Raw genomic sequence first — 230,686 nt, forward strand, 5'->3', positions numbered from 1 at the left:
GGGGCTCGCCACCCGGTTGGTCCGGGATCCGGAGCAGACCGGGGAGGTGCTCCGCGCCACGCTCGGGGTGGACGAGGTGATCTGGCGGCCGACGCCCGCCGCCGCGCACGACGCGGTCGGCACCACGACCATGCTGCTGACCGACCCGGCCGGCGGCTCGTACGAGCTGCGCCGGCAGGCACCCAGCTTCACCCCGGCGGAGTACGCGCGGGCGCAGGCGCTGGTGGAGCTGGCGGCGGCGGTGACCCGGCGGGAGGCCGACCGGGTGACCCTGGTGCTGCCCGACGGGGCGGAGCTGTCCGTCCGACCGGCGACCGCCGACGATCTGGCCGGCGTGGTGGAGCTGCACGAGGGCTGCTCGGCGCGGAGCCGGCAACGGCGGTACCTGAGCGGGGCGGCGCTGCCCTCGCCGACCCGGCTGCGCCGGCTGCTCGCACCGGCCCGGGGGCTGACCCTGGTGGCCACGACGACCGGCTCCGACGGGGCGGCGGAGTCGGTCGTCGCGCTGGCCAACCTGCTCGCCGAGGGTGACGAGGCGGAGGCGGCGCTGCTGGTCCGGGACGACTGGCAGCGACGTGGCCTGGGCACCGCGTTGCTGCGTCGGCTGCTGACGCACGCCGAGCGGGCCGGGTACGCGGCGCTGGTCCTGCACACCCAGGCGGAGAACGCACCGATGGTCCGGACGGTGGCCCGGCTGGGTCGGTCCGCGCCGGTCGAGCGGGACGGCGCGCTGCTCACCGTGACCGTTCCCCTGGTCGCCCGCGCCGGTGGCGGGCCGGTCGCCGACCCAGCCCCGCGGGACGGTGCGACGGTGGGCGGCCCCCGGCGGACCGACCCCGGCGGTGCGGTCCGCTGACTTCGCCGGAACCCGGAGCGGAACTTCAGAGACGACCCGTACGGCACCGGGCGGGGGCATTCCTTCCGGTGCACGGCCGAACTCCGATGCGGAGGACGGTGCACATGGGCAGGGCCCCCGGTGCGGGGGCCCTGCCCATGTGCGCGCCCACCCCGGTCGGTGGCCGGTGCGCCGGGCCGCGGGTGCCCGGGGCGGCTGGCCGGCTGGCCCGGCGGCTGACCGGCGTGCCGCCTTGGGGATGGTGATCAGCCGAAGAAGACCCCTGCCCGGCGGTGCCCGGAGACGCAGAACCGGTTTCCCTCGGTGTCGGCGAGGACGACGTACGGCAGTTGACCGGGCTCCGGTTCGGCCGGGTAGTGCGGCCAGTCGACCCGGGTGGCACCCAGTCCGACCAGCCGGTCGACCTCCTCGTCGAGGTCCCGGTCACCCGCGTCAAGGTCGAGGTGGGTACGGGGGAACTCGGACACCGGGCTGTCACTGACGTCCATGGCGAGCGCCACGCCGGTGGTGCCGGGTGGCGGCTCCAGCACGATCCACGCGTCCGCAGGGTAGCGGGGCGGGCGGCGGACGTACCCCAGCGCGGCGGCCCAGAACCGGCCGGCGCGGCGGTCGTCGGCCACCCCCAACGACACCTGTTCGATCATCGACATCGACCCAGGTTAGTCCGCGTGCCCCGCCCGGCGGCCCGGCGACCGGCTGCCACGGGCGCTCCGGGTGCGGCGGCGGGTCGGGGCGGCGGCGGGTCGGGGTGGCCCGGGCGTCCGCCGGGTTTCGTCGTGCCCGGCCCCTTCACAAACCCGTGACACAGTGATTACATTGGCGCACGTCCATGGGAGCGCTCCCGCGACTCCTGCGGCCCCCACCACCACCCGCCTCCGGCGGCCCCACCACCCGCGACGCCCCCGTCCCCGCGTCCGGTGGGCGCCGCCGGAGGCACCCCTCTATCGACAGGAGTTCCGCCCATGCAGCACCCGAACCGGCCCGGCCGGTCGGGCGGGGGCCGGCCCCGGCTCCGCCGCCTGCTCGCCGCCGGCGTCGCCCTGACCAGCGGCCTGGCCCTCGCCATCAGCTCGCTGCCGTCCCTCGCGGGGGCCGCGCCGGTCGCGGTCGACCGCGCCGACGTCGCGGGCACCGGCATGTTCAACTACCCCGAGGCGTTGCAGAAGTCGCTGCTGTTCTACGAGGCGCAGCAGTCCGGCAGGAAGCCGTCCTGGAACCGGGTCTCCTGGCGGGGCGACTCCGCGCTCACCGACGGGGCCGACGTCGGCGTGGACCTCACCGGCGGCTGGTACGACGCCGGTGACCACGTGAAGTTCGGCTTCCCGATGGCGTTCAGCGCCACCATGCTCGCCTGGGGCGCGGTCGAGTACCGCGACGGCTACGTCGCCGCCGGCCAGCTCACCCCGCTGCTGAACAACCTGCGCTTCGTCAACGACTACTTCATCAAGGCGCACCCCTCGGCGAACGTGCTCTACGGGCAGGTCGGCAAGGGCGACGACGACCACAAGTGGTGGGGTCCGGCCGAGGTGCTGCCGATGGCGCGGCCCGCGTACAGGATCGATGCGAGCTGCGGCGGCGCGGACCTGGCGGGGGAGACGGCGGCGGCGATGGCCGCGTCGTCGATGGTGTTCCGGCCCACCGACGCCGCCTACGCCGACAAGCTGCTCACCCACGCCAAGCAGCTCTACACGTTCGCCGACACCGTGCGTAAGAGCTACCACGAGTGCATCACCGACGCGACGAGCTTCTACAAGTCGTGGAGCGGTTACCAGGACGAACTGGTCTGGGGCGCGATCTGGCTGCACCGGGCCACCGGCGACGCGACCTACCTGGCCAAGGCCGAGAGCGAGTACGACAAGCTCGGCACCGAGCCGCAGTCCACCACCCGGTCCTACAAGTGGACGATCGCCTGGGACAACAAGCAGTTCGGGGCGTACGTGCTGCTGGCCAACCTGACCGGCAAGCAGAAGTACGTCGACGACGCCAACCGCTGGCTCGACTACTGGACGGTCGGCGTCAACGGCCAGAAGGTGCCCTACTCGCCGGGCGGGATGGCCGTCCTCGACTCCTGGGGCGCGCTGCGGTACGCCGCCAACACCAGCTTCGCCGCGCTGGTCTACAGCGACAAGACCACCGACGCCACCCGCAAGGCCCGGTTCCACGACTTCGCCGTCCGGCAGGTCAACTACGCGCTCGGTGACAACCCGCGCAAGTCCAGCTACATGATCGGGTTCGGCGTCAACGCGCCGAAGAACCCGCACCACCGCACCGCGCACGGCTCCTGGTGGGACAGCCAGACGGTGCCGGTGGAGACCCGGCACGTGCTCTACGGCGCGCTGGTCGGCGGCCCGTCGGCGGCCAACGACGCCTACAGCGACAGCCGGTCGGACTACGTGATGAACGAGGTCGCCACCGACTACAACGCCGGTTTCACCTCGGCCCTGGCCCGGCTCTCCCAGGAGTACGGCGGCACCCCGCTCGCCAACTTCCCCACCGCCGAGACCCCGGACATCGCCGAGCTGACCGTGGAGACCACCGTGATGCAGGCCGAGCCCCGGGCGACCGGGCTCAAGGCGGTCGTCTACAACAAGTCGGCGTTCCCGGCGCGGGCGCTGACCAACGGGAAGTTCCGCTACTACTTCCGCCCGGAGGGCAGCACCGCCGTCCAGGTCACCCCCGGCTACACCCAGGGGTGCCCGTCGCCGTCGGCCGCCAAGCAGCTCTCCGGCGACATCTGGTACGTCGAGGTGGACTGCACCGGCTACACGATCGCCCCGGCCGGGCAGTCGCAGCACCGGATGGAGGTGCAGTTCAAGATCGGCGTACCGGAGGGCGGCACCTGGGATCCGACCAACGACCCGTCGTACCAGGCCACCGCCGGCCCGAACCCGAAGGTGCCGCTGTACGCCGGGACCACCCGGGTCTGGGGTGACGAGCCGACCTCGACGCCGACGGACACCACCCCGCCCACCGTCCCCGGCACCCCGGTCGTCTCGGCGATCAGCCCCACCTCGGTCACGCTGACCTGGCCCGCGTCCACCGACACCGGCGGCAGCGGAGTGGCCGGCTACGACGTCGCGCACGAGACGGTCGGCAGCGACGTGATGATGTCGCACCGCACCACCACCAACAGCCTGACCCTGACCACCCTCTCGCCGGCCACCAACTACCGGTTCTCGGTCCTGGCCCGCGACGCCGCCGGCAACAGCTCGTTGTGGTCGTCGGCGCTCGCGGTGGCCACCCCGGCGGGCACCGGCCCGGACACCACCGGTCCGACCCCGCCCGGCACCCCGACCGCGTCGAACATCGGCGCGAACGGGCTTACCCTGAGCTGGACGCCCTCCACCGACAACGTCGGGGTGACCGGTTACCGGGTCTACAAGACGTCCTGGCCGGCCCATCTCGTCGTCGCCACGGGCACCGGCACCACCCAGCAGGTGACCGGGCTGACGGCGGACACGTCGTACGGGTTCTACGTGGTGGCGGTGGACGCCGCCGGTAACCCGTCCACCCCGTCGAAGACGCTCACTGTGCGGACCCTGCCGGGCACCTCGACGCCGACCCCGACGCCGACCGGCACGCCGACGCCCACCCCCACCCCGACGCTGCCCGCCTCGTCGTGCCGGGTGGGTTACACCACCAGCGACTGGACCAGCGGCTTCACCGCGAGCATCACCATCACCAACACCGGTACGACCGCGCTCACCGGTTGGAACCTGGCCTTCACCTTCCCGACCAGCGGTCAGAAGGTCGGTCAGGGCTGGTCGGCGACGTTCGCCCAGACCGGTGCGGCGGTCACCGCGACCAACATGAGCTACAACGGGGCGCTCGCCCCCGGCGCGTCCACCAGCATCGGGTTCAACGGCACCCACACGGGCAGCAACCCGAAGCCGACCACCTTCACCCTCAACGGGGCCGCCTGCACGGTCTCCTGACCCTCGACCCGACGTGGCCGGCACCCCACCCGGGTGACCGGCCACGTCGCGTCGGGCCGTCCGATCGTGGTCCCGTGCCCCCGCGTGCCGGCAAAAATTGTCCCGAAACTTTTCCGAAACATCTTTGTCGGACCGGTGCGGGATGGAAACATCGACGACACTAGATTTAACACCGAAGACGCCCGGCTGCCCCGTCCCGACGGCCCGGGTGTTGGCCAGCAAGGAGGCCACGATGGCAACGAGTCCATCCGTTCCCCACGGCGTGAGCCGGCGACGGCGACCACCCGCCGTCCGGGCGCTGCTCGCCGGCGCGGTCAGTGTCGTGACGGTGGCAGCCGTCGCGGTGATGATGCCGTCGGCGAACGCCGCCGCGACCACGCTGGGCGCGGCCGCCGCGCAGTCGGGCCGGTACTTCGGCACGGCGATCGCGGCCGGCCGGCTCGGCGACTCGACGTACAACACGATCGCCGGCCGCGAGTTCAACATGATCACGGCCGAGAACGAGATGAAGCCGGACGCGACACAGCCCCAGCGGGGCCAGTTCAACTTCAACTCCGGTGACCAGATCTACAACTGGGCGACCCAGCGCGGCCTGAAGGTCCGGGGGCACACCCTGGCCTGGCACGCGCAGCAGCCCGACTGGATGAAGAACCTCAGCGGCAGCACCCTGCGCCAGGCGATGATCGACCACATCAACGGCGTGATGGGCCACTACCGGGGCAAGCTCGCCGCCTGGGACGTGGTGAACGAGGCGTTCGAGGAGAACGGCAGCCGTCGTCAGTCGAACCTCCAGGGCACCGGCAACGACTGGATCGAGGTGGCGTTCCGCACCGCGCGGGCCGCCGACCCGTCGGTGAAGCTCTGCTACAACGACTACAACATCGAGAACTGGTCGTACGGCAAGACGCAGGGCGTCTACCGCATGATCCAGGACTTCAAGTCCCGGGGCGTGCCGATCGACTGCGTCGGTCTGCAGACCCACTTCACCGGCGGCAGCTCGCTGCCGAGCAACTTCCAGACCACGCTGTCCAGCTTCGCCGCCCTCGGGGTGGACGTGGCGCTGACCGAGGTCGACGTCACGAACTCCTCGACCACCCAGTACGCCGGGCTGACCCAGGCGTGCCTGAACGTGCCGCGCTGCATCGGCATCACGGTGTGGGGCGTGCGCGACAGCGACTCCTGGCGCTCCAACGAGAACCCGCTGCTGTTCGACGGCGGCGGCAACAAGAAGGCCGCGTACAACTCGGTCCTCAACGCGCTCAACGCGGCCCCGCCGACCTCCGGGCCGACCACGGGCCCGCCCACCACGCCGCCGCCCACCACGACCCCGCCGCCGAGCGGCGGTGCCGGCCGGATCGTCGGCGTGCAGTCGAACCGGTGCATCGACGTGCCGAACTCCACCCAGACCAACGGCACCCGGGTGCAGCTCTACGACTGCCACGGCCAGACCAACCAGCAGTGGACGTACACCAGCGGCAAGCAGTTGCGGGTCTACGGCACCAAGTGCCTGGACGCGAACGGCGCGGGCACCGCCAACGGCACCGGGATCATCATCTGGGACTGCAACAGCGGGGCCAACCAGCAGTGGAACGTCAACGCCAACGGCACCATCAGCGGCGTGCAGTCCGGCCGCTGCCTGGACGTCTGGGGCACCGGCAACGGCCAGCAGGTCCAGCTCTACGACTGCCACGGGCAGACCAACCAGCAGTGGCGCACCGACTTCGGTGGCAGCAACCCGCCCACCACCGCGCCGCCGACCACCCCGCCGCCGACGACCACGCCGCCCCCGGGCGGGGGCTGCGCGCTCCCGTCGACCTACCGGTGGTCGTCAACCGGCGCGCTGACCAGCCCGAAGAACGGCTGGGTCTCGCTGAAGGACTTCACCAACGTCGTCTACAACGGCAAGCACCTGGTCTACGGCTCGTACGTCAACAGCAGCGGCCAGTACAGCTCGATGAACTTCGGCACGTTCACCAACTGGTCGGACATGGCCTCGGCCAGCCAGAACGGCATGAGCCAGGGCACCGTCGCGCCCACCCTGCTGTACTTCGCCCCGAAGAACATCTGGGTGCTGGCATACCAGTGGGGACCGACCTCGTTCAGCTACAAGACGTCGAGCGACCCGACCAACGCCAACGGCTGGTCCTCGGCGCAGACGCTGTCCACCGCCACCCTCCCGGACGCCCCGTACGGGGTGATCGACCAGACCCTCATCGGCGACGACCAGAACATGTACCTGTTCTTCGCCGGGGACAACGGCAAGATCTACCGGTCGAGCATGCCGATCGGGAACTTCCCGGGCAGCTTCGGTTCGAGCTACACGACGATCATGACCGACTCGACCAACAACCTGTTCGAGGGCGTCGAGGTCTACAAGGTGCAGGGCCAGAACCAGTACCTGATGATCGTCGAGGCGATCGGAAGCCAGGGGCAACGCTACTTCCGGTCGTTCACGTCCAGCAGCCTGGGCGGCTCGTGGACCCCGCAGGCCACCAGCGAGAGCAACCCGTTCGCCGGCAAGGCCAACAGCGGCGCCACCTGGACCAACGACATCAGCCACGGTGACCTGGTCCGCACCAACCCCGACCAGACCAAGACCGTCGACGCCTGCAACCTGCAACTGCTCTACCAGGGCAAGGACCCGAACGCGAACACCGACTACAACCTGCTGCCGTGGCGGCCGGGGGTCCTGACCCTCCAGCGCTGACGCAGATCCGTCCGTACCGCACCGGGGCGTGCCCGGCACCGTCAGGTGCCGGGCACGCCCGTCGGTTCAGTCGGTCAGGTCCTCGGCGAGCAGGTCCATCAGTAGCGCGTCGTGCCAGCGCCCGTCCGCGCCCCGCTCGTAGCGGCGCATGATGCCCACCGGACGGAACCCCGCCTTCGCGTACGCCCGGATCGCCGCGGTGTTCGCCGCCGCCGGGTCGATGGTGAACCGGTGGTGGCCGTACTCGTCGACCAGGTGCCGGACCAGGGTGCGGATCGCGTCCCCGCCCAGCCCGTGGCCGCGGACCGCCGGGTCGAGGAAGACGTCCAGGCTGGCGTGGCGGTAGTCCGGGTCGGTCTCGGCGTACCACTGGATCGCCCCGACCAGCCGGCCCGCGTGCTCGATCACGTAGACCGTCAGCTCGTCGTCGGCCAGGTCGGCCCGCACCGACGCGGCCAGGTCGTCGTCGCCGCGCCACCAGCGGCGCACCTCGGGGGTGGCCCGGATCGCGGCGAGGGCCGGCACGTCGGCACCGGTCATCGGGCGCAGCGTCACCGTCCGACCGCGCAGCACGCGTCAGCCCCGCCGCTCGCCGTGCTCGACGCAGACCGCCGACCAGCCGACCGGCAGCACCTGCACCGTCATCCGTCGTCGGCAGTGCCCGCAGTAGCGCGGGGGCTCCAGCACCCGGGCCGCCGCGCACCCGGGGTGCGGGCCCGCCGTGGCGTCCGCACCACAGCGGTCGCACCAGGTCGCGGCCGGCGTCGGCACGGCGGGTGCGGTGGTACGGCCGTCGGCGGTCGGGGCCGGGTCGGTCATCATCGCCTCACAGGGTGGCGGAGAGCGCCTTGACGGGCATCTTCAGCTCGTCGAGCAGCTTCAGGTCGTCGGTCGCGGGCCGGCCCAGCGTGGTCAGGTAGTTGCCGACGATCACCGCGTTGATCCCGCCGAGCAGACCGTCCCGGGTGCCCAGGTCGCCGAGGGTGATCTCCCGGCCGCCCGCGTACCGCAGGATGGTGCGCGGCATGGCCAGCCGGAACGCGGCGATGGCCCGCAGCGCGTCGCGCCCCTCCACCACCGGCCGGTCGCCGAGCGGGGTGCCCGGCCGCGGGTTGAGGAAGTTCAGCGGCACCTCGTGCGGGTCGAGCTGGGCGAGCTGGGCGGCGAACTCGGCGCGCTGCTCCACCGTCTCGCCGAGGCCGAGGATGCCGCCGCAGCAGACCTCCATGCCGGACTCGCGGACCATCCGTAGGGTCTCCCAGCGCTCCTCCCAGGAGTGCGTGGTGACCACGTTCGGGAAGTACGAGCGGCAGGTCTCCAGGTTGTGGTTGTAGCGGTGCACGCCCATCTCGACCAGGTCGTCGACCTGCTCCTGGCTGAGCATGCCCAGCGACGCCGCGACCTGGATGTCGACCGCCGCCCGGATCGCGGCGACCCCCTCGCGCATCTGCTTCATCAGCCGGTCGTCCGGGCCGCGCACGGCGGCCACGATGCAGAACTCGGTCGCCCCGGTCGCCGCCGTCTGCTTCGCCGCCTCGACCAGCGAGGGGATGTCCAGCCAGACCGAGCGGACCGGCGAGGTGAACAGCCCGGACTGCGAGCAGAAGTGGCAGTCCTCCGGGCAGCCCCCGGTCTTGAGCGAGACGATCCCCTCGACCTCGACCTCCGGGCCGCACCACCGCATCCGTACCTCGTGGGCGAGTTGGAGGGCGGCGGAGACGTGCTCGTCGGGCAGGGTCAGCACCGCGAGGACACCGGCCTGGTCGAGGCCGACGCCGTCGCCCAGCACCTGGGTCCGGGCCTGGTCGAGGATCTCTGGCATGGCTCGTACCCTACAAGGCCGGTGCGGGCCGGGAAACGCCCGCGCGCCCGGGCCGGTGGACATCCCGGCGACGGTCCGGCGACAGCCCTCCGGCGGTGCGGCGACAGCCCTCCGGCGGTCCGGTGGCGGCCTCCCGACGGTCGGGTGGCGGCCCTCCGGCGGTCCGGTCGCCGACTCGGGCGATCGTCGACGGCCGCTCCGGTCGCCGGCTCCCCGGCGGCGGTGCGCCGAGCCCGCGCCACGCCGGTGCCCGCCCGGCGGGTGGTAATTTCGCCGACGGCGGCAACGTCGCCGCCCGCCGACGACCCGCGCCGGGCGAGGGACGGAACGGGCCGTCCGGGCGGTGGACCGTACGGGTCTGCCGGACGGTGGACGGTCCGGGCCGGCGCGGGCGGTCGTCCGACGGTCGCCCCCCGGCCGGTCGGGCAGCACGAGTGGTGGACGGAGGCGATGAACGGTGGCGGACTGGCTGGCGGCCCTGGACCGTCGCGCCGGGCTGCGGGCGAAGGCGGGGCTCACCCGCACCCTGCGCCCCCGCGCCGCCGGTGACCCGACGGTCGACCTGGCCGGCAACGACTACCTGGGCCTGGCCACCCACCCGGAGGTGGTCGCCGCCGCCGGCCGGGCCCTGTCCGGGTACGGACTGGGCGCCACCGGTTCCCGGCTGGTCCGGGGCTCCACCGACGTCCACCACGCGCTGGAGGACGAGCTGGCCGACTGGCTGGGCGTCGAACGGGCGCTGGTCTTCTCCTCCGGCTACCTGGCCAACCTGGCCGCCGTCCGGGGCCTGGTCGCACCGCGTACCCTGCTCGTCTCCGACGCCCACAACCACGCCTCGCTGATCGACGGCTGCCGGATCTCCGGCGCGGAGACGGTGGTCACCGCGCACGCCGACGTCGACGCGGTGGCCGCCGCGCTCGCCGCCGCGCCGGGGCGTCCGGCGGTGGTGGTCACCGAGTCGGTCTTCTCCGTCGACGGTGACCTCGCCCCGCTGGCCCGGCTGCACGCCGTCGCCCGGCGGCACGGGGCGCTGCTGCTGGTCGACGACGCGCACGCGCTCGGCGTCACCGGCCCGGCCGGCGGCGGCGCGGTGGCCGCCGCCGGGCTCGCCGGTGCGCCGGACGTGGTGGTCACCGCCACCCTGTCCAAGGCGCTCGGCGGTGCCGGGGGAGTGGTCGCCGCCCCCGCCGAGTTCGTCCGGCACCTGGTGGAGACCGGACGGACCTTCATCTTCGACACCGCACCGCCGCCCGCGGTCGCCGCCGGGGTACGGGCCGCCGTGGCACTCGCCCGCAGCGCCGACGACCTGCGCGCCGAGCTGGCCGACCGGGCCCGGTACGCGGTACGCCGCCTCGGCGCGGCCGGGCTGACCGTCTCCGCCCCCGACGCGGCGGTGGTGTCGGTGACCGTGCCCGGCCCGGAGGCCGCCACCGCCTGGGCGGCCGACTGCCGGGAGCGGGGGGTCGCCGTCGGCTGCTTCCGCCCACCGTCCACCCCGGACCACCGCTCCCGGCTACGGCTCACCCTCTCCACCGGCGTCACCCGGGCGGATTTCGAACACGCCGTGGAAACCATCGTGGAGTGCGCCCCGCAGTCGCGAGCCGAGGGGGTCTCGTGAGCGTGAGGAGTGAGCCGGTTTTGCGAGCCCCGCAGTCGCGAACCGAGGGGGTCCCGTGAGTGGGTGGAAGGGTGCGGTGCTGGTCACCGGGACCGACACCGAGGTCGGCAAGACGGTGGTGACGGCGGCGATCACGGCTGCCGCGCAGGCGGCCGGCCTGCGGGTCGCGGTGGTCAAGCCGGGCCAGTCGGGGACGGCCACCGGCGAGCCGGGCGACGTGGACGCGGTGACCCGGCTGGCCGCCCCGCTGACCGGTCGTACCCTGGCCAGCTACCCCGACCCGCTGGCTCCGCTGGCCGCCGCCCGGGTGGCAGAGCTGGAGCCGTTGGAGCTGTACACGGCCGTCGACGCGATCCGCGCGGAGGTCGACAAGCACGACCTGGTGCTCGTCGAGGGGGCCGGTGGGCTGCTGGTGCCGATGGGGCTGCGTCCGTCGGGCGAGGCGTGGACCGTCGCCGACCTGGCGGTGTCGCTGGGCGCTCCGGCGGTGGTGGTGTCCCGGGCCGGGCTGGGCACCCTCAACCACACCGCGCTCACCCTGGAGGCCCTGGAGCGCCGGGCCGTGCCCGCCGGGGTGGTGATCGGCGCGTGGCCGGCGGAGCCGCAGCTGGTGCACTGGGCGAACCTGACGGAGCTGGTGCCGAACCTGCTCGGCGCGCTGCCGGCCGGGGCGGGGGCGATGGACCCGGGGGTGTTCCGCCGGTCCGCCCCGGGCTGGCTCACCCCCGACCTGTACGGGGTGCTCGACGACTGGCGTACCTGGGCCGAGGACGCCGGCTGAGCGTCGCACCGCCGTGGGCCGCGAGGTACCTGCTCACTCGGTGGCGGGGACCGGGCGGGGCCGGTCGTCCTCGGCCGGACGGGGCGCGACGACCTGCACCTGGCCGCCGGCGGAGCGGTTGTGCGCCTCGATCCAGGTGTCCAGCGCGGTGCCGCAGGCGTGGTCGAGGTGCCGCAGGCCGTGCAGGTCGAGCCGGATGATCCGCTCGGCGGGCAGCGCGTGCAGCGTGTTGAGGATGGTGGGCAGCCGTAGGAAGGTGGCGTTGCCGACGATGGCGACGTCGATCGGCCCGGTGCCACCGTCGCCGTCGTCCACGGTGACCCGGACATGCGACGTCTCCCAGGCGGTCTTGGCCACCGCCAGACCGAGGCCGACCAGCACGCCGGTGAACATGTCGGTGGTGACGATCGCGGTGGCCGTCACCACCAGCACCACCGCCTCGCCCCGGTGTTCCCGCCACAGGCCGGGCAGCGTCCGCACCGGGAGCAGCTTGCACCCGGCGTGCACCAGCACCGCGGCCAGCGCCGGCAGGGGGATCAGCCCGACCAGGCCGGGTACGGCGGCGACGAAGACCAGGAGCCACAGCCCGTGCAGCACCCGGGATGCCTTGGTCTTCGCGCCGGCGTGCACGTTGGCGGAACTGCGCACGATGACGGCGGTCATCGGCAGCGCGCCGAGCAGGCCGCACACGGTGTTGCCGGTGCCCTGGGCGACGAGTTCCCGGTCGAAGTCGGTGCGCGGTCCCTGGTGCAGCCGGTCGACCGCCGCCGCGCTGAACAGACTCTCCGCAGAGGCGACCAGGGCGAAGGTGGCGATGGTGGCCAGCACCCCGAGGTCGGCGAGCTGGCTCGGATGCCCGAGCGACGGTTGGATGGCCGCGAGCAGCCCGGACACCTCGATGGTGTCGACCGGTAGGTCCAGTACGATGCTCGCCCCCGCCGCCGCGACCACGGCGACCAGCGCGCCGGGCACGGTCCGCAGCTTTCCGGGTACGACGTTCCAGATCAGCATCACCGCGATCGTGGCGGTACCCAGGACGAGCGACAGCCGGGCGGTTTCGGAGCCGGTCAGGTCACCGACCAGCGCCGGCAGGCCGGCGAACGCGGTGAGGCCGACCGGTGCGGTGTCGGCGCCGGCGAGGATGTGCAGTTGCCCGGCGATGAGCAGCAGCCCGATGCCGGCGAGCATGCCGTGCACCACGGCCACCGAGATGGCCCGGAACCACCGGCCGAGCCGGAGCAAACCCAGGACGATCTGGATCAGCCCGGCGATCAGCACGATGGTGCCGAGGCCGGCCAGGCCGTAGCGGTCCACGGCCTCGGCCACCAGCACGGTCAGGCCGGCTGCCGGGCCGCTGACCTGCATGCTGCTGCCGGGCATCATGCCCACGACCACCCCGCCGACGACACCGGTGACCAGGCCGAGTTCGACGGGGACGCCGGAGGCGACGGCGATGCCGACGCAGAGCGGCAGTGCGACGAGGAAGACCACGAGTGAGGCGGGTAGGTCGGCGCGCAGGGCACGCCGGGTGTCAGTGGAGAGCACGATTCACATCCAGGAGGCTGGCAGCGGTCAACGGGTCGCCACCTCGCCGTCGCTCACCGACCGGCGGAACGACGGGCTGGGCGGCGGTCTGTTGCGGACCGGCGACGAGGGTCGTCGCCGGATCGGCCGGACGTCGCGCGACGGCGACGGGCATGGTGGAGCGGACCGCCACCGGTCAGCAGCGCAGCACGCTCACCCTCAGCGGTGTGGCGTCGGCGGTGTCGGGGGCCGCACGCTGGTCCGTGGCCCGCTGCCACCGGTGGACGGTGCCCCGCACACCGGGGCATTCCTGCCCGATCGGGTCACGTCGTTCCGTCGACGACTGCCCGCGCCCCGCCCGCCCGACTGCCGTTCCGATCTCCCCTCCGGTCCGACCCGCTCCGGCGCCGTCCGAGGCGGCCGGGCCGGTCGATAGATACTGATATCCATCGATGTCTGATACTACCGGCCTTTTCTCACTGAGACGAGCGTATAGACGATCCAGAATACAGCGGAGGGTCACGGGGGGAATACTCAACCGGCTCGACGGGGTGGGCCCGGCGAGGGTGAGTTGCCCGGCGGCAGGGGCGGGGAGCTGCGGTTCGCCACCGCGGACGACCGCCAACGGCCACAGCAGGACGATGCTGAGCAGCGGGACGAGGATGACCGGCGTGCGCTGCACCCTCACCCCCCGGCCCGACAGGCGGACGCGCGACCACGCGTCGACACTGGGCTCAACCCGTCGCCAGGAGGCCGGGTTACGCCCGTACGCCGTGCGGCGGTGTGCCGGTGGGTGCCCCGGCGTCGTGCCGGTGCCTCTGGTCGGGTCGGCGGGTCACCCGCGGCGGCGCACCACGAAGGCGTCGGGCATCCGGAAGGTGAGGTTGTCCGGGCACCACGGTGGACGGACCACCGTCACCGCGTCCAGCAGCGGCACCGCCTCGGCGACCACCACCGCCGCCTCCAGCCGGGCCAGTTGCGCGCCGACACAGCGGTGCGCCCCCGCCCCGAAGGCCAGGTGCCGGCGCGACCCGCGCTGCCCGGGGACGAACCCGGCCGGGTCGGCCACCACCGCCGGGTCGCGGCCGGCACGGGCCAGCCACAGCAGCGCCGAGCTGCCCGCCGGCACCGGTGTGCCGCCCAGCGTGGTGTCGGTGGCGGCCATCCGTCGCCAGGTGACGATCGGCGGTTCCAGCCGCAGGCCCTCCTCCACCACGTCGGTGACGGCGACGGTGCCGGCCCGCAACCCGGCGCGTACCCCGGGTTCGCCGGTGAGCCGGTGCAGCAGCAGGGTGAGGAACTGGCTGGTGGTCTCCTGGCCGGCGACCAGCAGGAAGAACAGCGCCCCGACCACCATGTCGGGGGAGTGTCCGGCGGTGCGTAGCCGACCGGCCAGCCCGCCGCCGGTGCCGGCGAACTCCCGCAGCACCGCGTGGAACCGGCCCACCTCGGCGGCCAGCGTCTGCTGACGGTCGGCGTCCAGCGGTGCCCAGAACAGCTCCAGCGCCGCCCGGGCGAAGGCCTTCACCGCGCCCACCGGGGCGTCCGGCAGCTCGACCAGCCGGGCCAGCGCCAGCAGCGGCAGGTCGGCGGCGAGCCGGGCGTGCAGGTCGACCGGCCGACCGGCGGCCAGGTCGGCGGCGATGGCGGCCACCCGTGCCCGGACCAGGGCGGTCAGCCACGGTCGCTGGGCGGCCACCCGGGTCGGGTGCAGCGCCTCGGCGACGATCGCCCGGATCTCCGGATGGCTGGGGCCGGCGTTGTTCGCCAGCGTCGGCGGCAACCGGAACCGGTGTCCGGTGAGCACCCGCAACGCGGCCACCGGAATCGGGGTCACCGCGTCCAGGGCGTTGTCCGGTCGCCAGGTCACCGGGTCGGCGAGCACCCGCCGGACCAGCGCGTGCCGGGTCACCACCAGGTGGGTGCCACCGACCCGGTCCACGACCGTGGCCACGTCCGGCCAGGGTCCGTCGTCGGACGCCTCCCACCCCCGGAACAGCACCCGGACACGCTAGCGGGCGGCCCCCGGCGGGGCGGGATCCAGCTCCCAGACCGTGGTGCGCTTCACCCGTACGCTCTCCAGCGCCACCGGCACCGGCACGTCGTAGGCGGCCAGCTCGCGGAAGCGTTCCCGGGGCAGGAACGCCCGGCCCGGGTCACCGACCAGCACCCGGGCACCGGACCGGGCGGCCCGCAGCAGGAAGCGCAGCACCCGCCGGGCCATCGCCTCGCTGTAGAAGACGTCCCCGGCGAGCAGCACCTCGGCGTCCCCGGCGTCGGCGTCGAGGACGTCGGCCAGCTCGGCGTCGACGCGTACCCCGTTGGCCTCGGCGTTGAGGGCGACGGCGGCGACGGCCCGCTCGTCGATCTCCACCGCCCGGACGGCCGCCGCGCCGGCCTTCGCGGCGGCGATCGCGACCAGGCCGGAGCCGGACGCGAGGTCGAGCACCCGGCGGCCGGCGACCGCCTCCGGATGGTCGCTGACGTAGCGGGCCAGCCCCTGCCCGCCGGCCCAGGCGAAGGCCCAGAACGGCGGCGGCTGGGCGCTGCGGAACTCGCCCTCGGTCAGTTCCCACAGGCCGATCGGCTCGTCGGCCTGGTGCAACCGCACCTCGGGGACGAAGGCGACCGGGGTGAGCCGGGCGTGCAGCCGGACGAAGGCCGCGGAGAGTTCGGACACCCGCCCAGGATGTCAGTCGCCCGCCGGTCGGCCGGCACCCCCTCGCCACCCGCGGACGGGTGCTTCACCACACCGGTTCCCGGCGTGTCGTGGAGAGGGCGTGACCGGTTCACCACTGTCGGTGTTAACCCGCCCCGCACTTGCCGATCGGCGCGAACACGCCCGTCTACCGGCTTCCCCATCCTCCTCATAACGTGGCGAGTGGACAAGACCGACGGGAGGACGAGGCGGTGGTGATGGTGTGGCGGAACGCGCTACGGGTCGGGGCGGTGCTGGCCTGCCTCACGGGGACAGGACTCGCCGGGCCGGCACCGGCCTCGGCGGCGGACCGCTTCGCCACCGAACTGAGCGGCCTGCCGGACAGGTTCACCGCCGGTGACCAGGTGCGAACGGTCTCGGCGGTGGTCTCCCGCAAGGGCAACGGCGGGTGTGTGAAGGTCCGCTGGTCGATGGTGCTCTCGGTGCAGGGGCTGCGACTGGACCAGGTCAAGATGGACCGGGTGGAGGAGACCGGGTCGTTCCCGCTGGAGATCCGGACCGAGGGGGCGGTGGCCCGGCTGACCGACCGGCAGCTCGACCCGGGCACCCTCTGCCCGGACCGCACCGTGACCGCCACCTACCGGGTGGCCTTCGCCGAGGACGTCACCCGCGGCCGGATCACCATGGCCGCCGAGGCGTACGACCCGAACCTGCGGCTGCTCGCCCGGCAGAGCGCCACCCGGCAGGTCGTCGGCACCGCCCCACCGCCCACCACGGCGGCGCCCGAGCCGACCACCGCGTCGCCGGAGCCGACCGAGGAGGTGCTGGAGCCGACGGAGGAGGCCGAGCCGACCGAGGAGGCCCTCGCCGAGGTGCCGCCACCGGCTGCGGCGAACCGGTCGGCCAACCAGAGCGGCGGCTTCGGGGTGGTGCAGGCGGCCTTCCTGCTCGGCGGGCTGCTGCTCTTCCTCGGCGTCGGCCTGCTGATGCGGTTGCGGCAGCTCACCCGGACCGCGGCCGACGGGGTGGAGGGCGATGACCGTCCGGTCCGTCGACCGGTCCGTTGGACCACCGTCCGACGGTGATCGGGGGCCGCCGGGGCCGGGTGGCGCCACCACCCGGCCCCGGCGGGTTTCACTTCGCGAACACCTGGAACTCGGCGATCCGCACCTGGTCGCGCGCCGGGCTGGCGGTCGCGCAGTCGGTCCGGGTCGCCGGGTCGTCGTCCTGCTCACCGGCGTACGCCGGCCCGCCGGTGCACTGGCTGGCCAGCACCTCCAGCCGGACGTGGGTGGCCACGGTGCTGGGCACCCGGAACGACCGCAGGATGATGTCCCGGCTGTAGGCCCGGTACCTCCCGCCCGGGAACGCGTCGTCGGCGCTGGTGTAGATCCGGGTCCAGCGGGTCGGGTCGGCGCAGTCGGTGGTGGTCGCGTTGCACGCCGACACCGCGAACGACCGCAGCGCGCTCAGCGCGTTCTGCGCGCCGGGGTCGACGTCGCCGGTGACCGCCGGGCGGAGCATCGCGCTGACGTTGACCCGTTGCACCGGCTGCGGTGCGGTGCCGGGCAGGGCCACGGTGACCTGCCGGCCGGCCACCCCGGTCAGCGACGCCCAGTTGGTGGCCTCGGTGTCGTCGCCGATCCGGTCGAGGTTCACCCCGTCGCCGGTGATGACCGCCCCGGAGGCGGTGGACGCCAGGTTGCGGCTCATCCGCAGGTCGACGTACCCCTGCTGGCCCGCCTTCGCGACCACCTCGAGGCGTTGGTGGCCGAAGCCGGGGGCGACCGCCAGCACCTGGTACGTCCCGGCGACGGCCTCGAAGGTGGCCGGCAGCGGGGTGGCCGGGTCGGTGTCGGCGACCGGGGTGGCCCGCGCCTCGTAGTCGCCGACGTAGAGCCGGACCGGGGCGTCCGTGCTGTCGCCCCGGGGGCGCAGGGTCAGCGTGGCGTTGCCCCCGGCCGGGCTGGCGAAGCTGGGCGTGGGGTCGGTGTCGGCGGCGCCGAGGGTGGCGGCGTCCCGGCCCATCCCGGAGCGGGCGAACTCGGCCCAGATCAGCTCCTGGTTGGCCCCGCCGAAGCGCAGCCGGTCGGCGGTGAGCAGGTTGTCCCGCATGTCCAGCATGCTGACCTGGCTGGCCGCCTGGAGCAGGAACGAGTCGAAGACCAGTTGCACCCAGCGCCGGTTACCCGGGCAGTTGTCGGCGGCCACCCGGCCCTGGGCGCAGTCGAGCTGCCGCTGCGGGGTGCCCAGGCCGTACTTCTTGACCAGGGCGGCGCGGATCCGGAAGTTGGTCGCGCCCCAGATCTCCCCGTCGGCGTGCACCGCCGGACCGCCGGTGTTGTAGCCGACGTCGGAGTAGTTGAGCGGGCTGCGGCTCAGGTCGTAGTTGCGGATGCCGCTGACCAGGTTGCCGGTGACGTAACCGCCGGTGACGAAGGGCGTCTCACCGGGGGCGCGCAGGCCGTGCTCGTACAGGTACTCGGCGGCGAGCAGGTCGCTCCACGACTCGCCCATCGCCCCGCCCTGGTGGCCGCCGATCCCGCTGTCCGGGCCGGCGATCATCCGGTTGGTGATCGCGTGGGTGTACTCGTGGCCGATCACCGTCATGTCGTAGTCGCCGTCGACGCACGGCGGGTACGGCCCACCGGCCTGCGGCTGCCACAGGTACATGTTGGTGCTCGGCGGCAGCCCGTCGCGCGGGGTGGACTGGTTGGCGTTGTTCCGGTTGCCGCTCAGCGCGCCCTGCTGGGCCCGTCCCTGCTCGGCGTCGCCGCCCAGCCCGGCGCCGCTGACGTTGACCGCCTGGAGGTTCCAGGTGGCCTCGGTGAAGCCGAGGTGCCAGGCCCAGTCGTGCATCCGGTTGTGCATGGCGAACAGGTTGGCGGTGGCGGCGTCGGCGTCGTTGCGCTGGGCGGAGGTGAACACCGCCGGGTTGCAGCGGGACTGGTGCCACTGGTCGGTGAACGGGTACTCGTACCGCCGGTCCGGGCGGTCGGGGGCGTTGACCATGGGGCTGCCCGCCCCCCAGGAGACCACCGTGTTGGCGGAGTTGCCCCGGGTGGTGCCGCTGGGCGCTCCGGTGGCGAGGTCGACGTCCCAGGGCTGCCCGCCCGCCGGGTCGCGGAAGGCGGCGGCGCAGTCGGGTGCCGGGCTGGCGCACCAGCGGACCCGGGGGTCCTGCCCCGGGGCGAGGTCCTGCGGCGGGGTGGCCGGGTAGACCGCCCAGCTCGGGTTGTCGGAGTCGAAGTCGACCAGGTCCTCGCGGACCAGCACCTGCCCGGTGATCCCGTCGACGTAGGTGGTGAAGGCGGCCGGGTGGTCGCTGTCCCGGCCGATCAGGGTCACCTCGTACGCGGCGCGGTTGCCGTCGACCGGGGTGGGCACGGCGACCTGCCGCACCCGGTGGCTGGCCACCCCGGCGGCGTCCAGGCCGGCGTCGGCGAGGGCGGCGGCGTACGCCTGCTCGGCGGTGCGGGTGGCCGGGGCGGGGGCCGAGGCGTCCCGGGACAGCGAGGAGCTGACCGAGAGCACGGTGCCGTCGGCGACCGCCACGGTCACCAGGCCGTCGTGGCCGGCGGGCAGGTCCCCGAAGCGCTGCCGCAGGGTGACCACCGCTCCGTCGCCGATCCGCCGTACCAGCACCCGGTCCAGCGCGGTCACCGCGTCGGTGTCCAGCCCGAACAGGTCCCGCTGCGCGGTGAGGTAGCGCCGGGCGGCGGCCTCCGGGTCGGTCGGCAGGCCGGTGGCGAGCCGGGCGGGGCCGAGGGCGTGCGGGGTGCCGAAGCGGTTCCACCGGACCGGGGCGTCGGCTGCCCGGGCCAGGCCGCGCTGCCGGGCGTCGGGGGTGGCGGTGCCGGTGCGGTTGTCGACGTCGGCGGCCTGGTGGTGGTCGTCGGCGAACGAGCCGGAGCGGCCCGGGGCCGGGGTGCCGCCCGGCGCGGCCGTGGCGGTGCCCCCGCCGGGCAGTAGGGCGGCGACCACGGCGGTGGTCGCCAATACGGGAACGAGCCGGCGTCGCAGCCGGCTCGTTCGGGGTGTCCACTCCGGTCTGGGCACGAAACCTCCTTGTGGGAGCGGGACCGGCGCGACGCCGGCCCGAGGCAGGCGTGGGTACGCATGCGCATACGTGGATACCAGGCCGGCTCGACGGAGGCAATGGCCGCGGGGCGCTCGACTCAGACGAGCTGCACGGGGTCGAGGCCCAGTTCCCGGGCGGTGACCAGCCGGATCCACTCACCGAACTGCCGTCGGGAGATGACCCGTTGGTGGACGGCGAGCTGGACGGCGAGCCCGTCCATCACCGCGTTGATCCGCCAGGCTGCCCCGGCCGGGTCGGCGCAGTCGAAGGTCCCCTCGGCCACCCCGGCCGAGATGACCGCCGCCAGGTCCTGCCGCCAGCGCAGGTCGAGCCGACGGCAGACCTTCTCCAGTTCCGGGGTGCGCAGCGACTCGGCCCAGCCGTCGATCCACATCGTCCAGGGGCGGCCGGTCGGGGTGTAGAGGCGCAGGATGCGCCGGAGCTTGGTCAGCGGCGGGGTGGCGGAGCGGAGCACCGCGTCGAGCCGGGCCAGCTCCTGCTCGACGGCGTACGCGAAGGCCTGGGCGAGCAGCCGTTCCTTGGTGGCGAAGTGGTAGAAGACCAGTGCCTGGCTGACTCCGGCGGCGGCGGCCACGTCGGCGGTGCGGGTGTTGGCGAGTCCACGCTCGACGATCACGTCACACGCGGTGCGCAGCAGGGAATCCAGGCGGACATCGGCGGCGGCACGTCTCGTCACGCCGCTACGGTAACCTATCCGTGCGAGCACAGGGAGTTACCGAGCCGCCCGATCGGGCAGGTCGGAGTCGGAAGCCGGACAGCACGCCGTCGGCGCGTCGGGGACATCCACCGCGGCCTGGGCGGACGGGCGCGACCCGAGCCAGCGACCCAACCTCCTAGGATGCTCTACGGGTGGTGGCGGCGCGCACCCGCGCGTCGGCCGGACGCGCCGTCGGGCGGCCCGAGTTGGCATCGGTCCGACCGCTCGGCTAGAGTTTCCATCCGTCACCGGGTGAGCCCGGGGGCACGCGGACGTAGCGCAGCTGGTAGCGCATCACCTTGCCAAGGTGAGGGTCGCGGGTTCGAATCCCGTCGTCCGCTCGGAGCTGCCGCCACGTATTGACGGGGGCAACCTCGGTGGGGTGGCCGAGAGGCGAGGCAACGGCCTGCAAAGCCGTGTACGCGGGTTCAAATCCCGTCCCCACCTCGGTAACAAGCACGGGCGATTGGCGCAGTGGGAGCGCGCTTCCTTGACACGGAAGAGGTCACTGGTTCAAACCCAGTATCGCCCACACGGTCAGCAGGGCCATCTTCCACTTTCGGAAGGTGGCCCTGCTGCTTTCCCCGATCCACCCCGTCACCGCCCGGGCCTCGCCGCCGCTGTCGTGACCGGGGAGCCGGAACCCCGCCCGTACGTGCGCACCCTCCCGGCTGATGGGAGGTGATCGCTCCGTGTCGATGCGATGCCTATCCTGGCTCCGGTTCTGCCGAGGGACGTCGCGACGGCGGGTGGGTGTGCAGTGGGGGAGACCGGTCGGGACGCGCTGCGCGCGTTCGCCGAGGAGTTGCGGCGACTACGGCAGCTCGCCGGCGGCCCGTCGCTGAACACGCTGGTGGCGGTCGCCGCCCGCCGGGGCAGGCCGCTGGCCCGTTCCACCCTCAGTGACAAGCTCAACGCCAAGTCGCTTCCCGACCGGGACTTCGTCGCCGACTTCCTGGGGGCCTGTGTCGCGTACGCCGAACAGACCGGCATCCGGCTGCCCGCCGGGCTGGCCGACCCGGCCCGGTGGGAGGCGGCGTACTGGCGGATGCTGGGAGCGGCGGACGCGGCGCGGGCCGAGGACCGGCTCGCCGCCGCCCGCGCCGAGCGGGGCCGGCCGGAAGACACCGGGTCCGTGCCACCGGCCGCCGGGCCGGGCGGGCGGATTCCGTTCGTGCCCCGGCAGCTACCGGCGGCGGTACGGCACTTCACCGGCCGGTCCGCGCCGCTGGCCGCCCTCACCGCACTGCTCACCGAGCCGCCCGGTCCGCCGGGCACCGTGCCCGTCTCGACCATCGTCGGTACGGCCGGGGTGGGCAAGACCGCCCTCGCCGTGTACTGGGCACACCAGGTCGCCGACCGGTTCCCGGACGGCCATCTCCACGTCGACCTGCGCGGGTACGACCCCGAGTCGCCCGCGCTGAGCCCGGCCGAGGCGGTGGCCGGGTTCCTGGAGGCGCTCGCGGTGCCCCCGGAGCGCATCCCGGCGGCGCTGGCGGCGCAGGCCGCGCTGTACCGGAGCCTGCTCGCCGACCGGCGGATGCTGGTGCTGCTGGACAACGCCCGCGACGCCGACCAGGTGCGTCCGCTACTGCCCAGCTCACCGGGCTGCCTGGTGCTGGTGACCAGCCGAAACCACCTGCCGGGGCTGGTGGCCGCCGAGGGTGCCCGCCCGCTGCCGCTGGGCCTGCTGTCCCCGGCGGAGGGGCGCGAGCTGCTGTCCCGCCGGCTGGGCGGGGACCGGGTGGCGGCGGAGCCGGAGGCGGTGGACCGGATCGTCGCCGCGGCGGCCGGGCTGCCGCTGGCGTTGGCCATCGTGGCCGCCCGGGCCGCCACCTACCCGGAGTTCGGCCTCGCCCGGCTGGCCGCCGAGCTGACCGCCACCCGGGGCGCTCTCGACGCCTTCAGCAGTGGGGAGGCCAACGTCGACGTGCGGGCGGTGCTGTCCTGGTCGTACCGGGGGCTGGAACCGGTGGCGGCCGACCTGTTCCGGGTGCTCGGGACGCACCCCGGCCCCGATGTGTCCGTCGCGGCGGCGGCCAGCCTCCTGGCCGTGTCCACCGCCGAGGTGCGTCGGCCGTTGGCGGTGCTGAACCGGGCGAACCTGCTCACCGAACACGCCCCCGGCCGGTACGTCCTGCACGACCTGCTGCGCGCGTACGCTGTCGAGCTGGCGACGGCCACCGACTCCGCCAGGCCCCGGGACGCGGCGCTGCGCCGGCTGCTCGACCACTACCTGCACACCGCCTACGCCGCCGCTCTGCTGCTGCACAAGCACCGCGACGACATCGCGCTGCCGGCGGCGTCCCCCGGCACGGCGGCGGTCGTACCGGCCGACCGGGACGAGGCGTGGGCGTGGCTCGCCGCCGAACACCGGGCGCTGCTGGCCGCCGTCGACCTGGCCGCCGAGCACGGGTTGCCAACCCACGCCTGGCAGTTGGCGTGGAGCGTCAACACCTACCTCGACCGGGTGGGCGCCTGGCAGGACCAGTCCCATGCCCAGCAGGTGGCGCTGCGGGCGGCCACGGCGGCGGGGGACCGGGACGGTCAGGCCCGCGCCCACCGCAACCGGGCCGTCGCCTGCCTGCGGCTGGGTGGGTACGACCAGGCCCGTGACCACCTGGAGCGTTCCCTGCGGTTGTACGCCGAACTCGGCGACGGGGTCGGCGGCGGGCGCACCGAGCTGAACCTCGGCATCCTCGCGGAACGCCAGGGCGACCACCGGCGTGCCCTCGACCACGCGCAACGGGCGCACCGCCTGTTCGCCGCCGCCGGTCACGCGCAGGGGCAGGCCAACGCGCTCAACAACATCGGCTGGTACCACATCCAGCTCGGCGACCACGCCCGCGCGCTGGACTACTGCGGGCGGGCGCTGGCGCAGCAACAGCGGACCGGCAACCGGTACTGGGAGGCGCACGCCTGGGACAGCCTCGGCTTCGCCCACCACCAGCTCGGCCGGCACCGCGACGCCCTCGACTGCTACCGGCACGCGCTCGCGCTGTGGCGGGAGACCGGCGAGCGGTACTACGAGTCGGTCACCCTGATGCACCTCGGCGACAGCCACCGGGCCGCCGCCGACGACGCTGCCGCCCGGGCCGCCTGGCGACAGGCCCTCGACGTGCTCGACCGGCTCGGCCACCCGGACGCCGCCCAGCTCCGGCAGCGGCTCGGCGAGACGCGACCTGCCCCGTAACGGTGCTCCGCATTCTCCTGTCCGGCGAATTCCCGGACGCCCGGAAAGGGCCGGAGATAATTGTGGCAGGTAGCGCGGTCGTGCCGGGCGCTCCTTCCGGGAAACCTCCGGAAGGGATATGTCAGACCCTGATGTGGCCAGGCAAAACGTGCCTAGATGCACTCTTGTAGTGCTCGGGTCAACGGATTTTGGAGCACTTCACTGATGGTTTAGAAATTCACCAACGCCGTTGTCTGGATGACTGTCGGGCGATGAATCTGGAGGCGATGGTTTCCCGTCCACCGAAAGGACAACCGTGATCCCCAACAGAATCGGACGCCGCCGCGTGGTGGCCACCGGCATGGCGCTGGCGCTGGTCGCCACCGCGGTCGGTGTGCCACGCGTACCGGCGGCGCAGGCCGCGCCACCCCGAGCGACGGCACAGGCGGCGACGTCACAGGTCGTGGGCTTCACCGTCGGTCGGGACGGTCGCTTCTACCTGGCGTCCGCCACCGGAGTCACCCCGTTCGGCAGCACGGTGGTCGCCCCGCCCAATGCCGACGTCAGCGCCGTCCGGCAGCCCGACGGCAACGCCGCCGTGTTCACCGTCGGCACCCAGGGCGGACTGGTCGCCGCCGTGACCAGCTCCGCGACCTCCACCGTCTCCGTCTATCGCGACGGGGCGAGCAACCTCGCCACCCCCGGAACCCGGTTGACCGCGTTCACCGCCCCCGACGGTTACGTGTACGTCTTCTTCGTCGGTGTCGACGGCGCGGTCTACGGCACCTCGTACAACCGGGTGGTGCGCCCCGGGACCGGGCCGCAGCGCCTCTCGGCGACCGGTGTCGCCCCGCCGGGCGCGGTGCTCGCCGGGTCGTGGCGGTCCGGCGGGCCGGGTGCGTTCTTCGTCGGCTCCGACGGCGGGCTGCGCCATCTCGGCCGGACCAACGGCAGTTGGCAGACGTCGTCCATCGGCCCGTCCGGTGTCGCGGCGGCCGGCAGCGGGGTGGCGGCGCTGACCGACGGCGACGTGCAGGCGTACTACGCCGGACTGGACGGCCGGCTCTGGCAGGTGACCCCGGCAGGCGGCGGCCTGCCCGACCCGTGGAACCGGGTGGCCGTGTCCGCGACCGGCGTGGTGCCGGTCGGTGCCCGGCTGACCGTGACCCGTCCCGCCAACGGCCCGACCGGCGTGTTCTTCGCGGACGCCGCCGGTGCCGTGCGGATCGTGACCAACCTGGCCGGCGGGTGGCAGGACTCCGTCACCACCGGCCCCGGTGTGGCCAGCCCGGGGGGACCGATCTCGGCGCTCACCTCCGGGGACTACTTCTTCGTGGGTTGGTGGGGTAACGGCCTGTGGTGGTGGCTGTTCTGGTGGTGGCGTCGTCCGCCGCCTCCGCCACCCCCGCCGCCACTGCTGGGCGAGACGTTGCCGATCACGCTCGGCTACCCGATCCAGTACGGGGCGAACGTCTCGTTGATCCTGTACCGCTAGACGGGCCGACCCGGCACCGCTGAGGCGGCCTGACCGGCCGGGGCGGGGCGCGTTCCACCCGCGTCCCGCTTCGGGGTGGGGCCGCCGGACGGGCGATCTTGCCATCGGGTAGAGTTCGGGGCGTCGCCGGGGAAACCGGGCGGCACGCGGACGTAGCGCAGCTGGTAGCGCATCACCTTGCCAAGGTGAGGGTCGCGGGTTCGAATCCCGTCGTCCGCTCTCGACCACGGGCGATTGGCGCAGTGGGAGCGCGCTTCCTTGACACGGAAGAGGTCACTGGTTCAAACCCAGTATCGCCCACCAGAGCATCACGAAGGCCCCGGCTCACTGAGCCGGGGCCTTCGTCGTGACGGTGCGGGTGTGGGTCAGCTGTTCCAGTGCTGGGTGACGAGGTCGGCGGCCTGCTGTTCCCACTGGGCGTAGTGGTCGGGGTAGGCGGAGACCTGGACGGTCTGGGCGGCCTTGGTCAGGGGCATGTCCTGCCAGCCGTCGACCTGCTTGAGGCCCTTGAGGAACGCGGTGGTGGCGTATTCGGGGTCGGTGATCTGTTCGACGGTGCCCCAGCCGGAGGAGGGGCGCTGTTGGAACAGGCCCTGGGAGTCGTGGTCGTTGCGGTCGCCGAGGTGGCCGAGGTTGTTCAGCTTGGATTCCTGGAGGGCGGTGGCGAGGGAGATGACGGCGGCGCGTTCGTCCATGCCGGTCTTCTTGGTGGCGGCGATGATGGCCTTGACGTTGCCGGTCTGCTCGTCGTCGAGGTCGATGCGGGACTGCTCGCCCTGCACCCCGTGCGGGATCAGCTTGCTCGTGTCCACGGCCGGCTTGTCGGCCTGCACCACGGCCACGGGCCGGGTGTCGACGGTGGGGGTGTCGGTGAGGTGCAGCGGGCCGGCGGCGATGCCTCCGGCGAAGGCGAGACCGGCGATACCGAGGATGCTCTTCCGCAGGATGGTGGTCATGGTGGTTGCTCCTTCGGGGGGAGACGCCCTGCCGGGTGGTGTCCGTCCGGGGCGACGGGCGTGGCGGGGCGTTGGCACCACGTAGGGGCGCTCACGAGAACGAGGCGGAGAAGACCAGGGTTCCCGGCGGGGCTTGCCGTGGGGTGCGGTAGCCGCTCGGGCCGGGCGGGGTGCGGTCGTGCAGGGGGTGTAACGACGGGCGGTGGCCGGTCATTCCGCCGGGGGCGGGTGCCGGACGCCGGGGGTGTCGCTGCCGCGGTCGTACAGAGGGTGTAACGACCGTGGGTGCCGGGTCATTCCGTCGGCGGTCGCCGGCTCGATCCGGGTAGCGGGGCTGCCGCTGCGCCCGTCCGCGGGTGTAACGCATCGGGGTGGGCCCGGATTCCGGCATGCGGGTCCGCGCCGTCACCCGTGTCCGTTTCCAGCTCACCGGATCCGGTCGACTCCGCGCAGAGCCTGCCCGGGTGTCTGGCCCTCCGCGCCTGGGCGTCTGGCCCTCCGCGCCTGGGCGTCTGGCCCTCCGCGCCTGGGCCTCTGATCCTCCGCGCCTGGGCCTCTGATCCTCCGCGCGGCGTCGTCAGGCCGTCCGCGCCTGGTGTCTGATCGTCCGTGTCCGGCGTCTGATGTCCGTGTCCGGCGGCAAGCTTCCGCGTCCGGGCGGCGGCGCCCCACCTCAGAGACCGTCGGACTCGCCGCTGGTGGCTGCATGGCCGTTGTGGTCGTTGTTTCGCAGAGAGCTTCATGCCTGTGTGTCATGAATATGCCCGACAGTCATACAGGTATCCGAGAAATCGCCCACTCTCCGGAACACCTGCCCGGTGGCCCGGTGGCCCGGTGGTCCGGTGGCGGGTGCCCGGTGGTCGGGGCCGGGTGTCGGGTGGCCCGGTGCCCGGTGCCCGGTGTCGGGTGCCCGGTGTCGGGTGTCGGGTGTCCGGTGTCCGGTGGCCCGGTGGCGGGTGTGCACGGTGGTCCGGTGTCGGGTGTTCCGGTGGCGGGTGGGCGCGGTGGTCGGGTGGTGGGTGGGCGCGGTGGTCCGGTGGCGCGGTGGTCCGGTGGTGGGTGGGCGCGGTGGTCCGGTGGCGCGGTGGTCGGGTGGCGCGGTGGTCCGGTGGCGCGGTGGTCCGCTGGTCCGGTGGGTCAGTGGCCGGAGGGGACGTGAGTTCTGCCGATGGCAGATCCGCTGCCGGTGAACAGGGTGCCCCTTGGACGTTCCGCGCCGGCAGGGTGGGACGCATGAGAATGCTGATGCTGGGTGGCACGGGTTTCGTCGGTTCCGCCATCGTGGCCGAAGGGGTACGCCGGGGTTGGACGGTGACCATGTTCAACCGGGGGATACACGGGTCGACCCCGCTGGGCGTACACCGGTTGCGGGGTGACCGGACCGCGCCGGACGGGTTGGCCGCGCTGGCCGGCGGCGACTGGGACCTGGTGGTCGACACCTGGGACGGTATGCCCCGCGCGGTGCGCGACGCCGCCCGGGCACTGCGCGCCGCCGGGCGCTACGCCTACGTCTCCAGCTGCTCCGTCTACGCCCCGCCGGTGCCGGCCGGGGCGGCGGAGGAGACGCCGCTGGTGGAGGCGGCGTCCGATGACCCCGGCGACGACGACTACGCCCGGTGCAAGGCGGGCGGCGAGCGGGCCGTGACGGAGGTGTTCGGCGAGCGTGCGCTGCTGCTGCGGGCCGGGTTGATCCTGGGGCCGGGCGAGGACGTCGGCCGGTTGCCCTGGTGGCTGCGTCGGGTGGCCCGGGGTGGCGACGTCCTCGTCCCCGGCCCGGCCGACCTGCCTGTGCAGTACGTCGACGTCCGTGACCTGGCGACCTTCGCCCTGGACCGGGCCGCCGAGGGCGTCGGCGGCGCGTTCAACGTGGTCAGCCGTCCGGGGCACAGCACCATGGGTGAGCTGCTGACCGAGGTGGTGGCGACGACCGGGTCCGACGCCCGGCTGTGCTGGACCGACCCGGAGCCGATCCTCGCCGCCGGCGTGGAACCCTGGAACGACCTGCCGGTCTGGATTCCCCCGGGTCACGAGTACCGGTGGTTGCAGGAACTCGGCGTCGACAGGGCGTACGCGGCCGGGCTGACCTGTCGCCCGGTGGCCGGGACGGTCGGCGACACCTGGCGCTGGCTGAGCCGGGTGGGCGCGGTGCCACCGCGCGCCGGGCGGCCGGTGCGGGTGCCGGTCGGCCTGGACCCGGCACGCGAGACCGCCCTGCTCGCCGCCACCCGGCCGACCTGATCCACCGGTTCCCGCCGGGCCGGCACGGTCTAGCCGGGTGCCACCGCCACGTCCAGCACCTCGTCCACGCTGCGCCTCGGGGTGACGGCCCCCGGCTGGCCGTACCCGATCCGCATCACCATCTGCGGGGTGCCGAACCGGCCCAGCGACAGCCGCAGCGCTTCCCGCGCCCCCGACACCTCGATCGGCTGCGACAGCATCGACACCGCCAGCCCCGCGTCGGTCGCGGTCAGCAGTACCCGCTGCAAGGCCTGTCCGGCGAGCACCTGGTCGACGACCGTGTTGCCGGCCGCGCCGAGCACCGCCACCAGGGGTTCCGGCTCGAAGTCGCGGCCGGGGGCGCGGTTCAGGCCGCCGAAGCCGCGCGACGGCAGCAGGTCCTGCGGCTCGGTCTGCGGGCCGCCGGCCCGCGCCGGCACCCCGTCGGGGGCGGGCTCGGTGCGTACCCAGGCGGCGCGTTCGGCCCGGTAGGCGGGATCGCGTTCGAGCACCCGGTGGGCGCTGCGGGCGATCTCGGCGAAGGCGTTGACGGCACTCACCCCGATCACCAGTTCCAGCCAGCACTGTTCGGCGCGGGCCGCCTCGCCGAGCCGCCAGCGGGCGTCGGCGGGCACCGGGTCGGGCCAGAACGGCGCCCGGTTGCTGAACCGGCGCGGGACGGCCGCGTACAGGCTCTGCTCGGTCGGGGTGGGGCGACGGGGCAGTTCCGGGACGAGCCGGGCGAGCACGTCCGGGTCGGCCGGGTACGGCCGCAGCCGGACGGTCGCCGGGGTGCCCGCCACGGCCAGGGAGAGCCGCAGGTTGAACAGGGCGGCCCCGCCGGCGATCCGGGTTCCCCAGCCGCTCGGGTCGGTGGCCGGCAACCGGCGGGTCGGGTCGACGCAGAGTTCGATCCCGCCGTCGCGCAGCCGGAACCGCCACGGCTGGGTGTTGTGCAGGGAGGGGGCGCGGACGGCGTCCGCAGCGGCGGCCCGTAGCTGCGCCTCGGTGTACCCGGTGCCCATGGTCGTGCTCCTTCCGTGACGCTTCGTGCCGCTCCACCCCGAGCGGGGAACGCGTCGCCCCGGCCGGCCGACGCCGACCCGGTTCCCGGTGGTGGTTCCCCTCCACGGTCGGTCACCCGGGGGTGGGCCGGGCAGGGCCGGACGTCCCGACCCGCCGGGCCGCCCTTCCCGTACGACGTGCCGGGTTAGGGACCTTCGGCCCGTGCACGGGCCGGTCCGGGCGGGTAGAAACGAGGGATGATCCGGGTGTTCCTTCTCGACGACCACGAAGTCGTCCGCCGTGGCCTGGCCGACCTGTTGCAGAGCAGCGGCGACATCGAGGTGGTCGGCGAGTCCGGCTCCGCCCAGGAGGCGGCCCGGCGGATTCCCGCCCTCCGGCCCGACGTGGCGATCCTCGACGCCCGGCTGCCCGACGGCAACGGCATCGACGTGTGCCGGGACGTCCGGGCGGTGGACTCGTCGATCAAGGGGCTGATCCTCACCTCGTACGAGGACGACGAGGCGCTGTTCGCCGCGATCATGGCGGGCGCGGCGGGGTACGTGCTCAAGCAGATCCGGGGCACCGACCTGGTCGACGCGGTGCGCCGGGTCGCGGCCGGGCAGTCGCTGCTCGACCCGGCCATCACCACCCGGGTGCTGGAACGCATCCGTAGCGGCGTCGAGCAGCCCCGTGAGTTGAAGTCCCTCACCGAACAGGAGCGGCGCATCCTGGAGTACGTGGCCGAGGGGCTGACCAACCGGGAGATCGCCGGCAAGATGTTCCTGGCGGAGAAGACGGTGAAGAACTACGTCTCCAGCGTGCTGGCCAAGCTGGGTCTGGAACGCCGCACCCAGGCCGCGGTGCTCGCCACCCGCCTGCTCGGTCAACGCCACTGACCCACCGCCCCGACGGCCGGCTGGCCCGAACCGGCCCGCAGCTCGGATCAGTCGCGCAGCGGGACCGACCAGCAGAGCCGGGTGCCGTGCGGGTCGACCCGGCGTACCTCGAACTCGCCGCCGTGCCGCTCGGCCCGTTCGCGGAGGTTCACCAGGCCGCCCCGGGCGGCGGCCGGGTCGCAACCCACCCCGTCGTCGGTCACCGTCACGGTGACCCGGCCGGCGTCCACCTGGACGGTGACGGCGACCCGGCTGGCGTCGGCGTGGCGTACCGCGTTGGACAACGCTTCGCGGAGCACGGCGGTGAGGTCGGGTCGGACCGGTTCCGGCACGGCGCTGTCGATCGGCCCGTCGAGTTCCACCTCGGGGCGGAAGCCGAGCGACCCGGCGGCCACGTCGACCGCCTCCCGGATCTCGGTGCGCAGCGCCGCGCTCATCGGGGTGCGCAGCTCGAAGATGGTGCGGCGGATGTCCCGGATGGTGGCGTCGAGGTCGTCGACGGCCGTGTTGATCCGCTTGGCGACGTCGGGCCGGGCGTGCATCGCGCCGCTCTGGAGTTGCAGCCCGGTGGCGAAGAGCCGCTGGATCACCACGTCGTGCAGGTCCCGGGCGATGCGTTCGCGGTCCTCCAGCACCACCAGCAGCTCGCGTTCCTCCTGGCCCCGGGCGCGTTCCATGGCCAGGGCCGCCTGACCGGCGAAGCTGGCCAGCAGCGTGACGTCGGCGTCGGCGGCCCGGCCGGAGTCGGGCCGGTGGGCCACCACCAGCACCCCGTGCAGGGTGTCGGCGGCGGCGAGCGGGGAGACCACCGCCGGGCCGGCGACCACCGGCGCCGGCCAGGGTGCCGCCTCGGCCAGGTTGTCGAGCAGCTCACGGCGGTGCTCGGTCACCGACCCGGCGAAACTGGTCTCGCTGGCCGGCAGCACCGCGCCGACCAGTGCCGCGGTGTCACCGTCCGCGGAGTCGACCACCTCGACGGTGAACTGGCCGGCGTCCTCGTCGTAGAGCAGCACCAGCGCCAGTTCCGCCTCGGCGACCTCCCGGGCCCGCCGGGCGACCAGGGTCAGCGCGTCGGTCCGGCGTACCTCGCCGAGCAGCACCGAGGTGATCTCGGCGGTGGCGGCCAGCCAGCGTTCCCGGCGGTGGGCCAGCGCGTAGAGCCGGGCGTTCTCGATCGCCACGCCGGCCGCCGCCGCCAGCGCCACGACGATCTCCTCGTCGTCCTCGGTGAACTCCGGGGCACCCTGCTTCTCGGCCAGGTAGAGGTTGCCGAAGACCTGCTCGCGGATGCGTACCGGCACCCCGAGGAAGCTGTGCATCGGCGGGTGGTGCGGTGGGAAGCCGTACGACTGGGGATGCTGGGTGATGTCCGGCATGCGGACCGGGCGGGGCTCGTCGATCAGCAGCCCGAGCACCCCCCGCCCGTGCGGCAGGTCACCGATCCTGGCGTGCGTCTCGGCGTCGATGCCGTGGGTGATGAAGTCGTGCAGCAGCCGGTCCGGTCCGATCACGCCGAGCGCGCCGTAGCGGGCCCCGACCAGCTCGCAGGCGGCCTGCACGATCCGTTGCAGGGTGCTGCGCAGGTCGAGGTCGGTGCCGATGCCGACCACCGCGTCGAGCAGCGCCCGCAGCCGTTCCCGGCTGGTCACCACGTCGCCGACCCGGTCCAGCATCTCCTGGAGCAACTCGTCGAGCCGGACCCGGGACAACGGGCTCAACCCCAGCGAGGGGGTCGGATGTTCGTTACGGGGAGTCGGCGTGCTGGCGGTCACGCGGGCGATGTTACCGCCCGGTGACCGCCCGGTACGAGATCGTCAGGACCGCTGGTCGCGGACCGCGGAGGTGTCCACCACCTGGGCGGCGGGCAGCCGCGGGGTGTGCGGCGGGCCGGCGTGCGCCGGGTCCGCGATCCCGATCCGCAGCACCAGGTACGGGTAGCCGAGCCCGCTGAGCAGGTGCCGCAGCGTCTGCCGGGTGCCGGGCACCTCCACCACGCCGGACAGCGGCACCACCGACGCGCCGTGCCGGGTGGCGGTGAGCCACAGCGCGGAGAGCGCCTCCCCGGCCCGCAGCCAGCTGTCCGGTTCGTCCTCGTCGCCGTAGAGCAGCCCGTACGCGGCGGCCTTGTCGTGCCCGGGGCCCACCGGGAGGTCGCCGGGGCCGCCGAAGTCCCGTCCCGGGACGGTGGTCTGCGGCTGGTCGTGGGGCAGCACCTCCGGCGGCAGCCCGGTGCCGGTGCCGGCCCGGTGGGTCCAGTACTGCAACTCCTCACGGGTCTGCGGGTCCTCCGCCTCCACCGTGGCCGCGTGCGAGGCGGTGGCGGCCAGCTCCATCACCTGGTCGGCGTCGAGGATCTGCAACCGGGAACCCTCGGCGTCGGCCGCGCGGACGATCCCGTCGAGCACCCCGGCGGTCACCGGCTCGTCGCTGACCGGGCGACGGTCGGTGTGCCGCACCTGCATGCACTGCACCAGGCGCATCGCCTCCGGGTCGACCGGCGCGCGGTCCAGGCCGGTCAGCCGGGCCAGCAGGTCCGGCTGCTGAGGGTCGGGCAGCCGTTCGACCACCGCCGTCCAGCCCTCGGCGGCGAGCGCCACCCGGGCGTGGTGCAGGGCCGCGCCGCAGCTCAGCGCCAGCAGGCGACCCTCGGGGTCGGTGGCGGCGAGCTGCCGGTCCCGGACCACCCGCAGTTCGAGGGCGTCCGGCAGGACCCGCCAGCGCCACGGCTGGGTGTTGTGCACCGAGGGGGCGTAGCCGGCTGTCGTGGCCGCCTCCGCGAGCGCGGTGGTCAGCGGGCGGTCCGTCGCGGGCGTCTGGTGGCTCATCGGCACGACCTTTCCGTTTCTCCCATCGTGCCCCACCCCGTCGGCCCCGGGGTGGGGATGCCCCTCCATCGTGCCCCGGACGACCCGCCCGGCACCCGGGGTGCAGGTCCCTGCCGGGCGGGTCCTTCGGCCCCCGGTCAGCGTTCGCGGACGACCGCGACCGGGCAGTGCGCGTGCTGGATGAGCTGCTGACCGACCGAGCCGAGGAGCATCCCGCGCAGTCCACCCCGGCCCCGGCTGCCGACCACCACGAGCTGTGCCTCCCGGCTCGCCTCGACGAGCGCGGCGGCCGGTCGGGCCGGTGCGATCTCCACCGTGACCGGCACCTCGGGGAAGGTCTCCCGCCACCCGGCGAGGGCCTGGTCGATCTCGGCCCGGTCCGCCGCGAGCCGGGCCTCGGCGTCCGGGTCGGAGGGCCGCCAGCGGTCGTCCGGCGGCTCGAAGGCCCGCAGCACCCGCAGCGCCGTGTCCCGTTGGGCGGCCCGCTCCACGGCGAACCCGAGCGCGGTACGGGCCTGCTCGGAGCCGTCGTAGCCGACCACCACCGGGCCGGTGGCCTTGGCCTGCGCCTCCCGTACCACCACGACCGGGCAGTGCGCGTGGGCGGCCACCGAGACCGCCGTGGAGCCGGCGAGCAGACCGGTGAAGCCGCCGTGGCCCCGGCTGCCGAGCACCAGCAGCCCGGCCTCGGCGGAACGTTCCTCCAGCACCAGCGCGGGTGGGCCGTCGAAGACGCCGCTGTGCACGGTGACGCCGGGCCAGGCCGCAGTGGCGTCCGAGGCGGCCTGCCGCACCAGCTCCTCGACCTGCCGCCGGGCGGCGTCGTCCGGCCACACCCCGGGGGCCACGCCGGGGCCGACCCACCCGGCGACGGTCAGCCACTCGAAGACGTACGCCAGGCGGACGGGCCGTCCGCTGCGCTGCGCCTCGGCCAGCGCCCAGTCCAGGGCGACCCCCGCGTCGGCGGAGCCGTCGTAGCCGACCAGGATCTCGTCGGATGTCATCGTCTCGTCCTCTCAGGTGTGCGGGGCACCGGGTGGGTGGCTGTGCGCGGGGGACCGGCCGGGCCGCCGGGCGCGTCGGGTGGTGTCACTGGCCGTCCAGCTGGGCGGGTTGGGTCTCCCGGATCCAGCGCCACTCGGCGACCCGGGGGTCGTCCTCGCCGTGCCGGCGGGTGTGGTCGCGGCAGGCCTGCCGGGTGTCGACCATCTCCTGGCGCAGGTGGGCGGCGCGGGCGGCCAGGCCGGGCACCCGGTCGATGACGTCGATGACCAGGTGGAAACGGTCCAGGTCGTTGAGCATCACCATGTCGAACGGGGTGGTGGTGGTGCCCTCCTCCTTGTAGCCGCGCACGTGCAGGTTGTCGTGGTTGGCCCGCCGGTAGGTGAGCCGGTGGATCAGCCACGGGTAGCCGTGGTAGGCGAAGATGATCGGCTTGTCCCGGGTGAAGATGGTGTCGAACTCGTTGTCCGGCAGGCCGTGCGGGTGCTCCGACGACGGCTGGAGCCGCATCAGGTCGACCACGTTGACGACCCGCACCTTCAGCTCGGGCAGGTGCCGGTGGAGCAGGTCGGCGGCGGCGAGCGTCTCCAGGGTGGGCACGTCACCGGCGCAGGCGAGCACCACGTCCGGCTCCTGGCCGTCGTCGGTGCTGGCCCAGTCCCAGATGCCCAGGCCGCGCCGGCAGTGCTGGACCGCCTCGTCCATGGTCAGCCAGTTCGGGGCGGGCTGCTTGCCGGCCACCACCACGTTGATGTAGTGCCGGCTGCGCAGGCAGTGGTCCATGGTGGAGAGCAGGGTGTTGCCGTCCGGTGGCAGGTAGACCCGGACCACCTCGGCCTTCTTGTTGACCACGTGGTCGATGAAGCCGGGGTCCTGGTGCGAGAAGCCGTTGTGGTCCTGCCGCCAGACGTGGCTGGAGAGCAGGTAGTTCAGCGAGGCGATCGGCTCCCGCCAGGGGATGCCCCGGGTCACCTTCAGCCACTTCGCGTGCTGGTTGACCATCGAGTCGACGATGTGGATGAACGCCTCGTAGCTGGTGAAGATGCCGTGCCGGCCGGTCAGCAGGTAGCCCTCCAGCCAGCCCTCGCAGAGGTGTTCGGAGAGCACCTCCATCACCCGGCCGTCGGGGGAGAGGTGGTCGTCGGTGGCCTCGATCCGGCCGTCGAAGGCCCGGTCGGTGACCTCGAAGGCGGCACCGAGCCGGTTGGAGGCGACCTCGTCCGGGCCGAACAGCCGGAAGGTCTGCGGGTTGGCGGTGATCACGTCGCGGACCCAGGTGCCGAGCACTCCGGCCGCGCCGACCACCGGCTCACCCGGCTGCTTGACGTCGACGGCGTAGTCGCGGAAGTCCGGCAGGGTCAGCTCGCGCAGCACCCGCCCGCCGTTGGTGACCGGGTTGGCGCTCATCCGGCGCTCACCCTTCGGCGGCAGCGCGGTCAGCTCGGCGACCGGGGCGCCGGTGGCGTCGAAGAGTTCCTCCGGCCGGTAGCTGCGCAGCCAGCGCTCCAGCTCGGCCAGGTGCGCCGGGTTGTCGCGTACCTCGGCGATGGGCACCTGGTGGGCGCGGAAGGTCCCCTCGACCTGCTTGCCGTCGACCTGGGCCGGGCCGGTCCAGCCCTTCGGGGTCCGCAGGATGATCATCGGCCAGCGGGGGCGGCCGACGGTGCCGCCGGAGCGGGCCACCCGTTGGATCTCGGCGATCTCGTCGCAGGCCCGGTCCAGGGTGGCCGCGAGGAGCTGGTGCACCTGGGTCGGGTCGTCCCCGGCGACCAGGTACGGCTGGTAGCCGTGGCCGCGCATCTGGTCGAGCAGGTCCTCGGTGGGGATCCGGTCCAGCACGGTCGGGTTGGCGATCTTGTAGCCGTTGAGGTGCAGGATGGGCAGCACCGCGCCGTCGCGGGCCGGGTTGAGGAAGAGGCTGGACTGCCAGCTCCCGGCGAGCGGGCCGGTCTCCGCCTCACCGTCGCCGATGACGCAGGCGACCAGCAGGTCCGGGTTGTCGAAGGCGGCACCGTAGGCGTGGCTCAGGGCGTACCCCAGCTCGCCGCCCTCGTGGATCGAGCCCGGCACCTCCGGTGCGACGTGGCTCGGGATGCCGCCGGGGAAGGAGAACTGGCGGAACAGCCGCTGCATGCCGGTCTCGTCGCGGCTGACCGGGTGGTACAGCTCGCTGTAGGTGCCCTCCAGCCAGGTGTTCGCCACCAGGGCCGGGCCGCCGTGGCCGGGGCCGGTGACGAAGATGGCCGACAGGTCGCGGTCGACGATGACCCGGTTGAGGTGCGCGTAGAGCAGGTTCAGGCCGGGGCTGGTGCCCCAGTGGCCGAGCAGCCGGGGCTTGACGTGCTCGGGGGCGAGCGGCTCGCGCAGCAGCGGGTTGTCCAGCAGGTAGATCTGCCCGACGGTCAGGTAGTTCGCCGCCCGCCAGTAGGCGTCCAGCCGGCGCAGCTCGTCGTCGGTCAGGGGACTGTGCAGGTCGAGAGCGGTGTCCATGCTGCCAAAGCCTCTCGCGGGTCGGGGGGTTCTGCACCCGGAAGCGCCGTTTCGCCCCGGGCAGATCCAGTCTTCGCGTTCGGGGGCTCACCGGTCAGGGCCGTTGGTCCCGGCCGCTGGGGACGTCATGCCCCGGCCGGTACGGCGGAAACCAGTCCACGGACGACGATGACCGGTGCCGGCGCGTGGTAGAGCAGGGTCTGGCTCACCTCGCCCAGCATGCCCCGCCCCGGCTGGTCGCCCCGGGCGCCGACCAGTGCCACCTGGGCCGACCGGGACTGCTCCACCAGCACGGTCCCGGGATCCCCGTGGACGGTGTGGCACTCCGCGGCGACGTCCGGGTGGTGCCGGCGGGCCTCGGCGACCAGTGCGCCGAGCGGGTCGTCGTCACCGTGGGGTCGTCCCGGCTCGACCACCCGCACCACGATGACCCGGGCCGGTCGGCGGGCGGCGCAGCCGAAGGCGAAGTCGAGCGCGGCCCGGGAGCCGGGTGAGCCGTCCACGCCGACCAGCACGGGCCCCGGGGGCGGTGGTTCGGGGCGGGTCACCAGCACCGGGCAGCCGGCGCGGGCGGCGAGCTGCACGGCCGGCGCGTCGGCCGGGACACACCGCCCGCAGCCGGTCATCCCGCCGTCCCCGACGGCCACCAGGAACGCCGTCTCGGAGCGGCGGACCAGGACGCCGACGGGTGCCCCCTCGACGATCTCACCGCTGACCGGCACCGCCGGGGCGACCTCGTTCGCGGCTGTGGCGGCCCGGGAGATCAGCTCCTCGGCGGTGTCGCGGCTGCCGGCCAGTGACGGGCCGGCGAGGGCGGCCTCCCAGTTGAAGGCGTGCACCAGGGCCAGGTCCCGGCCGTGCGCGGCGGCCTCCCGGGCGGCCAGCCGGACCATGTCCAGGTCCGTCGGCGTGGTCCCGAGGCCGACCACCACCGGTCCGCCGGTGGATCCGGTCATCCGGTTCACCTCCCGGGCGTCCCGCAGGGTACGGCCACGCCGTCCCCACCGACGCTAGCCGCGCCGGGCGGGCGGTGGAGGCCGATCGGGGAGCCGACCGGGCGGCCGGGCGTGGCCGGTCGCCGGGTGGACGCGCAGCACGACGGCGGTGGCGTTGTCGCTGCCCCCCTCGGCCAGGGTCGCGGCGAGCAGGGCGCGTACCGCCCGGGTCGGGTCCGGCTCGGCGAGCAGTTCCCGCAGCCGGTGGTAGTCGAGCTGGTCGCTGACCCCGTCGGTGCAGAGCAGCCAGGTGTCGCCGGGGCGCAGCGGCACCCCGAGCAGGTCCGGGTCAGGCCGGTCGGGGTGGCCCAGGTAGCGCAGCAGCTGGTAGCGGGCGTGCGCCGCCTCCCGGGAGTTCGCCGGCCACCAGCCGTGCAGCACCCCGAGCCAGGCCATCGTGTGGTCGACGGTCACCAGCTCCAGCAGCCCGTCGCGCAGCCGGTAGGCCCGGGAGTCGCCGAGCTGGACGATCCAGGCCAGCTCGCCGTCGGGCTCGGCGAGCATGGCGGTCAGCGTGCAGCCGGCCAGCTCGTCCAGGGCGGCGCCGGCCCGGCGTACCCGGATCTGGGACTCGGTGACCGCGGCGCGCAGCTCGCGGGCACCGACGGCGGGCCAGCCGGCGCGGACCAGCTCGTGCAGGGTGTCCCGGGCGGTGGTGCCCGCGATCCGGCTGCCCTCGCCCTCGCCCATGCCGTCGACCACCGCCACGAACGGCAGTTCCGGGTCGACGTGCAGGGTGTCGAAGTTGGCCGGGTAGCGGTGGCCGACCACGGAACCGCCGGCGACCTCCCATTCGACCCGGCCGACGGGCAGCCTCAGGGCCGCCTCGACGGGCTGGTCGGCGGTGCGGCGACGGAACACCAGCGGACGGTAGCACCGTCGCCGGCCGGGACCGGGCGTCCGACGTCGTGTCGGCGCGGGCCGATTTCGTCAACTGAGGTTGACAGCACGGAATTGTCAACCTAGATTGACACCATGAGTCAGGCAACGGAACTCGCGGCGGCAGCCGGCAGCACCGACCCCCGGGTCGGCCTGCGCGCGGTGCTCGCCCTGCGCCGGCTCCTCGAACGGCTGGAGGTGGTCCAGGTGGACAACGCCCGACGACAGGGCTGGTCCTGGCAGGAGATCGCCGACGCGCTCGAGGTCAGCCGGCAGGCGGTCCACAAGAAGCACGCCGGGCGACCGGCGGTCCGGGGCACCTGGGAGGAATGATGTTCGAACGGTTCACCGACCGCGCGCGGGCGGTCGTCCGCCACGCGGTCGAGCAGGCCCAGGCCGACGGGCGACGCCCCGTCGGCACCGCACACCTGCTGCTCGCCGTCCTCGCCGACGGCGACGGACTCGCCAGCCGGGTGCTCACCGAGGCCGGCGTCGACGTCGACGACGTGCGCGCCCGGGTCCGGCGGCAGACCACCGGCGACGGCGGGATCGGGCTCGACGAGGCGGACGCCGCCGCGCTGCGCGAGATCGGCATCGACCTCGCGGCCATCGTCGCCCGGATCGAGGACAGCTTCGGCCCGGACGCCCTGCGCGAGGCGGTCCCGGCCCCCCGCCGCCGGTGGCGGACCCGCCGGCCGGGGGGCAGCCCGTTCTCACCCCGCTCCCGCACGGTGATGGAGCTGGCCCTGCGCGAGGCGCTCCGGCTACGCCACCGCCACATCGGCACCGAGCACATCCTGCTCGGCCTGCTCCGCGAGAGTGGCGGCCGGGGTGCCCGGGCGCTGACCGAGGCGGGCGCGGACCTCGACGACCTGCGCCGACGGATCGAGCTGGCGCTCCGTACGGCGGCCTGAGCGGCCGACCCGCCCGTCCGGCCGCTCAAACCTGTTTGCGGTCAATGCAACGTCGGTCGTCGCCGGGTCGCTGACCGGGCCGGGGTGCTGCACACTGACGCCGTGGACGGTGCAGAGCAGAAGCAAGCGGTGGCCGGCGACGACCACGCCCCGCGCTCGGCGGTGGTGGTCAACCCGACGAAGGTGGCCGATCTCGACGAGTTCCGCGCGACCGTGGACGAGGCGCTCGCCGCCGCCGGCTGGCCGGCCCCGACCTGGTACGAGACCACCGCCGAGGACCCCGGCCGGGGCCAGACCCGGCAGGCCGTCGAGGCCGGGGCCGAACTGGTCTTCGCCTGCGGCGGCGACGGCACCGTGATGGCCTGCGTCACCGCGCTGGCCGGCACCGACGTCGAACTCGCCGTGCTGCCGCAGGGCACCGGCAACCTGCTCGCCGCCAACCTGGGGCTCTCCAACGACCTGGCCGCCGGCCTCCAGGTGGCCGTCGAGCGCGGACGACGCCGGCTGGACGTCGGCGTCGTCGACGACCAGTGCTTCGCGGTGATGGCCGGGATGGGCTTCGACGCGCAGATGCTGGCGGACACCTCCGAGACGACCAAGGCCCGGATCGGCTGGCCCGCCTACGTGGTGGGGGCCGCCAAGCACCTGCGGGACCGGCCGATGCGGCTCAGCATCCGGATCGACGACCGGCCGCCGGTGCGCCGCCGGGCCCGCACCGTGCTGGTCGCCAACGTCGGGCGGCTCCAGGGCGGGGTCCGCCTGCTCACCGACGCGGAGCCCGACGACGGCTGGCTCGACGTCGCGGTGCTCACCCCGAACCGGGTACGCCACTGGCTCGCCATGGGCTGGGCACTGGTCCGCCGACGGGGCAGCGTCCCCCGGATGGAGGTCCACCGGGCCCGCCGGGTCGTCATCACCAGCAACCGGCCCCAGCCCCGGCAGCTCGACGGCGACCTGATCGCGCCGGGGCGCACCCTGACCGCCGAGGTCAGGCCCGCGTCACTCTGGCTCTGCGTGCCGCGCCCGGCCCAGGACCCGGACCTGGCCCACGACGCCGACGCGGCGGCGAAGCGCGGCGAGAAGCTGGTCGAGGAAGCCCGCCGTGAGTAGCACCAAACTCGTCCCCGAGACCCGGTTGATGGCGTCGGACCAGCTCTCCGCCGACGACGCCTGGCGGACACTGCGCCGGCCCGGGGGCTGGCAGCTGCTGCGCGACGCGTTCATCCGTTTCCGCTACGGCGACGGGTTCAGCCACTCCCGGGCCTTCGCCCTGCAACTCTGCCTCGCCGTGGTCCCGTTCCTGATCGCGCTCACCGGCCTGATCAGCGACCTGGGCGTCGAGGAGGGCGGGCGGGTCGTCGCCGACACCGTGCTGGCGCTGACCCCCGGGCAGAGCGAGCAGGTGGTCCAGGACCTGCTCGGCGACGGCGACCGCACCGAACGCACCGGTGAACTGGCGCTGACCCTGGGCCTGATCACCGGCCTGGTGGCGTTGACCACCACGATGGCCCAGATCGAGCGCGGCGCGAACCGGATCTACGGCGTGGAACGGGACCGCCCGGCGCTGTGGAAGTACCTGCGGGCGGCGGTGCTCGCCGTGGTGGCCGGTCTACCCGCACTGGCCGGGTTCCTGATCCTGGTCGGCGGCGGGGCGATGGGCGAGTCGGTGCAGCGGCACTACGAGTGGGGGGACCTCGCCGCCGGTGTCTGGGAGGCGGTGCGCTGGCCGTTGAGCCTGGTGCTGACCGTGGTCGCGGTGGCGGTGATCTTCCGGTACGCGCCCCGGCGCAAGCAACCCGGCCTGTCCTGGCTCTTCTTCGGCGCCGGCATCGCCACCGCCCTGTGGTGGCTGGCCAGCCTGCTGCTCGCCGCGTACGTCAAGTTCGGCGGCGGCTTCGGCCAGACGTACGGGGCGTTGACCGGGATGATGGCGCTGCTGCTGTGGGCCAACCTCACCGGCATGGCGCTCTTCGGTGGGCTGTCCTTCGCCGCCCAGTTGGAGGCGACCCGGATCGGGGCTCCGGAGCCGGCCCAGCCGGACCTCTGGGAGCCCGAGGCCGAGCGGGCGGAGCTGCTCGACACCGGCGACATGACCGCGCTCTGACCCCGCCACACCGGACGGGCGTGTACGAGGTGGCGGAATCGGGTACAGCGCGCCTCGCCACGTCGACGCAGGGAGGTGCGGGTTGACCGCGGTCAAGGACACGACGGCCCGACGGCCGCTCGGCCATTTCGCCGAACGGAGCGTCGTCGGCCTGCTGGCCGTGGCCGGCGCGGGCGTGGCCTTCGGGCTGCTGCTCATGCTCGTCCGGTTCAAGTGGAGCCCGATGTACCACGCCGACCACGAGGCGGCCGAGTGGTTCAACGGGCTCGTCGCGCCGCACCACGCGCTGGTCACCGTGCTCCAGGCGGTCACCGACCTGGGCGGCCGACCGGTGCTGATCTGGCTGGTCACCATCGCCGTGGTGACCCTGCTGATCCGTCGCCAGTCCCGGCTGGCGGTCTACCTGATCGTGACCGGGGTCGGCGGGCTGATCCTCGACCCGTCGTTGAAGGCCCTGGTCGGCCGGCTCCGCCCGGTGGTCGACATGCCGGTCGCCAGCGCCCCCGGCAACAGCTTCCCCAGCGGTCACGCGCTCGGCTCGTTCGTCGCGTACGGGGCGTTGCTGCTGGTCTTCCTGCCGGCCATGGCGCCCCGGTGGCGCAAGCCGGCGATCGCCATCGTCGCCGTACTGGTGGCGCTGGTCGGGCTGACCCGGATCGCGCTCGGCGTGCACTTCGTCTCCGACGTGCTCGGCGGCTGGCTGCTCGGCGCGGCCTGGCTCGGGGTCACCGCGTACGCGTTCCGGCTGTGGCGGCGCGAGCGCGGCCGGCCGGTGCCGCCGCTGACGGAGGGGCTGGAACCGGAGGCCGGTGACAAGATCACCCCGGCCCCGGCCGAGGAGCACGTGCTGGAGCACCCCCGCTCGTCCGTCGCCGAGCTGCTGGTCGGTTGGGTGATCGTCTTCGGGGCGCTCTACGCCTTCGGCAGCTACGTCAGCTACCACGCCAAGGGCACCGTCTTCGCGACCATGGACACCGAGGTGCCGCGCTGGTTCGCCGACCGGCACACCGACTTCCTCACCGAGCTGAGCTGGTGGTGGAGCAAGTTCGGCGACACCCACGCCATCCTGATGGTCTCGCTGGTCTTCTGCCCGCTGGTGCTGGCCGTCTGGAAGCGGTGGCGGCCGGTGCTGTTCGTGGTGCTGGCCCTCGTCGGGGAGCTGAGCCTCTTCCTCGCCTCGGCCCGGGTGGTGGACCGGCCCCGCCCCGCGGTGGAGAACCTGGACGGGCAGATGCCCACCTCGTCCTTCCCGTCCGGACACATCGCGGCGACCACCTGCCTCTGGCTGGTCATCGCGATCATCGTGTTCGTCCGGACCGACCGCTGGTGGCGCTGGCTCTTCGTGGCGCTGGCCGTGATCATGCCGGTCGGGGTGGCGGTCTCCCGGATGTACCGGGGGATGCACCACCCGACCGACTTCATGGGCGCGCTCATCCTCAGCGGCCTGTGGATCGGCCTGCTCTACTGGGTCATCCGGCCCAACGCCGACGTCGAGCAGGGCAACCGCCCGGAGATCGAGTCGGAACAGGTCGACGAGCTGGACGACGAGCTGGCCAAGGCCGGTCGGCCGGACTGAGCTGCGGCCGTGCTGCGGGTGATGACCTGGAACATCAGGACCGGAGGTCGGGACCGTGGCGGCCCCGACCGGCGGGACCTGGTGGCCCGGGTCGTCGCCGCGCAGGCCCCCGACGTGCTGGCCGTGCAGGAGCTGCGCGGCTTCGACCGGCCGGGGGCGCTGGCCGGGTTCGCCGACCGGGTGGGGATGCGGGGGCACCTGGCCCGCACCTGCTTCGGCCAGCCGGTGGCCGTACTGGTCCGCCCGCCGTGGCCGACCCGGTCCGCCGGGCCGGTCCGTCGGCCGTTCCACCACGCGGCGCAACGGGTGGAACTGGGCACCACCGCCGGCCCGCTCACGGTGCTCAGCGCGCATCTCGACCCGTACACCGGGCTGCGGCGGCGGATCGAGGCCGGTTGGCTCGCCGGGGCGCTGCGCCGCGCGCCGGGGGAGTTGGTCCTGCTCGCCGGTGACCTGAACACCCTCGACCCGGGCACCGACCACACCGACCGGGTGGCCCGGCTGCCGGTGGCGTACCGGCGGCGGCACCTGCGCCGCGACGGGCGGACGGTGGACACCCGGGCGGTGGCCCGGCTGCTCGCCGCCGGCCTGGTCGACCTCTGGACCCACCACGCCGCCGGGCCGGCCGAGCGGACCCGTGCGGGCGGGCCGGTCGATCCGACGGCCGTTGGCGGGCCGGTCGAGGACGGGCTGACCGCGCCGACCCGGCACGGCGGCGGTGTCGAGTTCTCCGGCATGCGGCTGGACTACCTGTTCGGCAGCCCGGCGCTCGCCGCCCGGCTGCGGGCGGTCCGGGTGGTCCGGGGCGGCGACACCGAGTACGCCTCCGACCACTACCCGGTCGTCGCCGAACTGGACCTCGACCCGGCCTGAGCAGGACCGGACGGCTGGTGTGGCGCAACGGTGATCCTGACCGTGGGGCCTGGGGCGTGGCCGCCACCGGCCGCCCGCGTGGCCGGAGCCGGCCGGGTCGCGTCGTCAGAGGACCAGGTTGACCAGGACGGTCAGGACGATCGAGGCGAGTACCGAGAAGAGGATCATCAGCAGGCAGCCGAGGCCGCCGCCGAGGGGTCGGATCTCTGTGTCACCGAAGCGCATGGTTTCACCCTGCCGGAGTCGGGACGAGCAGGTCGCGGATCGCGTCGGCCACCCGCCCGGGGGCGGTGGTGAGCACGTTGTGGGCGGCGTCGGACACGGTGACCAGTCGGGCGTCCGGCACCAGCCGGGTGACCTCGGCACGCCACCGGGGCGGCACGATCGGGTCCTGCTCCCCGGTCAGCACCAGGGTGGGGGCGGTGATCCGGACCAGGTCCGCCTCCACCGCGTGGCGTACCGAGTGCGAGACGGTGGCGGCCACCCGCCAGGGCCGGGCGTCGAGGACGTCGCGGCACAGGATCGGCACCTGCCAGAGCGGCTCCCGCAGGCAGTCGACCAGCCACCGTCCGACCAGCCCCCGGCGGGACCGGGCGGTCGGGTCGCTGGTCGGACCGGCCAGCACCAGCGCCCGGACCGCCCCGGGGCGGGCGACGGCGAGAGCGGCGGCCACCTCCGCGCCGAACGAGTGCCCGACCAAACAGACCGGAGGCAGCCGGTACGCGTCGAGCCAGGCCGCCAGGTGGCCGACGTGCCGCCGGAGGTCGTAGGCGCGGCCGGGGCGGGCGCTCAACCCGAAGCCGGGCAGGTCCGGCACGTACACCGGGTGGGTGGTCCCGAGGGTCTCGGCCAGCGGGGTGAGGTAGCGGTGCGAGACGGCCAGCCCGTGCACCAGCACCACCGGTGCTGTCCCGGTGTCCGGGTCGACGCTGCGCCGGGTGTGCGTACGGAGCCGGTCGACGAGGCGGAACTCGCTGGTCAGCGCCGCTCTCCGCCGGGGCACGTCCGGCTTCGGGCTGACACCGGCCGTGGGGCGGGCCGGCACCGTACCCCCATCCGGGCCGGCGGCCGGGTGGGCCGCCGTGTCCCCACCCAGGCCGGCGGTCGGGCGCGGTGCAGCGAGGGCACGCCGCAGGGGGCCGGAGCCGGTCGGGTCCGGGTCGGGACCGGTACGCGACCCGTCCCGACCGGCCACCGTGGTCACAGTTCGCGGAGCCGGGGCAGCAGTTGCTCCGGCGCCCAGTCCAGGAACATCGGCTGGCTGTCCCCGCCCACCTGGACGATCGCCACGTGCGTGAAGCCGGCGTCGACGAAGGCGCGGAACGCCTCGACGTGCCGCTCGACGTCGGGGCCGCAGGGGACGCCCTCGGCGACGTCCTCCTCCCGGACGAACTGGGTGGCGGCGGCGAAGGCGTCCGGGTCGGGCAGGTCGGCGTTGACCTTCCAGCCGTTGCCGAACCAGCGGAACTGGTCGTGCACGATCTTGCGGCACTCGGCCTCGTCCGGGCCGTAGCAGATGGCCACCTGGCCGTAGCGGGGCTGCCCCGCGCCGCCCGCGTCGTCGTAGAGCTGGATGATCCGGGAGTCGGGTTCGGTGGCGACGATCCCGTCGGCGTACTCGGCGGCGAGCGCGGCCGACGACGGCCCGGACGCGGCCACGGCCATCGGGACGGGGCGTTCCGGCCGGTCCCAGACGAAGGCGTCGGGGACGTCGAAGTGGTTGCCGGAGAAGGTCAGCGTCTCGCCGTTGAGCAGGGGCCGGATGATCTGGAGCGCCTCGGAGAACATCTCGTGCCGCTGCTGCACGTGCGGCCAGCCACCCACCACGTGCTCGTTGAGGTTCTCCCCGGCACCGAGGCCGAGGGTGAACCGGCCGTCGGACAGCACGCCGATGGTGCTGGCCTTCTGCGCGACCACGGCCGGGTGGTAGCGGCGGATCGGGCAGGTCACGAAGGACATCAGCTCGGCCCGGCTGGTGGCGTGGGCGACCGCGCCCAGCACCGACCAGGCGTAGGGGGAGTGGCCCTGGGCGTCGAGCCACGGGTAGTAGTGGTCGGACATGACCAGCTGGTCGAAGCCGGCGGCCTCCGCCCGTACCGCGTGGTCGACCAACTGCTTGGGACCGGTCTGTTCGCACATCAGGGTGTAGCCGACGCTGACCATCCTGGTTTCTCCTTCCGGGAGACGATCGTCACCGGATACCCCTGCCCGGTGCCGGTCAACCTCGGTCGCCGCCGCATCACCCGACGGGGTGCCCACCGCTGGCGGCCCGCCGGTCCGGCGGGCCGCCCTTGACGGTGCCGGTGCCAGCGTCTAGCCTCCGACTTAACCGGTTCAGGCTGGTGGTGTCACATCCTGTGGTGGGGATGAAGGCCCCCGGTGGCGACCCGCGTCCGGCGTGGGTCGCCACCGGATCCGCCGCGAAAAGCCCGGTTACTTAACCGGTTGCCTTCCCGATCCCATCGGCCTACGCTGATCCGCACGCGGCCAGGGAGTCAGGCGGCGGCTGTCGGGCTACAGTCGAGCGCCACCGTCACCAGCATCGCCACCCCGCCAGGGCAACGGGGTCGACCCTTCCTGAGGAAACCCATGAAGAAGCGACTCTCCGTCGCCGCCGTCGCCCTGCTCACCGTCCTCACCGCCGTGTTCGCGTTCGGGCAGCCGGCCCAGGCCGCGGCCGGTTTCACGGTCTCCGGTGGCAAGCTGTACGACGCCAACGGCACCGAGTTCGTCATGCGGGGCGTCAACCACGCCCACACCTGGTACCCGCAGCAGACCACCTCCTTCGCCAACATCAAGGCGCTCGGCGCGAACACCGTGCGGGTGGTGCTGGCCAGCGGCGACCGCTGGACCAAGAACACCGCCGCCGACGTCAGCAACGTCATCTCGCTCTGCAAGGCCAACAAGCTGATCTGTGTGCTGGAGGTGCACGACACCACCGGTTACGGCGAGCAGGCCGGGGCGATCACCCTGGACCGGGCGGTCGACTACTGGCTGAGCATCGCCAGCGCCCTTCAGGGCCAGGAGCGGTACGTCATCGTCAACATCGGCAACGAGCCGTACGGCAACCAGGGGTACGCCACCTGGGCCACCGACAACGCCAACGCCATCAAGCGGCTGCGGGCCGGCGGGCTCACCCACACGATCATGGTGGACGCGCCGAACTGGGGTCAGGACTGGTCGTTCACCATGCGGGACAACGCGGCCGGGGTGTTCGCCGCCGACCCGCAGAAGAACACCGTCTTCTCCATCCACATGTACGGCGTCTTCGACACCGCCGCCGAGATCAGCGACTACCTGGGCCGGTTCCGCACCGCCAAGCTGCCCATCGTGGTCGGTGAGTTCGGCTTCGACCACTCCGACGGCAACCCCGACGAGGACGCCATCCTGGCGTACACCCAGGCCAACGGGATCGGCTACCTGGGCTGGTCGTGGAGCGGCAACGGTGGCGGCGTGGAGTACCTGGACATGACCACCAACTTCAACCCGGCCGCCCTGACCACCTGGGGCCAGCGGATCTTCAACGGGGTCAACGGCATCAAGTCGACCGCGAAGGAGGCGTCGGTCTACTCCGGCACCACCCCGCCACCGACCACCCCGCCGACCACGCCGCCCACGACTCCGCCGACCACCACCCCGCCGCCGACCACCGCGCCGCCGACCACCCCGCCACCGGCCGGTGGTTGCACGGCGACCTATGCGGTCACCGGCTCCTGGCAGGGCGGCTTCCAGGGTGAGGTGCGGGTGACCGCCGGCAACGCGGCCATCAGCGGCTGGACGACGAGGTGGACCTTCGCCAACGGCCAGACCGTCACCCAGTCCTGGAACGCCACCGTGAGCAGCAGCGGCAGCACGGTGACCGCCCGCAACGTCGACTACAACGGCCGGCTCGGCGCCGGGGCCAGCACCGCCTTCGGCTTCATCGGCAGTTGGAACGGCAGCAACCCGCTGCCCACGGTGACCTGCACCGCGAGCTGACCTCCTCCGCACCACCGGTGGCCGGGTCCGCACGGACCCGGCCACCCGCCTTCCCGGTACGCCCACCGCATCCCGCCGATAGACCGGAGTCAGTCGACGGCGTCGACCTCCAGCAGCAGCGCCTGCTCCGGGTGCAGGGCCGGCAGGTGCAGGCCCACCGTGGCCAGCACCGCACCGCCCAGCGTCACGGCGGGCAGCCAGCCGGGGGCGGTGATCTGCAACATGGCCGGCTCCGGCACCCCCTCGGCCGGGCGGACGGCGTACCGCCGGGCCGGGTCGAGGCCGGGTAGGCGGACCGGCCCGGGGGTCTGCGTGACGGAGGTGGCCAGCCGGGACACCGCGTACACCGCGCGGGACCGGTCGTGGGCCACCACCCCGTGCGCCTGCACGGCCGGGTCCGGGTGGTCGAGCCGGACCACCCGGCCGGTGTGCAGCAGCGGCCGGAGCCGCTTGTGCAGGGCCACCCAGGCGGCCAGTTCGGCCCGCTCGGCGGTGCTGATCGCGCCGATGTCCCACTCGATGCCGTGGTGGCCGAAGAGCGCGGTGACCGCCCGGAAGCCCAGGTCGTGCACCCGACCGGTGGTGTGCGAGCGTCCCGGGCCGATGTGTGTGCCGATCAGCTCCGGGGGCAGCAACAGGCCGGTCCACCGCTGGATCGACAGCCGTTCCAGCGCGTCGTTGCAGTCGCTGGCCCAGACCCGGTCGGTGCGCCGCAGGATCTCCAGGTCCACCCGGGCGCCGCCGGACGAGCAGCTCTCGATCTCCAGGCGCGGGTGCCGGGCCCGCAACTCGTCGAACAACCGGTAGGCCGCCAGGGTCTGCGCGTGCACCCCGGGCCGTCCGGCGTGCCCGGCCTCGGTGAGGTCCCGGTTGTGGTCCCACTTGAGATAGTCGATCCCGGGGTACTCGGTCAGCAGCGCGTCGAGCCGACCGAGCAGGTGCGCGTACGCCGCCGGGTTGACCAGGTCGAGCACCTGCTGGTGCCGCCACGGCAGGGGCAGCCGGCCGGGCGCGGTGAGCACCCAGTCGGGGTTGGCCCGGAACAGGTCGGAGTCGGGGTTGACCATCTCCGGTTCGACCCAGAGCCCGAACTGCATGCCGTGCCCACGGACGTGGTCGACGAGCGGTCCCAACCCGGTGGGCCAGATCTCGGCGTCGACCTGCCAGTCGCCCAGGCCGGCCCGGTCGTGCCGGCGGCCGGTGAACCAGCCGTCGTCGAGGACGAACCGCTCCACCCCCACCTCGGCGGCCCGGTCGGCGAGCGCCCGCAGCCGGTCCAGGTCGTGGTCGAAGTAGACCGCCTCCCACACGTTGAGGGTGACCGGGCGCGGTGTGCCGGGGTGTCCCGGGCGGGCGCGCAGGTGGGTGTGCAGCACGTCGCTGAGCCCGTCCAGCCCGGCGGTGGAGTGCGCCGCGTAGAGCAGCGGGGTGGCGTACTCGTCGCCGGGGCCGAGGACGATCTCGCCCGGGGCGAGCAGTTCCCCGCCGCCCAGGGTCGACTCCCCGGTCGGACGCCGTTCGGCGGCGGTCACGTGGTCACCGCTCCATGCGGTGTGCACCGCCCACACCTCGCCGTGGCCGAAGCCGAACCCGGTGCTGCCGGCGACCAGCAGCAGGGTGGCGTCGTGCCCGGTGCGGCCGTGCCGGCCCTCGCGGACCCAGGCGCCGAGCGGCCACGGGTGCCGCTGCGGCGCGCGTTCGCGGCACCAGCGCCCGGTCAGGTCGAGCAGTTCGGTGGCGACCGCCGGCACCGGCAGCACCGGCGTCAGCTCGCGTACCTCGTAGGGCTGGTCGGCGTCGTTGCGCAGCCGGTGCCGCAGGGTCAGCAGCCCGGTCGGGTCGAGGGTGAGCTCGACGGTCAGGCTCAACCCGACGCCCGGGTCCGACGCCCGCACGGTCACCCGCGCCGCGTCGTCCCCGTCGTCCCGGTCCCCGTCGTCCCCGTTGACGTCCTCGTCCCTGTCCCCCTCCTCGTCGACGTCGAGGCTGTCGAGCCGGAAGGCGGTGGACCAGTCCCGGCCGGCGCGGTGGCCGGCGAGGCCGGGCCGGCCGCTCCAGCCGGCGCTCGCCTCGGGCAGCAGGGACAGCACGGTCGGCGCGTCGAAGCTGCTCGGCACCACCGGCGGCACGGTGGCGTCGACCAGGGCTGGCAGGTCGTCGGTGGGCACCGGGCCGAGGTCGGCCCCCCAGTGCGCGACCCGGGGCAGCCCCGGGCCGCGCGCGTCGAGCACCAGGCTGGTGCGGCCCCGGCGCAGGTGGAGCACGGTGGGAAGGGTCATGGCGTTCATCTCCGGATCGGGGCACGTCGGCGGTACGGCACGACGGCGGTATGGGCACGTCGGCGGTACGGGCACGTCGGCGGTACGGGCACGACGGCGGCGTCGTCACTGTCGTTGCGGCGGCCAGGGGGACATCATTCGGGTGAGAGCGATATGCCTGGTGGTCATATTTATGCCCGCCAGGCATATCGCTCTCACGTCATCCATGCCCCCCACGCAGTCGGATACCCCAGCGTCGTGCCAGTGCCAGTGCCAGTGCCAGTGCCAGTGCCAGTGCCAGTGCCAGTGCCGGTGGGGCGGGCGGCGGGCGGGTCAGCCTTTGGACGCCCCCAGGGTCAGGCCCTTGACGAACTGCTTCTGCAACAGGAAGAAGATCACCAGGGTGGGGACGGCGACCAGCACCGAGCCGGCCGACACCAGGTTGTTGTCGGTGAAGAACTCGCCGCGCAGGTTGTTCAGCGAGCTGGTGACCGGGAACTTGTCGCCGGTGCGCATCAACACGGTGGCCCAGAAGAACTCGTTGTAGATCCAGGTCACCTCCAGGGTGGCCAGGGCCGCCAGCGCCGGCCGGCACAGCGGCATGGTCACCTGCCAGTACTGCCGCCAGATGCTCGCCCCGTCCACCATGGCCGCCTCGTACAGGTCGCGGGGGAGCGCCTTCATGTAGTTGCTCAGCACGAAGACACAGAAGCCGCACTGGAAGGCGACGTTGACCAGGATCAGACCCCAGTAGCTGTCGTAGAGCAGCTCGGAGTCGCTCATGAACTCGGGCAGCGGGACCTCGGTGAAGATCCGGAACAGCGGGATCAGCAGCGCCTGCTGGGGCAGCAGGTTGGCGGCGGTGAAGAGCCCGAGCAGGACGATGTTGAGCTTCCAGCTGAACCGGGCGATCACGAACGCCACGCAGGAGGCGAGGAAGAGCGTCAGCAGCACCGCCGGGACGGTGATGTAGACCGAGTTGAGGAAGTGCTTGCCGAACTCGGCGGTCCGCCAGGCGGTGACGTAGTTGTCCAGGGTCCACCCGCCGAACGAGACGTACCCGTTGGTGGCGGTGTACTCGTAGGAGCGCAGCGAGGTCAGCACCGCCCAGAGGATCGGGAAGAGCCAGCCGACGGCGACCGCGCCGAGGAACAGGTGCAGCACCACCCGGGCGGGACGCAAAGGCCGACGGCGCGGGGCCGGCTCTGCCGCCGGCTCCGACACCGGTGCACGGGTGGTGGTCGACGCGCTCATCGCCGGTTCTCCCTCATGACGACGGCCAGGTAGATGGTGATGAAGACCAGCGACACGGCCAGCATGATGGTCGCCAGGGCGGAACCGAAGCCGATCCGGCTCGCCTCGCCGACCACGTTCTGGGTGACCAGGGCGGAGATCAGCTCCAGGCCGTTGCGCCCCTTGTTGATCACCCAGACCAGGTCGAACGCGCGCAGTGACTCGATCACCGTCACCACCAGCACGATGATGTTGATCGGCCGCAGCACTGGGAAGACCACCCGGAAGAAGGTGCTGGTCTCCGAGGCCCCGTCGACCGAGGCGGCCTCGCGCAGCGACGGGTCGACGCCCTTGAGCCCGGCCAGGTAGAGCAGCATGATGTAGCCGACGTGCCGCCAACCGGCCGCGACCAGCACCGCCCAGATATTGACGTTCGGGTCGCCGTACCAGTCGGTCTGGCTGCCCAGGACGGCGTTGAGCAGCCCCTGGTCGCGGGAGTAGATGAGCTGCCAGACGAAGCCGATCAGCGCCAGCGAGAGCACCACCGGCAGGTAGAGCGCGGTCTGGTAGAACCGGCTGCCCCGGATCTCCTTGTCGAGCAGCACGGCGAGGAACATCCCGAACGGGGTGGCCACCACGAACAGCGCGGCCAGCCAGAGCAGGTTGTTCTGCATCGCCGGCACGAACGGCGGGTAGATGTTGATCACGTCGGAGTAGTTGCGGGTGCCGACCCAGTCGATCTCGCCCAGGGGGCCGATGCCGTCCCAGTCGGTGCCGGAGAGCGCCACGGTGGCCAGCGCGGGCAGCCAGACCAGGGCCACCACCAGCAGCAGCGGTACGACCACCATCAGAGTGATGACCACGCGGTCGGTACGGGACAGGAGCCGTAACCGCCGGCCTCGACCACCCCGTACGGGGGCGGTCGGGGCCGGCGACGCCACGGCGTGATCCGTCTGGATCAGGGGCAGGTCGGACACGACGGTCCTCCCCCTCTCGCCGTCAGCTGGTGAAGATCGACTTCTTCTGGTTCTCGATGCTGTTGACCAGCCCGTCGATGTCCCTGGGGTTCTTGATGAACTGCTGGAGCGCCGGGATGATCACCGTGGAGGCGAAGTCCGGCCGGGTGTCCCGGTCGAGGAACTGGGCGATCTCGGTGGCCGAACCGACCAGCTCGGCGGCCTTCTTCTGCAGGGCGGTGTAGCCGCTGGTGTCCGCGCCGCTGTTGGCGACCAGGGTGGTCGGGTCGTTCTTCACCGTGATGTCGGCGGCCTCCTTCGAGCCGACGAACTCCAGCAGCTTCTTGGCGTTGGCCTCGGACTTCGGCTTGCGGGCCAGCATGTAGCCGTCGATCGGCGCGTCCAGCGCCTTGGCCCCGATGGCGGGGTCGATCTCGGGGAAGGTGAAGAAGTCGATGTCGTCCTGCTCGTCGTTGCCGAACTGCTGGGCGACGAAGAGGCCGAGCAGGTACATGCCGCTCTTCTTCTGCTGCAACGACTGGGCGGCCTCCTGCCAGGTGCGGCCCAGGCTGTCCGGCTGGTGCAGCGGCAGCAGGCCGTTCCAGGTGTCGAAGACCTTCTTCACCTTGTCGGAGGTCCACGCCTCCTTGCCGGCCATCAGGTCGACGTGGAACTGGTAGCCGTTGATCCGCAGGTTGAGGATGTCGAAGGTGCCCATCGCCGGCCAGCCGTCCTTGTCGGCGAAGGCGATCGGGGTCAGGCCGTCCTTCTTCATCTGTGTGCTGAGGGCGGTGAGCTGGTCGAGCGTGGTCGGCACCTGGTAGCCGTACTGCTTCCAGACCGACTTGCGGTAGAACATCGCCCACGGGTAGTACGACGACGGCACGAAGTACTGCTTGCCGTCGTCGCCGGTGGACGCCTTCTTGAACGCGTCGGAGTAGCCGGAGAGCTTGCCCCACACGTCGCTGATGTCGCCGGTGAGGCCCTTGGCGGCGAAGAACCGCATCCGGTAGCCGGCGAACCACATGAACACGTCGTCCGGCTTGCCCTGGAGGTAGTTGTTGATGTTCTCCTGGTAGGTGTTGTGGTCCACCGTGTTGATCTTGGGAGTGACGCCGGACGCGGTGGTGAACCCGTCCATCACCTTGGCGATGACCGCCTTCGGCTGCGGGTCGGACTGGTTCGAGCCGACCGACACCTCCTTGCTGTCGCTGCCCGAGTCGGAGTCGGAGCCGCAGCCGGCGAGCAGCCCGGTGCCGAGCAGCGCGCCCGCGCCGGCCCCGGCGAGCAGGGAGCGTCGGCCGATGCCGGCGACGGAGGGCGGTACGAGCCGGGCCAGGTACTCGGCTTGGGTGCGGGGACGGGACATGGTGCCTCCTGCGGATGAAGAGGTGCGCTGCGCCCGAGGGCCGTCAGTGATGGTGGGGGAGGGTGGTTCGGGAATGCCAACATAGATCCACCGAGAACCAACATGGGCAAACACAAACTCCCGGTGGCGCTTGAAGCTACCCGTCCGTGCCGCGCTGTCAAGAGGGCAGCTCCGGATCGATATCCGAGCGTTGACAGGCGATCCAACAGGTAAACGTTGGAAAATCGACCGATGTTGGAAAGTGTTGACTTGATCGTCCGGTAGGGGCACGCTCTGCTCTCATGCGGCAACACGGCAGCTGGCAGGGCGACGGGATCCACTTCGGCGCCGACTACAACCCCGAGCAGTGGCCCGAGCGGGTCTGGACCGACGACGTGGCCCTGATGCGCCGGGCCGGGGTCACCCTGGTCTCCGTCGGGATCTTCTCCTGGGCACTGCTCGAACCCTCCCCCGGGCGGTACGAGTTCGACTGGCTCGACCGCGCCCTCGACGTCCTGCACACCGGCGGCATCCGGGTCGACCTGGCCACCGCCACCGCCAGCCCGCCGCCGTGGCTGGCCCACCGGCACCCCGAGACGCTGCCCCGGACCGCCGACGGCGCCGTGCTGTGGCCCGGCGGCCGGCAGGCCTACTGCCCCAGCTCGCCGATCTTCCGGGAACGCTCGCTGGCCCTGGTCGAGGCGGTCGCCGACCGGTACGCCGAGCACCCCGCCGTGGTGATGTGGCACGTCTCCAACGAGCTGGGCTGCCACAACGTGCACTGTTACTGCGACGTCAGCGCCGAGGCGTTCCGGGGCTGGCTGCGCGAGCGGTACGGCGACCTCGACCGGCTCAACGACGCCTGGGGCACCACCTTCTGGAGTCAGCGCTACCACGACTGGGCCGAGATCAACCCGCCGCGCGCCGCGCCCACCTTCGCCAACCCCACCCAGCAGCTCGACTTCCTGCGCTTCTCCTCCGACGCCCAGCGCGCCCAGCTCCGCGCCGAACGGGAGGTGCTCAAGCGGCGGGTCGGCCAGCCGGTGACCACCAACTTCATGGTCGGCATGGGCGTGAAGCACATGGACTACCACTCGTGGGCGTCCGACGTGGACCTGGTCGCCAACGACCACTACCTGACCGTCACCGACCCGAACGCCCACCTCGGCCTGTCGTTCGCCGCCGACCAGACCCGGGGCGTCGCCGGTGGCGACCCGTGGCTGCTGATGGAGCACTCCACCAGCGCGGTCAACTGGCAGCCCCGCAACGTCGCCAAGACCCCCGGCCAGCTCCGCCGCAACAGCCTCGCCCACGTGGCCCGCGGCGCCGACGGGGTGCTCTTCTTCCAGTGGCGGGCCTCCCGGGCCGGCGCGGAGAAGTTCCACTCCGCGCTGGTCCCGCACGCCGGCCCGGACACCAAGGTCTTCGACGAGGTCTGCCGGCTCGGCGCCGACCTCAAGGCCCTGGCCGAGGTACGCGGCAGCCGGGTCGAGGCCGAGGTGGCGATCCTGTTCGACTGGGAAGCCTGGTGGGGGGTCGAGCTGGACTCCCACCCGAGCGTCGACGTCACCTACACCGACCGGATGCGGGCGCTCTACGACGCGCTGTGGCGGGCCGGGGTCACCGCCGACGTGGTGCACCCGTCGGCCGACCTGTCCGGCTACCGGCTGGTCCTCGTCCCCACCCTCTACCTGGTCCGCGACGCCGACGCCGAGGCGCTGCGCCGGTACGTCGCCGGGGGCGGGACGGTGCTGGTGACGTACTTCAGCGGGATCGTCGACGAGCACGACCACATCCGGCTCGGCGGTTACCCGGGCGCGTTCCGGGAGCTGCTCGGGGTACGTACCGAGGAGTTCTTCCCGCTGCTGGCCGGTGAGCGGGTCACCCTCGACGACGGGTCCACCGCCGACGTCTGGACCGAGTGGCTGCACCCGGAGGGCGCCGAGGTGGTGGCGTCCTACGAGGACGGACCCCTGCCCGGGGTGCCCGCGCTCACCCGGCACCGGGTCGGCGACGGCACCGCCTGGTACCTGGCCACCCGGCTGGACGAGCCGGCCACCGACGCACTGGTGGCCCGGCTGCTCGCCGGGGCCGGGGTCCGGCCGCCGGTCGCCGCCCCGCCCGGCGTGGAGGTGGTCCGTCGCCGCGCCGACGACCGGTCCTGGCTGTTCGTGGTCAACCACACCGAGGGCGAGGTGACCCTCGACGTGACCGGCACCGACCTGCTCACCGGCCAGCCCTGCGGCGGGGCGCTGCGGGTGCCCGCCGGGGAGGTGGCGGTGGTCCGCGAGGAGCGGGCGGCGACCGGGGTGGTCCCAGCGGCTGAACCACCCCCGGCCGCAGCGGCCTGACCTGCGTACCGTTCCCTCGTCCGCGCGGTTGGGAGGTCCGATGCTCGCTCAGCAACGGCAGAACGCCATCCTGGAGCTGATCCGGCAGCGCGGCGGGGTGCGGGTCAGCCACCTGGTCAGCCGGTTCGGCGTCTCGGACATGACGATCCGGCGGGACCTGGAGGTGCTCGCCGAGCGGGGGCTGGTCGATAAGGTGCACGGCGGGGCGACCCTGGCCGGACCGGGGTCGGCCGAGGAGCCCGGCTTCGCCGCGAAGTCGATCCGCCAGCAGGACGAGAAGCGGGCCATCGCCGGCCGGGCCGCCCGGATGGTCGAGCCCGGGATGGCCGTCGCGCTGTCGGCCGGCACCACCACCGCCGCGCTGGCCACCCTGCTCGGCGACGTCCCCGGGCTGACCGTGGTGACCAACTCGATCCCGGTCGCCGACGCGCTCTACCAGAACCCGCGCGTCGACCAGACGGTGGTGCTGACCGGCGGCATCCGTACCCCGTCGGACGCGCTGACCGGGCCGGTGGCCGAGGCGGCCATCCGTGCGCTCAACGTCGATCTGCTCTTCCTCGGCGTGCACGGGATGAGCCCGCGCACCGGGTTCACCACCCCCAACCTGCTGGAGGCGGCGGTCAACCGGCGGCTGATCGGCGCGGCCCGGCACCTGGTGGTGCTGGCCGACCACACCAAGTGGGAGACGATCGGCATCGCCACCATCGCCCCGCTGGCCGAGGCCGACCTGCTGATCACCGACGCCGGGCTGCCGGCGGACGGCCGCCGGCAGATCGGCGAACAGGTCGGCGAGTTGGTCGTCGTCGAGGTCGACTGACCCCAGCCCTCCAGCCGCCCAGCCGCCCGCCCGCCTGCCCGGCCCGCCCGCCTGCCCGGCCCGCCCGCCTGCCCGGCCCGCCCGCCTGCCCGGCCCGCCCGCCTGCCCGGCCCGCCCGCCTGCCCGGCCCGCCCGCCTGCCCGGCCCGCCCGCGTGCCCGGCTGCCCGCCCGGTCGGGGTCGCACGGCTAGTCGTGGCCGGCCCACGCCACCGACGCCTCCCACTGACACCGGACCCCGGGGGAGATCTTGGAGGATTTCGGCCCCCCAGGGGGCCGTTTGCCACCAAGATCGCCCCGGTAGCCGCTGATCGAGGTGGTGACTGTACGAGGGGTGCAGATCGTCGGGGTGTTGGTGCGTGGGGTGGTGAGTTCTTGGAGAGCTATATTCCTGTCAGGCATGTTCATGACGCACAGGCATGAAGGTCTCCCGCTTGACACCGACCTCACGGTGCTGGGCATTGCCGGCTGGGTGGGCGGACGCTCTTTCCGGTGGAGGTGGCTCCAGTCGATGGCGGTCCGCCGCCGTCGCCACCGGGAAGCCATCGGCTAGGTCTGGACCGGCCGAGGTCGCCCGCACCGCCGGCTGTGTGTGGACCGGCCGAGGTCGCCCGCACCGCCGGCTGTGTGTGGACCGGCCGAGGTCGCCCGCACCGCCGGTACCGGGCAGAATGCCGGGATGGCACTCGACAGGTCCGGGAAGTTGTGGCGCGGGGAGAACGTCGACGACCTCGCCGACTACCTCCGCTACTTCGCGGCGGGCGGCTACCCGGTGGCCACGGTGGTGGAGTCCCGGTGCGGCGGCTGCGACGGCCGTGCCTTCCGCGTCGACATCGACGAGGAGGAGGCGACCCGGCGGACCTGCCTCGCCTGCGGTGCGGTCGCCTTCATCGGCGACAGCGCCGACTACTGGAACGAGACGTGTCACGACTCCTGCTCCTGCCCCTGCGGGGGTGAGGAGTTCGCTGTCGCGGTCGGCTATGCGCTCCACGCCGACGGCGAGGTGCGCTGGATCAGCGTCGGCCTGAGGTGCCTCGACGACGGCACGCTCGGCGTCTACGCCGACACGAAGATCGACTACCTTCCGTCACGTCACCTCCTCGACTAGGCGTGAGGCGGGCGGCCCGTTCAAGGCACCCAGCAGCGCCGGTAGGCCACCGTGGACGAGAGGAAGGCCGCCCAGCTCGCTGAGCCTGACCCAGGCGATGGCGTCGTGCTCGGCGGGCGCACGGTTGGTGGGGGAGCCGAGCCAGGCCCCGACGTGCCAGACAGCCACGTTCACCGCGCTTTCGCCGCTGCCGGACCGCAGGTCGCCCAGCCGGGAGCAGGACTCCGCGACGATCTCGACGCCCACCTCCTCGCGCAGCTCACGGGCGAGGGCCTGGCGTTCGGACTCGTCCGCCTCGACGTGGCCGCCGGGCAGGTCCCAGAGATCCGGGTACGCCCGGCGGGCCGGACTGCGGTGTACCAGCAGGACCGTGTCGTCCACCACGAGTGCGCCACAGACGACGATGTGCATGCCGGCATTCGAACACAGGGGCCTGACAGTCGGGCCATGGCCGGGCGCGGTCGTCCGAAATTCGGTGTCGCCGGGGTCGCGGACCCCGGTATACCGGGCAGATGCGTGAAGAGGTGCTGCCCGGCGGTAACACCACCGGTGCCGTGTTGATCGACGGTGTCGTCCACAAGCGGGCGTCGCGGTGGACGGCCACGGTGCACGCGGTGCTGCGACATCTTCAGGACGCCGGGTTCGACGCCGCTCCCCGCGCGCTCGGTTTCGACGACCAGGGCCGCGAGATGCTCAGCTACCTGCCGGGGGAGACGATCGGCGGCCGGGAGCCCTGGCCCGACTGGGCTACGTCGGACGCGATGCTGGTCCAGGTCGGCCGGTGGCTGCGCCGGGTCCACGACCTGACCGCCGGCTTCACCCCGCCGCCGGAGGAGTGCTGGTTCGTCGGCCGCACGATGGACCCCGGGCTGGTCGTCGGGCACCAGGACGCCTCCCCGTACAACGCGGTGGTGGACGGCGACCGGCTGGTCGGGTTCTGTGACTGGGACACCGCCGGCCCGTCGTCCCGGGAGTGGGATCTGGCGTTCTCGGCGCTGACCTGGGTGCCGCTGGCCGCACCGCGCGACGGCAGCCCGGTGGGCGACGACGACCTGCGCGAGCCGCTCCCGCCGGCTGCGTCTGCTGCTCGACGCGTACGGCTACGCGGGCGACCGGGGCGGGTTCGCTGCCGCCGTACCGCAGCGGGCCCGGCGGCAGGCGGACGTGATCCGTCATCTGGCCGACGCCGGGGACGTCGCGGCGACCGCTCTGCTGCCCGTGGCGGCCCTCCTCGAACGGTCCGCGACCGACGTCGAGGCCCTCCCGGTGACCTTCTGGACGCACTGACCCCCGGGGCGGCGGGGTCGGCGTCACCGGCACCGTCAGTCCCGGGGGCGGGCGGCGGCCGCGGCGACGGTGCCAGTTCCTCTCCGGTGAAGCCGGCGCGGCTCAGCACCGCCAGGGACGTGTTCTGCCAGCCCGCCTCCGGCACCTCCCGCGCCAGGGGGTCGGTACCAGGACGGAGCGGGAGGTGCCGGCCCTCACGAACGGGTCGGCGGCGTGGTGGCCGGCGCGGTGAAGAACCCGGCCAGCGAGTCCACCAGGTGCTGCGGAGCGCGGTTGAGCGCGTCGTGGCTGGCGCGCGGCACCACCAGCGTGCGGGCGTGCGACAGCACCCCGGCCAACGCCTCGTTGATCGGCCGGTAGTAGGCCGGGCCGGCCCCGCCGCAGGCCAGCAGCACCTCGGCCGTGACGCCGGCCCACTGCTCCGGCTGCCCGTCGTGCCGCTGGATCAGCGCGCTCTCGTCGAGGGTGGTCGGCAGCAGCTCGCCCATGGTGCGCCCGACCGGGGTCCGCAGGAACAGCCGGCAGAGGGTCGTCCGGACGGCCAGCGGCAGGCGTGACGCGGGCGAGTGGGTGTTGAGGCCGCCGCCGGTGATCGCCAGGGCGCGGGCGATGTCACCCGCCTGCGCCGCCTTCCGCGCGGCGGGCACCCATTCGAGGGGGAACAGGCCGTTGACCTGGATCGCCGCATCGTAGAGGGCGAGCCGTTCGATCGGCAGGTCGCGTGCGGCGGCGCGCAGGGCCACGAAGCCGCCGCCGCTGTGGCCGATCACGTTGCGGACCCCGGTGGCGGTCAGCACGCTGCCGAGGTCGGCGACGTCCTGCTCGCCGTCGTAGGGCTCGGCACGGGCCGCCGCGTCGGCCCGCCCGCGCCGGTTGTAGAGATGCACGGTGAACCGGTCGGCCAACCGCAGCGCCAGCCGCCGGTAGATGTCGATGGTGACGCCGCCCCCGTGCACGACCACGATGCCCGGCCCGCTGCCGACCGAGTGGAGCACGATCTCGGCACCGTCGGCCGCCGGCACCCGCTGGACGCTCCAGTCCTGTTCCATCTCGTCCTCCCCCTGGAAACCGCGAACGACGTTCGCAGTTAGAGTGTAACGGTGTCCTCACCCGATGAGCCAGGGCGTCCGCAGCTCTGGTCCCGACCGGCGCGGGGCCTGCGCGGTCCCGCCCCGACGCACTCCCGGTACGAGATCGTGGCCGCCGCCATCGCGATGGCGGACGCCGACGGCATCGGCGCGGTCTCGATGCGGGCGGTCGCCGCCGCCCTGCACACCGGAGCCGGCTCGCTCTACCGTTACCTGTCCTCCCGGGACGACCTGCTCGACCTGATGGTCGACCGGGCGGCGGGGGAGTTGCGCCCGTACCCGGACGGCAGCGGTGACTGGCTCGACGCGATGCTGCGCCTGGCCCACCGCCAGTTGGCGCTCTACCGCAGGCATCCGTGGCTGGTGGAGATCCTGCCCCGGCCGACCGCCCCCGGCCCGCAGAGCCTGGCCTGGTTCGACCACTGCCTGGCGATCCTGCGGCCGGTGCCGGCGTCCACCGTCACCAAGTTCGAGGCGATCGCCATGATGACCGGGGTGACGTCGCTGTTCGCCCGCCGGGAGTCCGCCGGGCCGCCGGCCGGCTTCGCCGGGATCGACGTGGCGGCGTTCCCGAACCTCACGGCCGCCCTCGCCGCACCCCCGTCACCGCCCGCACCCCGCGACCTCTTCGAGACGACGGTACGCAGCGTCCTGCGCGGACTGCTCGTCGACGACGCCGGATAGGGCCTTGCCCTCCAAGCAGGCCGAGGATTCTGCCAATCCCAAGTCGGAGGATCCTTGGCGATTACGTAACGTCCTTGCCTGCCGATGGATTGACGCCCTTGTCCAGTGTTGTCCACAAAGGGTGTGGTGCCTGTGCCATTTCGATCGGCTCGGCGTTGAATTTTGAGATCACTACACTGCCTTTTGCTGCCTTTCAAGCTTTTGGTGCAGAAGAGGCAATAATTGAACCGACTATAGCGCCCACACATCCGACTGCCAGAGTCGCCATGCCGATTTTCTGAGTGCTATCGGACCCTAGGGTGCCAATCAGGCCCCCGGTCATCACCAGTGCGGCGGAGAAGGTGAGGATCAATCGAGCGTTTCGTTTCTTATTCACGCGCAAACCTTTCAGGCGGGCGGCCCGGCGTATGAAGCCAGGCCGCCCGAAGTAAGTCGTGCTCCGCTAGCAGTTGCCGGACATGTCGCCGATACTCAAAGCTACTCCAGCTCCACCGAGAGAAATCCCCGCCGCAACCAGCGCAGGGGCGGCCGCGCCACCGGTCACAGTCGTACCACCCATCTCGCCTGCGGCCAGAAGGAACTTATGGTGAGCCGCCAGCAGTCCCCATTGTTTTTGGAGTCGCCATCCTTGCTCTCGGTGGCGGCATTTCCGGGACACCTTGGTGAGGGCCGCCGGGAGGGCTGTGAGATTGTTGGGACGGGAGTGGCGGCGCGGGGGTTGATTCTGTGCAACCCACCCCGCGCCGTCACCCGTGGCACGTTCTAACTGTCTTTCCGGAGAGCGAGAATTCCTGCGGCCATCAACAGTGCCGAACTTATCGACAAGCAGATGCCAGTGATATAGGAAGTGCCTGTCCTTCCGCGCGCGACATCAATCATGACACTGGCCGGCGACCCGGCAAGGAGGAGGCCGCCGAGAGCGACGGCCCGTCTGGGGAACGACTTGGAAATCGTTTCAATAGGACTGCCCCTTCGTCGATGCCATGCCCATGCTAGTGCTCCAATTACGAAGCAGCCTGGAATTAATGAGAGAATCTCGACTGCGGGATATAGAATTACCGCCAGCATGACGATAACTGCGCATGCAGCGAGCCAGAGTAAAATGATTGGTGCGCGTGTGGACGAATCAGGTCCTGAACTATTAGGCACCGCCTCTGAATCCTCCCTTCGCAAAGACGCCACCCACGATACCCATAGCTCCACCGATCATGCATTTGAACGCAAGTCCGTCTGCGCTGACATTTCCTTCCTGCGATACTGTGCTCGATACCATGCCACCGACGCATCCGCCAATCGCCCCTACTGCAATCACGAGCAGGCCAGCGCCCGTCAAAGCGAGGCTCAATCAAATTCCGACAACTGCGCCCAGTAGTAGCGACTGCCCGTCGAGCCTATCGCCACCACTCTGCTTATATCCTGCGTAGGTGTAGCGGCTGTCCTCGATGGGGCTGCCGGCTGTCTTGCTGAGTGAATCGGCCCTGTGTTCGGGTTGTGCCAGGCATAGAGGGCGGCCAGCTCGCGACGGCGCAACAGTTTTCAACGGGGCGACGGCAGCCCTCGTGGCGAATCAGCAAGATCTTGGCAGTCGTCCCCGCGCTGCTGCACTTCGACCACCCCGAAGTAACATTATTGCCGCCTGTGGTTAAGTCGCTGCGCTCATGGGGTTGGTCGGACGACTCGAACTGTGGGCCGAATTCCATGGAATCCGGCCCACAGTTCGAACCCTATACTTCCTCAGGGCTCGACTAGCGCTTTCGCTGCTTGAGGCGAGAGATTATGACGGCAGTGAATAGTATAGATAGCCCTACTCCGGCTACGACCAGAAGGATTGTTTCAACAGGGGATTCGCTTCTGTCTTCTGGCCAGATCCACGCGGCGAACAGCATTCCTCCAGTTGCGCCAGCGCCGATGGCAAGAATTAGCTTTTTGTGAATCACCAACAGTCTCCATCATTTTTGCAATCCTCGATACCGCCTCAGATGAAGGCGCCGCCGGCAAGGCCGACCATTCCGGCGCCCGCAAAGGCCGCAGTGAGCGCGACGCCCGTGATGACGGCAGGAGCGAACGCTGCGCCCAATATGGCTGCGCCTACGATGCTGACACCGGTCCAGATGTTTTTTCTCCCTCAGGCTCGATGTAGCTTAACGGGTTGTCGCCGGCGTAGGCGTACCGGTTGTCGTGTTCAGGATTGCCGATGGAGCTGAGGTTGTCCTGTTGGGTGAAGCGGCCCTGCGTCGGGTTGTACCAGCGCTGGCCCAGCTTGGTGAACCCGGTGGTCAGGTCGTACGTTCCGCCGGTGTAGCGGATCAGGTTGGTCTGGCTGAGGTCGTACTCGTCGGTGGTCGTGCCGTTGCCGTACGGGTCGTAGCGGTAGGTGGCCGACACGGTGCCGCCGATCTTGACGCTGGTGCGGTCGCCGTTGCTGTTGTGGGCGTATTCGTAGGTCTTGCCGTTGCCGTACTAGGCATCGCTACTTTCGTCCGAAAGCAACTCGTGCCCGACCCAGGGGCCAACCCAGGGCGACACGGACGTCAGGTACCGGTACGAGCTTTCAGTGACGCGCATCCTTCCTGGTGTGGGCAGCCTGGCAAGCCCATGTGGACACTCCTGTTCATTCCCCGTGGTGGCTGCTGCTGTTGTCGTTGCGCCGCCTGAACAGGCCGATCGTGCTGCGATGAGTGACCCGGTCTGTCACCGTCCGTGCCCGAGACCTTTTTTTGAGGGACGGTACGCGGCATCCAGCCTGGATCGTTCGGTGAGGAAGCCGCGTGAGTCGGCAGTAGGGCTGTCGTGAAGTCGTCATGCCTGTTTTCGATGGTGGGCGTGCCGGCGGGAAGGTCCAGCGCGGCTGCTATTCGTAGCCCTTGACAACCATATCGATGGCGCTTCTTGGTCTAAGGAACGTGCCAGTGAAGCTCGTGGCCCTACCCCGAGCCGTTGTTTCCACCGTTACCACGTCGCCCGTGGTCAGTTCCAGGGTCAACGGCGGACTCCGGAGCCAATCGAGCCGGGCTTGCACGACATGGCTACCCGCACCGATTTCTATCGAAATTCGATCAGAATTTCCCAGCTTTGCGGCTAATTGTCCATCGATATATATGCGAAATTTCCTGCCCGCGCCGATCGTGTCTATTCCCCTGACAAAAATAACGGTCGGCATCCTGTTCATCCTTAGTGCATCGATTTCTGGGGTGGGTAAGGTTGGAATAAGTTCACGGGGGTCTCCGGCGGGCACCCCGGAGATCCCCGTGAACTGGCTGATCTAGCTAATCAAAAAGCCGGCGACGCCCCATGCCGCTTGCTGCGCGGCGTCTCCCCAATTGACGGGCTCGCCCTTTTGGATGTTTTCACACACGGACTTGTAGCCGCCACCGATTGCGGAGCCGGCTGCTACGCCCGCATAAACTGCGCCAGGTCCGAAATATGACAGGGGGGCGGCGATAATTGCGGCAGAAGCGCCGACGACGATCATGCCTCCGAGTTCGCACTCCCAACTCTGCCCGGTGGGATCGATGAAATTGGTTGGGCTGCAGCCTGCGTAGGCGTAGCGGTTACCGTTCTTCGGGTTGCCGATGAAGCTGAGGTTGTCCTGTTGGGTGAAGCGGCCCTGGGCCGGGTTGTACCAGCGCTGGCCGAGCTTGGTGAACCCGGTGGTCAGGTCGTACGTTCCGCCGGTGTAGCGGATCAGGTTGGTCTGGCTGAGGTCGTACTCGTCGGTGGTCGTGCCGTTGCCGTACGGGTCGTAGCGGTAGGTGGCCGATACGGTGCCGTCGGCCTTGACGATGGCGACCGGTGAGCCCAGGGCGTCGAGCACGTAGGCGTGGTCGGCGGAGCCGAGCCGCAGGCCCAGCGGGGTGCCGGTGCCGTCGCGCTCGACGTAGGCGGTGGAGCCGTTGGCCGTCCAGGACTGCAGCCACGGCATGCCGTGCTGGTCCTGCATGCCGTACCGCAGGGTGGCTGTGGCGGTCTGGGTCAGTTCGACCTGGTCGGTGCCGGCGTAGGAGTAGCTGCCGCTGTTGGCGCCGGTCATCTGCTTGGCCGGGTTGTAGGTCACCGGGTTGACCGTCGGCGTGCTGGCCCGGGTCTGGTTGCCCCGGCCGTCGTAGGTGTTGTTGGTGGTGGTGATCTGGTTGGCGGTGTTGTAGGTCAGGGTCTGGGTGGTGGTGCCGTCGACCTTGACGCTGGTGCGGTTGCCGTTGCTGTTGTAGGCGTACTCGTAGGTCTTGCCGTTGTAGTCGGTGGCCTTGGTGAGCCGGTTGGCCTTGTCGTAGGTGAACTGGCTGACCACACCGCTGACCTCGTCCTTCTGCCACTGGCGCAGGCCGGTGTCGTCGGCCTTGGCCGTCGAGCAGGGCTGACCCGAGGTGTACTCCGCGTGGCAGTAGGTGACGTCGAAGACGGTGGCCGGGCTGGCCGAGTTGCGGGTGGCGGTGATCCGGGTCGGCCGGTTGGACTTGTCGTACGTGGTCTGGGTCCGCAACGCCCAACTGCTGTTGGTCTCGTTGGTGGCGAAGTACGTGTAGGTGCGGTTGCCGTCCTTGTCGTACTGGAAGTTGTAGCGGGTGCCTCCGGCGGTGTCCATCCGGACCAGCCAGTTGCGGGTGTTGTAGTAGTACGTCGTGGTACCCCGACCATCGGTCAGCCCCACCAGGTTGCCCACTGCGTCCGGCACGTAGGTGAGGATGCCACCGCCGGGGTTGTTCCGCTCGCGGAGCCGGTTGAGATTGTCGTACGACCAGGCCGTGGTTCCGGTGGCGTCGACCCGGGTGAGCAGGTTGCCGGTGCCGCCGTAGTCGTAGGTGACCGACGGCTGCGTGCCGCAGCCCGAGTAGTCGATCTGGGAGATCCGGTCGTCCAGGGTGTAGGTGTAGCTGGTGGTGCAGCCGTCGCTGACGGTCTTCAGCCGCCCGTACGGGTCGTACGTCATGGTCCTGGTCGCCAGGCCGTTGCCGGTCGGCGGGGTGACCGTGGTGAGCTGCTTGCTGCCGTCGTAGCTGTAGTTGGTGGGGTTGCCGGTGTTGGCCGGGTCGGTCGAGGTCTTGACGGTGCCGTCGGAGTTGTAGTCGACCTCGGCCTTGGCGGCGAGGGCGTCGGCGGTGGAGGTGCGGTTGCCCGCGCCGTTGTAGGTGTAGGTGGAGCTGTTGCTCTGGGTGTCGATCGAGGACGACGGCTGGAAGTTCGCCGTCGGGTTCGTCGAGGTCGCGGCGTTGGCGTAGGCGGCGGAGGCGCTGGCCCCGGTCGGGGACTCCGACTTGGTCATCGACTCACCGGCGTTCGCGCCGAATGTGTTGGTGACCGTGGAGTTCTCGGGGCTGACCGAGGTCGCCACGTCGCTGTACGGCGTGTAGGTCTTGCTCTGCTCGTTGCCGGCCGGGTCGGTCGCCTTGGTGACCCGCTTGTTGCTGTTCAGGTCGTAGGTGGTGTGCGGCACCGCCGAGACCGCCAGCGAGATGTCCTGCCGGGCGTCGGCGACCAGCGTCTGGCTGGAGCTGGGGTATGCCAGCCGGGTGGTGGAGCCCTGCATGGTGGCGTTGTCGGTGACCTGGGTCAGCGAGGTGACCCGGTGCTGGCCGTCGTAGGTGATGGTGACGTAGGTGTTGTCCTTCGTGGTGATCTTCGTGAGGTCACCGGCGGTGTCGTACTCGAACAGCACCTTGCGCCAGGTCGCCGACTGGATCTTCTGGAGGCGGCCGTTGCCGTCGTAGGCGTACGACACCTCCCGCCAGCTGCCGTCGCTACCGGTCTGCCGGTATTTGCTGATCTTGCCAGCGGTCCACGTCGCCGCCGCCGTACGCGCTGCGGTGGGGCCCCGGTCGGAGGTGATGCCGGTCATCTGTCCGCCGCTGTAGGCGACGTCGGTGACGTTGTCGTTGCGGTCCTCGGTCTTGTCCAGCAGCCCGTCGGAGCCGAAGAACAGCTTCCGGCCGCTGTCGTGCTCGGTGAGCTTCCAGCCGCTGCCGTTGTGCGCCAGGGTGGCCTTGAACTCGCCAGGCGTGGAGTAGCCGGAGCCGGAGGCGGTGAACTTGCCGACCACGCCGTCGGCGGCGGCGTACGTCACCGAGTCGTCGTCGGCCGGGTAGAGCTTGACGTCCTGGCCAGCCCGGGTGCGCCAGCCCGCGCCGTGCGCGCCGGTGGCCAGATCGCTGCCCAGCAGCAGGCTGTTGAAGGTGGCGCCGACAGTGACGTCCCCCGCGACGCCCGGCAGCGTGAGTTCGGTGCTGCTCAGCATCAGGTTGCCCGAACCGACGTTGACCTTGGCCTGTAGCCGGTCACTGAGCGAGAACGACAGTTGGGTGGCGTTGCGCACCGGCCCGGTGCCCTTCGGCACCGACGGTGCGGCCCCGGCGAGTGAGGCGCCCCGGGACCGGGTGGTGTCCGGCGTGTCGAAGAGCCACACCGAGGACTTCGACTTCGGGGACACGACGGGCTTGCCCGCCCCGTCCCGGCCGGCGGGCGCCGGTGCGGCGGCGGTCGCCGCCCCACCCGACGGAATTGCCAGTGCTGATGTGGTCAGCAGGGCGGACAACATCCCCGCGACCATGGTGCGTTGACCCACAAATATCTCCCCGATGAATCCAGTGGACGGATTTCCACTGGTGTGGAGCCATGCCGAAAAACCGCACGGTGAACCGGGCGGACCCGGTCCAGGGCGGGCGTGACCGACACCCGGATGGACGGGTGTCGGGGAACGGCCGAGAGTCAGGCGGGCGAGGTGTCTTCCCGGCGGGTCGCGGAGTGCCCCGCCTGTGCCGTGGCGGGAAGTTCCGCCAGCGTGGCCAGGTCGTGGTTGACGCGGCGCGCGGCCCGCACGATGGCGGACACCACGATGGCCAGGAAGAGGGAAATTGCTACGAGCGCGAGGGCGGCGGTCATCCGCATGCCCCCGGGCACGCCAAGAATTGGCGACGATTGTTCACTGCTGCACCGAGTCCCCGTGTCGATCGCCTGTCGGCGACCATGGAAAGATCATTCGCTGTCTGGACAGTGGTCCATGAAGGTCGCGACTCGACACACGACCGGATCCGCGAACAGCCCCCGTGTTTCTATTGCTGTCCGACAAGCGTCTGGTCACGACGTTATCCATCGATCAAATAGCTGTCAATAAAAAACACAACCAGGCAGGAGGAAAGCCTGATTTCTCATCTAAACGGACGTATGAGTTACTCTCCGTGCCCTGCCTGCCCGTCGATGGTGGACGACGCCTGCCCGCCGTCATGATTCCCGGCCGCCTCGGCGCTGACGCCATCGGGATCGGATCGTCTAGGGTCTATGGGTGACCCTGCCGAAGGTCGACACGCCGTCCACGCCGTCCGGGCGACGCCGCCCGCCGGGCACCCCGTCCATGGTGGCGCTGGTGCTGCTGACCGGGGTGGGGCCGTTCGCCACCGACGCGTACATCGCCGCCCTGCCCGAGCTGCGGCGCTCCCTGGAGACCAGCGCCACCGTGGCGCAGCTGACCCTGACCGCCTTCATCGTCGGGATGGCCGCCGGCCAGCTCCTGCTCGGGCCGGTCAGCGACGTCCGGGGCCGGCGGGGCATCGTGGTGGCGAGCACCCTGGTCTTCGCGCTGCTCTCGCTGGTCTGCGCGGTCGCCCCGACCGGCTGGCTCCTGGTCCTCGCCCGGCTCGGCCAGGGTGTCGCCGCCGGCACCGGGCTGGCGCTCGGCCGGGCCATGGTGACCGACGCCTGGCAGGGAGCGCAGGCCGCCGCCCGGTTCGGCAGCATCGCCTCGGTGACCTTCCTCGGTCCGGTGCTGGCACCCGCCGTCGGCGGGGTGATCCTCGACCACGGCACGTGGCGTACTGTCTTCTTCGCGCTCACCGGGCTCGGGGCGGTGATGGCGGTGGCCGCGCTGGTCGGGCTGCCGGAGACGCTGCCCGCGCACCGCCGGCAGGCCGGCGGACCACGCCAGGCGGTGGCACGGATGACCGACCTGCTGCACGACCGGTTGTTCCTCGCCCATCTCGCCGTGCTCTGCCTGGCCGTCGCCGGCTTCTTCACCTACATCGGTGGGTCGTCGTTCGTCTTCCAGACCGTCTACCGGGTGGACGAGGCTGGCTACACGCTCGTCTTCGCCACCAACGCCGCCGGGATGGCCGCCTCCGGGCTGCTGTTCCGGGTGCTGGTGGTGCGGGTCGGCGCGGCCCGGCTGCGGGCGGTCGGGGTGGCCGCGTCCACCGTGGCCACCCTCGCCCTGCTGGTCGTCGCCCTGGTCGACAGCCGGGCCGCGTTGCCGCTGGCGGTGCCGTGGGCGCTACTCGCCGTGGTGGTCACCGGGATGGGCCTGACCCTGCCGGCGACCACCGCGCTGGCCCAGGAGGCGGGCCGACGCTCCGCCGGCACCGCCGCCGCCCTCCAGGGTGGCCTGGGCTTCCTGGCCGGCGCGCTGGTCACGCCCCTCACCGGTCTCCTCGGGTACGCCACCCTGCTACCCATGGCGTCGGTGATGGCGGTCTTCTTCGTGGCGGCGTCCGGGGCGCTGATCCTGCTGGCCCGGCGCGGCGTGCCCTCTCAGCCAGTTCCCAGTCCTACCGTTTAGGGTGCGCCGGGTAACCGTGCGTGCTCCACGGTGGAGTACGCCGACCGTGAAGCGGGAGTTCCGATGGTCTTCAAGAAGATGCTGAGCGCGTTCGGTGTCGGTGGGCCCAGCGTCGACACCGTCCTGGCCAACCCGAACACCCGGCCCGGCCTGACCCTCGACGGCAACGTGAACCTGGTCGGCGGCGAAGCCCCGGCCAACATCGAACAGATCGGCCTCGGCCTGGTCACCCGGGTCGAGGTCGAGAGCGGTGACGGCGAGTACGCCGGGGTGATGGAGTTCCACCGGATGGTGGTCAGCGGCCCGCTCCAGCTCGCGCCGAAGCAGCAGCTCGCCATCCCGTTCCAGTTCCCGGTGCCGTGGGAGACCCCGATCACCGACGTCTACGGCCAGCGCCTGCACGGCATGACCATGGGTCTGCGGACCGAGCTGGCGATCGCCCGCGCGGTCGACAAGAGCGACCTGGACCAGGTGAACGTGCACCCGCTGCCGGTGCACGAGCACATCCTGGGCGCGTTCCAGCAGCTCGGTTTCCGGTTCAAGCACGCCGACCTGGAGCGGGGCCACATCCGGGGCTCCCAGCAGACGCTGCCGTTCTACCAGGAGATCGAGTTCTTCGCCGCGCCCCAGTACGCGCAGGTCATCTCCGAGGTCGAGCTGACCTTCGTCACCAGCCCGCACGGGGTCGAGGTGGTGCTGGAGTGCGACAAGCGCGGTGGCTTCCTCAGCTCCGGGCACGACGTGTTCGGCCGCTACACCGTCCCGCACACCGACGCCGACCGGGTCGACTGGGCGCAGGTCGTCGACGGCTGGCTGCGCGAGACCACCTCGACGTACGGCAACCTGCGGGCCTCCTCCGGCTTCGGTGCCCCCACCCACGGCTACCCGATGCACGGCCAGGGCCACGGGCACCGTGGCCGGGGGCCGGGGATGGGCGGCGTGGTGGCCGGCGCGGCGCTCGGCGTCGCCGGTGGCCTGGTCGCCGGTGAGCTGATCGGGGATGCCTTCGAGGGTGACGACGAGGGCGACTTCGGCGGCGACTTCGAGTGACCGCCGGGCGGTGACCGGCCCCGCCGGTGGACGACCTCCGGCGGGCGGCCCGGCTCCGGCCCGGCCCACCGCGTGCGACAGTGGACGGAGCGCGGCGATGGCCCCCGGGGAAACCCCGGGGGCCATCCTCGTGTTTTGACCGTTGTGTGGGCAGGGTGGTCTGGCGGTGTGGTGTGGGTGTTCGTGGTGGTGTGGTGTGGGTGTTCGTGGTGGTGTGGGGGTGGGGTGTTATTTGCCCTTGTGGATGGCGTTGCGGCGGATGACGGGGTAGCGGGTTCGGCGTTTGCGGCGTTTTCCGGCGGGGCGTCCGGGTCCGGGGTGTCCGGGTTTCGGGTGGCCTGGTGGTTGCCAGGCGTTGCGGAGAGCGGGCGAAACCTGTCGGCGGGTCTGGCCGGGGGTGGGGGTTGTGGTGGTGGTGGGTTCCCAGGGCAGCCGGTGGTGGGTGAGGTGGGTGCGGGTGCAGAACAGGTGGAGGTAGGCGTAGGCGTGTAGGCGGAGCCAGGTGGTCAGGGTGTCGGGTTGGCGGGGGTGGAAGTCCGGGGCGTGGGCGGTGGTCTTCAGGTGGCGGAAGTAGTGCTCGATGTCGTAGCGGGTCAGGTAGGTCATGACAAGGGTGAGTAGGTCGCGGCGGGTGCCGGAGTACCAGAGTGCGAGGTCGCCGGCGCGGCGGCTGGGGCGTAGGTGCTGGACCCGGGCGAGGAGCACGGTGCCTTCCACGATCGGGAGGGTGGTCTGGCCGGTGAATCCGCGGCTGGCGCGGGTGAGTTTGGGGTGGACCTGGTGCCAGGCCCGGACGGTGACGGTGCCGTAGATGTCGAGTGGTCCGCTGACACCGGCGTCCGGGGTCAGGTCGGGTTCGCGCAGGGTCAGCCGGAATCCGTGTCGGCGGGGCCGGCCTCCGAGTGGGTGGGCGGCCCGGTGTTCGGGTCTGGTCCACATGGTCTGCGAGGTCGCGAGTCTGACCAGGACGTCCGCGGGAATCCTGCGTTCGCGGATCAGGTGGGTGATCCGGGCCGCGGGATAGCCGGAATCGAGGAGGAACAGCGACGGGTCGCCCGGGCGGGCGCCGTCGGCTGCGCAGATCTGTGCGATGTGGCCGACGGTGACCTCGACCAGGTCGTCGTCGGAGGTGATGCGGTCGGCCAGGACCGGCACGACCCACGAGTCCGGGGTCAGCGTCAACCGGACGACGTGCTGATACCGCCACCCGGTCTTGATCAGCGCCGCACCACGCGGGCCGCCTGGGGTGTACTGCGGTTGCCGGTCCGGGCTGGTGGCTGCGTTCGGCCGGGGCCACGCGGTGGTATCGACGGCATACACCCGGGGCAGACCGGACCGAGCGGCGATCCGGCACGCCGCCCGCAACGCCCGGCCGGTATCGATCTCGCCGTCGCGTAACGCCCGGTACGCCGCGGCGTGCCCGGTGACCGTGCCCAGCGACAGATGCGCCGGGCAGCCACACCGTCCCTGGTCCGCGGCCAGCTCATCGACCAGCGAGAACAACGTCCTCGACCGCGACACGAGGACACCCTCGTACAACTCCCGCCGCCACGCATCCAACAAGATCCGGCCCAGCTCGCTGTCACCGGCACCGGTAGCCGCTACGCTCCTCATCGAGAACCCTGCCCATTGATGATCTTTGTGTGAGAACTCAGATCATGGACAGGGTTCTCCCTGTTCCGCTAGACCTCGACCACCACAAATCCCCACGATGGTCAAAACACGAGGATGGCCCCCGGGGAAACCCCGGGGGCCATCGTTCTCCGCAGCTCGCGCTGCGCAGCTGTGGTCAGCGACGACCCTTGCGCTCCGCACCGGAACGCCGCGCCGAACCCGCCTTCGCCAGGCCCCGGCTCACCAGGTAGGCGCCGGTCAGGGCGGTCAGGAACCACCACGCCTGCGTCGGGTTGTTGATGTTCAGGCCGTTCGTGGTGGTGCCACGCCAGAAGGCGGAGATCACCACGACCGCGACTGCGGCGGCGTAGACCCAGAACTCGGTGGTCAGGAACGACTGCTTGGTCTCCGTACCCGGAGACGGCATCGGTTCCCGGTGCCCGTCGTGCATCGCCGGCATCTGCCGGGTCTGCTCGTTCATCATGGCGTTGCGCTGGGCGGTGTCCTGCATCGGCCGGTTCATGGGCCTGGTGGATGCAGCCTGCGTGCTCATCTGGTCCTCCTCAGGATTTGATGAGTACCTGCACTCCCTCGCCCCGCTACCGCGGTCGGCCACGGCACGGTTCACCTGCTGTGGCGGGGGCACCCTGGGTCTACCCCCCGGCCGTGAGCAGGTAACACCGACCGGCACCGAAAATGTCGCCGCCGACCGGCCCACGGCGCGCAGTCCGCGACACCGCCCCTCCGCGGCCCGCGACCGGGGCTGGGAGGCGTTCCGGCGACGTCCGGGCCGGGGCACCCCCGCCGTGGTACGTCGGCGCGGGGCCGGTTTGGTCGGCACCGCAGCGGGCAGGCAGCGGGTCACCACCACCACTGCTGAGAGGTGATGAACGTGGCCGAGAGCGACAGGATGCGACAGTCCGCCCGGCAGGCCGAGGAACGGCTCACCGCCGGCGTGTACGGCCCCGGGGCGCTCGACGAGGTGACCGTGCCCCAGGTCGACGTGACCCGGGCCATCCAGGAGGACGACCCGGACGACGTGGCCGACGTGCCGATCGACCCGGAGGTGCTGCGCGACGGCGGCCCGACCAGAGGGCAGGGCGCGGTGACCACCACCGGCGGCACCGCCGGCCCGGCCCGTGTGCGCCGGGTCGCCCGGCAACCCGAACGGCACCCGGGCACGGTGGCCCCGACCACCACCGGCGACGCCGGCACCGGAGGCCTGAGCACCCCGACCGGCGGCGCCGTCAGCGACCAGGCCGCCAGCGCGGTCGAGATCGGTGACTTCTCCGACGACTGACCGCGGGGGCGGCGGGGTCGGGACAGACCGGCCGGGTGACCCGCCCCCCACATCAGCACTGTCAGGAGGCGGGACGGAGCACGCCCAGCCGCTGGGTGGCGCGGGTCAGCGCCACGTAGAGGTCACTGCGCCCGCGCGGGGACTCGGCCACGATCCGGTCCGGGTCGACCACCAGCACCGAGTCGAACTCCAGCCCCTTGGCCTGGCCGACGGTCAGCAGCACCACCCGGCTCTCCAGCTCGGGCTGCTCGCCGACCCCCGCCTCGGGTAGCGCGGCGAGCACCGCGCCGGCCAGTTCGGCGGCCCGGCCGGCGGGCACGATCACCCCGAGCCGCCCCTCGTCCAGCCCGGCGGCCTCCCGGTTGGCCGCCTCGACCAGTTCGGCGGCGAGCCGGTCCGCCGCGACCGTCCGGTCCCACGGCGGCACGCCGCTGCGGCGTACCGAGCGGGGTGGGCGCAGCGCCGGGTCGATCCCGGCGAGCACCTCGGCGGCGACCGCCATCACCTCGGCCGGGGTGCGGTAGCTGACGGTCAGCTCCTCCAGCCGCCACCGCTGCGCCACGTACGGCTCCAACGCCTCGGCCCAGGACGGGGTGCCGGCCAGCGCGCCGGTCTGGGCGACGTCCCCGACGATGGTCATCGACCGGCTCGGACAGCGGCGCATCAGCAGCCGCCAGGCCATCGGGGTCAGCTCCTGCGCCTCGTCGACGATGACGTGGCCGAACGCCCAGCTCCGGTCGGCGGCGGCCCGCTGCGCGGTGGTCAGCCGGTCGCCCTCCTCCTGCCGTTCCAACAGCCGGTCGGCGTCGATCAGGTCGGTGACACCGAGGATCTCGCCACCGTCGGCGTCGTCCTCCACGTCGATCGAGCGGGAACCCCGGGCGATGTCCAGCACGCCCTCGGCGTACTCGCGTTGGAAGGAGCGCAGCCGCTCCCGGCGGGCGGCGGCGGCCCGCTCGTCCTCGCCGAGCAGCTCGGCGCTCTCGTCCAGCAACGGCACGTCGGCCGGCGTCCAGCCGTCGCCCGGCGGGCGGTGCAGCAGGGCACGTTCGGCGTCGGTGAGCATCGGTGCGGCGGCGGCGATCCGCTCCGGCGAGGCGTACAGGTCGTCGAGGAACTGCTGCGGGGTGAGCACCGGCCAGAGCCGGTCCAACGCGGCGGTGACCTCGGGCTCCTCGCGCAGTTCCCGGCGGATCTCGGCGCGGTCCGCCTCCTCCAGCAGGTTGTCGCCGCCGAGCGGGTCGGCGCCGATCCGCTCGGCCACCTGGTCGGCCAGGGCGTGCACGATCTCGATGTCGAACTGGGCGCGGGCCAGGTTGTGCGGTCGACCGGTGCGCCGGACCCGCTCCCGGGCCAGGCGCACGGTCGCCGGGTCCAGCAGCAGCACCTCCCGCTGGGGCAGTTCGATCTCCAACGGCTCGTCGGGCACCCACTGCCGGTCGCGTACGGCGGCGGCGAGCACCTCGGCCAGCACCGCCCGGCCCTTGACCGCGGCGGTCCCGGCCGGCTCGGCACGGCGGGCGTTCACCCCGGGGAAGAGGTCGCCGGGGGTGCTGAGCAGCGCGCCCGTCTCGGCCAGCGTCGGGAGTACCTGCGAGATGTAGCGCAGGAAGGTGGCGTTCGGCCCCACCAGCAGCACGCCCCGGGTGGAGAGCTGCTGCCGGTGGGTGTAGAGCAGATACGCGGCGCGGTGCAGCGCGACGGCCGTCTTCCCGGTGCCCGGCCCACCCTGCACGACCAGCACCCCCGCCAGGTCGGCCCGGATGATCCGGTCCTGCTCGGCCTGGATGGTCTCCACGATGTCCCGCATCCGGCCGGTCCGCCCGGCGTTGAGCGCGGCGAGCAGGGACGCCTCACCGGTCAGCTCCTCGTGGCCGGTGGGGGAGGCGGACTCGATGTCCAGGACCTCGTCGTTGAGGCCGGTGACCTTGCGGTCCCGGGTGCGCAGGTGCCGCCGGAGCCGGACCCCCTGCGGGTTGGCGGCGGTGGCGAGGTAGAAGGGGCGGGCGGCGGGTGCCCGCCAGTCCATCAGCAGCGGATCGTAGTCGCCGTCGTTGTCGAAGATACCGATCCGGCCGATGTAGCGCCGGCTGCCGTCGGTGCCGTCGAGCCGACCGAAGGCCAGCCCCTGGGCGACCGCCGAGAACTGCTTGACCTGGTCGGCGTACATCCGTAGGGCGCTGTCCCGCTGGGAGCGGTCCTGCTGGGTGCCGCCGCCACCGGCCCGCAGCGCGTCGGCGAGCCGGTTGCCGGCCTGCTCGCGCAGGGCGTCCAGCCGGCCGTAGAGCATCGAGACGTACTCCTGCTCGCGGCCGATCTCGTCGTCGTGGTGCCGCAGCTTGTCCGGACCCATCGACAAGCCGTCTCCTCGTGCTGAAAAGGCCGCTGGAACGGCGTTTCGGCCGTTCCATCTTCTCTTTCGGGAACTGCTCAAGATACCGCCTCCGGCGGCCCGCACCAAGCCTCCCGCCAGGCCGGGCGGGCCGGCCGCGGAAACCGGACAGACCGCCCCGGACAGCCTACGGGGGTCCGCACCGGCTCCCGCCGGCCCGGACCCCCGCGGGTCGTCGCGTGTCGGGTCAGCCCCGCGCCGCCTGGTACAGCCGCTCCGGCGTGACCGCTCCGGCGAGCACCCGCCCGTCGTCGGTGAGCAGCACGCTGAACAGCTTCCCGGCGAACAGCCGGCCGCTGCCCCAGTCCCCGCTGACCTTCGGCAACCCGTTGAGCAGGTCGAGGGCCTGCGCCGCTTCGGGACCGTCGGCCGGTCCGGGCTTCGCCGCACCGCCGGCCGGGGTCCGGGCCGCGTCCGCCTCGCCCGTCCGCGCCACCAGCACCGTGGTCCAGCCGGTCCCGACGGTACGCAGACCGGCGTCGTCGCCGTCCCCGGACCGCTGCGCCGCACCGGGCTTCGCTCCGACGCCGGGCTTGGACTGCGCCCCGTCCCCGGCGTGCGGACGGTCACCGGTGGCCTCGGTCACCTTCACCCCGGGCGGCGGGTTGAAGGTGAACTGGTCGGCGTCCGGCCGCTGGTAGTCGACCTGGGTGAAGGCCATCTCGAACGCCGGCTGGTCGGCACCGTCGGCCAGCACCTCGAACCGCAGCGGCACGTGCTCGGTGGCGTCGATCGCGATCCGCACCTGGTGCACCAGGGACGCCTCGTCACGCGGGGTGAGCACCAGCTCGTACGCGTCCCGGCCGGCGACGGTGGCCGACCGGCCGGTGGTGACCAGGGTGCTCGGGTCCACGGCGGCCAGCGCCCGCTCGGCGGCGTCCTGCGGGGTGATCGGCAGCGCGTCGTCCGCCGCCCGCCCGGCCGACTCCGGCAGGGTCCGGTGGGTGGCCTTGTTGGCCCGGCTGTCCCAGGTCCAGACGTCCCGGCCGGAGCGGATGACGTCCCGCTCGCCGAGGGTGTCCAGCAGCGCGACACGTTGCCGGTCCGGGCCGGAGTACCAGACCCGCAGGGTGTGTGTGCCGGCGAGCAGCGCGGCGTCCCCACCGGCCAGGCCGACCAGCGGCGGCAGCCCGAGGTCGGCGCGCTGCACCACCGTGCCGGAGAGCCCGTCCAGCCGGGCGGTCTGTAGGTCGACCAGGAGCTGGGCGGCGCTGCGCGGGGGCAGGGCTGGCTCGGCGTTCGCCGCGAACGTGCCGATCGCGGCACCCCCGCCGACGACGGTGACCGCGGCGGCCAGCGGCACCAGCCACCGCAGGGTGGAACGGTTCTTCAGTACGGACATGACGGCACCTCCTGGGACCATCCTGCCGGTCCGGTGCTGTGAGCCGGCTGAGGACGGCCTCCCGGCCGGTCGTGTCGGGGTGGCACGCTGGGATGATGCGGGTGCTGGTGGTGGAGGACGAGGCGCGGCTGGCGGCGGCGTTGCAGCGTGGCCTGACCGCCGAGGGGTTCGTGGTGGACACGGCGGGCACCGGGCCGGCCGGGTTGGACGCCGCCCGGCACGGCGGTTACGACGCGATGATCCTCGACGTGATGCTCCCCGGCCTGTCCGGCTACGAGGTGGTCCGCCGGTTGCGCGCCGACGAGCGCTGGCTGCCGGTGCTGATGCTCTCGGCCAAGGACGGCGAGTACGACCAGGCCGACGGGTTGGACTGCGGCGCGGACGACTACCTCATCAAGCCCTTCTCGTACGTGGTGCTGGTGGCCCGGCTGCGGGCGCTGCTGCGGCGGGGCGCCCCCGAGCGGCCGACCGTGCTCACCCTCGGTGACCTGCGGCTCGATCCGGCCCGCCGACGGGTCACCCGGGCCGATGTCGAGGTGACGCTCACCGCCCGGGAGTTCGCGCTGCTGGAGTACCTGATCCGTCGACCCGGCGAAGTGATCTCCAAGACCGAGCTGCTCGACCACGTCTGGGACGCCAGCCTGCGGACCGCGCCGAACGCGGTCGAGGTCTACGTCGGCTACCTGCGCCGCAAGATCGGCCGGGACCGGTTGGAGACCGTGCGGGGCGCCGGTTACCGGCTGATCCCGTGAGCCGGCTGCGCTGGTCGGCGCTGGGCCTGCGGGCCCGGCTGATGGTGCTCGGGGTGGCCGGGCTCTCGGTCGGGCTGGCCCTGGGCGGGGTGGTGCTGCTGGTGGCGCTGGGGTGGACCCTGCAACGCACGGTCGACGAGGAGGCGTTCCGGACGGCCGACGCGGTGGCCCGGTTGGCCGGGGAGAACGCCCTGCCCGATCCGCTGCCGGTGGCGGGCGGGCAGCTGCGGGTGCAGGTGGTCGACTCGGCCGGACGGATCCGGGCCGCCTCCATCGACGCCGACCGGCTGGTGCCGATGGTCCGCCCCGACCAACTGGCCGGCGAGGGCCGGCGACGGACGGTGGTGCCCGGCCAACGGCTCGGCTGGCAGGGGCCGGTCCGGGTGGTGGCGGTGCCGGCCCGGGTGGCGGGGGAGCCGGTGACCGTGCTGGTGGGCCGCTCCACCGTGGACGTCCGGCACGCCACCCAGGCCGCCCGGACGGTGCTCCTGGTCGCCTTCCCGCTGCTGGTGGGGCTGCTCGCGGTGGTCGCCTGGCGGGTGGTCGGGGCGACCCTGCGTCCGGTCGAGGCGTTGCGCAGCGGGGCTGCCGAGATCACCGGCCGGGACGCGGCCGACCGGCTGCCGGTGCCCGCCTCGCAGGACGAGATCCACCGGCTGGCGGTGACCCTGAACGACATGCTGGACCGGTTGTCGGCGGCCCGGGCGCGGCAGCGGTCGTTTCTCGCGGACGCGGCGCACGAGCTGCGCAGCCCGTTGACGAACATGCGTACCGAGCTGGAGGTGGCCCAGCGGCTCGGTGACCGTTCCGACTGGCCCGCCGTCGCCGCCGACCTGCTTGTCGACACCGAGCGGCTGGGCCGGCTGGTCGACGACCTGCTGCTGCTGGCCCGGCTCGACGAGCAGCCGGCCCGGCCGGCCGGCCCGCCCCGCGAGGCGGAACCGGTGGAGCTGGGCGGGCTGCTCGCCGAGGTGGCCGCCCGCCGGCCGGGACCGCGGGCCGCCGGCACCGCCGTGTCCGGCCCGGGGTCGCCCGCGTCGCCGGTCGTGGCGGGGTCGCCGGTCGTATCGGGGTCGCCCGCGTCGCCGGTCGTGGCGGGGTCGCCGGTCGTATCGGGGTCGCCTGCGTCGCCGGTCGTGACCGTCGCCGTGGCGGGGCCGGCGTGGACGGTCGGCGTCCCCGACGAGTTGCGGCGGGTGCTGGGGAACCTGGTCGACAACGCCGTCCGGCACGCCCGGGAGCGGATCGTGCTGGCCGTCGAGCCGGCGGTGGACGGGGCGTACCACCTGGTGACGGTGACCGACGACGGGCCGGGTATCCCGGCCGCGGACCGGGAACGGGTGTTCCGGCGGTTCACCCGGCTCGACGAGGGCCGGGCCCGGGACGCGGGCGGCGCGGGCCTGGGCCTGGCCATCGTCCGGGAACTGGTGCGTCGGGGCGGCGGCACGGTGGAGCTGGCCGACGCCGGCCCCGGCCTGGTGGTGCGGCTGCGCCTGCCGGTCCTGCCGGAGCCCGACTGACCGTCGCCGGGCGGCTGCGGTGAACCGAGCGGCTACTCCGGTGACCGGGCGGCTGCGACCCGGACGTGGTGGAGGTCGCCGGGGCGCGGCCGTCCACGTCGTCCGGCCGGGGCGGCGGGTCAGCGACGGGCGGTGCAGACCCGTTTCGCCCGGGCCACCACGTCGGTGGACCAGACCACGGCGACGGTGAAGCAGTAGTCGGTGGTGCGGTCCAGGCCGTGTACGACGAAGCTGTCGGTGCCGGGCGGCAGCGTCTCGAACGGGCGCGGGTCCTGCCCGGCCCGGCCGGCGGACAGGATCACCGGTCCCTCGCCACCGGCCGGGTACGTCCAGCTCAGGGTGATGCCGTCGGGCCGGTCGCGCAGGGTCACCCGCCCCGGTGGGGTGCCGGGCGACGCGGGCGGCGGGGCCGGCGTGCCGGCGCTGGTCGGGGCGGTCCCGGGGTTGCCGGGCGCGGCCGGCGACGGGTCGCCGGAACCACCCACCCCGGACACCCCGGCGATCACCGCGACGGCACCGAGCAGCACCACCGCCACCCCGGCCGCCACCATCGGCACGGCCCCCGGTCGACGGGGCGGCGGGGCGTGCCGGCGGGGCACCAGCACGGGCAGCAGCCGGGACCGGTCCACCGGGGCCGGTGCGGCGACCCGGCGTACCCCGGCGGCCTCGTCGTCGGCGCGGCCGTGCGTCGGCGGCGGGGCGTACGGGGGTTCCCGCCGGCCGGCGGCCGTCCAGCGCCCGTCGTCCCCGATCCGACCCGCTCCGGTCGGGTGGTCCCGCCCGGCCGGGTAGTCCGGTCCGGTCGGGTAGTCGGACGTGGCTGGATAGTCCGGTGTGGCCGGGTAGTCGGGCGCGGTCGGGTAGCCGGGTCCGGTGGGGTAGCCGCTGCGGCCGGGGTCGCCGGTCGCTCCGGGGCGGTGTCCCCGGTCCGGGTAGCCGGAGCCGGGATGACCGTCCTGCGGGAGGTAGCCGTCCCCTGCCGGGTAGCCGTCTCCTGCCGGGTAGCCGCTCCCCGGGTAGCCGTCCTCGGTGGGGAGACGCTGACCGGGCACCGTCGGCGGGTACGTCTCGTCGGGCGGCGTCACCCCGACCGACCAGGCCGGCGGATCGGGTGGCCCCTCGGCGGGCGGCGGGGTGCGGGCGGCCGGCACCACCGGTGCGTCGCGTTCCGGCGCGGGCTCGTCGTCGCAGACGTGGTCCGGGTCGGCGGCGGCCCGGGCCAGCGCGGCCACCTGCCGGGCCAACGGGTCGTCGGGGGCCAGGTGCTGGCGGGCCAGCTCACGGGCCAGGGCGAGGTTGTCGTGCGCCTCGTCGAACCGGCCGCAGTCGCGTTGCATCGCGCCGAGCCGGGCGAGCATCTTGATCCCGCTGGCATGGCCGTCGCCGTACACCTCGCGGTGTAGTTCCCAGGCGTCCTGGAGACGTTCCCGGGCCTGGGCGCACTGGCCGCGGGCGTACTCCACGGTGGCGAGGTCGGCGTGCGCGGCGAGCACCCGCAGCGATTCCGGACCGTCGTGCGCGGTCAGCTCCAGGATCACCTCGGAGTAGAGCCGGGCGGCGCGGGCGTCGCTGCCGACCCGGTGCAGCACCGCCGCCAGGGTGGCCGCCGTCGAGATGGTCCGCTGGTCGGAGATGCCGTACAACCGGCTCGACGCCGCGTACGCGAAGGCGGCCCAGCCCCGCGCCGAGTGCGGCTCGCCGAGGGTGACCAGCAGCCGGGCCTGGAGCCCGGCGGCCTCGGTCAACTCTGGGGAGGCGTGGTCGGGGCGGGGATCCGCGTCGGTCAGCGCGTCGGCGAGCAGTCGTTGGGCACCGGCCAGGTCGCCGGCGGACACCAGGTGCTGCGCCTGGAGGGTCAGTTCACCGAAGCCGGAAGACACGCCCCATCGTGCTTGGCCGGCGACGGTTAGTACAACCCTTGCCGGTCGGCAACTTGGTCAAGAACCGGTCAGGTGGGCGACCAGGGTCTCGCTGATCCGGCGTAACTGGTCGACCTGGGCCGGGCTGAGCGCGTCGAACAGGTGCCGGCGTACCCCCTCGACGTGGCCGGGCGCGGCGGCGGCGAGGGCCGCGAAACCGGCGTCGGTGAGGACGGCGATCTGCCCGCGCCGGTCGGTCGGGCACTCCTCGCGACGGACCCAGCCGCTGGTCTCCAGCCGGGCGACGGCGTGGGAGAGCCGGCTGCGCGACGAGCCGGTGAGGTCGGCCAGTTCACTCATCCGAAGCCGTCGGTCGGGCACGTCGGAGAGCCGGACCAGGATCTCGTAGTAGGCGTGCGGCATCCCGGCGTCGCGTTGCAGCTCGCGGTCGAGGGTGTCGGTCAGCGCCCGGGAGGCGGCCAGGAAGGCACGCCAGGTCTGTTGTTCGTCGGGGTCCAGCCAGCGGGTCATGACGGTCATCATAGTCAGAATAGTTGAACGCTCAACAAAATCCGGGTAACGTCGTCGGCATGGGAATCCATCGCCTCAACCACGCCGTGCTCTACGTCTCCGACCTCGGCCGGAGCGTCGCCTTCTACCGCGACGTCCTGGGCTTCCGCCCGGTGCCGATGACCCCGGACGGTTTCCGGGGCGCGGCCTTCCTCCAGGCCCCCGACTCCACCAACGACCACGACCTCGGCCTGTTCGAGATCGGTGCGAACGCGGGCCGCTCGCAGGCCGGCCGCGCCACCGTCGGCCTCTACCACCTGGCCTGGGAGCTGGACACCCTCGACGAACTGGCCGCCACCGCGCAGCGGCTGGCCGCCGCCGACGCCCTGGTCGGCACCTCCGACCACGGCACCACCAAGAGCCTCTACGGCCGGGATCCCGACGGGCTGGAGTTCGAGATCGTCTGGATCGTCCCGGCCGACCTGCTCGACGAGGACGCTCTCGCGGCCCGCAAGCGGATCGGCCGGCTCGACCTCGACCGGGAGCGGGCCCGCTACGGCGGGCAGACCCGGGGCGGGGTGGGGATCTCCGTGCCGGTCTGAACCGCCGTACGGTAGAACGACAGCATGTCGATCGACGCCGTCCTGCGGGAGCTGCTCGTCCGCCAGCTCGACCACTGGCTGCCGGGGGCGCTGCACCGCTCCCGGCGGGCCACCCTCGCGCTGTCGTACGCCGGCGACCCCGGCACCGCCGAGGCGGCCCTGCGGGCGGTGGCCGGTTTCGCCGACCGGCTCCGGGGCCGCCGGCTCACCGTGCTGGTGCTCGCCGGTGCCGGCCCGGAACTGCCCAGCCGGCTCGGTGCCGTCGAGGCCGGCCTCCCGGCCGACGTCGCCGTGCACGTGGTGCCCGGCGACCCGGCCCGGCTGCCGGTGGTGCTCCGGGCGGCCGGCGCGGCCGGAGCACCACTGCTCACCCTGATCGACGGCGCGGCACCGGACCCGGCGTTGCTGGCCGCCACCACGACCGGCCGCCCGGCCGAGGTGCTGCTCACCGCCGCCCCGACCACCACCCTGCGACCGGCCCTGGCGGCGGCCGGGTTTCCCCTGGTCGCCGAGGTCGAACTGGTGCCCGTGGACGGGTCACCGGCCCGCCTGGTCGCCTTCGGCAGCGGGCTCGACAAGAGCCTCGAAGCCTTCAAGGAGGCACTCTGGACGGCCGCCTCGGCCGGCACCGTGCGCTACCGCGACCCGGCCGGCGGGCTGCACGCGGCCGTCGTCCCGCCACCGGCCGGCCCGCTGGCCGACGAGCTCCTGGCCGAACTGTCCCGGCGCGGTCCGCGTACGGTGACCGAGCTGCGGCGGCACGCGCTGACCGCGACGGCGTACCGGGCGGTGGACGCCGGTGGCGCGCTGACCGCGCTGCTGGACACCGGCGCGGTCACCCGGGATCCGGCGCACGGGCGGCTCGGCGGGGACGTGCTGATCAGCGCGCACCCCGCCCCGGGCGACCGGTCAACCGCTTGACCACGATGGACGCCCCGGTGGCGATCACCCCGATGCTGAACAGCATCTGCACGCAGACGATCGCCTTGGCGAGCTGCCCCTGGGCGTGCACGTCGCCGTAGCCGACCGTGGTGAGGGTGGCCAGCGCGAAGTAGAGGGCGTCCCACCGGGTACGCAGCCCGGAGAACTGGCCGGGTCCGCTGCCGGCCACCACGTAGTCGGCCAGCGCGAAGGCGAGCAGGCCGGCGACCAGGGCCACCACCAGCCGGCTCAACGACCGGGCCTCGTCCGCGCCGGCGGGCGCGCGGTTGCCGAGCTGTCGACCCACCTGGCGGGTGACCAGGAAGGTGACCACGCTGATCAGGAGCAGGGTGCCCGCCGCCCGCAGGGTCAGTCGCAGGCCGTTCGGATCGGGCTCCAACGGAATCAGGAAGTAGCTGGCCAGCAGCAGGGCGCAGGCCGCCAGGGCGTGCCGCCGTGCCCGGGGGTAGCTGCCGTCGTCGCGTGCCATGCGGCGATTCTGCGCCGTCGCGGTGGTCCCGATCAGGTGAACGCCGAACCCGGTCGCTGCCGGGCCGGTGGCACGGACGCCGATCGGGGCGCCGACGAACCGTCGACGCCCCGATCGATCGAAGGGGTCACGCGCGGGACTTGTCCTGCTTCCAGGACAGCGGCCCCGGCAGGTCGACACGGTGCGCCTTGGCCCGGGAGTTCCAGGACCAGCGACCGATCTTGATGCTCCACGAGGAGAAGCCGTTCTCGGTGAAGTTCAGGATGATCGGCCCGTACTTCTTGCGCTTGCGGAACATCAGACCCATCGTGGCGCTCCCTTCGCGTTCCCTGTCGTTGCTGCCGTCTCGACCCGGTAGATGCCCGCATCCACGAAATCCGAAACCTGCTCCGGTCCGAGCTGGAACCTGCTCCGGTCCGAGCTGGACGGTTCGGTAAAAGCTACTGAGTCGATAGGTGTTACAGAGTTATAAACGCAGGTGGGAGCGTTGTGGACTGCCGCAAGAGATGAAAGTCCCAGCTTGTGGAAGGACGTTGACCGGGTCGCCCCGCGGCCGGCAGCATGAGGTCATGTCGCAGCGGGACGAGCTCCACCTCACCGCTCGCGTGCACGTCGACCTGGTCCGGCACGCGAGCGCGCTCTGTTGAGCTGACGCCCGTCCGCACCCCGGCACCCTCTTCCCGCACCGCCCACCCGCCGCACCGCCCGGCCCGGCCCACGACGGCCCGACGCCCGCGCTGCGGCGCACCTCCGCGCGCCGCGCGGCCCCTCCGTGCACCGATCAGGAGACCCCCATGTCCCCACTCCGTCGTATCCTCGCCGCCGTCGCGGCCCTGCTCACCCTCACCGCCGCCACCGCCTGCGGCTCCGACGCCGGGGCGGCCGGACAGACCACGACCCTGCGCTACCAGGGCTCCGTCGGCCAGGTCACCCTCCCCGAACTGGCCGCCGACCTCGGCTACCTCGGCGACGTACGGCTCGACTGGATCGGCAACGTCACCGGTGGTCCGGCCGACATCCAGGCCACCGCCACCGGGCAGAGCGACTTCGGCGGGGCGTTCAACGGCGCGATCGTCAAGCTCGTCGCCGCGGGCGCACCGATCACCGCCGTGGTCAGCTACTACGGTTCCGACGCGCAGACCTTCCAGGGCTACTACGTCCTCCAGGACAGCCCGGTCAGAGGTCCCCGCGACCTGATCGGCCGGAAGGTCGGCATGAACACCCTCGGCGCGCACGCCGAGGCGGTGCTCAAGACCTGGCTGGCCCGCGGTGGTCTCACCCCCGCCGAGATCGCCCGGGTCGAGCTGGTCGCGTTGCCCCCGGTCAGCATCGAACAGTCGCTGCGGGCCCGGCAGATCGACGTCGCGGTGCTGGGCGGCGTGATCCGCGACAAGGCCGTCGCCAACGGCGCGGTACGCACCGTCTTCACCGATCACGAACTGCTCGGCGCGTTCAGTGCGGGCGCCTACGTGTTCCGGGACGACTTCCTGCGGCGCAACCCGGACACCGTCCGGGCCTTCGTCGGCGGCGTCGGCCGGGCCGTCGAGTGGGCGCGGACCCAGCCCCGGGAGACCGTGGTCGCCCGGCTCGAACAGATCATCGCCCGGCGTGGCCGCAACGAGGACCCCGCCCTGGTGCGGTACTGGAAGAGCAACGGTGTCGCCGGCCGCGGCGGCGTCATCACCGACCGCGAGTTCACCACCTGGATCGACTGGCTCGCCGACGCCGGTGAACTCAAGGGCGACCGGCCGAAGCCCGGCGACGTCTACACCAACGACTACAACCCGTTCGCCACCGGCGGGGGTGCGGCGTGAGCACCGACAAGGTCCTCTTCGACCGGGTCACCCGGACCTTCGACGTCCGCGCCGGACGGCGTGCGCCCACCGGCGCGGTCACCGCCCTGGACCAGCTCACCCTCGCGGTACGCCCCGGCGAGTTCCTGGTCGTCGTCGGCCCCAGCGGCTGCGGCAAGTCTACCCTGCTCGACCTGCTCGGCGGCCTGTCCCGGCCCACCTCCGGCCGGGTCCTCGTCGACGGTCGGCCGGTGACCGGCCCCGGGCTGGACCGGGGCATCGTCTTCCAGCAGTACGCCCTGCTGCCCTGGCGGACCGCCGCCGGTAACGTCGCCTTCGGACTGGAGGCCAAGGGGGTGCCCCGCGCCGAGCGCGCGGACCTGGTCGCCCACCACCTGGAACTGGTCGGGTTGAGCGGATTCGCCGCCCACTACCCGCACGAGTTGTCCGGTGGCATGAAGCAGCGGGTGGCGATCGCCCGCAGCCTGGCGTACGACCCGGACATCCTGTTGATGGACGAGCCGTTCGCCGCCCTGGACGCGCAGACCCGCGATGCGCTCCAGGACGAGCTGGTGCGGATCTGGCAGGCCACCGGCAAGACCGTCGTCTTCATCACCCACGGCATCGACGAGGCCGTCTACCTCGGTCGCCGGGTCGCCGTGATGACCTCCCGCCCCGGCCGGATCAAGCAGATCGTCGACATCGAACTGGGCGACCGGGGCGCGGTGGACGACGTGCGCTCGTCCGATGCCTTCCGGCACCACCGGCACGAGATCTGGACGTCGTTGCGGGCCGAGGTCCGCGCCGCCCAGTCCACCGAGCGTCGCCCCACCCGGCCCGTCCGGCCCACCCGCCGCCGGTGGCCCGGTCGCCCGGCCGGTCCTGCCCGGGTGCCCGCCGCCGCCCCGCCCACGGGGCCCGCCGCCGTCGGGGCGTCCACCACAGACATCGAGGAGTCCCGCGTTGGTTGACGTCGCCGACCGCCCCACCCGGCTGGTCCCGCCGCCCGCCGTCGTGTCGACGGTGCCCACCGTCGCACGGTCCGGTCCGTTCACCCGGCTCGCCGGCCTCGGCGGACGGGCGCTGCACCGCACCGCCGCGCTGGCGGCGCTGGCCGCGATCTGGGAGACCGCGCCCCGGGTCGGGCTGGTCGACCGGGTCTTCCTGCCGCCGCTGTCGCAGGTGCTGGTCGCCTGGTGGGCGCTGCTGACCAGCGGGCAGCTCGCCGACCACGTCGGTGCCAGCCTGACCCGGTCGTTGTCCGGGCTCGGCCTGGCGGTGCTCACCGCCATCCCGCTCGGTCTGCTGATCGGCTGGTACCGGCCGCTGGCGGAACTGCTCGGTCCGCTGCTGGAGGTGTTCCGCAACACCGCCGCGCTGGCCCTGCTGCCGGTCTTCGTGCTGATCCTCGGGCTGGGGGAGACCTCCAAGATCGCCCTGGTGCTCTACGCCTGCTCCTGGCCGATCCTGCTGAACACCATCGCCGGGGTGAAGGGCGTCGACCCGCTGCTGGTGCGCTCGGCCCGGTCGATGGGCCTGAACCACCTGCGGCTGTTCCAGAAGGTGATCCTGCCGGCGGCCGTGCCCACCGTCTTCACCGGCGTCCGGCTCGCCGGGGCCTACTCGATCCTGGTGCTGGTCGCGGCCGAGATGGTCGGCGCCAAGGCCGGGCTGGGATACCTCGTCAACTACGCCCAGTACAACTTCGCCATCCCCGACATGTACGCCGGGATCGTCACCATCTCCGCCATCGGGCTGGTCGTGAACCAGCTCCTCGTCGTCGTCGAACGCCGCTTCTCCACCTGGCGCGTCGACGTCACCTCCTGAGAGGACCAGCATGCCCCGCACCCTGCACCTCAACGCCTTCCTGCTCGGCGTCGGCCACCACGAGGCGGCCTGGCGGCACCCACGCACCGACCCGCGTCGGGTCACCGACCTGCGGCACTTCCAGGAGCTGGCCCGTACCGCCGAGCGCGGCACCCTCGACTCGGTCTTCCTCGCCGACTCGCTGGCCGTCGGCCCGGCCGTGCGGCACAACATCCAGGCCGTCTTCGAACCGTTGACCCTGCTCGCCGCCCTGGCCGCCGTCACCACCCATGTCGGCCTGATCGCCACCGTCTCCACCAGTTACCACGAGCCGTTCAACATCGCCCGCAAGTTCGCCTCGCTGGACCACCTCAGCGGCGGCCGGGCCGGCTGGAACATCGTCACCTCCGCCCAGGCCCGGGAGGCCTGGAACTTCAACCTGGACGACCACCCGGCGCACGCCGACCGGTACCGGCGGGCCGCCGAGTTCGTCGAGGTGACGGTGAAGCTCTGGGACAGCTGGGAGGACGACGCCCTGGTGCTGGACCCGGCCGCCGGGATCTTCGCCGACACCGACCGGGTGCACGAGATCGACCACTCCGGGGAACGGTTCCGGGTACGCGGCCCGCTGAACACCCCGCGCCCACCCCAGGGCCGCCCCCTGCTGGTGCAGGCCGGCTCCTCCCCGGACGGGGTCACCTTCGCCGGCCGGTACGCCGAGGCGGTCTTCACCGCCCAACAGACCCTCGACGATGGGCAGCGCTTCTACGCGGCGTTGAAGCAGGCGGCGGTCGCCGCCGGCCGTGACCCGGACCTGGTGAAGGTGCTGCCCGGGATCGCCCCGGTGCTCGGCGGCACCGAGGCCGAGGCGCGGGCGCTCGCCGACGAACTGGAGGAGCTGATCGTCCCCGAGCACGCCCTCGCGCAACTGTCCGGCATGACCGGCGTCGACCTCACCGGCCTGCCGCTGGACGGTCCGCTGCCGGAGCTGCCCGACGCGACCACCGTGCAGTCGCACCAGAGCCGCTACCAGCTCGTCGTCGACCTGGCCCGGCGGGAGCGGCTGACCGTCCGGCAGCTGATCGGCCGGCTGGGCGGCGGACGCGGACACCGCGTGGTGGCCGGTACCCCCGAGCAGGTCGCCGACCAGATCGAACTGTGGTTCACCGAGGGCGCGGCCGACGGCTTCAACGTGATGCCGCCCCTGCTGCCCAGCGGGCTGGACGACTTCGTCGACCACGTGGTGCCGCTGCTGCGCGCCCGGGGCCTGTTCCGCCACGAGTACACCGGCCGGACGCTGCGCGAGCACTACGGCCTGCCCCGGCCGGTCTCCCGGTACGCCGGCGACCGGGAGCTGGTGACCGCATGACCACCCTGTCGCCCGTCGACCCCGACCTGTTCCGCAGCCTGCTGCGCCGGCAGGCCAGCACGGTCACCGTGGTCACCGCCGTGGCCGGCCGCCCCGAGCCGACCGGTCCCGGCCGGGACGCCGGTCCGACCCGCCCCGGCCGGGACGCCGGTCCGGCCCGGGCCGGCTTCACCGCCACCTCGTTCACCTCGGTGTCGCTGACCCCGCCGCTGGTGTCGTTCTGCCTCGGCGTCACCTCGTCGAGCTGGCCGGTGGTGGACCGCGCCGAGCACGTCGCCGTCCACCTGCTCGGCGCCGACCAGACCGAGGTGGCCCGGGTCTTCGCCACCAGCGGCATCGACCGGTTCGCCGCGCACCGGGCCTGGACGCCCGGCCCGTTCGGGGTGCCGCTGCTCGACGGGGTGCTGGCCCGGCTGCTGTGCCGGGTGGTGCACCGGGTGCCGGCCGGCGACCATGTCCTGGTCATCGCCGAACCGCTCGCCCTCGGTCCCGGGCCCGACGGCGACCCGCTGGTGTACCACCGGGGCGACTACACCACCGCGCACACCCGGGTGCCGGTGTGACCGGCGCGACGGGCGCACCCGCCGCCGGTCGGGCGGACCGGGCCGGGGCGTCCCCGCTCGCCCTCGACCCGGCCGCCCAGGACCTGCTGTTCCGGGCGGCCCGCACGGCCAACACGTTCACCGCCGAACCGGTGGACGACGCGCAGGTCGCCGCGATCCACGAGCTGATCCGGTACGGCCCGACCGCGCTCAACGGTCAACCGTTGCGGGTGCTGCTGCTGCGTTCGACGGCGGCCCGCAACCGGCTGCTGCCGTACCTGTCGAGCGGCAACCGGGCCAAGACGGCCGCCGCGCCGCTGGTGGCGGTGCTCGCCGCCGACGTCGACTTCCACGAGCGGCTGCCGGAGCTGTTCCCGCACCAGCCGCAGGCGCGGCAGTGGCTGGCCGACCGGACGGAGCGGGTGGCCCAGGCCCGGTTCAACGCCACCCTCCAGATCGGCTACCTGCTGATCGGGGTACGCGCCGCCGGCCTGGCCGCCGGACCGATGGCCGGCTTCGACGCGGCCGGCGTGCAGCGGGAGTTCTTCCCTGACGGACGACACGAGGTGCTGCTGCTGGTGAACATCGGCCGCCCCGGGCCGGACGCCTGGCGGGAACGGTTGCCCCGGCTCAGCGCCGGGGAGGTGATCTCGACCCGGTGACCTCAGCGCGGCTCCCACGCGTCGGGCAGGGTGGTCAGTCTCCGCACGTGCATCGGGAGCCGGCCGCTGACCACCTCGGCGAGGGTCACCTCGTCCAGCACCTGTCGGACGGCGGCGCGGACGGCCACCCAGAGCCGGGGGAGGTTCTCCGCCGAGCCCTCGTACCGGGTCTCCTCGGGACGCAGCCCGCGTACCCCGGCCAGCGGACCCTCGACGGCGCGCAGGATCGCCCCGACGGTGACCTCGCGCGGCGACCGGGCCAGCGTGTATCCGCCCTCGGCGCCGCGCTGGGCGCGGACCACGCCGGCCCGGCGCAGGTCGGCCAGGACGGCTTCGAGGAACTTGCGCGGCATGTCCTGCTCGCTGGCGATCGATTGGGTGGAGAGCAGGGAGGGGTAGGCGGTGGCCAGGCTCAGGGCCGCTCGGACCGCATAGTCGCCGCGCGCGGAGATCTGCACCATGCCATCATGCCTGCCCGTCGGGGGTGACGGGGTCGGCGGGTCGCCGTGGCCGGGCGATCCGTGCCGGTGGACGGTCCCGGGCGGCCCGGAACGCCCCCGGGCTCACCCCCACCTCACGGGTGAAGAACCGGCCGAAGTTCGTCGGCTCGGGAAAGCCGAGCTGGCGACCGATCCGGGCGACCGGCTCGTCGGTGGCGGCGAGCAACCGGCGGGCCTGGAGCGCGACCCGCTCGTCCACCACCTGCTTGGCGCTGCGCCCGGTCACCGCCAGACAGGCCCTGGTCAGGGTACGCACCGAGCAGCCCAACCGGGCCGCGTAGTCCTCGACCCGGCGGGTGTACGGGTAACCCGCCTCCACCTCCTGGCGGAACCGGTGGAAGGTGACCAGCTCGGTGCGCTGCGGGCCGGTGGCGTCGGTCGTCCGCCCGGGGTCCGGGGCGGCGGGCAGCAGGGCGAGCCGGATGAGCAGCACCGCGAGCTGGTGCCGGAGCAGGGCGTGGGCGGCCGGGTCGTCCCGGTGCCGGCGGTGGTCCACCACCAGTTGGGAGACCTCGTTGATGACCGCGTCCTCGTCCTCGCCGACGAGTTGGTGGTGCTGGGGGACCGCGGCGGGATCGACGTCCAGGCCGCGCAGCGCGTCGGCCCGCCAGCGGACCACGATCGCGTCGAGTCGGGTGGGGGAGCGCAGCACCTGCCCGGGGGTGGCCCGCAGCAGGGTGCCGGCCCGGCACGGCAGCGCGCGGAAGTCCAGCTCGGCGATGCCGTGTCCGCCGGTGACCAGGACGAGCAGGTCGGCGTCGAGCAGGACCGGCCGGGGTGGACCCGTGCCCGGGGTGAGGTCGCCCAGCTCCAGGATGTCGATCTCGGGGCGGGGCAGGTCGGGACGGGTTACCGGGGAGAGCTGACCGGAAGGGACCATCGTCTTCGACCGTAACCGGGGAGGGCCGTGGTCGCATCCCGGCGACGGGACCGCGCCGCGTGGCCGGCCGGTGGGCGCATCCCCGGCATCGCGGGCACGGTCGGTGGTGGTCCGGCCGGTGTCGGCGGGGTCGACCGCCGTGGCTTGTCCGGCCGTCGGGGCCGGGCTATGTTACCGGTCGGTAAGAAAAGCGACGCGCGATGGGGTGCCCATGACGGATCTGTTCTCGGTCGACGGTAAGACGGTGCTGGTCACCGGCGGCTCCCGGGGGATCGGGCTGATGATCGCCCGAGGCTTCGTCCGGGCCGGGGCCGAAGTGGTCATCTCGTCCCGCAAGGCCGACGTCTGCGCGGCGGTGGCCGAGGAGCTGTCCGCCGAGGGGCGCTGCGTGGCGATCCCGGCCGACCTCGGCGACGACGCGGGCGCCGAGGGGCTCGCCGCCGCCGTCCGCGAGCGGTACGAACGGCTCGACGTGCTGGTCAACAACGCGGGCGCGACCTGGGGCGCACCCCTGGAGTCGTACCCGGGTGGCGCGTTCGACAAGCTCTGGGCGGTCAACGTGAAGGCGGTGTTCCGGCTCACCACCGCCCTGCTGCCGGTGCTGCGCGCCGCGGCGGGCGACGACGACCCGGCCCGCGTGATCAACATCGGCTCGATCGACGGTCTCCGGGTGCCGACGATGGAGGTATATGCCTACTCCGCCACCAAGGCGGCCGTGCACATGCTCACCCGCAGCCTCGCCCACCAGCTCGCCGACGAGCGGATCACGGTCAACGCGATCGCCCCTGGCCCGTTCGAGAGCAAGATGATGGCCTTCGCCCTCGACGACCCGGCGTCCCGGGCGGCGATCGCCCGGCAGGTGCCGCTCGGTCGGATCGGCCGCCCCGAGGACATGGCCGGTACGGCGATCTACCTGGCGTCGCGGGCCGGGGCGTACCTGACCGGCGCGGTGATCCCGGTGGACGGCGGCATCACCACGCACGGCTGACCGGGGTGCCCGGCGGGTGGCCGGCGTACCCGGGCGGTGGACGGCCGGAGCCGCGCGGACTCGGCAGATCCGCGCGGCTCCGGTGGGGCTGCTGGTCAGCGGCCGGCGAGCAGCCGGCTCACCGCCGTGTCGACGTCCAGGTGCTCGGCCTCCCGACCGCGCGGGACGACGACGTAGGTCCGGCGCAGGAAGCGCACCAGCACGCTGCGCGGGACCTCGAACAGGGCGTTACCGTCGGGCGACGACAGGGCCAGCGCGACGAAGTCGCCGCGCGGGGTGGCCCAGGGCCAGACCCGCACGTCGCCGATGCCGGCCGGCTCGTCGAGGCCGGTGACCAGCAGTTCGCGGGCGAAGGACCAGCTCACCGCCTCGCCGCCGGCCGATTCGGCGTGGAACAGGACATGGACCGCATACGGGTCAGCAGGGTCGTAACGCAGACTGGCACGCACCGGCAAGGCGGTGGCGTCAGGCGCGACGAGCCTTAGTGACGTCTCGACCTCTACGGTCGTCGGTCGGATGACACTCATGGACGTTCTCCCCCCGGCACCGCTGCGGAACGCGCGTGTCCCGCTTTTCCCATACTCAGGTGCTACTGCTGGCTACGCTCCGCCATACGCTGACTTCACCCAGTGGTGGGAAGGGGGTCCGAATCGCTGCGAGAATGTGAGGATTCTTGTAGGATTTCCGGTTCTGCCCAGTCGGGAGCCCGTCCGAAGTCGGGTGGTTCAGTCGTCGACTTACTCCGGTAACGTCCAGTGGTCTGCGCAAGTGACGGGCCGGGACGACACTGGGGGGTGAAATGGCCACGAAGCGTTCCTCAATGGATGCGGTGAGTACGGTCGGGTCACCGAAAGTAGGGGCTCGGGCAGCCAAAAGGCGGGGTGACGGGGTGCCGATCAAGCCACCGGACCGAGACGGTCGGACAACGTCCGACGCCGGTCGTGCCGGACGTCCCTCCCGGACGTCCCGGGGCCGGTCCCGCCCGGCCACCAACGGACGCGCCCGAGGTGGCGGTGCAGGCCGGTCCGGGCGCACCGCGCTGGCCGCCCGCCCCGCCGGCTGGCGCTGGCGGCTGCGCACCACCCTCGACCTGATCCGGGCCAACCCCACCGGCCGGGTCGCTCTCAAGATCTTCATCGCCGTCGCCGGTGCGCTCGTGGTGACCGTCGGCATCGCCCTCATTCCGCTCCCCGGCCCCGGCTGGCTGATCGTCATCGCCGGCCTCGCCATCTGGGCCGTCGAATTCCACTGGGCCCGCCGCCTGCTCGGCTTCACCCGCCGGCACGTCCACGCCTGGACCCGGTGGGCCACCACCCGCTCACTGGCCGTGCGGTTCCTGCTCGGCTCCGCCGGCCTGGTCTTCGTCGCCGTGGTGCTCTGGCTCTCGCTCAAGTACAGCCTCGGCATCGACCTGGTCGCCCAACTGCTGCGTTACCTCGCCACCACCTGACCCACCCCCGGGTTTTTGGCTCCGTCGCGCGATCGGGTAGAGTCAACGGCGCTGAGGGCGATTAGCTCAGTGGGAGAGCGCTTCGTTCACACCGAAGAGGTCGCTGGTTCGATACCAGCATCGCCCACCCTCGATATAGCAAGCTCAAGGCCCCTCGATTGAGGGGCCTTGAGTCGTCTCTGTCGATCACTACCGATCGGGAGGCAGCGAGAAGGCGGGTGCCGTGCCTCCCTTCTGTGCAACGGCAGTCGCTCAGCTCGCTGTCAGCGGGTCTGAGGCGTACCCCTGCTCCACGCACAGTGTCGCCTCGGGGTAGTGGGCGAGCACCTTCGCGCCGTCGCGCTGCGGGTCGGCCAGGCCCACCGTGACGCATCGGCCGAAGGCGGTGCCGCGGGCGGCGCGCACGGAGAGCAGCGCGGCCAGGCGACGGTGCATGGTCGGACCTCCAGTGGTACGGCGGACTGCGCCATTCGGGAACGACGGGTACAACGATCCGGCCGCTGGTCGGGGTACCGTCCGACGAGGTGGTGACCGGGCCAGGTCGGCTGGCCCCGTGAGCTTGGAGCGGCGCATGGTCTCGTCCGTCGACCCGCGCTTCGGCGTAGCTCTGCGTGAGTTTCGGGAGCGGCGTGGTCTGTCGCTTCGTTCCCTGGGGCAGCGTGCTCATCGGAGTAAGAGCCATCTGCACGAGTTGGAGGCGGGTCTCAAGGCTCCGACGGTCGACACGGCTTGTCACCTGGATCGGGTTCTCGACGCGGGGGGCGCACTCGCGCGGTTGGTGGATGCGCCGATCGACCATGCGGCCGAGGCCGGCGAGCTGAGGGCCAGAGTCGCCGCCAGTGATGTGAGCGCGGACGTGCTCGACCGGATCGAGCAGGGCGTTGACGATCTCGCCAGCGCCTACCCGACGACGACACCGGCGGATCTCCTGCCGTTGGTGCGGCGGCACCTTTCCTATGTGGGGAGGTTGTTGGAGGGGCGGGTGACGCTCGCGCAACGGCGGCGGTTGTTGGTTGCCGGTGGCTGGTTGGCGGTGCTGCGGGCGACGGTTCACATCGACCTGCGGCAACGGACTGCTGCGGTCGCCCACCTGCGAGCCGCTCGTGACCTTGCCGAACATGCTGAACACGGCGAGATCCAGGCGTGGTGCCTCGAAACCCGGGCCTGGGATGTGCTGACCCAAGGTGACTACCAGAGGGCACTCGATCTCTCCCGTCATGCGCAGCGGGTCGCTCCGAAGGGGAGTTCCGCCCGCATTCAGGCGACTGCTCAGGAGGCCCGCGCGTGGGCGCGGATCGGCGATGTCGGTGCGACCCGCCGCGCGTTGGACCGAGTGGAGCGGCTGACGGCGAATCTGCCCGTTCCCGAGCGGGCCGAGCACCACTATCGCTACGACCCGGCCAAGGCTGCCGCGTACGCGGCCACGACGTTGGCGTGGGCGGGTGACCCTGGTGCCGAGCAGGTGGCGCGGGCGGTGTTGGTCGATCTGGACCCGTACGGCGATGGGGGAGCGCGGCCCCGCCGGTCCGCTTCGGCCCGCCTCGACCTCGGTCTCGCCCTGGTCGCCGCCGGCCAGCCGGACGAGGCGGTTGTCCTGGGCGTACAGGCGGTGGCGTCCGGACGGGTGGTGCCGTCGAACTGGTGGCGTGCTGCGGAACTGCTGGCGAAGGTGGAGCAGTCGGGAGTGCCGGAGGCAGTGACACTGCGTGATGTGTGCACCGAGTTCGCACCGGGACGGCGACCATCAGCGGACAGCACACCCGGTTAGCGGACGCTCACCCTCTGGATCGGCGGCCGGCGGAGCATGAGGCTGAGGCTCACTGAAGCCGGGCACGGAACGAGGAACACCAGTGGGGTGCTGCCCTCCATGCCCTGAGGAGGGAGGGCCAGCCCCATGGCGGTGAACAGCGGACTCCTGAGACGAATTGTCGGCCGGTGCTTTTCGTCGTCGCCGGTTGTCTCCGGGGTCGGAGAACGCATCCAGGCAGTGGAGCAGGAGGCCGCCCGACGACGGCTGTTGGACCTCGCGCACGGCATGCCACCGCACCCGGCAACGGGCAGAAATGCCATCTCGTCGAAGCGGCGCGTTCCGTACGACGGGTATCTGTCGGCCGCGGCGCTGACCCTCGCGCGCCGGCATCGACAGGTGTGGTCGTGGCGCACGTGGAGCCGGCTGTGCCGGTGCGGGGCCGACCTGCCCTGCCACGCCCGACACCGGCTTCCGATCAGCCGTGGGCACTGGCCGACCGAGGAGGAGCAGTGACCAGTCATGGCCCGGTGCCGCCGGGCTGGAGTTGCGGTGGATGCGACCGGCCCTGGCCGTGTCCCACCCGGCGGCAGGAGCTGCGTGCGGAGTACGCCGACGCGCCGGTGTCGCTGGCCCTCCACCTCGGGGCCTGCTTCGTCCGGGCGGCCGAGGACATGCCCTGGGCACCGGCCGGCCCCCTGTACCGCCACTTCGTCGGCTGGACCAGACAGTCGTCGGAGGCGCGACACCGAAGTGCGACCACCCTTCCGGCCGCACCCGACCGGCACCGGCGCCGCCAGGCCGGATGACACCCGATCCGACCGGCCGGGAGTCCACTGTCCGCTGACCGGCCGGCGACCACAGTCGCCTTCCGGCCGCGTGACACGTTCACGTCGGTGGGCGCGGGTGCGGCGGCGGGTGCGTAGGGTCGGCGGCGTGAACTCCTCCCTCGACGCCCTGCCGAAGATCGGTGCGCCGGCAACGCGTTCGCTGACCGGAGCCGGCTATCCGACGTTGCGCGACCTCGCGGGCGTGCCGCGCGCCGAGCTGGCCGCACTGCACGGGGTGGGGCCGAGAGCGCTCGGGATCATTCAGAGCGCACTGGAGCAGCACGATCTCAGTTGCGGGTAGGGGTGCGGAGGGGAAGTGTGCGACGCCACCAGCCGGTCCGGTCCGGAGACCTCCGGCCGGCCGGACCGATGGCCTCGCTTTACGCGCTGCGACGGTCGTGGCACGCTTCGTGGAGCGGATACGTGCGGTTTCAGTGCGGCGGAAGGGTAGGTCGACGGGGCTCGATGGCGAACATGTGGCGACGTAGGGCGGCGAATCCACTACTCCTCTGGCTGGTGTTGGGCGCCGTTCTCGCGGGCGCGTGGAAAGTGTTCGGTAGCTCCACCCTGCTGACGGTGCTGACGGTCCTGTCCACGGTGGCCGCGCTGCTGCCGTTGTTCAAGGAAATCCGGTCTGACCGCGACATCGTGAGCACCCCGGAGCAGGTCGACCAGGCCGTGCGGGTGCTCGCCATCGAGGTGCGCAAGCAGTGGGACGAGGAGTCTCGTCGGCGTCAGCTCCAGGAGACGCGGCAGATGCCGGTCCGCTGGGAGGTGACGGATCGGCCGAAAGCCCAGTCACCGCTGCCGTCCACCGGGGAGCTGCCGCGGCTGATCGACGAGTTCGTGGGGCAGCCCCGCGCCATGGTGGTCATCGGCGAACCAGGTTCGGGTAAGACGGGCCTGTGCGTCATTCTCGCCCTCGACCTGCTGAAGGAAGCAGCCGAACGAGTTCCGCTGCTGTTGCAGATCGCCTCCTGGGATCCGGCGGAGAACCTCGACAACTGGATGGTCCGGAGACTGGTGGAGGATTATCCGTTCCTGGGTAGCGAGGCACGGTTCGGCTCCACCGCCGGCAGCGAGATCGTCACCCAGCGCCTGGTGTTGCCGATCCTGGACGGCCTGGACGAGATGGCACCGGCGCTGCGGTCCGTCGCGCTGCGGGCGCTCCACAGCGACTGGTCCGACCAGCCTTTCGTGTTGACCTGCCGTACGGAGGAGTTCCTGACTGCCAACGAACAGAACCTGCTCACGGGTCTGCTGGTCGTCCGTCTTCGACCGCTGGAGCCCCAGGCGGCGGCGAACTTCCTGCTCGACGCCAGCGCCGATCAGCGGTTGGAGGAGTGGGAGCCGGTCCTGGCCGACCTGGTCGCCCATCCGTCGAACGACCTGGCGCGGACCCTGACCAATCCGCTGATGCTCGCGCTCGCACGTACCGTCTACGAGGCTGAGGACGTGTCGCCGGGTGAGCTGCTCGACAGGGAGCGGTTTCCCCGGCAGCACGACGTCGAGGAGTATCTCCTGGACCGGTTCGTTCCCACGGTGTTCCGTATCCGCCCGTACCGTGGGGTGCCGAATCCGGCCCGGGTCTCCCGTCGGTGGGATCCCGCGGTCGCCCAGCAGGCGTTGGTCTTCCTGGCCATGCATCTCCAGACCCTGGGGACTCGTGACCTCGCCTGGTGGCAGCTCACCCGTGCGGTGCCCCGTCCGGTCCCGCAGGTCGTACGGGTCACGGTGGGCACGCTGGGGTGCGGCCTGCTGGGTTGGGTGATGTTCGGGTTGTTCGGCCGGCCCTACCTGGGAGCGGCCTTCGGACTGGGGGTGGGCTTCCTCGCCGCGCTTCCGTTGGGAAGGTTGCGGGACAAGCGGCCGCGGCGGTTCGTACCTCGGATGCTCCGCCGCGCGGATCTGGCTCCGGAGTTTCTGGTTCGGGACATCGGCTTCGGTGTGGTGGGCGCGCTGGTCGGTGGTCTGATCGTCGGTCTGCTGTTCAGCGCCGGATACGGGGTGTTGATCGGTCTGTTCTTCGGCCTGGTGTTCGGAATGGTGCGACGGTTCACCGAGCCGACCGAGACGAAGGAACCGGCCAGTCCGGGCAACGTGTTGCGCGGCGACCGCAGCACCGTGCTGTACGGGACCGTCCTGGGGGCGACGGCGGGTGGGTTGGTCGGCGGCTTCATGGGGGGCGTCGTCGGGGCCGAACAGTACGGGTTGATCTATCACCTGACCCCGGTGATGGAGGGACTCCTCGGTGCCTCGGTGGGGCTGCTGCTCGGGGCTGCCGGCCTCGGAATGATGGTCTACGCCACCAGCGCGTGGGCTCAGCTCGTGTTGGCGCGGATCTGGCTGGCGTGGCGTGGCCGAACGCCGCTACGGCTGATGACGTTTCTTGCCGACGCGCACAAGCTCGGCGTGCTGCGCCAGGTGGGGCCGTTCTACCAGTTCCGGCACGGGCTGCTCCAGGACCGTCTGGGGCGGCCGGTACCGGGGCCGGTGGAAGCGCCGGAGGCGGAGCCGGCGGTTCGCGGGTGACGGTCGGGCGGGGCGGGGATCACGTCGCCCGCGCCGTGGTGAGTTGCACCGGCCCGCTGAGGGACCAGTGCGCCACCCGACCGGGCCACCGGTCGCCCGACCCGGTGTCGCCCACGACCGCGACGTAGCGGGCCTGCGGAAACCGGATGCGTGCCCAGGTGATGGGTATGTCCACCGGGCGGATCTGCAGGTCGGTCAGGCGTCTCCGCACGCTGTCGCTGCCGCGACCGGCGCCGTCGCTGCCCCAGTAGCCGAACTCGATCCGCGCCTGCGGGGAGACGTCGGCACCACGGTCGGCCTGCTGGTGAAGCAGCCAGGCCACGTCGGCGGGGTCGGTCAGATCCACCGTGCGGACGGCGGACCGGGTCTCTTCGACGGTCACCTGTACCCGGAGCGCGACCACCTCGAAGGGGTGTCGCCGTAGCAGCTGTGACAGGGCCTCGAGCCAACTCCGCTCGAAGGCCTGTTGCCGCCGCTCGAAGATCACCAGCGCGACGGCACGCGTGAGCGTGTAGCCGATCATCGCGACAGCGGTCCAGGTCGCCAGAACGTGGTCGACCAGCAGACGATCGGCGATCACGGCGAGCGAGGCGGCCACCAGCCAGCCCAGGGTGACGTTACGGGCGTGGGCGAAGGACGACCGGTGGGAGCCGACGGTGAACCGCCGCAGGAGCGCGGCCGGCCAGCCCAGTGGTGCCGGGGGTATCGGGACACCCGGCTGTACGCTGCCCGACTCGGTCAGCATCCCCTCTGCTGTCCTCACCGCCTGCCGCCTCTCGCCGGCACCCCTGCCCGCGCTGCCATCGTGCTCCTCGGCCGCGATGACCACGCGGACCGCTCGCTTCCCGGGTCCACCGTCGGGGAGCGATCGGCTCTCTCCGGTTCACTCTACCGGCCGCGACCACGCCCCCACCGAACGTGAAGACAAAAAGCTAAATTGTACCCCCGCGTCAGCCACTGTCGTCGGCATGGGGATTCTCCGCCACGGGACCGATGTTCCCTGCCGGCCAGAACAGCAACCGGTAGGGCCGGCGATCGGTGGGGTCGGGTTCCGCTGCCGGCGGGCACGGTCGGGTGAGGGTGCCGGATCGCTGCCGGTGCCGGTCGATCAGCTGATGGACCAGCCCACCCGCCAGCATCATGAACAACATGCCGAACAGGCGGTCACGGCTGCCCGCGGGGTGCCGGTGGTGGAACTCCCGGTACAGGTCTCCGATCCGTCGGCCGGTCTCGATCACGGTGATCGATCCCGACGTCACCTCGGTGGTCACGCCGGCGGCGCGGTCCAGCGCCACGTCGTGGAAGTCGTCCAACACCTGGAGGACGTCGCCGAGTTCCACGAGCAGCCGTCGGTCGAGCGGTGACAGCGCCGGCCGGAGCAGCCCGAAGAGCGCCGCCGTGCCGAGTCCACCCTTGCCGCGGGTGATGCGCCGGAGGGTCCGCCCCGAGACGGCGGAACCCCGCTGCCGCCGCGACTGGATCTGGAACCGGTGCATCCGGCGTAGCGCCGCGTGGACCGGTGCGGAGTCCTCGCGTCGCAGCACCGCCTCGATGGCGCGGTACAGCCCCAGCAGCATCGTCTCGGCGTCCGACCGTGGCTGGAAGGACCCGCCGTCGAACAGGACCGTCAACCGCTCGTCCAGGTCGGGGGCGCGGAAGTTGTCGAACAGGTCGTCGTACACCCGGGTGAAGGAGCTTCCCAGCACGGCCCGGTCGGCCCGGAAGGCGATGCCCGTGGCCTGCGCGTAGCCGGACATGGCCAGGCACACCTTGACGCTGGTGCTCAGCAGGATCCGGGAGATCTGCCGTCGTCGTCCCACACCGGTGACGCTCGCGTCGATGATCGGCCCCACCGTCCGGTCGAAGACCTCGATGATCTCGCCGATGTCGCGTCTGACGAACCGATACACGCTCGGCCAACCCAGCGCCAGTGGCGCGAGACGCAGTACCGCGACGACCTCAGTGGACACGGCCGGTGCACTCGGGCCGAGCCGACGGGGACGGCCCCGGTGCAGGGCCTGCGCCCGTCACCGCCGGCCGCCGTGCCTGCCGGGCGGCAGGTGCGAGGGTGTTGCCGGACTCGATCGTCGCCTGGGCGCTGGCTCACGGCTCGGGGGCATGGGTCGACACTATCGAAGAGAATCACCGGGTGTGTTCAGCTGATGACGCGCCGGTTCCGGCTGGTGGCCCCGACACGGGGCGGCGACTGGATCGGGGGTTCACTTCCTGTCCAGTGGGGCGACCTACCCTCTCCGGAATGACATCGAAGCACTTCGAGCCAAGGCGGATGTCGGCGGCGGGCATCGCGGCGGTCAGCGCGGTCGCGCTGGTCGTGGCGCCGACGACACCCGCCGCCGCCTCCACCATCCGAGACGGGTGGGTGCAGCTCTGCCCCTGGGGCAACTACCGGGTGCACCTTGAGTACGTGGATCTCAACAACCACACCGTCCAGCTGGGTCCGGTCCTCGACCCGGGGGCCGACTGCTGGTGGGGGCCGGTGCCGACCGGCGGCGAAAGCTCCCTGTTCTGGGTCATCGGCCACTTCAACACCAGCAGCGGAACCTTCGAGGTGATCGGCCCGAACCGGAAGTACGAGACGTTCTACAACGGCGTCACCGGGATCGGTTTCGCCGCCGAGGGCACGACCGCCTCCGGTGGCCGCAAGGACGCGCACTACTACCGGTACTGAACCACCCGGAACAGGGGAGACAACCATGGTCCGCGCCGCCCGCGTACTGCTGGGGCTGTTGCTCGTCGTGACGGTCGCCGGGCCGCCGCCCTCGTCGGCGCGGGCGGCGACCCGGCCGGCGGGGGTGCCGCGGCCGATGGACTCGGCGGCGTCGCTGGTGGCGGGCGTCGCGGGGGACGCCGACCTGGCCGCCGGCAACCGGATCGGCGGGGTCGCCGGGCTGCCCGACTGGTCCCGGGTCGGCTATCTCGGCGGCCAGTCGTTGCCGACCGACGCGGACCTGGCCGGCGGCGCCTGCACGATCGACGCGGCGCGGCTGGCCGGCGAGTTCGGGGTCCGCGCCGACGACACGGTGGACGACAGCGGGGGCCTCCAGTCGGCCATCGACCGGATCAAGGCCACCTGCTCGCCGTCGGGCAACGCGCGCCGGCTCTCGCTGATCGTGCTGCCGGCCGGGCGGATCGACATCTCCCGGCAGATCTACGTCGACGCGAACTTCCTGGTGCTCCGGGGCCAGGGGGCGGGCAGCGGCGGGACGCGGATCGTGTTCCGGCCGGACGTCAACACCCGGTACGACACGCTCACCGCCGACGGCAGCCGGTGGAACCAGGACACCATGACGTTCGGCTCGGCACCGGACACCGGCACCGGTGGCTGGATCTGGCCCGGCCGGGCGCTGTTCAAGGTGCAGACCCGCGAGGTCGCCGACCGCTACGCCGACGAGTGGTCCGCCGCCCCCGCCAACCGTAAGGACCTGTTCGAGGGCTCCATCAACCAGCACTGGGCGTCCGGCCAGAAGCTGGGGTCCGCCTCGGCCGACCCGGGCTTCTCGGCCCGCGCCGGGCAGAACGTGATCCGCCTCGACAGCAAGGCGAAGATGGACGGCTTCCGGGTCGGCGGCTACGTCTGGGTCGGGGCCGCCAACAGCCTGCGCTTCTACGAGCAGCAGGGGCTCTCCCCGGACGACCCCGGCACCCGCGAGAACCTGCACATGCGGCAGCAGATGTTCCGGGCGACCGCCGTGAACACGTCGGCGAAGACCGTCACGCTGGACCGCCCGCTGGAGTACGACGTGCCGGTCGACTCCACCTCGGACGGCTCCGCGCCGATCGCCGGCACCGTCTACACCAGCAAGATCACGCCGCTACGCGCGGTGGAGGGCGTCGGCTTCGAGAACTTCGCCTTCTCCCAGGAGATGGAGGGGCTGCCGAAGCTGCTCGGCGGCGTCTACCACCCCACCCCGACCGACGCGGTGCACAACTACGGCAACCTGGCCCCCGAGTACGCCATGCACGGCATCGCGTTCAAGTGGGCCGCGAACAGCTGGGCGCGCGGGCTGGCCGGGTCGATGACCGGCTCGCACCCGATCGTCACCGAGGTCGCCCGCAACCTCCAGATCGAGCACAACACGTTCGACGGGGCGTGGAACAAGGGCAAGGGCGGCAACGGCTACCTGCGCGGCAGCCGGGTGTGGGACTCGCTGTGGGCCTACAACACCAGCCGGAACCTGCGGCACTTCACCTTCCAGTGGTCGGCCAGCGGCAACGTGGCGTTCGGCAACGACCTGGATTCCGACCTCAACCTGCACGGCGGCTGGGAACGCTACAACCTGTTCGAGGGCAACACCGTCCGCGTCCCGTACGAGCACCGGTCGGGCAGTTGCACCGCCAACTGCGGCGGCGAGGGCGGCGAGCTGGAGGACGGCACCTGGTTCCCGATCTGGTGGGCGGCGGCGGCGAAGGCGATCAAGTGGTCCGGGGCGTCCGGCCCGCAGAACGTCTTCCACCGCAACACGATGATCAAACAGTCCGTCGCCGGTGGCCCCTACCTGCCCTACGAGCCGTACTCCAGCGACAGCGGCGAGTCGGAGGCGATCTACCAGTTCGGCTCCGACGCGGCGAACCCGCGCGCGTTCACCCCGCTGAGCCAGGGCGGTGCGCCGATCAAGGACTGGTCCGGCCGGGAGACCGTGAACTACGCCGGCCAGGGTGTCGCGGTGCGGACCGGCGAGCGGTGGCCGTCACTGTTCCTGCGCGACGTCGGCCAGCTCGACCCGCGTGCCGGGAACCGGCAGACGGTGATGACCTGGAACATGCAGGGCGCGGGCTCCAGCGCGGGCGGCACCTACGAGAACAAGTACGCGACCGTGCTGGGGTTCCTCAGCGCGGGGGTGCTGGCGGTGGCGCTCCAGGAGGCCGGGTCACCACCGGCCGGCAGCGCGCACGAACGGGGGCGTTACACCCAGAACGTGTTCGCCAACAACGGCGTCTTCCCCCCGGTCTACGAGTACTACCTGGGCACCCTGCTCGGTGAACCCACCCGTCACCTGTACTGGTTGAACACGGACACCTCGACGCAGGGCCCGAACCGGGTCAACCTGGCCATCGCCACCGCGCAGCGGGCCGACCAGGTCGTCGTGGTCGCCGGTGCGGCGGGTGCCCGGCCGGCACTCGGCGTACGGATCGGTGCGACGTTCTTCTTCACCGTGCACGGCTGGTCGGGCAACGGCAACGACATGCCGACCACGCTGGCGAACATCCGCACGTACCTCCAGAACAACCCCGATCCGACCACCGGTCGTCCGTACGAGTGGGTGGTGCTCGGCGACTTCAACCGGGAACCGCAGAACCTGCGCAATGCGCTACCGGCCAACCAGTTCGCCGTGATGGCTCCGGACGCCAACACCCATCCGACGACGGGCCCGACGAGCACCCTGGACTACGCGGTGACCGACTTCGGCAACGGCGCACCGACGCTCTTCCAGGCGCACACGGAACGGACCATCACCAACTCCGACCACCACCCGGTGACCTACGGGTTCGACCTGCGCGCCGCGGCGGAGGTGCCGCCGCTGGCCACCCCCACGATGCCCGGCCGGGCACTGCTACGTAACGCCGCCACCACCTCCGTCGCCGACGCCGAACCCAACGGCGGACCGCTGGTCGTGGACACCGCGTACGACCTGTCGCGGGCACAGCAGTGGCGGCTGGAATGGGACAACGAGTTCCCCGGTTACCTGCGCCTGCAACGGGTCCGGGAGGGCAACTCGACCGACGACCGCTACCTGGGCCTGGCCGACGCGGCCCCGGACGCCCGCGCGGGACTGGGCTGGTCACCGTCGTTGACCCAGCTGTGGCGGCCGGTGAGCAACGGCGACGGCACGTACACCCTGCTCAACTACCTGACCGGCCAGGCGCTCACCAGCGTGGCGGGCGACTTCCTGCTGGCCGCCCGGGACGCGACGGACTCGCCGTACCAGCGCTGGTTCTTCTCGTCGTCGACCGACCTCGAACTGCACCGGGACATCCTGCCCGTGGTCGCGCCCGCCGGCACGGCGGCCGAGCTGGGGGTGGCCGGCCCGGACGGGGTCGAGGGCCGACCGGTGCAACTTCTGCCGGCCACCACCGGCAGCCGGGAGTGGCAGCCGGTGCCGGCCGGGCAGCGCGGGTCCGACCGGTGCTTCTATCTGCTCCACGGCGACGAGTACCTGACGTCCACCCCGGACGGGGGGCTGCCCGTGCCCGGCGCGCACGTCGTGCTGGACGATTACGACCCGCACAGCCAGGGCCAGCTCTGGTGCGTCCACCAGGACAGCACCTCGATGACCATCTACAACAACACGGTCGTGCAGGGTCAGCTCGTCCAGACCTACCTGACCGACCACGGCCTGCACGCGCACCTGAGCGTGGAGTCCGTGCCGGACACCGGGCGGGAGGGCTGGCGCTGGTGAGCCCCGGCCCCGCCCTCATCTCCGGTCGGTATTGCGGGGCTTCGGCGTAAGCTGAAGGGCGTCGATATCACCGACGGCCGGGGGTTACCGAGGCGTGGCTGGGCTGTGGTCGGGGGAGAGCGGGCACCGGACACGGCCGGAAGACGCACTGCGACTCCAGATCCTCGGCCCGCTCCGCGTCCGGCGGGGCGGCGTCGAGCTGGACCCCGGGCCCCGCCAGCGGGCCTACCTGCTCGTCCTGCTGCTGGCCCGGGCCGGGGGACCGGTCAGCACCACCGAGCTGATCGACCTGGTCTGGGGCGACGACGCCCCCGCGAGCGCGGTCAACGTCATCCACAAGTACGTGGGTGCGCTGCGCCGGCTGCTGGAACCCGGGCTGCCGCCCCGTGCGGCCGGCTCCTACCTGCACCGGCACCCGATCGGCTACCGGCTGTCCGCCTCGGCGGAGACCCTCGACCTGATGGCGTTCCGCGAGCATGTCGGGGCCGCCGACGCCCACCTGGCCCGGGACCGTGCCGGAGCAGCCCTCGACGCGTACGGCCGGGCGCTCGTCCTGTGGCGCGGCCCGGCCGGCGACGGACACCCGCACCGGCCGGGTGCCGTCGCCCTCTTCTCCGCGCTGGACGGGGAGTTCTTCGCCGCCGCCGTCACCGCCACCGAACTGGCCGTCGCGGCGGGGCAACCGCACCAGGTGCTGGCCCCGCTGCGCCTGGCCGCCACGATGGCACCCCTGCACGAGCCGGTGCAGGCGGCGCTGGTCACCGCGCTGGCCGCCGCCGGCCAGCAGGCGCAGGCGCTGACCGTGTTCCGGGCCGTCCGGGCCGACCTCGCCGAGCAACTGGGGGTCGATCCCGGCCCGGCCCTGTGGCAGGCGTACCACCGGGTGTGCGGCGGGGCGTCGACGCCGCCCACGCCACGGACCCCGACGGGCGGCGGCCTGGTCGGCCGGGTCGGCGAACTCGCCGTCCTCCGGCAGGCCACTGCCGCCGCCTTCGCCGGGGGCACCGGGCTGGTGATCGTGCAGGGCGAGCCCGGGGTCGGCAAGACCCGACTGCTCAGGGAGGCCACCGCCGAGGCGGAACAGCGCGGCGCGCTCGTCGTGTGGGGGCACTGCCTCGACGGCGGCGGCACCCCCTCGATGTGGCCCTGGGTCCAGGCCATCCGGGGGATCCTCGACGGTCTGCCGGCCGCGCAGCGGGACGTTCCGGTCGGTTGGGAGCTGGGCAGCCTCCTGGAACCGCGTCCGGACGTCCTCGCCGCGCCGGTGCTGCCCGACAACGGTTTCCCGTTCCGGCTCTTCGAGCAGGTCGTCGCGATCGTCGCCGCGGCCTCGGCGCGGCGGCCCACGGTGCTCGCGCTCGACGACCTGCACTGGGGCGACAGCGCGTCGCTGCACCTGGTCGGTCACCTGGCGACCCGCCTGCCCGGCGGTACCGCCCTGATCGGCGCGCTGCGCGACCGCGCCCCGACCCCGGGTTCCGCGCTGTCCCGGATGCTCGCCACGGTCAGCCGGCTCCCCGGCCACCAGCGGGTCCAGCTCGGCAACCTGGACGAGGCGGAGGTGGCCGAACTCGTCCGCCGGGAGACCGGCGCGGCTCCCACCGCCGACGCGACCCGCGGCATCCTCAGCCGCACCGGCGGAAACCCGTTCTTCGTCCGGGAACTGTCCCGGCTGCTCGCCGACCGGTCCCCGGGGCGGGCCGGCGTGCCGGCGACCGTGCGGGACGTGGTCGTCGACCGGATGTCCGGGCTGGACGCCGACACCCGTGACCTGCTCCGGATCGCCGCGCTGATCGGCCGGGCGGTGGAACTCGGGCTGCTCGCCCGCGCCGCCGGTCTCGACCTCGACAGCTGCCTCGAACGGCTGGAACCCGTACTGGCGCTCGGCATGCTGGAGAGCCGGCCGGGCGACCCCTTCTCGCTGCGGTTCGCCCACGATCTGGTCCGCGAGGCGGTGACCGCGACGACCCGGCCGACGCAGCTCGGCCAGCTGCACCTGCGGATCGCCGACGCGCTCGAACGAACGCCCCCCGGAACGACCCGGGTACGGCCTGATCGGGGCGGTCCGGAGGCCGAGACGGTGGCCGAACGTCTCGGGCACCACCTGTGGTCCGCCGGGCTGCTCGCCGAGCCGGCCCGGACCGTCCGGGCGTTGGTCGACGCGGGCCGGCACGCGGCGGGCAAGTCGGCGCTCGACGTCGCCGAGCGCCACCTGCGCGCGGCCGTGCAGGTGGCCCGGGCCGCAGGCCTCGCCGAGGGGGAGCTGTCCGCGCTGGCCCAGCTCACCGCAGTCCTCGGCATGCGGTCGATGTACGGCTTCTCGGTGACCGACCTGTTGGAGCGGGCCGAGCACCTGGCCCGTGGCCTCGGTCGGGAGCGGGAGGCGGCCAGTTTCCTCTACTCCCGCTGGGCCGCCCTGGTCCAGGCGGTCGATCTCGACCGCAGCGCCCCGCTGGCCCGCCGGCTGCGGCGACGGGGGGAGGAGTCCGGCGATCCGTGGGTGCTCGCGTGCGGACTGCACGCCTGGGGCCTGCAACAGTGGGACCACGGGGAGATCGGTGAGGCGATCCGGTGGCTGGACCGGTCCCGGGAGATGATCTTCGACATTCCCCGTCGGGACGAGGACCCCGTCCGGCACGACCTCCAGCTGCTGATGGCCGCGATGCTCGCCGAGGTGACCACCTTGCACGGTGAGGTCGCCGACGGGCGGACCCTGCTCGACGGGCTCGAGGACCTGGCCGGGGAGGACCCGTACATGGTCACCGTGTGGGCGTGCGCCGCCACCCGCATCGCGGTGATCGTCGGCGATCCGGCGCTGGCGCTGCGCGCCGCCGGGCGGGGCATCGCGGTGGATCCCGGTTTCTCCTTCGTCTTCCTCGGTACCTACCAGCGGCTGGCCCGCTGCTGGGCGTTGGCGGTGACCGGCCGGGATCCGGCCGGCAACGCGGAGCAGGCGCGTCGGCTCATCGCCGCCCACCTGCTCGACCCGCCCCGCTCGGACGTCGCCGCCTGGCACGGTCTCCTCGCCGAGATGCTCATCGCCGCCGGCGCGGTCGAGGCGGCCGCGACCGCACTCGACCGGGCCGACTTCTATCTGGAGTCGTGCGGCCAGCGCCATCCGGAGGGGCTGCTGCTCCTGCTGCGGGCCCGGCTCCTCCAGGCGCGGGGTGAGCCGGTCGAGGTTGTCCGGGCCGCCGCCGAGCGGGCGCGGGCGGTGTCCGCCGACCGGGGGGCCTTCCTGCACACCCGGCGGGCCGAGCGGCTCCTCGCCGAACTGCCGACCCGACCCGCGAGGCGGCGACGGTCGACCACGGGCGGGTGTAGACCGGAACGTCGACGATAGGAACCGACCCCGGAGAACGTGGCCGGTGCCGCCCCGCCACCCGTGGTCCGCCTACCGGTGCCGGCTCGGTACGGCTTGACAAGCCGACCGGTCCGCAGTGGACGATGGGCCGTGCGGATTCTCGTGGTGGGCGGCAGCGGTCTGATCGGTACCCGGGTGGTCGACGTGCTGCGCGGGCGGGGGCACGCGGTGACCTCGGTCGCCCGTACCGCCCGGCCGGGCGTCGACCACCTGCTCGACCTGGAGTCCGCCGCGATCGACGACCTCCGGCCGCTGCTCGCCGGCCACGACGGTGTGGTGCTGGCCACCCGGGCGGACGAACAGCGGGTGTTGCCCAGGCCGGCCTACCCGGCCCTGCGCCGGGAACTCGTCGAGCCGGTGGTGCGCCTGTTCACCGCCGCCCGTCACGAGGGGCTCACCCGGGGGGTCGTCATGGGCTCGTACTACACCCACTTCGACCGGCTGCATCCACAGTGGCGACTCACGGCACACCACGCGTACGTCAGGTGCCGGCGGGAACAGGCCGGGGAGGGGCGGGCCGCCGCCGGCCCGGGGCTGCCGGTCGCCGTGCTGGAGCTACCGTTCGTCTTCGGCCGGGCCGGCGACCGGCTGCCCAACTGGGCCGGTCCGCTGGACCGGTGGGCGCGGTCCCGGGCACCCCTGGTCGTCCCCGTCGGCGGGACCGCCACCGCCTCGGTGGACAGCGTCGCCGACATCACGGCCGACGCGCTCGAACAGGCCCGTGGTGGGGACGTTCCGGTCGCCGACGAGAACCTGAGCTGGGCGGAGATGATGACCCGGATCGCGGGGGCGGTCGGCCGTCCGCGCCGGGTCGGTCGGCTGCCCGCCGCGGCGGTACGGGCCCCGCTGCGCTGCGGCGGTCTGCTGCACGCTCTCGCGGGCCGGGAGGCCGGGATCAACCCCGCCCACCTCGCCGACCTCCTGCTCGCCGAGCTGTTCCTCACCCCGACCACCGGCCGGTCCCTGGACCCGGCGCTGCGCGACACCTTCGCCGAGCCCGTACCGTCGGCCGGCGGAACCCCCGCATGGCCGCCGCCCCGCCCCGCTCGCCACTGCGCAGTCTCGTCGGGCTCGCGGCGGTGTCCCTGACGATCGCGGCGGTCGTCGTCATCGCCCCGGACCCACCGGCGGAGTCCGCAGGTGGCTGGCAGCCGCCCTCCGGCTATGTCGACGCCGAGAGGGTCACCCTGGACGATGGTCGTACGCTGCGGCTCTGGGCCGGACCGTCGGGTAGCTACGTGGAGAGTCTCGACGCCGGGCGTTCCACGGCGGCGGTCGGCACCAGCGGCGGCGGACCGGAGTACGCGATCAGCGAGATCCTGGGTGGTCTGCTGGGCTACCTGCCCCTTCGGGAGGCGCGGACGGTCCTGGTCGGGTCGTCGTCTGTCCGGGCGGACGTCCACGCCCAGCGGTTCCTGGTCGCCGCCACCGCTGTCGACGTCGCCGACGGGCGGGTCCGGCTGACCGTGCTGGACGGGACGGGCCGGACGCTCGCCCGCGCGGCCGTGGAGATCACCGGACGCGGCTGACGCAGGTGGGTCCGGCCCCGCCTCCGATGCCGTCCGGGGGTGGGGTCCACCCCGGGCAGGCCCGTCCGCCGGACCGTGGCGGCGACGCGCCGCGCGGGTCGTGACCGCGGCGGCGCGTCGCCGAGATGCGCTGTGCCCGCTCGTCGGGCCGGTGGTGGCGGGTGTCGGCGGCACGCTACGGGTCAGCCGCGGCTCCACCGTTGACCGGCGGCACCGTTGCAGTCCCAGATCTGGGTACGGGTGCCGTTGGTCGTGCCGTTGCCCACCAGGTCCAGGCACCGCCCCGAGCCGACTGCGGTGACGGTCCCGTCGGCGTTGAAGCGCCACTTCTGGTTGGACTGGCCGTTGCAGTCCCAGATGATCACCGAGGTGCCGTTGGCGGTGCCGGCGTTGTTGACGTCCAGACACTTGGTGCCGTAGACCCGCAGCTCCTGGCTGCTGGTCGAGGTCCACGACTGGTTGGCCTGGCCGTGACAGTCCCAGACGATGGCGGCGGCGCCGTTGGTCTGCGTCGCGCCGTTGACGTCCAGGCAGCGGCCGGCGGAGACGTTGCGGACCGCGGTCGTCGTGCCTGGCGGCGGGGTGGTCGGGGGCGGCGTCGTCGGCGGCGGGGTGGTGGGCGGGGGAGTGCCGCCGCCGGTCACCAGGAACATCGCCGCGCCGTGCGCTGGCACCGAGGCGCTGATCGTGCCGGTCGACGTCGCGGTGCTGTGCGCCCACAGGTCCCGTACCGCGTACGACGAGGCGCTGCCGAGGCCGAGCGCGCTGGCCGTGGTGGAGACGGTGGCCGTGCCGCCACTGCGGTTGAGCAGCACCGTGGCCACCCCGCCCGAGGACATCGGCTTGCGCCAGACCTCCAGGTCACCGCTGTCGCTGATCTTGTAGCCCTGCCGGCCACCCCAGTCCTGGTCGACCGCGATGACCTCGGTGTTGGTCAGGATGGTCCGGGTGGCCGCCGCCCGCCGCCCGGGGCCGGTCACCGGACGTCCGGGCTACACACCTTCCAGTCGCCGCCCTGCCGCTCGACGTTCAGCCCCACCGTCCGGGGTGCCTGGTCCGAATAGGTGACCTCGGCGGTCACCCACCGCAGGGTCGGTCCCTCGCTCAGGCGCCTGACCGTCACGTCGATGATCCGGAACCCGGTCACCCCGTACCCGGCCGCAGGACGGTCCAGCCAGTCCGCCCGCGACTCGCGGCGTCGGTCGGCCGCACACAACATGTCGTACGCGCCGTTGTCGTCATGCCTGACCACTGCGGACAGGTAGGCGTCGGCGGCGGCGCGGATTCCGGGCTCCTCCCTCGCGTCCTTGTGGGACAGGTAGAAGCCGGCGGTGGGGGTGCCACAGCAGAGCAGCACGCCGATGCCGACCATGATGACGGCGAAGCCCCGGCCGGACAGCTCCTTCTCGGCGGTCACCGCACCGACGGTACGGGCCGGCGGCAAGCCGGCCGCGACGGTACGGGCCGGCGGCAAGGTGCCCGCCGGCCCGACCATGACGGGTGTCCACCGTGCACCGTGGCGGACACCCGTCGACAGCTCCCGTCAGGAGACCGAGGCGGGGAACCGCTCCCAGACCCGGTGCGCGGCCAGCAGCGCCTGCGCGTCGGCGAGCACGCCGGTCGGCGAGTCGCCGGCCACCACGCCCGCCGCGCCGGCCACCCCGGCCAGCTCCAGCACCCGTACGCCGTCACCCCAGGCGCCGATCACCTTGGCGTGCCGCCAGCACTCCTGCACCAGCAGCAGCACCCGGGGATCCACGACGGTGGCGTCCGCCGCGCCCGCCTTGGCGTCCCTGGCCGGCCGCGCGTCCGGCGCCGGGGCGGGCGCACCGGCCAGCAGCACCGCGTCCAGTTCGACCGAGCGGCCGGTGGCGAAAGTGCGCTGCACCGTCAGGCCGTCCACCGTGCCGCCGTGCGCAGCGATCACCAGCGGCACCATGCCGGCGGCGAACACCTCCCGGCGTACCTGCTCGACGCCGTCGGAGCCGGCTGCGGCGTCGACCACGATGCCGACCGTCCGGCCGTCCGCCGGCCAGGTCCGGCCGAGCTGGGACAGCGCCGGGCTGGGGGCGACGTCGGCCAGTGGCACGGTCGGCTCCGGGGTCGGCAGGCCCAGACCGGTGGCCACCTCGGCGCAGAGCACCGGGTCGATGTTGGCCAGGCACTGCACCTGCCGTTCCCGGATCGCCTGGTGGTAGCACTTGCCCAGCTCGAAGGTGTAGGCCCGGATGATGTGCTCCCGCTCCACCGGCGACATGCTCAGCCAGAACAGCCGGGCCTGGCTGAAGTGGTCGTCGAAGGAGGCCGGGTTGGCGCGGACCTTCGGGGCCTCGGCCACGGTCACCGGGACGTCGACGAACGCGTTCTCGGCGTCCCCGGCGGGGAACGGGTTGCCCCCGTCGAGCGAGTTCGGCCGGTAGGGCGCGACCCCGGCGTGCACGGCGTGCTGGTGGAACCCGTCGCGGAGCATGTCGTTGACCGGCGCGTGCGGCCGGTTGATCGGGATCTGCGCGAAGTTCGGCCCGCCCAGCCGGGTGAGCTGGGTGTCGACGTACGAGAAGAGCCGGCCCTGTAGCAGCGGGTCGTTGGTGACGTCGATGCCCGGCACCAGGTGGCCGAGGTGGAAGGCGACCTGCTCGGTCTCGGCGAAGAAGTTCGTCGGCGTCCGGTTGAGCACCAGCTTCCCGACCGGCTGCACCGGAGCCAGCTCCTCCGGGACGATCTTGGTGGGGTCGAGCAGGTCGATGCCGGCGAAGGTCTCCTCCGGGGTGTCCGGGAAGACCTGGAGGCCGAGTTCCCACTCCGGGTACGCGCCGGCCTCGATGGCGTCGTAGAGGTCGCGCCGGTGGAAGTCGGAGTCCATGCCGCTGAGCAGCTGCGCCTCCTCCCACTCCAGCGAGTGCACGCCCAGCTTCGGCTTCCAGTGGAACTTCGCCAGCACCGTCGCCCCGGCGGCGTTGACCAGCCGGAAGGTGTGTACCCCGAAGCCCTCCATGGTGCGGTACGAGCGCGGGATGCCCCGGTCGGACATGTTCCACATGGTGTGGTGCTGCGCCTCGGTGTGCAGCGAGACGAAGTCCCAGAAGGTGTCGTGCGCGCTCTGCGCCTGCGGGATCTCCCGGTCCGGGTGCGGCTTGCCGGCGTGGATGATGTCGGGGAACTTGATCGCGTCCTGGATGAAGAAGACCGGCATGTTGTTGCCGACCAGGTCGAAGGTCCCCTCGTCGGTGTAGAACTTGGTGGCGAAACCCCGGGTGTCCCGCACCGTGTCGGCCGAGCCCCGGGAGCCCAGCACGGTGGAGAACCGGACGAACACCGGCGTCTCCTTGCCCTTGCGCAGGAAACCGGCCCGGGTCACCTCCTGCGCGCCGTACCCGGTGAAGACGCCGTGCGCGCCCGCGCCCCGGGCGTGCACCACCCGCTCGGGGATGCGTTCGTGGTCGAAGTGGGTGATCTTTTCGCGGAGGTGGTGGTCCTGGAGCAGCGTCGGCCCGCGCGTGCCGGCCTTCAGCGAGTGGTCGGTGTCGCGCAGCCTGGCCCCCTGCGCGGTGGTCAGGAACGCGCCCTGCTGGCCGTTGGCGACGGCCGGCGCTCCGGTGACCGCGCCGGTCGGGGTACGCGTCTCGGGTGCGCCCTGCTCCTTCTTGGGTGGTAGCGGGTCGTGCGGGGTGGTGGGCTCGTCGACGGTGGGTGGCGCGCTGCCCGGTGCGCCGGGCACCTCGGGGGCCATCAGGTGGGAGACCTTCTCGGCTGCGGCGTCCACCACGTCCTTGACGACCTCGGTCGGCTTGCGGGATTCCATCTGGGTGGCACCTCTTCGGGAAGCGGGGAACGGGTGTTCTTCCCCTACCCGGGCAACCCGGAGCAAAACACGCCGATGGTCGCTACCTACGGTGAGATCAGCGTAGCGCGCGCAGGGTGACGGCGGTGACCGCGCCGTACGCCAGGTGCGGCACCACGTCGGTGATCCAGTCGGTGGCCGACCAGGTCCGGGGATCGGTGATCCGCAGGACGGTCAGGGGACCGTTGGAGCCGATCATCGCCAGGCCGGTCAGCGCCAGGACGGACACGCCCAGCGGCAGCCGGCGGCCACCCGCCGCCGCGTAGCCGGCCGCGGCGGCCACCGAGGTGGCGTAGCCGAGCAGCGGCCCCAGCCCGGACCGGCGGTTGGCGGCCGTGCGCTGGTCGCCGAGGTCGACGTGGGCCAGCTCGGCCAGCCGGCCGGCGCTGTCCTCGGCGGCGCTGCTGGCCGGTCGGGCCCGGACCGCCATGTCGAGGTAGGTGACGGCGTTGAGGGCGGACGCACCGGCCGCGCCGGCGATCAGTGCTCTGCTGGTGGGCGTCATCCTCCCCGCCTACCCGCCTGCGCGGTGGTGACACCCGACCCGACCGGTGACCGTCAGGAGACCGCCGTGGTCACCAGCTCCCGGACCCGCTTCTCCACCGCCGGGGTCCAGGCGCGCAGGGCGTACGACACCGGCCACAGGTCACCGTCGTCGAGGTTGGCCGACTCCTGGAAGCCCAGGGTGCAGTACCGGTAGTTGAACTTGCCGGCGTCCTGGAAGAACACGACGATCTTGCCGTCCTCGTTCGCGTACGCGGGCATCCCGTACCAGGTCTTCGGCGAGAGCTGCGGGGCCGCCGTGGTGACCGTCAGGTGCACCCGTTCGGCGAGTGTCCGGTCCGCCGGGGCCATCTGGGCGATCCGGTCCAGCACCGCCTGCATGCCGTCGGCCTTCTTGGCGCCCTTGCGCCCCTCGGCCCGCAACTCGGCGGCGCGTTCCCGCATGGCGGCCCGCTCCTCGGCGGTGAACCCGTCGCCGGCCTCCCCGGTGGTGTCGCCGTCGGTCGCGGTGGTCGCTTTCTTCGTGGGCACGCGGACTCCCTCTCTCGCCGTGCGGACGCGGCCTCCTGCCGGTCACCTGGCTAAAGGCTATGGCCCCGCCGGGTGCGACGGCTTCTCGATTCCTGACCGGTCGCACCCGGCGGGGCCACCGGTCACAGGTCCTCGATGCGGTGGGTGGTGGAGCCGGCGGGGCGGTGCACGACCACCGTGATGCTGCCGATCTCGCCGCCCTCCGGCCCCGGCCACCACGCCGCCCACCATCCGCCCCCGGTGCTGGTCCGGATGGTCCGGCCGTCGGCGAGGACCAGGTCGACGCCGGTGACCGACGGGCCGACCAGACCCACGGCGTTGGAGTACTGGTCGCGGCCGGAGCCGACCGAACTGCGCGTCTCGAGGTTGACCGTGCCGGCGGCGGGGGGCGGCAGGGGGCCGTCCGCCAGCGTCATCGCGGTCGGCTGGCCGTCGTCCACGCTCATGCACTCGATCACGCCCGCGCCGCGCCGCTGGATGAGCAGGGTGGCCACCCCCCGACGCTCGGCCAGGAGCACGTCGGAGGGGCCGACCGGTGCCGCCGGCTCGCTGCCCACCCCGCTCCCGGCGCACCGGCGGGCCTGCGGCAGGACCTGCTCGCCGGTGAGCGTGCCGGGCACCGGGGTCCAGGAGGCGAAGGCCCGGTCCATCGGCCCCGGTAGCAGCGCGGGCACGGTGACCGCGCCCACCACCGCGACCGCCCCGGCGGCGACCAGGCCGACCACTCCACGCCTGGTCACCGGGCGGCGGGCCGGCCCGGTACGGACGGCTGCCCGGTCGGCGACGATCCGGTCGACGACCGAGGTGGCCCGTTCCCAGTCGGCCGGGGTCGGTTGCACCCCGCGTGCCGGGTCCAACACGGAGAGGCGTTGAAGATCCGTCATGACTGCTGCTCCTTGAAGACGGTGAGGGTGTGCGGGCGGGCGACGGGCGGTTCCAACGCGGCCCGGAGGCGTTCCCGGGCCCGGCCCAGCCGCATGGCGAACGTCGACCGGCGGCAGCCCAGCACGGTGGCGGCCTGCGCGGCGGTCAGCCCGTCGAACGCCACCAGCGCCAGCACCTCCCGGTCGGCCGGTCGCAGGCTGCGCCAGGCCCGGTCGAGGTCGATCCGGGCGGCGGCGTCGACCATGTCGTCCCCGTACGCCGGCCCCTCCGCCGCCACCAACCGGACGTCCAGGGCCTGCCGGCGTAACCAGCCCCGGGTGTGGTTCGCCATCGTGCGGCGGGCCACCGCGAACAGCCACGGACGGGCATCGGCGGGGAGGTCGTCGAATCGTCGCCAGGCGGTGAGGAAGACCGTCGAGACGACGTCCTCCGCCTCGCTGGGCGGAACCCGCCGCTGCACGAACCGCAGCAGGTCCGGGTACGTCGCGGCGTGCAGGGAGCGGAACCGTTGCTCCCGTACGCCGTCATCAGCACTGCTCATGTGCGCCTTTCGGTCGGTCGTTGCACCCCCTACCTGTCCGGCGGCACCCCCACTGTCACACCCGGTCCGGCACCGGACCGGCGGGAGGCCGGCCGTGGACAGGCCGCCGTCGATGCGTCTAAGGTCACGGCATCCTCCGCCCGTGCACCCCCGACGAGGAGCACCATGGGTTTCCCGGTATCCCTCGACGAACTGCTCGGCGACGAGGTACGACGCGACCCCTACCCGTACTACGCCCGGCTGCACGAGCTGGGGGAGGCGGTCGCACTCCCCCCGGACGCACCGCACGCCGTGGTGGTCCACGGGTACGCCGCGGCCCAGCGGGTGCTGCGTGATCCGGTCTTCCGGGTGCTCGACGCGCGGTACCTGGACCGGGCCGGCGTCCGCTGGCGTGACCACGCGGTGCTGCGGACCCTGCAGGCCAGCATGTTCAACGCCCCGGCCGAGGACCACGCGCGGGTGCGTCACCTGTTCGGTCAGGCGCTGACCGCCCGTCGGGTCGCCGCCCTGGAACCGGCGATCGCACGGATCACCGACGAACTGCTCGACGGGCTTACCGAGGCGGGCGCGGACGGCCGCCCGGTGGACTTCATGGCGGCGTTCGCCCTGCCGCTGCCCAGCGCCGTCGTCGGTGAGCTGCTCGGGGTGCCGCACGCCGACCGGGCCTGGTTCCCGTCCCGGGTGCGGGCGTTCGACGCGGTGCTGGAGATCGGCCCGCGTTCGTTCCGGGAGATCCGGGCCGCCAACCGGGCCGCCGAGGAACTGGCCGGGTACTTCACCACGCTGCTCGCCGCCCGCCGGGCGGAACCCCGCGACGACCTCGTCTCGGCGTTGGCCCGGCTGCGCGCCGAACGCCCCGACCAGCTCTCGGAGGCGGAGCTGCTGGCCAATCTGATCGTCACGTACAACGCGGGGTTCCGGACCACCGCCAACCTGTTCGGCAGTGGGCTGACCCTGCTCCTGGCGCGGCCCGCCGCGCTGGCCGCGTTGCGCGCCGACCCGTCCCTCGCTCCGGCGTACGTCGAGGAGATCCTGCGGTACGAGCCGCCGGTGCACTTCGCGGTGCGCTACGCCGCCGAGGACACCGAGGTCGCCGGGGTCGACGTCCCCCGTGGGCGGACGGCGCTGGTGCTGACCGGTGCGGCCAACCGGGATCCGCGACGGTTCCCCGATCCGGACACGTTCGACCCGTCCCGGGCGGACAACCGGCACCTGGCGTTCAGCGCCGGACCGCACTACTGCGTCGGGGCGGCGCTGGGTCGCACGGAGGGGCGGATCGCGTTGCCCCGGCTGCTCGACCGGTTCCCGGCGCTGGCGCTCGCCGCGACCCCCGGCGAGCCACGGCAACTCATGTTGCGGGGGTACGACCAGCTCGCGGTGCGGGTCGTCGATCCGGCGGCCGATCGGTCGGACGGCTCCGCCCGGGTGGACCTTGCGCAACGGGCTTGATTGAGTAAGGTCGATCAAAACGGAGCGGCTGCTCCGGTGACCAGCGCGGCGACGGTCACGCCGACGTCGCACCCGGTCCCGGCCGCGTCCCCGGCCACTGCCACGCCTCCCGCGTCCCACCGGCGGCCGGGTCCGCCGACGCCGACCTCCGGAAAGGAAACCACGACCATGACCGACGAGATCCGCGCCTTCCTCTTCGCCGCGATGACCGAGATGAAGTACGACATCGAGGGCGCCGACGACGACACGGTGTTCGGTCCGGCCGGTCTCGACGTCGACTCGCTCGGCCTCGCCGAACTGGCCGTACGGGTGGAGGACCGGTTCGGGGTGACCTTCGACGACGACGAGGCCGAGGCGCTGGCGATGATGACCGTCGGCGAGTTCTGCCGCACGGTGGCCGCCCGCGTCGAGCCCGCCTCGGCACACTGACCGTGCCCGTCGCGCCGCCCCGGAGGCGGTCCGTGCAGCGTTCGGTGCCGCGGGGCGAGGGGGGATGAGCATGCGTGCCGGCGTGACGGTCACCGGGATCGGCTTGGTCAGCCCGGTCGGCAGCACCGCCGTCGAGGTCTTCGACGCGGTCAGCGGGGGCCGGTCCGGGCTGACCCGGCCCGCCGAGGGGCACCCCGTGCACGGGGTCGTCGACGTCGCGGCGTTCAGCCCGGCCATCGACCCGGCCAGCGTGCTGCCCGGCCCCGAGTCCCGGGTGGCGGACCGGTCGATCGTGATGGCCCTGCGGGCGGCCGGGGACGCGCTGGCCGACGCCGGTATCGAGGTGGGCCGGGACGTCGACCCGTACCGGGTCGCCGTGATCGTCTCCGGCGTCGGCGGACTGTCCACACTGGCCGCCCAGGTGCTCGCCCGGGCCGAGCGGGGCCGGTTCGGGGTCAGCCCGTACATGTTGCCCGGGACGCTGCCGAACATGGGCGCCGCACGGATCGCCATCAGGTACGGCATCCGGGGCTACACCTCGTCGATCGGCACCGCCTGCGCGGCCGGTGCCCAGTCGATCGGCGAGGCGGTGCGGATCCTCCGCGCCGACGAGGCCGACGTGGTGCTCTGTGGATGCAGTGAGGCACCGCTCTTCCCGACCTTCGTCGACGCGTTCGGCAACGCCCGCGCGCTCGCCCGCGGCTGGTCCGACCCGACCGCCGCGAGCCGCCCGTTCGACCGCCGTCGTAACGGCCTCGTCCTCGGCGAGGGTGCCGGGGTGCTCGTGCTGGAGCGCACCGCACACGCGGCGGCGCGCGGCGTCCGGCGGCACGCCGACCTGCTCGGGTGGGGCGCGAACAACGACGCCTACCATCCCACCACCCCCCGCCCCGACGGTTCCGGCGCCGCACACTGCATGCGGACGGCGCTGCGCGACGCCGGCCTGGGCACCGGCGACATCGGGTACCTCAACGCCCACGGCACCAGCACCAAGGCCGGCGACGCGGCCGAGGTGGCCGCCCTGCGGGACGTCTACGGCGCGGCCACCCCGCCGGTGAGCTCCACCAAGGGGGTGACCGGGCACCTGCTCGGCGTCTCCGGGGTGATCGAGGCGGCCATCGGCGTCGAGGCGCTGCGGCGTGGCATGCTGCCGCCGACCCACAACCTCGACGAACCGGACCCGGCCGACGGGATCGACCACATCCGCAAGGAACCCCGGACCACCGCGGTGGCCACCGTGATGTCCAACTCCTTCGGCTTCGGCGGCCACAACGTCAGCCTGATCCTCGGCCGTCCGGGGGCGTGACCGGCCGTCGGCACTGCCGGCGGCGTGTCGGGCGGCTCAGCGGATCGTCAGCAGGGTCGCGTCGTCGTGGACGCCGACCGTGACGGTGAAGTGCCGGTCCAGCATGTCGACCAGGTAGTCGAGATCCGCCACGAACGGCACCGGCAGCATCGCCTGCTGGTCCACCGGGCCGTGGCTGGCGACCAACTCGATCCGGTCGGCCTTGAGCAGCCCCCTGGTCAGGAAGGCCGGCAGGTCGTCGGGGAGGAAGCACCGCCACAGGTCGACGTTGACGATCAGGTCCAGCCCGCCGGCCCGGAACTGCTGGAGCACGGTGCCGAGCAGGTGCGAGTTGGTCGGGCCGGGCGGCGCGTCGTGGTCGAAGGTGTGCGAGCCGGCCCCCAGCTCCAGCGCGGACACCCCGTTGCCGATCACCAGCGCCGTGCCGGTGGCCAGCTCCGCGCGCAGCGCGGCCGGCAGCGCGGCCGGTCGCCCCAACCCGCTACGCCGGTACGCCTCGATCGCCTCGCCGTAGAGCCGGATCCGGCCCAGGTGCCGACCGAACGTGTTGATCGCGTAGAGCACCTCGACGTCGTAGCGCAGGTGCTTGCGCAGCATGTGCTTCATGTTGTCCATCGAGGCCATGCCGTTGGACATCTTGCGGAAGTGCGGCAGGTGGTAGGAGAGCGCCTCGACGTCCAGCTGGAACAGGTCGGGCCGACCACCGTGCAGGTGGAAGACCCGGTAGAAGAAGTCGAGATCCTCGAACCCCCACTTGACCATCGCCTCGTCGAAGCCGGCCACCCGCAGGAACGACTCCCGGTCCACCGACGCGTTGTGGGTCAGGCCGAGCACCCAGGGCGCGCTGGGGAAGTCGCGGATCCGTTGTGGATGGGCGATGTCCTCCAGCCGGGGGTCGCCCCGCTCGGCGTCCAGCATCCCCGGAACGATCGGCTCGCCCCGGCGCAGGGCGTCCGCGCCGGCCCAGTCGAGGTCGTAGCGCTGCCCCAGCAGCACCCCGGGCCGACCGTCGAGTGCCGCGTGGTAGGCCCGGTGCCGGGCCAGCAGGGTGGGGTGCGCCACCGTGTCGGCGTCCAGGAACAGCAGGGTGTCGGCGGTGGCGCGGGCCGCCGCCGCGTTGCGGTTGGCGCTGCGGCCCCGGTTGGTGTCGCTGCGTACGCACTGGATCCGCAGCCGGTCGGCGTAGCGTTGCACGACCGGGGCCAGCGGGACGGCCGAGCCGTCGTCGCCGACGACGACCTCGAACTCCTCCGCCGGCAGGCTCTGCCGGGTCAGCGACGCCAGCGTGGTGTCGAGCACCGAGCCGTTGTCGTGGGCGGGGATCACCACGCTCAGGCGGGGCCGGTCCATGGTCGGCATGGGACTCCTTCGGAAACGCCGGCCAGGCCCCGGTCGTGGGCCGTCAGCGGGGGGTGCTGTGCTCGGTGATGTAGTCGGCCAGGTCGCCGACCGTGGTCATCCGGTCCTCGTCGAGGTCCTCCACGTCGATCTGGATCTCCAGCTCGTCCTCCAGCTCGAGCAGCAGCTCCAGCGCGAGGGAGGAGCTGAGGCCCAGCTCGTCCATGAGCTGGGTCCGCTCGGTCACCGGGGCCTCGGGCTTGAGCATCCGGGTCAGTAGCGTGGTCATGCGGTCGACGACCTGCGCGCGTGGCTGCGGCGGTGCTGCCGTGTCGGACTCTGTCACTGGACCCTGCGCTCCACCATGGAGTCATCAGAGCAAACGGGATCCGAGAGTGTCAACGGGTGGGGCGATCTTCGTCCGCGGTGCCGGTGCGCGTCACCCGGCGGAGTCCCGGCACGACTCGACGACGTACCGCGCGTCCCCGGTCAGGGCCACCGCGATCCGGTACCCGGCCGGGGTCGCCACGTCGGTCACCCGGTGCACGCCCGCCGGGTCACCGCACCGCACCAGGTCGCCCCGGTGCACCGGCATCGCCAGGTTGGGCCAGAGCCGGTCCCCGGCCGCCTTGACCACCGCCTCCTTGCGTGCCCACAACCGGGTGAACCGGTCGGCCCGCACGGCGGCGGTGGCCCCCGAGGCGACCTGCCGGGCCTCCTCGGTGGCGAAGAACCGGCTGGCCAGGCCCACCGGATCCAGCCCCGGCGCGGGGTGCTGGATGTCGACCCCGACCGCCCGGTGGCCGCCCACCGCCACCGCGACGAGATCGGCGGAGTAGGACAGGCTCGTCTGCGGACCACCGCCGGGGTCGACCAACGTCGGCTTGCCGTGCCGGCCCCGGGCCCAGCGCAGCCGCTCGGGCGGCACGTCCAGGACCCGGCCGACCAGGAGACGCAGCGCCCCGTGCCCCACCGTGAACCGGTCCCGGGTCGCCGGGTCGGCGAGCGCCGCCGCCCGGGAGCGCTCGCCGGCGTCGAGCACCGCGTGGTACCGGGCCAGCTCGTCCGGGGTCACCCGGGCCGACCCGGTCCAGATCCGGACGGTGTCCCGCATGGCCGTACCCTAACCCTGCCGCTGCCGCTGCCGCTGCCGCTGCCGCTGCCGCTGCCGCTGCCGCTGCGCCGGTGCCGGATCCGCCGGCACCACACCGCTGCCGCTCCGGCGACGGCGATGTGCGACGTTGACACGCGCCGATCCACGTTGCTCTGATGGACCGATGTTCGCGGAGACCGCCGAGGCGCAGGTGCCCGTCCCGTTCGCCGGCCCGGGGGCCGGTACCGCGCCGCTGACCTGGGGTCAACTGGCGATCATGCAGGACATGCGGGAGACCGGGTGGACGCACAACGTCAGCGGCGCGCACCCGGTGCCGGCGGGGGTCACCGTGGCGCAGCTCGCGGCGCAGCTCGGCGACCTGATGAGCCGGTATCCGGCGCTACGGATGCGGCTGGGCACCGACGACCGCGGTGAACCCTGCCAGGTGGTGTCCGCCGACGGGGAGATCGCCCTCGACGTGCTGGACGTGCCCGACGACGCCGACCCGGCCGACGTGGCGAAGTTCGCCTACGAGTTGGGCCACGCCCGGCTGCTGGCCCACTACGACCTCTACCGGGACTGGTCGGTACGGATGGCGGTGGTCCGGCACCGGGGCGTCCCGGTGCACCGGGTGCTGACCCTGGACCACCTGGTGGTCGACGGCACGGCGACCGCCCTGCTGATGGCCGACCTCGGGCTGGTCGACCTGGCGGCCCGCCGCACCCCCGACCCGCGTACCGTGCAACTGCTCGACCTCGGCCGACGGGAGCGCACGCCACCGCTGCGCCGGGTCAGCGACCGGGCGGTCCGGCACTGGGAGACGCACCTGCGGGCCATCCCGCCGTCCACCTTCGGCGAGGTCAGCAACCCGGCGGGGCGGCACGGCCGGCGGTTCTGGCACGGCCGGTTCAGCTCGCCCGCAGCCCACCTGGCGGTGCGGGCCATCGCCCGACGGACCAGGACGGACACCTCGCGGGTGCTGCTCGCGGTCATCGCGGTGGCGGTCGGCCGGGCCACCGGGGTCAGCCCGCTGACCGCCAAGCTCATCGTGGGTAACCGGTTCCGGCCCGGGTTCGCCGAGGCCATCGCCCCGCTGAGCCAGAACGGGGTGCTCACCGTGGACGCCACCGACACCACCGTGGACGAGGTGGTGACCCGGGCCCGTCGGGCCTCGGTCGCCGCCGGGATGTACGCCTACTACGACCCGGTGCAGCTCGCCGAGGCCAGCGCCCGGCTGGACGACGAGCGCGGGTACCCGGCCCGGGTGACCCTGCGGATCAACGACCGACGGGTGGTGACCCGGCAGGCGGCCGACGACGCCGCCCGCGCCGGGGAGGTGACCCCGGAGCAGATCCGGCGGAAGGCGGCCGAGACGTTCCTGGTCTGGGACGGCACCCTGGACCATCTGCCCGAGCAGGCGTTCATCACCGTCGAGGACTACCCGGACACCATCTTCCTCCAGGTCATCTTCGACCTGGGCTGCTTCACCGAGGCCCAGGCCGAGGCGCTGCTGCGCGGGGTGGAGGAGGTGGCCGTCGAGGCGGCGTTCGACCCGACGGCCCCCACCCGGGTCACCCGCTGACCGCCGGGTCGACGGTCACCCGGCGACCCGGTCCCAGCTCACCGGCAGCGTCTCCAGGCTGCGTACCACCAGGCCGGGCTTGAACCGCAGCTCCTCCTCGGGCACCGCCAGACGCAGGCCGGGCAGCCGACGCAGCAGCGCGCCCAGCGCCTCCTGCAACTCCATCCGGGCCAGCGCCGCGCCGAGACAGTGGTGCGGGCCGGCGCCGAACGCCAGGTGCGGGTTGTCGGCCCGGCTCAGGTCGAGGGTGTCCGCCCCGGCGAACACCGAGGCGTCCCGGTTCGCCGAGGCGATCGCCGGGAGCACCGGAGTGCCCGCCGGGAGGCGTACCCCGCCGAGCTCCACCTCCTCGGTGGTCACCCGGGGCAGCAGCACCCCGTTGTCGCCGAGCTGGATGAACCGCGACAGCTCCTCGACGGCGCGGGCCACCGCCACCGGGTCGTCGCCGCGCAGCCCGGCCAGCTGCTCGGGGTGCCGGGCCAGCACCAGCAGGAACAGGTTGAGCTGGTTGGTGGTGGTCTCGTGGCCACCGACGAAGATGCCGGCGGTGACCGAGACGAGTTCCCGTTCGGTGAGGTCGTCGTGGGCGTCCCAGGCGGCGATCAGCGCGCTCATCAGGTCGTCGCCGGGGTTGCGGCGACGCTCGACGATCATCTCGCCGAACGCGTCCAGGGCGGCCTGCGGGGCCGCCGGGTCGGCGTCCCAGTCCCCGACGAGCGCGTCGGACCACTGGCGTACCCGCTCCTGGTCGTGCTCCGGGATGCCGAACAGCTTGCTGATCACGTAGATCGGCAGCGGCGCGGACAGGTGCGGGATCAGGTCGGCCGGCGGACCCGCCGCCACCAGGTCGTCGATCATCCGGTCGACGAGCGCGGCGACCGTCGGGCGCAGCGCCTCCACCCGGCGGACGGTGAACGCGTGCGACACCGCGCGGCGCATCGTGGTGTGCCGGGGCGGGTCCATCCCGATCAGCGAGTCCTCGGCCAGCGAACCCAGCTCCCGGGTCGGCCGGTCGGGACCGGCCGCGGCGGCCCGGCTGAACCGGTGGTCGGTGAAGACCCGACGGACGTCGGCGTGCCGGGTGGCGAGGTAGGCCGACGCCCCGTCGGGCAGCGCGATGGGCGCCACCGGGCAGGTCTCCCGCAGCCGGTTGTAGTCCGGCGACGGGTGGTAGATGGTGGGCGCCGGAGCGAGCGGGTACGGAATGGGCGACGGCTGCGTCATCAGTGACTCCTAGGGTGGTCCGACAGGCCGGTGGATCAGCTCCGGGTGGACGCGGCGAGGGCCACCAGCGCCGGCACCACCTCGGCGGGGGCGGGCATCGCGTGCACCCGGTGCCGCATCAGCGCCGCGGACTCCCGCCAGTGGCCGTCGCCGATCAGCTCACCGACCAGCCCGCGGAGGGTGTCGTCGTCGGCCTGCTCCGGGGACAACCAGGTCCCCGCGCCGGTGACCGCCAGCCGTTCGGCGTTGAAGTGCTGGTCGCTGACCTGCGGCAGGATCAGCTGCGGCACGCCGAAGCCGAGTGCCGTCATGGTGCTGCCCGCGCCGCCCTGCTGCACCAGCGCGGCGCAGGTCGGCAGCACCAGGCGCAGGGCCAGCGGGGCGTCGACCAGCCGGACGTTGGCCGGCAGCGGGCCGAGTCGGGCCTGTTGGGCCGGCTCGACCAGCACCACGACCTCCACGTCCAGCCCGGCCACCGCCCGGATGACCCGGGCCAGGCCCACCCGGTCGTCGAGCCCGACCCCGGCCATCATGGTGCCGGCCGTGACGCAGACCCGGGGCCTCCCGGCCGGGCCGTGCAGCCAGGACGGCAGCACAGCCGGACCGTTGTACGGCACGAACCGGACCGGTCGGCCGGGACGGGCCGTCGGCACCTGCATCGGCGGGGGCACCGGGTCGAGCGTCAGCGCGCCGGTGAGCGACACGTCGGCGGCGGTGAGCCCGAACCGGCCGGCGAGCGGGCCGAGCACCGGTTCCGGGTCGAGCCGGAGGGTGACCGAGGAGTCCGGCCCCCACAGGTGCAGCACGCCGGGCACCCCGAGCGCGGCGGCGGCCACCGGGGCGGCGAGGTTGAACGGCTCCCAGACCATCAGGTCCGGCCGCCAGGCCCGGCCGAAATCGACCAGGTCGTCGAGGAGGGCGTCGGCGAACCGGACCACCCCGCCGTCGGCGGTGATCGCGGGTTCGAGCGCGTCGGCCGGATCCGGGGCGGTGGGGACGGCCGGGTCGAGGGCGCCCACCGCGCCGATCCGGCCCGCGAAGGCCTCGGCGAAGTCGAGGTCCCGGCCCAGCGGTACCGCCGCCAGCCCGGCCGCGGTGATCGCCGGCACCAGCGAGGGGTGGCTGGCCACCCGTACCTCGTGACCGGCCGCCTGGAGCGCCCAGCCGAGCGGGACGAGGCCGTAGAAATGCGACCGCCAGCCCCACGTCGTCAACAGGATCCGCAAAGCCGCAGTCAAGTCCGACCCATCCGCGCACGCCAACCGGCAGTTCCGGTGCACAGATGCTAGGCGATGGATGTCCCGGCCCGGAAGGTCACCGGTCCTGCCGGGGGATATTGACGCCGGCCGCACCCATGGCCGAGTCTTACCCGATGCCCGATGTGGACCGCCGGCCGGCGGGTGGCAGCTCGCCATGACCGTCGTCTCCGAGCTGCGAAACTACCCGTTCGAGCCGTTCACCGGCGACCTGCCGGCCGAGCTGCTCGACATGGTGGTGTCCGATCCGGTCAGTCGGGTACGGCTGCCCGACGGCCGCCCGGCCTGGCTGGTCCTCGGCTACCAGGACTGCTGCACGGTGCTGGCCGATCCCCGGTTCTCCCGGCTGCCGTTGGGGGCGACCGGCACCCCCGACGGGGGCGGCCCCCGCGAGCTGAACATGGACGGTCCGGCGCACGCGGTCGTCCGCCGGGTGGCCAGCAGGGCGTTCACCGCCCGCCGGATCGACACCTTCCGTCCCCGGGTTCGACGGCTGGTCGACGGACTGATCGACGACCTGCTGGCCGGTCCGCGCCCGGCCGACCTGGTCGCCGCGCTGGTCGCGCCCCTGCCCGTGCACGTGGTCTGCGACGTGCTGGGGGTTCCGGTCGCCGACCGGCCCCGGTTCTACGGCTGGATCGAGGGGCTGAACTCGGTCACCGCGTACGGTTCCGCCGACGCCGCCACCGCCCAGGCGGAGCTGCGGGACTACCTGGCGGAGCAGTTGGCCCGCAAGCGGGTGAGCCCCGGCGACGACCTGCTCTCGGCCTGGGTGCTCGGCCGGGACGCGCACGAGCTGGTCGACGCCGAGCTGGTCGAGCTGGCGATGGGGGTGCTGCTCGGCGGGCTGGAGATCAACTCCACCAGTGCCGGGCTGCGCGCCCTGTTCCAGCACCCCGAGCAGTTGGCGAAGCTGCGGGCCGACCCGGGGAAGCTGTCCTCGGCGACCGACGAGATCCTGCGCTACACCTCGGTGAGCAGCATGTTCCGGGTCCAGGTGGTCCGCGAGGACCTGACGCTCGGTGGGGTGGCGATGCGGGCCGGGGACTGCGTGATGGCGATCCCGTGGGCCGGCAACCGCGACCCGCGGGTCTTCCCCGACCCCAATGTCTTCGACATCGACCGGGTGCCGACCGTGCCGCACCTCACCTTCGGGTTCGGACCGCACTTCTGTCTGGGTACGGCGTTGGGCCGGATGCAGGTCGAGCTGTCGGTCGGTGAGCTGCTGCGCCGGTTGCCGGGGCTGGCCCCCGCGGTGCCGGTCGAGGAGATCCCGTGGCGGCACGACCGGATGAACGGGGGCATCGCGTCGTTCCCGGTCACCTGGTGACCGGGACCGTCCCGGGCCGGGCTCCGGCGCGGGCCGTCGGCGTCGCCGCCGGTCGGGTGGTCAGTAGTTGTCCACCGCGTTGACCCGGTCCGGCCAGTACCGCTGACCGGGCGCGGCGACGTAGTGGTCCCAGCGGGGCGCGTCGCCGGTCGGGTGGTCGCCGAGCACGGTGATCCGCTGCCCGCGGCGTACCCCCTGGTAGTCGTTGATCGCGTAGTGCTGGGTGACCCGGTTGTCCCAGATCGCCACGTCACCGACCCGCCAGCGGTACCGGCAGGTGAACTGCGGCCCCTCGGAGAACCCGAACAGGTACTCCAGCAGCGCGTCGCTCTCGTTGCGGCTGAGCTGCGGGATGTGCGAGGTGAACAGCCGGTTGACGTACAGCGAGCGGCGGCCGGTCTCCGGGTGGACCCGGACCACCGGGTGCTCGGCCCGGCTGGTGAACTCGTTGCCGATCCGGATGACGTGGATGGCGGTCAGCCCGTCGAGGAGGTCCCGCAGCGGTGCGGAGAGCGCCTCGTACACCTTGCACTGGTTGGTCCACATGGTGTCGCCGCCGGTCTCGGGAAGCTGGACCAGGTGCAGGATGGAGGCGATCGGCGGGCTCTGGTGGAAGGTCATGTCGGTGTGCCAGACGTCGACCTTCCCGCCGTCCTCGGAGTCGATCACGACGATCTCCGGGTGCCCGTCCAACCGGGGCAGGTACGGGTGCAGCTCGACCTCGCCGAAGCGCCGGCCGAAGGCGATGTGCGCCTGGGGCGTCAACCCGGTCTGGCCGGCGACGAAGACCACCTGGTGCTGGAGCAGCAGCCGGTGCAGGTGGGCGAACCCCTCGTCGGTCAGGGTGTTGAGGTCGATGCCGTGGACCTCGGCGCCCAGGGCGCCCGCGACGAGCCGTACCTCCGGCACGAGGGAAGTGGTCATCGGTGGTTCCTCCGGTCTGGGCGGGGGGGCCGTCGGCGCATTGTTCCACGGGGATGAATGGGTTCTCCACCGTCGCCGTCGACGGGTGTCGGCCCGGGAGCGGACGGGCCGGCGGACGACGGCCACGGCCGGAGCCATTGTGGAGGCGCGGCAGGTCGGGGAGGCTGTGCGGGTGACGATCGAGACCCCCACCGGAGACGACCCGGCCGCCCGCCTCGCCCGACTGACCGATCTGGCCACCCCCTTCGCGGTCCGCACGGCGGTGACGTTGCGGGTGCCGGAACGGATCGCGGCCGGCGTGACCCGCCTCGACAAGCTGGCCGCCGCGTGCGACGCCGACCCGGACGCCCTGGGTCGGCTGCTGCGCTACCTGGCGCACCGGGGCGTCGTCGTCGAGGCGTCACCGGACGAGTTCACCCTGACCGACGTCGGCGAGCTGCTCTGCGACCGGGAGGGTGGCGGCCACGGCGCCTACCTGGACCTCGACGGTCTGGGTGCCCGGATGGACCTCGCCTACACCGGGCTGCCGCACGCCGTGCGCACCGGCGGCCCCGGCTACCGGGCGGTGCACGGGCGCGACTTCTGGGCGGACCTCGACGCCCACCCGGCCTACCGGGCCTACTTCGACGCGCTGATGCTCAGCCAGCAGCGGTTCACCGCGCCCCAGGTGGCGGCGCTCTACCCGTGGCAGCAGGTGGGCCACGTCGTCGACGTCGCCGGAGGTGCCGGCGGGCTGCTGCGGGAACTGCTCGACACCCACCCGCACCTGCGGGGCACGCTGGTCGACCGGAGCGAGCCGGTGGCGACGGCGGCCCGGGCGTTCGCCGAGCACGGGTTGACCGGGCGGGTCGACACCGTGGTCGGGGACTTCTTCGCCGAGTTGCCGGCCGGGGCCGACGTCTACGTGGTGTCCCGGGCGCTGACCGACTGGAGTGACGCCCACGCCACGGCGATCCTGCGCCGGTGTGCCGAGGCGGCCGGGAGCACGGGCCGGGTGCTGGTGGTGGAGGTGCTGCCGACCGACCCGTACGTGCCGCACCGGTCCCCGTACGACCTGCAGATGCTGGTGCTGGTGGGTGGCCGGGAGCGGGGGGTGCCCGAGCACGTGGCGCTGGCCGCGGCGGCGGGTCTGGCCCCGCTGCGCACCTACCGCGGCACCGACGGTCTGACCCTGCTGGAGTTCGGCGCGGCTGCCTGATCCGCCGGTCAGCGATCGGACGTTCGTACCTAATCTCGTCGATCTGTGTGACGCACGGTGAGCGGTTCAGCGGATTTCTCTGCCCATCAACCGATTTGATGGTGAACAGGGTTACGACATTCGTGTTTCTCCATCGACCGGGTGGTTTTCCGATGGTTGTTCGGGGCCGGACCGGCAGGTAACGTCTCGCGTGCCGGCTGGGCCGAGCCTTTGCGAAAGGGTCGACACGCTATGACGGTTACTGGTTTCACGCGATATCCGCCCTTCATCGACGACCTCGCCCGCAGCGAATCGGGGCGGCTGCTGCGCGCGGAACTCGAGCGCCGGTGGCCGGAGACGACCGACCAGTTGGTCAGCATCGCCCGGTACGCCCTGCTGCCGGCCGGCAAGCTGCTCCGGCCGATGATGACGCTGCACGCGGCGGAGGCGGTGGGCGGGTCGCCGTCCGCCGTCCTGCCCGCCGCGCTGGGGATGGAGTACCTCCACGTCGCGACGCTCGTGCACGACGACATCATCGACGCCGACACGTTGCGGCGTGGCCGCCCCGCGGTGCCGGTCGCGTTCGGCATCCCCGACGCCATCGTGGTGGGTGACCACCTCATCTTCACCGCCTTTCAGTCCATTGTGGAAGCCGGCGCGACGGCGTCCCCCGGGCAGGTCGCCGCCGCCGTCGCGGCCCTGGCCGAGGCGGGCCGCGACCTGTGCCGGGGCCAGCTGCTGGAGACGCAGCTCGTCGGCGACCTGGACGCGGGAGCCCGGTGGTACCCGGAGATGATCCGGCTGAAGACCGGCGCGTTGTTCCGCGCCGTGTGCCACGTCGGTGCCCTGCTCGGCGGGGCCGATCCGCAGCTCGCGGCCGGGCTGGCCCGCTACGGCGAACACCTGGGCATCGCCTTCCAGATCCGCGACGACCTACTGTCCTACGTGGCCACGCCGGAACAGACCGGCAAGCCGGCGACCAGCGACCTCAACAACGGCCGGCCGACCCTGCCGCTGCTGCTCGCCTACGACGCGGCCACCGACACGTCCCGGGTGGAACTCATGGCGGTGCTGCACCGGCGGGGCGCCGGCCCGGGCGACGTCGAGTGGGTCGCCGGCCTGCTCGCCGAGGTCGGCGCGGTGCGCGACGCCCGCCGGCAGATGGTGGAGCACGCCGAACGGGCACTGGCCGAACTCTCCGCGCTCTCCCCCTCACCCAGCCTCGACGTGCTCGCCGGCATCGCGCACTGGATGACGAGCGAGACGGCGTGAGCACGGCCGGCGTCGCACGGGCGCTGCGGGCACACGTCGAGACCTGGCGGCCGTACACCCTGTGGTACGTCGGGATGGTCGGTCTCGCCGGCGCGGCCCTGACCGACGGCCCGCACCACCCGTGGCTGCTGGCGTCGGCCTGGGCCGCCCCGACCGCCGGCTGGCTCGGCGGGCACTACCTCGGCGACTATTTCGACCGGGACCTCGACGCCGGGAGTAAGCCGCACCGGCCGATCCCGTCCGGCCGGCTGCGCCCCGGCACGGCGCTCTGGTGCGGCAGCGCCTGCTTCGCCGTCCTGGCGCTGCTGGCCGTGCTCGGCGGCTGGGGCACCACCACCGCCGCGCTGCTCGCCGCGTGCGGCATCGTCGCCTACAGCAGCTGGGGCAAGGCGCGCGGGATAGCCGGCAACCTGGTCCGGGGCGCGCTCGGCGCGATCGCGCTGCTCTACGGTGCGCTGACGGTCGGGCTCCCGGCCGACACCCCGTCGATCGTGCCGGTGCTGCTCGTGTCCATGGTGGCCTTCTGGTCGCACGACACGATGTCCAACCTGGTCGGTGCGCTGCGCGACATCGACGGTGACCGCGCCGGTGGCTACCTGACGCTGCCGGTCCGCCGGGGGACGGCGTTCGCGGTGCGCACGGTGCTCGCCCTCTACGCCGTCACCGTCGCCGCCGCGCTCACCGCCGGCCTGCTGGCCGGTCCGTCCGGGCGGACCGGCTACCTGGCGACCCTGCTCGTCGTGGTGGCCCTGGGCGGCACCGCCCTCGCCCCGCTGGTCACCCACCGCGCCGACATGCCGGTGCTGGTGGCGCTGCGGGCGCACGCCGTCCTGGTGGTGGAGCGGGTCGTGCTGGCCTCGGCCCTGGTCGGGCTCGGTCTCGGGATCGGGCCGCAACTGGCGCTGACCCTGCCGATGGTCGGGTTGACCTGGTGGTCCCAGCGCCTGATGCGCACCCGGCACGAACTCGGCCCCGGCCGGTCGACCCGTACCCTGACCACCCCGCGCAGAGCCGCCCTGGAGGACGTGTCATGACCGCTGTGCCCACCGAGGCCGTCGACCGGGCCATCGCCGACGGCGCCGAGGCGCTGCTGCGTCGGCAGCGCCCCGACGGGGTCTTCGGCGACGACCCACCGGCCTCGGTGCTGGGCACCGCCGGATCCGTGGCCGCCCTGCACGCCGCCGACCCGGTGGGCAGCGCCGACCTGGTCGACGCCGGCACCGGCTGGCTGCGCCGGCAGCAGCTCCCCGACGGCGGCTGGGGCGGCGTGGTGGGGGCCGACAGCGAGGTCGTCGCCACCGCCGTCGCGGTCGCGGCGCTCGCCCTGACCGCGCCGGCCGCCAGCGCCGAGGCGATCGCCGTCGGCCGCGCCCGACTGGCCGCGATGGGCGGCGTCGACACGGTGACCGATCCGGCCATCTCGCTGCTCTGCCGGCAACTGCTCACCATGGCCGGGTTGACCGCCGAGGCCGGTCCGCTGCGCCGGCTGCCGTTGGAGATCGTGCTGTTCGACCGGGTCCGCCGGCAGCGGCTGTCGTTCCGCACCGCGCCGTTCATCGGGCTGGCCCTGATGCAGGCCGACCTGCTGCCCACCGGCCGGCTGCGCCGGGCCACGCTGCGCCGGGCCCGGCCGGTGGCGCTGCGGCTGCTGCGGGAGATCTACGACCACGAGGGCCGGACCGGCGCGTTGAGCGAGGACCCGTGGCCCGCCGCCCTGGTGCTGCTCGGCCTGGCCCGCTCCGGCGAGGCACCGGACATCGCCATGGCCGTCGTCGGCTGGCTGCGCCGCGCGGTCCGACCCGACGGCGCCTGGGACGCGGTGCGCAACCTCGACCTGACCCGTTCCGGGTACGCGGTGACCGGGCTGATCGCCGCCGGGTACGCCGCCGACCCCCGGTTGCGCCCGACCCGGGACTTCTTCCACGCCACCCAGAAGCCGACCGCCTTCACCGTGCTGGACGTGCCGGCGGGCGGGTGGAGCTACTCCAACGTGGGCGGCTGGCCGGTGACCCTGGAGTCCGCCGAGATCCTCTCGGCGCTCGCCGGCTACCCCGACGCCGCCGACGATCCGGTGCTGCGCCGGGGCCTGGCCTGGCTGGTCGGCCGGCAGGACAGCCGGGGCTCGTGGAGCCTGTGGGTACGCGACACCAAGCTCGCCAACGACGGCCCGTGCCCCGCCATCACCAGCCAGGCGGTGCTCGCCCTGCACGACGCCGGCCACCCCGACGACCATCCGGCGGTCGCCTCCGCCGCGGCCTGGCTGCTGACCGCCGCGCGCCCCGACGGCAGCTACGAGAACCTCTGGTACCGCGACCACACCTCCGGCACGGCGGTGGTGGTGGCGGCGCTCTCCAGGGTCGGGCACGCCCGGCACGACGTGGTCCGTCGGGCGGTGCGCTGGCTGCGCGACACCCAACTGCCCGACGGCTCGTGGGGGCCGGGCGACGGCACCGCCGGGTCCGTCGAGGAGACCGGCTGGGCCGTGCAGGGGCTGCTGGCCAGCGGGGATCCGGAGGCCGCCGACGCGGTCGACCGGGGGGTGTCCTGGCTGCTCGCCGCCGCCGGGCCGGACGGCGGCTGGCCGGCCACCCGGGTCTGCAACTACATCCGGCACCACCTGCGGTACCCCAACGCGGTGATCACCCAGGCGGTCGCGCTGCGGGCGCTCGGGGAGTACCGGCGTGCGGTCGCCGGCCGGGCGGACGCCACACCCGGCGCGGTGGCCCGGTGAACGCCGACGTCGTCGTGGTGGGTGCCGGGGCCGGCGGCCTGGCCGCCGCCCGCGCCCTCGGCGGGCGGGGGCTGCGGGTGCTGGTGCTCGACCGGCAATCCACCCCCACGTCGATCGCGAAGGGCGAGATCCTCCAACCCGAGACGGTACGCATCCTCGACGGCTGGGGTGTCCTCGACGCCCTGCGGGCCACCGGCGCGTGCCCGGTCGACCAGCTGGCCATCCGTGACCCGCAGGGCCGCCCGCTGCTCGCCCTCGACTACCGCGCCCTGCCCGGCGGGCACCGGCAGATCTTCTGCGCCGACTACGGCGACCTGCGCGGCGTGCTCGCCGACGGGCTGCCCGCCACCGTCACGGTCCGGTGGGGACAGCGGGTCACCGGCCTGCTGCGCGCCGCCGACGGCCGGGTGACCGGGGTCCGGCTCACCGGCGACGGCGGCGAGCAGGAGGTCCGGGCGGCGTTGGTGGTCGCCGCCGACGGCATGTCCTCGCCGCTGCGCAAGGCCGCCGGCATCACCGTCGACCGCCGGGAGTACCCGCACGGCCTGGTCGCCTTCGACGTGGCCGGGGTCGAGGTGGCCGACGAGGTGTCGGCCTACCGCACCGACCGGGGGCTGTGCCTGGTCTATCCGCTGCCCGGCGGGCGCTGCCGGCTCTACGTCCAGGTGACCCCGGACGAGTTCCGCGGACGCAGCGCCGCCGACCTGGCCGACTGGTGCGACCGGCTGCTCGCCGAGGTGCCCGCCGTCCGGCCCCTGGGGACGGCGCTGCGGGCCAACCTGCACCGGCGGCAGCTGCTGGCGGTCTACCGGCTGCGGGCGGCGCGGCTGACCGTGCCGGGGCTCGCCCTGGTCGGTGAGGCGGCCCACGCGGTGCACCCGATGGCGGCGCAGGGCGTCAACAGCTCACTGGCCGACGCCGAGACGTTGGCGGCCACCCTCACCGCCGGGGGCCATCCGGACGACGCCGGGGTGGACCGGGCGCTGCGGGACTACGACGCCGCCCGCCGGCCCCGCCTCGACCACGTCGCGACGGTCAGCCACAGCGCGGCCCTCATGCTCACCAGTGTGTCCGGGCTACCCCGGCTGCTCGGCGGTCGGATGATGCGGCGTACCGCGGCGAACCCCCGGTTGCTCAGGCTCACCGCCGGCAACCTGTCCGGCACCGCCGTCCGGCCCCTGTCCCTGGTCGACCGGATGTACCAGCTCGGGCTGCTCGTCGACCGGAACGCCCACCGAACCGCCCCGCCGGCCCCGCAACGAAGTGAGCGACGATGACCACTGCGCCGACCCTCGGCACCCACCCGCCGGCCGACCTGTCGATGAACGAGACGCCGTACCCGCCGCTGCCGAGCATCCGGCGGCTCGTCGAACAGGGAGCGGGTGCGCTCCAGCGGTACCCGGACCGCACCTCCTCGGCACTGGTCGCCGCGTTGGCGGCCCGGCTGGGCGTGGGGCCGGAGTCGATCGTCGTCGGCCCCGGCTCGGCCGGGCTCTGCCAGCACCTCGTGCAGGCGCTCGGCCCTCGGCCGGAGGTGGTCCGTGCCGCCCTGTCCTTCGAAGGCTATCCGCTGATCATCCGGAACGTCGGGGCCCGGGACGTGCCCGTGCCGATGGACGGGTACCGCCACGACCTGCCGGCGATGGCCGCCGCGGTGACCGGGCAGACCCGCTGCGTGCTGTTGTGCAACCCGAACAACCCGACCGGGGCGGCGCTGCGCCGCGACGAGATCGAGGACTTCCTGGCGCGGATCCCGGCCGACGTGCCGGTGATCATCGACGAGGCGTACCGCGAGTTCGTCACCGACCCGCAGGTGCCCGACGGGATGGACCTCTACCGCGCGCACGACAACGTCTGCGTCCTGCGTACCTTCTCCAAGGCGTACGGGCTGGCCGCGCTGCGCGTCGGCTACGCGGTGGTACCGCCACGGGTGACCCCGGCGGTGGCGATGACGGGCGCGGTGTTCTTCCCGAACAGCCTCGCCCAGGCCGCGGCGGTGGCGAGCCTGGACGAGGCGGTCAGCTCCGAGCTGACCCGGCGCTGCGCCGAGCTGGCGGTGGCGCGTACCCGGCTGGTCGACGAACTGCGCGGGCTCGGCCTCACCGTGGCCCCCAGCGAGGCGAACTTCGTCTGGCTGCCGCTGGGGGAGCGGTCGGCACCGTTCGCCGAGCAGGCCCGGCAGGCCGGCATCCTGGTGATGGCCCTGCCCGGAGTGGGCGTCCGGGTCACCGTCGGCGCGGACGAGGCGAACGCGCGGCTCTGCGCGTTCGTCCGGTCCGCGGTGGCCGCCGGGCTGTGAGCCGGGTCGGCCCGCGCTGAACCGTGCCGGCCGTCGGGCCTGGTCCGTGCCGGCTGTCGGGCCGTCGGGCCTGGTCCGTGCCGGCCGTCGGGGCCGTCGGGTCTGGTCCGCGCCCGGCTTGGGGGGCCGTTCACCGTCCGGGGTCGGGGCGTCCGTCGTCCGGTGTGCCGGCGTCGTCCCAGCCGACCAGGCAGAGGTACCGCAGCTCCGGGTCGTAGTCGGCGGCCAGCACCGGGCCGGTCCGCGGTGCGCCGACGGCGGTCCGGTCGAGCAGGGTCCACCACAGGCCGGTGACCGGCTGCCCCGGTGGCGTCACGGTGACCCGCCCGGTGGGGTGCGCCGGCCACGCCGCGGCGAGGGCGGCACCGAGCACCACCCGGGCGTCGGGACACCCGGCCGACAGGGTGGCCAGTTCCGCCGCGGCCAGGGCGGCGACGTCACCGGCCGCCACGTCGGGGTGCTGGCGGAGCACGGTCATCCGGGCGTTCCCGTCGGGTGCGGCCGGTCGGACCGTGGTGGTGGCGTATAGCATCGCGACCCCCTGGTGCCGGGCCGGGCCGGGCGTCGGGGTGCGGTAGGGCAGGACGGCCTGCTCGACGGCGATCAGCACGGCGCGGCGGCAGTCGCCCGACGCGGCGTACGCGTGGGCGATCCGCAGGCCGCTGAAGGGCGCCGCCGAACCCTGGTCGCAGATGGCGAAGGAGAGCGGGTTCCCCGGGCAGACGTGGCTCAGGTAGGTCGCGGTGGCGCGGCCGGGCAGCATGTCGTGACCGGAGAACGCCAGCACGAGCAGGTCCACCGGCTCGTCCGGGGGGACGAGCTCCCGGACCAACGTCTCGGCCATCTCGGCATAGGACTGGCCCGGCGACCCGGACGCCGGGTCGAACAGCCCCGCCGGCAGCTCCTGCCCGGCCTGCCGGGCCAGGTCCGCCAGGTAGCGACGGGACCGCTCCCGGTGGGCCGGATCCCCGAGCAGCGCGGCCGGTCCGGGGAAGGCCCGCCGGGCGGCCCGGGTCAGGTGCAGGTCGGGCGGGTCTGCTGGCGGCACGGCTCTCCTCACTCACGCCGGCCGGCGGGGGCCGACCGGTCTCCTGCGGCGTCCGGTCAGTGGGCGAGGACCATCGCGGCGAACGTCGCCCCGTCGCCGGCCCCGACGGTCGCGACCAGGTAGCGGTCGCCCGGCCGGAGCAGGCCGCGCTCGCACGCCGTCAGGTAGTTGACGAACGCGTCCGCGCAGAAGACGTGGCCCGTCTCCCGGACGTTGTCGAGCAGCACCCGGTCGCGCGGGAAGCCGAGCAGCCGGCACAACCGTTGCCAGGTCACCACGTTGACGTTGTGCGGCAGGATGAGCCGGACGTCGTCGAGCGTCATCCCGGCGTCGGCCAGCGCCCGGCCGATCACCTCCGCCAGCGCCGGCCGGTACTCGCGTTGGAACTGCGCACCGGACGCGCCACCGGCGACGTCGAACTCGCCCCGCTGCGCGCACGCGTAGCCGAGCAGCCGGTCGCGTGGGCCGTCGGCGCTGACCAGGCACGCGGACGCCCCCTCGCTGAAGATCGAGGTCTCCGGGATGAACTCGGCGTCGCGGGTGAACGCCTTCTCCCCGGTGAGGACGAGGGCCAGTGGCCCCTCACCCGGCCCGTGCCGCCCCGCCGGCTCGGCGGCCAGGAGCCGGCCGGCCAGCTCGATGGCGAGCAACGCGCTGGCACAGGACTGCTGCGTCAGGGTGAGGGCGACCGCGTGGCCGAGCCCCAGGGCGCGGCAGACGTCGTGCAGCGGATTGGCCGGGTACGGCACCACGACCGGGAACGCCCGTCCGTACAGCACGAACCGGACCCGGTGCTCCTGCCCGCGCAGGGCGGTGAGCCCGGTCGCCGCGTGCAGCAGCAGGTCGTGCAGGGTCAGGTCGGGATCGCGTCGTACCTGGTCCAGGCCGTGGAAGCGGCGGAACAGCCGGACCTGCATCTCGGTCAGCCCGAGCGGCCCGGCCAGGCTCTCGATCGGGACGCGGCGCTGCGGCAGGTGGACCGAGACCGCGTCGAGCGCCGTCATGCGGCCGGTGCCGGGGTGGTCCGGCTACCGGCGGGCGTCCGGCGACCGGGCGGCGTCGGGGCTGCCCGGTGGCCGCCCGGAACCGGGGCGGGTCGGTGGCCGCCCGGAACCGGGGCGGGTCGGTGGCCGCCCGGAACCGGGGCGGGTCGGCAGCAGCCCACAGTGGACGGTGCCGTCCGCGTCCCTAGCCCGTCGCCCACCACGAGCTGAATCCCATCAGCGCCCTCCGCCGATGTCAACGCGTGCCAGAATATCGACGTGGCCCGCTTCCTGTTCGTCGTACTGCCGGTGGTGTCCCATTTCAACGCGCCGCTCGCCATCGCCCAGGCGCTCCAGGCCGACGGGCACGAGGTGGCCTGGTGCGGGCCACGCAGCGACCTGCGTCCACTGATCGGTCCGGACGCGACGCTCTATCCCACCGGCAAGCGGTACTACCGGCTCGACGGCGAGTCCGGCATGGCCTCGGTGCGCAGCCTCTGGGAGGGGCACGTGCTGCCGGTCAACCGGTTCATCCGGGACGCGGCCGACCGGGCGGTCGCGGACTACCGCCCCGACGTCGCCGTCGTCGACCAGTACGCGCTGGCCGGCGCGTTGGCCGCCCACCGGCACGGGGTTCCGTGGGCCACCTTCTGCGTGGGCACCCTGGAACTCACCCCGCCGACCTGGGAGATGCCCGAGTTCACCGACTGGGTGCGGGCGCAGCTGCCCCGGGTCTGGGCGATGACCGACCTGCCGGTCGACGAGACGATCGACCTGCGGTTCTCGCCGTACCTGGTGATCGGTCTGACCAGCACGGCGTTGACCGGCGCGACGCCGCTGCCGGCGCAGTGCGTGCTGACCGGCCCGGCCCTGGGCCACCGGCCGGACGCGCCGGGCTTCGCCTGGGACGCCTGGGATCCGGCCCGCCGACACGTGCTGGTCACCGTCGGCACCATGGCCGAGCACCTGGCCCGGGACTTCTACCAGCGGGTGATGGCGGCGACAGCACCGCTGGCCGACCGGGTGCAGGTGGTGCTCACCGCCGCGCCCGACCTGGTGCCCGACCCGCCCGCGCACGTGCTGGTCGCTCCCCGGGTGCCGGTGCTGGAGCTGATGCCCCGGCTCGACGCGTTGGTCTCCCACGGTGGGCTGGGCACCGTCAGCGAGGCGCTGGCCCACGGCGTCCCGGTGATCGTCGCGCCGATCCGGCACGACCATCCGGCGGTGGCCCGTCAGGTGGTCGACGCGGGCGCCGGCATCGAGGTCTCCTTCCGGTCGGCCACCCCGGCGGACCTCACCACCGCACTCACCGCGGTCCTCGACGAGCCGGGCTACCGGGCGCAGGCCCGCCGGGTCGGCGCGTCGTTCGCCGCCGCCGGCGGTGCGGTCGCGGCGGCCCGGCACCTCGCCGCCCTGGCCGCCCGGCGCATCGACCATTGTCCTACGGGTACGGCCCCACTAGCCTGACCTGACGCTCCCGCGCGGAGGTCGCCGTCCATGGTCGACACCGACGTGGCCCGGCGTCGTCGCCGTACGAGGAGGCTCGATGATCGAGGCCACCGGCCTCCGCAAGTCCTACCGGGTCGGGCGTGGCCGCAACGCCGGCACGGTCGAGGCGGTACGGGGAGTCGACTTCGCCGTGGGGCGCGGCGAGATCGTCGGGTTCCTCGGCCCCAACGGCGCGGGCAAGTCCACCACCCTGCGGATGCTGGCCACGTTGATCCGCCCCGACGGGGGCCGGGCGACGATCGCGGGCGTCGACCTGCTGCGGGCACCCGCCCAGGTGCGTCGGCAGATCGGCTTCGTGGCCCAGGCCAGCGGCACCTACGACGACTCGACCGCCCGCCGGGACCTGGTGCTCCAGGCCCGGCTGTACGGCCTGACGAAGGCCGAGGCGCAGCAGCGGGCCGAGGCGGCGATCAGGGCCTTCCAGCTCGACGACTTCGCCGACCGCCGGATCCGGACGTACTCCGGGGGGCAGCGCCGACGGCTCGACGTCGCGCTCGGGGTCATCCACTCGCCCCAGGTCATCTTCCTGGACGAGCCGACCGCCGGGCTGGACCCGCCCAGCCGGGTCCGGATGTGGCAGGAGGTCCGGCGGCTGCGCGCGGAGGGCATGACGGTCTTCCTCACCACGCACTACCTGGACGAGGCCGACACGCTGTGCGACCGGGTCTCCATCATCGACGGTGGGCGGATCGTCGCCGAGGGCACCCCGTCGGACCTCAAGCGGGAGATCTCCGGGGACGTGGTCGCGGTCGACCTCACCCGGCCCGACGTGGTGGACGCCGATGCCGACACCGAGCTGGCGACGGCGGGCAAACTGCTCGGCGAGCAGCCCTACGTGCACTCGTCCGAGACCGTCGACGGCACCCTGCGGCTCTACGTGGACAGCGCGGCGACCGCCATCCCGCAGATCATGCGCACCCTGTTGGGCCGGGGGATCGAACCGGGGGCGATCGAGGCCCGCCGGCCCAGCCTGGACGACGTATTCCTGGCCAAGACCGGCCGGTCGCTCGAGGAGTGACCGGCCGGCACGAGAGGAGCCGTAGTGAAACTGGTCCGGGACACCTGGCTGATCTTCCAGCAGGAAGTCGGCCTGATGGTGCGCAACCCGGTGATGGTGGCGTTCAGCCTGGCCCAGCCGATCACCTACCTCGTCCTGTTCGCCCCGTTCCTCAAGGTGGTGATGGTCGACCGGGGGGCCTCCACCTACGCCGACGCCTACCGGATCTACGTGCCCGGCCTGTTCGTGGCGATGGGCCTGTTCGGCGGCCTGTACGCCGGCTACGGGCTGCTCAGCGCCCTGCGGGCGGGCATCATCGACCGGTGCCGGGTGACCCCGGTCAGCCGGACCGGCCTGCTGCTGGGCCGGGCCATGATGCACGTCTGCCTGAACGTCGTGCAGGCGGTGATCATCACGGTCGTGGCGCTGCCGTTCGGGCTGCGGGTGCACCTGGGTAACCTGCTCATCTCGTACGCGCTGCTGTCGGTGATGGTGCTGTTGAGCACCTCGATCTCGTACGACATCGCCCTGCTGGTGCGGAACGAGAACAGCCTCGGCGTGCTGGTCAACACGGTGGGGCAGCCGGTGTCGCTGCTCGCCGGGGTGCTCATCCCGCTCGTCCTCGCGCCACTGTGGATTCAGAAGGTGGCGCTCTGGAACCCGTTCTCGTGGGCCACCAACGGGATGCGGGCGCTGTTCAACGGTCAGCTCGCCGAGCCCGTGGTCTGGCAGGGCGCCTTGATCATGATCGGTCTGGCCGCGGCCAGCCTGGTCTGGTCGTCGCACCTGTTCAACCGCGAGGTCTCCTGATCCCGGCCGGGTGGACACGATTGATGTTGGCCATTGTCTGCCGCTGGTCGGCGCTCTAGCCTGAGCGTGTCCCAGATCGGCCGCCGTGCCGCCGGTGCGGCTGCCGTGAGCGTGTCAGGTGAGGAGACAACTCGTTGGGTGCCGACAACTTCCGGGCGACGCTCGCGGCCGACATGGAGCTGGGGGCCGGCAACGTGCTGCTCCGGCTGGCCGAACACGGTGCCGACCCGGACGCACCGCGGATCACCTTCGACGTCGACGTGGACGGCATCCCCGCCTGGACGCCGCTCTCCCTGGCCACCCTGACCGAACGGGTGGCGGCGCGGGCGGACTGGTTCCGGCGGCGCGGCATCGGCTGGCGTGACCCGGTCGCGGTCTACGTGACGTCCGCGCCCGACGTGTTCCTCAACTTCCTGGCCCTGACCTGGCTCGGCGCGATCCCGGCCCTGATGAACGGCAACATGCCGATCGAGCTGGCCGCCGAGTTCATCCGGCGGCTGCGCGGCGTCGGGGTGGTGCTCGACGCCGACCACGCCGCGCTGCGCGAGCACGACCTGGGGGCACCGGTCCTCGGTGACGCCGCCGAGACCGGCACCGGCGACCCCGGGCAGGCCCCACCGCACTACCGCCACCACCCCGAGGACCCGGTCGTCATCACCCACTCGTCCGGCACCACCCGGGTGCCGGCCGCGATCGTCCACTCGCACCACGGGCTGTTCGCCGCCATCCGGGCGGTCCGGCTCACCGAATCCCGCCCCTACGGCGAGGTGCGGGAGCTGTCCGTCCTGCCGGCCGCGCACACCGCCGGCATCATCACCGTCAACCAGGCACTGTGCAACGGCTACCAGTTGCTCTACCTGTCGGCGCAGGGCGGCCCGTTCGAGCGCAGCGCCGAGACGATCCTCGACGCCATCGAACGCTGGCGGCCGACCGGCGTCTTCGGCTTCGCGGTGACCTGGTCCGAGCTGGCCCGGCACGACCTGGGCACCCGCGACCTGAGTTCGGTGCGCAACTGGTTCAACACCGGGGACTGCGCCCACGAGTCGCACATCCGGCGGCTGGTCGCCGTCGGCAGTCATCCCACGTACACCCGACAGGGCATGGTCGACGTGCCCGGCTCCAAGTTCGTCGACATGCTCGGCTCCACCGAGATGGGCCACGGCGCGTTCCGGATCAGCCACCGCCTCGGCAGCGACCGCTACGACCGCTGCGTCGGCAAGCCGTACCCGTTCGCGCAGATCGCCCTGCTGGACGTGACGACCGGCGAGGAGGTCGCCGAAGGGCAGGTGGGGCACGTCGGGCTCAAGTCGCCGACGCTGGCGATCGGGTACTGGAACGACTCGGTCAACACGTTCCGTACCCGGCTCAACGGCTACTACCTGACCGGTGACCTGATGTACCGCGACCCGGACGGCAACTACCACCACGTCGACCGGGCCAGCGACGCGGTCGACCTGGGCGACGGCAACTGGCTGTACACGGCGCTGTCCGAGGAGCGCATCCTGAAGCACTGCCCGGACGTACGCGACTGCACCGTCATCGCGGTCCGGGAGGCGGACGACCACATCGTCACCGAGGCGCTGCTGCTGCTCGCCGACGACGCCGATCCGACGCTCGACCGGTCCGAGCAGGTCCGCGCCGCGCTCGGCCCGGCGGTCGGCGGGACGCTCCGGCGGGTGGTCACGGTGCCGGCCGACGGTGTGGTGATGGGTCCGACGGGCAAGGTCCGCAAGTTCCTGATGCGGCAACGGCTGCTGGCGGACGCGGGCGCACCCGCCACCCCCTGACCCCGTCCCACCCCGGCGCTGGCTCTTCTCACGGTGGGTCCGGCGGCGCTGTTCTGCCCGACCGCGCCGTCGGTTGGTCGTCGTCTCCTGGCCCTCGTCCGGGTCGGGCTGATCCGGTTGGTCGTCGTGTCGTGGTGTCGTCCGGGTCGGGCCGATCCGGTTGGTCGTCGTGTCGCGGTGTCGTCCGGGTCGGGCCGATCCGGTTGGGCGACACGTCCTGACATCACTACGCCGGACAGCCTTATGCCACAGCGGCATATCTATGCCGCTGTGGCATAAGGCTGTCTGCGACAACCACTTCCCGGCCCCACCAGGGAAGTTCTCGTGTCGAGTCGCCCCGGCTCCACCACCGGGCGGCCAGGCGTCGAGGTGTCCGACTCCATGGGTGGTGTCGAGGTGCTCCATCCCACCGGTGGTCCGGTCGGGTGCCGAGGTGTCCGGCCCTATCGCCGGGCGGGCCGTCGGCGGGCGGGCCGTCGGTATCGGCGTACCCCGACCGGGCGGATCCGGGCGGGGTACGCCGGCCGACACCGGCTGGAATGTCACCCCAGGCGGGACTCGATCGCCGCGATGATGCGGGGGCGGAGTTCGGCGGCCCGGATCACCGCGTCGACCGACCCGACCTCGACCGCCCGCTGGATGTTGTGCACCCGGTCGAACTCGGCCGCGACCTCGCCGAGCTTCTCCGCACGGACGGCCGCACGGATCTCGTCGAGTTCCGCGGTCAGCGCGGCCCGCTCGGTGCCGGTGGCCGCCGCCATCCGACCCTCCAGCTCGCGGACCCGCAGGTCGGCGGCGGTACGGGCGTTGACGTCACCGGAGAACACCACCGCCGCGGCCGGAGCGCCGCCGAGCACCGAGGCGAACGAGCCCTCCAGCGCCAGCACGGTCATGTTCGGGTTCAACGCCTTGGAGAAGACCACGAACGCCCCGCCGTGGTACCGGGAGATCACGCAGAACACGATGGGTCCACGGAAGTTGACGATCGCCCGGCCGATCTCGGCCCCGTACTCCAGTTGCAGCTTGCGCATCGACTCGGGTGAGCCGTCGAAGCCCGACAGGTTGGCCAGCACCACCAGCGGTCGGTTGCCGCTGGCCGCGTTGATCGCCCGCGCGGCCTTCTTGGACGAGCGGGGGAACAGGGTGCCCGCGGTGTAGGTGTCCGGGCCGTCGGTGGGCGGGAAGCCCCGCCGGGGCACCGACCGCGACTCGATGCCGAGCAGGCAGACCGGGATACCGCCGAGGTGGACGTCCTGCACCACCGCGGTCTCCGCGTCGGCCATGCCCGCCCAGCGCTCCAGCACCGGGTGGTCCTGGTCGGCCAGGGCGCGCATCACCGTACGGATGTCGAACGGCTTCTTGCGGTCCGGGTTCGCCGTCGCGGAGAAGATCTCCCCGACCGTGGTGAAGTCACTGCCGGCCACGGTGTGCGGGAAGACGGTGACGTCCCGGTCCACCGGGTCGATGGTGGTCGCCCGGCGCGGCGCGTCCTCACCGGGAGCGACGTACGTGTGGTCGTAGTACGCCATGAGCACGTCCCGCGCCGCCGTCAGGTTGGGCGCCCAGTACTGCGCCTGCCCGTTCGGACCCATCACCCGGTCGTAGCCGCCGATGCCGAAGTTGTCCTCGGCGGACACCCCGCCGGAGAAGTCGAGGGACTGCTTGCCGGTGAGCACCATCGCGGCCTCCGGCGTCATCACCAGGATGCCCCGGGTGTGCATGAGCATCGTCGCCTCGGCGTTCCAGTACGGCTGGGCGCCCACGTTGATCCCCGCGACGACGATGTTGATCTCGCCGCCGTCCTGGGTGAACTCGACGATCCGCTTGAGCGCCGCCGCCACCCAGTCCATGTTCTCGGTGCCGGAGGTCATCGAGATCCGCGCGCCGGCCGACAGGGCGTACCACTCCAGCGGCACCCGCAGCCGTTCGGCCAGGTCCAGCGCGGCGATCACCCGCCGGCACTCGCCCTCGGAGAGCGCGCCGAGCGACTTGGTCGGGTCGCCGAGCAGCACCACCCGGGTCACCCCCTGCGGGTGCCTCGGCGTCGGCGTGGTGACCACACCCGCGACGATCGCCGCCGTGTTGCGGCCCCGGGGCCGGTCCACCGGCACCAGCGCGTGGTCGTCGTCGAGGTCGTGCTCGACGAACCTGCCGAGCAGCCCGGTCAGCTCGTACGGGTACACCGTGTTGCGGCTGCTGGCCCGCAGCACCTTGAGCCGGTAGTCGTCGAGCGGCTCGACCGGGTCGGCCGGGGGCTCGCCCATGGTCAGCTCGGCTCCGCCGGTGGCGTCGAAGGAGATCCGAACCGAGATCTTGGCCAGCTCGCCGGTGCGGCGGTCGCGCTGCCGCGCGATGAACAGGATCTCCTCAAGCCCGGCGCCCACCGTGGTCGGCCGGACCCGCTCGGCGATCATCTCCATCTCCTCGCGGGTCAGGTCGCTCGGCGGCCAGACGTAGATGACGATCCGGTTGGTGTTGAAGCGGGTCTTCGACGGGCGGCGGGTCTGCGCCCGGCGGATCGAGTCCAGGCAGGTGGCGACGATGTCCTCGGCCGTCGGCAGGGCCACCAGCCGGCCGTCCTGCTCGCGCAGCGGGGTCAGGTCCCGCACCTGGGCGAACGCGACGAGCCGCTCGTCCGACGGGTTCTCCCGCGCCACGGCCTGGAAGAGGTAGACCTCCTCGTCCGACGACGGCAGCCGGGTCAGGTCGAACTTACGCAGCCGCTCCAGCTGCATCCGCTGGGCGATGTACGGGTGCAGGCCGCGGATCAGCCGCTCCTCGCTCATCCCGGTGCTCGACGGGCGGAACGTGAAGTGGTGGTGCATCACCGCACCACCCCGCCCGGCCACCGTGGTGGTGAGCCGGCGGACCTGGGACGGCAGTGGGTGCGCGTTGACGACCTCCAGCAGCGCGGCGGCCATCGCGTCGAAGTCCTCCGGCTGGTTCTCCCAGCCGAGGTAGATGTCGGCGTCGACGGCGGAGCCGTCCCCGGCCAGCTCGCCGAGCCCGCGCAGCGCGTCGCCGAGGGCGTCGAAGCGTACCGCTGCGGAGACCAGGCTGGAGTCGGCCCGCTCGGCGACCACGAACGTGCAGTCGGCGACCCGACGGGTGCGCACGTCGGCCAGACCCTTGTTGCCGTAGTACCGCCGGGTCAGCACCTCCAGCATGACCGCGTTGTCGAGGTGGTGCCGGACGAGCCGCTGGCCGAGCACCCGGACCAGGGGCTCGGTGCTGCGGACCATCTCGGCGACCCGCTCGGCGCGGTCCGCCGAGTCCGGGTGCGCGTCCAGGTGACGCAGGTGCCGGCGGACCGAGGCGTACAGCCGGGCTCGGTTGCGTAGCAGCAGCGGCTGGGCGAACCAGGCGAACACCACCCCGCGCGCCAGGTCGGCGACGACCGGGAAGCGGACCTGCGTCGCCGCCACCAGCCGCTCCAACGCGAGGCCGGCGGGCTCGCGCAGCACCGCGTCCGGCGGCGGCTCGCGCAGCCAGGCGCGCAGCAACGTCGCGACGACGGTGGCGTCGGCGGCGGCCCGCTGCTGGGCCAGGAAGATCCGGAACACGGCGGCCTCGAGCGCCGGGGTGCGCTCCAGGTCGGTGACGCCGTAGTGCCCGAGCGCCTTGGCCAGCTTGGCCTGGAAGGGTGCCGGCAGCCCGGCCCGCTCGACGTCGAGGCTCTGCAGGTAGGTGTGGAAGTACTCGCGGGCGCTGGGGGCGTGGCTGTCGCCGCTGCCGTCCTCGCCGGTCAGCCGGTTGCGGCTCAGCTCGGCGAGGTCGGCGAAGACGTCGACGAGGTCGATCTCCTCGGCCAGCAGGCGGTGGCCGTCCTCGATGGCGGCCCGCCGCGCGGCGAGGTACTCGTCGAGCACCCGGCCGTCGTCGTGCGGGTCCATGTCGAAGCCCAGCAGCAGGCCGCGCAGGTCCTCCTGGCCGCGCCGGGACCGTTCGACCGCCGGAGCCAGGTCAGGCGCGACGGGCAGGTCCAGCTCGACCGGTGGGGCGGTGGGGGCGTCGGCCGGCTCGTCGGTGGCGTCGGCCACCGGTTCCAGCCGCAGCAGCGCCGCGCCGGCCTCCACCTGGCTGCCCACCGAGACGCCGCACTCCTTGAGCCGGGCGCGGAACGGTGCCCGCAGCACCGTCTCCATCTTCATCGCCTCCAGCACCAGCACCGGTGCGCCCGCCTCGACCTCGCCGCCGATCTCGACCGGCGTCGCGACGACCAGCGCGGGCATCGGCGAGCGGATCACGCCACCCTCGTCCCGGCCGACCCGGTGGGTCACCCCGTCCACCTCGACCAGGTGGATCGCCCCGTGCGTCCCGGTCAGCAGCCGGTACCGCGCGCCGTTGACGGCGATCTGCCCGGTGTGCCGGTCGAACCGGTCCAGCTCGACGTCGGCGGTACGCACGTCGCCACCGACCTCGATGCCGACCCGGAACCGGTGCGCGCCGATCCGGGCCACCCGCATCCGGTAGCCCACGCCGCGCAGTTTGAGGTCCAACGGTCGGCCGCTGGCGTGCTGCACCTGCGGGCGTCCGCCGAACGCCGTGGACAGCAACCGCTGCTGCTCGGCGCGCTCCTGCTCCTCGTACGCCTCGATCGCGGCGGCGGCGAGCGCGACGGCGGAGTGCCGGTGCGACACGAGCCGGCCCTCGCCGCGGACCCGGTCGATCCAGCCGGTGTCGGCGCTGGCGTCGATCACCTCGGGCTGGTCGAGCAGGTCGAGCACGAAGCTCTTGTTGGTCGCGCCGCCCTCGATGATCACCGTGGTGTTGGCCATCGCCCGGCGCAGCCGGCCGAGCGCCTCGTCGCGGTCCCGACCGTAGGCGATGATCTTCGCGATCATCGAGTCGAAGTCGGCCGGGATGGTGTCGCCCTCGCTCACCCCGGTGTCCACCCGGATGCCGGGCCCGGCGGGCAGGTCCAGCCGGGCGATCCGGCCCGGGGCGGGGGCGAAGTCGCGGTCCGGGTCCTCGGCGTTGAGCCGGGCCTCGATGGCGTGCCCGCGCTCCACCGGCGGCACCCCGTCGAGCCGGCCGCCCGCCGCGACGTGCAACTGTGCCTTGACCAGGTCGAACCCGGTGGTCAGCTCGGTGATCGGGTGCTCCACCTGGAGTCGGGTGTTGACCTCCAGGAAGGCGAACAGCCGGTCGCCCGGGTGGTAGAGGAACTCGACGGTCGCCGCGCCGCGGTAGCCGACCGCGACGGCCAGCCGCTCGGCCGACGACTTGAGTTCGGCGGTCTGCTCCGGGCCGAGCACCGGTGAGGCGGACTCCTCGATGACCTTCTGGTTGCGCCGCTGCACCGAGCAGTCCCGGACGCCGAGCGCCCAGGCGGTGCCCTGACCGTCCGCGATCACCTGCACCTCGACGTGCCGGGCACCGGTGACCAGGCGCTCCAGGAACACGATCCCGCTGCCGAAGGCGCGGGCCGCCTCCTGGCTGGTGCGCTGGTAGGCGTCGGCCAGCTCGGCGTCGCTGGTGACCACACGGATGCCCCGCCCGCCACCACCGGCGGTCGCCTTGAGCATCAGCGGGTAGCCGATCTGGGCGGCGGCGGCGATCGCGGCCTCCAGAGTCTCCACCGCGCCCCGGCTCCACGGAGCGACCGGCACGCCGACCTCCTCGGCGATCAGCTTCGCGCCGATCTTGTCACCGAGCTTGCGCATCGCGTCCGGGCTCGGCCCGACGAAGGTGATCCCGATCTTCTCGCACAGCTCCGCGAAGGCCGGATCCTCGGCGACGAAGCCCCAGCCGACCCAGGCGGCGTCGGCCCCGGTCTCGACGAGGGCGTGCTCCAGCCGCTTCAGGTCGAGATAGGGCCGGGCGGACGCGGGGCCGAGGTCGTAGGCGATGTCGGCCTCGCGGACGAAGGTCGCGGTGCGATCGACGTCGGTATAGAGGGCCACGGTTTCGATCCGGGTGTCGGTCTGCGCGGCCAGCTCTCGGACCGCGTGAATGAGGCGCATCGCGGCCTCACCCCGGTTGACGATGGCGACACGGCTGAACACCCGATCGACTCCTCCGGTAGATCCACGAGTACGCGCCGCAAGGCATCGACCCCTGACAGCGATCACCCTTCCGGGTGCCGGCCGGTAGCGCCATGTCGTAATCACCGAACCCTGAGCGGTGACCGTTGTAGGAAACCCACAAAAGTTTTTGGCCTTCCCCGCCCGGTCCGCCGGGGGCCGCGCCGTCCAGGCAGGTCGCGGGGCCGGGCGGCGGCGATGGCCGCAGCCGGGGGCTCAGTGGCCCCCGGTGGCCGCGTTAGAGGGCTCAGTGGCCCCGGGTGGCCGCGTTAGAGGGCTCAGTGGCCCCCGGTGGCGGGTCCGTCGTCGGTGGGTGTCGCGGCGGCGACCTCCCGGTGCCGGATCACCGCGATCAGCGTCGTGCCGAGGGCCAGCAGCACCCCGGCCACGAGCAGCGCCACCGCCCCGTTGACCCGCAGGGTCAGCACCGCGGCGACGAAGGCGCCCAGTCCCATCGCGGTGATCGCCCCGAACCGGCGTAGCCACGCCGTGCCGGGTCCGCCGGCCGCCCGGCTGTCCGCGGAGAGGTTCACCATGGTCATGGTCACCACGACCGTGGAGAGGTCCCGGATGCCGATGTGCTTGACCGCGGCGGCCTGCGCACCGAGCACCAGGGCGAGCAGGGCGGTCGTGACCAGCATCGCGCCGTGGCTCGGCGGGCCGCTGCCGAGCCAGACGCCGGCCAGGGCGAGCGACAGCACGCTGCCGCCGACCAGGATGGCCAGGCCGGCGGCGGGCAGCTTCGCCGGCCCCGGCGCACCCCGGGTCAACCGGGCGGCGAGCACCGCGCCGAGCATGAACGCCAGCAGCGCCACCAGGTTGTTGAGCACCGGCAGGCCGGACACCCCGGCCAGCCCGAAACCGATGAAGAGCACGTTGCCGGTCATGTTGCCGGTGAAGACCCGGTCCAGGGCGAGGTAGCTGACGCCGTCGACCGCCCCGGTCGCCGCGGTCAGCACCAGCAGCGGCAGCTCGTACCTCTTGGTCATGGCCCTTCCGATGATCGTTTCCGGCCGGGATTCTACCCGTGAGCTGCGACAACGCGTCAGGAGGCCGGACCGTGGCCGCCCACCGGCCCGGCCGGCGCCCCCGGCGGAAGGCCCGCCCACCGGGTGCCGCCGGACGGTTCGACGTGGCGGGGTGGTGCCCGGCGGGTGCGGGCGTACGGTGGTCAGGTGGATCAAGAGGATCGGATCGCGCTCTTTCTCGACTACGAGAACCTGGCGCTGGGGGCGCGGGACCACCATGGCGGGCGGGCGTTCGACTTCCGTCCGATCGCCGACGCGTTGGCCGAGCGGGGGCGGGTGGTGGTGCGCCGGGCGTACGCCGACTGGTCGTACTTCGACGAGGACCGTCGGATGCTCACCCGCTCGCACGTCGAGCTGATCGAGATCCCGCAACGGATGGGGGCGTCCCGCAAGAACGCCGCCGACATCAAGATGGCGGTCGACGCGGTGGAGCTGGCCTTCGAACGCGGCTACATCTCCACCTTCGTCATCTGCACCGGGGACAGCGACTTCACCCCGCTGGTGCACAAGCTCCGCGAACTCAACAAGCGGGTGATCGGGGTCGGGGTGGAGAAGTCCACCTCGGCGCTGCTGCCGCCCGCCTGCGACGAGTTCCTCTACTACGACCGGCTGGAGGGCGTCGACGTCCTGCCGGTCCGTGGCCGTCGTGGTCGCCCGGCGACCCGCCCGGCGGAGCCGCCGCAGGCGGGTCAGGTGGACCGGGAACCGGTCGAGTCGGCCGAGCCGGAGCGTCCGCCGGCCGCCGAGGAGCCGGTACGCGACGCGGACGCGCTCGCGGTGCTGGTCGCCCAGACCGTGGCCGGGCTCCAGGGCAGCTCCGACGGCGAGGTGACCGCCTCCCGGCTCAAGCGCACCCTGCTGCGCAAGGACCCCACCTTCAGCGAGTCCGACTACGGGTTCCGGACCTTCGGCGAGCTGCTCCGCCATCTCGCCGGGCACAACGTCGTCGAGCTGGCGGAAGGACCGGCCAAGGGCGACCCGGAGGTGTCCCTGCCGGAGCACGGCGACCAGGAGGTGGCCTTCGCGTTGTTGCGGACCGTGGTGGCGGAACTGGCCGCGGCCGGGGGACCGGTGGCGCTGTCCGGGCTCAAGAACCAGCTCCGCCGGGCCCGCCCCGAGTTCAGCGAGAAGAAGCTCGGCTACCGCAGTTTCCTCCAGTTCTGCAAGGCCGCGGCGACCGCCGGGGAGGTCGCGCTGGCGTGGAGCGCGGAGGCCGACGACTATCTGCTCACGCCCCGGCAGGGGTGACCGGGCGGGGTCGGCGGCGGGCCTCGACGAATTCGTGACTCACGTTCCACGGCCGAGTTGCTATACGGTCGGTGAATGATGGTCGAGGAGCACTGGTGGAACGGTGACCCGAGCCCACGCGGGCGGCGGGACGTGTACATCCGTACCGACGGGGAGGCCTGGGAGGTCCAGGCGCAGATCGGCGGGGCGTCGGGTCGCTCCCGCGTGCAGCAGTGCCCGAGCCGGGCGGCGGCGTTGATCCTGGCCGACGCCTGGCGCGGCAGTAATCCCTCCTGGCGCGGTCTGCACCGCTGACCGGCGGGCCGGCGGGCGGTCCGCGCCGCGTCCCGCCCGCATCGGCCCCGGTCGACCGGCCACTCCCGGGCTGAGCGCCCCCTTCGGGGAGGCCCGCCCCCGCGACAGTCGCGTGCGACACCTCTGGCTACCGAGAGTGACTTTCCTGTCACCATCGCGGTGTGCATGGCGGGCGACGGCCGGAGTAACTGTCAACTTTCTTGACAGAAGTGCGGGAAATCGACATCCTTCGTGGAGAGCGCTCTCCCCGACATGCTCCCCGCCTCCGATGTCGCCCCGAAGGAGCCTCACGTGCCCGGAACCCGACCCGTCCCCCGGTCCCGACCCCTCGCCCGCGCCGCCGTCGCCCTCGTCACCCTCGCCGCCGCCCTGGTGCTGCCCGCCCAGGCCGAGCCGGCCGCCGCCGCCATCGGCGGCATCACCTGGCAGGACGAGTTCAACGCCGGCGCCGGCACCCCCGTCGACCAGAGCCGCTGGCGCTTCGACATCGGCGGTGGCGGTTGGGGCAACAACGAGCGGCAGTACTACACCAACAGCACCAGCAACGCCGTCCACGACGGACAGGGCAACCTGGTCATCACCGCCCGGCGGGAGAATCCGGCCAACTACCAGTGCCACTACGGCCGGTGCGAGTACACCTCGGCCCGGTTGCTCACCGCCGCCACGTTCACCCAGGCGTACGGCCGGTTCGAGGCCCGTATCAAGATCCCGCGCGGGCAGGGCATCTGGCCGGCGTTCTGGATGCTCGGCAACGACATGGGCGGCGCCGGCTGGCCCGCCGCCGGCGAGATCGACATCATGGAGAACATCGGCCGCGAACCGAACACGGTCTACGGCACCGTGCACGGCCCCGGCTACTCCGGCGGGGGCGGCATCACCGGCAGCCGCTCCATCGGCCAGCCCCTCGCCGACACCTTCCACACCTACCGGGTGGACTGGGAGCCGAACCTGATCGTCTGGTACCTCGACGGCGTCGAGTACCACCGCGTCGACCCGTCCCGGCTCGGCGGCAACCGGTGGGTCTTCGACCACCCGTTCTTCATGATCCTCAACGTCGCGGTGGGCGGTAACTGGCCCGGCTACCCCGACGGCTCCACCCAGTTCCCGCAGCAGATGCTCGTCGACTACGTCCGGGTCTCCAGCTACGTGCCGGGCGGGGGCAACCCGCCGTCGGGCACCACCCGGATCCGGGGCGCGCAGAGCGGCCGGTGCATCGACATCCCGAGTTCCAACCCGGTGGACGGGGCCAAGCTCCAGATCTGGGACTGCAACACCACCGCGGCGCAGGCCTGGACCTTCGCCGGTGACGGCACCGTGCGCGCGATGGGCAAGTGCATGGACCCGGCCTGGGCCGGCACCGCCAACGGCACCGAGGTCAATCTGGTCACCTGCAACGGCAACCCGGCCCAGCGGTTCACCCTCAACGGCGCGGGGGACCTGGTCAACCTCAGCGCCAACCGGTGCGTCGACGTGCGGGACCAGAACCCCAACAACGGCGGGAAGCTGCACCTGTGGGACTGCCTCGGGGTGAGCAGCCAGAAGTGGTCCCGGGCCTGACCGGCCCGAGCGCCGTCGGGCCGGCCGGTACGGCCGGCCCGACGGTCGTGGAGCGGCCGTCCCGGCACACCGGGAACCCCGGATCCGTCGGACCGGTCCGGGGCGGCGGCCCCGGGGGCACCCGCGACGTCCGCGCGTACCCCCGGGGTGGTGGTCAGGCCGGGCGGACCGCGACGATCGCGTACGGCGTGGTCGGCGTCGGCGTCGTGGTGAACCGGGCGTTCGGCAGGTAGAGCCGGCCGAGCGCCTTGGCGACCGTGGTCGGCACGTCGAAGTCCGGGTCGGTGAGCGTCCCGGTGACCGTGCCGGCGGTGCCCGCCCGGTCCAGCGCGACCACGGTGATCTGCTGCAACCGGTTCTGCACCACGTAGAGGGTGTCGCCGTCGCGCAGCAGACCGTCACCGGCGACGAACGAGTGCCCGGGTACGTCCACCACGGTGGTCGCCCCGGTCACCGGATCCACCCGGAACAGGTTCCCGGTGTTGGACTGCACCACGATCAACGCCCGGCCGTCCGGGGTGTCCGCGATGCCGTTGAGGTTGATCGTGTCCGGGACCTGCTGGTACGCCCCGGTCAACGGCAGCGACGTGACGGCGTCGGCCGCGGGCAGCGCCCCGTGCCGGCCGAACGGCACCCGGTAGAGCACCGGCCGGTACGAGTCGGTGAACCAGGCGGCGTCGTGGGTGAGCACGACGTCGTTGACGAAGCTGGGCGCGCTGGCGAACGGGTAGCTCGCCAGGATCCGCCCCGTCCGGGAGTCGACCACCCGGGCGTCCCCGGTGGTGCCACCGGCGACGAAGAGCCGGCCCTGCCGGTCGATCTTGAGGCCGAGCGACGGAGTGCCGGTCGGCGGGCTGAGTTGGCTGCCGCGCCCGGTCACCAGGTCGACCCGCTGGATCGCGCCGGTGGCGCGGGAGCCGAGGAAGGCGTACCGGCCGGCGGTGGCGATGCCCTCGGGCTGGAAGCCGTCGGGCAGGGCGATGACGTCGGGGAGGCGCTGCGCCGGTCGGGCCTGCGCCGGCGTCACCGCGACCGTGGTCAGCAGCGCGCCGGTCAGGGTGAGGGCGAGGGTGGTCCGGAGGCGTCTGTTCACTGTGCTCCTTCGGGCCGGCAGCCCGGTGCCGGTGGTGATCCGTGTGGTGTCGGGCTGCCGAGGGTCGTGGGGCCAGGACTCTCCCGACCTTACGTCCGTCCCCGCTCCGGTGCCCGCCGGGCAACCCCAGCCCGGGGTCGGGCCGGGTCGACCGCGCCGCCGACAGTCGAGGTTGGACCCCCGACGCCTAGGGGGCGCTCTGGGGGCGGTAGGGGGTCTAGGGTGCGGCGGGCCGCCGTAGGGTCATCGCGGACAACCAAGAATGCCTGTAGAAGCTCTCTGTTTCGACAATTTCCGCCGCGCTGACCCGTGAGTCGATATTGGCCCGGGTCTGCCCGGCTGGGTCTAGTGGCGGGAGACGTAGATGGAGAACGAGGAGAAGCTTCTCGGGTACCTGAAGCGGGCCACCACCGATCTGCGGGAGGCCCGCCGGCAGTTGCGTCAGGCCGAGCGCCGGGAGTACGACCCGATCGCGATCGTGGGCATGAGCTGCCGTTTCCCGGGTGGTGTGGACAGCCCGGCGGCCCTGTGGCAACTCCTGGTCGACGGGACCGACGCGGTGTCCGACTTTCCCGAGGACCGGGGCTGGAATGTCGAGGACATTTACGACCCCGACGATTCCAAGGCCGGTAAGACGTACGCGAGGACGGGTGGTTTCCTGTCCGACGCCGCGCTTTTCGACGCCGATTTCTTCAGCATCTCTCCGCGCGAGGCGCTCGCCATGGACCCGCAGCAACGACTGTTGCTGGAAGCGTCCTGGGAGGCTTTTGAATCGGCCGGCATCGACCCGGTTTCGGTGCGGGGCAGTCGTACCGGCGTGTTCGCCGGGCTGATGTACCACGACTATTCGAGCCGGCTGCCGACGGTGCCCGCCGAACTGGAGGGCTTCATCGGCACCGGTAACACCGGCAGCATCGTCTCCGGTCGGGTCGCCTACGTGCTCGGCCTCGAAGGCCCGGCGATCACCGTGGACACCGCCTGCTCGTCGTCGCTGGTCGCCCTGCACCTGGCGATCCAGGCGCTGCGCCGCGAGGAGTGCACCCTGGCGCTGGCCGGTGGGGTGACCGTGATGGCCACCCCGGAGACATTCGTCGACTTCAGCCGGCAGCGGGGCCTGGCCGCCGACGGCCGGTGCAAGCCGTTCGCCGCCGCCGCCGACGGCACCGGCTGGGCCGAGGGTGTCGGGGTGCTGCTGGTCGAGCGGCTCAGTGACGCCCAGCGCCACGGGCACCGGGTGCTGGCCGTGGTTCGGGGCACCGCGGTCAACCAGGACGGGGCCAGCAGCGGCCTCACCGCCCCCAACGGCCCGTCGCAGCGCCGGGTCATCGCCGACGCCCTGGCCAACGCCCGGCTCACCGCCGACCAGGTGGACGCGGTCGAGGCGCACGGCACCGGCACCCGCCTCGGTGACCCGATCGAGGCCCAGGCGATCCTCGCCACCTACGGCCGGGACCGTGAGCAGCCGCTCTGGTTGGGCTCGGTGAAGTCGAACCTGGGCCACACCCAGGCCGCCGCCGGGATCGCCGGCGTGATCAAGATGGTGTTGGCGATGCGCCACGGCCTCCTGCCCCGCACCCTGCACGTCGACCGGCCCACCCCGCACGTCGACTGGACGGCCGGGGACGTCCGGCTGTTGACCGAGCCGGTGGACTGGCCGGAGACCGGGCGACCCCGCCGGGCGGCCGTGTCGTCGTTCGGGCTCAGCGGCACCAACGCCCACGTGGTGCTGGAGCAGGCCCCACCGGTCGAGGACACCGAGCCGGTCGAGGTCGCCGAGCCGCCGGTGGTGCTCTGGCCGCTGTCCGCCCGGTCCGCGGCGGCGCTGGCCGGGCAGGCCGGACGGCTGGACACCCGGTCGGGCGAGGCGCGTCCGGTGGACGTGGGGTTCTCGTTGGGCGTGGGCCGGGCCGGGCTGGAGTTCCGGGGGGTGGCGGTCGGTCGGGACCGGGTCGGATTGTCGGCGGGGCTCGCGGGGTTGGCCGCCGGTGGCGGCGTGTCGGGTCGGGTCACCACGGGTCGGACGGCGGTGGTGTTCACGGGTCAGGGTGCGCAGCGGGTGGGGATGGGTCGTGACCTGGCGGCGGCGTTCCCGGTGTTCGCTGCTGCCCTGGACGAGGTGTGTGCCGCGTTCGCCCCGCTGCTGGGTGGTGATCTGCGGGAGGTGATGTTCACCGATCCGGATGGTGTGCTCGATGAGACGGGGTGGACGCAGCCGGCGTTGTTCGCGGTCGAGGTGGCGTTGTTCCGCCTGGCCGAGTCGTGGGGGTTGAAGCCGGATTTCGTGGCGGGTCACTCGATCGGTGAGCTGGCCGCCGCGCATGTGGCGGGGGTGTGGTCGTTGGATGACGCGTGCCGGGTGGTGGCGGCGCGGGGTGGGTTGATGCAGGCGTTGCCTGTTGGTGGGGCGATGTTGGCGGTTGCCGCGCCGTTGGCGGAGCTGGACCTCGGTGACGTCGACGTGGCGGCGGTGAACGGTCCCCGGGCGGTGGTGGTGTCGGGGACCGAGGAGCGGATCGCGGCGTTGGAGGCGTCTCTGGAGGTGAAGACGCGCAGGCTTCGGGTGTCGCACGCGTTCCACTCGCATCTGATGGATCCGATGCTGGCCGACTACGGGCTGGTCGTCGGCGGGGTCACCGCCCATCCGGCGGGTGTTCCGTTGGTGTCGACGGTGACCGGGGATCTGGCCGGCGATGACGAGTTGGGTTCGGTTGGGTACTGGCAGGGTCAGGTGCGGGGGACGGTGCGGTTCGCCGATGCGGTGGCGGCTCTGGCGGCTCGTGGGGTGACCCGGTTCGTGGAGATCGGGCCGGACAGTGTGCTGACCGCGATGGTCGGCGACTGTGTGGACGAGGCGGTGGCGATTCCGTTGCAGCGGCGTGCTGGCGGCCGGGTGCGGTCCGGGACCGTCGGTCCGGTGCGGCGGGACGCGGAGGACCAGGTGGTGGCGTACGCCACCGGGATGGCGCAGGCCTGGGTCACCGGGATCGACCTGGACTGGGCGGTGGTCAACCCGGGCGGTCGGCAGGTCGACCTGCCCACCTACGCCTTCCAGCACCAGCGCTACTGGCTCGACGTGCCCCCCGGGGCCGGTGACACCACCGGGCTCGGCCAACTGCCGGCCGACCATCCAATGCTCGGTGCCGTCGTCGACCTGCCCGGCACCGGTGGCGTGGTGCTCACCGGCCGGCTCTCCCGTACCGCCCAGCCGTGGCTCGCCGACCACGCGGTGTTCGACACCGTCCTGGTCCCCGGCACCGGGCTGGTCGAACTCGCCCTGCGCGCCGGTGACCAGGTCGGCTGCCCGGTACTCGACGAGCTGACCATCAACGCGCCACTGGTGCTGCCCGCCGACGGGGACCTCGCCCTGCGGGTCACGGTCGACGCCGCCGACGACAGCGGCGCGCGTACCCTCGGCATCTGGACCCGGCCCGGCGACGCGGCCGACGACACCGACTGGACCCGGCACGCCGAAGGGGTCCTGGTCCGGCGGGCCGGGGCCGACCCGGCGGCGGCCGACCTGTCCGCCTGGCCCCCCGCCGGGGCCGAACCCGTCGACCTCGACGGTCTCTACCAGCGACTGCGCGACCACGGCTACGGCTACGGGCCGGCGTTCCAGGGGCTGCGCGCGGTGTGGCGGCGGGGCGACGGCGACGCCGCCGAGATCTGGGCCGAGGCGGCGCTGCCCGAGGCGGCGGCCGCCGACGCCCCCCGGTTCCTGCTGCATCCGGCGCTGCTCGACGCGGCACTGCACGCCAACCTGGTCGACGAGGGCGCGGGGGACACCCCGCTGCCGTTCTCCTGGCGCGGCGTCACCCTGCACGCCGCGCACGCCGCCGCCCTGCGGCTGCGGATCTCCCCGGCCGCCGCCGACAAGCTGGCCGTCACCGTCGCCGACGGGCACGGCAACCCGGTCGCCACCATCGAGCAGCTGGTGGTCCGGCCGGTCGCCGCCGACGCCCTCGGCGTCGCCGCCCGCAACCGGCACCGCCACCTGTACGAGGTGGACTGGCAGCCCGTCCCCACCCCCGGCGTCGCCGCCGCCGACTGGACCCTGGTCGACGTCGACGCGGACCTGCCCGAGCCCGGGGCCGGCACCGTCGTGGTCGCCCTCGACCCGCCCGGCACGGCACCGGACGCCGTGCACCGGGACACCGAACGCCTGCTGGGGCTGCTGCGCCGCTGGCTCACCCACCCGGGGTACGCGCACAGCACGCTGGTGCTGCACACCCGGGACGCGGTCGGGGCCGGTGACACCCGGGTCGACCCCGCCGCGGCGGCCCGATGGGGGCTGGTCCGCGCCGCCGAGGCCGAGCACCCCGGCCGCTTCGTGCTGGTCGACACCGACCGCACCGGCGAGGTCGACACCGGACACCTCGCGGCGGCGCTGGCCACCGGCGAGCCCGAGGTGGCCGTCCGGGACGGCCGACTGCTGGTGCCCCGGCTGACCCGGCTGCCCGTCGACACCGCCGCCAGCCCGTGGCCCGCCGACGGCACCGTCCTGATCACCGGTGGCCTCGGCGGGCTGGGCAGCCTCGTCGCCCGGCACCTGGTCACCCGGCACGGCGTACGCCGGCTGCTGTTGACCGGGCGCAGCGGTGCGGCCACGCCCGGCGCGACGGAACTGGTCGCGGACCTCACCGCCGCCGGTGCCGACGTGGCGGTCGCCGCCTGCGACGTCGCCGACCGGGACGCGGTCGCCGCGCTGCTCGCCGACCACCCGGTCGCCGCCGTGGTGCACGCCGCCGGCACCGCCGAGAACGCCCTGGTCGACGCCCTCACCCCCGCCCAGTTGCACCGGGTGCTGCGGCCTAAGGTGGACGCCGCCTGGCACCTGCACGACCTCACCCGTGACCACGACCTGACCGCCTTCGTGCTCTTCTCCTCGTCGGCGGCCTGGGTGGCGGGTGCCGGCCAGGCCAACTACGCCGCCGCGAACCTCTTCCTCGACGCGCTCGCCCAGCGCCGCCGGGCCGACGGCCTGCCGGCCATCTCGCTGGCCTTCGGCCTCTGGGACACCGGCACCGGGATGGGCGGGCACCTCGACGACACCGACCTGCACCGGATGCGCCGGCTGGGAATGCCCGCGATGACCGTCGACGAGGGGCTGGAACTCTTCGACGCGGCCGTCGCCACCGACCGGGCCAGCGTGGTACCGGTACGGGTCGACCTGGACGCGCTGCGGCGGCGCACCGACGCGCTGCCCGCCGTGCTGCGCGGCCTGGTCCGCACCCCGGCCCGACCCACCGCCACCGCCACCGGCGGCGCGACGGCCGGCGGACCGGCACTGGCCGAGCGGCTCGCCGGACTCTCCGACGCCGACCGGGACACCCTGCTGCTCGACCTGGTGCGCACGCACACCGCCGCGGTGCTCGGTTTCCCCGGTCCGTCCTCGGTGGAACCCGGCCGGGCGTTCAAGGATCTCGGCTTCGACTCCCTCGCCGCCGTCGAGTTCCGCAACGTGCTCAGCACCGTCACCGGGCTGCGGCTACCCGCCACCCTCGTCTTCGACCATCCCGAGCCGATCGCCCTGGCCCGCGCGCTGAAGGACGAACTGGTGGTGCCCGACGCCGACCCGGCCGCCGCCGTGCTCGCCGACCTCGACCGGTTGGAGAAGGCCCTGACCGGGGTGCCCGACGACGAGCACGCCCGGATCACCGCCCGGTTGGCGGCGGTGCTGCGCGGCTGGCAGGACCGGGCCGGTGGTGACCCCGACGACGCCCGGCACGACTACGAGTCCGCCACCGACGAGGAGCTGTTCGACGTGCTGGAGAACGAGCTCGGCATCTCCTGAGCACAGCCTCCGACGAACCTGCGGCGCGGCAAAGATTGGTGTGAACGATGGCGAACGACGACAAGCTCCGGACCTTCCTCAAGCGCGCCACCGCCGAGCTGCAACAGGCCAACCGGCGGCTGCGTGAGGTGGAGGGCCGGGACCAGGAGCCGATCGCGATCGTCGGCATGGGCTGCCGCTACCCCGGCGGGGTCCGGTCGCCGGAGGACCTGTGGCGGCTCGTCGCCGACGGCACCGACGCCATCTCCGGCTTCCCCACCGACCGCGGCTGGGACGTCGACGGGGTCTACGACCCGGAACCGGGCAGGCCCGGCAAGAGCTACACCCGGCATGGCGGCTTCCTGCACGACGCGGCCGAGTTCGACCCGGGCTTCTTCGGGATGAGCCCCCGGGAGGCGGTGGAGACCGACCCGCAGCAGCGGTTGCTGCTGGAGGTGGCCTGGCAGGCGTTCGAACACGGCGGCATCGACCCGCTCGCCCTGAAGGGCAGCGCCACCGGCGTCTTCGTGGGGGTGATGCACCACGACTACGTCGACAGCACCACCTCGGGCAGCCTCGTCTCCGGCCGGGTCGCCTACAACCTCGGCCTGGAGGGGCCGGCGATCACCGTCGACACCGCCTGCTCGTCGTCGTCGGTGGCGGTGCACCTGGCCTGCCAGTCGCTGCGCAAGGAGGAGTGCGGGCTGGCCCTGGCCGGCGGGGTCGCCGTGATGGCCACCCCGCAGCTCTTCGTCGAGTTCAGCCGGCAACGGGCGCTCTCCCCGGACGGCCGGTGCCGCTCCTTCGGCGACGGGGCCGACGGCGCGGCCTGGTCCGAGGGGGTCGGTGTGCTGGTGTTGGAGCGGCTTTCCGACGCTCAACGCAACGGGCACCGGGTGTACGGGGTGGTCCGGGGTTCGGCGGTGAACCAGGACGGGGCGTCGAACGGGTTGACCGCGCCGAACGGGCCGGCGCAGCAGCGGGTGATCCGGGCGGCGCTGGCCAACGCCCGGCTCTCCGTGGCCGACGTGGACGCGGTCGAGGCGCACGGCACCGGCACTAGCCTCGGTGACCCGATCGAGGCCCAGGCGATCCTGGCAACCTACGGCCGGGGCCGGGACCGCCCCCTCTTCCTCGGCTCGATCAAGTCGAACATCGGGCACGCCCAGGCCGCCGCCGGGGTCGCCGGGGTGATCAAGATGGTGCTGGCGATGCGGCACGGCACGCTGCCGCGGACGTTGCACGCCGGGACGCCGTCGCGGCAGGTCGACTGGACGGCGGGGGATGTCCGGTTGTTGACGGAGCCGGTGGAGTGGCCGGCGGGGGAGCGGCCCCGTCGTGCGGGGGTGTCGGCGTTCGGGATCAGCGGCACCAACGTGCACCTCATCGTGGAACAGGCCCCTCCCGTCGAGGACGCCGGACCCGGACCGACCCCGCCGGTCACCCTCTGGCCGGTCTCGGGACGCTCGCCCGAGGGCATGGGCCGGCAGGCCGCCAGCATCGCGGAGTTCGCCGCCGGCACCGACGCGCGCCCGGTGGACGTGGGGTTCTCGTTGGGCGTGGGCAGGGCCGGGCTGGAGTTCCGGGGGGTGGCGGTCGGCGGTTCCGCTGGTGGTCTCGTTTCCGGCCTGGAGGCGCTGGCGGCCGGTGGTGGCCTGTCGGGTCGGGTCACCACGGGTCGGACGGCGGTGGTGTTCACGGGTCAGGGTGCGCAGCGGGTGGGGATGGGTCGTGAGCTGGCGGCGGCGTTCCCGGTGTTCGCGGCGGCGTTGGACGAGGTGTGTGCGGCGTTCGGGCCGTTGTTGGACGGTGATCTGCGGGAGGTGATGTTCACCGATCCGGACGGGGTGCTCGATCGGACGGGGTGGACGCAGCCGGCGTTGTTCGCGGTCGAGGTGGCGTTGTTCCGCCTGGCCGAGTCGTGGGGGTTGAAGCCGGACTTCGTGGCCGGTCACTCGATCGGTGAGCTGGCCGCCGCCCACGTGGCCGGGGTGTGGTCCCTGGCGGACGCGTGCCGGGTGGTCGCGGCGCGGGGTGGGTTGATGCAGGCGCTGCCGGCGGGTGGGGCGATGTTGGCGATCGCCGCGCCGCTGGCGGAGCTGGATCTGGGTGACGTCGACGTGGCGGCGGTCAACGGTCCCCGCGCGGTCGTCGTGTCCGGCACGGAGGAGCGGGTCGCGGCGTTGGAGGCGTCTCTGGAGGTGAAGACGCGCCGGTTGCGGGTGTCGCACGCGTTCCACTCGCATCTGATGGATCCGATGCTGGCCGACTACGGGCGGGTGGTGGAGTCGGTGACCGCCCACCCGGCGGGTGTCCCGTTGGTGTCGACCGCCACCGGGGATCTGGCTACCGACGACGAGTTGGGTTCGGTCGGGTACTGGCAGGCTCAGGTGCGGGGCACGGTGCGGTTCGCCGACGCGGTGGCCACCCTCGCCGCGCGGGGTGTCACCCGGTTCATCGAGATCGGGCCGGACAGCGTGCTGACCGCGATGGTCGCCGACTGCGTGGACGACGCGGTGACCATCGCGGTGCAGCGTCGGGACCGGGAGCAGGTGCAGGCGTACGCCACCGGGATGGCCCAGGCGTGGGTCAGCGGGGTCGACCTGGACTGGTCGGCGGTCAACCCGGGCACCCAGGTCGACCTGCCCAGCTACGCCTTCGCCCGGCAGCGCTACTGGCTGGAGGCGCCCACCGCCGCGCCGGCCACCGTCACCGACGGCTGGCGGTACCGGGTGGTGTGGCGGGACACCGGCCTGCCCACCGGGCCGGAGCTGACCGGCGACTGGTGGATCGTCACGCCGGAGGCCACCACCGACGACCCCCGGGCCACCGCCGTGGCCGACGCGCTCGCCGCCCGCGGTGCTGCCGTCACCCGGCTCACCGCCACCGACCTGTCCGGCACCGGCGCTGCCGCGCTCGTCGGCCCCGGCACCCCCGCCGGGGTGGTGTCGCTGCTCGGCCTCGACGACACCCCGGACCCGTACGACGCCGGGCTGTCCGCCGGGGTCACCGGGACCGTGCACCTGGTGCACGCCCTCGCCGCCGCCGTTTTCACCGGCCGGCTCTGGTGCCTCACCACCGGCGGTGTCGCCGTCGACCGCTACGAGGACCTGCCGCACGCCGCGCAGGCCGGGCTCTGGGGCCTCGGCACGGTGCTCTCCCTCGACTACCCCGACTGGTGGGGCGGCCTGGTCGACCTGCCCGCCGACTGGACGCCCGGCCTCCTCGACCGGCTCGTCGACGTGCTCGCCGACGGCGGCGAGGACCAGGTCGCCCTGCGTACCGCCGGGGTGCTGGCCCGACGGATGGTCCGCTGGCCGGTGGCCGGCAGTCCCGAGCGGCGCTGGCGGCCCACCGGGACGGTGCTGGTCACCGGCGGCACCGGCGGCATCGGCGCACACCTCACCGAGTGGCTCCTCGACCAGGGTGCCGAGCGGGTGGTGCTGGCCAGCCGGCGCGGTCCGGCCGCGCCCGGGGCCGCCGACCTGGCGGCCCGGTTGCCCGGTGTGCAGGTCGTCGCCTGCGACGTGGCCGACCGGGCGGCCGTGGCCGGGCTGCTCGACGGGATCGGCGACGACCTGACCGCCGTCTTCCACGCCGCCGGGGTGCTCGACGACCCCGCCCCCCTCGGCGAGACCGCCCTGGCGGACTTCGCCGCGGTGTGCCGGGCCAAGGTGCTCGGCGCGACCCACCTCGACGCGCTGCTCGGCGACCGGCCACTCGACGCGTTCGTGCTGTTCGCCTCCGGTGCGGCGGTGTGGGGCAGCGCCGGGCAGGCCGCCTACGGCACCGGCAACGCCTTCCTCGACGCCGTCGCCCACCAGCGCCGCCGTCGGGGCCGGACCGCCACCTCGGTGGCCTGGGGCACCTGGGCCGGTGGTGGCATGGTCGACGACCAAGCCACCGGGCACCTGCTGCGGCAGGGCACCCCGCCGATGGAGCCGCGCCTCGCCCTCGGCGCGTTGCAGCAGGTCCTCGACCACGACGAGAGCCACCTCGTGGTCACCGACATCGACTGGACCCGGTTCACCCCGATCTACACCCTGGCCCGCCCCCGGCCGCTGCTCGCCGCGCTCCCCGAGGCCCACCGGACCCCGGGGGCCGTCACGCCGGACGTGCCGGCCGACACGTCCGTCCTGGCCGGGCTGCCCGACGCCGACCGGTTGCCGTACCTGCTGGACACCGTCCGCACCCAGGTCGCCGCCGTCCTCGGTTACGACGCGACGACCACCGTGGACGTCCAGCGGCCGTTCCGGGAACTCGGCTTCGACTCGCTGACCGCCGTGGAGCTGCGCGACGCCCTCGACGCGGCCGTCGGGCTGCGGCTGCCGGCCACCATGGTGTACGACCACCCGACCCCCGCCGTGCTGGCCCGCCACCTGTACGACGAACTCGTCGGCAGCGCCGGCCCGGGTACCGCGACGCCGGTCACCACCGGGGCCAGCTCCGACGAGCCGATCGCCATCATCGGGATGAGCTGCCGCTACCCCGGCGGGGTGCGGTCCCCGGAGGACCTGTGGCGGCTGGTCGACAGCGGCACCGACGCGATCAGCGCGTTCCCCGTCGACCGGGGCTGGGACGCCGACGCGCTCTTCGACGCCGACCCGGACCGGCCCGGCACCAGCTACGTCCGTTCCGGCGGTTTCGTCTACGAGGCGGGCGCGTTCGACGCCGAGTTCTTCGGCATCTCGCCGCGCGAGGCGATCGCCATGGACCCGCAGCAACGGCTGATGCTCGAAGTCACCTGGGAGGCGTGCGAGCGGGCCGGCATGGACCCGGAGGCGCTGCGCGGCAGCCCGGTCGGGGTCTTCGTCGGCTCCGGCGCCCAGGACTACGGCGACCTGCTCGGCCTCGCCCCCGCCGAGTCGGAGGCGTACCTGAGCACCGGCAGTTCCGCGTCGGTGATCTCCGGCCGGGTGTCGTACGCCTTCGGCTTCGAGGGGCCGTCGATGACGGTCGACACGGCCTGTTCCTCGTCGCTGGTCGCGTTGCACCTGGCCAGCCAGGCGCTACGGGCCGGGGAGTGCGGCACCGCCATCGCCGGCGGCGTGCTGGTGATGGCGAACCCCACCCCGTTCGTGGCGTTCAGCCGGCAGCGGGGGCTCGCCCCGGACGGCCGGTGCAAGTCGTTCTCCGACGACGCCGACGGTACCGGCTGGTCCGAGGGGGTCGGTGTGCTGGTGTTGGAGCGGCTTTCCGACGCTCAACGCAACGGGCACCGGGTGTACGGGGTGGTCCGGGGTTCGGCGGTGAACCAGGACGGGGCGTCGAACGGGTTGACCGCGCCGAACGGGCCGGCGCAGCAGCGGGTGATCCGGGCGGCGCTGGCCAACGCCCGGCTCAGCCCCGCCGAGGTCGACGCCGTCGAGGCGCACGGCACCGGCACCACCCTCGGGGATCCGATCGAGGCCCAGGCGTTGCTGGCCACCTACGGCCGGGACCGGGACCGGCCGCTGTGGCTCGGCTCGATCAAGTCGAACATGGGTCATGCCCAGGCCGCCGCGGGAATGGCCGGGGTGATCAAGATGGTGATGGCGATGCGGCACGGGATGCTGCCGCGGACGTTGCACGCCGGGACGCCGTCGCGGCAGGTCGACTGGACGGCGGGGGATGTCCGGTTGTTGACGGAGCCGGTGGAGTGGCCGGCGGGGGAGCGGCCCCGTCGGGCGGGGGTGTCGTCGTTCGGGATCAGTGGCACCAACGCCCACGTGATCGTCGAGGAGGCGCCACCGGTCGAGGTCACCGAGCCGGTCGAGGTCGCCGATCCGCCGGTGGTGCTCTGGCCGCTGGCCAGCCGTTCCGCTGCCGGCCTGGCGGCCCAGGCGGCCCGGTTGGGGGACTTCCTCACCGACGAGCGTCCCGTCGACGTCGGCCATTCTCTCGCCGTCGGTCGGACCGCCTTGGATCACCGGGGGGTGGCGGTCGGCGGTTCCGCCGCTGGTCTCGCCTCCGGCCTGGAGGCCCTGGCGGCCGGTGGCGGCGTGTCGGGTCGGGTCACCACGGGTCGGACGGCGGTGGTGTTCACGGGTCAGGGTGCGCAGCGGGTGGGGATGGGTCGTGAACTGGCGGCGGCGTTCCCGGTGTTCGCGCGGGCGTTGGACGAGGTGTGCGCTGCCTTCGGTCCGTTGCTCGATGGTGATCTGCGGGAGGTGATGTTCACCGACCCGGACGGTGTGCTCGATGAGACGGGGTGGACGCAGCCGGCGTTGTTCGCGGTCGAGGTGGCGTTGTTCCGCCTGGCCGAGTCGTGGGGGTTGAAGCCGGATTTCGTGGCGGGTCACTCGATCGGTGAGCTGGCCGCCGCGCATGTGGCGGGGGTGTGGTCGTTGGATGACGCGTGTCGGGTGGTGGCGGCGCGGGGTGGGTTGATGCAGGCGTTGCCTGCTGGTGGGGCGATGTTGGCGGTTGCTGCGCCGTTGGCGGAGTTGGACCTCGGTGACGTCGACGTGGCGGCGGTGAATGGTCCCCGGGCGGTGGTGGTGTCGGGGACCGAGGAGCGGATCGCGGCGTTGGAAGCGGCGCTGGGGGACGCCGGGGAGACGGCCGGCGGCCTTCGGAAGATGCGCCGGCTGCGGGTGTCGCACGCGTTCCACTCCACGTTGATGGACCCGATGCTGGCCGACTACGGGCGGGTCCTGGAGGGGGTCTCCCCGAGCCCGGCGGGCATTGCCCTGGTGTCGACGGTGACCGGGGATCTGGCCACCGATGACGAGTTGGGTTCGGTCGGGTACTGGCAGGGTCAGGTGCGGGGGACGGTCCGGTTCGCCGATGCGGTGGCCGCTCTGGCGGCGCGTGGGGTGACCCGGTTCATCGAGATCGGGCCGGACAGTGTGCTGACCGGGATGGTCGGCGACTGTGTGGACGACGCGGTGGCGATTCCGTTGCAGCGGCGTGCCGGCGGCCGGGTGCGGTCCGAGACCGTCGGTCCGGTGCGGCGGGACGCGGAGGACCAGGTGGTGGCGTACGCCACCGGGATGGCCCGGGCCTGGACCAGCGGCGTCGATCTCGACTGGGCGGCGGTCAACCCGGGCGGTCGGCAGGTTGACCTGCCCACCTACGCCTTCCAGCACCAGCGCTACTGGATCGAGCCCGACCCCACCGCCGTCGGCACCGACGCCGCCGACGGCGGGTTCTGGGACGCCGTCGACCGGGCCGACACCGACCTGCTCGCCGACGGCCTCGGCGTCGCGCCCGGCGTGGTGAGCGAGGTGCTGCCCGGTCTCGCCGCCTGGCGGTCCCGGCAGCGGGACGCGTCCACCCTGGACGACTGGCGGTACCGGGTGGTGTGGCGGTCCACCGAACTGCCCGGCGGCGGGGAGCTGACCGGCACCTGGTGGCTCGTCGTACCGGCCGGGTCGACCGGGGGACGTCCCGGCGGGCTTGCCGACCCGGACGGCCACGACGCGCGGGTACGGGCCGTCGCCGACGGGCTGACCGCCCGGGGTGCCCACGTCGTCACCGTCACCGGCACCGTGCTGCCCGACGGGGACACTCCGACCGGGGTGCTCTCCCTGCTCGCCCTCGACGACACCCCCGACACCACCGCCGCCGGACTCTCCGTCGGCGTCACCGACACCGTGGCGCTGATCCAGGCGCTCACCGCGACCGAGTTCGCCGGTCGGGTCTGGTGCCTCACCGCGGGTGGTGTCGCCGTCGACCGGTTCGAGGATCTGCCGCACCCCGCCCAGGGTGCGCTCTGGGGGCTGGGCACCGTGCTGTCCCTGGAGTACCCGCACTCCTGGGGTGGCCTGGTCGACCTGCCCACCGACTGGGCCGACGGGCACGTCGAGCGGCTCGCCGACGTCCTCGCCGCCGGTGCGGAGGACCAGGTGGCCGTCCGCACCGCCGGGGTGCTAGCCCGGCGGCTGGTCCGCTGGCCCGTCGCGGGCAACCCCGAACGGCACTGGCAGCCCACCGGCACCGTGCTGGTCACCGGCGGCACCGGCGGCATCGGCGGGCACCTCACCGAGTGGCTGCTCGACCACGGCGCCGACCGGGTGGTGCTGGCGAGCCGGCGTGGTCCGGCGGCCCCCGGTGCGGCCGCGTTGACGGCGCGGCATCCGGGCGTGGAGGTGGTGGCGTGTGACGTGGCCGACCGGGAGGCGGTCGCCGCGCTCCTGGACGCTCTCGGTGACGGGCTGACCGGTGTCTTCCACGCCGCCGGGGTGCTGCACCAGGAGAAGTCGCTGCCGGAGACCAGCGTGGCCGAGTTCGCCGAGGTGTGCCGGGCGAAGGTGCTCGGCGCGGTGCACCTCGACGAGTTGACCGCCGACCGGCCGTTGGACGCGTTCGTGCTGTTCTCCTCGGGGGCCGCGGTGTGGGGCAGTGCCGGGCAGGCCGGGTACGCGACGGCGAACGCGTTCCTCGACGCGTTGGCGCACCGGCGGCGGTCCCGGGGTGCGGTGGCGACCTCGGTCGCCTGGGGAAGCTGGGGCGGCGGCGGCATGGCCGACGGGGACGCCACCGCGCATCTCCGTCGGCAGGGCACCCCGCCGATGGACCCCCGGCTCGCCGTCCGCGCGCTCGGGCAGGCCCTCGACCACGACGAGAGCCACCTCGTCGTCGCCGACATCGACTGGACCCGGTTCACCCCGATCTACACCCTGGCCCGGCCCCGGCCACTGCTCGCCGCGCTCCCCGACGCCCAGCCGGAGAGCGAGCCGGCCGTCCCGGTCGCCGCGACCGCCGACCTCGCCGGCCGGCTCGCCGCGATGCCGTCCCCGGACCGCCTCGATGCCGTCCTGGCCCTGGTCCGCGACCAGGTCGCCGCCGTCCTCGGGTACGCCTCCGGCGCCGACGTCGACCCCGAGCGGGCGTTCAAGGAGGCCGGCTTCGACTCGTTGACCGCCGTCGAGCTGCGTAACCGGCTCGCCACCGAGACCGCGCTGCGGCTGCCCGCCACCCTGGTCTTCGACCACCCGACCCCGACCGAGCTGGCCCAGCAACTGCTCACCGAGCTGGTGCCCGCCGACGCCGGGGGCGTCACCCTGCTCGACGACCTCGACCGGCTCCAGGCCGCGCTGTCCACCCTGGACGCCGACGCGGTGGCCGCCCTCGACGAGAGCACCCGGGCCGGGGTGGGGGAGCGGCTCAAGGCCCTGCTGGCGGCCTGGACCGCCGGGCAGCGCCCGGCCGAGGTCGCCAGCGTCGCCGAGGACCTCGACACGGCCTCCGACGACGACCTCTTCGACTTCATCGACAGCAAGTTCGGCACCTCATGATCCGTCGGCTCCGTCCAGGAATGGGTTCCTGATGTCCAACGAACAGAAGCTTCGTGACTACCTGCGCCGGGTCACCGCCGACCTGCACGAGACCAGCGAACGGCTCCGCGACGTCGAGGAGCGCGCCGTCGAACCGATCGCCATCGTCGGGATGGGCTGCCGTTACCCCGGCGGGGTCGACTCGCCCGACGCCCTGTGGGACCTGGTGGCCGCCGGCACCGACGCGATCTCCGGCATGCCCACCGACCGGGGCTGGGACCTCGACCGGCTCTACGACCCGGATCCCGACCACCCCGGCACCAGCTACACCCGGGCCGGTGGCTTCCTCTACGACGCCGCCGACTTCGACCCCACGTTCTTCAGCATCTCGCCCCGCGAGGCCGCCGAGATGGACCCGCAGCAGCGGCTGTTCCTGGAGACGTCCTGGGAGGCGCTGGAGCGGGCCGGTATCGACCCGTCGTCGCTCAAGGGCAGCCCCACCGCGGTGTTCACCGGGGTCGTCTACCACGACTACCCGAACAGCTGGGGTGCCGGCAGCATCGTCTCCGGCCGGCTGGCGTACACCCTCGGGTTGGAGGGTCCAGCGGTCACCGTCGACACCGGCTGCTCGTCGTCGCTGGTCGCCCTGCACTGGGCCTGCCAGTCGCTGCGCTCCGGGGAGTCGTCGCTCGCCGTCGCCGGTGGGGTGACCGTCATCGGCACCCCGGGAGCGTTCGTCGAGTTCTCCCAGCAGCGGGCGCTCTCCTCCGACGGCCGGTGCAAGTCTTTCGCCGCCGCCGCCGACGGCACCGGCTGGGCCGAGGGGGCCGGTGCGCTGGTGCTGGAGCGGCTCTCCGACGCCCGCCGCAACGGACACCCGGTGCTCGCCGTCATCCGGGGCTCCGCGATCAACCAGGACGGTGCGTCCAACGGCCTGACCGCCCCCAACGGCCCGTCCCAGCGGCGGGTCATCCGGGCGGCGCTGGCCAACGCCCGGCTCGCCGGCCAGGAGATCGACGCGGTCGAGGCGCACGGCACCGGCACCCGGCTCGGTGACCCGATCGAGGCGCAGGCGCTGTTCGCCACGTACGGGCGGGACCGTCCCGCCGACCGGCCGCTCTGGCTCGGCTCGCTGAAGTCCAACATCGGCCACTCGCAGGCCGCCGCCGGGGTCGGCGGGGTGATCAAGATGGTGCAGGCGATGCGGCACGGGGTGCTTCCCCGCACCCTGCACGTCGACGAGCCCAGCGGCGAGATCGACTGGTCGCCGGGCACGGTGCGGCTGCTCACCGAGCCGGTGGACTGGCCGCAGACCGGCCGGGCCCGGCGCTGCGCGGTCTCCTCGTTCGGCATCAGCGGCACCAACGCCCACGTCGTGCTCGAAGAGGTGGCCCCGGCCGACGAGGACGAGCAGCCGGCCGTCCCGGCGGTGCTGCCGTGGGTGTTCTCCGGGCACACCGAGCGGGCCCTGCGCGCCCAGGCCGAGCGGCTGCTGTCCCACCTGGACGCCGTGCCCGCCGACGCCGCCGCGGTGGGCCGTACGCTCGCCGGCCGGGCCCGGCTCGGCCACCGCGCGGTGGTGCTCGGCGGCGACCTGCCGCAGTTGCGGGCCGCGCTCGTCCCGGTCGTCGCGGGCCAGCCGTCCGCGACCTCGGTCACCGGCACCGCCGACGCCACCGGCCGGGTCGTCTTCGTCTTTCCCGGCCAGGGCGCCCAGTGGGTCGGCATGGCCGCCGCGCTGCTGGACTCCTGCCCGGTCTTCGCCGACCAGATGAGCCGCTGCGCCACCGAACTGCGCGCGTACGTCGACTGGGACCTGCTCGACGTGGTGCGTGGGGTGCCCGGTGCGCCGTCGCTGGAATGGGTGGACGTCGTGCAGCCCGCGCTCTGGGCGATGATGGTCTCCCTCGCCGCCACCTGGCGGGCGTACGGCGTGGAACCCGCCGCCGTGGTCGGCCACTCGCAGGGGGAGATCGCCGCCGCCTGCGTGGCCGGCGGACTGTCCCTCGCCGACGGGGCGCGGGTGGTCACGCTGCGCAGCCGGGCCATCGGCGAGAAGCTGGCCGGTCGGGGCGGGATGGTCTCGATCGGGCTGCCCGCCGACCGGGCGCAGGAGCGGATCGCCCGGTGGGCGGGCGACATCTCCCTCGCCGTGGTCAACGGCGCCAGCTCGGTGGTGGTCTCCGGCACCCCGGAGGCGCTGCGGGAACTCGTCGCCGCGCTCACCGAGGAGGGGATCCGGGTCAAGCAGGTCGCCGTCGACTACGCCTCGCACTCCGCGCAGGTGGAGGCGCTGGAGCACCGGCTGCTGGAGGACCTGGCCCCGATCAACCCGCGCACCGGGACGATCCGGATGCTCTCCACCGTCACCGGCGACTGGGTGGACACCGCCACCCTGGACGCCCGCTACTGGTACGACAACCTCCGCAACACGGTCCGGTTCGACCCGGCGATCCGCTCTCTCGCCGGGCAGGGCTGGACCGGGTTCGTGGAGGTCAGCCCGCACCCGGTGCTCGGCATGGGCATGCAGGAGACGCTGGAGTCGGCGGACCAGCCGACGGTGGTCACCGGCACCCTGCGCCGCGACGACGGGGGCCTGGACCGGCTGCTCACCTCCCTGGCCGAGCTGCACGTGCGGGGCGTCGACGTGGACTGGGCCGCCGCCCTGCCCGGCACCCGCCGGGCGGACCTGCCCACCTACGCCTTCCAGCACCAGCGCTACTGGATCGCGCCGACCGCCGACGCCCCGGCCACCGCCGGCACCGACGCCGGGTTCTGGGAGGCGGTGGAACGCGCCGACGTCGACCTGCTCGCCGACGGCCTCGGCGTCGACACCGCCCTGGTCGGCGAGGTGCTGCCCGGCCTGACGTCGTGGCGGTCCCGGCAGCGCGACGTCGCCACGGTGGACGGCTGGCGGTACCGGGTGGCGTGGCGGCCGACCGAGCTGTCCGTCGGCGGGCGGCTCACCGGCACGTGGTGGGTGGTCGCCCCGGCGGCGCTGGCCGACGACGAGCGGCTGCGTACGCTCGCCGACGGGTTGGCCGCCCGGGGCGCCGAGGTGGTCACCGTCACCGGCACCGACCACGCCGGCCGGGCGGCCCCCGCCGGGGTGCTCTCCCTGCTCGCCCTGGACGACGGCCCCGACCCGCTGGGCGTCGGCCTGTCCGCCGGGGTCGCCGCCACCGTGTCGCTGGTGCACGCGCTGGCCGCCGCCGACTTCACCGGCCGGCTCTGGTGCGTCACCGCCGGTGCGGTCGGCGTCGACCGGTTCGAGCCGGTCGCGGACCCGGCCCAGGGCGCGCTGTGGGGCCTGGGCACGGTGCTCTCCCTCGACTACCCCGGCTGGTGGGGTGGCCTGGTCGACCTGCCCGCCGACTGGACGCCGGAGACCGTCGACCGGCTGGCCGACGTGCTGACCGGCGGCGGCGAGGACCAGGTGGCGCTGCGGCCGGCCGGCCTGTCGGCCCGCCGGATGGTCCGTCATCCGGTGACCGGGGCACCCGGACGGCACTGGCGGGCCAGCGGCACGGTGCTGGTCACCGGCGGCACCGGCGGCGTCGGCGGGCACGTCACCGAGTGGCTGATCGAGCGGGGCGCGCAGCGGGTGGTGCTGGCGAGCCGGCGCGGCCCGGACGCCCCCGGCGCGGCTGACCTGACGGCCCGGCACCCGGAGGTCGAGGTCGTCGCTCTCGACGTGGCTGACCGGGACGCGGTCGCCGCGCTCCTGGACGCTCTCGGTGACGAGCTGACCGCGGTCTTCCACGCCGCCGGGGCGCTGCACCCCGAGGTGCCGTTGGGGCAGACCGGCCTCGACGACTTCGCCGAGGTGTGCCGGGCGAAGGTGCTCGGTGCGGTGCACCTCGACGAGTTGACCGCCGACCGGCCGTTGGACGCGTTCGTGCTGTTCTCCTCGGGTGCGGCGGTGTGGGGCAGTGCCGGGCAGGCCGGGTACGCGACGGCGAACGCGTTCCTCGACGCGTTGGCGCACCGGCGGCGCAGCCGGGGTGCGGTGGCGACCTCGGTCGCCTGGGGAAGCTGGGGCGGCGGCGGTGGGATGGCCGGCGGCGAGGTCGGTGCGCACCTCGACCGGCTCGGCGTCGGCGTGATGGACCCCCGGCTCGCCGTCCGCGCGCTCGGGCAGGCCCTCGACCACGACGAGAGCCACCTCGTCGTCGCCGACATCGACTGGACCCGGTTCACGCCGATCTACACCCTGGCCCGGTCGCGGCCACTGCTCGCCGAGCTGCCCGACGCCGCACCCGAGCCGGCCGGAGCCGCCGACCCGGCGTCGTCCTCGGCGCTGGTCGACCGGCTCGGCACGCTGCCCGAGGCCGAGCAGCGCGCCCTGCTGCTGGAGACGGTCCGCACCAACGTGGCCGCCGTCCTCGGCTACGGCGACGCCGAACTGGTCGAGCCGCAGCGCGCGTTCAAGGAACTCGGCATGGACTCGGTGACCGCCGTGGAGCTGCGCAACCGGCTCAGCGCCGCCACCGGCGTCCGGCTCTCCGCCACCCTGGTGTTCGACCACCCCAACCCGACCGCCCTGGCCGACCAGCTCCGGGCCGAACTCGGCTACACCGGCGACACCGCCGGCGGACTGCTCGCCGAGCTGGACCGGTTGGAGGTGACCGTCGCCGGACTGACGCCGGAGGAGATCGAACGCCACCGGGTCACCGGCCGGCTCCAGTCACTGCTGGCGAAGCTCAACGAAACCCTCAGCACCACCGCGGGCACCACCCTGGTCGACCGGCTCGAGACGGCCTCCGCGGACGACGTGTTCGACCTGATCGACAAGGAACTCGGGATGACCTGAGCCGCCCCCCGGCTCCCGGAGCGACGTGTCCCGCTGGCAACGAGTTTGGTGAGGTTCCGATGTCGAACGAAGAGAAGCTCCTCGGGTACCTGAAGCGGGTCACCGCCGACCTGCACCGGACCCGGGAACGGCTGCGCGAGGTCGAGTCGCAGGAACAGGACCCGATCGCGATCGTCGGCATGGCCTGCCGCTACCCGGGCGGGGTCACCTCGCCCGAGGACCTGTGGCGGCTGGTCGCCGACGGCGTCGACGCCATCGGCGACTTCCCCACCGACCGGGGCTGGGACACCGCCGCCCTGTACGACGCCGACCCGGACGCCGCCGGCAGCAGCTACGTCCGGCAGGGCGGTTTCGTCCACGACGCCGCCGAGTTCGACGCCGAGTTCTTCGGCATCTCGCCCCGCGAGGCGTTGGCCATGGACCCGCAGCAGCGGCTGGTGTTGGAAGCGAGCTGGGAGGCGTGCGAGCGGGCCGGCGTCGACCCCGACTCGCTGCGCGGTGGGCCGGTCGGCGTCTTCGTCGGCTGTGGCGGCCAGGACTACTGGGACCGGCTCACCGTGCTGCCCGAGCCGGTCGAGGCGTACATGAGCACCGGCAGCTCCGGCGCGGTGATCTCCGGGCGGGTCGCGTACAGCATGGGGTTGGAGGGGCCGGCCGTCACGGTCAACACGGCCTGCTCGTCGTCGCTGGTCGCGCTGCACCTGGCCGCGCACGCGCTGCGGCAACGCGAGTGCGGTCTGGCGCTGGCCGGCGGTGTGACCGTGATGTCGACGCCCGGCTCGTTCGTCGCGTTCAGCCGGCAGCGGGGGCTGGCCGCCGACGGTCGCTGCAAGCCCTTCTCCGACGACGCCGACGGCACCGGCTGGGGCGAGGGCGTCGGCATGCTGCTGCTGGAACGCCTCTCCGACGCCCGACGCCACGGTCACCGGGTGCTCGCCGTCATCCGGGGCTCCGCGATCAACCAGGACGGCGCGTCCAACGGCCTGACCGCCCCCAACGGGGTGGCCCAGCAGCGCGTCATCCTCCAGGCGCTCGCCAACGCCGGGCTGACCTCCGGCGACGTCGACCTGATCGAGGCGCACGGCACCGGTACCACCCTCGGCGATCCGATCGAGGCCGAGGCGCTGATCGCCACGTACGGGCGGGACCGGCCGGCGGACCGGCCGCTCTGGCTCGGCTCGGTCAAGTCGAACATCGGCCACGCCCAGGCCGCCGCCGCCGTCAGCGGTGTGATCAAGCTGGTGATGGCGCTGCACCATGGCGTGCTGCCCAAGAGCCTGCACGTGGGCGTCCCCTCCACCCATGTGGACTGGTCCGCCGGCACCGTGCGGCTGCTCACCGAGGCACGGCGGTGGCCCGACCACGGCCAGCCGCGCCGGGGCGGGGTGTCGTCGTTCGGGGTGAGCGGCACCAACGGGCACGTGATCCTGGAGCAGGCCCCACCGGTCGAGGACGCCGAACCGGCCGGGGCCGCCGAGCCGCCGGTGGTGCTCTGGCCGCTGTCCGGCCGGTCGGCGGCGGCGCTGGCCGGGCAGGCGACGCGGCTGCGGGACTTCCTCACCGACGAACGCCCGGTGGACGTCGGATACTCGCTGGGCACCACCCGGGCCGCCTCGGCGTACCGGGGCGTGGTGCTCGGCGACGGCGTGGCCGGTCTGGAGGCGCTGGCGGCCGGTGGCGGCCTGGCGGGTCGAACCGTGGCCGGTCGGACGGCGGTGGTGTTCACGGGTCAGGGTGCGCAGCGGGTGGGGATGGGTCGTGACCTGGCGGTGGCGTTCCCGGTGTTCGCGCAGGCCCTGGACGAGGTGTGCGCCGCGTTTGGGCCGTTGTTGGACGGTGATCTGCGGGAGGTGATGTTCACCGACCCGGACGGTGTGCTCGATGAGACGGGGTGGACGCAGCCGGCGTTGTTCGCGGTCGAGGTGGCGTTGTTCCGGTTGGCGGAGTCGTGGGGTTTGAAGCCGGATTTCGTGGCGGGTCATTCGATCGGTGAGCTGGCTGCCGCACATGTGGCGGGGGTGTGGTCGTTGGAGGACGCGTGTCGGGTGGTGGCGGCGCGGGGTGGTCTGATGCAGGCGTTGCCTGCTGGTGGGGCGATGTTGGCGGTTGCTGCGCCGTTGGCGGAGCTGGATCTGGGTGACGTCGACGTGGCGGCGGTGAATGGTCCCCGGGCGGTGGTGGTGTCGGGCACCGAGGAGCGGGTCGCGGCGTTGGAGGCGTCTCTGGAGGTGAAGACGCGCCGGTTGCGGGTGTCGCATGCGTTCCACTCGCATCTGATGGATCCGATGCTCGCCGACTACGGGCGGGTGTTGGAGTCGGTGACCGCCAACCCGGCGGGTGTCCCGTTGGTGTCGACGGTGACCGGGGATCTGGCCGGCGATGACGAGTTGGGTTCGGTTGGGTACTGGCAGGGTCAGGTGCGGGGGACGGTGCGGTTCGCCGATGCGGTGGCTGCTCTGGCGGCGCGTGGGGTGACCCGGTTCGTGGAGATCGGGCCGGACAGTGTGCTGACCGCGATGGTCGCCGACTGCGTGGACGACGCCACCGCCATCGCGCTCCAGCGGCGCAAGCGCGAGCAGGTCGAGGCGTACGCCGTCGGCATGGCCCAGGCGTGGATCAGCGGCGTCGACCTGGACTGGGCGGCGGTCAACCCGGGTGGCCGGCAGGTCGACCTGCCCACCTACGCCTTCCAGCACCAGCGGTTCTGGCTGGACGCCCCGGCCGACCCCGGTGACGCCACCGCCATGGGCCTGGACTCCGCCGATCACCCGCTGCTCGGCGCGGCCGTCACCCTCGCCAACGCCGACGGAGCCGTCCTCACCGGCCGGCTCTCCCTCGACCGGCACCCGTGGCTCGCCGACCACGCCGTCGACGGCGCGGTGGTCTTCCCCGGCACCGGCTACGTGGACCTCGCCCTGCACGCCGGGGCGCAGGTCGGCGTCGAGACCGTCGACGAGTTGACCATCGAAGCCCCGCTGGTCCTGCCCGAACACGGTGGCGTCCAGCTCCAGGTCGTCGTCGGCCCCGCCGGCACCGACCACACCCGCACCCTCCAGGTGTACGCCCGCAGCGCCGACACCGACGCCCCGTGGACCCGGCACGCCAGCGGGGTGCTCGCCCCCGGCCCCCGTACCACCGGGACCGCCCTCACCCAGTGGCCGCCGACCGACGCCGAAGCGGTGCCCACCGACGACCTCTACCCGCACCTGGCGACCGGCGGCCTCGGCTACGGCCCGGTGTTCCGGGGCCTGCGCCGGGTCTGGCGGCGCGGCGACGAGTTCTACGCCGAGGCCACCCTGCCGGAGGGGGTCGACGCCGACGGGTTCGGCCTGCACCCCGCCGTGCTCGACGCCGGCCTGCACGCCCTCGGCCTCGCCGACGGGGACACCTTCCGGGGACTGCCGTTCGCCTGGACCGGCCTCACCCTGCACGCCACCGGCGCGGCCGGCATCCGGGTCCGGCTCACCCCGGTCGGCTCCGGGGTACGGGTGGCGGTCGCCGACGCGGTCGGCGCACCCGTCGCCACCATCGACTCGCTGGTGCTGCGCCCTGTCCAGGTGACCCGCCCCGGCGGGGTCGCCGACGCGCTGTTCGACCTCACCTGGCAGGAGATCGGCACCCCCACCGGCACGACCACCCCCAACTGGACCCGCCACCCGGCCACCGGCAGCGGGTCGGACCTCGCGCCGGCCGCCGCCGGGTCGGACCTGACCCCGGTCGCCGTCGGGGTCGATCCGGCGGGGCCGGGCACCGCCGACCTGCTGGTGCTGACCGCCGGGCTGACCGGGGACCCCGCCGGCCCGGAGGCGGTGCACGACGAGGTGAACCGGGTGCTCGGCCTGGTACAGCAGTGGCTTACCGGCCCGGACACCCAGCGGCTGGTGGTGCTCACCCGCCGTGCCGTCGGTGCCGACGTGACCGACCTGGCCGGGGCGGCGGTCTGGGGGCTGCTCCGCTCGGCGCAGGCCGAGAACCCGGACCGGCTGCTGCTGCTCGACACCGACACCGACCCCGCCGGGGACGTGACGTCGGCGCTCGCGCTGGCCCTGGCCACCGGTGAGCCGCAGGTACGGGTCCGCGACGGCGTGGTCTCGGTGCCCCGGCTCACCCGTCAGCCCGTCGAACCGGCCACCCCGGACGCCCCGCTGTTCGGCACCGGCACGGTGCTGGTCACCGGCGCGACCGGTGCGCTCGGCACGGCGGTGGCCCGGCACCTGGTGACCACGCACGGGGTCGCCCGGCTGCTGCTGGTGTCCCGCCGGGGCCCCGCCGCGCAGGGGGCCGACGACCTCGTCGCCGAGCTGACCGCGGCCGGCGCACAGGTCGAGCTGGTCGCCGCCGACGTGGCCGACCGGGCACAGGTGACGGCCCTCCTCGACGCCCGCACCGACCTGTCGGCGGTGGTGCACACCGCCGGCGTGCTCGACGACGGCGTGGTGTCGTCGCTGTCCACCGCCCGGCTGTCGGCGGTGCTGCGGCCCAAGGTGGATGCCGCGTGGCTGCTCGACGAGCTGACCCGGGACCGGGACCTGTCGGCGTTCGTGCTGTTCTCGTCGCTGTCCGGGGTGTTGGGTGCGCCGGGGCAGGGCAACTACGCGGCGGCGAACGCGTTCCTCGACGCGTTGGCGGTGTCGCGTCGCGTCGCCGGGCTGCCGGCGGTGTCGCTGGCGTGGGGCCTGTGGGGCGAGGGTTCGGCGATGACCGACCGGCTCGGCGACGCCGACCGGGAACGGATGTCCCGGGGCGGAGTGCTGCCGCTGGCCACCGCCGACGGGCTTGCCCTGCTCGACGCCGCCGTGGCCAACCCGTACCCGACCGCGGTGCCGGCCCGGCTCGACCTGGCCGCCCTGCGTACCCTCGGCGAGGACCTGCCGTTGCCGTTCCACGGCCTGGTCCGCCCGGCCCGGCGGACGGCCGCCCGCACCGCCGCCGGGGCCACCGGGTGGGCGGCGGACCTCGCCGCACTGTCCACCGAGGACCGCGAACGTGCCGCGACCGCCCTGGTCCTCAGCCAGGTGGCGGCGGTGCTCGGACACGCCTCCGCCGAACGGATCGACGCCGGCCGGGCGTTCCAGGAGCTGGGCTTCGACTCGCTCACCGCCGTCGAGCTGCGCAACGGGCTCTCCGCCGCCACCGGCCTGCGGCTGCCGGCCACCCTGATCTTCGACTACCCGTCGCCGCGTGACCTGGCCCGGCACCTGCTCAGCGAGATCGCCGGCCCGGACGCCGCCGACGCCGTCCGGAGGGTCGCCACGACCGTCGCCGACGACGAGCCGCTGGCGATCGTCGGGATGGCCTGCCGCTACCCCGGTGGCGTCACCTCACCCGAGGACCTGTGGCGGCTGATCGCCGACGGCGCGGACGCCATCGACGGCTTCCCGACGGACCGGGGCTGGGACCTGGCCCGGCTCTACGACCCGACCGGCACCCGCCCCGACACCTCGTACGTGGACCGGGGTGGTTTCCTCACCGGCGCCGCCGAGTTCGACCCGGTCTTCTTCGGCATCTCCCCCCGCGAAGCGGTGATCATGGACCCGCAGCAGCGGCTGCTGCTGGAGGTGTCGTGGGAGGCGTTCGAGCGGGCGGGCATCGACCCGGGCACCCTGCGCGGCTCGTCCACCGGCGTGTTCGCCGGGGTGATGTACCACGACTACGTCTCCGGGCACAGCTCCGGCAGTGTCGTCACCGGCCGGGTGGCGTACACGCTCGGGCTGGAGGGGCCGGCGGTGTCGGTCGACACGGCGTGTTCGTCGTCGTTGGTGGCGATGCATCTGGCGGGTCAGGCGTTGCGGTCGGGTGAGTGTGATCTGGCGTTGGCCGGTGGGGTGACGGTGATGGCGACGCCGGAGACGTTCGTGGAGTTCTCGCGGCAGCGGGGGTTGGCGTCGGATGGTCGGTGTAAGCCGTTCGCGGCGGCGGCGGACGGGACGGGCTGGTCCGAGGGTGTCGGGGTGTTGGTGTTGGAGCGGTTGTCCGACGCGGTGCGTAACGGGCACATGATCCTCGGTCTCGTCCGGGGTTCGGCGGTGAACCAGGATGGTGCGTCGAACGGGTTGACCGCGCCGAATGGTCCGGCGCAGCAGCGGGTGATTCGGCAGGCGTTGGCGAATGCGGGGGTGTCGGCGGCTGAGGTGGATGTGGTGGAGGCGCACGGTACGGGTACCACGTTGGGGGATCCGATTGAGGCGCAGGCGATTCTGGCGACGTATGGCCGGGATCGGGAGCAGCCGTTGTGGTTGGGGTCGGTGAAGTCGAATCTGGGTCATACGCAGGCTGCCGCCGGTGTGGCGGGGGTGATGAAGATGGTGTTGGCGATGCGGTACGGGGTGGTGCCGCGGACGTTGCACGTGGATGCGCCGAGTCCGCATGTGGACTGGTCGGCGGGTGACGTGCGGCTGGCCACCGAAGCCGTCGAGTGGGCGGTCGACGGCCGGCCGCGTCGGGCGGCGGTGTCGTCGTTCGGCATCAGCGGCACCAACGCCCACCTGATCCTGGAACAGGCCCCCGAGACCGCACCGCCCGCCCCGCCGGCCCCGACGCCGGTACCGCTGTGGCCGGTCTCCGGGCGGTCGACCAGCGGCCTCGCCGCCCAGGCCGCCCGCCTCGCCGACTTCCTCACCGACGCCGACCTGAACCCCGCCGACGTGGCGCTGACCCTCGGCACCGGCCGGGCGGCCCTGGAGCACCGGGGGGTGGCCGTCGGGGACGGCGTCACCGGCCTCCGTGCCCTCGCCGCCGGCCAGGGTGTGCACGGCCACCTGACCACGGGTCGGACGGCGGTGGTGTTCACGGGTCAGGGTGCGCAGCGGGTGGGGATGGGTCGTGAACTGGCGGAAGCGTTCCCGGTGTTCGCGCGGGCTCTGGACGAGGTGTGTGCCGCGTTCGCCCCGCTGCTGGGTGGTGATCTGCGGGAGGTGATGTTCACCGACCCGGATGGTGTGCTCGATGAGACGGGGTGGACGCAGCCGGCGTTGTTCGCGGTCGAGGTGGCGTTGTTCCGGTTGGCGGAGTCGTGGGGTTTGAAGCCGGATTTCGTGGCGGGTCATTCGATCGGTGAGCTGGCCGCCGCGCATGTGGCCGGGGTGTGGTCCCTGGATGACGCGTGCCGGGTGGTCGCGGCGCGGGGTGGGTTGATGCAGGCGTTGCCTGCTGGTGGGGCGATGTTGGCGATCGCCGCGCCGTTGGCGGAGCTGGACCTCGGTGACATCGACGTGGCGGCGGTGAACGGCCCCCGCGCGGTCGTCGTGTCCGGCAGCGAGGAACAGATCGCGGCGTTGGAGGCGTCTCTGGAGGTGAAGACGCGCCGGTTGCGGGTGTCGCACGCGTTCCACTCGCACCTGATGGATCCGATGCTGGCCGACTACGGGCGGGTGGTGGAGTCGGTGACCGCCAACCCGGCGGGTGTTCCGTTGGTGTCGACGGTGACCGGGGATCTGGCCGGCGATGACGAGTTGGGTTCGGTCGGGTACTGGCAGGGTCAGGTGCGGGGGACGGTGCGGTTCGCCGATGCGGTGGCGGCGTTGGCGGCGCGTGGGGTGACCCGGTTCGTGGAGATCGGGCCGGACAGTGTGCTGACCGGGATGGTCGGCGACTGTGTGGACGACGCGGTGGCGATCCCGTTGCAGCGGCGGGACCGGGAGCAGGTGCAGGCGTACGCCACCGGGATGGCGCAGGCCTGGACCAGCGGCGTCGACCTGGACTGGGCGGCGGTCAACCCCGGTGGCCGGCAGGTCGACCTGCCCACCTACGCCTTCCAACGCCAGCACTACTGGCTCTACGACCCGGCCCTGGTCGGTGCCGGCCTGCTCGCCGCCACCCACCCGCTGCTCGACGCCGCCGTACCACTGGCCAACACCGACGGTGTGGTCTTCACCGGTCGGTGGTCGGCGCACACCCACCCCTGGCTCGCCGACCACGCCGTCGGTGGCACCGTCGTGGTCCCCGGCACCGGCCTGGTCGAACTCGCCATCCACGCCGGTGACCAGGTCGGCACCGGCGTGCTCGACGAGTTGACCCTGCACGCGCCGCTCGTCGTCCCCGACGCCGGCAGCGTCGAGGTTCAGGTGGCCGTCGAGCCGCCCGACCCGACCGGGCGACGTGCCGTCCAGGTGCACTCGCGGGAACGGGACGACTCCCCGTGGACCCGGCACGCCACCGGTGTCCTCGTCGCCGGGGACACCCCCGGCGTCGCCCTCACCGCGTGGCCGCCCGCCGACGCCGAACCCGTCCCGTTGACCGGCCTCTACGACGACCTGGCCACCGGCGGGCTCGACTACGGCCCGGCCTTCCAGGGCCTGCGCCGCGCCTGGCGGGCCGGTGACGACCTCTTCGCCGAGGTCGACCTCCCCGAGAGTACGGAGCACGACGGCTACGGCCTGCACCCGGCGCTGTTCGACGCCGGCCTGCACGTCCTCACCCGCGCCGACGGCGACACCCACCGGGGCCTGCCGTTCGCCTGGTCGGGGGTGACGCTGCACGCCACCGGCGCGACCAGCCTCCGGGTCCGGCTCACCCCCGCCGGCTCCGGTGTCCGGATCGCGGTCGCCGACGCGCTCGGCGCACCCGTGGCCACCGTACGGTCGCTGGTGCTCCGCCCGGTGCAGGTCGCTACCGGCACCGGGGTCGCCGACGCGATCTTCGGCCTGGACTGGCAACCCGTCGCCGTCACTCCCTCGGCGACCGTCCCCACCTGGGCCTGGCACCCCGACACCACCCAGACCGGCGGGACGTCCGCCACGGCCACCGGCCCGGGTGCCGGCGACAACCCCACCGCCGGCCCGGCCGAACTGGTGGTGGTGCGCGCGGGCGGCACCGACGACGTGCACGCCGAGGTGAACCGGGTGCTGGGGATCGTCCAGCACCGGTTGGCCGCCGACGACGCCGCCCCGCTGGTCGTCCTCACCCGGTACGCCGTCGGCGACGAGGTGACCGACCTGGCCGGCGCGGCCGTCTGGGGGCTGCTGCGCTCCGCGCAGGCGGAGAACCCCGACCGGTTCCTCCTCGTCGACGCCGACACCGACCGGCTCGACGACGTCCTCCCGCTGGCCCTGGCCACCGGTGACCCGCAGGTGCTGGTGCGCGACGGTGTCGTCCGGGTGCCCCGGATCGCCCGGCGCACGCTGCCGGCGACGCCCCCGGAGGCACCGCGCTACGGCACCGGCACGGTGCTGGTCACCGGCGCGACCGGCGCGCTCGGCGCGGCGGTGGCCCGGCACCTGGTGACGGCGCACGGGGTGTCCCGGCTGCTGCTGCTGTCCCGTAGCGGTACGGCGGCGGCCGGTGCCGACGACCTCGTCGCCGAGCTGACCGGGGCCGGTGCGCGGGTCGACCTGCTCGCCTGCGACGTGGCCGACCGGGACCAGATGACCACCGTCCTGGCCGGCGTGCCGGACCTGTCGGCGGTGGTGCACACCGCCGGGGTGCTCGACGACGGAGTGGTCTCGTCGTTGACGCCGGCCCGGGTGTCCGGCGTGCTGCGGCCCAAGGTGGACGCGGCGGCGCTGCTGGACGAGCTGACCCGGGACCGGGACCTGTCGGCGTTCGTGCTGTTCTCCTCGCTGTCCGGGGTGCTGGGCGCACCCGGTCAGGGCAACTACGCGGCGGCGAACGCCTACCTCGACGCGCTCGCGGTGACCCGCCGCGCGGCGGGCCTGCCCGCGGTGTCGTTGGCCTGGGGACTGTGGGGCACCGGTTCGGCGATGACCGACCGGCTCGCCGACACCGACCGGGAACGGATGTCCCGGGGCGGGGTGCTGCCGTTCACGACGCGGGACGGGCTGGCGCTGCTCGACGCCGCCGTCGCCGGTGGCCCGGCCACCCTCGTCCCGGCCCGGCTCGACCTGCCCACCCTGCGGACCCTCGGGGACCGGCTGGCCCCGGTGCTGCGTGGGCTGGCCGGGTCGACCCGGCGTACCGCCGCCGCCGGCCCGGTCGACCGGCCGGGCAGCGGCTGGCTGGCCGGGTTGCCGGAGAGCGAGCGGGCCGGTGCCGTCCGGCACCTGGTGCACACCCACGTCGCCGCCGTGCTCGGCCTCCCCGGCCCGGAGGTGGTCGAGGCAGACCGCACCTTCCAGAGCCTCGGCTTCGACTCGCTCACCGCCGTCGAGCTGCGCAACGCGCTCTCCACCGCCGTCGACCTGCGGCTGCCGGCCACCCTGATCTTCGACTACCCGACGCCGGTGGACCTCGCCGGCTTCCTGTACGGCGAGCTGAGCGGCGCGCTCGACGTACCGCGGGAACGGCAGGGCGTCACCACGGCGTCCGGTGACGATCCGGTGGCGATCGTCGGGATGGCCTGCCGCTACCCCGGCGGGGTGTCCTCGCCGGAGGACCTGTGGCGGCTCGTCGTCGACGGCGTCGACGCCATCGACGGCTTCCCGACGGACCGGGGCTGGGACCTGGCCCGGCTCTACGACCCGACCGGCACCCGCCCCGACACCAGCTACGCCGACCAGGGCGGTTTCCTGCCCGGCGCGGCCGGCTTCGATCCGGCCTTCTTCGGCATCTCGCCGCGTGAGGCCGTGCTGATGGATCCGCAGCAGCGGCAACTGCTGGAGGTCTCCTGGGAGGCGTTCGAGCGGGCCGGCATCGACCCGTCCTCGGTGCGCGGCTCCGCCACCGGTGTGTTCGCCGGGCTGATGTACCACGACTACGTGACCGGGCACAGCGCCGGCAGCGTCGTCTCCGGGCGGATCGCCTACACCCTCGGCCTCGAAGGCCCTGCCGTCACCGTGGACACGGCGTGTTCGTCGTCGTTGGTGGCGATGCATCTGGCGGGTCAGGCGTTGCGGTCGGGTGAGTGTGATCTGGCGTTGGCCGGTGGGGTGACGGTGATGGCGACGCCGGAGACGTTCGTGGAGTTCTCGCGGCAGCGGGGGTTGGCGTCGGATGGTCGGTGCAAGCCGTTCGCGGCGGCGGCGGACGGGACGGGCTGGTCCGAGGGTGTCGGGGTGTTGGTGTTGGAGCGGTTGTCCGACGCCCGTCGGCACGGGCACATGATCCTCGGTCTCGTCCGGGGTTCGGCGGTGAACCAGGATGGTGCGTCGAACGGGTTGACCGCGCCGAATGGTCCGGCGCAGCAGCGGGTGATTCGGCAGGCGTTGGCGAATGCGGGGGTGTCGGCGGCTGAGGTGGATGTGGTGGAGGCGCACGGTACGGGTACCACGTTGGGGGATCCGATTGAGGCGCAGGCGATTCTGGCGACGTATGGCCGGGATCGGGAGCAGCCGTTGTGGTTGGGGTCGGTGAAGTCGAATCTGGGTCATACGCAGGCTGCCGCCGGTGTGGCCGGGGTGATGAAGATGGTGTTGGCGATGCGGTACGGGGTGGTGCCGCGGACGTTGCACGTGGATGCGCCGAGTCCGCATGTGGACTGGTCGGCGGGTGACGTGCGGCTGGCCACCGAAGCCGTCGAGTGGGCGGTCGACGGCCGGCCGCGTCGGGCGGCGGTGTCGTCGTTCGGCATCAGCGGCACCAACGCCCACGTCATCGTCGAGGAGTACCCGCAGCCGGTCGTGGCCCCCGAGCCGGCACCGGCACCGGCCGTGGCGCTCTGGCCGCTGGCCAGCCGGTCCACCACCGGCCTCACCGCCCAGGCCACCCGCCTGCGGGACTTCCTCACCGACGAACGTCCGGTCGACGTCGGGTACTCCCTGGCCACCGGCCGGGCGGCCCTGGACCACCGGGCCGTCGCCGTCGGCACGACGGCCGCCGACCTGGCCGCCGGCCTGGAGGCCCTGACCGCCGGTGGCGGCGTGTCGGGTCGGGTCACCACGGGTCGGACGGCGGTGGTGTTCACCGGTCAGGGTGCGCAGCGGGTGGGGATGGGTCGTGACCTGGCGGCGGCGTTCCCGGTGTTCGCTGCTGCCCTGGACGAGGTGTGTGCCGCGTTCGCCCCGCTGCTGGGTGGTGATCTGCGGGAGGTGATGTTCACCGATCCGGACGGGGTGCTCGATCGGACGGGGTGGACGCAGCCCGCGTTGTTCGCGGTCGAGGTGGCGTTGTTCCGCCTCGCCGAGTCGTGGGGGTTGAAGCCGGACTTCGTGGCCGGTCACTCGATCGGTGAGCTGGCCGCCGCCCACGTGGCCGGGGTGTGGTCCCTGGCGGACGCGTGCCGGGTGGTCGCGGCCCGTGGTGGGTTGATGCAGGCGTTGCCTGCGGGTGGGGCGATGTTGGCGATCGCCGCGCCGTTGGCGGAGCTGGATCTGGGTGACGTCGACGTGGCGGCGGTCAACGGTCCCCGCGCGGTCGTCGTGTCCGGCACGGAGGAGCGGGTCGCGGCGTTGGAGGCGTCTCTGGAGGTGAAGACGCGCCGGTTGCGGGTGTCGCACGCGTTCCACTCGCACCTGATGGATCCGATGCTGGCCGACTACGGGCGGGTGGTGGAGTCGGTGACCGCCAACCCGGCGGGTGTTCCGTTGGTGTCGACGGTGACCGGGGATCTGGCCGGCGATGACGAGTTGGGTTCGGTCGGGTACTGGCAGGGTCAGGTGCGGGGGACGGTCCGGTTCGCCGATGCGGTGGCGGCGTTGGCGGCGCGTGGGGTGACCCGGTTCATCGAGATCGGGCCGGACAGTGTGCTGACCGCGATGGTCGCCGACTGTGTGGACGACGCGGTGGCGATTCCGTTGCAGCGGCGTGCCGGCGGCCGGGTGCGGTCCGGGACCGTCGGTCCGGTGCGGCGGGACGCGGAGGACCAGGTGGTGGCGTACGCCACCGGGATGGCCCGGGCCTGGACCAGCGGCGTCGACCTGGACTGGGCGGCGGTCAACCCGGGCGGTCGGCAGGTCGACCTGCCCACCTACGCCTTCCAGCACCAGCACTACTGGATGCGGGACACCGACGCCGAGCGGGACGTGGTGGCCGCCGGGCTGCTCGACGCCGCCCATCCACTGCTGTCGGCGGTCACCACACTGCCCGACACCGACGGGCTGATCGCCACCGGGCTGCTGTCCCGGCGTACCCACCCGTGGCTGGCCGGGCACGCGCTGGGCGAGACGGTCGTGCTGCCCGGCACCGGGCTGGTGGAACTCGTCATCCGGGCCGGGGACCACGTCGGCTGCGCCCGGCTCGCCGAACTCACCCTCCAGGCCCCGCTGGTCGTCCCGGACGACGACGGCGTGCAGGTGCAGGTGGCCGTGGGCGCCCCCGGCGACGACGGCGGACGGCCGGTGACCGTCTACTCCCGGCACCGCGACGCGCCGTGGACCCGGCACGCCACCGGGCTGCTCACCCCGACCCCGGCCAGCCCACCGGCCGACCCGTCGACCGCCTGGCCGCCACCCGCCGCCACCCCCGTCGAGATCGACGGGCTGTACGAGCGGATGGCCGACGCGGGCCTGGTCTACGGGCCGGTCTTCCAGGGCCTGCGGGCCGCGTGGCGGCACGGCGACGAGGTGTACGCCGAGGTCGCGCTGCCCGCCGACGTGCTCGACACCGAGCGGTTCCACCTGCATCCGGCACTGTTCGACGCGGCCCTGCACGCCGTCGGGCTCACCCGGGGCGAGGGAGCCACCGCCGTCCCGTTCGCCTGGACCGGGGTGACCGTCCACGTCACCGGTGCGGACGCCCTGCGGGTCACCGTCACCCCCGTCGGCCCCGACCAGGTCGCCCTCACCCTCGCCGACCGGGACGGCGCACCCGTCGCCCGGGTCGACTCGCTGGTGCTGCGGGAGATCGACGCGGGCCAGCTCGCCGCCGCCCGCACCGGCCGGCAGGAGCACCTCTACCGGGTCGACTGGACCCCGGTGCCGCTGCCCGCCACCCCGGCGACCGGCCGTTGGGCGCTGGTCGGGGTCGACGAGTTCAAGGTGTCCGCCGCGCTCGACACCGTCGGGTTGCGTGCCGAGACCCACCCCGACCTGGCCGCCCTCGCGGCTGCCCTGGACGCGGGCGGGTCCGTGCCGGACGTGGTGCTGGTGGCCAGCGTGCAACCCGACTCCCGGGACCTCGCCGCCGGGGCCCGGCACACCACCGGGCAGCTGCTCACCCTGCTCCAGGGCTGGCTCGCCGACGAGCGGCTGGCCTCGTCCCGGCTGCTGGTGCTCACCCGGGGTGCCCAGGGCACCCCGGTCACCGAACCGGCCGCCGCGGCGGCGTGGGGGCTGGTCCGGTCCGCCCAGTCGGAGAACCCGGACCGGATCGTCCTGGTCGACCTCGACGACCACGACGGGTCGGCGCAGGCCCTCCCGGCGGTTCTGGCCGGCGGTGAACCGCAGCTGGTCGTCCGGGAGGGCGTCGCGCACGCCGCCCGGCTGACCCCCGCCGCCGCGCCCGACGGCACCCCCGGCAGTGTCTTCACCGCCGAGGGCACCGTCCTGCTCACCGGGGCCGGCGGCACCCTCGGCCGGCTCGTCGCCCGGCACCTGGTCGACGCGTACGGGGTGCGGCACCTGCTGCTGGCCAGCCGGCGCGGCCCCGACGCGGACGGGATGGCCGCGCTGCGCGCGGAGCTCACCGCCGCCGGGGCGGAGGTCACCGTGGCCGCCTGCGACCTGGCCGACCGGGACGCGGTCGCCGCGCTGCTCGCCGGGGTGCCCGTCGACCACCCGTTGACCGGGGTGGTGCACGCCGCCGGGGTGCTCGACGACGGGATCATCCCGTCGCTGACCCGGGACCGCCTCGACGCGGTGCTGCGCCCCAAGGTCGACGCCGCCACCCACCTGCACGAGCTGACCCGCGACGCGGGGCTCACCGCGTTCGTGTTGTTCTCCTCGGCGGCCGGGGTGCTCGGTGGGCCGGGGCAGGGCAACTACGCGGCGGCGAACGCCTTCCTCGACGCACTGGCCGGTGCGCGGCGGGCGGTCGGGCTGCCCGCCCAGTCCCTGGCCTGGGGGCCGTGGGCCGGCGGCGGGATGGCCGAGGGCCTCGGCGGCACCGACCGGGCACGGATGTCCCGGGGCGGGGTGCTGCCGATGTCCACCGGGGAGGGGCTGGCGCTGCTGGACGCGGCGCTGGCCCGCACCGAGGCGGTGCTCGTCCCGCTCAAGGCCGACCTGGGCATCCCGGCGGGCGGCGAGGTGCCGCCGATCCTGCGGACCCTGGTCGCCCCGACCAGGCGGGCCGCGTCGGGTACGAACCGGCCCGACCCGGCGGCGCTGCGGCGTACGCTCGGCGGGCTCGACGCCGACGGGCAGCAGGCGCTGCTGCGTGACCTGGTGCGGGCGCGCGCCGCGGCGGTGCTCGGCCACGGCGGCGCCGACGACCTCGACCCGGCGCTGCGCTTCGTCGAACTGGGCTTCGATTCGCTCACCGCGATGGAGCTGCGTACCGCCCTCAACGAGGCGACCGGCCTGCGGCTGGCCACCGGGGTGGTCTTCGACCACGGCAGCGTCGACGAACTCGCCACCCTGCTGCGGACCGAGCTGGCCGCACCGCCGGCCGAGGACCGGGCCGGTACGCCCGACGCCGCCGCCGATTCGATGAGCGCGTTGTTCGGCACCGCCGTTCGGGGCGGTCGGGTACAGCAGGGCCTGGCGTTGCTGCACGCGGTGGCCGACATCCGGCCCAGCTTCGACGGGCCGGCCGACCTGCCGCAGATCCCCGCCCCCCGGCGGCTCGCCCGCGGTGACCGGGGACCGGCGATCGTCTGCTTCCCGTCGCCGATGGCCCTCGGCGGTGACCAGCAGTACGCCCGGTTCACCGCCGAGTTCGGTGGTACCCGGGACGTGTGGACCCTGCCGGTGCCCGGCTTCGGCCGCGACGACAGCCTGCCCGCCTCCGCCGACGCGGCGGTGCGGGTGTTCGCCGAGATGGTCCGCCCGATCGCCGAGCAGGGGCCGTACGTCATCGTCGGCTACTCCTCCGGCGGCCTGTTCGCCCACGCCACCGCCGGTCTGCTGGCTCAGCAGGGGCACGGCCCGACCGGGGTGGTGCTGCTGGACACCTACCTGACCACCGGCAGCACCACGGCGACGTTCTTCACCCACATGCTCGAATCGCTGCTGGCCAAGGAGGCCACCTTCGGCGAGTTCAGCAGTGCCCGGCTCTCGGCGATGGGCCGCTACATCCGGTTGCTGGAGAGCTGCCCGGTGGAGGCGATCGACCCGCCGGTGCTCTTCGTCCGGCCGCAGGAGTCGATCGTGGCCGGTGGCAACGACGACGGGTGGCGGGCCACCTGGGAGACCCCGCACACGCTCCGGGAGGTGCCCGGCGACCACTTCACCATGATGGAGGGTCGGGTCGGCACGACCGCCGAGGTGGTACGGGACTGGATCGCGCAGTGACGACAGCGGGAGTGGACGACATGACACTGGCACCGACCGTCAAGGGCACCGTCGAGTTCGGCGCGTACCGGACCTGGTACCGGGTCACCGGTGAGCTGCCCGGCGACCGGCCGCCGCTGGTGGTGCTGCACGGCGGCCCGGGGAGCAGCCACGACTACCTGCTCAACCTGGCCGGGCTGAGCCGCTCCGGCCGGCCGGTGGTGCACTACGACCAGCTCGGCAACGGCGGCTCCACCCACCTGCGGGACCGGGGGGCGGACTTCTGGACGGTGGAGCTGTTCCTCGACGAGCTGGACAACCTGCTGGGCCGGCTCGGCATCGCCGAGGAGTACGTGCTGTTCGGGCAGTCCTGGGGCGGGGTGCTGGCGGCGGCGCACGCGGTGCGGCGGCCGGCCGGGCTGCGGGGTCTGGTGATCGCCAACGCGCCCGCGTCGTACCCGCTGTGGCTGACGGAGCTGGACGTGCTGCGGGCGGCGCTGCCACCCGGGGTGGACGCGACGCTGCGCCGGCACGAGGCCGCCGGCACCACCGACAGCCCGGCCTACAAGGCCGCCATGATGGTCTTCTACCAACGCCACGTCTGCCGGTGCAAGCCGCTGCCACCGGAGCTGATGGCCACCTTCATGGAGATCAACAGCGATCCGACGGTGTACCACACGATGAACGGGCCGAGCGAGTTCTGCGTCACCGGTACGCTGCGCGACTACTCGCTGGTCGACCGGCTGCCGCAGATCGACACGCCGACACTGGTGATCACCGGCGAGCACGACGAGGTCACCCCGGCGGCGGCACGGCCCTTCGCCGACCTCGTCCCCGGGGCGCACTGGGAGATCATCGAGGGTGCCAGCCACCTGCCCCACCTGGAGACCCCGCAGCGGTTCACCGAGCTGCTGACCCAGTTCCTCGACAAGCTCTGAGCCGGCCGGCACGGCGTCCGCGCCGCCGGTCAGGCGGTGCGGGCGTCGTACGTCGCCCGGTGGGCGGACACCTCGTCCATGTGCGTCTCGGCCCACCCCTTGAGGCCACGGATCACCTGGTGCAGGGAGAGGCCGAGGCCGGTCAGCTCGTAGGTGACGGTGACCGGCACCGTCGGCGTGACGGTGCGGGTGACCAACCCGTCCCGTTCCAACGACCGCAGCGTCTGGGTGAGCATCTTCTGGCTGACCCCGGCCAGCAGGCGGGCCAGCTCGGAGTAGCGCATCGGGCGGGGCTCGCCGGAGCAGTCGGCGCCGAACGGGTGCGAGCCGTCGCTGCGCAGGGCGGCCAGCACCAGCACCACCCACTTGTCGGAGATCCGGTCGAGCAGGTCGCGGCTGGGGCACTGCGCCACGAACGCGTCGTACTCCGCCTTGGCCCGGGACCGCTGCTGGGCCGCCGTCATCGTCGTCATCGCCTCGTCCTTCCTCGCCGGTACGTTACGCACCTGCGGGTGCCTACTTCCCGTCAGGAAGCTACCTGGCGATAGTGGAACCGGCACCTGCCAGGCACCACCTGGCTCGACGACGAATATCCGAGGTATCCGAAAATGTCCTCCATGTCCCTTCCCGGCGGCACCTGGACGCTGGGCGATCTGACGGTCACCCGGTTCGGCTACGGCGCCATGCAGCTCGCCGGTCCCGGGGTGATGGGGCCGCCGGCCGACCCCGAGGGCGCACGCGCCGTCCTCCGGGAGGCGGTGGCCCTCGGCGTCACCCACATCGACACCAGCGACGCCTACGGTCCCCACGTCACCAACGAGTTGATCCGGACAGCGCTGCACCCGTACCCGGAGGCGCTGCACATCGTGACCAAGGTCGGCGCGACCCGCGACCCGCAGGGCGGGTGGCCCCCGGCCCGGCAGCCGGCCCAGCTGCGCCGGGCCGTGCACGAGAACCTCACCAACCTCGGCCTCGACGTGCTCGACCTGGTCAACCTCCGGCTCGGCGACGCCCAGGGGCCCCGGCCCGGCTCGCTCGCCGAGGCGTTCGGGACGCTCGCCGAACTCCGCGAGGAGGGCCTGATCCGGCATCTCGGGGTGAGCAACGCGACGGCGGAACAGGTCGTCGAGGCGCAGCGGATCGCGCCGGTCGTGTGCGTGCAGAACCTGTACAACCTCGCCTACCGCCACGACGACGCGCTGATCGACGACCTGGCCGAGCAGGGGGTTGCCTACGTGCCGTTCTTCCCGCTCGGCGGCTTCAGCCCGTTGCAGTCCGCGGCGCTCTCGGCCGTGGCCGCCCGACTGGACGCGACGCCGATGTCGGTCGCCCTGGCCTGGCTGCTGCACCGGTCACCGAACATCCTGCTCATCCCCGGCACCTCGTCGGTGGCCCACCTGCGGGAGAACGTCGTCGGCGCGGGGCTCGCCCTGTCGGCCGAGGACCTCGCCGAGCTGGACAAGATCGGCCGCTGACCGGACGCCCCACCGGCCCCTGGCGCGGGCCGGCGGACGCCCGACGAGGTGGCCGTGACCGGGGGAGTGGGCACCGGCCCCGGGGGCGCGGGCCGGCCTCCCCGGCGGTGCGCAGAGGTCCCCGGCCGGATCCGGCCGGGGACCTCTGCGCACCTCGGGTCGCTCAGACGGGAGCACCGAGCAGCTCGGTCATGACCCCCCACAACGTCTGCGGGGTGGCGAACGTCTCCATCGACATCGCCTCGTCGACGAACCGCACATTGTACTCGCTCTCGAGCGTCGCCAGCAGTTCGACCATGGCGAGGGAGTCCAGGCCCGAGTCGCGCAGGCTGGCGTCGCCCAGCAGGGGCTCCTCGGCGTCGAGGAAGGGCAGGTGCTGGCGCAGGATGGCCTCGAACCGTTGATCCCACATGTCCGCGATTCCTTCCGGTGCAGGGTGAGGAAATCAGCTAACAACGGCCGTCAGGCGGTGACGACCCGACAAATTTCCGGTCACCGGCGGGCCGGGGTAAGGGGCGGCTAGGGGGGTCGATGCGGGTGGGCCGGGCCGGGGCCGCCACTACGCTCCGGGCCATGAGTCGAGAGAACTTCGCGCGCACGCACGCCTCGGTGGAGACGCTGCACGAGTTCCTGTTGGCGGGCGCCCGGCTGACGCCCGACAAGCCGGCCGTCATCCACGTCGTCGGCGGCGAGGTCGGCTCCATCTCGTACCGTCAGCTCGCCCAGCGGGTCGACGGCTACGCCGCCGCTCTCGACCAGCTCGGCCTGGACATCGGCGACCGGGTGATCCTGGAGTCGGACACCTCCCCGACCGCCATCGCCGTCTTCCTGGCCTGCTCCTCGCTGGGTCTGACGTTCATCCCGGTCAGCCCGGAGACGCCGGCCCAGCGGCTCGCGCTGATCGCCGAGAGCACCGCGGCGGCCCTGCACCTGCAACCCGTCGACGGACGCCGGGACGCGGTGCCCGCGCCGCTGGGCACCGCCCGGTTCGGCCCGGACGGCATCCAGGTCGAACGGTCGCCCGCGCCGCGCACCCGGCACCGCCGCGAGCTGGTGCCCACCGACCCGGCTTACATGATCTTCACGTCGGGCACCACCGGCCGCCCCAAGGGCGTGGTGATGAGCCACCGTGGCGTGCTCGCCTTCTTCCGGGGCATGCTCCGGCACGGCATCGTCTCCGCCGAGGACCGGGTCGCCACCACCTCTCCGCTCCAGTTCGACTTCTCGCTGCTCGACATCGGCCTGGCCCTGGGCAGCGGCGCGGCCGTGGTGCCGGTGCCCAGGTCCCTGCTGCGCTGGCCGCGTCGCTTCGTGCAGTTCCTCGCCGACAGCGGCGCCACCCAGGTCAACGGGGTTCCGTCGATCTGGCGGGGGGTGCTGCGGCACGAGTTCGCCGGGCTGGCCGCGCTCGGCGAGCAGATCCGTGGGGTGCTCTACTCCGGGGAGAACTTCCCCCTGCCGGAGATGCGCGAGCTGCAACGTGCCCTGCCGCGCGCCCGGGTGGTCAACTGCTTCGGCAGCAGCGAGTCCATCGCCGCGTCGTTCACCGACGTACCGAACCCGCTGCCCGCGGAGGTCGACCGGATCTCCATCGGCCACGCCCACCCGGGTGCCGAGATGCTGCTGATCGACGAGGACGGCCGTCCGGTCGACTCCCCGGGGGTGGTCGGGCAGATCCACCTGCGCAGCGCCGCCCTGTTCCACGGCTACTGGAACGACCCGGAGGCCACCGCCGCCGCGCTGGTCCCCGACCCGCTCAACCCGGCCACCGGGCAGGTCGTCTTCCGCACCGGGGACCTGGCGTACCGGGGGGAGGGCGGCGAACTGTACTTCATCGGCCGGGTCGACTCGCTGGTCAAGGTCCGCGGCAACCGGGTCGAACTGGGTGAGGTGGAACGCCGGGTCCGGGACTTCCCGGGCATCGCCGGGGCCGCCGCGCTGATGCTGCCCCAGGACGGCAAGGACCCGGTGCTGGCCGTGTTCGTCGTGCTCGACGAGGGCGTGACCGGCGTGGAGGAGATGGAGCTGGGCGCGTTCTGCCTGGAGGCGCTGCCCGACTACATGGTGCCGCAGCAGGTGCGGGTCCTCGACGAGCTGCCGGTCAACGCCAACGGCAAGGTCGACCGCCGGCTGCTCGCCGCCCGTGCCGGGCAGCCCACGCGGAGCTGATCCGGCCCCTGACGGCCCCTGGCCGGTCCCTTCAGGAGGGGGACCGGCCAGGGGTTTTCTACGCCCCCGCCCTTCCCCGCCCCCCGCCCTTCCCCGCCCCCCGCCTGTCCCCGCCCCCCGCCTGTCCCCGCCCCCCGCCTGTCCCTTCCCCGCCCGAGCCTGCGCCCAAATGGCGCTGCGCTCGCAGTTTCGTTGTTGTAGTGGCATCGCAGCGCTCCGATGCCACTACAACAACGAAACTGTGTTGATCATGGAGATCCCCGGCCCGGCGTAGTCCGGGCGGGAGAGGTGGGAGAGGCGCGGAGGGGTGGGGGAGGTGGGGGAAGCGCGGAGGGGTGGGGGAGGTGGGGAGAGCAGGAGAGGCGGGGGAGGCAGGAGAGGTGGGGAGGCGGGAGAGGCGGGGGCGGGGGAGGTGCGGAGGGGTGGGGGAGGCAGGAGAGGCGCGGAGAGATGAGGAGAGATGGGGGGAGGCGGGGAGAGGCGGGGGTGGGGGAGGCGCGGAGGGTGTTGGCGGTGGGATCAGCCCTCGGCGGCCTGTCGGGCCAGCCGGGAGCGGTCCACCTTGCGGTTGGAGTTCAGCGGGAACTCCGGCACGTGCCGGTACGACCGCGGCAGCATCCCCTTCGGCAGGATCTGCCGCAGCTGCCGGGACAGCTCCGCCGGGGCGGTCGGCTGTCCGGTGTAGAAGACCACCAGCTCGGTACCGCCCGCGCCGGAGCGGGCCACGGTCACCGCGTCCTCGATGCCGGGGCAGCCGCGCAGCGCGTGCTCGATCTCGGCCAGCTCCACCCGCCAGCCGTGCACCTGCACCTGCGAGTCGAGCCGGCCCAGGTAGATCAGTTCCTTGTTCTCCAGCCGCCGGACCCGGTCCCCGGTGCGGTACCAGCGCCGGCCGTCGCGGACCAGGAACCGGCCCTCGTCGTCGGCCGGGTCGAGGTAGCCGGGGGTGAGCTGCGGGCCGGTGATGCAGAGTTCGCCCTCCACCTCACTGGCCGCGCCGTCCGCGTCCAGCAGCACCCCGTCGTGCCCGTCGTGCAGGGCGCCGATCGGCACCAGCCCGTTGACGCAGAGCGCCGGGGAGGTCTGCGGCGACCATCGGTGCCCGGTGATGGTCACCGTCAGCTCGGTCGGGCCGTAGATGTTCTCCAGCGTCGACCCGGGGGCCGCCGCCTGCCAGTCCACCGCGTCGGCGGCGTGCAGCGCCTCCCCGGCGAAGAAGCTCCACCGCAGCGACGGCATCGCCGCCGCCCCCAGCCGGCCGGTCCGCCGGACCAGGGTGATCGCGCTGGGGGTGGAGAACCACACGGTCAGACCCCGTTCGGCGACGAACGCCGGCACGTCGCGGTAGGCCGCGGGCGGTACCGGATGCACGCTCGCCCCCGCGCCCCAGGCACAGAACAGGTCGAACATCGCGCAGTCGAAGTTCAGGTCGAACGACTGCGAGAAGCGGTCCTGCGGCCCGAAGTCGTACCGGTCGTCGAGCAGGGAGAAGTAGTGCCGCAGGTTGCCGTGGGTGATCGGCACCCCCTTGGGCCGCCCGGTCGATCCGGAGGTGAACAGCACGTAGGCCAGGTCGTCCGGGCCGGCGGGGCGGGGCGCGGCCAACGGCGTCGCCGAGGCCACCGACAGCCGTGGCCCGGTGCCGCTGCCGCGCGGATCCACCACCGGCGCGAACACCGGCACCCCGGCGACCGCGTCGCCCAGCTCGGCCCGGACCGCCAGCCCGGCCTCGTCGAGCAGCAGGGTGGAGACCCCGCACGCGGTCAGCATCCCCGCCGTACGGGCCGCCGGGAACTCCGGGTGCAGCGGTACGGCGGTCGCACCGACGTACAGCGTGGCCAGCAGCCCGGCGTACGACTCCAGGGTCTTGCCGGCCAGGATGCCGACCACCCGGGGCGGGCCGTCCGGGCCGGCGGCCAGCGCCCCGGCCCAGTGCAGCGCGGTGGCGTGCAGCTCCTGGTAGCTGACCGGGCCGGTGGGCAGCTGCAGGGCGGTGGCCCGGGGTGCGGCGGCCAGCCCCTGGAGGAACCGGCCGTGCAGGGCGTAGTCGGTGTGCTGGGTCATCTCGTCCTCCGTGCTCTGCCGCGCTCAGGCGGCCACGGTGCGGCGGATCGGCCGCATCGCCCGCCGGGGGTCCACGATGGTGGTCCGGAAGTTGCGGACGGTCGCGCCGACCCGGCCCCAGAGCCGGTCCGGGCCGCAGACGTGCACCGTCTCCACCCCGTGGCGCTGGAACGTGGCGACCACCTCCGGCCAGCGCACCGGGGTGACGATCCCGTCGAGCAGCATGGCCCGGACGCCGTCGGCGGTGGTGCGGACCGTGCCGTCCTGGTCGGCGACGACCGGGATCTGCGGATCGGTGAAGCGCAGCGACCCGAACAGCTCCGCCGCCACCCGGTCGCGCAGCGGCCCGAACGCGGCGGCGTGCAGCGGCGGGTCCATCACGTACAACGGCAGGCCGCCGTCGGCCCGCAGCCGCCGGGTCAGCCAGTCGGCCCGCGTCTCGTGCAGGGTCACCATCCAGAAGTCGGTGTCCACGTAGCAGGAGATCTCGTACCATTCGCCGGCCTCGTCCAGCTCGGCCAGGATCTCCCGCAGCCGCTCGACCGGGGTACGGACGAACGACATCGTCACCACGCCCGGCTGCTCGGCGGTGAAGTACTCCGTCTCGATCCGGGACAGCCGGGCGGTCATCCGGACCGTCTCGGCGAAGTCCAGCGCGCCGCTGAACACCGCGGCGGCCTTGCCCCCGAAGCTGGGACCGGCGATCAGGTCCGGCCGCAGGTCCATGGTCCGCTCCGCCCAGCGGGCCAACGCCACGCAGTTGACCAGGAAGGCCACCTGGGCGTACTCGGAGTAGTCGCTGTCGCTGTCGCGGTACCGGGCGAACAGGTCGTAGTCCAGGGCGTCGCTGGCGGCGGCGAGCAGCTCGCGGGCGTCCCGGTCGATGAGCATGAACTTCGCGACGTCGGCGAAGTCGCACGGACCCATCCCGGGAAAGACGATGGCGCTGGTCATCTGGGGTGTCCTTGTCGTCGGGGCAGACCGGCACGGGCGCGGTCGGCGGGGGAGCCGGGACGGGAGGTCACCGGGGGAGCTTGGCCAGGGCCTGCTCGATGCGGACCAACGCGTCGGCGACGTGCGGCACGGCCAGCGGGTCGGCGGCGGTCTGGGTCTGCCGCTGCTGCTCCGGGGTGTCGCCGTAGAGCATGCTGGTCGCGGCCCGGAAGCGCAGCGCCTCCGGCCGGTCGCCGAAGTGGTGTCCGGAGAGCACGGCGACGCCCAGTTCCTCCAGCAGGTGGTGCTGCAACGACGCGCCGTCGGTGACGCCCTGCTCGGCCAGCGGCCCGCGCAGCGGCGCGAAGTCCGGGTAGACGTAGAACGCGCCGGTCGGCGGCCGGCAGGAGGCACCCGCGTCCACCATGATCCGGTGCACCGCCCCGGCCACCGCGCCGTGCAGCGCGGCGTCCGCGGTGAGCCGCTCGCGGATCTCCGGCGGCTCGGCGAAGGCGTACCGGGCCACCGACTGCATCGGCCCGGCCAGGGTGGACCAGATCTCGCTGGCCACCGAGGCGACGTCGGCGCGGATCCGCTCGCCCCACCCGCCGGTCGGGAAGCGGGCCGCCCCGATCCGCCAGCCGCCGAGCGCCAGGTTCTTGCTCAGCCCGGTGAGTACCACCGTCCGCCGGGGGGCGATCTCGGCCGGGGAGAGCAGGTCGGTGCCCGGGGTGTGCAGGATGTCCCGGTAGATCTCGTCCGAGAGGATCAGCAGGTCCTCGTCCTCGGCGATCGCGCACAGCTGGCGGACCAGCTCGTCCGGGGCGTGCGTGCCGGTCGGGTTGTCCGGCGAGGTGAGCACCAGGATGCGCGGGTCGTGGCCGAGCACCCGGGCGGCGCGGACCGTCTCCCGCAGCGCGGCCGGGTCGGGTACCCCGCCGCAGGACTCCGGGATCGGCACCCCCAGCACGGTCTTGCCGGCCAGCCGGGCCTGCGGGGCGTAGGTGACCCAGCTCGGCGCGGCGACCAGGGTGTCCCCGCCGACCACCAGTTGCAGGGCCATCAGCAGCGGCTTGCTGCCCGGCGCGATGATCACCTGGTCCGCCTCGGTGGGCAGCCGGCGGCGGGAGAAGTACCCGGCCACCGCGTCCCGGGTGGCCGGGTCACCCACCACCGGCCCGTAAGCGTTGCGGTCGGCGCCCTCGGTCAGCGCCCGCCGCAGCGGCGGGAACACCGGGAGGCGGGACTCGCCGAAGCCCAGGTGCACGATGGACTCGCCCGCGGCGATCCGCTGCGCGACCAGCTGGTCGAGCGCGAGGTTGGGCGAGATCTTCCGGCCGGCCATCGCCAGCTCCCTTCGGGGTGGGTGGATGTTCAGGCGGTGACGGCCGCGCCGGGGCGGGCCGCGCTGGGGCTGACCGCGGCGAGGATGTCCGCCGGGGCGGTCGGGTCGAGTTCCAGGTCGCTCAGCCAGGCCGCGTCGGCCGACCAGCGGACCCGGAACGGCCGGCCGACCAGCCGCCGGTCGCGGGCCTGGATCAGCCGGAGCTGGAAGAAGTCGCCGTCCGGGGTGCGCTCCACGCCGTCGACCAGCACCTTGCCGGGGGTCGCCGACATGACCGGGCCGCGTACCGTCCGGGCCAGGCCGGGCAGGTCCTGGTAGGCGGTGCGGAAGATGTCGGCGGCCCGGGTCAGCGGCACCTGGAAGTAGTCCCGGGGGCCGGTGTCCCGCTCGACGAACATGTAGTACGGCACCGCGCCGACGGCCAGTTCGGCCCGCCACATCTCGCTCCAGGCGCGGGCGTCGTCGTTGACGTACCGGATCAGCGGGGCCTGGCAGTAGACCACCGCCCCGGTCGACCGGATCCGGGCGATCGCCCGGGTGGCGACCTCGGTGGCCAGCTCCCGGGGGTGGCTGAAGTGCGCCATCACCGCGACGCTGCGGCCCGACGCCACCACCTGCTCGAACAGCCGCAGCAGGTCGTCGGCGTCGCTGTCGGAGACGAACCGGTACGGCCAGTAGGCGACCGCCTTGGTGCCGAACCGGATGGTGCGCACGGTGTCCACCCGCAGCAGCGGTTCCACGTGGCTGCGCAGCCGCTCCGTCGACATGATCATCGGATCGCCCCCGGTGACCAGCACGTCGGTCACCGCCGGGTGCCGGTGCAGGTACGTCACCAACCGCTCCGGGCCGGGCGCGGCGAACCGCAGATCGGCGTCGCCGACGAACTGCGCCCAGCGGAAACAATAGGTGCAGTACGCGTGGCAGGTCTGCCCCTGCTGCGGGAAGTAGAGCACCGTCTCCCGGTACTTGTGCTGCATTCCCGGCAGTTCCTGGCCGTCCAGGCTGGGCACGTTGTGCTGCTGCTGCCCGGACGGGTGCGGGTTGAGTCCGGCCCGGATCCGGGCCACCTCACCGCGCAACCCCTTGCGGTCGCCGGCGCGCAGCAGGTCGCCGAGGACCCGTTCGTCGTCGGCGGCGAGCATGCCGCGCTGCGGGAACACCAGCCGGAAGATCGGGTCGTCCGGGATGCGGTCCCAGTCGACCAGGTGCGACAGGACGTACTCGTTGACCCGGAACGGCAGCACCTGGGAAATGGTGCGGATCGCCTGCAGATTGTCGGCCGACAATCCGTACCGGGCACCGAGTTCGTCGATGTGGTGCGGCCCGAAGGAGTGGAACCGCCCCGGATCAGCGGTCGTGGAAACGAGCAGGGACATCAACCATCCTCCATGGGGGGTTGCGCCCACCGACGTGGCGTGAATCAATCACCGGTGCGCGCCCGCGAGAATCGCTCGACGGTCAACGGTCAACAGCGCGTTGCCTCGCCCACACGCTAGTGGCGACCGCTGCGCCCGGACCCCTAACGGCACCCCAGAGCCGCCCCTTAGCGGGGCCGGTAGGGGGAGGCTAGGGGCGTCGCGGGGGTGTAGGTGGATTTCCTTTCCTGATTACGTATCCCTCGCCTGGTCCGGCCGGCGCCCGGCGTGTCGTCCGGATACGCCGTACCGCACCGAGCGGCCGTGCAGACATCGACGCCAGCGCCCGATCCCGTGCGCCCGGTGCGAACTCGAGGGAGTGCCCCGTGACCATCGATCAGGAGATCCGCAAGTACCCGTTCAGCGAGTCACCCGGGATCGACATCGACCCGGCGTACGGGCTGCTGCGCAGCACCGAACCGCTGGCCCGGGTGCAGCTCCCCTACGGCGAGGTGTCCTGGCTGGCCACCCGCTACGAGGACGTCAAGACGGTGCTGACCGACCCCCGGTTCAGCCGGGCCGCGGCGCAGGGCCAGGACCAGCCCCGCCTCCGCGAGGAGATGACCTACGAGGGCATCATCGGCCTCGACCCGCCGGACCACACCCGGCTGCGCAAGCTGGCCGGCAAGGCGCTGACCGCCCGCCGGGTCAACGAGATCCGCGCGGACGCGCAGCGGATCGCCGACGAGTACGTCGACGACATGATCGCCAAGGGGTCGCCCGGCGACCTTGTGGAGATGTTCGCGCTGCCCTTCCCGATCACGGTGATCTGCGAGCTGCTCGGCGTCCCGTTCGAGGACCGCGCCCAGTTCCGGATCTGGACCGAGGGGCTGACCAGCACCAGCGAGCAGCTCATGAGCTACGTCGAACAGCTCTTCGGCTACATGGGCAACCTGGTCGCCCAGCGCCGCGAGCAGCCCACCGACGACCTGCTCGGCGCGCTGGTCAAGGCCCGTGACGAGGGCGACCGGCTGACCGAGCAGGAGCTGCTCTCCATCGCCGGGGTCGGGCTGCTGCTCACCGGCGTCGAGACGGTCTCCACGCACATCCCCAACTTCGTCTACGCGCTGCTCACCCACCCGGAGCTGATGGCGCAGCTGCGCGCCGACCGGAGCCTGGTGCCGGCGGCCGTGGAGGAGCTGCTCCGGATGATCCCGCTCAACCCGGCCGCCATGTTCCCCCGCTACGCGGTGGAGGACGTGGAGCTGAGCGGGACCACCGTCCGCGCCGGGGAGCCGGTGCTGGTCTCCCTGCCCGGGGCCAACCGCGACCCGGAGGTCTTCGACAACCCGGAGACCTTCGACTTCACCCGGGAGCAGAACCCGCACGTCGCGTTCGGCCACGGCCCGCACCACTGCCTCGGCGCGCAGCTCGCCCGGATGGAACTCCAGGTGGCCCTGCACACCGTCCTGGACCGCTTCCCCGAGCTGCGCCTCGCCGACGGCGACGCCGGTGTGTCCTGGAAGTCCGGCCTGCTGGTGCGCGGCCCGAACCGGCTGCTGGTGGCCTGGTGAGCGCGGTGGACACCCGCTGGACGGTGACCGTCGACCGGGACGCCTGCATCGGCACCGGGGTCTGTGCCGGCGCGGCCCCCCGCCAGATCGAGATCCGCGACGGCAAGGCGTCCGCCCTGGCCCCGCAGACCCCGCCCGACGAGGCGGTCATCGACGCCGCCGACATGTGCCCGATGTCCGCGATCACGGTCCGCGACGCCGCCTCCGGCGCGCTGCTCGCGCCCGAGGAGTGAACCACCGCCCCGACCGGTGAACCCCACCGGTCGTCGTGAGGCCGCCGCGACCGGTCCCCCTACCGGTCGTGGCGGCCTCGCCGTGACCGGGCGCCGAAAGTCGACACACCGAGCCGGGCGTCGAACCCGGAGACCTAGTGGAGCGTGCCATGAGCGAGTCCGTGAACCCCACCGGTGCCCAGCCCGACGCGCTGTCGGCACTGCGGCGGCGGCTGGAGGGCCGCACGGCCGACGAGCGGGACCGGGCGCTCACCGTCCTGGTCCGGGAGCAGGCCCGCGACGTGCTGCGGACCGTGCTGCCCGACGGCCCGGACGCGGTCGAGCCCGGTCGGCCCTTCCGCGACCTGGGCTTCGACTCGCTCGCCGCGGTCGAGCTGCACCGCCGGCTCACCGCCGCCACCGGGCTGGACCTGCCGGTCACCCTGGTCTTCGACCACCCGACGCCGCTGGCGGTCGGCCGGCTGCTGCGCAACCTGCTCGGCGGGGACGCGGCACCCGCCCCGCCCGCCGCGCCGCCGCGCCGGCCCACCGCCGACGACGAGCCGGTCGCCGTGGTCGGCATCGGCTGCCGCTACCCCGGCCACAGCACCTCCGCCGACGACCTGTGGCGGCTGGTCTTCGAAGGCCGGCACGTCATCGCCGACTTCCCGACCGACCGGGGCTGGGACACCGACGGGCTGTACGACCCGGACCCGGGCAAGCCCGGCAAGACCTACGTCCGCCAGGGCGGCTTCCTGGAGGGCGCGGCCGAGTTCGACGCGGAGTTCTTCGGCATCAGCCCGCGCGAGGCGATGACGATGGACCCGCAGCAGCGGCTGGTGCTGGAGACCGCCTGGGAGGCGCTGGAGGACGCCGGCATCGACTCGGCGTCGCTGCGCGGCAGCCAGACCGGCGTCTTCATCGGCGCCGAACCGCAGGAGTACGGACCCCGGCTGCACGAGGCCCCGGAGGGCCTGGACGGCTACCTGCTGACCGGCAACGCGCCGAGCGTGGTTTCCGGCCGGCTCGCCTACACCTTCGGCTTCGAGGGTCCGACGCTGACCGTGGACACCGCCTGCTCGGGTTCCCTGGTCGCCCTGCACCTGGCCTGCCAGGCGGTGCAGCGGGGGGAGTGCACCACCGCGCTCGCCGGTGGGGTCGCGGTGATGGTGCACCCGGGCGCGTTCACCGCGTTCAGCCGGCAGCGGGGTCTCGCCCCGGACGGCCTGTGCAAGCCGTTCGCGGCGGCGGCCGACGGCACCGGCTGGGCCGAGGGCGTCGGCATCCTGGTGCTGGAGCGGCTCTCCGACGCCCTCCGTCACGGCCACCGGGTGCTCGGGGTGATCCGCGGGTCGGCGATCAACCAGGACGGCGCGTCCAACGGGCTGACCGCCCCGAACGGGCCGGCCCAGCAGCGGGTGATCCTGTCCGCGCTGGCGTCGGCCGGGCTGGCCCCCACCGACGTCGACCTGGTCGAGGCGCACGGCACCGGCACCCGGCTCGGCGACCCGATCGAGGCGCAGGCGATCATCGCCACCTACGGCCGGGACCGCCCCGCCGACCGGCCGCTCTGGCTCGGCTCGCTGAAGTCCAACATCGGCCACTCGCAGGCCGCCGCCGGTGTCGCCGGTGTGATCAAGGTGCTGATGGCGATGCGGCACCGGGTGCTGCCGCGCACCCTGCACGTCGACGCGCCCACCCCCAACGTCGACTGGTCCGCCGGGACCGTCGCCCTGCTCACCGAGGCCCGCCCGTGGGACGACCCGGGCCACCCGCGCCGGGCCGGGGTCTCCTCGTTCGGGGTCAGCGGCACCAATGCGCACGTCATCGTCGAGGAGCCGCCGGCCGTCGCCGACGGGGCCGTCGCCGAGGTGCCGCAGGTGCCCAGCGAGGTGCTGCCGGTGGTGCTCTCCGCCCGCAGCGGGGCGGCGCTGCGCGACCAGGCCGCCGCACTGCTCGCCGTGGTGGACACCGACGGGGACGCCCCGGAACTGCTCGACGTCGCGTACTCGTTGGCCACCACCCGGACCACGCTGGAGCAGCGGGCGGTGCTGGTGGCCGGGGACCGGGCGGGCGTGCTGCGGAACCTCGCCGCCCTCGCCGACGGCGGCAGCCCGTCCGACGGGCACCGGGGTCAGGCCACCGGTGGCGGGCTCGGCTTCCTGTTCACCGGCCAGGGCAGCCAGCGGCTCGGCGTCGGCCGGCGGTTGTACCGCAGCCACCCGGTCTACGCCGCCGCGTTCGACGACGCCTGCGGCTGGCTCGACCTGCAACTGGACGTGCCGCTGGCCGACGTGCTGTTCGCCGAGCCCGGCACCGCCGAGGCGGCCCTGCTCGACCAGACCGCCTACACCCAGTGCGCGCTGTTCGCCCTGGAGGTCGCCCAGTTCCGGCTGCTGGAGTCCTGGGGGATCCGGCCCGACCTGCTCGCCGGGCACTCGATCGGTGAGCTGGCCGCCGCCCACGTCGCCGGGGTGCTCTCGCTGGAGGACGCGGCGCTCCTGGTCGCCGCGCGCGGCCGGCTCATGCAGCAGCTCCCCGCCGAGGGCGCGATGGTCTCGGTGCAGGCCACCGAGGAGCAGGTCCGCCCGCTGCTCGCCGGCCGCGAGGCGCAGCTGGGCCTGGCGGCGGTGAACGGCCCGACCTCGCTGGTGCTCTCCGGGGACGAGGACGCCGTGCTGGAGGTCGCCGCCACCCTCGCCGCCGCCGGGCACCGGACGAAGCGGCTACGGGTCAGCCACGCCTTCCACTCGCCGCTGATGACGCCGATGCTCGCCGAGTTCGGCCGGCTGGCACACGTGCTCAGCTACCGTCCGCCGACCATCCCGGTCGTCTCCACGGTCACCGGCCGGCCGGTGCTCTCCGGTGAGCTGTGCGACCCCGAATACTGGGTGCGGCACGTGCGCGACAGCGTCCGGTTCGCCGACGCCGTCCGGGCCATGGCCGACGAGGGGGTCGACACCTTCCTCGAACTCGGGCCGGCCGGTGTGCTCTCCGCGATGGGTCCGGCCTGCCTGGGTGAGGACGCCGACGCGGTCTTCGTCCCGCTGCTGCGCGCCGACCACGACGAGGAGACCGCCGTCGTCGCCACCGTCGCCCGCGCCCACGTGCGGGGGGTGCCGGTGGACTGGACGGCGTTCTTCGCCGCCCGTGGGGCGCGGCGGGTCGCGCTGCCCACCTACCGGTTCCAGCGTCGCCGGTTCTGGATGGAATCCGGCGGCGGCAGCGCCGACGCGACCGGCTTCGGTCAGCTCGCCGCCGGCCACCCGCTGGTCGGCGCGGTGGTCGGCCTGGCCGGCGGTGACGGTGTGGTGCTCACCGGCCGGGTGTCGTTGCGCAGCCACCCGTGGCTGGCCGACCACACCATCTCCGGGGTGGTGCTGCTGCCCGGCACCGCCTTCGTCGAGCTGGCCGTGCGGGCCGGCGACCAGGTCGGCTGCCCGACCGTCGAGGAGCTGACCCTCCAGGCCCCGCTGGCGCTGGACGAGCGCGGCGTGGCCCTCCAGGTGGTCGTCGGGGTCGCCGACCCGGCCGGCCGTTGCCCGGTGGCCGTCTACTCCCGCCCCGACGGGGTCGACCCGGACGGGCAGCTCTGGACCCGTCACGTCAGCGGCTTCCTCGCCCCGCGGGCCGCCGACGCCGGGCAGCCGCTCACCGAGTGGCCGCCGCGCGACGCCCGGCCGGTCGACCTGGCCGGCGTCTACGCCGAGCTGGCCGGTCAGGGCTACGGCTACGGCCCGGTGTTCCAGGGGCTCAAGGCCGTCTGGCGACGTGGCCCCGAGGTGTACGCGGAGGTCGCGCTCCCCGCCGACAGCCGGGCCGAGGCGGCCCGCTTCGGCCTGCACCCGGCGGTGCTGGACGCCGCCCTGCACGCCATCGACGCGGCCCGCCGGGGTGAGCCCGCCGACGGCGAGGTGCGTATCCCGTTCGCCTGGAACGACGTCACCCTGCACGCCGCCGGTGCGGCCGAGGTGCGGGTCCGGATCGCCCCGGCCGCCGGGGACAGCGTGTCGGTGACCCTCGCCGACACCACCGGCGCACCGGTCGCCTCGGTGCGGTCCTTCGTCTCCCGGCCGGTCTCCACCGCGCAGCTCACCGCTGCCCGGGGCGGCTACCACGAGCGGCTGTTCCGGCTGGAGTGGACGACGCTGGGCCACCGGCCCGCCCCGGCGGGCACCCCCCGCTGGGTGGTGCTCGGCGACGAGCGGATCGGCACGGCGGTCCGGTACGCCGACCCGGCCGCGTTGGGCGCGGCGATCGACGCCGGTGCCACCGCCCCGGAGTGGGCGTTCGCCGGGGTCACCGCCGGTGACGTGCGGGCCGCCACCGCCGACGCGTTGGCGCTGCTCCAGCAGTGGCTGGCCGATCCGCGGCTGGCCGGTACCCGGCTGGTCCTCGTCAGCCGGGTCGACGACCTCGCCGCCGAGGCGGTCCGGGGTCTGGTCCGGGCCGCGCAGACGGAGAACCCGGACCGGTTCGTCACCGTCCAGCTCACCGACGCACCGGCGTCCTTGCTGGCCGCGGCCCTGGCCACCGGCGAACCGGAACTGCGGCTACGCGACGGCGAGATCAGTGTGCCCCGGCTCGCCCGGGTCGCCGTCGCCCCGGCCGCTCCGGCGGCTCCCGACGCCCCCCTGGCGGGTTCCGCCGCCGACGCGGCCACCGTCCCGGCGGGTTCCGCCGCCGACGCGGCCGGCGGCACCGGTGCCGCCGTCGGCAGCGGCTGGCCGACCGACGGTACGGTGCTGGTCACCGGGGGCACCGGTGGGCTCGGCGCGCACGTCGCCCGGCACCTGGCCGGGCGGCACGGCGTACGCCATCTGTTGTTGACCAGTCGCAGCGGCCCGGCGGCGGCCGGTGTGGCGGCGCTGCGCGCGGAGCTGGAGGCGGCCGGCGCGAGCGTCGAGGTGGCCGCCTGCGACGCCGCCGACGCCGACGCGTTGGCCGCCCTGCTCGCCGCCGTCCCGGCCGACCGGCCGCTGCGGGCGGTGGTGCACGCCGCCGGCATCGTCGACGACGGCACGATCGGCTCGCTCACCCCGGACCGGCTCGACGCGGTGCTGCGGGCCAAGCTGGACGGCGCGCGGCACCTCGACGCGCTGACCCGCGACGCCGACCTGACCGCCTTCGTGCTCTTCTCCTCCCTGGCCAGCCTGCTCGACTGCGCCGGGCAGGGCAACTACGCCGCCGCGAACGCCACCCTCAACGCGCTGGCCGTCGCCCGCCGGGCCGCCGGGCTACCCGCCGTCGCGCTCACCTGGGGGTTGTGGACCGGCGACAGCGGGATGGGCGGCAAGCTGGACGCCGCCGCCCTGCAACGGATCGAACGCTCCGGCATGCCCGGGCTCACCCCGGCGGAGAACCTGGCCCTGCTCGACGCGGCGCTCGGCGTCGACGAGCCGGTGCTCGCCCCGGTCCGGGTCGACCTGGCCGCGCTGCGCAACCGGCCGGACGGGGTGCCGGCGCTGCTGCGCGGCCTGGTGCCGCTGCCGGCCCGGCGTACCGCCCAGGCGGTCGGCCCGGCGGACGCGACGCAGGGGCTGGCCCGGCAGTTCGCCGGGATCAGCCCGGCCGAGCGGGACCGGTTCACCCTCGACCTGGTCCGCGAACACGTCGCCGCCGTGCTCGGGCACGACAGCGCGGACGCGATCGAGCCGCGCCGGGCGTTCAACGAGCTGGGCTTCGACTCGCTGGCCGCGGTCGAGCTGCGCAACCGGCTCAAGGCGGCCACCGGGCTGCGACTGCCGGCGACCCTGGCGTTCGACTACCCGACCCCGGCGGCGCTGGCCGAGTTCGTGGTCGCCACCGTGCTGGGCACCGGCGCGGACGTGGCGGCGTCGGAACCCGCGCCGGCCCCGTTCACCCAGGAGCCGATCGCGATCGTCTCGATGAGCTGCCGCTTCCCCGGCGGGGTGACCACCCCGGAGCAGCTGTGGACGCTGCTCGCCAACGGCACCGACGCGGTCTCCCCGTTCCCCACCGACCGGGGCTGGGACCTGGCCGGCATGTACGACCCGGAGCCCGGCAAGCCCGGCAAGACGTACTCGATGGAGGGCGGTTTCCTGCACGACGCGGCGGACTTCGACGCGGACTTCTTCGGGATCAGCCCGCGGGAGGCGACGGCGATGGACCCGCAGCAGCGGCTGATGCTGGAGACCTCGTGGGAGGTGCTGGAGCGGGCCGGGATCGACCCGACCTCGCTCAAGGGCAGCCCGACCGGCGTCTTCGCGGGTGTCATGTACCACGACTACGCGCTGCGGCTGCACCAGGTGCCCGACGAGCTGGCCGGCTACCTGGGCAACGGCAGCCTCGCCAGCATCGTCTCCGGCCGGGTGGCCTACACCCTGGGGCTGGAGGGGCCGGCGGTGTCGATCGACACGGCGTGTTCGTCGTCGTTGGTGGCGATCCACCTGGCGGTGCAGGCGCTGCGGGCCGGCGAGTGTTCGCTGGCGCTGGCCGGCGGCGTCACCGTGATGGCCACCCCGGACACGTTCCTCGACTTCAGCCTCCAGCGTGGCCTGGCCGCCGACGGCCGGTCGAAGTCCTTCGCCGCCGGGGCCGACGGCACCGGCTGGGGCGAGGGGGCCGGCATGCTGCTGTTGGAGCGGCTGTCCGACGCCGAGCGGCACGGCCATCAGGTGCTGGCGGTGATCCGGGGTTCGGCGACGAACCAGGACGGTGCGTCGAACGGGTTGACCGCGCCGAACGGTCCGTCGCAGCAGCGGGTGATCCGGCAGGCTCTGGCCTCGGCGGGGGGTATCCCGGCGACCGAGGTGGACGTGGTGGAGGCGCACGGAACCGGCACGGCGCTCGGTGACCCGATCGAGGCGCAGGCCCTGCTGGCGACCTACGGGCAGGGTCGGTCGGTGGACCGGCCGTTGTGGTTGGGGTCGATCAAGTCGAACATCGGGCACACGCAGGGCGCGGCCGGTGTGGCCGGCGTGATCAAGATGGTGTTGGCGATGCGCAACGACCTGCTGCCGCGCACCCTGCACGCCGACGAGCCGTCGCCGCAGATCGACTGGTCGGCCGGGGAGGTGCGGCTGCTGACCGAGGCGCGGCGGTGGCCGGAGTCGGACCGGCCGCGTCGGGCCGGGGTGTCGTCGTTCGGGATCAGCGGCACCAACGCGCACGTCATCCTCGAACAGGCCGCCCCGACGGCGCAGCCGCCGGCCGACACCCCCGAGCCCGTCGTCCCGGCGGTGCTGCCCTGGCTGCTGTCCGCCCGGTCGGTGGAGGCGCTGCGGGCGCAGGCGGACCGGATCGCGGCGACGGACGCCGACCTGGATGTGGCGTACTCGCTGGCCGTGACGCGGGCCGCGTTGGAACGCCGGGCGGTGGTGGTGGCCGGCACCGGCGCGGACGCGCTCCGTGTCCTGCGCTGCGTGGCGGACGGGACCGACCCGGCCGAGGTGGTGTACGGGTCGCCGTCGGCCGGGAAGCTGGCCGTGCTGTTCACGGGCCAGGGCGCGCAGCGGTGGGGGATGGGCCGTGAGCTGGCGGCGGCGTACCCGACGTTCGCGGAGGCCTTCGCGCGGGTGTGCGCCGAGCTGGACCCGAAGCTCGACCGGCCGTTGCGGGAGGTGCTGTACGAGCAGCCCGAGGCCGGCGACACCGCCCTGGTGGACCAGACCGTCTACAGCCAGGCCGCGTTGTTCGCCGTCGAGGTGGCGTTGTTCCGGCTGCTGGAGTCGTGGGGGATCCGGCCCGATCTGGTGGCCGGGCACTCGATCGGCGAGGTGACGGCGGCCCACGTGGCCGGGGTGCTGTCGCTGGCCGACGCGGCGACCCTGGTCGCGGCGCGGGGCCGGTTGATGCAGTCGATGCGGCAGGACGGCGCGATGGTCGCCGTCGAGGCGTCCGAGGCGGAGGTGCGTACGGCGCTGACCGGCCTGGAGGCGCGGGCGGGTGTCGCGGCGGTGAACGGCCCCCGGGCGGTGGTCGTCTCCGGCGACGCCGACGTGGTGGAGTCGGTCGCGGCGGAGCTGCGGGAGCGGGGTCGGCGGACGAAGCGGCTGCGGGTGAGTCACGCGTTCCACTCGCCACACATGGGACCGATGCTGACGGAGTTCCACGAGGTCCTCGCCGGTCTGACCTACGACCGGCCGCAGCTGCCGGTGGTGTCCAACGTGACCGGTGCGTTGGCGGACCCGGAGGAGCTGCGGAGCCCGGGTTACTGGGTGCGGCACGTCCGGGAGGCGGTGCGGTTCGGCGACGGGGTGGCCGCCCTGGAGGCGGCGGGGGTCACCACCTTCCTGGAGGTCGGCCCGGACGCGGTGCTCACCGCGATGGGCCGGGACTGTGTGACCGACGAGGACGCGGTGGCGCTGGTGCCGGTGCTGCGGGCCGGCCGGGACGAGCCGACGACCCTGCTGACCGCCCTGGCGACCCTGCACGCCCGGGGTGTCGCGGTGGACTGGCGGGCCTGGTTCGCGCCCACCGGCGCGCGGAGCACCGAGCTGCCCACCTACCCCTTCCAGCGTCGCCGTTACTGGATCAACGCGACCAGCGCGGCGACCGACGTGGCGTCGGTGGGTCTCGGGGCGGCGGGCCACCCGTTGTGGGGCGCGTCGGTGTCGATGGCCTCCTCGGGCGAGGTGCTGTTCACCGGCCGGTTCTCGGTGGACGACCACCCGTGGTTGGCCGACCACGCGGTCGCCGGCACGGTGCTGCTGCCCGGCACCGGCTTCGTCGAACTCGTGCTGCACGCCGGTGAGCACGTGGGGCTGCGGCACCTCGAGGAGCTGACCCTGCACGCCCCGCTGCCGCTGACCGGCGGTGGCGCGGTGCAGGTGCAACTGTTGATGACGGCCGACGACGGGACGCACCGGCGTAGCGTCACCGTGCACTCCCGTCCCGAGCACGCCGACCCGGACCTGCCGTGGACCCGGCACGCCAGCGCGGTGCTCGCCGACCCGCCGGCCGCTCCCACGTCCGACCTGACCGCCTGGCCGCCGCCGGGAGCGGTGCCCGTGCCGGTGACCGGGTTCTACGACGACCTGGTGGCGCAGGGGTACGAGTACGGTCCGGTCTTCCAGGGCGTGCAGGCCGTCTGGCGGGTCGGCGGGACGGTGTACGCGGAGGTGTCGTTGCCGGCGGAGGCGCACGCCGACGCGGCGCGCTTCGGGCTGCACCCGGCGCTGCTGGACGCGGCGCTGCACGTGGTGGGCATCGGCGAGGAGGCGTCGGCGGACCTGCCGCCGTCGGTGCCGTTCGCCTGGACGGACGTCACGCTGCACGCCACCGGTGCGACCGCGCTGCGGGTCCGGGTCACCCCGGCGGGCACCGGGGCGGTGTCGCTGCACCTGGCCGACCCGACCGGTGCGCCGGTGGCCGAGATCGGTGCGCTGGTGTCCCGGCCGGTGCAGCTCGCCGCCGTGGACGCCCCCGACGGCAACCTCTACCGGGTCGACTGGATCCCGGTGCCGGTGACCGACGCACCGGGCACCTCCTGGGCGTACCTGGAGGACCTGGCCGACGGGGCGCCGGAGCTGGTGCTCACCCGCCTCACCGAGCCGTCGGCCGGCCCGGACGGGGCCGTCGACGTCGAGTCGGCGTCGCGGGCCACCGCCGCGGCGGTGCTCGGGCTGCTCCAGCGCTGGCTGGCCGACCCCCGGTCGACCGAGTCCCGGCTGGTGGTGCTGACCAGCGGCGCGGCCGATGGCGTCACCGACCTGGTCAAGGCCCCGGTGTGGGGTCTGGTCCGGGCCGCGCAGGCGGAGAACCCCGGCCAGTTCGTGCTGGTCGACGCCGCCCCGGGAACCCCGGTCGAGGAGATCGTGGCGGCGGTCGGCACCGGCGAGCCGGAGCTGTCGTTGCGCGACGGGCAGGTACGGGTGCCACGGCTGGTCCGCGCCACCCCCGGCGGGACCGGGTGGCGGGCGCGCGGGCCGGTCCTGGTGACCGGCGGCACCGGCGTGCTGGGCTCGCTGGTCGCCCGGCACCTGGTCACCGCGCACGGTGTCCGTGACCTGGTGCTGGTCTCCCGACGCGGACCGGACGCCCCGGGGGCCGCCGGGTTACGCGAGGAACTGGCCGGGCTCGGGGCCGCCGTCGAGGTGGTCGCGTGCGACCTGGCCGACCGGGACGCGGTGGCCGCCCTGGTGGACGGGATCACCGGGCTGGCGGCGGTGGTGCACACCTCCGGCGTCCTCGACGACGGGTTGACGACCTCGCTCACCGTGGCGCAGCTCGACGCCGTCTGGCGGGCGAAGGCCACGCCGGCCTGGCACCTGCACGAGTTGACCCGGGACCGGGACCTGTCGGCGTTCGTCCTCTTCTCCTCGGCCGCCGGTGTGGTGGACGGTTCCGGGCAGGGCAACTACGCCGCGGCCAACGTGTTCCTCGACGCCCTCGCCGAGCACCGGCGCGGGCTCGGTCTCGCGGCGACCGCGCTGGCGTGGGGGCTGTGGGAGGAACGCAGCGGGATGACCGCGCACCTCGGCGAGGCCGACCTGGCCCGGATGGCCCGTTCCGGCATCCTGCCCATCAGTTCCGCGCAGGGCCTGGCGTTGCTGGACGCGACGGTCGACGCCGAAGCGCCGGTGTTCGTGCCGGTCCGGTTGGACACCGCCGCGCTGCGCGCCCAGGGCCAACAGCTGCCGGCGCTGTTCCGGGGTCTGGTCCGGCTGCCGGCCCGGCGGGCCGCCGGGGCGGGCGCGACGCCGGCCGGCGGGTCGGCGCTGCACCGGCGGCTGGCCGGTCTGACCGACGTCGAGCAGCGGCACCTGCTGCTCGACCTGGTCCGGGTCGACGTGACCGCGGTCCTCGGCCACGACAGCCCGGCCAGCGTGGAACCCACCCGTGCGTTCCGGGAGATCGGCTTCGACTCGCTGGCCGCGGTGGAGCTGCGCAACCGGCTGAACACCGCGACCGGGCTGCGGCTGCCGGCCAGCCTGGTGTTCGACTACCCGAACCCGACCGCGCTCGCCGACTACCTGCACACCCGGCTCGTCGGGGCGGCCACCCCGGTCGCGGCGACCGTCGCCACCGCGGTCGCCGCCGACGAGCCGGTCGCCATCGTGGCGATGAGCTGCCGCTATCCCGGGGGCGTGGGTACCCCCGAGGAGCTGTGGCAGCTCCTCGTCGACGGCGGCGACGCGATCACCCCGTTCCCCACCGACCGGGGCTGGGATCTCGACAACCTCTACGACCCGGAGCCCGGCAAGCCCGGCAAGACGTACTCGATGGAGGCCGGCTTCCTGCACGACGCGGCCGACTTCGACCCGGACTTCTTCGGGATCAGCCCCCGGGAGGCGGTCGCGATGGACCCGCAGCAGCGGCTGCTGCTGGAGACCTCGTGGGAGGCGTTGGAACGGGCCGGGATCGACCCGACCTCGCTGCGCGGCAGCCTCACCGGGGTCTTCGCCGGGGTGATGTACCACGACTACGCCAGCCGGTTGCCGGAGGTCCCCGAGGACCTGGTCGGTTACCTGGGCAACGGCAGCATGGCCAGCGTGGCCTCGGGTCGGATCTCGTACACCCTGGGGTTCGAGGGGCCGGCGGTCAGCGTCGACACGGCGTGTTCGTCGTCGTTGGTGGCGATCCACCTGGCGGTGCAGGCGCTGCGGGCCGGCGAGTGTTCGCTGGCGCTGGCCGGCGGCGTCACCGTGATGGCCGCGCCGGACACCTTCGTCGAGTTCAGCCTCCAGCGTGGCCTGGCCGCCGACAGCCGGGTCAAGTCCTTCGCGGCCGGGGCGGACGGCACGGTGATGTCCGAGGGCGTCGGCATGCTGCTGTTGGAGCGGCTGTCCGACGCCGAGCGGCACGGTCACCACGTGCTGGCGGTGATCCGGGGTTCGGCGATCAACCAGGACGGTGCGTCGAACGGGTTGACCGCGCCGAACGGCCCGTCGCAGCAGCGGGTGATCCGGCAGGCCCTCGCGGCGGCCGGCGGGATCCCGGCCACCGAGGTGGACGTGGTGGAGGCGCACGGCACCGGCACCAGCCTCGGCGACCCGATCGAGGCGCAGGCCCTGCTGGCTACCTACGGGCAGGACCGGTCGGCGGACCGGCCGTTGTGGTTGGGGTCGATCAAGTCGAACATCGGGCACACCCAGGGTGCGGCCGGTGTGGCCGGCGTGATCAAGATGGTGTTGGCGATGCGCAACGACCTGCTGCCGCGCACCCTGCACGCCGACGAGCCGTCGCCGCAGATCGACTGGTCGGCCGGGGAGGTGCGGCTGCTGACCGAGGCGCGGCGGTGGCCGGAGTCGGACCGGCCGCGTCGGGCCGGGGTGTCGTCGTTCGGGATCAGCGGCACCAACGCGCACGTCATCCTCGAACAGGCACCCCCGGCGGAAGAGCCGTCGGCCGACACCCCCGAGCCGGCGGTGCTGCCCTGGGTGCTGTCGGCCCGTACCGACCAGGCCCTGCGGGAGCAGGCCGCCCGGGTGGCCGCCGTGGCCGTCGACGAGGACACGCGGGCCGGTGACCTGGCGTACGCGCTGGCGAGCGGGCGGGCGGTGCTGGACCGGCGGACGGTGCTGGTCGGCGACCGGGCCGACTTCGTCGCCGGGGCACGGGCGTTCGCCGAGGACGGCGTCGCCCCCGGCGTGCTGCGGGGCGGCACCGTCTTCGTCTTCCCCGGCCAGGGCTCGCAGTGGCTCGGCATGGCGGTGGAGCTGATGGACTCGTCGCCGGTGTTCGCCGAGCGGATCGCCGAGTGCGGCGCGGCGCTGTCCGAGTTCGTGCGGTGGCGGCTGGCCGACGTGTTGCGGGGCGTCGAGGGTGCGCCGTCGACGGACCGGGTGGACGTGGTGCAGCCGGTGCTCTGGGCGGTGATGGTGTCACTGGCCGGGCTGTGGCGTTCGTACGGCGTACGGCCGGACGCGGTGATCGGCCACTCGCAGGGTGAGATCGCCGCCGCCGTGGTGGCGGGCGGTCTGTCCCTGCGGGACGGCGCCGCGGTGGTGGCGCTGCGGAGTCTGGCGATCGCGGAGGAGCTGGCGGGCCGGGGCGCGATGGCCTCGGTCGGCCTGCCCGAGCGGCTGGTGGCCGAGCGGCTGGCCGGCTACGCCGGGCGGATCTCCGTCGCCACCGTCAACGGCACCTCCTCCGTCGTCGTCTCCGGCGACCCGGACGCGGTCGACGACCTGGTCGCCGTCCTCACCGCCGAGGGCGTCCGGGCCAAGCGGGTCAACGTCGACTACGCCTCGCACTCCGCCCAGGTCGAGCGGATCGAGCAGCGGCTGCTCGACGTCCTCGCCGGGATCACCCCCCGCGCCGGCAACGTGCCGTTCTACTCGACGGTCAGCGCGGGTGTCCGCGACACCGCCGGGCTGGACGCCGGGTACTGGTACACCAACCTGCGGCAGACGGTCCGGTTCGAGGAGACCACCCGGGTCCTGCTGGGCGCGGGCATGCGGGTGTTCCTGGAGTGCAGCGCCCACCCGGTGCTGACCATGGGGATCGAGGAGACCGCCGCCGACGCGGGCGTCGAGGTGGCTGCCGTCGGCTCGCTGCGCCGGGACGAGGGCGGCCTGCGCCGGTGGCTGACCTCGCTGGGCGAGGCGTTCACCCGGGGCGTGGCGGTGGACTGGTCGCCGGTGCTGCCGGCGCGTCCCCGTGGCGAGGTGCCGCTGCCCACCTACCCGTTCCAGCGCCGCCGGTACTGGATCGACGCCACCGGCGGCACCGCCGACCTGGCCGCGGCCGGGCTCGGCTCCGCCGGCCACCCGCTCTGGGGCGCGGCGGTCGGCATGGCCTCCTCCGGTGAGGTGCTCTTCACCGGCCGGATCTCCCTGGACACCCACCCGTGGCTGGCCGACCACGCCGTCAACGGCACGGTGCTGCTGCCCGGCACGGCCTTCGTCGAGCTGGTGCTGCACGCCGGTGACCACGCCGACGTCGGCCACCTCGACGAGCTGACCCTGCACGCCCCACTGGTGCTGCCCGAGCGGGGGGCCGTCCAGGTGCAGCTCCTGCTGGGCGCTCCCGACGACACCGGCCGGCGCACGGTCACCGTGCACTCCCGGCCGGAGCACACCGGGAGCTGGACCCGGCACGCCACCGGCATCCTCTCCGCCGACGACACCGGGGCCGCGTTCGACCTGACCGCCTGGCCGCCGCCGGGTGCCGTGCCGGTGCCGGTCGCCGGCCTGTACGACGACCTGGTGGCCCAGGGCTACGAGTACGGCCCGGTGTTCCAGGGCGTCCAGGCCGCCTGGCGGGTCGGTGACGTGGTGTACGCCGAGGTGGCGTTGCCGGAGGAGGCGCACGCCGAGGCGGCCCGCTTCGGCCTGCACCCGGCGCTGCTGGACGCCGCCCTGCACGCGGTGGGGCTCGGCGAGCCGGTGCCCGCCGGTCGACCGCCGTACCTGCCGTTCGCGTGGACCGGGGTGAGCCTGCACGCCACCGGCGCCACCGCGCTGCGGGTGCGGATCACCGCCGCCGGACCGGAGACCGCCACCCTGCACCTCGCCGACGTGCACGGTGCCCCGGTGGCCGTCGTCGGCGCGCTCGTCTCCCGTCCGGTCCAGCTCACCGCCGCCGGCCCGACCGAGGGTGACCTCTACCGGGTCGACTGGACGGCCGTCCCCACCGGCACCGCCACCGAGTCGTGGGGTTACCTCGAAGGGATCGGCCTGGGCGTCCCCGACGTGGTGCTCGCCCCGCTCACCCCGGCCGGCGACGACCCCGACCGGGCCGCCGCCGCCCACCGGGCCACCGCGGAGACGCTGGCCCTGCTCCAGTCCTGGCTCGCCGATCCGGCGCAGGCCGCGGCCCGGCTGGTGGTGGTCACCCACGGTGCCGTCGACGGCGGCACCGACCTCGCCCACGCCCCGGTGTGGGGTCTGGTACGGGCCGCGCAGGCGGAGAACCCGGACCAGTTCGTGCTGGTGGACGCGGACCCGGAGACCCCGGTGGAGGAGATCCTGGCCGCGGTGGGCACCGGTGAGCCGGAGCTGTCGTTGCGGGACGGGCAGGTCCGGGTGCCCCGGCTGGTCCGGGCGGCGGGTGCGGACGGGACCTGGCGGGCCGAGGGTCCGGTGCTGGTGACCGGTGGCACGGGCGTGCTCGGGGCGTTGGTGGCCCGGCACCTCGTCGCCGGCCACGGCGTCCGGGACCTGGTGCTGGTGTCGCGGCGGGGGCTGGCCGCCCCCGGGGCGGTCGAGCTGCGCGACGAGTTGACCGCGCTCGGCGCGGACGTCGAGGTGGCCGCCTGCGACCTGGCCGACCGGGCGGCCGTCGCGGCCCTGCTGGACGGCATCCCCACCCTGTCCGCCGTGGTGCACACCACCGGCGTGCTGGACGACGGGCTGCTGGCCACGCTGACCCCGGCGCAGCTCGACGCGGTCTGGCGGGCCAAGGCCACCCCGGCCTGGCACCTGCACGACCTCACCCGCGACCGGGAACTGTCCGCGTTCGTGCTGTTCTCCTCCGCCGCCGGGGTGCTCGACGGGGCCGGGCAGGGCAACTACGCCGCCGCCAACGTCTTCCTCGACGCCCTGGCCGGGCACCGGCGGGCGCTCGGCCTCCCCGCGGTCTCGCTGGCCTGGGGCTTCTGGGAGCAGCGCAGCGGGATGACCGCGCACCTCGGGGAGGCGGACGTGGCCCGGATGGCCCGTTCCGGCATCCTGCCGATCGCCTCGGAGCAGGGTCTGGCCCTGCTCGACGCGGCGGTCGCCGCCGACGGGCCGGTGCTGGTTCCGGTCCGGTTGGACACCGCCGCGCTGCGGGCCCAGGGCCAGCAGTTGCCGGCGCTGTTCCGGGGGCTGGTCCGGCTGCCCGCCCGACGGGCGGCGGCCACCGGGTCCGCCCCGGCCACCGGCTCCGGCCTGCACCGGCAGCTCGCCGCCCTCGGCCCGGACGACCAGCGAAGGATGCTGCTCGACCTGGTCCGGGCCGCCGTCGCGGCGGTCCTCGGTCACGACAGCGGTACCGCTGTCGACCCGACCCGGGCGTTCAAGGAACTCGGGTTCGACTCGCTCGCCGCCGTCGAACTGCGCAACCGGCTGAACACCGCCACCGCGCTGCGGCTGCCGGCCACCCTGGTCTTCGACTACCCGAACCCGACCGCGCTCGCCGACCACCTGCACGAGACGGTCGTCGGTGGCCCGGTCGACGTGGCCCGGGCCGACGCCCCCCGGCCGGTGGCCGACGAGCCGATCGCGATCGTGGCGATGAGCTGCCGCTTCCCCGGTGGGGTACGCAGCCCGGAGGACCTGTGGCAGCTCCTGCTCGACGGGGCGGACGCCATCTCGGCGTTCCCCACCGACCGGGGCTGGGACCTCGACGCCCTGTACGACCCGGAGCCCGGCAGGCCCGGCCGGACGTACTCGACGGAGGGTGGTTTCCTCTACGACGCGGCCGACTTCGACCCGGACTTCTTCGGGATCAGCCCCCGGGAGGCGACCGCGATGGACCCGCAGCAGCGGCTGCTGCTGGAGAGCTCGTGGGAGGCGTTGGAGCGGGCGGGTATCGACCCGTTGTCGCTCAAGGGCAGCCCGACCGGCGTCTTCACCGGCGTCATGTACCACGACTACGGCAGCCGGCTGCCGTCCGTACCGGATGAGCTGGCCGGTTACCTGAGCAACGGCAGCATGTCCAGTGTGGCGTCCGGCCGGGTCTCGTACACCCTGGGGTTGGAGGGGCCGGCGGTCAGCGTCGACACCGCCTGCTCGTCGTCGCTGGTCGCGGTGCACCTGGCCGTGCAGGCGCTGCGGTCGGGGGAGTGCTCGCTGGCGCTGGCGGGCGGGGTGACGGTGATGTCCACCCCGGCCACCTTCGTCGAGTTCAGTCTCCAGCGTGGACTCTCCGCCGCCGGGCGGTGCCGGTCCTTCGCGGCGGGCGCGGACGGCACGACGATGTCCGAGGGCGTCGGGATGCTGCTGCTGGAGCGGCTCTCCGACGCCGAGCGGCACGGTCACCGGGTGCTGGCGGTGGTCCGTGGCTCGGCGGTCAACCAGGACGGCGCGTCCAACGGGTTGACCGCGCCGAACGGCCCGTCGCAACAACGGGTGATCCGGCAGGCGCTGGCCGCCGCCGACGTCCCCGCCGACCAGGTCGACCTGGTGGAGGCGCACGGGACCGGCACCACGCTGGGCGATCCGATCGAGGCGCAGGCGTTGCTGGCCACCTACGGCCAGGGCCGCCCGGCGGACCGGCCGCTGTGGCTCGGCTCGGTGAAGTCGAACATCGGGCACACCCAGGGTGCGGCGGGTGTGGCCGGGGTGATCAAGGCGGTGCTGGCGATGCGCAACGACCTGCTGCCCCGGACGTTGCACGTGGACGAGCCGTCGCCGCAGGTGGACTGGTCGGCGGGCGAGGTGCGGCTGCTGACCGAGGCGCGGCGGTGGCCGGAGCTGGACCGGCCGCGGCGGGCCGGGGTGTCGTCGTTCGGGATCAGCGGCACCAACGCGCACGTCGTCCTCGAACAGGCCCCCCCGGTGACGGAACCGCCGGCCGACAAGCCCGCGACCGTCGCCCCGCCGGTGCTGCCGTGGCTGCTGTCCGCCCGGTCCGAGGAGGCGCTGCGGGTCCAGGCCGGTCTGGTCGCCGACACCGGTGCCCACCTCGACGTGGCGTACTCGCTGGCCACCACCCGGGCGGCGCTGGAACGTCGGGCCGTCGTGGTGGCCGCCGAGGGCCAGGACGCGCTCCACGCCCTGCGGGACCTGGCCCGGGGCGGCGATCCCGCCGAGCTGGTCCGGGGCACGCCGTCGGCAGGGAAGCTCGCCATGCTCTTCACCGGCCAGGGCGCCCAGCGTCTCGGCATGGGCCGTGAGCTGGCCGCCGCGTACCCGGCGTTCGCCGAGGCGCTCGCGGAGGTCAGCGCGCACCTGGACGCGAAGCTCGACCGCCCGCTGCGCGAGGTGCTCTACACCGAGCCGGACGTGGCCGACGCGGCCCTGCTCGACCAGACCGTCTACAGCCAGAGTGCGCTGTTCGCCGTCGAGGTGGCCCTGTTCCGCCTGCTCGACTCGTGGGGGATCCGGCCGGACCTGGTCGCCGGGCACTCCATCGGCGAGGTCGCCGCGGCCCACGTCGCCGGGGTGATGTCGTTGCCCGACGCCGCCACCCTGGTCACCGCCCGGGGACGGCTGATGCAGAGCATGCGCGAGGACGGCGCGATGGTGGCGGTCGAGGCGTCCGAGGCGGAGGTCCGCCGGGAGCTGGCCGGACGGGAGGCGGAGCTGGGCATCGCCGCGGTCAACGGGCCGCACGCGGTGGTGGTCTCCGGTGACCACGACGCCGTGGGCGCGATCGCCGACGGCTGGCGGGCCAGGGGACGTCGGACCAAGCGGCTGCGGGTCAGCCACGCCTTCCACTCCCCGCACATGGAGCCGATGCTGGCCGAGTTCCACCGGATCCTCTCCGGTCTGGCCTTCGCCCCGCCGAGGGTGCCGGTGGTCTCCAACCTGACCGGTCGACTCGCCGACCCGGACGAGATCTGCGATCCGGGCTACTGGGTGCGGCACGTCCGGGAGGCGGTCCGGTTCGGTGACGGCATCGCCACCCTGGAGGCTGCCGGCGTCACCACGTACCTGGAGGTCGGCCCGGACGCGGTGCTCACCGCGATGGGCCGGGACTGCGTCACCGACACCGACCGGGCCGCCCTGGTGCCGGTGCTGCGGGGCGGCCGGGACGAGGCGGCGACCCTGCTGACCGCCGTCGCCACCCTGCACACCCGGGGTGTCCCGGTGGACTGGCGGGCCTGGTTCGCGCCCACCGGCGCCCGGGTCACCGAACTGCCGACGTACCCGTTCCAGCGGCGTCGGCTCTGGCTGGACGCCCCGGCGGGCGGCGGCGACGTGCCGGGCCTCGGCCAGCGCCCCGCCGCCCACCCGCTGCTCGGCGCGGTGGTCGGCCTGGCCGACGCCGACGGCACCGTGCTGACCGGCCGGCTCTCGCTGCGGACCCATCCGTGGCTGGCCGACCACGCCCTCGCCGGGACGGTGCTGCTGCCCGGGACGGCGTTCGTGGAACTGGCCGTGCACGCCGGTGACCAGGTCGGCTGCGCCCTGGTGGAGGAGCTGACCCTGCAGGCGCCGCTGACCGTCCCGGACCGGGGCGGGGTGGACCTCCAGGTGGTGGTCGGTTCGCCCGACGGGACGGGCCGGCGTCCGGTCACCGTGCACTCCCGGCCGGCGGACGCGGCCGACGGGTGGACCCGGCACGCCACCGGCGTGCTGGCCCCGGTGACGCCCGCCGCACCCGCCGCCCCGGTCGGGGACACCTGGCCGCCGGCCGGTGCCACCCCGGTCGACCTGGACGGGCACTACGACCGGCTCGCCGACGCCGGATACCACTACGGACCGCTGTTCCAGGGGTTGCGGGCCGCCTGGCGACAGGGCGACGAGGTGTACGCCGAGGTGGCGCTCCCCGAGGACGCCTGGTCCTCGGCCGGGCGGTTCGGCCTGCACCCGGCGCTCTTCGACGCGGTGCTGCACGCCCTGGACATGGCCGGGCCGGACCGGCCCGACGACGGCCGGCTCGACGTGCCGTTCGCCTGGCGGGGCGTGGCCCTGCACGCCAGCGGCGCGGCGGCGCTGCGGGTCCGGCTGACCCGGACCGGCCCGGAGGAGATCGCCGTCGAGCTCGCCGACGCCGACGGTGTTCCGGTCGCCTCGGTCGCCTCGCTGGTGGTCCGGCCGCTCGCGGCCGACCGGCTCGGCACGGCCGGCGCCGGCCACCGTTCCGCGTTGTACCAGGTCCTCTGGACCCCGGTGCCGACCCCGCAGGTCGGGCCGACCGACGGTACGGTGGTGCTCGGCGACACGGATCCGGGCCTCGGGGTGCCGTGTCATCCGGATCTCGTCGCGCTGGCGGCCGAGGTCGAGCGGACCGGGGCCGTGCCGCAGACCGTCGTGGTGCCCTGGCGGGCGGCGGCGGACTCGACGGTCCCGGCGACCGCCGGGGCGTTGGACCTGCTCCAGCGGTGGCTCGCCGACGACCGGTTCACCGGGGCGCGGCTGGTGCTGGTGACCACCCGGGCGGTCGCCACGGGCGAGGGTGAGGACGTGCTCCGGCCGGTGGACGCCACGGTCTGGGGTCTGGTCCGGGCCGCCCAGGAGGAGAGTCCGGGCCGGTTCGTCCTGGTCGACGTGGACGACGTGGACCCGGCGGGGCTGCGCGCGGCGCTCGCCGCGACTGCCGAGCCGCAGCTCGCGGTACGCTCCGGCGGGCTGTTCGCCCCCCGGCTCGCGCCGCTGCCGGTGCCCGCCGGTGAGCCGCCGACCGGTCCGGATCCGGACGGCACCGTGCTGGTCACCGGCGGTACCGGCGGACTGGGTCGGCTGGTCGCCGAGCACGCCGTGACCCGGCACGGGGTGCGGCGGCTGCTGCTGGTCAGCCGCCGTGGCCCGGCCGCGCCCGGTGCGGACGAGCTGGTCGCCCGCCTGTCGGCGGCCGGTGCGCAGGTGACGGTGGTCGCCTGCGACCTGGCCGACCGGTCGGCGGTGGCGGACCTGCTCGACGGGGTGCCCGCCGAGCACCCGCTGACCGGGGTGGTCCACGCCGCCGGTGTGCTCGACGACGGGCTGCTGCCGGCGCTCACCGACGAGCGGCTGGCGGCGGTCCTGGCCCCCAAGGCGGAGGCCGCGCGTCACCTGCACGAGTTGACCCTGCACCTGCCGTTGCGCTGGTTCGTCCTGTTCTCCTCGGCGGCGGCCACGCTGGGTGGTGCCGGTCAGGCCAACTACACCGCCGCCAACGCCTACCTGGACGCCCTCGCCCAGCACCGCCGGGCGCACGGGCTGGTGGGCACCTCGTTGGCCTGGGGCCTGTGGGCCGAGTCGGGCAGTGGGATGACCGGTCACCTGGGCGAGGCGGACCTGCGCCGGATGGCGCGGTCCGGGGTGACCGCGTTGTCCACCGTGGACGCGTTGGCGCTGTTCGACGCGACCACCCGGTCGGTCCCGGCGCTGGCGCTCCCGGTCCGCCTCGACCTGGCCGCGATCCGGGCCCGGAGCGAGGGGGTGCCGCCGCTGCTGCGCGGTCTGGTGCGCGCCCCGGCGCGGCGGGCGGCGGGCGGCCCGGCGGCCGGGGAACGGTCGCTGGCCGACCGGCTGGCCGGCCTGCCGGCGGAGGAGGCCGACCGGCTGGTCACCGAGCTGGTCCGGGGGCAGGCGGCCGAGGTGCTCGGCCATGCCCGTCCACACGTGGTCGACATGGACCGGGGCTTCCTGGAGCTGGGGTTCGACTCGCTGGCCGCCGTGGAGTTCCGCAACAGCCTCGGTGCGGCCACCGGCCTGAGGCTGTCCGCGACGCTCATCTACGACCACCCCAGTCCGGCGGCGGTGGCCCGGTTCGTGCGGGCGGAGCTGACCGGCGACCTGCCGGCCGCCCCCTCGCTGGAGGCCGAGCTGGCCCGGCTGGAGGCGCTGCTGGACGGCACGGTGCCCGACGAGGCGGAGCGGGGCCGGATCACCGTCCGCCTCCAGGGGCTGGTGGCCCGGTGGAACTCGGCGTACGGAGCGGCCGCCGTGGAGCCGGCGGCCCGGGACCTGGCGTCGGTCTCCGCCGACGAGTTGTTCGACATCCTCGACGACGAGCTGGAGGCATCGGACTGACCTGCCTCCGTCGGGCCGGCCCGGGGTCCGTCGACGCCCATGGCGTTCGGCGGGCCTCGGGCTTCCTCCCCGGAGAAGGGTGGGTATTTGTCCACCTTCGGCGTGGGTCCACGACCGTATCGCGTCACCAGGTGACCTCGTACGGTAGTGGTCGGCGGCTGGAGGCGTCGGTTCGCCGCAGGTGCCACCAGGGTGGACACGGGGAGGCAGGGAGGATGCGGGTGCGACTCGAACAGGGGATCGTCGCCAAGGTCACCCGGAGCGGGCAGCTTGAGCTGACCTGCGAACAGGACGGACTGCGGTACCGGTTCGGGGCGACCGCCGCGGCGATGTGGATCGCGTTGCAGCAGCAGGGTGGCTCACCGGAGCGCGCGGCCGGGGTCCTCGCCCGACAGTGGGCGGCCGACCCGGTGGTCACCCGACGGGATTTCGACGTCTGGCTGGAGGATCTGCTCCGTGCCGGTCTGGTGCGGGTGGAGTGACGCCGACGACCGGTGACCCCTACCGGCCCCCTGCCGGCGGGGTGGTCGTCGGACCGGGGCGGACCGGACCCCTGTTCCGGGCGGGGTCAGTCGTCGGTGGGGTCGTTGATCGCGCCGACGATCAGTTGCAGCGCCCCGGCCAGTTCCTTGCCGGACGGGGCGGCCTCGGGGTCGAGCAGCCGCTGCACCGTCAGACCGATCATCAGGGCCAGCAGGAAGGAGCCGAGGGCCCTGCGGGTCGCGTCGCTGACGTTCTCGCCACCGTTGCGGATGACGAAGGCGGCCAGCGCCGGGCGGGCCCGGGCGTAGCTGTCGGCCAGTTGCTCCCGCAGCACCGGCAGGTGTTCGGCCAGCGCGAACGCCTCGATCCCCGCGACCCAGAGCGGCCGGTGCGTGCCGAAGGACTCCACCAGGCCGGACCACATCGACTCCAGCCGGTCCAGCAGGTCGGGCTGGGTGCCGTCGCGGAGCACCCGGTCGATCTCGACCCCCCACTCCTCGAACGCCTGCACCAGGGCGGCGGTCAGCAACGCCTCTTTGGAGCCGAAGTGGTAGCCGATCGATGCCAGGTTGGTGTCTGACGCGGCAACGATGTCCCGGGCGGTGGTGCGCGTGTAGCCGCGCTCGTACAGGCAGACTCTGGCCCCTGCCAGCAGGCGTTCCCGATGACCCACGGGCGTCACCCTACTCGGAACCACCCCCTAATTCACCCATCGGATGTATACGTCTGTATAAATTCGATGGTAGCTTTCGGCCATGGCTACAGCGCAGGCAAAGGCCGGTCGTCGCGAGTGGACCGGCCTCGCGGTCCTCGTCCTGGTGACCCTGATCATCAGCATGGACATGACCGTGCTGTCGTACGCCCTGCCGTTCATCACGGCGGACCTGGAACCGACCGGCAGTCAGCTCCTCTGGATCACCGACGTCTACGCCTTCGTGCTGGCCGGCCTGCTGATCCCGATGGGCACGCTGGGGGACCGGATCGGCCGCCGCCGGCTGCTGATGATCGGTGCGGCGGTGTTCGGGGTGGCCTCCGCGGCCACGGCCCTGTCCACCAGCCCCGGCATGCTGATCGGCACCCGGGCGGTGATGGGCGCCGCCGGGGCGACCCTGATGCCGTCGACCATGTCGTTGATCCGCAACATGTTCCACGACGAGAACGAGCGCCGGGCCGCGATCGGGCTCTGGGCGGCGGGGTTCTCCGCCGGCGGCGTCATCGGCCTGGTGGCCGGGGGCGCGCTGTTGCAGTACTTCTCCTGGGGCACGGTCTTCGAGATCAACGTGCCGATCATGCTGCTCCTGCTGGTGCTCGCCCCGTTGCTGCTGCCGGAGTTCCGTAACCCGGCGGCCGGGCGGCTCGACCTGCTCAGCACGGTGCTGGCCTTCCTCGCCGTACTGCCGATGATCTGGGGCATCAAGCAGTTCGCCGAGGACGGCGTCGACTGGCCCCAGGTGTCCGGGGTGGTCGGTGGGCTGGTCCTGCTCACCGTCTTCGTGCTGCGCCAGCGGCGGGTCGCCGATCCGGTGATCGACGTCCGGCTGTTCCGCGCCCCGGCGTTCAGCGCGGCGGTGGTGATGAACGTGCTCGCCAACTTCGCGCTGGTCGGTTTCATGTTCTTCATCAGCCAGTACCTCCAGCTGGTGCTCGGGCTGCGGCCGTTCAGCGCCGGCCTCTGGTCGCTGCCGGCGGCGGGCGCGGCGGGTGTCGGCGCGGCGGTGCTGGCCCCGATGCTGGCGCAGCGTTTCCGGCGGGCCTACGTCGCCGCCGGCGGCCTGCTGGTCGGGGCCGCCGGCTGCCTGGTGCTCGCCCAGGTCGGCGACGAGGTGGGCTTGACCCAGGTGGTGGTCGGCCAGGCCCTGATGACGGGCGGCATCGCGATGGTGCTGACCCTGAGCGCCGAGTTGATCGTCTCCACCGCGCCGCCGGAGCGGGCCGGTGCCGCCGCCGGGCTCTCCGAGACAGGCAGCCAGTTCGGTGCCGCGCTCGGCGTGGCGATCCTCGGCAGCATCGGGACGTTCGTCTACCGGCGGCAGCTCTCCGGGGCGGCCCCCGACGGCGTGCCGTCGGACTCCTGGGCCACCGCCCGGGAGACGCTGGGGGGCGCGGTCGAGGAGAGCCGGACGCTGTCCACCACCGCGGCGGAGACGCTGGTGGCGGTGGCCCGTGCGGCGTTCGCCGACGAGTTGCGGGTCGCCGCGGTCGTCTCGGCCGGCATCCTGGTGGTGACGGCGGTCCTGGCGGCCGTGCTGCTGCGCGACGTGGGCGCGTCGGTCCCCGGACAGCAGCCGGTCCCCGGGTCGGGCGACGCCGTGCCCCCTGCCGGCCCGACCCCGACCCCCGCGGCGGCCGGTGCCAGCGCGGCCCGCCCCGCTGCGGGACCGGCCGGGGCCCCGCCGGCAACCACTGCCGTCCCGGCCGATCCGGCTGCTGCGCCGGCCGACGCCACGGCGTCGGAGGACACGGCCACCGGGGGCACCGGCCGTGCCGACGCCACGGTGTCGGGGGACACGGCCACCGGGGGCACCGGCCGCGCCGAGGCCGGGCCGGGCACCGAGATCAGGATCGGACCGGAGTCGGCGGCGCCGGCCGGTGCCCGGCCGGCGCATCCGGTGTCCTGACGGCTGCTTCCCGGTCGGCCGCTGGCGTTCCGGTCCGGCGGGAGGGGCGGTCCGGGCCGCCGTGGGCCTAGGGGGCCGGGGTGCCGCCTAGGGGTTGTCCCGGTCCCCCGGTGTTCCTACGCTCGCTTCGTCGATGGCGGCGGCGTCCCGACGGGACGCCGCCACCCGGCACGGAAGTGACGATGACGCGGGTGACGCAGCGGCGCGGACGAGGCCGTCGATCCCGGGTCCGGGGCGGTCACGGTACGCCCGGACGGCCCGCGTCACCGGCGGGCGGGCCACCCCGACGACCCGCTACCGGCGGGGCCGGCCCGGGAGCCCCCGCCGTAGGCGTCCCGCTGCGGGCGGGCCCGCAGCGCCGATCCCCAGAGGAACAGTGATGACGGCAACGCTAGAGAACGACCTGTGGGTGCGACGGTTCCATCCGGCGCCGTCGAGCGCGCTCCGGCTGGTGGCGCTACCGCACGCCGGTGGTTCGGCCAGCTACCTGTTCCCGGTCTCCCGGGCACTCTCGCCCGGGGTCGAGGTGCTGGCGATCCAGTACCCGGGCCGGCAGGACCGCCGCCACGAGCCGGTGCTGGACACCGTCGCCGGCCTGGTCGACGGGGTGTTCGCCGCGCTGCGACCGTGGCTGGACCGGCCGGTGGCGATCTTCGGGCACAGCATGGGCGCGGTGCTCGGCTACGAGCTGGGGTTGCGGTTGCAGCGGGAGACCGGCCGGCCGCCGGTACGGCTGTTCGCGTCCGGTCGCCGGGCGCCGTCGCGGACCCGGGACGAGCGGTACGTGCACACCCGCGACGACGCCGGGGTGCTCCGGGAACTGGCCCGGCTCAGCGGGTCGGATCCTCGGGTGCTGGGTGACCCGGAGCTGCTGCCGATGATCCTGCCCGCGCTGCGCGGGGACTACAAGGCGGTGGAGACCTACCGGGCCGAGGAGGGAGCGCGGTTGGACGCGCCGATCACCGTGCTCACCGGCGACAGTGACCCGATGACCACCGTGGACGAGGCAGGCGACTGGCGGCTGCACACCACCGGCGAGTGCGACGTGCGGGTGTTCCGGGGTGGGCACTTCTTCCTGAACGAGCATGCCGCCGAGGTGATCCGGCTGATCGGCGACGAGTTGGGGCGACCGCTGCCCGAGGCCCCGGCGGGCTGAGCCGGACGACGGCGGAGCGGGACACCGGTCACCGGTGTCCCGCTCCGCCGTACTCGTGTTTTGACCATCGTGGGGATTTGTGGTGGTCGAGGTCTAGCGGAACAGGGAGAACCCTGTCCATGATCTGAGTTCTCACACAAAGATCATCAATGGGCAGGGTTCTCGATGAGGAGCGTAGCGGCTACCGGTGCCGGTGACAGCGAGCTGGGCCGGATCTTGTTGGATGCGTGGCGGCGGGAGTTGTACGAGGGTGTCCTCGTGTCGCGGTCGAGGACGTTGTTCTCGCTGGTCGATGAGCTGGCCGCGGACCAGGGACGGTGTGGCTGCCCGGCGCATCTGTCGCTGGGCACGGTCACCGGGCACGCCGCGGCGTACCGGGCGTTACGCGACGGCGAGATCGATACCGGCCGGGCGTTGCGGGCGGCGTGCCGGATCGCCGCTCGGTCCGGTCTGCCCCGGGTGTATGCCGTCGATACCACCGCGTGGCCCCGGCCGAACGCAGCCACCAGCCCGGACCGGCAACCGCAGTACACCCCAGGCGGCCCGCGTGGTGCGGCGCTGATCAAGACCGGGTGGCGGTATCAGCACGTCGTCCGGTTGACGCTGACCCCGGACTCGTGGGTCGTGCCGGTCCTGGCCGACCGCATCACCTCCGACGACGACCTGGTCGAGGTCACCGTCGGCCACATCGCACAGATCTGCGCAGCCGACGGCGCCCGCCCGGGCGACCCGTCGCTGTTCCTCCTCGATTCCGGCTATCCCGCGGCCCGGATCACCCACCTGATCCGCGAACGCAGGATTCCCGCGGACGTCCTGGTCCGCCTGGCGACCTCGCAGACCATGTGGACCAGACCCGAACACCGGGCCGCCCACCCACTCGGAGGCCGGCCCCGCCGACACGGATTCCGGCTGACCCTGCGCGAACCCGACCTGACCCCGGACGCCGGTGTCAGCGGACCACTCGACATCTACGGCACCGTCACCGTCCGGGCCTGGCACCAGGTCCACCCCAAACTCACCCGCGCCAGCCGCGGATTCACCGGCCAGACCACCCTCCCGATCGTGGAAGGCACCGTGCTCCTCGCCCGGGTCCAGCACCTACGCCCCAGCCGCCGCGCCGGCGACCTCGCACTCTGGTACTCCGGCACCCGCCGCGACCTGCTCACCCTTGTCATGACCTACCTGACCCGCTTCGACATCGAGCACTACTTCCGCCACCTGAAGACCACCGCCCACGCCCCGGACTTCCACCCCCGCCAACCCGACACCCTGACCACCTGGCTCCGCCTACACGCCTACGCCTACCTCCACCTGTTCTGCACCCGCACCCACCTCACCCACCACCGGCTGCCCTGGGAACCCACCACCACCACAACCCCCACCCCCGGCCAGACCCGCCGACAGGTTTCGCCCGCTCTCCGCAACGCCTGGCAACCACCAGGCCACCCGAAACCCGGACACCCCGGACCCGGACGCCCCGCCGGAAAACGCCGCAAACGCCGAACCCGCTACCCCGTCATCCGCCGCAACGCCATCCACAAGGGCAAATAACACCCCACCCCCACACCACCACGAACACCCACACCACACCACCACGAACACCCACACCACACCGCCAGACCACCCTGCCCACACAACGGTCAAAACACGAGGACGGCGGAGCGGGACACCGGTCACCGGTGTCCCGCTCCGCCGTACCGTCATTCGGCGATCTTCGTCCGCATGGTCCAGTGGTAGACCACCACCCGCGAGGCGTCGTCGTGGTCGCCGCGGCGTTCGAAGTGTTCGTACCCGCCGAGGTAGGGCACCTTGATGCGGCCGGTGCCGGCCAGCGCGCTGCGGGCCCGGTCGACCGCCGGCAGACCGACCGGGCCGCCCTCGAGCACCGCGTCGACGTGGCCGTCGCCGAACCGCCGCGCGCTGCTCACCGGTGCGAGATCATCCACGCTTTCCTCCTCGGCTGGGGGGCGGACACGCTTCCGGAAAACCGTGTTGTGCGTCACTGCCCTCGGATGTTCCAGCCTGGTGGCCGACGGGGCCGGCGTATACCCGGAGCGACCCCTAACTGGCCGGTCGGCAACGAGATTTCCGGGGCCGGTCAGCGTGCGGCCACTTTCCGGACCTGGCACGTCGCATTTGCGATCCCGAGCGCCGATGTCAGGGGTCCGACAGGATTGCAGGTGCCTTTGAATTGTGCCTGTAATAGTGCCGTCGCGTCCCCGAAACTCAATTTTTCCTCAAGAGTAATTTGCCTGTTTTGTCGT

The 230,686-nt window shown here is 73.4% G+C and carries 145 protein-coding genes, 6 tRNA genes and 2 pseudogenes (1 of these 153 only partly in view); 85 read left to right on the plus strand and 68 right to left on the minus strand.

The features are described 5' to 3' along the window. Positions 1-856, plus strand: partial view of a GNAT family N-acetyltransferase gene (locus O7612_RS09615; protein WP_282273858.1) — the 3' portion only. 269 nt of this gene lie to the left of the window's left edge; only the last 856 of its 1,125 coding nucleotides appear in the window; its start codon lies beyond the left edge, outside the window; its stop codon occupies positions 854-856. Between the two features lie 245 nt (positions 857-1,101). Here the strand turns inward: O7612_RS09615 and O7612_RS09620 are convergent, their stop codons facing one another. Beyond that, positions 1,102-1,506 (minus strand): VOC family protein, encoded by a 405-nt coding sequence (locus tag O7612_RS09620; protein ID WP_282272368.1) that lies wholly within the window; start codon positions 1,504-1,506, stop codon positions 1,102-1,104. A 312-nt stretch (positions 1,507-1,818) separates the two neighbouring features. Here O7612_RS09620 and O7612_RS09625 point away from each other — a divergent pair, with 312 nt between their 5' ends. Together O7612_RS09625 and O7612_RS09630 are read left to right on the plus strand one after the other, a co-directional pair. Beyond that, complete coding sequence (locus tag O7612_RS09625; protein WP_282272369.1) at positions 1,819-4,791, plus strand: glycoside hydrolase family 9 protein; 2,973 nt, start codon at positions 1,819-1,821, stop codon at positions 4,789-4,791. Between the two features lie 232 nt (positions 4,792-5,023). Then, positions 5,024-7,498: a non-reducing end alpha-L-arabinofuranosidase family hydrolase gene (locus O7612_RS09630; RefSeq protein WP_282272370.1), complete on the plus strand. Its 2,475-nt coding sequence runs from the start codon at positions 5,024-5,026 to the stop codon at positions 7,496-7,498. A gap of 66 nt (positions 7,499-7,564) precedes the next feature. On the opposite strand, the gene O7612_RS09635 is transcribed toward O7612_RS09630, so the two are convergent. From O7612_RS09635 to bioB, 3 genes are read right to left on the minus strand one after another with little or no spacing between them, the layout of a single operon-like run. After that, positions 7,565-8,071 carry a GNAT family protein gene (locus O7612_RS09635; protein WP_282272372.1) on the minus strand — a complete coding sequence of 169 codons (507 nt, stop codon included), beginning with the start codon at positions 8,069-8,071 and terminating at the stop codon, positions 7,565-7,567. Between the two features lie 3 nt (positions 8,072-8,074). Further along, entirely contained in the window at positions 8,075-8,317 is a 243-nt protein-coding gene (locus O7612_RS09640; RefSeq protein WP_282273859.1) for a hypothetical protein, read from the minus strand. 7 nt (positions 8,318-8,324) lie between these two features. After that, positions 8,325-9,320 carry a biotin synthase BioB gene (bioB, locus tag O7612_RS09645; protein ID WP_282272374.1) on the minus strand — a complete coding sequence of 332 codons (996 nt, stop codon included), beginning with the start codon at positions 9,318-9,320 and terminating at the stop codon, positions 8,325-8,327. 457 nt (positions 9,321-9,777) lie between these two features. On the opposite strand from bioB, the gene O7612_RS09650 reads away from it, so the two are divergent. Both O7612_RS09650 and bioD read left to right on the plus strand, forming a co-directional pair. Then, on the plus strand, positions 9,778-10,938 hold the full coding sequence (locus O7612_RS09650; RefSeq protein ID WP_282272376.1) for an 8-amino-7-oxononanoate synthase: 1,161 nt from the start codon (positions 9,778-9,780) through the stop codon (positions 10,936-10,938). Between the two features lie 76 nt (positions 10,939-11,014). After that, a complete protein-coding gene (gene bioD / locus O7612_RS09655; RefSeq protein WP_282273860.1) occupies positions 11,015-11,719 on the plus strand; it encodes a dethiobiotin synthase in 705 nt (234 codons plus the stop codon). Positions 11,720-11,752: 33 nt separating this feature from the next. On the opposite strand, the gene O7612_RS09660 is transcribed toward bioD, so the two are convergent. The 3 genes from O7612_RS09660 to O7612_RS09670 all read right to left on the minus strand — a co-directional run bounded on the left by O7612_RS09660 (position 11,753) and on the right by O7612_RS09670 (position 15,923). Continuing rightward, positions 11,753-13,264, minus strand: a complete 1,512-nt coding sequence (locus tag O7612_RS09660; protein WP_282272378.1) for a SulP family inorganic anion transporter — start codon at positions 13,262-13,264, stop codon at positions 11,753-11,755. Between the two features lie 814 nt (positions 13,265-14,078). Next, positions 14,079-15,245 (minus strand): cytochrome P450, encoded by a 1,167-nt coding sequence (locus O7612_RS09665; RefSeq protein WP_282272380.1) that lies wholly within the window; start codon positions 15,243-15,245, stop codon positions 14,079-14,081. Positions 15,246-15,254: 9 nt separating this feature from the next. Further along, positions 15,255-15,923, minus strand: coding sequence for a 50S ribosomal protein L11 methyltransferase (locus O7612_RS09670; protein ID WP_282272382.1), 669 nt, complete (start codon positions 15,921-15,923; stop codon positions 15,255-15,257). A 194-nt stretch (positions 15,924-16,117) separates the two neighbouring features. On the opposite strand from O7612_RS09670, the gene O7612_RS09675 reads away from it, so the two are divergent. Next, positions 16,118-16,987, plus strand: coding sequence for a hypothetical protein (locus O7612_RS09675; RefSeq protein ID WP_282272384.1), 870 nt, complete (start codon positions 16,118-16,120; stop codon positions 16,985-16,987). A gap of 49 nt (positions 16,988-17,036) precedes the next feature. On the opposite strand, the gene O7612_RS09680 is transcribed toward O7612_RS09675, so the two are convergent. Together O7612_RS09680 and O7612_RS09685 are read right to left on the minus strand one after the other, a co-directional pair. Continuing rightward, a complete protein-coding gene (locus O7612_RS09680; RefSeq protein ID WP_282272387.1) occupies positions 17,037-19,961 on the minus strand; it encodes a M36 family metallopeptidase in 2,925 nt (974 codons plus the stop codon). A 119-nt stretch (positions 19,962-20,080) separates the two neighbouring features. Beyond that, positions 20,081-20,680, minus strand: coding sequence for a TetR/AcrR family transcriptional regulator (locus O7612_RS09685; RefSeq protein ID WP_282272389.1), 600 nt, complete (start codon positions 20,678-20,680; stop codon positions 20,081-20,083). Between the two features lie 289 nt (positions 20,681-20,969). Here O7612_RS09685 and O7612_RS09690 point away from each other — a divergent pair. The 7 genes from O7612_RS09690 to O7612_RS09720 all read left to right on the plus strand — a co-directional run bounded on the left by O7612_RS09690 (position 20,970) and on the right by O7612_RS09720 (position 25,671). After that, positions 20,970-21,042, plus strand: a tRNA-Gly gene (locus tag O7612_RS09690). 35 nt (positions 21,043-21,077) lie between these two features. Continuing rightward, positions 21,078-21,148, plus strand: a tRNA-Cys gene (locus O7612_RS09695). A 13-nt stretch (positions 21,149-21,161) separates the two neighbouring features. Beyond that, a tRNA-Val gene (locus O7612_RS09700) sits at positions 21,162-21,233 on the plus strand. 228 nt (positions 21,234-21,461) lie between these two features. Then, the gene (locus O7612_RS09705) at positions 21,462-23,894 is read left to right on the plus strand and encodes a tetratricopeptide repeat protein (RefSeq protein ID WP_282272391.1); all 2,433 of its coding nucleotides are present in this window, start codon (positions 21,462-21,464) and stop codon (positions 23,892-23,894) included. A 295-nt stretch (positions 23,895-24,189) separates the two neighbouring features. After that, complete coding sequence (locus tag O7612_RS09710; RefSeq protein WP_282272393.1) at positions 24,190-25,368, plus strand: hypothetical protein; 1,179 nt, start codon at positions 24,190-24,192, stop codon at positions 25,366-25,368. A gap of 146 nt (positions 25,369-25,514) precedes the next feature. Then, positions 25,515-25,587, plus strand: a tRNA-Gly gene (locus O7612_RS09715). 9 nt (positions 25,588-25,596) lie between these two features. Next, positions 25,597-25,671: transfer RNA gene (locus O7612_RS09720), tRNA-Val, on the plus strand. 62 nt (positions 25,672-25,733) lie between these two features. On the opposite strand, the gene O7612_RS09725 is transcribed toward O7612_RS09720, so the two are convergent. Further along, positions 25,734-26,324 (minus strand): hypothetical protein, encoded by a 591-nt coding sequence (locus O7612_RS09725; RefSeq protein ID WP_282272395.1) that lies wholly within the window; start codon positions 26,322-26,324, stop codon positions 25,734-25,736. Positions 26,325-27,557: 1,233 nt separating this feature from the next. Between O7612_RS09725 and O7612_RS09730 the strand changes: the two genes are divergently transcribed. Then, positions 27,558-28,562: an NAD-dependent epimerase/dehydratase family protein gene (locus O7612_RS09730; RefSeq protein WP_282272397.1), complete on the plus strand. Its 1,005-nt coding sequence runs from the start codon at positions 27,558-27,560 to the stop codon at positions 28,560-28,562. A 29-nt stretch (positions 28,563-28,591) separates the two neighbouring features. On the opposite strand, the gene O7612_RS09735 is transcribed toward O7612_RS09730, so the two are convergent. Further along, positions 28,592-29,566: a nitroreductase gene (locus O7612_RS09735; RefSeq protein WP_282272399.1), complete on the minus strand. Its 975-nt coding sequence runs from the start codon at positions 29,564-29,566 to the stop codon at positions 28,592-28,594. A 237-nt stretch (positions 29,567-29,803) separates the two neighbouring features. Between O7612_RS09735 and O7612_RS09740 the strand changes: the two genes are divergently transcribed. Further along, positions 29,804-30,442 (plus strand): response regulator transcription factor, encoded by a 639-nt coding sequence (locus O7612_RS09740; RefSeq protein WP_091251953.1) that lies wholly within the window; start codon positions 29,804-29,806, stop codon positions 30,440-30,442. A gap of 47 nt (positions 30,443-30,489) precedes the next feature. Here O7612_RS09740 and O7612_RS09745 read toward each other — a convergent pair whose 3' ends face one another. From O7612_RS09745 to O7612_RS09770, 6 genes are all read right to left on the minus strand, one after another. After that, the gene (locus O7612_RS09745; protein WP_282273861.1) at positions 30,490-32,160 is read right to left on the minus strand and encodes a GAF domain-containing sensor histidine kinase; all 1,671 of its coding nucleotides are present in this window, start codon (positions 32,158-32,160) and stop codon (positions 30,490-30,492) included. A gap of 96 nt (positions 32,161-32,256) precedes the next feature. Further along, positions 32,257-33,267 carry a nitroreductase family protein gene (locus O7612_RS09750; protein ID WP_282272401.1) on the minus strand — a complete coding sequence of 337 codons (1,011 nt, stop codon included), beginning with the start codon at positions 33,265-33,267 and terminating at the stop codon, positions 32,257-32,259. 137 nt (positions 33,268-33,404) lie between these two features. Beyond that, entirely contained in the window at positions 33,405-34,271 is an 867-nt protein-coding gene (locus O7612_RS09755) for a universal stress protein (RefSeq protein ID WP_282272403.1), read from the minus strand. A gap of 85 nt (positions 34,272-34,356) precedes the next feature. Then, entirely contained in the window at positions 34,357-36,759 is a 2,403-nt protein-coding gene (locus O7612_RS09760; RefSeq protein WP_282272405.1) for a phosphoketolase family protein, read from the minus strand. 125 nt (positions 36,760-36,884) lie between these two features. Next, entirely contained in the window at positions 36,885-37,715 is an 831-nt protein-coding gene (locus O7612_RS09765; RefSeq protein ID WP_282272407.1) for a universal stress protein, read from the minus strand. 54 nt (positions 37,716-37,769) lie between these two features. Then, positions 37,770-38,615, minus strand: a complete 846-nt coding sequence (locus tag O7612_RS09770) for a PP2C family serine/threonine-protein phosphatase (protein WP_282272408.1) — start codon at positions 38,613-38,615, stop codon at positions 37,770-37,772. Between the two features lie 114 nt (positions 38,616-38,729). On the opposite strand from O7612_RS09770, the gene O7612_RS09775 reads away from it, so the two are divergent. The 6 genes from O7612_RS09775 (at position 38,730) to O7612_RS09800 (ending at position 44,100) form a co-directional block, all read left to right on the plus strand. Next, positions 38,730-38,966: an HTH domain-containing protein gene (locus O7612_RS09775; protein ID WP_067310060.1), complete on the plus strand. Its 237-nt coding sequence runs from the start codon at positions 38,730-38,732 to the stop codon at positions 38,964-38,966. Beyond that, positions 38,966-39,547 (plus strand): Clp protease N-terminal domain-containing protein, encoded by a 582-nt coding sequence (locus O7612_RS09780; RefSeq protein WP_282272410.1) that lies wholly within the window; start codon positions 38,966-38,968, stop codon positions 39,545-39,547. Before O7612_RS09775 ends, O7612_RS09780 begins: the two co-directional genes overlap by 1 nt. A gap of 102 nt (positions 39,548-39,649) precedes the next feature. Continuing rightward, positions 39,650-40,657 (plus strand): diacylglycerol kinase family protein, encoded by a 1,008-nt coding sequence (locus O7612_RS09785; RefSeq protein ID WP_282272412.1) that lies wholly within the window; start codon positions 39,650-39,652, stop codon positions 40,655-40,657. Next, positions 40,650-41,651 (plus strand): YihY/virulence factor BrkB family protein, encoded by a 1,002-nt coding sequence (locus O7612_RS09790; protein WP_282272414.1) that lies wholly within the window; start codon positions 40,650-40,652, stop codon positions 41,649-41,651. Before O7612_RS09785 ends, O7612_RS09790 begins: the two co-directional genes overlap by 8 nt. Positions 41,652-41,733: 82 nt before the next feature. Further along, on the plus strand, positions 41,734-43,227 hold the full coding sequence (locus O7612_RS09795) for a phosphatase PAP2 family protein (RefSeq protein WP_282272417.1): 1,494 nt from the start codon (positions 41,734-41,736) through the stop codon (positions 43,225-43,227). 9 nt (positions 43,228-43,236) lie between these two features. Further along, the gene (locus tag O7612_RS09800; RefSeq protein ID WP_282272419.1) at positions 43,237-44,100 is read left to right on the plus strand and encodes an endonuclease/exonuclease/phosphatase family protein; all 864 of its coding nucleotides are present in this window, start codon (positions 43,237-43,239) and stop codon (positions 44,098-44,100) included. A gap of 229 nt (positions 44,101-44,329) precedes the next feature. Here O7612_RS09800 and O7612_RS09805 read toward each other — a convergent pair whose 3' ends face one another. Beyond that, positions 44,330-45,103 (minus strand): alpha/beta hydrolase, encoded by a 774-nt coding sequence (locus tag O7612_RS09805; RefSeq protein WP_282272421.1) that lies wholly within the window; start codon positions 45,101-45,103, stop codon positions 44,330-44,332. Between the two features lie 197 nt (positions 45,104-45,300). Further along, positions 45,301-46,263: a TIGR03557 family F420-dependent LLM class oxidoreductase gene (locus O7612_RS09810; RefSeq protein WP_282272423.1), complete on the minus strand. Its 963-nt coding sequence runs from the start codon at positions 46,261-46,263 to the stop codon at positions 45,301-45,303. 426 nt (positions 46,264-46,689) lie between these two features. Here O7612_RS09810 and O7612_RS09815 point away from each other — a divergent pair, with 426 nt between their 5' ends. Further along, the gene (locus O7612_RS09815) at positions 46,690-48,078 is read left to right on the plus strand and encodes a cellulase family glycosylhydrolase (protein WP_282272424.1); all 1,389 of its coding nucleotides are present in this window, start codon (positions 46,690-46,692) and stop codon (positions 48,076-48,078) included. 89 nt (positions 48,079-48,167) lie between these two features. Here the strand turns inward: O7612_RS09815 and O7612_RS09820 are convergent, their stop codons facing one another. The 4 genes from O7612_RS09820 to O7612_RS09835 all read right to left on the minus strand — a co-directional run bounded on the left by O7612_RS09820 (position 48,168) and on the right by O7612_RS09835 (position 53,894). Then, positions 48,168-50,357 (minus strand): alpha-galactosidase, encoded by a 2,190-nt coding sequence (locus O7612_RS09820; RefSeq protein WP_282272425.1) that lies wholly within the window; start codon positions 50,355-50,357, stop codon positions 48,168-48,170. Positions 50,358-50,669: 312 nt separating this feature from the next. Further along, positions 50,670-51,590: a carbohydrate ABC transporter permease gene (locus O7612_RS09825; protein WP_067314823.1), complete on the minus strand. Its 921-nt coding sequence runs from the start codon at positions 51,588-51,590 to the stop codon at positions 50,670-50,672. Continuing rightward, positions 51,587-52,432, minus strand: coding sequence for a sugar ABC transporter permease (locus tag O7612_RS09830; protein WP_282272426.1), 846 nt, complete (start codon positions 52,430-52,432; stop codon positions 51,587-51,589). Before O7612_RS09830 ends, O7612_RS09825 begins: the two co-directional genes overlap by 4 nt. A gap of 136 nt (positions 52,433-52,568) precedes the next feature. Then, positions 52,569-53,894 (minus strand): ABC transporter substrate-binding protein, encoded by a 1,326-nt coding sequence (locus O7612_RS09835; protein ID WP_282272427.1) that lies wholly within the window; start codon positions 53,892-53,894, stop codon positions 52,569-52,571. Positions 53,895-54,175: 281 nt separating this feature from the next. Here O7612_RS09835 and O7612_RS09840 point away from each other — a divergent pair, with 281 nt between their 5' ends. The 3 genes from O7612_RS09840 (at position 54,176) to O7612_RS09850 (ending at position 58,147) form a co-directional block, all read left to right on the plus strand. Beyond that, positions 54,176-56,224: a beta-galactosidase gene (locus tag O7612_RS09840; RefSeq protein ID WP_282272429.1), complete on the plus strand. Its 2,049-nt coding sequence runs from the start codon at positions 54,176-54,178 to the stop codon at positions 56,222-56,224. A 40-nt stretch (positions 56,225-56,264) separates the two neighbouring features. After that, positions 56,265-57,041, plus strand: coding sequence for a DeoR/GlpR family DNA-binding transcription regulator (locus tag O7612_RS09845; RefSeq protein WP_282272431.1), 777 nt, complete (start codon positions 56,265-56,267; stop codon positions 57,039-57,041). 677 nt (positions 57,042-57,718) lie between these two features. After that, a complete protein-coding gene (locus O7612_RS09850) occupies positions 57,719-58,147 on the plus strand; it encodes a hypothetical protein (protein WP_282272433.1) in 429 nt (142 codons plus the stop codon). On the opposite strand, the gene O7612_RS09855 is transcribed toward O7612_RS09850, so the two are convergent. Then, positions 58,127-58,558 carry an NUDIX domain-containing protein gene (locus tag O7612_RS09855; protein WP_282272435.1) on the minus strand — a complete coding sequence of 144 codons (432 nt, stop codon included), beginning with the start codon at positions 58,556-58,558 and terminating at the stop codon, positions 58,127-58,129. The genes O7612_RS09850 and O7612_RS09855 overlap by 21 nt on opposite strands. A gap of 446 nt (positions 58,559-59,004) precedes the next feature. Between O7612_RS09855 and O7612_RS09860 the strand changes: the two are divergent. Both O7612_RS09860 and O7612_RS09865 read left to right on the plus strand, forming a co-directional pair. Then, positions 59,005-59,094 (plus strand): annotated as a pseudogene (locus O7612_RS09860) (aminoglycoside phosphotransferase family protein); the annotation flags it as partial. 217 nt (positions 59,095-59,311) lie between these two features. Further along, entirely contained in the window at positions 59,312-59,434 is a 123-nt protein-coding gene (locus O7612_RS09865) for a hypothetical protein (protein ID WP_282272437.1), read from the plus strand. A gap of 194 nt (positions 59,435-59,628) precedes the next feature. Here O7612_RS09865 and O7612_RS09870 read toward each other — a convergent pair whose 3' ends face one another. Next, the gene (locus O7612_RS09870) at positions 59,629-60,483 is read right to left on the minus strand and encodes an alpha/beta hydrolase (RefSeq protein ID WP_282272439.1); all 855 of its coding nucleotides are present in this window, start codon (positions 60,481-60,483) and stop codon (positions 59,629-59,631) included. A 51-nt stretch (positions 60,484-60,534) separates the two neighbouring features. Between O7612_RS09870 and O7612_RS09875 the strand changes: the two genes are divergently transcribed. After that, positions 60,535-61,206, plus strand: a complete 672-nt coding sequence (locus tag O7612_RS09875; protein WP_282272441.1) for a TetR/AcrR family transcriptional regulator — start codon at positions 60,535-60,537, stop codon at positions 61,204-61,206. A 2,088-nt stretch (positions 61,207-63,294) separates the two neighbouring features. Here the strand turns inward: O7612_RS09875 and O7612_RS09880 are convergent. The 3 genes from O7612_RS09880 to O7612_RS09890 form a co-directional block, all read right to left on the minus strand. Then, the gene (locus O7612_RS09880; protein WP_282272443.1) at positions 63,295-63,591 is read right to left on the minus strand and encodes an RHS repeat-associated core domain-containing protein; all 297 of its coding nucleotides are present in this window, start codon (positions 63,589-63,591) and stop codon (positions 63,295-63,297) included. A gap of 877 nt (positions 63,592-64,468) precedes the next feature. Continuing rightward, positions 64,469-67,762 carry an RHS repeat-associated core domain-containing protein gene (locus O7612_RS09885; RefSeq protein ID WP_282272445.1) on the minus strand — a complete coding sequence of 1,098 codons (3,294 nt, stop codon included), beginning with the start codon at positions 67,760-67,762 and terminating at the stop codon, positions 64,469-64,471. Between the two features lie 143 nt (positions 67,763-67,905). After that, positions 67,906-68,097, minus strand: a complete 192-nt coding sequence (locus O7612_RS09890) for a hypothetical protein (protein WP_282272447.1) — start codon at positions 68,095-68,097, stop codon at positions 67,906-67,908. Between the two features lie 382 nt (positions 68,098-68,479). On the opposite strand from O7612_RS09890, the gene O7612_RS09895 reads away from it, so the two are divergent. Continuing rightward, on the plus strand, positions 68,480-69,745 hold the full coding sequence (locus O7612_RS09895) for a multidrug effflux MFS transporter (RefSeq protein WP_282272449.1): 1,266 nt from the start codon (positions 68,480-68,482) through the stop codon (positions 69,743-69,745). A 63-nt stretch (positions 69,746-69,808) separates the two neighbouring features. Then, on the plus strand, positions 69,809-70,795 hold the full coding sequence (locus O7612_RS09900) for a sporulation protein (protein ID WP_282272451.1): 987 nt from the start codon (positions 69,809-69,811) through the stop codon (positions 70,793-70,795). 228 nt (positions 70,796-71,023) lie between these two features. Here O7612_RS09900 and O7612_RS09905 read toward each other — a convergent pair whose 3' ends face one another. Both O7612_RS09905 and O7612_RS09910 read right to left on the minus strand, forming a co-directional pair. After that, positions 71,024-72,409 carry a hypothetical protein gene (locus tag O7612_RS09905; RefSeq protein ID WP_282267338.1) on the minus strand — a complete coding sequence of 462 codons (1,386 nt, stop codon included), beginning with the start codon at positions 72,407-72,409 and terminating at the stop codon, positions 71,024-71,026. Between the two features lie 175 nt (positions 72,410-72,584). Next, positions 72,585-72,869: a hypothetical protein gene (locus O7612_RS09910; protein ID WP_194820728.1), complete on the minus strand. Its 285-nt coding sequence runs from the start codon at positions 72,867-72,869 to the stop codon at positions 72,585-72,587. Positions 72,870-73,319: 450 nt separating this feature from the next. On the opposite strand from O7612_RS09910, the gene O7612_RS09915 reads away from it, so the two are divergent. Further along, a complete protein-coding gene (locus tag O7612_RS09915) occupies positions 73,320-73,709 on the plus strand; it encodes a hypothetical protein (RefSeq protein ID WP_282273862.1) in 390 nt (129 codons plus the stop codon). Positions 73,710-73,770: 61 nt separating this feature from the next. Here O7612_RS09915 and O7612_RS09920 read toward each other — a convergent pair whose 3' ends face one another. Continuing rightward, positions 73,771-76,062: an AAA family ATPase gene (locus O7612_RS09920; RefSeq protein WP_282273863.1), complete on the minus strand. Its 2,292-nt coding sequence runs from the start codon at positions 76,060-76,062 to the stop codon at positions 73,771-73,773. Between the two features lie 226 nt (positions 76,063-76,288). After that, entirely contained in the window at positions 76,289-77,443 is a 1,155-nt protein-coding gene (locus tag O7612_RS09925; protein ID WP_282272453.1) for a sigma-E factor regulatory protein RseB domain-containing protein, read from the minus strand. Positions 77,444-77,538: 95 nt separating this feature from the next. Here O7612_RS09925 and O7612_RS09930 point away from each other — a divergent pair, with 95 nt between their 5' ends. Together O7612_RS09930 and O7612_RS09935 are read left to right on the plus strand one after the other, a co-directional pair. Then, entirely contained in the window at positions 77,539-78,195 is a 657-nt protein-coding gene (locus tag O7612_RS09930; RefSeq protein ID WP_282273864.1) for a response regulator transcription factor, read from the plus strand. A 41-nt stretch (positions 78,196-78,236) separates the two neighbouring features. Further along, a complete protein-coding gene (locus O7612_RS09935) occupies positions 78,237-79,715 on the plus strand; it encodes a HAMP domain-containing sensor histidine kinase (RefSeq protein WP_282273865.1) in 1,479 nt (492 codons plus the stop codon). 119 nt (positions 79,716-79,834) lie between these two features. On the opposite strand, the gene O7612_RS09940 is transcribed toward O7612_RS09935, so the two are convergent. Together O7612_RS09940 and O7612_RS09945 are read right to left on the minus strand one after the other, a co-directional pair. Beyond that, positions 79,835-81,595: a tetratricopeptide repeat protein gene (locus tag O7612_RS09940; protein ID WP_282272454.1), complete on the minus strand. Its 1,761-nt coding sequence runs from the start codon at positions 81,593-81,595 to the stop codon at positions 79,835-79,837. Positions 81,596-81,652: 57 nt separating this feature from the next. Continuing rightward, positions 81,653-82,114, minus strand: coding sequence for a MarR family transcriptional regulator (locus tag O7612_RS09945; protein ID WP_282272456.1), 462 nt, complete (start codon positions 82,112-82,114; stop codon positions 81,653-81,655). A gap of 50 nt (positions 82,115-82,164) precedes the next feature. Between O7612_RS09945 and O7612_RS09950 the strand changes: the two genes are divergently transcribed. Both O7612_RS09950 and O7612_RS09955 read left to right on the plus strand, forming a co-directional pair. Continuing rightward, positions 82,165-82,686 carry a VOC family protein gene (locus O7612_RS09950; RefSeq protein ID WP_282272459.1) on the plus strand — a complete coding sequence of 174 codons (522 nt, stop codon included), beginning with the start codon at positions 82,165-82,167 and terminating at the stop codon, positions 82,684-82,686. 24 nt (positions 82,687-82,710) lie between these two features. Further along, positions 82,711-83,607, plus strand: a complete 897-nt coding sequence (locus O7612_RS09955) for a hypothetical protein (protein ID WP_282272461.1) — start codon at positions 82,711-82,713, stop codon at positions 83,605-83,607. Here the strand turns inward: O7612_RS09955 and O7612_RS09960 are convergent. Both O7612_RS09960 and O7612_RS09965 read right to left on the minus strand, forming a co-directional pair. Further along, positions 83,567-84,097, minus strand: coding sequence for a potassium channel family protein (locus O7612_RS09960; protein WP_282272463.1), 531 nt, complete (start codon positions 84,095-84,097; stop codon positions 83,567-83,569). The genes O7612_RS09955 and O7612_RS09960 overlap by 41 nt on opposite strands. A 127-nt stretch (positions 84,098-84,224) precedes the next feature. After that, on the minus strand, positions 84,225-84,404 hold the full coding sequence (locus O7612_RS09965; RefSeq protein ID WP_007075522.1) for a DUF4236 domain-containing protein: 180 nt from the start codon (positions 84,402-84,404) through the stop codon (positions 84,225-84,227). A gap of 487 nt (positions 84,405-84,891) precedes the next feature. On the opposite strand from O7612_RS09965, the gene O7612_RS09970 reads away from it, so the two are divergent. The 6 genes from O7612_RS09970 to O7612_RS09995 are packed head-to-tail and all read left to right on the plus strand — an operon-like array spanning position 84,892 to position 90,269. Then, on the plus strand, positions 84,892-85,911 hold the full coding sequence (locus tag O7612_RS09970; protein ID WP_282272465.1) for an ABC transporter substrate-binding protein: 1,020 nt from the start codon (positions 84,892-84,894) through the stop codon (positions 85,909-85,911). Next, positions 85,908-86,861, plus strand: a complete 954-nt coding sequence (locus O7612_RS09975; protein ID WP_282272467.1) for an ABC transporter ATP-binding protein — start codon at positions 85,908-85,910, stop codon at positions 86,859-86,861. The genes O7612_RS09970 and O7612_RS09975 overlap by 4 nt, the downstream gene beginning before the upstream one ends. Further along, complete coding sequence (locus O7612_RS09980; RefSeq protein ID WP_282272469.1) at positions 86,854-87,717, plus strand: ABC transporter permease; 864 nt, start codon at positions 86,854-86,856, stop codon at positions 87,715-87,717. Before O7612_RS09975 ends, O7612_RS09980 begins: the two co-directional genes overlap by 8 nt. Positions 87,718-87,727: 10 nt before the next feature. Further along, the gene (locus O7612_RS09985) at positions 87,728-89,065 is read left to right on the plus strand and encodes an LLM class flavin-dependent oxidoreductase (protein ID WP_282272472.1); all 1,338 of its coding nucleotides are present in this window, start codon (positions 87,728-87,730) and stop codon (positions 89,063-89,065) included. Then, positions 89,062-89,628, plus strand: coding sequence for a flavin reductase family protein (locus tag O7612_RS09990; RefSeq protein WP_282272474.1), 567 nt, complete (start codon positions 89,062-89,064; stop codon positions 89,626-89,628). Before O7612_RS09985 ends, O7612_RS09990 begins: the two co-directional genes overlap by 4 nt. After that, positions 89,625-90,269 (plus strand): malonic semialdehyde reductase, encoded by a 645-nt coding sequence (locus O7612_RS09995; RefSeq protein WP_282272476.1) that lies wholly within the window; start codon positions 89,625-89,627, stop codon positions 90,267-90,269. Before O7612_RS09990 ends, O7612_RS09995 begins: the two co-directional genes overlap by 4 nt. 2 nt (positions 90,270-90,271) lie before the next feature. On the opposite strand, the gene O7612_RS10000 is transcribed toward O7612_RS09995, so the two are convergent. Beyond that, positions 90,272-90,727: an Rrf2 family transcriptional regulator gene (locus tag O7612_RS10000; RefSeq protein WP_348774297.1), complete on the minus strand. Its 456-nt coding sequence runs from the start codon at positions 90,725-90,727 to the stop codon at positions 90,272-90,274. A 7-nt stretch (positions 90,728-90,734) separates the two neighbouring features. After that, on the minus strand, positions 90,735-91,649 hold the full coding sequence (locus O7612_RS10005) for an AraC family transcriptional regulator (protein WP_282272479.1): 915 nt from the start codon (positions 91,647-91,649) through the stop codon (positions 90,735-90,737). Between the two features lie 211 nt (positions 91,650-91,860). Here O7612_RS10005 and O7612_RS10010 point away from each other — a divergent pair, with 211 nt between their 5' ends. Beyond that, complete coding sequence (locus tag O7612_RS10010; protein WP_282272481.1) at positions 91,861-92,637, plus strand: glucose 1-dehydrogenase; 777 nt, start codon at positions 91,861-91,863, stop codon at positions 92,635-92,637. Positions 92,638-92,732: 95 nt separating this feature from the next. Here O7612_RS10010 and O7612_RS10015 read toward each other — a convergent pair whose 3' ends face one another. After that, a complete protein-coding gene (locus tag O7612_RS10015) occupies positions 92,733-93,164 on the minus strand; it encodes an SsgA family sporulation/cell division regulator (protein ID WP_067311359.1) in 432 nt (143 codons plus the stop codon). 293 nt (positions 93,165-93,457) lie between these two features. On the opposite strand from O7612_RS10015, the gene O7612_RS10020 reads away from it, so the two are divergent. Together O7612_RS10020 and O7612_RS10025 are read left to right on the plus strand one after the other, a co-directional pair. Further along, positions 93,458-94,087 (plus strand): TIGR02611 family protein, encoded by a 630-nt coding sequence (locus O7612_RS10020; protein WP_282272487.1) that lies wholly within the window; start codon positions 93,458-93,460, stop codon positions 94,085-94,087. 55 nt (positions 94,088-94,142) lie between these two features. Then, positions 94,143-94,214: transfer RNA gene (locus tag O7612_RS10025), tRNA-Val, on the plus strand. 125 nt (positions 94,215-94,339) lie between these two features. Here O7612_RS10025 and O7612_RS10030 read toward each other — a convergent pair. Further along, positions 94,340-94,522, minus strand: coding sequence for a hypothetical protein (locus tag O7612_RS10030; protein WP_282272488.1), 183 nt, complete (start codon positions 94,520-94,522; stop codon positions 94,340-94,342). Between the two features lie 136 nt (positions 94,523-94,658). On the opposite strand from O7612_RS10030, the gene O7612_RS10035 reads away from it, so the two are divergent. The 4 genes from O7612_RS10035 to O7612_RS10050 all read left to right on the plus strand — a co-directional run bounded on the left by O7612_RS10035 (position 94,659) and on the right by O7612_RS10050 (position 99,196). After that, a complete protein-coding gene (locus O7612_RS10035) occupies positions 94,659-95,855 on the plus strand; it encodes a helix-turn-helix transcriptional regulator (protein WP_282273866.1) in 1,197 nt (398 codons plus the stop codon). A 126-nt stretch (positions 95,856-95,981) separates the two neighbouring features. Next, positions 95,982-96,350: a hypothetical protein gene (locus O7612_RS10040; RefSeq protein ID WP_282272489.1), complete on the plus strand. Its 369-nt coding sequence runs from the start codon at positions 95,982-95,984 to the stop codon at positions 96,348-96,350. A gap of 420 nt (positions 96,351-96,770) precedes the next feature. Further along, complete coding sequence (locus tag O7612_RS10045) at positions 96,771-96,965, plus strand: DNA-binding protein (RefSeq protein WP_282272490.1); 195 nt, start codon at positions 96,771-96,773, stop codon at positions 96,963-96,965. Between the two features lie 275 nt (positions 96,966-97,240). After that, positions 97,241-99,196 (plus strand): hypothetical protein, encoded by a 1,956-nt coding sequence (locus O7612_RS10050; RefSeq protein ID WP_282272491.1) that lies wholly within the window; start codon positions 97,241-97,243, stop codon positions 99,194-99,196. A gap of 19 nt (positions 99,197-99,215) precedes the next feature. Here O7612_RS10050 and O7612_RS10055 read toward each other — a convergent pair whose 3' ends face one another. Together O7612_RS10055 and O7612_RS10060 are read right to left on the minus strand one after the other, a co-directional pair. Continuing rightward, entirely contained in the window at positions 99,216-99,959 is a 744-nt protein-coding gene (locus O7612_RS10055; RefSeq protein ID WP_282272493.1) for a hypothetical protein, read from the minus strand. 187 nt (positions 99,960-100,146) lie between these two features. Continuing rightward, positions 100,147-101,166 (minus strand): class 1 isoprenoid biosynthesis enzyme, encoded by a 1,020-nt coding sequence (locus O7612_RS10060; protein WP_282272494.1) that lies wholly within the window; start codon positions 101,164-101,166, stop codon positions 100,147-100,149. Positions 101,167-101,453: 287 nt separating this feature from the next. On the opposite strand from O7612_RS10060, the gene O7612_RS10065 reads away from it, so the two are divergent. The 5 genes from O7612_RS10065 (at position 101,454) to O7612_RS10085 (ending at position 110,508) form a co-directional block, all read left to right on the plus strand. After that, positions 101,454-101,885 (plus strand): hypothetical protein, encoded by a 432-nt coding sequence (locus tag O7612_RS10065; protein ID WP_282272495.1) that lies wholly within the window; start codon positions 101,454-101,456, stop codon positions 101,883-101,885. A gap of 25 nt (positions 101,886-101,910) precedes the next feature. Further along, positions 101,911-105,615, plus strand: a complete 3,705-nt coding sequence (locus tag O7612_RS10070) for an endonuclease/exonuclease/phosphatase family protein (protein ID WP_282272496.1) — start codon at positions 101,911-101,913, stop codon at positions 105,613-105,615. 94 nt (positions 105,616-105,709) lie between these two features. Beyond that, positions 105,710-108,958: a BTAD domain-containing putative transcriptional regulator gene (locus O7612_RS10075; protein ID WP_282272497.1), complete on the plus strand. Its 3,249-nt coding sequence runs from the start codon at positions 105,710-105,712 to the stop codon at positions 108,956-108,958. A 111-nt stretch (positions 108,959-109,069) separates the two neighbouring features. Further along, a complete protein-coding gene (locus O7612_RS10080; protein ID WP_282272498.1) occupies positions 109,070-110,068 on the plus strand; it encodes an NAD(P)H-binding protein in 999 nt (332 codons plus the stop codon). Continuing rightward, entirely contained in the window at positions 110,059-110,508 is a 450-nt protein-coding gene (locus tag O7612_RS10085) for a hypothetical protein (RefSeq protein ID WP_282272499.1), read from the plus strand. Before O7612_RS10080 ends, O7612_RS10085 begins: the two co-directional genes overlap by 10 nt. A 182-nt stretch (positions 110,509-110,690) precedes the next feature. Here the strand turns inward: O7612_RS10085 and O7612_RS10090 are convergent, their stop codons facing one another. The 7 genes from O7612_RS10090 to O7612_RS10120 all read right to left on the minus strand — a co-directional run bounded on the left by O7612_RS10090 (position 110,691) and on the right by O7612_RS10120 (position 116,810). Then, positions 110,691-111,488, minus strand: coding sequence for a lectin (locus tag O7612_RS10090; RefSeq protein WP_282272500.1), 798 nt, complete (start codon positions 111,486-111,488; stop codon positions 110,691-110,693). Further along, positions 111,485-111,925, minus strand: a complete 441-nt coding sequence (locus O7612_RS10095) for a hypothetical protein (RefSeq protein WP_282272501.1) — start codon at positions 111,923-111,925, stop codon at positions 111,485-111,487. The genes O7612_RS10090 and O7612_RS10095 overlap by 4 nt, the downstream gene beginning before the upstream one ends. A 126-nt stretch (positions 111,926-112,051) precedes the next feature. Further along, complete coding sequence (locus O7612_RS10100; protein ID WP_282272502.1) at positions 112,052-114,310, minus strand: catalase; 2,259 nt, start codon at positions 114,308-114,310, stop codon at positions 112,052-112,054. A gap of 97 nt (positions 114,311-114,407) precedes the next feature. Continuing rightward, complete coding sequence (locus tag O7612_RS10105) at positions 114,408-114,854, minus strand: hypothetical protein (protein WP_282272503.1); 447 nt, start codon at positions 114,852-114,854, stop codon at positions 114,408-114,410. Between the two features lie 53 nt (positions 114,855-114,907). After that, positions 114,908-115,297, minus strand: coding sequence for a hypothetical protein (locus O7612_RS10110; RefSeq protein ID WP_282273867.1), 390 nt, complete (start codon positions 115,295-115,297; stop codon positions 114,908-114,910). 209 nt (positions 115,298-115,506) lie between these two features. Beyond that, the gene (locus tag O7612_RS10115; protein ID WP_282272504.1) at positions 115,507-116,268 is read right to left on the minus strand and encodes a hypothetical protein; all 762 of its coding nucleotides are present in this window, start codon (positions 116,266-116,268) and stop codon (positions 115,507-115,509) included. Further along, positions 116,265-116,810, minus strand: coding sequence for a sigma-70 family RNA polymerase sigma factor (locus O7612_RS10120; protein WP_282272505.1), 546 nt, complete (start codon positions 116,808-116,810; stop codon positions 116,265-116,267). Before O7612_RS10120 ends, O7612_RS10115 begins: the two co-directional genes overlap by 4 nt. Positions 116,811-116,975: 165 nt before the next feature. Between O7612_RS10120 and O7612_RS10125 the strand changes: the two genes are divergently transcribed. The 3 genes from O7612_RS10125 (at position 116,976) to O7612_RS10135 (ending at position 119,994) form a co-directional block, all read left to right on the plus strand. Further along, positions 116,976-118,259, plus strand: coding sequence for a cytochrome P450 (locus O7612_RS10125; protein ID WP_282272506.1), 1,284 nt, complete (start codon positions 116,976-116,978; stop codon positions 118,257-118,259). 168 nt (positions 118,260-118,427) lie between these two features. Continuing rightward, positions 118,428-118,688, plus strand: a complete 261-nt coding sequence (locus O7612_RS10130) for an acyl carrier protein (protein WP_282272507.1) — start codon at positions 118,428-118,430, stop codon at positions 118,686-118,688. A 64-nt stretch (positions 118,689-118,752) separates the two neighbouring features. Next, complete coding sequence (locus O7612_RS10135) at positions 118,753-119,994, plus strand: beta-ketoacyl-[acyl-carrier-protein] synthase family protein (RefSeq protein WP_282272508.1); 1,242 nt, start codon at positions 118,753-118,755, stop codon at positions 119,992-119,994. Positions 119,995-120,030: 36 nt separating this feature from the next. Here O7612_RS10135 and O7612_RS10140 read toward each other — a convergent pair whose 3' ends face one another. The 3 genes from O7612_RS10140 to O7612_RS10150 all read right to left on the minus strand — a co-directional run bounded on the left by O7612_RS10140 (position 120,031) and on the right by O7612_RS10150 (position 122,446). Then, positions 120,031-121,353 (minus strand): glycosyltransferase, encoded by a 1,323-nt coding sequence (locus tag O7612_RS10140; protein ID WP_282272510.1) that lies wholly within the window; start codon positions 121,351-121,353, stop codon positions 120,031-120,033. A gap of 43 nt (positions 121,354-121,396) precedes the next feature. Next, positions 121,397-121,621, minus strand: a complete 225-nt coding sequence (locus tag O7612_RS10145; protein ID WP_067305020.1) for a phosphopantetheine-binding protein — start codon at positions 121,619-121,621, stop codon at positions 121,397-121,399. Between the two features lie 150 nt (positions 121,622-121,771). After that, a complete protein-coding gene (locus O7612_RS10150) occupies positions 121,772-122,446 on the minus strand; it encodes a 4'-phosphopantetheinyl transferase superfamily protein (RefSeq protein WP_282272512.1) in 675 nt (224 codons plus the stop codon). Positions 122,447-122,609: 163 nt separating this feature from the next. Here O7612_RS10150 and O7612_RS10155 point away from each other — a divergent pair, with 163 nt between their 5' ends. Then, on the plus strand, positions 122,610-124,007 hold the full coding sequence (locus tag O7612_RS10155) for a condensation domain-containing protein (RefSeq protein WP_282272514.1): 1,398 nt from the start codon (positions 122,610-122,612) through the stop codon (positions 124,005-124,007). Between the two features lie 15 nt (positions 124,008-124,022). Here the strand turns inward: O7612_RS10155 and O7612_RS10160 are convergent, their stop codons facing one another. Both O7612_RS10160 and O7612_RS10165 read right to left on the minus strand, forming a co-directional pair. After that, complete coding sequence (locus O7612_RS10160) at positions 124,023-125,231, minus strand: cytochrome P450 (RefSeq protein WP_282272516.1); 1,209 nt, start codon at positions 125,229-125,231, stop codon at positions 124,023-124,025. 35 nt (positions 125,232-125,266) lie between these two features. After that, positions 125,267-126,457: a nucleotide disphospho-sugar-binding domain-containing protein gene (locus O7612_RS10165; RefSeq protein WP_282272518.1), complete on the minus strand. Its 1,191-nt coding sequence runs from the start codon at positions 126,455-126,457 to the stop codon at positions 125,267-125,269. Between the two features lie 187 nt (positions 126,458-126,644). Between O7612_RS10165 and O7612_RS10170 the strand changes: the two genes are divergently transcribed. Continuing rightward, entirely contained in the window at positions 126,645-127,817 is a 1,173-nt protein-coding gene (locus tag O7612_RS10170; protein ID WP_282272520.1) for a cytochrome P450, read from the plus strand. A 60-nt stretch (positions 127,818-127,877) separates the two neighbouring features. Here O7612_RS10170 and O7612_RS10175 read toward each other — a convergent pair whose 3' ends face one another. Beyond that, positions 127,878-128,741, minus strand: a complete 864-nt coding sequence (locus tag O7612_RS10175) for a TauD/TfdA family dioxygenase (RefSeq protein WP_067305034.1) — start codon at positions 128,739-128,741, stop codon at positions 127,878-127,880. A 172-nt stretch (positions 128,742-128,913) separates the two neighbouring features. On the opposite strand from O7612_RS10175, the gene O7612_RS10180 reads away from it, so the two are divergent. The 6 genes from O7612_RS10180 (at position 128,914) to O7612_RS10205 (ending at position 136,220) form a co-directional block, all read left to right on the plus strand. Then, positions 128,914-129,939, plus strand: coding sequence for a methyltransferase (locus tag O7612_RS10180; protein ID WP_282272523.1), 1,026 nt, complete (start codon positions 128,914-128,916; stop codon positions 129,937-129,939). Between the two features lie 231 nt (positions 129,940-130,170). After that, complete coding sequence (locus tag O7612_RS10185; protein ID WP_282272525.1) at positions 130,171-131,190, plus strand: polyprenyl synthetase family protein; 1,020 nt, start codon at positions 130,171-130,173, stop codon at positions 131,188-131,190. Further along, positions 131,187-132,224: a UbiA family prenyltransferase gene (locus O7612_RS10190; protein ID WP_282272527.1), complete on the plus strand. Its 1,038-nt coding sequence runs from the start codon at positions 131,187-131,189 to the stop codon at positions 132,222-132,224. Before O7612_RS10185 ends, O7612_RS10190 begins: the two co-directional genes overlap by 4 nt. Beyond that, positions 132,221-133,921: a prenyltransferase/squalene oxidase repeat-containing protein gene (locus tag O7612_RS10195; protein ID WP_282272530.1), complete on the plus strand. Its 1,701-nt coding sequence runs from the start codon at positions 132,221-132,223 to the stop codon at positions 133,919-133,921. The genes O7612_RS10190 and O7612_RS10195 overlap by 4 nt, the downstream gene beginning before the upstream one ends. Then, positions 133,918-135,198, plus strand: coding sequence for an NAD(P)/FAD-dependent oxidoreductase (locus O7612_RS10200; RefSeq protein WP_282272532.1), 1,281 nt, complete (start codon positions 133,918-133,920; stop codon positions 135,196-135,198). The genes O7612_RS10195 and O7612_RS10200 overlap by 4 nt, the downstream gene beginning before the upstream one ends. After that, on the plus strand, positions 135,195-136,220 hold the full coding sequence (locus O7612_RS10205) for an aminotransferase class I/II-fold pyridoxal phosphate-dependent enzyme (protein WP_282272535.1): 1,026 nt from the start codon (positions 135,195-135,197) through the stop codon (positions 136,218-136,220). The genes O7612_RS10200 and O7612_RS10205 overlap by 4 nt, the downstream gene beginning before the upstream one ends. Positions 136,221-136,350: 130 nt before the next feature. Here the strand turns inward: O7612_RS10205 and O7612_RS10210 are convergent, their stop codons facing one another. Together O7612_RS10210 and O7612_RS10215 are read right to left on the minus strand one after the other, a co-directional pair. Next, the gene (locus tag O7612_RS10210) at positions 136,351-137,268 is read right to left on the minus strand and encodes a 2-hydroxy-acid oxidase (protein ID WP_282272536.1); all 918 of its coding nucleotides are present in this window, start codon (positions 137,266-137,268) and stop codon (positions 136,351-136,353) included. A gap of 56 nt (positions 137,269-137,324) precedes the next feature. Continuing rightward, the gene (locus O7612_RS10215) at positions 137,325-138,272 is read right to left on the minus strand and encodes a 3-oxoacyl-[acyl-carrier-protein] synthase III C-terminal domain-containing protein (RefSeq protein WP_282272539.1); all 948 of its coding nucleotides are present in this window, start codon (positions 138,270-138,272) and stop codon (positions 137,325-137,327) included. A 258-nt stretch (positions 138,273-138,530) separates the two neighbouring features. On the opposite strand from O7612_RS10215, the gene O7612_RS10220 reads away from it, so the two are divergent. The 4 genes from O7612_RS10220 (at position 138,531) to O7612_RS10235 (ending at position 143,354) form a co-directional block, all read left to right on the plus strand. After that, entirely contained in the window at positions 138,531-139,718 is a 1,188-nt protein-coding gene (locus tag O7612_RS10220; protein WP_282272541.1) for a glycosyltransferase, read from the plus strand. Between the two features lie 79 nt (positions 139,719-139,797). Beyond that, entirely contained in the window at positions 139,798-140,778 is a 981-nt protein-coding gene (locus O7612_RS10225) for an ATP-binding cassette domain-containing protein (RefSeq protein ID WP_282272542.1), read from the plus strand. A 24-nt stretch (positions 140,779-140,802) separates the two neighbouring features. Next, the gene (locus O7612_RS10230; protein WP_282272545.1) at positions 140,803-141,567 is read left to right on the plus strand and encodes an ABC transporter permease; all 765 of its coding nucleotides are present in this window, start codon (positions 140,803-140,805) and stop codon (positions 141,565-141,567) included. A 173-nt stretch (positions 141,568-141,740) separates the two neighbouring features. Further along, a complete protein-coding gene (locus O7612_RS10235; protein WP_282273868.1) occupies positions 141,741-143,354 on the plus strand; it encodes a class I adenylate-forming enzyme family protein in 1,614 nt (537 codons plus the stop codon). Between the two features lie 542 nt (positions 143,355-143,896). Here the strand turns inward: O7612_RS10235 and O7612_RS10240 are convergent. Next, on the minus strand, positions 143,897-149,362 hold the full coding sequence (locus tag O7612_RS10240) for a carboxyl transferase domain-containing protein (RefSeq protein ID WP_282272547.1): 5,466 nt from the start codon (positions 149,360-149,362) through the stop codon (positions 143,897-143,899). Positions 149,363-149,658: 296 nt separating this feature from the next. Next, positions 149,659-150,369 carry a YoaK family protein gene (locus O7612_RS10245; RefSeq protein WP_282272548.1) on the minus strand — a complete coding sequence of 237 codons (711 nt, stop codon included), beginning with the start codon at positions 150,367-150,369 and terminating at the stop codon, positions 149,659-149,661. 186 nt (positions 150,370-150,555) lie between these two features. Here O7612_RS10245 and O7612_RS10250 point away from each other — a divergent pair, with 186 nt between their 5' ends. From O7612_RS10250 to O7612_RS10260, 3 genes are all read left to right on the plus strand, one after another. Beyond that, a complete protein-coding gene (locus O7612_RS10250; protein ID WP_282272549.1) occupies positions 150,556-151,656 on the plus strand; it encodes an NYN domain-containing protein in 1,101 nt (366 codons plus the stop codon). A 75-nt stretch (positions 151,657-151,731) separates the two neighbouring features. Beyond that, complete coding sequence (locus O7612_RS10255) at positions 151,732-151,950, plus strand: hypothetical protein (protein ID WP_067305065.1); 219 nt, start codon at positions 151,732-151,734, stop codon at positions 151,948-151,950. A 291-nt stretch (positions 151,951-152,241) separates the two neighbouring features. Beyond that, a complete protein-coding gene (locus O7612_RS10260; RefSeq protein ID WP_282272550.1) occupies positions 152,242-153,507 on the plus strand; it encodes a family 16 glycosylhydrolase in 1,266 nt (421 codons plus the stop codon). 154 nt (positions 153,508-153,661) lie between these two features. On the opposite strand, the gene O7612_RS10265 is transcribed toward O7612_RS10260, so the two are convergent. Next, positions 153,662-154,600: a superoxide dismutase gene (locus tag O7612_RS10265; RefSeq protein WP_282272552.1), complete on the minus strand. Its 939-nt coding sequence runs from the start codon at positions 154,598-154,600 to the stop codon at positions 153,662-153,664. Positions 154,601-154,964: 364 nt separating this feature from the next. On the opposite strand from O7612_RS10265, the gene O7612_RS10270 reads away from it, so the two are divergent. The 5 genes from O7612_RS10270 to O7612_RS10290 are packed head-to-tail and all read left to right on the plus strand — an operon-like array spanning position 154,965 to position 191,523. Further along, positions 154,965-160,391, plus strand: coding sequence for a type I polyketide synthase (locus tag O7612_RS10270; RefSeq protein WP_282272554.1), 5,427 nt, complete (start codon positions 154,965-154,967; stop codon positions 160,389-160,391). Between the two features lie 47 nt (positions 160,392-160,438). Further along, on the plus strand, positions 160,439-169,591 hold the full coding sequence (locus O7612_RS10275) for a type I polyketide synthase (protein WP_282272555.1): 9,153 nt from the start codon (positions 160,439-160,441) through the stop codon (positions 169,589-169,591). Between the two features lie 31 nt (positions 169,592-169,622). Further along, on the plus strand, positions 169,623-174,383 hold the full coding sequence (locus O7612_RS10280) for a type I polyketide synthase (RefSeq protein ID WP_282272557.1): 4,761 nt from the start codon (positions 169,623-169,625) through the stop codon (positions 174,381-174,383). Positions 174,384-174,442: 59 nt separating this feature from the next. Beyond that, positions 174,443-190,606, plus strand: a complete 16,164-nt coding sequence (locus tag O7612_RS10285) for a type I polyketide synthase (RefSeq protein WP_282272559.1) — start codon at positions 174,443-174,445, stop codon at positions 190,604-190,606. Between the two features lie 11 nt (positions 190,607-190,617). Continuing rightward, the gene (locus O7612_RS10290; protein WP_348774298.1) at positions 190,618-191,523 is read left to right on the plus strand and encodes a proline iminopeptidase-family hydrolase; all 906 of its coding nucleotides are present in this window, start codon (positions 190,618-190,620) and stop codon (positions 191,521-191,523) included. 29 nt (positions 191,524-191,552) lie between these two features. Here the strand turns inward: O7612_RS10290 and O7612_RS10295 are convergent, their stop codons facing one another. Beyond that, entirely contained in the window at positions 191,553-191,996 is a 444-nt protein-coding gene (locus O7612_RS10295) for a helix-turn-helix domain-containing protein (protein WP_282273869.1), read from the minus strand. A 135-nt stretch (positions 191,997-192,131) separates the two neighbouring features. Between O7612_RS10295 and O7612_RS10300 the strand changes: the two genes are divergently transcribed. Next, the gene (locus tag O7612_RS10300) at positions 192,132-192,998 is read left to right on the plus strand and encodes an aldo/keto reductase family oxidoreductase (RefSeq protein ID WP_282272563.1); all 867 of its coding nucleotides are present in this window, start codon (positions 192,132-192,134) and stop codon (positions 192,996-192,998) included. Between the two features lie 163 nt (positions 192,999-193,161). Here O7612_RS10300 and O7612_RS10305 read toward each other — a convergent pair whose 3' ends face one another. Continuing rightward, positions 193,162-193,410: a phosphopantetheine-binding protein gene (locus O7612_RS10305; protein WP_282272565.1), complete on the minus strand. Its 249-nt coding sequence runs from the start codon at positions 193,408-193,410 to the stop codon at positions 193,162-193,164. A 161-nt stretch (positions 193,411-193,571) separates the two neighbouring features. Here O7612_RS10305 and O7612_RS10310 point away from each other — a divergent pair, with 161 nt between their 5' ends. Next, a complete protein-coding gene (locus O7612_RS10310; RefSeq protein ID WP_282272567.1) occupies positions 193,572-195,167 on the plus strand; it encodes an AMP-binding protein in 1,596 nt (531 codons plus the stop codon). A gap of 519 nt (positions 195,168-195,686) precedes the next feature. Here O7612_RS10310 and O7612_RS10315 read toward each other — a convergent pair. The 4 genes from O7612_RS10315 to O7612_RS10330 form a co-directional block, all read right to left on the minus strand. After that, positions 195,687-197,231: an AMP-binding protein gene (locus O7612_RS10315; protein ID WP_282272568.1), complete on the minus strand. Its 1,545-nt coding sequence runs from the start codon at positions 197,229-197,231 to the stop codon at positions 195,687-195,689. A 24-nt stretch (positions 197,232-197,255) separates the two neighbouring features. Further along, positions 197,256-198,185 carry an ACP S-malonyltransferase gene (locus O7612_RS10320; protein ID WP_282272569.1) on the minus strand — a complete coding sequence of 310 codons (930 nt, stop codon included), beginning with the start codon at positions 198,183-198,185 and terminating at the stop codon, positions 197,256-197,258. Between the two features lie 67 nt (positions 198,186-198,252). Further along, entirely contained in the window at positions 198,253-199,509 is a 1,257-nt protein-coding gene (locus O7612_RS10325; RefSeq protein WP_282272571.1) for a pyridoxal phosphate-dependent aminotransferase, read from the minus strand. A 29-nt stretch (positions 199,510-199,538) separates the two neighbouring features. Further along, positions 199,539-200,885, minus strand: coding sequence for a lysine 2,3-aminomutase (locus O7612_RS10330; RefSeq protein WP_282272573.1), 1,347 nt, complete (start codon positions 200,883-200,885; stop codon positions 199,539-199,541). Positions 200,886-201,250: 365 nt separating this feature from the next. Here O7612_RS10330 and O7612_RS10335 point away from each other — a divergent pair, with 365 nt between their 5' ends. The 4 genes from O7612_RS10335 (at position 201,251) to O7612_RS10350 (ending at position 224,647) form a co-directional block, all read left to right on the plus strand. Next, a complete protein-coding gene (locus tag O7612_RS10335; protein ID WP_282272574.1) occupies positions 201,251-202,438 on the plus strand; it encodes a cytochrome P450 in 1,188 nt (395 codons plus the stop codon). Continuing rightward, the gene (locus O7612_RS10340) at positions 202,435-202,671 is read left to right on the plus strand and encodes a ferredoxin (protein ID WP_282272576.1); all 237 of its coding nucleotides are present in this window, start codon (positions 202,435-202,437) and stop codon (positions 202,669-202,671) included. Before O7612_RS10335 ends, O7612_RS10340 begins: the two co-directional genes overlap by 4 nt. A 149-nt stretch (positions 202,672-202,820) precedes the next feature. Next, the gene (locus tag O7612_RS10345; RefSeq protein ID WP_282272578.1) at positions 202,821-224,165 is read left to right on the plus strand and encodes a type I polyketide synthase; all 21,345 of its coding nucleotides are present in this window, start codon (positions 202,821-202,823) and stop codon (positions 224,163-224,165) included. A 215-nt stretch (positions 224,166-224,380) separates the two neighbouring features. Continuing rightward, positions 224,381-224,647 (plus strand): PqqD family peptide modification chaperone, encoded by a 267-nt coding sequence (locus tag O7612_RS10350; RefSeq protein ID WP_282272580.1) that lies wholly within the window; start codon positions 224,381-224,383, stop codon positions 224,645-224,647. Between the two features lie 86 nt (positions 224,648-224,733). On the opposite strand, the gene O7612_RS10355 is transcribed toward O7612_RS10350, so the two are convergent. Then, positions 224,734-225,321: a TetR/AcrR family transcriptional regulator gene (locus tag O7612_RS10355; RefSeq protein ID WP_282272582.1), complete on the minus strand. Its 588-nt coding sequence runs from the start codon at positions 225,319-225,321 to the stop codon at positions 224,734-224,736. An 82-nt stretch (positions 225,322-225,403) separates the two neighbouring features. Here O7612_RS10355 and O7612_RS10360 point away from each other — a divergent pair. From O7612_RS10360 to O7612_RS10370, 3 genes and pseudogenes are all read left to right on the plus strand, one after another. After that, positions 225,404-226,954 (plus strand): annotated as a pseudogene (locus tag O7612_RS10360) (MFS transporter); the annotation flags it as partial. A gap of 691 nt (positions 226,955-227,645) precedes the next feature. Continuing rightward, positions 227,646-228,422 (plus strand): alpha/beta fold hydrolase, encoded by a 777-nt coding sequence (locus O7612_RS10365; RefSeq protein ID WP_282272586.1) that lies wholly within the window; start codon positions 227,646-227,648, stop codon positions 228,420-228,422. Between the two features lie 165 nt (positions 228,423-228,587). Next, the gene (locus O7612_RS10370) at positions 228,588-229,973 is read left to right on the plus strand and encodes a transposase (protein WP_282272588.1); all 1,386 of its coding nucleotides are present in this window, start codon (positions 228,588-228,590) and stop codon (positions 229,971-229,973) included. A 149-nt stretch (positions 229,974-230,122) separates the two neighbouring features. Here O7612_RS10370 and O7612_RS10375 read toward each other — a convergent pair whose 3' ends face one another. Beyond that, the gene (locus O7612_RS10375) at positions 230,123-230,368 is read right to left on the minus strand and encodes a DUF5988 family protein (RefSeq protein WP_282272590.1); all 246 of its coding nucleotides are present in this window, start codon (positions 230,366-230,368) and stop codon (positions 230,123-230,125) included. Between the last annotated feature and the right edge of the window lie 318 nt (positions 230,369-230,686).

The sequence above is a fragment of the Micromonospora sp. WMMD987 genome (genome assembly GCF_029581435.1).
Lineage (GTDB): Bacteria > Actinomycetota > Actinomycetes > Mycobacteriales > Micromonosporaceae > Micromonospora > Micromonospora rifamycinica.

Bases quoted from the DNA above. Each gene is read 5' to 3' on its own strand.
- O7612_RS09620 (WP_282272368.1), bottom strand. From the start codon at position 1,506: ATGTCGATGATCGAACAGGTGTCGTTGGGGGTGGCCGACGACCGCCGC.
- O7612_RS09625 (WP_282272369.1), top strand. From the start codon at position 1,819: ATGCAGCACCCGAACCGGCCCGGCCGGTCGGGCGGGGGCCGGCCCCGG.
- O7612_RS09630 (WP_282272370.1), top strand. From the start codon at position 5,024: ATGGCAACGAGTCCATCCGTTCCCCACGGCGTGAGCCGGCGACGGCGA.
- O7612_RS09640 (WP_282273859.1), bottom strand. From the start codon at position 8,317: ATGACCGACCCGGCCCCGACCGCCGACGGCCGTACCACCGCACCCGCC.
- bioB (WP_282272374.1), bottom strand. From the start codon at position 9,320: ATGCCAGAGATCCTCGACCAGGCCCGGACCCAGGTGCTGGGCGACGGC.
- O7612_RS09725 (WP_282272395.1), bottom strand. From the start codon at position 26,324: ATGACCACCATCCTGCGGAAGAGCATCCTCGGTATCGCCGGTCTCGCC.
- O7612_RS09730 (WP_282272397.1), top strand. From the start codon at position 27,558: ATGAGAATGCTGATGCTGGGTGGCACGGGTTTCGTCGGTTCCGCCATC.
- O7612_RS09735 (WP_282272399.1), bottom strand. From the start codon at position 29,566: ATGGGCACCGGGTACACCGAGGCGCAGCTACGGGCCGCCGCTGCGGAC.
- O7612_RS09740 (WP_091251953.1), top strand. From the start codon at position 29,804: ATGATCCGGGTGTTCCTTCTCGACGACCACGAAGTCGTCCGCCGTGGC.
- O7612_RS09750 (WP_282272401.1), bottom strand. From the start codon at position 33,267: ATGAGCCACCAGACGCCCGCGACGGACCGCCCGCTGACCACCGCGCTC.
- O7612_RS09755 (WP_282272403.1), bottom strand. From the start codon at position 34,271: ATGACATCCGACGAGATCCTGGTCGGCTACGACGGCTCCGCCGACGCG.
- O7612_RS09760 (WP_282272405.1), bottom strand. From the start codon at position 36,759: ATGGACACCGCTCTCGACCTGCACAGTCCCCTGACCGACGACGAGCTG.
- O7612_RS09765 (WP_282272407.1), bottom strand. From the start codon at position 37,715: ATGACCGGATCCACCGGCGGACCGGTGGTGGTCGGCCTCGGGACCACG.
- O7612_RS09775 (WP_067310060.1), top strand. From the start codon at position 38,730: ATGAGTCAGGCAACGGAACTCGCGGCGGCAGCCGGCAGCACCGACCCC.
- O7612_RS09780 (WP_282272410.1), top strand. From the start codon at position 38,966: ATGTTCGAACGGTTCACCGACCGCGCGCGGGCGGTCGTCCGCCACGCG.
- O7612_RS09810 (WP_282272423.1), bottom strand. From the start codon at position 46,263: ATGGTCAGCGTCGGCTACACCCTGATGTGCGAACAGACCGGTCCCAAG.
- O7612_RS09815 (WP_282272424.1), top strand. From the start codon at position 46,690: ATGAAGAAGCGACTCTCCGTCGCCGCCGTCGCCCTGCTCACCGTCCTC.
- O7612_RS09820 (WP_282272425.1), bottom strand. From the start codon at position 50,357: ATGACCCTTCCCACCGTGCTCCACCTGCGCCGGGGCCGCACCAGCCTG.
- O7612_RS09825 (WP_067314823.1), bottom strand. From the start codon at position 51,590: ATGAGCGCGTCGACCACCACCCGTGCACCGGTGTCGGAGCCGGCGGCA.
- O7612_RS09835 (WP_282272427.1), bottom strand. From the start codon at position 53,894: ATGTCCCGTCCCCGCACCCAAGCCGAGTACCTGGCCCGGCTCGTACCG.
- O7612_RS09840 (WP_282272429.1), top strand. From the start codon at position 54,176: ATGCGGCAACACGGCAGCTGGCAGGGCGACGGGATCCACTTCGGCGCC.
- O7612_RS09845 (WP_282272431.1), top strand. From the start codon at position 56,265: ATGCTCGCTCAGCAACGGCAGAACGCCATCCTGGAGCTGATCCGGCAG.
- O7612_RS09850 (WP_282272433.1), top strand. From the start codon at position 57,719: ATGGCACTCGACAGGTCCGGGAAGTTGTGGCGCGGGGAGAACGTCGAC.
- O7612_RS09855 (WP_282272435.1), bottom strand. From the start codon at position 58,558: ATGCACATCGTCGTCTGTGGCGCACTCGTGGTGGACGACACGGTCCTG.
- O7612_RS09870 (WP_282272439.1), bottom strand. From the start codon at position 60,483: ATGGAACAGGACTGGAGCGTCCAGCGGGTGCCGGCGGCCGACGGTGCC.
- O7612_RS09900 (WP_282272451.1), top strand. From the start codon at position 69,809: ATGGTCTTCAAGAAGATGCTGAGCGCGTTCGGTGTCGGTGGGCCCAGC.
- O7612_RS09905 (WP_282267338.1), bottom strand. From the start codon at position 72,409: ATGAGGAGCGTAGCGGCTACCGGTGCCGGTGACAGCGAGCTGGGCCGG.
- O7612_RS09910 (WP_194820728.1), bottom strand. From the start codon at position 72,869: ATGCCGGCGATGCACGACGGGCACCGGGAACCGATGCCGTCTCCGGGT.
- O7612_RS09915 (WP_282273862.1), top strand. From the start codon at position 73,320: ATGCGACAGTCCGCCCGGCAGGCCGAGGAACGGCTCACCGCCGGCGTG.
- O7612_RS09920 (WP_282273863.1), bottom strand. From the start codon at position 76,062: ATGGGTCCGGACAAGCTGCGGCACCACGACGACGAGATCGGCCGCGAG.
- O7612_RS09925 (WP_282272453.1), bottom strand. From the start codon at position 77,443: ATGTCCGTACTGAAGAACCGTTCCACCCTGCGGTGGCTGGTGCCGCTG.
- O7612_RS09930 (WP_282273864.1), top strand. From the start codon at position 77,539: ATGCGGGTGCTGGTGGTGGAGGACGAGGCGCGGCTGGCGGCGGCGTTG.
- O7612_RS09935 (WP_282273865.1), top strand. From the start codon at position 78,237: ATGGTGCTCGGGGTGGCCGGGCTCTCGGTCGGGCTGGCCCTGGGCGGG.
- O7612_RS09945 (WP_282272456.1), bottom strand. From the start codon at position 82,114: ATGACCGTCATGACCCGCTGGCTGGACCCCGACGAACAACAGACCTGG.
- O7612_RS09950 (WP_282272459.1), top strand. From the start codon at position 82,165: ATGGGAATCCATCGCCTCAACCACGCCGTGCTCTACGTCTCCGACCTC.
- O7612_RS09955 (WP_282272461.1), top strand. From the start codon at position 82,711: ATGTCGATCGACGCCGTCCTGCGGGAGCTGCTCGTCCGCCAGCTCGAC.
- O7612_RS09960 (WP_282272463.1), bottom strand. From the start codon at position 84,097: ATGGCACGCGACGACGGCAGCTACCCCCGGGCACGGCGGCACGCCCTG.
- O7612_RS09965 (WP_007075522.1), bottom strand. From the start codon at position 84,404: ATGGGTCTGATGTTCCGCAAGCGCAAGAAGTACGGGCCGATCATCCTG.
- O7612_RS09970 (WP_282272465.1), top strand. From the start codon at position 84,892: ATGTCCCCACTCCGTCGTATCCTCGCCGCCGTCGCGGCCCTGCTCACC.
- O7612_RS09985 (WP_282272472.1), top strand. From the start codon at position 87,728: ATGCCCCGCACCCTGCACCTCAACGCCTTCCTGCTCGGCGTCGGCCAC.
- O7612_RS09990 (WP_282272474.1), top strand. From the start codon at position 89,062: ATGACCACCCTGTCGCCCGTCGACCCCGACCTGTTCCGCAGCCTGCTG.
- O7612_RS10005 (WP_282272479.1), bottom strand. From the start codon at position 91,649: ATGGTCCCTTCCGGTCAGCTCTCCCCGGTAACCCGTCCCGACCTGCCC.
- O7612_RS10010 (WP_282272481.1), top strand. From the start codon at position 91,861: ATGACGGATCTGTTCTCGGTCGACGGTAAGACGGTGCTGGTCACCGGC.
- O7612_RS10015 (WP_067311359.1), bottom strand. From the start codon at position 93,164: ATGAGTGTCATCCGACCGACGACCGTAGAGGTCGAGACGTCACTAAGG.
- O7612_RS10020 (WP_282272487.1), top strand. From the start codon at position 93,458: ATGGATGCGGTGAGTACGGTCGGGTCACCGAAAGTAGGGGCTCGGGCA.
- O7612_RS10030 (WP_282272488.1), bottom strand. From the start codon at position 94,522: ATGCACCGTCGCCTGGCCGCGCTGCTCTCCGTGCGCGCCGCCCGCGGC.
- O7612_RS10035 (WP_282273866.1), top strand. From the start codon at position 94,659: ATGGTCTCGTCCGTCGACCCGCGCTTCGGCGTAGCTCTGCGTGAGTTT.
- O7612_RS10040 (WP_282272489.1), top strand. From the start codon at position 95,982: ATGGCGGTGAACAGCGGACTCCTGAGACGAATTGTCGGCCGGTGCTTT.
- O7612_RS10065 (WP_282272495.1), top strand. From the start codon at position 101,454: ATGACATCGAAGCACTTCGAGCCAAGGCGGATGTCGGCGGCGGGCATC.
- O7612_RS10070 (WP_282272496.1), top strand. From the start codon at position 101,911: ATGGTCCGCGCCGCCCGCGTACTGCTGGGGCTGTTGCTCGTCGTGACG.
- O7612_RS10100 (WP_282272502.1), bottom strand. From the start codon at position 114,310: ATGGAATCCCGCAAGCCGACCGAGGTCGTCAAGGACGTGGTGGACGCC.
- O7612_RS10105 (WP_282272503.1), bottom strand. From the start codon at position 114,854: ATGACGCCCACCAGCAGAGCACTGATCGCCGGCGCGGCCGGTGCGTCC.
- O7612_RS10110 (WP_282273867.1), bottom strand. From the start codon at position 115,297: ATGCGGGAACGCGCCGCCGAGTTGCGGGCCGAGGGGCGCAAGGGCGCC.
- O7612_RS10115 (WP_282272504.1), bottom strand. From the start codon at position 116,268: ATGACGGATCTTCAACGCCTCTCCGTGTTGGACCCGGCACGCGGGGTG.
- O7612_RS10120 (WP_282272505.1), bottom strand. From the start codon at position 116,810: ATGAGCAGTGCTGATGACGGCGTACGGGAGCAACGGTTCCGCTCCCTG.
- O7612_RS10125 (WP_282272506.1), top strand. From the start codon at position 116,976: ATGGGTTTCCCGGTATCCCTCGACGAACTGCTCGGCGACGAGGTACGA.
- O7612_RS10130 (WP_282272507.1), top strand. From the start codon at position 118,428: ATGACCGACGAGATCCGCGCCTTCCTCTTCGCCGCGATGACCGAGATG.
- O7612_RS10135 (WP_282272508.1), top strand. From the start codon at position 118,753: ATGAGCATGCGTGCCGGCGTGACGGTCACCGGGATCGGCTTGGTCAGC.
- O7612_RS10140 (WP_282272510.1), bottom strand. From the start codon at position 121,353: ATGCCGACCATGGACCGGCCCCGCCTGAGCGTGGTGATCCCCGCCCAC.
- O7612_RS10145 (WP_067305020.1), bottom strand. From the start codon at position 121,621: ATGACCACGCTACTGACCCGGATGCTCAAGCCCGAGGCCCCGGTGACC.
- O7612_RS10150 (WP_282272512.1), bottom strand. From the start codon at position 122,446: ATGCGGGACACCGTCCGGATCTGGACCGGGTCGGCCCGGGTGACCCCG.
- O7612_RS10155 (WP_282272514.1), top strand. From the start codon at position 122,610: ATGTTCGCGGAGACCGCCGAGGCGCAGGTGCCCGTCCCGTTCGCCGGC.
- O7612_RS10160 (WP_282272516.1), bottom strand. From the start codon at position 125,231: ATGACGCAGCCGTCGCCCATTCCGTACCCGCTCGCTCCGGCGCCCACC.
- O7612_RS10170 (WP_282272520.1), top strand. From the start codon at position 126,645: ATGACCGTCGTCTCCGAGCTGCGAAACTACCCGTTCGAGCCGTTCACC.
- O7612_RS10175 (WP_067305034.1), bottom strand. From the start codon at position 128,741: ATGACCACTTCCCTCGTGCCGGAGGTACGGCTCGTCGCGGGCGCCCTG.
- O7612_RS10185 (WP_282272525.1), top strand. From the start codon at position 130,171: ATGACGGTTACTGGTTTCACGCGATATCCGCCCTTCATCGACGACCTC.
- O7612_RS10195 (WP_282272530.1), top strand. From the start codon at position 132,221: ATGACCGCTGTGCCCACCGAGGCCGTCGACCGGGCCATCGCCGACGGC.
- O7612_RS10205 (WP_282272535.1), top strand. From the start codon at position 135,195: ATGACCACTGCGCCGACCCTCGGCACCCACCCGCCGGCCGACCTGTCG.
- O7612_RS10215 (WP_282272539.1), bottom strand. From the start codon at position 138,272: ATGACGGCGCTCGACGCGGTCTCGGTCCACCTGCCGCAGCGCCGCGTC.
- O7612_RS10225 (WP_282272542.1), top strand. From the start codon at position 139,798: ATGATCGAGGCCACCGGCCTCCGCAAGTCCTACCGGGTCGGGCGTGGC.
- O7612_RS10235 (WP_282273868.1), top strand. From the start codon at position 141,741: ATGGAGCTGGGGGCCGGCAACGTGCTGCTCCGGCTGGCCGAACACGGT.
- O7612_RS10245 (WP_282272548.1), bottom strand. From the start codon at position 150,369: ATGACCAAGAGGTACGAGCTGCCGCTGCTGGTGCTGACCGCGGCGACC.
- O7612_RS10255 (WP_067305065.1), top strand. From the start codon at position 151,732: ATGATGGTCGAGGAGCACTGGTGGAACGGTGACCCGAGCCCACGCGGG.
- O7612_RS10270 (WP_282272554.1), top strand. From the start codon at position 154,965: ATGGAGAACGAGGAGAAGCTTCTCGGGTACCTGAAGCGGGCCACCACC.
- O7612_RS10275 (WP_282272555.1), top strand. From the start codon at position 160,439: ATGGCGAACGACGACAAGCTCCGGACCTTCCTCAAGCGCGCCACCGCC.
- O7612_RS10280 (WP_282272557.1), top strand. From the start codon at position 169,623: ATGTCCAACGAACAGAAGCTTCGTGACTACCTGCGCCGGGTCACCGCC.
- O7612_RS10285 (WP_282272559.1), top strand. From the start codon at position 174,443: ATGTCGAACGAAGAGAAGCTCCTCGGGTACCTGAAGCGGGTCACCGCC.
- O7612_RS10295 (WP_282273869.1), bottom strand. From the start codon at position 191,996: ATGACGACGATGACGGCGGCCCAGCAGCGGTCCCGGGCCAAGGCGGAG.
- O7612_RS10300 (WP_282272563.1), top strand. From the start codon at position 192,132: ATGTCCTCCATGTCCCTTCCCGGCGGCACCTGGACGCTGGGCGATCTG.
- O7612_RS10305 (WP_282272565.1), bottom strand. From the start codon at position 193,410: ATGTGGGATCAACGGTTCGAGGCCATCCTGCGCCAGCACCTGCCCTTC.
- O7612_RS10310 (WP_282272567.1), top strand. From the start codon at position 193,572: ATGAGTCGAGAGAACTTCGCGCGCACGCACGCCTCGGTGGAGACGCTG.
- O7612_RS10315 (WP_282272568.1), bottom strand. From the start codon at position 197,231: ATGACCCAGCACACCGACTACGCCCTGCACGGCCGGTTCCTCCAGGGG.
- O7612_RS10320 (WP_282272569.1), bottom strand. From the start codon at position 198,185: ATGACCAGCGCCATCGTCTTTCCCGGGATGGGTCCGTGCGACTTCGCC.
- O7612_RS10325 (WP_282272571.1), bottom strand. From the start codon at position 199,509: ATGGCCGGCCGGAAGATCTCGCCCAACCTCGCGCTCGACCAGCTGGTC.
- O7612_RS10330 (WP_282272573.1), bottom strand. From the start codon at position 200,885: ATGTCCCTGCTCGTTTCCACGACCGCTGATCCGGGGCGGTTCCACTCC.
- O7612_RS10345 (WP_282272578.1), top strand. From the start codon at position 202,821: ATGAGCGAGTCCGTGAACCCCACCGGTGCCCAGCCCGACGCGCTGTCG.
- O7612_RS10350 (WP_282272580.1), top strand. From the start codon at position 224,381: ATGCGGGTGCGACTCGAACAGGGGATCGTCGCCAAGGTCACCCGGAGC.
- O7612_RS10365 (WP_282272586.1), top strand. From the start codon at position 227,646: ATGACGGCAACGCTAGAGAACGACCTGTGGGTGCGACGGTTCCATCCG.
- O7612_RS10370 (WP_282272588.1), top strand. From the start codon at position 228,588: ATGAGGAGCGTAGCGGCTACCGGTGCCGGTGACAGCGAGCTGGGCCGG.